Raw genomic sequence first — 225655 nt, forward strand, 5'->3', positions numbered from 1 at the left:
TGATAGCCCTGTATCTGAAAGGGCCATTCCAGTGAAGACGAGTAGGGCGGGGCACGTGAAACCCTGTCTGAACATGGGGGGACCATCCTCCAAGGCTAAATACTACTGACCGACCGATAGTGAACCAGTACCGTGAGGGAAAGGCGAAAAGAACCCCGGAGAGGGGAGTGAAATAGAACCTGAAACCGTGTGCGTACAAGCAGTAGGAGCTCCGCAAGGAGTGACTGCGTACCTTTTGTATAATGGGTCAGCGACTTACTGTTCGTGGCAAGCTTAACCGTATAGGGGAGGCGAAGGGAAACCGAGTCTGATAAGGGCGCATAGTCGCGGGCAGTAGACCCGAAACCGGGTGATCTAGTCATGCCCAGGGTGAAGGTGCGGTAACACGCACTGGAGGCCCGAACCCACTCCCGTTGCAAAGGTAGGGGATGAGGTGTGATTAGGAGTGAAAAGCTAATCGAACCCGGAGATAGCTGGTTCTCCTCGAAAGCTATTTAGGTAGCGCCTCATATGTATCCTCTCGGGGGTAGAGCACTGTTATGGCTAGGGGGTCATCGCGACTTACCAAACCATTGCAAACTCCGAATACCGAGACGGACTGTATGGGAGACACACGGCGGGTGCTAACGTCCGTCGTGAAAAGGGAAACAACCCAGACCCACAGCTAAGGTCCCAAATTTTGTGCTAAGTGGAAAACCATGTGGAAAGGCACAGACAGCCAGGAGGTTGGCTTAGAAGCAGCCACCCTTTAAAGAAAGCGTAATAGCTCACTGGTCGAGTCGGTCTGCGGGGAAGATTTAACGGGGCTAAGCACAGAACCGAAGCTTGGGGTGCATAACTTTGTTATGCGCGGTAGAGGAGCGTTCCGTAAGCCGTTGAAGGTGGATTGAGAAGTCTGCTGGAGGTATCGGAAGTGCGAATGCTGACATGAGTAACGATAATGCGGGTGAAAAACCCGCACGCCGAAAGCCCAAGGTTTCCTTGCGCAACGTTAATCGGCGCAGGGTGAGTCGGCCCCTAAGGCGAGGACGAAAGTCGTAGTCGATGGGAAGCAGGTTAATATTCCTGCACCTCGCGTAAGTGCGATGGAGGGACGGAGAAGGTTAGGTGTACCAGGCGTTGGTTGTCCTGGGGAAAGGCGGTAGGTTTGGATCTTTGGCAAATCCGGGATCCTTTAAGACCGAGCACCGAGACGAGCCTTTATGGCGAAGTCACTGATACCACGCTTCCAGGAAAAGCTCCTAAGCTTCAGCTTACGCAGACCGTACCGTAAACCGACACAGGTGGGTAGGATGAGAATTCTCAGGCGCTTGAGAGAACTCGGGTGAAGGAACTAGGCAACATGGCACCGTAACTTCGGGAGAAGGTGCACCCTTTTTGGTGGCTCGTGCGAGCTATAGCTGAAGAGGGTCGCAGTAACCAGGCCGCTGCGACTGTTTATCAAAAACACAGCACTCTGCAAACACGAAAGTGGACGTATAGGGTGTGACGCCTGCCCGGTGCTGGAAGGTTAATTGATGGGGTCAGCCGCAAGGCGAAGCTCTTGATCGAAGCCCCAGTAAACGGCGGCCGTAACTATAACGGTCCTAAGGTAGCGAAATTCCTTGTCGGGTAAGTTCCGACCTGCACGAATGGCGTAACGACAGCGGCGCTGTCTCCACCCGAGACTCAGTGAAATTGAAATCGCTGTGAAGATGCAGCGTTCCCGTGGCAAGACGGAAAGACCCCGTGAACCTTTACTATAGCTTTACACTGAACGTTGAGTTCGTCTGTGTAGGATAGGTGGGAGGCTATGAAACTGTGGCGCTAGCTGCAGCGGAGCCATCCTTGAAATACCACCCTGTCGTGCTTGACGTTCTAACCTGGGCCCATTATCTGGGTCGGGGACCGTGTATGGTGGGTAGTTTGACTGGGGCGGTCTCCTCCTAAAGAGTAACGGAGGAGCTCGAAGGTACGCTCAGCGCGGTCGGACATCGCGCACTGTGTGCAAAGGCATAAGCGTGCTTGACTGCAAGATCGACGGATCAAGCAGGTAGGAAACTAGGACTTAGTGATCCGGTGGTTCTGTATGGAAGGGCCATCGCTCAACGGATAAAAGGTACTCCGGGGATAACAGGCTGATACCGCCCAAGAGTTCATATCGACGGCGGTGTTTGGCACCTCGATGTCGGCTCATCACATCCTGGGGCTGTAGTCGGTCCCAAGGGTATGGCTGTTCGCCATTTAAAGTGGTACGCGAGCTGGGTTCAGAACGTCGTGAGACAGTTCGGTCCCTATCTGCCATGGGCGTTGGAGATTTGAGAGGGGCTGCTCCTAGTACGAGAGGACCGGAGTGGACGAACCTCTGGTGTTCCGGTTGTCACGCCAGTGGCATTGCCGGGTAGCTATGTTCGGAAGCGATAACCGCTGAAAGCATCTAAGCGGGAAGCGCGCCTCAAGATGAGATCTCCCGGGGCACAAGCCCCCTGAAGGAACCATGTAGACTACGTGGTTGATAGGTCAGGTGTGTAAGTACAGCAATGTATTGAGCTAACTGATACTAATGATCCGTGCGGCTTGACCATATAACCTCAAGTTGCCTTGGCTTTACGACAACGTCGTAAGAGCATCCAAGTGCACGCTACGTCACAAGAACTATGCGAGGCTGGCGCCTTGTCCCCTAGGGACGAGTGCGACTCTCCAAAAGCCTCCCTGGTGAAATTAGCGCTGTGGAACCACCCGATCCCATCCCGAACTCGGAAGTGAAACGCAGCTGCGCCGATGGTAGTGTGGCTCAAGCCATGCGAGAGTAGGTCATCGCCAGGGTTTACACCCAAAACCCCGCTGCTCACGCAGCGGGGTTTTTCTTATTAAGTGAAGGCACTGCATTTTCCGGGTGGCTTCCGCCCCAAGGGCAAGATCGCGAAGCTGGCGCTGCAAGCGCTGCTGCAACCGTCTCCCTGGTGAAATTAGCGCTGTGGAACCACCCGATCCCATCCCGAACTCGGAAGTGAAACGCAGCTGCGCCGATGGTAGTGTGGCTCAAGCCATGCGAGAGTAGGTCATCGCCAGGGTTTACACCCAAAACCCCGCTGCTCACGCAGCGGGGTTTTTCTTATTAAGTGAAGGCACTGCATTTTCCGGGTGGCTTCCGCCCCAAGGGCAAGATCGCGAAGCTGGCGCTGCAAGCGCTGCTGCAACCGTCTCCCTGGTGAAATTAGCGCTGTGGAACCACCCGATCCCATCCCGAACTCGGAAGTGAAACGCAGCTGCGCCGATGGTAGTGTGGCTCAAGCCATGCGAGAGTAGGTCATCGCCAGGGTTTACACCCAAAACCCCGCTGCCGCCGCAGCGGGGTTTTTCTTTGTGCGCGGGAAACGCCGGTAGTGCCGGCCGCTGGCCGGCAAGCCGATGGCGGCACATCGCCCGGTAGATCCACGCCATGCGTGGATACCCTGCGCGAGGAAGCATGGCGCCAACCAAGGTTGGCCGCTACCAATCGATGCCGGCCAGCGGCCGGCACTACCGGTAGATCCACACCCGCCGTGGATGAGCCGCCGACAGCACGCAAAAAAAAGCGGCGCCCCGTGGGGCGCCGCTTGAACCTCAACGATGTTCAGTCGAGCAGGGCTCGCCCTTACTTGGCCGAAGCCTTGTCCTTCATCATCGCGTCGCGGGCCGCCTTGAACGGGTTGCCTGCATACCAGTTCGGCCAACGATCACCACCGGCCAGCTCCTTGCCGACGCCGTACATCAACTGCAGGTCTTCGACCGTACCGTCCAGCTTCCAGGTGGACGCATCGAACTCGTCCTTCGGGCCGTGGTAACGGTTGGCACCATAGTCGGCCGCGGCCTTGCGGCCGGCGTCCACGCCGCCCTCGCGCAGGTCCTCGCCACCATCGGCGTACAGTGCCGGCACGCCGGCCTTGGCGAAGTTGAAATGGTCCGAACGGAAGTAGAAGCCGCTCTGCACCGAAGTCTCACCGTGCAGGGTACGGCCCTGGGCCGCAGCCAGCGGCTTGAGGATGTCTTCCAGTTCCGAGCTGCCGAAGCCGGTGACGGTCACGTCCTTGGCACGGCCGGCCACCGACATCGCATCAATGTTGATCACACCGGCGATCTTGTCCAGCGGGAAGGTCGGGTGGGAGACGTAGTACTTCGAACCCAGCAGGCCGGACTCTTCCAGGGTCACTGCCAGGAACACCACCGAACGTTCCGGCTTCGGATCCTGGTGGGCCATTGCTTCGGCCACCTCAAGGATGCCCGCCACGCCGGTCGCGTTGTCGACCGCACCGTTGTAGATGTTGTCGCCGGTTTCACCCTCGTGCTTGCCCAGGTGGTCCCAGTGCGCCATGTACAGCACGGCCTCGTCGGCACGCTTGCTGCCCGGCAGCACGCCCACCACGTTGCGCGACTGCTTCTGCGCGATCTGGCTCTTCAGGTCGACCGCGGCGGTGGCCTTCAGCGGCACCGGCTTGAAGCCGCGCTTGCTCGCATCCTTGTAAGCCTGCGCCAGGTCCAGGCCGGCACCGGCAAACAGCGCCTTGGCGGCGTCGGCACTCAGCCAGCCCTGTACCGGAATACGGGCTTCCGGGTCATCCTTGGCCGGCAGGTCGTACTGCGGTCCGGCCCAGGAGTTCTTCACCACATCCCAGCCGTAGGACGCGCCGGCGGTGTCGTGCACGATCAGCGCGGCAGCGGCGCCCTTGCGGGCGGCTTCCTCGAACTTGTACGTCCAGCGGCCGTAGTAGGTCATGCGCTTGCCGTCGAACAGCTTCGCGTCGTTGACGTGGAAGCCCGGATCGTTGACGAACATCACGACCGTCTTGCCCTTCCAGTCCTGGCCGGCATAGTCGTTCCACTTCTGTTCCGGCGCATCGACGCCGTAGCCGACGAACACCAGATCGCTGGCATCAACCTTCACCTCGGCCTGGCCGGTACGGGTGCCGACCACCATGTCGGTGCCGAACTTCAGCTCGGTGGTCTTGCCACCCTGGGTGATCTTCAGCACAGTCGATGCGTCGGCCGTGGTTTCGGTCATCGGCACGTCCTGGAACCAGCTGTCGCCGTTGCCCGGCTGCAGACCGATGCGCTGCATCTGGTCGCGGATGTAGTTGACCGTCAGTTCCTCGCCCTTGCTGCCCGGGGCGCGGCCTTCGAATTCATCCGACGCCAGCGTCTTGACCATCTCGGCGAAGTCGCCGGCGTTGATCTCCGGGGAGAACTGATGAGCGGCCGGCTTCGGGGCAGCGGCAGCGGTATCGGCGGCCGGCGCGGTGGCCGGCGTGGTTTCGCCTTTGCAGGCACTGAGCGCGGCCGCGGCGGCCAGGCACAGGAGGAGTTTGCGGGGCATCGTCTATTCCTGGAGAACAAAGGGCGGCCGCACGTCGCGCACGGCCGGTGTCAGCGAGTATCACCGAACCGGGCGGTCCGGTGCGCTCAGTCCGCCGGAGCGGTTTCGGTGTCGAACGGGATCGGCTCGGCGCCGGTAACCGGCCCGATACGGGCAGTGCGATGCACGTACAGCACCACCTCGCGTTCGAACTGGAGGGGGCCGCTGACAACGGCATTCGGGCCGACGATCACACGCGGCTTGCGGCTGGCGGTGAGCGAGACGCTGAAGTTCGGCTTGCGCACGTGCACACCGCCGTTGACCTGGGAACCGATGCCGACGGTGATGTCACCGTTGACGGTCTCCACATCCTTGCCGACGCGGCTTTCGACCAGGCCGATGCCACCGTTCACGGTCTCGACACCGCCTTCGATCTGGCTGCCGCGATCGGTGAAGATGCTGCCGTTGACGGTGCTGACGCTGCCGTGTGCGATCACCTCGCGGCCCAGGCGTACGCCGCCGTTGACCGTTTCAATCTTGCCGGTACGTGCACGGTCGGCAACCTTGACCCCGCCGTTGACGGTGTCGATGCTGCCGGTCTCGACGCCTTCGCCGACGCGGATGCCGCCGTTGACGGTATCCAGCTTGCCGTAGCGTTGGCCGGCGTCGGCGCTGATGCTGCCGTTGACCTTGCTGATGTTCTCCTGCGCACAGACCGGCCCGGTGGCCAGTAGTACGCCCAACAGCAGCGGAATGGAAAGAGTTTTCATGGCGACCTCGATGGATGTGCGGCTGGCAGGCCGCGTGCGGAGATGTCACCATTCCCCGGTACCCCCTGCAACTGCCTGAAGTCACTGGAAAGCCCTTGCGCGACAACGTCTTCCCATCACGCCGACATCACATCGCCGCTGCCCGCGGCGGGCGCTGGCTGCTGCTGGGGCTGGCGTTGGCGCTGGCCCTGCCGCTGCCCAGCGGTGCGCAGACCACCCGCGAGACCGAGCGCAAGCTGCAGAAACTGCGTACCGAACTGAAGGGCGTGGCGCAGGAGCGACGGCAGATCGAGGGCCAGCGCGGCCAGGCCTCGCAACAACTGCGCGAGGCCGACGAGAAGGTAGCCCGCACCGGCCGTGCCCTTGCGCAGACGGAAGCCGCGCTGCGCGAGCAGGGCCGCGCCCTGGCCGAAGCCGAACAGCGCCGCAACACCCTGCAGACCAACCTGGCCCAGCAGCACCGCGAACTGGCCGGGCTGTTGCGCGCGGCGTATCAGCTGGGCAACCACGCACCGCTGAAGCTGCTGCTGTCGCAGGACACGGTGGCCGATGCCAACCGTGCCCTGGCCTACCACCGCTACCTGCAGCGCGAGCGCGCACAGCGCATCACCACGCTGACCGCCGACCTGAAGGAACTGGAAGCGGTGCAGGCGCAGATCGCCGAGCGCAAGCAGAAGCTGCAGGGGGCGCAGCAGGACCAGAAGCAGCAGGCAGCCGCCCTGGAAGCCGATCGCCGCGATCGCGCAAAGACGGTGGCCTCGCTGGACGAACGCTTCAAGGACCAGCGCGAGAAGGAACAGGCGCTGGGCCAGGATGCCAAGGCACTGGAAACGCTGCTGGCGAACCTGCGTGCCGCCGCGGCCCGGGCCGAAGCCGAGCGCCGCGCCGCCGCGCGTCGAGCAGCCGCTGAAAAGGCTGCTGCCGAGCGTGCCGCACGCCAGGCCGCCGCGCAGGGCCGTCCGCCACCGCCGCCCACCAAGGTCCCGCCTGCCGTGGCCTCTGCGCCGGCGCCGAAGGTCGGTGGCCTGGGCTGGCCGTTGTCGGGCAACCTGCTGGCCCGCTACGGCGGAAAGCTGCCCGACGGCCGCACCAGCAGCGGTGTGCTGATCGGCGCGCCCGCCGGCAGCACCGTCACTGCCGTGGCCGACGGCACCGTGGTGTTTTCCGACTGGATGACCGGCTACGGCATGATCCTGATTGTCGATCACGGCAACGGCTACATGAGCCTGTACGCACACAACGACACCCTGCTGAAGGATGCCGGCGCGCGGGTCAGCCGTGGCGATGCGGTGGCCAAGGTCGGCAATTCCGGCGGCCAGGGCGTCACCGCGCTGTACTTCGAGCTGCGCCGTGGCGGGCAGCCGGTGAACCCCGACAGCTGGCTGCAGCGGCGCTGAATCCAGCGCCTCCGCGTGCAGGGCGGATTCAACGGGAATTTAGCTGTGCTTCGCGCATAATCGACGCATGTGCCTTGGGCACGATGCCAACGTCGACAGGAGTGATCCATGCGCGCAGCCCGTACCGCCACCCTCTTGCTGGCCCTGTTGCCGGCGCTGTCCTGGGCGCAGCAGACCGCGCCCGCCCCCAGCCAGGAAACCAGCGGGCAGGCAGCGAACAGCGAGGAGGCGGTGACCTCGAAGGTGCCGCTGGAGGACATCCGCCGCTTCGTGGCCGTGTACAACGCGGTGCGTGCCGCCTATGTCGACCCGGTCGATGACAAGAAGCTGATGCAGTCGGCCGTGCGTGGCCTGCTGCTCGACCTTGATCCGCACAGCACCTACTTCAACAAGGAAGACGCGCAGGCCTTCGACGAACAGGCCAACGGCGCCTACGAGGGCATCGGCGTGGAGCTGCAGCAGCAGCCGGACAACGCCAGCATGAAGGTGATTTCGCCGATCGACGACACGCCGGCGGCCAAGGCCGGCATCCTCGCCGGCGACCTGATCATTGCCATCGACGGCAAGCCGATCAGCGCGATCGATGCCAGCGAACCGCTGCGTGGCCCGGCCGGCAGCAAGGTGGTGCTGACCATCGTGCGCGACGGCAAGCCGAAGCCGTTCGATGTCAGCCTCACCCGCCAGACCATCCGCGTGACCAGCGTGCGCAGCCGTCTGCTGGAGCCGGGCTATGGCTACATCCGCCTCAGCACCTTCCAGGCCGATACCGGTTCGGACTTCCAGAAGCACGTGCAGCAGCTGCAGAAGCAGTCCGGTGGCCAGCTCAAGGGCCTGGTGCTGGACCTGCGCAGCAACCCGGGTGGCCTGCTGACGGCCGCCGTGCAGGTGGCCGACGATCTGCTCGACAAGGGCAACATCGTCAGTACCCGTGGCCGCATCAGCATCAGCGATGCCCGATTCGACGCGACCCCGGGCGACCTGCTGAAGGGCGCACCGGTGGTGGTACTGGCCGATGCCGGCTCGGCCAGTGCCTCGGAAGTGCTGGCCGGCGCGCTGCGCGACAACAAGCGCGCACGCGTGGTCGGCAGCCGCACCTTCGGCAAGGGCTCGGTGCAGACCGTGCTGCCGCTGGACAACGGGGATTCGGTGAAGCTGACCACGGCGCGCTATTACACGCCCAGCGGCAAGTCGATCCAGGCCACCGGCATCGTGCCGGACGTTGAGTTGAAACCCGCCCCGACGCCGGCCGACGATGCGCTGCCGGCCAGCCTGAGCGATTACAGCGAAGCGACCCTCCCGGGCCACCTGCGCGGCGACGACGAAGGCACCGAGGGCTACCACGCCGGCGCGGTGCTGCCGGGCGACGGCCCGATCAACGATGCGCTGGCCGAACTGAAGAATCCCGGTTCGGTAGCTGCACGGTTGAAGGCCGAAGCGGCCAAGGCAGATGCGGCCAAGGCCGCGAAGGCCGCTGCGGCGAAGCCGGAAACGAAGGCCGAGCCAAAGCCGGAAGCAAAGCCCGCACCGGCCCCGGCGCCGGCCAAGCCCTGACGGTAGCGCCGGGCCATGCCCGGCGCCGGCCCAAGGGCGGAAGAAGAAAACAAATGCCGGGCAGCGGCCGGCACTACCGGGCGGTCAGAACCCGTGCCGCTTGCGCAGCCGGCGCGCGATCGCAGCGCGCACGTACACGCCATACACCAGGCCAAACACGAAGCCGCCGATGTGGGCCCACCAGGCCACCATGCCGAAGCTCGGGCCGATATGGGCGAACACCACCTGCAGCGCGGCCCACACGCCGATCAGCAGGTAGGCCGGGGCACGCACGAACTCCAGGAACAGGCCAAGCGGGATCACCACGCCCAGCCGCGCACCCGGGAACAGGGCCAGGTAGGCGCCGATCAGCGCCGACACCGCGCCGCTGGCGCCGATGATGATCTGGTCCGGGCTGCCCATGGTGTAGATCGCCACCAGATTGGATACCGCGCCGCCGACCAGGAACAGCAGCAGCAGCCGCCACGGGCCCAGCACCCGCTCGGCCGGCAGGCCGAAGATCAGCAGGAACACCAGATTGCCCAGCAGGTGCGACCAGTCCGCGTGCAGGAACAGGGCGGTGAACAGGCGAAGCACGCTGCCGTCCTGCAGCGTCGCCCACCAGTCGAGCGGGTGGGTCAGGCCGGTGGACAGGGCGCCCCAGTCCAGCCAGAGGCTGCCGCGGGCATCGTCCGGGCGCGAGATCGACCACAGGAACGCCAGCCACAGTGCCGCAAACAGCACGGGTGTGGCCCAGCGCAGGGCCGCCTTCTTGCGCGACGGGAGGGAGACGAACATGGCACTAGCCTAGCGTGCGGGCGCTTGCGACGGGGATTGTCCTGTTCAGCTTTTGAGACGAAAAAACCGCCTGCGCCGTTATTGTTTCATTAACGGCTCTGGGTAATACTCGCATACGGCGTCGTATGTCGGGAGGGGAATCCGGCGCGCTTCGACGGGCCTCCGGGCCTGCCGGGCGCAGGCGCACTCAGAGCACCATCACCGCTTACCGGAGAGAGAGAACTACGATGCAAACCGCTTCCACCATTGCCCGACTGACCCTGCTGGCCGTCGGCGTTGCCGGTGCGCTGGCCGCCGCCGATGCCAATGCTGCCGCCTTCCAGCTGAAGGAAAACAGCGCCAAGGGCCTGGGCCGCGCGTTCGCCGGCTCCACCTCGACCGAAGGTGACGCCTCGGTCATCGCCACCAACCCGGCCTCCATGCGCCTGCTCGACGGCACCCTGGTCCAGGGCGACGTCAGCGCCATCAGCTTCGGCGCCAAGTTCCGCGGCCAGGGCCAGTACGGCAACGGCGCGCCGATTTCCGGTGGCAACGGCGGCGACGCCGGCATGATCGCCCCGGTTCCGGCCGCCTACTTCCACCTGCCGTTCGGCGAGAAGGAGAACATGCACTTCGGCGCCTCGCTGACCGTGCCGTTCGGCTTCAAGACCGAATACGACCGTGACTGGGTCGGCCGCTACAACGGCGTCAAGACCGAGCTGCAGGCGATCGACCTGGGCGTGGCGTTCTCCTACGACGTCAACCCGTACCTGTCGTTCGGTGCGTCGGTGTTCGCCGAGCGCCTGAACGTCGACCTGACCAGCGCCGTCGATACCGGCACCGCGATCAACGCCAGCGCCCAGCAGAAGGCAGCCGCTGCCGTGCTGGCCGCCGGTGGTACCCCGGCTCAGGCCCTGGCCGCCTCGAGGCAGGCCGCTGCGGCCTTGGCCCAGCAGGGCTTCGCCCCGGGCACCGCCGATGGCTTCCTGCGCATCAAGGGCGATGAAGTGTCGGTCGGCTACACCTTGGGCATGACGGTCACCCCGGTGGAAGGCACCAACATCGCCTTCAGCTACCGCTCGAAGGTCGAGCACAAGATCACCGACGGCAAGGCCGACTTCACCATCCCGCAGAACGCTGCCGCCTTCCTGGCCGCGGCCGCCCCGGGTACCTTCATCGACAGCAACGGCCGCGCCACCATCACCCTGCCGGCCAGCGCCACCGTGGGCTTCACCCACCGCGTGAACGACCAGTGGCAGATCATGGCCGAAGTCACGCGCACGGCGTGGAGCAAGTTCGACCAGGTCACCGTCGACTATGATTCCAACCAGCCGGACAGCGTGCTGCCGTTCCACTACCGCGACACCACCTTCGCGTCGATCGGTACTGATTTCCGCGTGAACGACAAGCTGACCCTGCGTGGCGGCCTGGCCTATGACCAGACCCCGACCACCGACGCCCACCGCGACGTGCGCGTGCCGGACACCACCCGTAAGTGGCTGTCGCTGGGCCTGACCTACGCCGCTTCGGACAAGATGGAATACAGCGTGGGCTACACCCACCTGTTCACCAAGGATCCGAACATCACCTCGACCTCGGTCACCGGCAACACCGTGACCGGCAAGTACAAGGTCAGTGGCGACGTGCTGGCAGCTTCGATGCAGTACAAGTTCTGATGCAGGCCCTGGCCTGAAGCAGCACACGGAAGGCCCCGCGTAAGCGGGGCTTTCTTTTGGGTGGGTTTCGGGCCATCCACGCATGGCGAGGATCTTCTGGGCAGAGCAGCCATCCACGTCGTGGATCCACGACAATGGCGCCATGAACCTGTCCGACCCGAACTTCCAGTTGGAGCTGGCTGCCAACATCGCCGTCGCCGGCTCGATCCTGCTGGCGGGCCGCAACAACGTGCACACCTGGTGGCTGGGCATCGTAGGCTGCGCACTGTTCGCCGCGGTGTTCGAGCGTTCGCACCTGTATGCGGACATGGTGCTGCAGTTCTTCTTCATCGCCATCAGCGTGCTGGGCTGGTGGCAGTGGCTGCGTGGTGACCATGGTGCACCTCTGCCGATTACTTCATTGCGGCCGCGCGCCTGGGCCTGGCTGGCGCCGCTGGCGGTAGTGGCCACCTTCGGCTACGGCTGGATGCTGACCCGCCTGACCAGCGCCTACGCGCCGTACATCGATTCGGCGGTGCTGGTACTGAGCGTGATCGCGCAGATCCTGATGATGCGCCGCAAGCTGGAATCGTGGTGGGTGTGGCTGCTGGTGAACACCGTGGCGGTGCCGCTGTACTACAGCCGAGGCCTGCACCTGACCTCTATCCTTTACATCGGTTTCTGGATAAACGCGCTGGTCGCCCTGCGCCACTGGCGCAAGCTGATGCGGGTGTAGAGCCGAGCCCATGCTCGGCTACGCCAGGAAAGCCGAGCATGGGTTCGGCTCTACAGGAAGAAAAACCACAAAAAACCCCGCTTTCGCGGGGTTTTTCGTTTACCGCATCAACCGGGCGATCAGTCGCCCAGGGTCAGCAGCGAGGCGTTGCCGCCGGCGGCAGTGGTGTTCACCGTCACCGTCTTTTCGGTGGCGAAGCGCAGCAGGTAGTGCGGGCCACCGGCCTTCGGACCGGTGCCGGACAGGCCCTGGCCGCCGAACGGCTGCACGCCGACCACCGCACCGATCTGGTTGCGGTTGACGTAGACGTTGCCGACGTGGACGCCGTTGCTGATGCGGTCGACGGTCTCGTCGATGCGCGAATGCACGCCCAGGGTCAGGCCGTAGCCGGTGGCGTTGATCTGGTCGATCACTGCATCGAGCTGGTCACCCTTCCAGCGGATCACGTGCAGGACCGGCCCGAAGATTTCCTTGTGCAGCTGGCCCAGGTCCTTCAGTTCATACGCACGCGGTGCGAAGAAGGTGCCATTGGCGGCTTCGGCGGACAGCTCGGCGGCAGCGATCAGGCGCGCTTCGCGGTCCATGCGTTCGGCGTGGTCCTGCAGGATCTTCAGTGCATCGGCGTCGATCACCGGGCCGACGTCGGTGGACAGCAGGCCGGGGTTGCCGACCTTCAGCTCCTTCATCGCACCGGCCAGCATGGTCATCACCTTGTCGGCGATGTCGTCCTGCACGAACAGCACGCGCGCGGCCGAGCAGCGCTGGCCGGCCGAGGTGAAGGCCGAACCGATGGCGTCCTTGACCAGCTGCTCCGGCAGCGCCGAGGAGTCGGCGATGAAGGCATTCTGGCCGCCGGTCTCGGCAATCAGCACACCGATGGCGGCATCGCGTGCGGCCATCGCGCGGTTGATCGCACGGGCGGTGTCGGTGGAGCCGGTGAAGGCGACGCCGGCCACGCGCGGATCGGCGGTGAGCGCGGCACCGACGGTGGCGCCGTCGCCGGGCAGGAACTGCACCACCTCGGCCGGCACGCCGGCGTCGTGCAGCAGCTTCACCGCGTAGTAGCCGATCAGGTTGGTCTGCTCGGCGGGCTTGGCGATGACGCTGTTGCCGGCGGCGAGTGCAGCGGCCACCTGGCCCAGGAAGATCGCCAGCGGGAAGTTCCACGGGCTGATGCAGACGAACACGCCGCGGCCGTGCAGCTGCAGCTCGTTGGATTCACCGGTCGGGCTCGGCAGCTTTTCGGCGTGGCTGAACTGCTCGCGCGCCTGCTTGGCGTAGTAGCGCAGGAAGTCCACCGCTTCGCGCACTTCGGCGATGCTGTCGGGCAGGCTCTTGCCGGCTTCCTTCACGCACAGCGCCATGAACTCCGGCATGCGCGCTTCCAGCTGGTCGGCGGCGTGCTCGAGGATGGCGGCGCGGCTGGCGGCCGGGGTGCGGTTCCAGGCCGGCTGCGCGGCCACGGCATTGGCCAGGGCCTTCTGCACGGTGGCGGCGTCGGCGGCCAGCCACTGGCCGACCACTTCGCGGGTGTCGGCCGGGTTGGTCACCGGCAGCGCAGCGCCGGCCGGGTTGGCACCGGGCACCAGCGGGGCGGCCTGCCAAGGCTTCACAGCCGCGTTGATCTGCTCGGCCAGGGCGCGCAGTTCGTTGTCGTTGGCGAGGTTGGCGCCCATGGAGTTCTTCCTGTCGTGGTTCTGGCTGCGCAGCAGGTCAACCGGCAGCGGGACCTTGGGATGCGGAATCGAAGCGAACGAGGACACCATCTCGACCGGATCGCGGATCAGGTCGGCGATCGGCACGCGCTCGTCGGTGATGCGGTTGACGAAGCTGGAGTTGGCGCCGTTTTCCAGCAGGCGACGCACCAGGTACGGCAGCAGGTCTTCATGCGAACCGACCGGCGCATACACGCGGCAGGGCAGGCCCAGGCGGTCGGCCGGCACCACTTCGGCGTACAGGTCGTCACCCATGCCGTGCAGCTTCTGGTGCTCGTACACGCCGCCGTTTGCGATGCTGCGCACCGCGGCAATGGTGTGCGCGTTGTGCGTGGCGAACATCGGGTAGATCGCATCGGCATGCGTGAACAGGCGCTTGGCGCAGGCCAGGTAGGAGACGTCGGTGTTCTGCTTGCGGGTGAACACCGGGTAGCCCGGATAGCCTTCGATCTGCGCGCGCTTGATCTCGGCATCCCAGTAGGCGCCCTTGACCAGGCGCACCTGCAGGCGGCGACCGGCGCGGCGCGCCATGTCGGCCAGGTGGTCGATCGTGTACGGGGTGCGCTTCTGGTAGGCCTGCACGACCACGCCGAAGCCATCCCAGCCGGCCAGCGAGGCGTCGGAGAACACCTGCTCGATGATGTCCAGCGACAGTTCCAGGCGGTCGGATTCTTCGGCGTCGACGGTGCAGCCGATGCCGTAGCTCTTGGCCAGCTGTGCCAGTTCCAGCACGCCCGGCACCAGGTCCTTCAGCACGCGCTCGCGCTTGGCGTGCTCGTAGCGCGGGTACAGCGCCGACAGCTTGATCGAGATGCCCGGGGCATTGTTGACGTCGCCGTCCGGACGGCCGCCGCGTGCCTTGTGATCGCCGCCGATCGCGTGGATCGCACGACGGTAGTCTTCCAGGTAGCGCAGCGCGTCCTTCATGGTCAGCGCGCCTTCGCCGAGCATGTCGAACGAGTAGCGGTAGCTGGCGTTGTCGCCCTTGTGCGAGCGCGCCAGCGCTTCGCTGATGGTGCGGCCCATGACGAACTGGTGGCCCATGATCTTCATCGCCTGGCGCACGGCCAGGCGCACCACCGGCTCACCGACGCGGCCGACCAGGCGCTTGAACGCGCTGGGCGCATCGGCGCGGGTGGCGTCGTTCATCTGCACCAGCTTGCCGGTCAGCATCAGGCCCCAGGTGGAGGCGTTGACCAGCACCGAATCGCTGCCGCCCAGGTGCTTTTCCCAGTCGGCATCGGCCAGCTTGTCGCGGATCAGCTTGTCGGCGGTATCCTGGTCCGGAATGCGCAGCAGCGCCTCGGCCACGCACATCAGCAGCACGCCTTCCTCGCTGCCCAGGTCGTACTGGCGCATGAAGGCTTCGATGGCGCCCTGGTCCTTGGCACGCACGCGCACGCGGCCGACCAGGTCGGCGGCCAGCGCCTGTACCCGGGACTGTTCCTCGGCGGGCAGGCGGGCCTGCGCCAGCAGTTCGCGCACGTGGCTGGCCTCGTCCTTCAACCAGGCATCGGTGATGGCCTGGCGGAACGGGTTGGGGGGCGCCGGCAGTTCCGGCGACAGCAGCGCGCCGGGACGCGGGGCGTCGCTGGCGGCAGGGGAGGAGGAAGGTGCGTTCATGCCGGTCCGGCCAATGGAAAACTTGGCGATTTTAAACATTTTTGCGGCCTTCGGAAGTGCCGCGCAGACACCTTCATGAAGGGCTGATAGCCCCTAACGGTGGTGGATTCGGCGTGTTCATAAATCCTGCCAATATTTGTGCCGAATTCGTCATTCGCGCCGCCGACCTCATGCTGTGTTGCAGCATCTGAAAAAGTGTGAATGCACCCTTGCTACCGGCGAGAGGGCGGGGCTACCATCGAGACGTTTCCCGCGGCAGGAACGCGGTTGCGACATGATCGAGGTGCTTCCAGCTCCGGATGGGTCAGGTACGCAGCTGCGGCTGCGTCCCCCACGGGCGCTCGATGCCCGGCAGTTCGTCCTGTTGTTCACCGTGTTGTCGGGTGCGATGTGGCTGGTGTCCGCCTTCGGGTGGTTGGCCGGCAATGCGTTCGCCCCCCTGTTCGCGCTGCTGTACAGCCTGGTGCTGGCGGCGGCGCTGCGTGCCTTGTGGCGCAGTGGTGAACGGCAGGAGGAGATCCGGGTAGTACCGGCGTACGTGGAGGTCATCCCCGTACCCGGTGGATCGCCGGTGTTCCGGGCCCACCCCCACTGGGTGCGCCTGCTCACCGACGATGAGAGGGTCCGGCTGGCATCCAGCGGCCGGCAGGTGGAGGTGGGGAGTTTCCTCGCGCCGGCCGAACGTCAGACGCTCGCAGAGACACTTGAAAGCTTGCTCGCCGCCAGCGATGGCGGCAACCGACGACGCTAAGGGTCTAGGCAATGAAGCAAAGCAGCAGGTGGGGCACGAAGTGCGTGAACGCGGTTGCCGCAGTGCTGGCGACCGGGGGACTGATGCCGGCGTTGGCCTGGGCCCAGGCGGCCGATCCCAAGCCGTGGCAGCTGAACATGGGCAAGGGGGTGACCCAGACCTCGCGCCTGGCCTGGGAATCGAACAACCTGTCGTTGATCATCTGCACGGTGATCGGCGTCATCGTGTTCGGGGCGATGGCCTACGCCATCTTCAAGTTCCGCAAATCCAAGGGCGCGGTCGCGGCCACCTTCAGCCACAACACCAAGGCCGAGATCATCTGGACGGTGATCCCGGTGATCATCCTGATCGTGATGGCATGGCCGGCCACGGCCAACCTGATCAAGATGTACGACACCCGCGATGCCGAGATGACGGTGAAGGTCACCGGCTACCAGTGGATGTGGAAGTACGAATACCTCGGCGAGAACGTCACCTTCACCAGCCGCCTGGACCGCGAGTCCGACCGGGTGCGGCAGAGCGGCGTCGTGCCGACCCGCGAGAGCCATCCGCACTACCTGCTGGATGTCGACAACCGTCTGGTGCTGCCGGTCGATACCAAGGTGCGCTTCGTCATCACCTCCGACGACGTGATCCACGCCTGGTGGGTGCCGGCGCTGGGCTGGAAGCAGGACGCCATCCCCGGTTTCATCAACGAGGCCTGGACCAGCATCGAGCAGCCCGGCGTGTACCGCGGGCAGTGCGCCGAGCTGTGCGGCAAGGACCACGGCTTCATGCCGATCGTGGTCGAGGCGGTGTCCAAGGAAGACTTCAAGCAGTGGCTGGCGCAGCGCAAGCCTGCACCGCCGGCCGAGCCCGCTTCCCCTGCGGCACCTGCAGAACCGGCTGCACCTGCGAGCGAAGCACCGGCAGCACCTGCCGCTGCCGAAGCCGGCAGCGCACCTGCCACCGCAGCCAGCGGCGCGTGATGTAAAGCCCGCGGCCGCCTGCTGCGGCCGTGGTGACAACCGATTCTGAGAGGTGTTTTGCAATGGCGCACTCGGCAGTTGGGCACGACGATCACCATCACCACCAGAGCTTCTTCGAGCGTTGGTTCTTCTCGACCAACCACAAGGACATCGGCACGCTGTACCTGGGTTTCAGCTTCATCATGTTCATCATCGGTGCGGCGATGAGCGTGGTGATCCGCGCCGAGCTGGCGCAGCCGGGCCTGCAGTTCGTCAAGCCCGAGTTCTTCAACCAGATGACCACCGTGCATGCGCTGGTGATGATCTTCGGCGGTGTGATGCCGGCCTTCGTCGGCCTGGCCAACTGGATGATCCCGCTGCAGATCGGCGCGCCGGACATGGCGCTGCCGCGCATGAACAACTGGTCGTTCTGGCTGCTGCCGGTGGCCTTCAGCCTGCTGCTGCTGACCCTGTTCCTGCCCGGTGGTGCACCGGCCGGTGGCTGGACCCTGTACCCGCCGCTGTCGCTGCAGGGTGGCTACAACGTCGCCTTCAGCGTGTTCGCCATCCATGTGGCCGGCATCAGTTCGATCATGGGCGCGATCAACATCATCGCCACCGTGCTCAACATGCGCGCGCCGGGCATCGACCTGCTGAAGATGCCGATCTTCTGCTGGGCCTGGCTGATCACCGCGTTCCTGCTGATCGCGGTGATGCCGGTGCTGGCCGGCGCGGTGACCATGCTGCTGACCGACAAGTTCTTCGGCACCAGCTTCTTCAACGCCGCCGGTGGCGGTGACCCGGTGATGTACCAGCACATCTTCTGGTTCTTCGGGCATCCCGAGGTCTACATCATGATCCTGCCCGCGTTCGGCGTGGTCAGCGAGATCATCCCGACCTTCAGCCGCAAGCCGCTGTTCGGCTACCAGGCGATGGTGTATGCCACCGCCGCGATCGCGTTCCTGTCGTTCATCGTCTGGGCCCACCACATGTTCACCGTGGGCATGCCGCTGGGTGGTGAGATCTACTTCATGTTCGCCACCATGCTGATCTCGATCCCCACCGGCGTGAAGGTGTTCAACTGGGTCAGCACGATGTGGCGCGGTTCGCTCACGTTCGAAGCGCCGATGCTGTGGTCGGTGGCCTTCGTCATCCTGTTCACCATCGGTGGCTTCTCCGGCCTGATGCTGGCCATCGTCGCCGCCGACTTCCAGTACCACGACACCTACTTCGTGGTGGCCCACTTCCACTACGTGCTGGTGACCGGCGCAGTGTTCGCGCTGATCGCGGCGGTGTACTACTGGTGGCCGAAGTGGACCGGGCGCATGTACAGCGAGAAGTGGGCCAAGGTGCACTTCTGGTGGTCGATCGTGTTCGTCAACCTGCTGTTCTTCCCGCAGCACTTCCTCGGCCTGGCCGGCATGCCGCGCCGCATTCCCGATTACAGCGTGGCGTTTGCCGACTGGAACCTGATCAGCTCGATCGGTGCGTTCGGCATGTTCGTCACGCCGTTCATGATGGCCGCGATCCTGCTGTCGTCGCTGCGCAACGGCGAGAAGGCCGAAGCGCGGAGCTGGGAAGGCGCGCGTGGCCTGGAGTGGACGTTGCCGTCGCCGGCACCGGCACACACCTTCACCACGCCGCCGACCATCCGCCCAGGGGACCTGGCGCATGACGACATCACGCATTGAGGTGGGGCATGCATAACGAGAGCCCGCTGCAGACCTGTAGAGCCGAGCCATGCTCGGCTGACGTGGAGCAGCCGAGCATGGCCCGGCTCCACAACAGCCCGGGCGACGCCCCGGAAAACGACATCGAACTGCAACGCCAGCGCGCCAGGCGCACCGCCCTGTGGGTGGGCGCCATCGCGGTGCTGGTCTACGTCGGCTTCATCCTCAGTGGGGTGATCGGCCGATGAGCGACGCACCGGCCACCGCGACCTCACGCAGTGCCGGGCTGCCGCGCCTGATCGGCGTGGCGGTGGCGGTGTTCCTGCTGACGTTCTCGCTGGTGCCGCTGTATCGCATCGCCTGCGAGAAGGTGTTCGGCGTGCGCCTGGAGCGCGGCCCCGGCAGCGAAGCCAGTGCGGGTGCGGCGTCCGGCAAGCGCACCGTACGGGTGGAATTCGATGGCGGCGTCAACTCGCGCCTGCCGTGGTCGTTCCATCCCGAACAGCTGACCATGGACGTGGTGCCCGGTGAACTCAACGAGGCCCTGTACTTCGCCCGCAACGACAGCCAGCAGGCCGTGGTCGGCAGTGCGGTGCCTTCGGTGGCACCGGCGCGCGCGTCGGGTTTCTTCAGCAAGACCGAATGTTTCTGTTTCACCGCGCAGACGCTGCAGGCCGGCGAGAAGCGCGACATGCCGGTGCGCTTCATCGTCGATCCGGACCTGCCGCCGGAGATCAGGACGATCACCTTGTCCTACACCTTCTACCGCAACGACGCGTTGTCCGATCGGCTGGCTCCGGCCGCCACCTCGGAAGGCGCGCACGCCGCACCCTGACCCGGATACCGACATGGCCCAGACACCGACCGACGCCAACGTGTACTTCGTCCCGGCCCAGAGCAAATGGCCGTTCGTGGGTTCCATCGCGATGATGGTGACCATGGTGGGCGTGGCCAGCTGGCTCAACGATGCCAGCTGGGGACGCTGGACGTTCTACCTCGGCATCGCGATGCTGGTGCTGACCCTGTTCTGGTGGTTCAGTGACGTGGTGCGCGAATCGCAGGCCGGCAACTACAACCATCAGGTCGATGGCTCGTTCCGGATGGGGATGATCTGGTTCATCTTCTCCGAGGTGATGTTCTTCGGCGCCTTCTTCGGCGCGCTGTTCTACACCCGCAACCTGGGCCTGTCGTGGCTCAGCGGCGAAGGCCGCGGGGTGATGACCAACGAACTGCTCTGGCAGGGCTATTCCGCCGGTTGGCCGACCAACGGCCCGGCGGCGATCGGTGGCGCCTTCCAGACCATCCCGGCCTGGGGCCTGCCGCTGATCAACACGCTGATCCTGCTCACCTCCGGCGTGACCCTGACCATCGCCCATCACGCGCTGAAGGCGGGCAACCGCCGCCAGCTGCTGATCTGGCTGGGCCTGACCGTGGTGCTCGGCCTCGGCTTCCTCACCCTGCAGGCGGAGGAGTACATCCATGCCTACAAGGAACTGAACCTGACGCTCGGCTCGGGCATCTACGGTTCGACGTTCTTCATGCTGACCGGCTTCCACGGCGCGCATGTGCTGCTGGGCACGATCATGCTGATCGTGATGTGGCTGCGTTCGGCCAAGGGACACTTCACCCGCGACAACCATTTCGGCTTCGAAGCCGCCGCGTGGTACTGGCACTTCGTCGACGTGGTGTGGCTGATGCTGTTCCTGTTCGTCTACGTGCTTTGACCGCGCACGCATCGGTGGCCTCAGCCGCCGATGTCGTGCGGTTTGATCCAGCCCATGTAGATGCTCACGATCACCAGCAGGATCAACGCCACCGACACCGCGATGCGACGTGTCAGTGCGTTGACCGTGCGCTTGGTCTGGCCGCGGTCGACCAGCAGGTAATACAGGCCGGCGCCCAGATTCCAGACGATGACGATCAGAAACGCGATTACCAGCAGGGTCTTCAGCGAATCACTCATGCGCGGCTCGAGGGCAGGGTGGATGTGCCTATCTGACCGCGTTTGCGCGGACTTGTCATGATGCGCCAGCACACGCGCGTGCTCGGATGGCTGCTGGCGGTGCTGGCAATGGCCGGTTTCACCGCATTGGGGTTGTGGCAGCTGCAGCGCATGCATGCCAAACAGGCAATGTTGGATGCACAAGGTCCAGCCACAGCGCAGGTACTGTCGCTGGCACAGGCGCTCGCCGCACCCGGCGCGTTGCATGGCGTGGCCGATCACGGTCGCTTCCTTCCCGGCGTGGTGCTGCTGGACAACCAGACCCGGCACGGCCGCGCGGGGGTAAAGATCTACCGCCCGTTCCGCAGTGACGAAGGCAGCGTGCTGCTGGTCGATCTGGGATGGCGCGCGCTGCCGCCGGATCGCGCCCTGCCGGAGCTGCCCGCACCGCCTTCGCCGGTGGCCGTGCGTGGCCTGCTGGCACCGCCGCCGTCGGCCGGATTGGCACTCGGTCCCGCATTCTCCGCTACGGGGGAAGCGGGCCGCTGGCTGGCCAGCCGGTTGCCGGCCGAAGGCCTGGCCCGCGCGCTGGGGGTGCAGTCACTTCCCGATCGTGTACTGCGCCTGGACCCTTCACTGCCCTTCGGTGACGAGCGCGACCTGGACCTGCTGCCGAACACGCTGCCACCGCAGCGCCACCTGGGCTACGCCGTGCAGTGGTTCGGGCTGGCCCTGACCGTGCTGGTGGTGGCGCTGGTGCTGGAATGGCGCAGGAGGCGCGCCGTGGCCCGACCGGCATCCCGTACCCAACCATGAGAAAATGCCCCGCATGAACACTGCTACGTCCCCGCAGGTGCGCGGCTCAGGCCGCCGGACCCTGGTGCTGCTGTTTGCCGTGTTCTTCGGCGCGATGGCGCTGGCTGCCGTGCTGCGCTTCTCTGGCTGGCAGCCCACCGGGCACCGTAATGCCGGCCAGTTGCTGAAGCCGCCGATGGATCTACGCCAGCAGGCTCCGACGCTGGCCAACGGCCAGCCCTATCCGTGGAACCCCGAGGCCCGGACCTGGCGCCTGCTGGTGGCGCCGGCCGGTGCCTGCGACGCACAGTGCGTCACTTTGTCGCAGGGACTGGGCAAGGTGTGGCAGCTGTTCGGCCATAACGCCGATAATGTCGAGATCCTGTGGCTGGGTACGCCACCGGCGTCGATCGCCTCGCTGCCCGCGCTGCGGCCGCTGGCTCCGTCGCCAGCCCTGCGCGCGGCATTGCCGGGCGTTGATGATCCGGCGGGACTGCCGGTCTACGTGATCGATCCGAACGGCTTCGTGATCATGCGCCATGCCCCCGGCAGTGACCTGGGGGGCCTGCGCAAGGACATGGCCACGTTGCTGAAACTGAAGTGAGTCCCGTTTGATGAGCCTTTCCGCGCGTCCGGCGCTGCACCGCAATTTCCACCGCCTGGCGTGGTTCGCCATGATCATGACCGCGAGCACGATCATGTTCGGCGCCTTCGTGCGCCTGTCCGATGCCGGCCTGAGCTGCCCGGACTGGCCCACCTGCTATGGGCAGGCCACCTGGCCGCAGCACGTGGAAGAAACCATCGGCCACCCGGCGGCGGAAATCCGCCCGCTGGAAACGCACAAGGCCTGGCGTGAGCAGGTGCACCGCTTCCTGGCCGGCGCGCTGGGCATCGAGATCCTGACCCTGGCGCTGCTGGCCACGCGCAAGCGGCGATTCGGAAGCACGGCGGTGGTGACCGCCTGCGTGCTGGTGGCCGCCGGCATACCGCTGTACATGATGGGCTGGCATGGCACCGCCAGTGCATTGGCCCTGATCGGCGAGGCGATCCTGCTGATCGCCGCGCTGCGCTGGAGCAACATCGACCTGGCGCGTGCTGCCCTGCTGACCCTGGCGGTGGTGATCTTCCAGGCCCTGCTGGGCATGTGGACGGTGACCCTGCTACTCAAGCCCATCGTGGTGATGGGCCACCTGCTGGGCGGCATGCTGATGTTCGCGCTGCTGGTGTGGATGGCCTGGCGCGCCACGCATATGCCGATCACCCTGGCCGAAGCACCGAAGCTGAAGTGGCTGCTGCGCATCGGCGTTGCGGTGCTGGTCACCCAGATCGCACTGGGCGGCTGGGTCAGCGCCAACTACGCTGCGCTGGCCTGCGGCGGTGGCAGCGCCTCGCTGGACAATTTCCCGCGCTGCGCCAACCAATGGTGGCCGCAGCACAACTTCGTCGAAGGCTTCACCCTGTGGCGCGGCATCGGCGTGGACTACGAAGGGGGCGTGCTGGATGGTGCCTCGCGTATCGCCATCCAGATGGCGCATCGCCTGTTCGCGGTGGTGGTGGCCGTCTACCTGCTGTGGCTGGGCGTGCGCCTGTTCCGCCTGCCGAGCATGCGTGGCTGGGCCAGTGCGCTGATCGTACTGCTGGTGCTGCAGGTCACCCTCGGCATCCTCAATGTGAAGCTGGCGCTGCCGCTGGAAGTGGCGGTGGCCCACAACGGCGTGGCCGTTGCCCTGTTGTTCGTGCTGGTCAGCCTGCTGGCCCGCCTGCGTGCCCCGGACTGATTCCATGTTTTCCAATTACCGCCAGTACTGGGACCTGACCAAGCCCAAGGTCGTCGCCCTGATCGTCTTCACTGCCCTGGTCGGCATGGTCCTGGCCATTCCGGGCGTGCCCAGCTGGGAGCAGGTGCGCGCCGGCGTGCTCGGTTTCCTCGGCATCTGGCTGGCGGCCTCGGCCGCCGCCGCCATCAACCAATTGCTGGATGCGCACATCGATGCACAGATGGCGCGCACCTCGTGGCGTCCGCTGGTGGTGGGCAAGGTCAAGCCGTGGCAGGTGCTGGTGTTCGCCGGCGTGCTGATCGTGTTGTCGATGACCATCCTGGTGCTGTGGGTGAACCTGATCACCGCGGTGCTGACCTTCGCCTCGCTGATCGGCTATGCGGTGATCTACACCGTGTACCTGAAGCGCGCGACCTCGCAGAACATCGTCATCGGCGGCCTGGCCGGCGCGATGCCGCCGATGCTGGGCTGGGCCGCAGTGACCGGCATGCAGGGCTCGTCGGACTGGGCGTACTCGTCGCTGCTGGTGCTGATCATCTTCATCTGGACCCCGCCGCACTTCTGGGCGCTGGCGATCTTCCGCCGCGAGGACTACGCCAAGGCGGAAATTCCGATGCTGCCGGTGACCCACGGCGTGGTGCACACCCGCAAGCAGATCATGGTGTATTCGGTGGTGCTCGCACTGGTCTGCCTGCTGCCGTACCTGGTGGGCATGAGCGGCGCGTTCTACCTGGGCGGCGCGATCGTGCTCAACGCCGTGTTCCTCTGGTACGCCTGGCGCATGCTGAACCCGCCGGACGAACTGTTCTCGATGAAGATGTTCTACTACTCCATCGTGTACCTGATGGCGCTGTTCGCCTTCCTGCTGGTGGACCACTGGATCCTGCCCTGGTTGTAAAGCGCCACCTGTAGAGCCGAGCCCATGCTCGGCTGAGGGCTGGTTGGAAGAGCAGCCGAGCGTGGGCTCGGCTCTACACTTGATCTCTTCCAGCGGCGTCGCCATTGCTGTTCCTGACCCCAAGGAAAGGAGCGAGCAGGGATGCATTCGATTTTCCGCTGGACCAGCGCGCTGCTGCTGGCGCTCGGCATGGCCCTCAATGTGCATGCCGACGACACCGCCGCGCAGATCCGCCAACACGCCGGTGAGCACCGCCTGTTGATACTGGGCGAATTCCACGGTACCCGCGAGACACCGCTGCTGGTTCGGGAACTGATGGAGGCCTACGCAGCCGATGGCACTCCGGTGCGGTTGGCATTGGAGCTGCCGACTGACGAGAACGCCGCGCTGGCGACGTATCTGGTGTCTTCCGGCACGGCCAAGGCGCGCGCTGCATTGCGTGGCACGCCGTACTGGAGCGTCCGCAGCCGCATGCATGACGGCCGTCGCAGCAAGGACATGCTCGACCTGATCGAAGCGGCGCGCGCGCTGCGTACCCGGGGGCGCGACGTGCAGGTATTCGGTTTTGATCGCGTGCTACCCGCCGAAACGGCGGGTAGTGGGGCACGCGACCGGGCGATGGCCCAAGAGGTCCGCGTGCGCGCACAGGCATTGCCGAACAACGCACGGCTGCTGGTGCTGACCGGCAACGTACATGGCATGCGTACGCAGCCGAAGATGATTGCGTACCCCCCGATGACGGCATTGCTGAACGATCTGGAGCTCTACAACGTGCGTATCGAGGCGCGTGGCGGGGAGGGTTGGGGCTGTGCCGCCCCTGGACGTTGCGAAGCGCGCCAGCTGCCGGGTCATGCCGGGACATCGCCCAGGGTGGATACCGGTGCTGACCGCAGCTACGACCTGAGGGTATGGCTGCCGCGATTCAGCGTGGCGCGGCTGCTGGACAGCGATTCGGTCTGGTGATCATCCACGCGTGGCGTGGATCCAACTGCGCCGTTCAACCGCCAGCCGAGCGTGGGCTCGGCTCTACAGTAGATCCACACCGTGCGTGGATGTTCTCCACGTCGTGTCAGGACTTGCGTTTGGCGTAGCGCTGCGCGATCACACCGCAGACAATCAGCTGGATCTGGTGATAGATCATCACCGGCAGCACGATGGCACCGAGGCTGCCACCAGCAAACAGCACCTTGGCGATCGGTACGCCCGTGGCCAGGCTCTTCTTCGAGCCGCAGAACACGATGGCGATCTCATCCTCGCTGTTGAAGCGCAGGCGGCGGGCGATGAAGGTGATCAGCGGCATGGCGATACCCAGCAGCACCGCGGCCACCACTGCCACGGCCAGCAACGAGAGCAGCGGCGTCTTGCTCCACAGGCCTTCGGTCACTGCCTCGCCGAACGCCGAATACACCACCAGCAGGATGGTGGCCTGGTCGGTGTAGCGCAGCAGTGCGCGCTGCCGCTCCACCCAGCCGGCAATCCATGGCCGCAGCAGGTGGCCGGCCACGAACGGCACCAGCAGCTGCAGCATGATGCCGCCGATCGCATGCAGCGGGTCGTGCACGCCGCCGGAGGTACCCGCCAGTGCGGTCAGCAGCAGCGGGGTCAGGAACACACCGAGGATGCTCGACAACGAAGCACTGCACACCGCTGCCGGTACGTTGCCGCGCGCCATCGAGGTGAACGCGATGGACGACTGCACGGTGGACGGCAGGGTGCACAGGAACAGCACGCCCAGGTACAGCTCCGGGGTCAGCAGCCAACCCGACAGTGGCTTGAACATCAGCCCCAGCAGCGGGAACAGGATGAAGGTGCAGGCGAGGATGGTCAGGTGCAGCCGCCAGTGCAGCATGCCGCCGATGATCGACTCGCGCGGCAGGCGTGCGCCATGCAGGAAGAACAACGCCGCGATGGCGACCGTGGTGACATCGTCGAGGACGATGGCGGCGGCGCCCTTCATCGGCAGCAGGGAAGCCAGGCCGACGGTGCACAGCAGGGCGAGGGTGAAGTTGTCCGGTCGCAGGCGCGACCACCAGCGGGTCATGGTGGGCAGAGTCCTTTGTGCGGAGGGTTCAGGGCGAGGTGACCGGTGTGGCCAGGCGCTGGCGGGTGGCGGCTTCCAGCGACTTCAGCCCAGCGCGCTGGCCCAGCTGAAGGGCCTGTTCCGGGCTGGCATGTTCGTAGCGTGCACTGACCAGGCCGAGCACGGCACCGGCGCGGTTGCCGGAGGCGCAGTGCAGCAGCACCGGCCCCTGGCTCTGCTGCAGGGCCTGGTGCACGGCGCGCACATTGGGCGCATCCAGCCCCTCGGCACCGGCCACCGGAATGCGCACATAGCGCAGGCCCAGCGATTCGGCCACGTGCGCTTCATCGAAACCGCGGTCCTCGTCGGGCTGGCGCAGGTCGATCACGGTGCGTACGCCTTGTGCGGCCAGTTCGCGCAGTTGTGCGGCACTGGGCTGGCCGCCGGCATACAGGCCGGGCCGGACTTCATTGAGCGGGGTATCCGCAGCCAAGGCCGCCAGCGGCAGGCAGAGCGACAACAACAGCAGGCAGGTCAGGCGCAGCAGCATGGTCCTCTCCGTGAAAGCGTTCTGCCCCTCTACAGGCGCAGCCCGGCGCGGGCCTTCAACAGCTCGCGCAGTTCGTATTTGTCAGTATCGTCCAGACCCTGCTGGCGCTGCTTTGCCAACAACTCCTCCAGACGTTGCACCAGCAGCTGTTTCTCCAGCTGGGCCACGGCGTCGTGCAGTTCCTGGGTCCAGCTGGCCTCGGTGCCGGGCAGCGTCTGTGCGGCCAGTGTATGCAGCGAGGCCTGTTCCTCGCGGCCGTCGAAGTGTTCCAGCAGGGCGCCGGTGCTGATGTCCGGGCGCTGTTCGACCAGCCCCAGCAGCTCCAGCAGCAGCTCCACGCCGGGCAGGCGCAGGCCCTGGAAGTGATGCTTGCCGCCCAGGGTCAGGGCCAGTGACGGTTGTTGCAGCAGCACGGCGATCGCGCCGCGCACCAGGCTGCGCTTGGCCACTGGCTGGATCGTGCGCGAGGGCTGGCGCTGTGGCTGTGGTGCGCGCGTGGCGGCAGTGTTGCCCCCCCCCAGACCGGTCAGCTGCCCCAGCTGCTGCTTCATCAGATCGCCGAAGGCGCCGTCGGGAATCTGCGCCAGCATCGGCTTTGCCCGTTCGGCCAGGCGGGCCTTGCCGTCCAGCGTACCCAGGTTGATCTCGCGGGTCAGTTCGTCGAAGAAGAACTGCGACAGCGGCGTGGCCTGCTTCAGGCGTTCGTTGAAGGCCTCGGCGCCTTCCTTGCGCACGATGGTGTCCGGGTCCTCGCCATCGGGCAGGAACAGGAAGAAGGCCTGGCGGCCATCCTTCATGCGCGGCAGCACCGACTCCAGCGCCTTCCAGCCGGCACGGCGGCCGGCGGCGTCGCCGTCGAAGCAGAAGAACACGTCCGGCGCGTTGCGGAACAACAGCTCGGCATGGTCCGGCGTGGTCGCCGTGCCCAGCGTCGCCACCGCCTGGGTGACGCCGAACTGGAACAGCGAGACCACGTCCATGTAGCCCTCGACCACGATCAGCCGCTCGATCTTCTGGTTGGCCTGGCGCACCTGCCACAGGCCGTACAGTTCGCGGCCCTTGTGGAACAGCGCGGTCTCGGGCGAGTTGAGGTACTTGGGGCCGTCGTCCTTCTCGAACACGCGGCCGCCGAAGGCGATCACGCGGCCACGGCGGTCGAAGATCGGGAACATCACCCGGTCGCGGAACTTGTCGTAGACGTGGCCGCGATCGTTCTTGGAGAACAGGCCGGCGCGGTCGAGCAGCTTCATGCGCCGCTCGTCCTTGCCCAGCGCATCGCGCAGCCCGCTGTAGCCATCGGGCGCATAGCCGATCTGGAAGCGTGCGCGGTTCTCTTCGTCCACGCCGCGGCCGTCGAGGTAGCTGCGTGCCTTCTCGCTGCCTTCCAGGTTCTTCTGGAAGAACTTGGCAGCGGCGTCCAGAGCGGAGTAGAGCTCGCGGCTGTCGTCCTGCTGCTGCGGGCTGCGCGGGTTCTCGCTGCGCGGCACTTCCATGCCGGCGCGCTTGGCCAGTTCATCCACCGCGTCGAGGAACTCGAGGCGGTCGTAGTTCATCAGGAAGCTGATCGCGGTGCCGTGCGCGCCACAACCGAAGCAGTGATAGAACTGCTTGGTGGGCGAGACCGTGAACGAGGCCGAGCGTTCGTCATGGAACGGGCAGCGCGCTGCGTACTCCTTGCCCTGGCGCTTCAACGGCACGCGGCTGCCCACCACCTCGACAATGTCGGTGCGGGCGAGCAGGTCGTCGATGAAAGCGTCGGGGATACGGGCCATGGGCAACAGGGCAGGGCGCGGCCGCCAGGGCGCGCAGCAGGGGGCGGCGGATTCCCCCTAGTTTACTCGCTGGTGACCTGCGGGCCTGCCTGTTCCGCATCGACCCCGGCCTTGGCCAGCTGCGCCCGCGCATGCAGGCGTTCGTCGATCACCGCGGTCATCAACGCACCGACGAAGAACACGGCGGTGGCGTAGTAGATCCACACCAGCGCGATCACCAGCGCGCCCATCGAGCCGTAGGCGCTGCCCGGGGCCACGGTGGCGATGTAGACGCCGATGCCGTAGCGGCCCAGGGTGAACAGCACCGAGGTGATGGCACCGCCGATGAAGGCCTGGCGCCAGGCCACGCGGCGGTCCGGCAGGTAGTGGTAGAGGAAGGCGAAGGCCAGCGTGTACAGCAGCAGCGAGGTCAGGTAGCCGATCGCCGGTAGCACCGAGGGCAGCTGTGCGAACACCACTTGCAGCGCAGTGGTGGCAGTCATCGACAGGATCAGCAGGAAGCCCAGTGCCAGCACCACGCCGAAGGAGAACACGCGTTTGCGCAGCCAGGCCTTGATGCCTTCCAGACGCTGGCCGCTGGTGTGGAAGATCCGGTTCAGCGCGTTCTGCAGCTGGGCGAACACGGCGGTGGCACCCACGAACAGCAGCAGCGTGCTCCACAGCCCGGCCAGCGAACCCACGCTGGGCTGGCTGTTGGCGTTGTGCAGCACGGTGTCGGCGACGCTGGCCACGCTGCTGCCGGCCACTGAACCGATCTGGCTGATCAACGTCTGTTGTGCTGGCGGGTACAGCGAGGCAGTCAGCCACAGCAGCAGCACCAGCAGCGGTGCCATCGACAGCAGGGCGTAGAAGGAGACCGAGGCGGCCTGGGTCAGCACGTCGATTTCGACGAAGCGCTTGGCGACCGCCATCGGGAAGCTGTCCTGCAGGCGGTCAGCATAGTGGCGAAGCCGTGCGGGGATGCCGTGGGGACGCGTGTCGGTGGGGGCGTTGGATTGCTCGACCATGGGGGTGTTGTAACAGCCGGCGGTCGAAAGAGCGGTGAAGCGGGTGCATCAATGGGGTCAGAGCCCTTCCGCGATGCGAAAGGGATCCGACCCCGGCAATGGCTTACGCCAGCAGCTGCTTGACCAGCTTGGACACCAGGCCCATGTCCGCCTGGCCGGCGAGCTTGGGCTTCAGCGCACCCATCAGCTTGCCCATGTCAGCCGGGCCGGAAGCACCGGTCTCGGCGATGGCGGCCTGGATGGCGGCCACGATCTCGGCTTCGCCCATCTTGGCCGGCAGGTAGGCTTCGATGACCACGATCTCGGCGCGCTCGATCTCGGCCAGGTCTTCACGGTTGGCGGCTTCGAACTGGCTGACCGAGTCCTTGCGCTGCTTGACCATCTTGTCGAGCACGGCGATCACGGCGGTATCGTCCAGCTCGATGCGCTCGTCCACTTCGCGCTGCTTGATGGCGGCGTTGATCAGGCGGATCACGCCCAGCTTGTGCTTCTCGCCCGCCTTCATGGCGGCCTTCATGTCGTCGGTGAGCTGCTGCTTCATGCTCATGAGGAACCTCGTGGTGGTAGGTGGGGCGGGGCGGATGCCCGAACCCGGAAACGCAAAAAGCCGGCGACGCTCGCGCGTGCCGGCTTCGGCTCCATCGCGACAGGCAAGCCCGCCGCAATGAAGATGCGTCCGATCAGTACAGGCGCTGACGCTTGGTGACGTCGCGCGACGAGCGGCGCAGCTGACGCTTCACAGCAGCGGCGGCCTTGCGCTTGCGCTCCTGGGTCGGCTTTTCGTAGAACTCGCGCTTGCGGGTTTCGGCCAGCACACCGGCCTTTTCGCAAGTGCGCTTGAAGCGGCGAAGAGCAAACTCGAAGGGCTCGTTCTCGCGGACTTTGACGCTGGGCATGGAATCTCCGGGACACAGTAGAACCGGGTCACGCCCGGCGAGCCGCACATTATAGCGGCGAATAGACAAACTGCAAGCGGGCAACCCTGAATACGGGCCGGAAGTTCGAAAGCAGTGAGATCTGCACATCCCCCGAGGGGGCGGCAGGGGCGTCATAATAGCAGGCATGCGAGTCCTTGGCATCGAATCTTCCTGTGATGAGACCGGCGTGGCGGTGTATGACACCGACCTGGCCGGCAGCGCGGCCCTGCGCGCCCATGCGGTCTACAGCCAGATCGCCCTGCACGCCGAGTACGGCGGTGTGGTGCCCGAGCTGGCCAGCCGCGACCATGTCCGCAAGCTGCTGCCGCTGGTGCGGCAGACCCTGGCCGAGGCCGGGCTGGGCGTGGGCGACATCGACGGCGTGGCCTATACCGCGGGCCCCGGCCTGGTCGGCGCCCTGCTGGTGGGCGCCGGCGTGGCGCGCTCGCTGGCCTGGGCGCTGGAGGTGCCGGCGGTGGGCGTCCACCATATGGAAGGCCATCTGCTGGCCCCGCTGATGGAAGACGATCCGCCGGAAGCGCCGTTCGTGGCGCTGCTGGTGTCCGGCGGCCATACCCAGCTGGTGGCCGTGGATGCCATCGGCCAGTACCGCCTGCTGGGCGAGACCCTGGACGATGCGGCCGGCGAGGCCTTCGACAAGACCGCCAAGCTGATGGGCCTGCCGTACCCGGGCGGCCCCCAGCTGGCCAGGCTGGCCGAGCAGGGGACGCCGGGCGCGTACCGCTTCGCGCGGCCGATGACCGACCGCCCTGGGCTGGATTTCAGCTTCTCCGGCCTGAAGACCCAGGTCCTGATGGCCTGGCGCGACAGCGACCAGAGCGAGCAGACCCGCGCCGACATCGCCCGTGGCTTTGAAGATGCCGTGGTCGAGACCCTGTCGATCAAGTGTGAGCGCGCGCTGGAAGCGGCCGGCACCAACGTGATCGTGGTGGCCGGCGGCGTGGGCGCGAACAAGCGCCTGCGCGCCCGTCTGCAGCAGATGGCCGAGCGCCTGGGTGGCCGCGCCTGCTTCCCGCGGCCGGCACTGTGCACCGACAACGGCGCGATGATCGCCTTCGCCGGCGCCCTGCGCCTGCAGGCCGGCCAGCACAGCCCGCCGAAGGTGGACGTGACCCCGCGCTGGGACATGGCGACCCTGCCAGCGGTGTGAACCAGCGGCGCCGGGCCACGCCCGGCGGACGTATTACCGACGCCCTGCCAACGGCGACGCCGCCAGCACGGTCGTCGCCCGCTCATGGCGCTGCAGCCAGCCCAGGGTGTGCGGGCAGCGGGCGTGGATCAGCCGCCCGATCGCGGCCAGATCGGCGCCGATGTCGCGCTCGAGGATGGGCTCGTGATGGGCGATGCGGTTGCGCAGGTGGCGGATGCGGCCAATATCCGCGTGGATGGCTTTCCGGATGACACTGGGGTGGGCGCAAGGCGCATGGCGCAGGACTCCGCTGAGTGCCGGTATCCACAGCGTGGAATCGAAGCGACATGTGAACAGCTGCTGCCAGAACACCATGGGCAGGTTGGCGACGATTTCTGGTGTATCGCTTACGCGACTGGCAAGTTGTTCCAGTGCCGTGCGTGGAGAAGTACTGGACGAAGTTGGCAGCCTGCGTCTAAAGGCATCATTCCAGGGCCAACGTGGACCGTGCTGCCGAACAAGAACCATTGCCGCGGCGTTGCGGGTGACCACCTCGCATAGATGGACCGGCATCATCAGTGCACCGCACAGCCGCATGTTCCAGAGGTAGAGGGATTCGGCTGTGACGTCGGGGCCGCAGGTCGATGCGATTCTCTCGTAAGTGGACAGACGCTCCGCTGACAACGCGCGCCGCAGTGCATCGTATGAAGCCATCGTGATGTGCGGTGGTGAAGAATGTGTCGATGTTGGCCAGTCAGGCGGGCAACAACCATAAGGGAACGTCGTTGTCCGTGCGGCCGATTCTCTGTGTTTCGCCTCGGACGAATACCTGAGCTTGCCTGTCGGAATTGGCCTTGACCGACGATCTGGTCCTTACCTACTCTGCGTGCCTGCGCCACCGGGACTCGCGGCTGTTCAACAGCTCCCCCCGGGGACAAACGGTAGTACCAAAGGGCCCTGCTAGCGGGGCCCTTTGTTTTTTTCCGGGCCCGCCCCGTGCCGGCCACCCGTCGCCCGTTCCGGGCAGGGTCACTGCCGTGCCGTTACCATGGTCGCCTGTATTGGCGCTGGTAACCGCAATGGACAAGGTTTTCATCGAGGGGCTGACGATCGATGCCCTGATCGGCATCTACGATTGGGAGCGACGGATCCGCCAGGACCTGGTGTTTGACCTGGAAATGGGCTTCGACAACCGTCGCCCTGCGGCTACCGATGACATCGCCCACACCCTGAACTACAAGGCGGTGAGCAAGCGCCTGGAGCAGTTCGTGCGCGAGTCGGAGTTCGGCCTGGTCGAGACACTGGCCGAGCGCTGCGCGCAGATCGTGCTGACCGAATTCGACGTGAAGTGGCTGCGCCTGAAGCTGAGCAAGCCCGGTGCGGTGCGCGGCGCGCGCGCGGTGGGCGTGATCATCGAGCGTACGCGGGAATGACCCGGTAACCCCGGTAGTGCCGGCCGCTGGCTGGCAACCTTGGCAACAACGGAACAGACAGGAGACAACTGATGGTGGATGCGGTGGTGGCGGTACAGTGGCTGGAAAAGCTGCAGAACACACTGGAACCCTATCCCGGCGCCTACCTGGCGTTGATGATCTCGGCGCTGCTGATCGCCGCCGGCCTGGCCAACTGGGTGACCAAGCGCATCCTGCTGCGCGGGCTGCGACGCCTGCTCAGCCGCCTGCCGGGCGCTGACACCGGCCGTGGCAGCCACCTGATGCGGGTGATCTCGCGTCTGTCCAATGTGGTGCCCAGCCAGGTGATCGCCTCGGGCATCCGCATCGTGCCGGACCTGCCGCCAGGGCTGGTGGGCTTCATCATCGGCGCCTGCCAGGCGTGGGCGATCCTGACCGTGGTGCTGGCCATCTCGCATGCGCTGGATGCGGCCAACGACCTGTACGAACGTCGCCCCGAGGCACGCAACAAGCCGATCAAGGGCTATCTGCAGGTCGCCAAGATCGTCATCTTCGTGATCGCCGGCCTGTCGATCGTTGCCACCCTGGCCGGCGTCGACCTGCGCTATCTTGTCACCGGCCTTGGCGCGGCCACCGCAGTGCTGATGCTGATCTTCCAGGACACCATCCTGTCGCTGGTGGCCAGCGTGCAGATCAGCGGCGATGGCCGCGTGCGCATCGGCGACTGGATCGAGATGCCCAGCCAGAACGCCGATGGCGATGTCATCGACATCGCGCTGCACACCGTCACCGTGCAGAACTTCGACAAGACCATCACCACCATCCCGACCAAGAAGCTTGTGACCGAGTCGTTCAAGAACTGGCGCGGCATGCAGGAAGCCGGTGGCCGCCGCATCAAGCGCGCGCTGTACCTGGACCAGCACAGCGTCGGCTTCCTGGATGAGGGCGACCTGGCCTTCCTCGGCCAGTTCGCGCTGCTGCGCGACTACCTGCGCGAGAAGGAACAGGAGCTGGGGCAGTGGAACGGGCGCCTGCGCGAGCAGGGCGTGGCCGAGGTCAACAGCCGCCGGGTGACCAACCTGGGCACCTTCCGTGCCTACGTCGAGCGCTACCTGCGCAGCCACCCGGGCATCCATACCGACATGACCCTGCTGGTGCGGCAGCTGCAGCCGACCACCGAGGGCCTGCCGCTGGAGCTGTACTGCTTCACCCGCAGCACCGCCTGGGGCGAGTACGAGGCGGTGCAGTCGGACATCTTCGACCACCTGCTGGCGATCCTGCCGGCCTTCGGCCTGCGCGTGTTCCAGGCCTCCAGCGACGCCATGTTGATGGCCGGGCAGCGCCAGCTGGCCGGCTCGGAGTAAGCTGCGATGCCTCCAGCCGGACCGTACGGATCCGGCTGGAGCCTGAAACTGAATGACGAAACCTCTCGCCAAATGGCTCGGGATCGCTAGAATGCCGGGCTTGTAAACGTTTTCATCAAGGACTGCTGGTGGCCTCCGATCGCATCGAATCCCTCATTGCCCAGATGACCGTCGAGGAAAAGGTCGGCCAGCTGGGTGTCTTCGCGGACATGGTCCGCCCGTTCGCCCCGGACGTGAACCCGGAAGCCAACGTGCGCAATGCCGACCAGGTGCTGCAGCAGGTGCGCGAGGGCAAGGTCGGCTCGCTGTTCAATGGTGTCGGCGCCGAGCTGGGCCGCCGCATCCAGCAGGTCGCCACCGAGGAAAGCCGCCTGGGCATCCCGGTGATCCTGGCCGCCGACGTCATCCACGGCATGCGCACCGTGTTCCCGATTCCGCTGGGCGAGGCCGCCAGCTTCGAGCCGGACCTGGCCGAGCGCACTGCGCGTGCCACTGCCATCGAGGCCACCGCCGCCGGCCTGCACTGGACCTACGCACCGGCCGTGGATATCGCCCGCGACCAGCGCTGGGGCCGTGGCGCCGAAGGTGCCGGTGAGGACGTGGTGCTGGGCTGTGCGTTCGCCGCCGCCCGCGTGCGCGGCTTCCAGGGCAGCGACCTGCGCGCGGCCGATTCGCTGCTGGCCACGCCCAAGCATTTCGCCGCCTATGGCGCGGTGATGGCCGGCATGGAATACAACATGGTGGACATCTCGCCGCAGACCCTGCGCGACGTGCACCTGCCGCCGTTCAAGGCCGCCTTCGACGCCGGCGCGATCACCGTGATGTCTTCGTTCAACGACATCAACGGCGTGCCGGCCAGCGCCAATGCCGAACTGCTGACCGACATCCTGCGCGGTGAGTGGAAGTTCCCGGGCGTGGTGATCTCCGACTACACCGCCGACATGGAACTGGTCGCCCACGGCTATGCCGCCGACGACCGCGATGCCACCGCCAAGGCGTTCACCGCCGGCCTCGACCTGAGCATGCAGAGCGGCTTCTACGCCGAGCACCTGCCGGGCCTGGTCGAGAGCGGCGAGGTGCCGATGGCGGTGCTGGATGAAGGCGTCCGCCGCATCCTGTGGCTGAAGGAAACCATCGGCCTGTTCGACGACCCGTACCGTTCGCTGGACCCGGCGCGCGAAGCCGATACCTCGCACATCGCCGCGCATGACGACCTGTCGCGTGATGCCGCGCGCCGCTCGATCGTGCTGCTGAACAACCGCGACAACGTGCTCCCGCTGCAGAAGACCGGGCAGAAGATCGCACTGATCGGCCCGTTCGTGCAGGACCGCGAGAACATCGAAGGCTGCTGGACGCTGTTCGGTGACAAGCAGCGCTATGTGGACCTGGAAACCGGCGTGCGCGCCGCCATCGGCGATGCCTCGCTGCTGGAGATCGTGCCCGGCTGTGATCTGGAAACCGCGATTCCGGGCGGCACCGAAGCGGCCGTTGCCGCCGCGCTGCGTGCCGACGTGGTGGTGCTGGCACTGGGCGAACCGCAGCGTTACAGCGGCGAAGCGCAGTCGCGCGTGGAGATCACTCTGCCGCCGGCACAGCAGGCGCTGGCCGAAGCGGTGGCGATGACCGGCAAACCGCTGGTGGTGCTGCTGCGCAATGGCCGCGCGCTGGCGCTGCAGGGCGCGGTGCGCAACGCGCATGCCGTGGCGGTCACCTGGTACCTGGGCACGCAGACCGGCCATGCCGTGGCCGATGTGCTGTTCGGTGATTACAGCCCGTCCGCGCGCCTGCCGGTCAGCTTCCCGCAGGTGTCCGGCCAGCAGCCGTATTTCTACAACCATCCGCGTACCGGCCGCCCGGAACTGCCGACCATGTCGGAGTTCAAGGCGCGCTGGCGCGAGATCCCGAACGAACCGCTGTACCCGTTCGGCCATGGCATCGGCTACACCACCTTCGCTTACGGCGTGCCGCAGCTGAGCACGGCACAGCTCGGCTGGGACGACACCCTGACCATCACCACCGTGCTGACCAATACCGGCCGCGTGGCCGGCGAGGAAGTGGTGCAGTTGTACATCCACGACCGCGTGGCCAGCCGCGTGCGCCCGGTGCGCGAACTGAAGGACTTCCGCAAGGTGGCACTGCAGCCGGGCGAGTCGGCCGAAGTGGTGTTCACCCTGACCCGTGAACAGCTGGCGTTCACCGGCCGCGACGGTGTGCTGCGCGCGGAACCGGGTCAGTTTGACCTGTGGGTCTGCGCCTCGTCGGCGGCCGGCGAAGCCGTGCAGTTCGAGCTGCTGAAGGGTTGATCGCGGAATGGCAGCGCCGGGCCATGCCCGGCGTTGCTGCGCTCACATTGCACGAACACGCCGGGCGTGCCCCGGCGCTACCATCGGGCTCCCTGTTTCGATGGAGTGCGCGCATGCGCTGGATGGCTTATCTGATTCCCGCCCTGTTGCTGGCGGCCTGTTCGCAGCCGGCGGCACCACCGGCCGAGCCCGCCGCGGATGCACCGCCGCCGATGGAGGCCAGCGCCCCGGCAACGCCTGCGGCATCCACCGCTGAGCCCGCCGCCGCTGCACCGGCCGCACCCGAAGCGGATGCGCCCGCGGAAGACGCACGCGCACGCATCGAAACGCTGCTTGGTGATGCGGCGCAGTACGAAAAGGTGTTCAACGCGTTCAGGACCGCCGTGGTCGGTGGTGATCGTGCTGCCGTGGTGGAGGAAGTGCGCTTCCCGCTGAACATCGCGGATGGAAAGAAGATCACCGGCCCGGGCGAGTTCCAGCGCAACTACGAGAAGATCATCACACCGGCGGTGGTCAAGGCGGTGTCCGAACAGGACTTCGGCAAGGTCTTCGTCAACCAGCAGGGCGTGATGATCGGCGATGGACAGGTGTGGTTGAACGGGCAGTGCCTGGACCAGGCCTGCAAGAAGACCGAGGTGAAGGTCATCACCATCCAGTAAACGGAAGCGGCCCCGCATGCGGGGCCGTCCCGGGAAAATGTGCCGATCAGGCCTTCGGCGTCAGCTTCAGCAGGCGCGCCTTGCTGCCGTCTTCCAGCAGCCACAGGGCGCCATCCGGGCCCTGTTCCACTTCGCGGATGCGCTCGCCCATGTTGAAGCGTTCGGCTTCGCGCGCGCTGTCGCCATCAAAGGCCACGCGCACCAGCGAGGTCGACGACAGCCCACCGATGAAGCCGCTGCCCTTCCACTGTGGGAACAGGCTGCCGCTGTAGATCACGAAGCCGGCCGGCGAGATCACCGGCGTCCAGGTCACCTTGGGTGCAGCGAATTCCGGGCGGGTGTCGTGGTCGGGAATCGGGCGCCCGTCGTAGTGGTCGCCGTTGGAGACGATCGGGTAGCCATAGTTGGCGCCGCGCACGATCAGGTTCAGTTCGTCGCCGCCAGCCGGGCCCATTTCATGCGCCCACAGCTTGCCGTTGGCGTCGAAGGCCATGCCGAGGATGTTGCGGTGGCCCAGCGACCAGATCTGCGCGGCCACGCCGCCCTGGGAGGCGAACGGGTTGTCGGCGGGCAGGCTGCCATCGTCGTTGAGGCGGACGATCTTGCCGAGGTTGCTGCCCATGTCCTGCGCCGGGTCGAACTTCTGCCGCTCGCTGGAGCTGATCCACAGCTTGCCGTCCGGGCCGAAGGCAAGGCGATGGCCGTAGTGGCCTTCACCGCTGACCTTGGGGCTTTGCCGCCAGATCACCTTCAGGTCCTTCAGTTGACCGGCACCGTCGTCATCCAGCGCCAGCGTGGCACGGGCCACGGCCGCACCGCGGGTGTCCAGCGTGCCTTCCTCGGCGTAACTGACGTAAACGACATGATTCCGGGCGAAATCGGGGTGCAGGATGATGTCGCCAAAGCCACCTTGGCCACCGTAGGCGACCTTCGGAACGCCGCTGATCTCATGCTTCTGGCCGCTGGCCAGGTCCAGATGCTGCAGCTTGCCACGCTTTTCGGTGACCAGCAGGCCGCCGTCAGGCAGGAAGGTCATCGCCCACGGCTGGTCGAAGCGGCTGACTTCGGTGGCGTCGAACGGGCGCTGGTCGGCGGCGGTAGAGGCCACGGGCGCGGTGGCTTGGGCGCCGTTGGCGGCCGGGTCGGCGGCATTGCAGGCAGAGGTGGCGAGGATCGGCACCAGGCCGAGGGCGAGCAGCAGGGGTGTGCGGGTCATGGGTATCTCCAGGGCGGGGATGCGGATGGCCGGGCTGTCCCTTGTATACCACTGGAGGCGTGACCGTCGTGGCCCGAAGGTCCTGCGCCCCCCTGTGCGACGGCGGCGGGATCGTCTAGGGTGGGCACGCCCGGGCAAAGCAAGCCCGCCTGACTGCAAGGATCTGCAATGAACACTGCCATGCCCCACAAGCCGTCCACCGCCTTCATCGCCGCCTCGTGGGTGGCCCTGCTGCTGGGCGCGGCGGCCTACCTGATCGGCCTGTTCAACGCCGCCACGATGGCGCTCAACGAAAAGGGCTACTACCTGACCCTGCTGCTGTTCGGCCTGTTCGCGGCGGTGTCGCTGCAGAAGAGTGTGCGTGACCGCGTCGAGGGTATTCCGGTGAGCGCGCTGTACTACGCGCTGTGCTGGTTTGCGCTGCTGTCGGCGCTGATGCTGCTGCTTGTTGGGCTGTGGAATGCCACCCTGGCATCAAGCGAGAAGGGCTTCTACGGCATGGCGTATGCGCTGTCGCTGTTCGGCGCTGTGGCGGTGCAGAAGAACACCCGCGACCTCATCGCTGCAGGTGGTGGTGAGAGCAAGCGCAGCGCGGTCGTGCCACCGCTGCCGGAACAGGAGTGATCGACCCGGTGTAGAGCCGAGCCATGCTCGGCTCAGTCGAGCATGGCTCGACTCTACAGACGTGGTGCGAGAGCCGAGCACGGGCTCGGCTCTACAGAAGCCTGGCGTTATCGCTTCAACCGCGGGTCCGCCAGCTGTGCATCTTCCCAGCCACGGCGCACAGCGCCGCGCACCTGGGCCCATTCCAGCCGGCTGCGGCCACGTTCATTGGCCCAGCGTGATTCCAGCTCGGCTTCGACCTGTTCGTAGGCGCGGATCATGTCCTGTGCGCGGGCCGCATGGCCGATGCGGTAGGCCGGTTCGTAGTCCTCGAAGAACAGCTGGTCGTCGTAGTACGGCTCGGACGTATAGCGTTCGCGCCAGTAGTTGCTGACCGCGTCGCGCGGCGTGCTGTCGTCCGGTACGCGGCCGGGGATCTGGTACTCGGTCATGGAAGGCTCCGTTGTGGACGAAGCCTGATCGTGCCTGCGTGGCGGTTAACGGCCCGGTCCGGCAGCGTGATCGCCAGATCAATCCGCCGGGCATGGCCCGACGCTACCGGTCACGCGGCGTCGGCATCCTTGCGCGGCAGCTTGTAGATCACCGCGCCGATGGCAAACGCCACTAGTGCGGCGGCGATGTTCTGCCAGCTGGCACTGGCGAACAGTGCAAGGCACAGCAGCAGCGCCAGCACCGGAATCAGTGGGCCGCCGGGTAGTTTCAGTGCACCTGGCCGGTCCGCGAAGCGTTTGGCCAGCACCAGCACCGCAGCCGCCGTACCGATGTAGGCGAACAGGCGCGTGGTCATCGACAGCAGCGCCAGCTGCACGAACGAACCCGACAGGGCCAGGCCGAGCGCGATCAGGCCCTGGCACAGGATCGACGCGGCCGGGGTGTGGAAGCGTGGGTGCACCTGCGCCAGGATCTTCGGCCCGTAGCCATCGCGGGCCAGCGCAAACAGGAAGCGCGGGCCCATCATCATCGTGTTGCTGTTGGTGCCGAGGATGGAGATGGTGGCACCGACAGTCAGGATCAGCGCCAGTGCTTCGCCACCGAAGCCGGCGGCGGCATCGGCCAGCGGCGTGGCCGAGCTGGACAGGCCGGCCAGCGTGCCTTGTGCCACCACCTGCACCGCGCCGTAGATGACGGTGACGGTGATGATCATGGTGATCAGCGCGAACGGAATGTCACGGCGCGGATTGCGGTATTCGCCGGCGGCGGCCGGAATGTTCTCGAAACCAGCGTAGGCGTACAGCAGCAGGAGCGCGGCTTCGCCCATGCGCTGCAGGTCATGCGGGTCCGGGCGCTGGCCGGAGAACGCCAGCTGCGGGTCGATGTAGAACGCGCCGATGGCCACGAACAACAGCAACGGCAGCATCTTGCCGATCACCAGCACCACGCCGGTGCGCGCGGCCGAGCGCACGCCGATGATGTTGACCCCGGTGAGGAAGCCCAGCGATACCACGATCACCGCGATGCGACCCATGCCGGCGCCAGCCCACGGCCAGAAGCGTGCGACCGCATCGGCCAGCGCATTGCTCAATGCGGCCGCCGAGCTGATGCGGGTCAGCCAGATCATCCAGCCGATCTCGAACCCGGCGAAGCGCCCGAACGCCTCGCGGGCATACAGGTAGCTGCCGCCGGGCTCGTCGAAGTAGCTGGCGGCCTGTGCGTAGCACAGCACCAGCAGCGCGACGACGACGCCGGCGGCGACCACGCCCCACAGGCTGAACGGGCCGAGCAGGGCGACGGTGGCGGCCGGCAGCAGGTAGATGCCGCTGCCGATCACATCGTTGATCGACAGGCCGACGATCTGCCAGCGGCTGACCGCGCGCTGCAGCTGCGGTTCGTCCTGCGCGCTCAATGGGCGTCTCCGCGCAGTGCGGGCAGCTGCCACTGAGCCTGCAGGCGCGTGTACTCGGCGCGCGGCAGCAGCACGAAGCGCGGCGCATCCTGCGGCCGCAGCCAGTCCAGCAGCGCCTGCATGCGCGCCTGCGGCATCGCGGTGCAGCCGGCGGTGGCCTCGCCGGGCTGCCGCCACAGGTGGGCGAAGATGCAGCTGCCCTTGCCGGGCTGGTTGTCCGGGTTGTGGGCGATGACGAAGCCTTCCTGGTAACGGACGTCGCCCTTGTTGTGCAGATCCAGCCGCATCGGCTCGGTGGAAACTGCCACGGCTGCCTTGCCGACCTTCTTCGCGTCGACGATGCGGTTGTAGAACGGCGAGGCAGGCACATCCATGCAGTAGCTGCTGTCGAGCATCGGCTGGTAGGCCATCGCGGTGCCGGGGCGGGTGACCGCATAGCCGAACGCGCTGCCGAGCGCGAACACGCCCGCCGGGCTGCGGCCATCGCCTTCCTGCTTCTGCGGGCCGTCGGCCTGCGCCGGGTGCAGGCCCAGGCCCCAGGCACTGCCGGTGCGGCCAAGCGCCACCGGGAACGCCCGTCCATGCGCATGCCAGCCCTTGCCATCGCGCACATAGGCCTGCAGCTGGCCCTGGGTGCTGTCCCAGCCATCGCTGGTGACCACGATCAGCTGGCGCGCACCCTCCAGCGGCGCGGCGTGGACGGACACCGTTGCGGCAAGCAGCAGCGCAGCGGTAGCGAGACGGACCAGCGATTTCATCAACAGGTGCTCCGGTCAGGAATCCAGCAGGTGGTCGATCCGCTCCAGATTCACCGCCAGCTGCTGCTGGCGGTCCGGATTGGCGTGGCAGAGCAGCACGAACAGGAAATCGAGCAGGGCATGCATGGCGCTACGGTACAGCAGCTGCGCGACCTGCGGCGTGCGATCATGCGCACACACCGCCAGTGCTGCGTCAGCATGCGCGCGCAGCGGGTTGGCGGTGTGGCGGGTAATGGAAATCACCTTGCCACCCATGTCCTGGAACTGGCGCGACAGCTGCGAAAGCTGCGGCAGGTTGCCGAATTCGGAGAACACCAGCAGCGCATCGCCGGGGCGCGCGGCCGACAGGTTGGCCAGCATCAGGATCGGGTCGGTGTGCGGCACCACCAGCAGGCCGAGCAGCGACAGCCGCATGGCGAACTCGCGGGCGAACAGGCCATCGTCACCCAGGCCATGGACGAACAGTTTGGGCGCGCCGTCGAGGAGCTGCACGATGCGCTCGATCTCTTCGCGCGGGTTCGCCTGGCGGGTTTCCTCTTCGGCCTGCGCCTTGCTGCGACGCAGGGCGTCGCCCAGGCGCAGGTAGTCATCGCTGCTGTCGGGTTCGGTGGGTGCCTGCTGCGGATCGGCGCCAGCACGGGCGACATCCTGGCCGATCGAGTACTTCAGGTCCGGGTAGCCCTTGAAGCCGAGCTTCTGGCTGAACTTCACCACGCTGGACTGGCTGATGCCGAGCGCACTGGCCAGCTGCTGGGACGAGTAGTCGCGCAGCAGGTGGGCGTTGTCGAGGATGAAGTCGGCAATGCGGCGTTCGATGGCCGACATCTGCCCGCGCTCGGAACGGATCTTCAGCAGGGGCGGCATGCGGGGTGTCCGGGCATGTGTAGGCGCGTTGCGGTTGGCAGCGTAGAGCGTGTCATGGAGTGGGTCGGGCGGGTGGGGTTTGCAGGGGACGCCGTGAATCCGTCCATGGAGGCTTGGCCGCGCTTGCGCGTTTGCGCTGTCCTGCGCAAACGGCAAGACCGGGGTTGGGCGTCCTGCCCAACCCGCCCGAGGCATGCCTCGGGCCCATGGCGCGGACACCCCTGCAAACCCCACCCGCCCGACCCCGGACAGATCGCGCGCGTGCCAGCCGCGAAGGGGATACGGGGTAGAGCAGAAGCAAGCGCAAAAGCATCCACGCATGTAGTGGATCCACGGGATGCAGTTGTTGCCTTTGACGTTGAGTCCGCCTTCAAGCGAGCCGAGCACCGCAGGTCCGGCGAGGGCGAAGAGGGGCGGGTGTCTGAGCGCAGCGAGTTCCCGCGCCGTCCCTCGACGGGCCGAGGAGCGCAGGGAACCGGTGCGTAGCACCGGCTCGCGGCCGGCGGAGCGTTTCTTTTGGTTACTTTTCTTTCCGCGGAAAGAAAAGTAACGCCCGACCAAGAGTCAGTTGTACGCCAGGCCAGCCGCAAGGCAGAGATCAACCCAGCATCTCCAGCCCACGCACTTCGGTGATGCCCAACCCCGGCACGTCGCTGATGCTGATCTCCGATTCGTTGAAATGCACGCCCCCGCTGACCGGGTCGAACTGGCCCAGCGACGGGCCGTCCAGGTCGACCTTGGTGATCACATCGCTCTTGGCCACCGCCAGGTGCACGGCGGCGGCAACGCTGATGCTGGATTCGATCATGCAGCCGATCATGCACGGCACACCGTAGATGCCGGCGATGTCGGCGATGCGGATCGCGTTGGACAAGCCGCCGGTCTTCATCAGCTTGATGTTGATGATGTCGGCCGCGCGCTGCTGGATCAGGTCCATCACCTGGCTCGGGCTGAACACGCTCTCGTCGGCCATCACCGGCGTGTTGACGCGGTCGGTGACGTACTTCAGACCGCTGATGTCGGCCGCCTTTACCGGTTGCTCCAGCAGCTCCAGCACCACGCCGGCCTCTTCCAGCGTGCGCATCGCATGCACCGCCTGCTTGGCGGTCCAGCCCTGGTTGGCGTCCAGGCGCAGCAGGGCGCGGCCTTCCACCGCCGCATGGATCGCCTTGACCCGCTCGATGTCCAGGCCGATGTCCTTGCCGACCTTGATCTTCAGCGACTCGAAGCCGCGGTCGATCGCCGACAGTGAATCGGCCACCATCTTGTCGATGTAGTCCACGCTGATGGTGATGTCGGTGGTGATCACCGGGTCGCCGCCACCGAGCATCTGGTACAGCGGCGCACCGTGCAGCTGCGCCCACAGGTCGTACAGCGCGATCTCCACCGCGGCCTTGGCACTGGTGTTGCGCTCCATCGCGGTCTGCACCAGCCCGCACAGACGATTGAGGTTGACCACGTCCTGGCCGATCAGGCGCGGCGCGATGAAGTGGCGGATCGCTTCGATGATCGAGCCGTGCGTATCACCGGTGATCACTGCGGTGGCGGGGGCTTCGCCGTAGCCGGTGTGGCCGGTGTCGGTGCGGATCAGTACGACCACGTCTTCCACGGTCTCCACCGTGCGCAGGGCGGTCTTGAACGGCGTCTTCAGCGGCACGCGCAGCATGCCCAGTTCGATGGCAGTGATCTTCATTCAGGAGTCTTGGCGCGCAGGCGCTGGATGTTGGTGATGCGGTCGATGTAGCGGACGGTATCGCTGGCCATCATCGGCTCCAGCGGCGTGACCGAAACACCATTGAGGTGGGCCTGTACGCGCTTGCCGTCAGCACCGAACCAACTGCCGCCCGCGGTATCGTGGATGACCCAGGTGCGGCCGTCGACGTGGCCGATAGCCATCATCACGTGCCCAGGGATATAGACCAGGTCGCCCACCTGCAGATCGGTGACCGCACGTTCGCGCGCGGCCTTGCCGACCCTGTCGGTGAAGGGCAGGCGGTCCAGCGCAGGGCTGATCGCCTGTGCGCTGGTATTGCGCGGCAGCAGCACGCCGAAGCTGCGGTAGATCTCGGAAACGAAGCCGCTGCAGTCGCGCGTGTCGTAGTCGTGGCCCCAACCGTAGCGCTCGCCCAGGAACTTGAAGGCCTGCTGCAGCAGCAGGCGCGGAGTCAGTGGCAGGTAGTCGGCGGCGGTGTCCTGCGAGCGCGGCAGCAGCGCCGGCACCAGCTTCAGGCGGCCATCGGTTTCGCGCACCGGCAGCTGCACAACCCACGAGGCATGCGCCTGCTGGCCGTTCACCGGTTCGGCGGCGGGCCAGTCGGCCAGCACCGGCAGGCGCACGCCCATGTCCAGCTGCAGGCGCGAGACGCGCGGTTCCTCCGGGGTGTAGGCGGTCTGTGCGGTGGCGCCGGTGACGATGCGATACGGGCCCTTCGTGCCGTAGCCGAGCACCGTGCCCTTGTCGCCGCTGGCGATGGCGTCGGCTTCGATCCACGCGCTGTAGCGCTCGCTGTGCACGAACAGCCAGCGGCCATCGGCGCTGCGATGGACCACGGCAACCTTGTCACCGGGGAACAGTGCCGATTCCTGGAAGCGGTCGATGTCGGTGTCACCGGCAGTGCTGAAGACGCGCTCGCGGGTGGGGAAGGTGCGCAGCGCGGCACGCTTCACCACCAGCCCGTAGGCCGGTGTCACCTGCGCGGGAATCGCATCGAGGCCGAGGTTGGCCTGGATGCCGCTGCGTAGCGCCGGGGCGATGGCCTTGCCCTTCTCGTTGAACAGTGCACGCTCGGGCCAGCGTGACAATGCGCTGATGCTGGCGCGTACCTGCGCGGCATCGAGCTGTGCGGGCAGCGAAGCGATGTCCTGGATGTGGCTGTCCTGCGCCCGCATCCGCGCGTTCTGCGCGTCGATCTGCGCGCGGTCCAGGATCGGCGCATCGGCATTGTCCAGGCGTGCGGCCCAGTACTGCGGTGTCAGGTAGGCCTCGTGCAGGCCAACCACATAGGGCAGCGGCGCGCCGGGGTCAGGTGGCGGTGCAGCCTGTGCGAAGGCCGGTGCGGCCAGCAGGCACAGGGCCAGGGTCAACCGGCGCGACCACTGCCGGTCCGGTGCGCGGGAAGCCAGGATCATGCGCTGCATACCCTCCTCGAATGCCAGTTGGAATATTTATTCCTTTCTCTGGCGAAAGCAAGAATAAATTATTGACCGGTGTTCCGGCCCGTGTTACACAGCCATTACCACCCGCGCTGGGGAAGTGTCGCTGTGGATCCTGCCGTTCGCAAACCGCGTCTGCCTGCTGCTGCCGGCCTGTGTGCCGCGCTGCTGCTGTGGGCGTCGGCCGCGCAGGCGGCGGATGCGCGCAGCAGCCAGCAGCGGGCGCGCCAGACGCAGGTGATCGACCTGATCGACAGCGGTCGTTTCAGCGATGCCGAAGCGCTGCTGGCAACGGCAGGCAATACTGCCGAAGGCGCCTTCCAGCGCGAGCGCATGCGCCGTATCCGCCTGGATTTCAGCCTTGACCAGCAGGCCGCGAAGGCCGCCGTGCGCCGCTGGATCCCCGACCTGAGCGACGAGGAATTCGCGCGCTGGGACCAGCTCGGCCTGATCGAACACCTCGATATCGATGGCACGCGCCGGTACTTCAAGCGTGCACCGTCGAACCTGTTCCTGCTCAGCGACGAAGCGCGTGCACGTCGCCGCGCAGATGCGCCTATGCCGGCGCCAGGCCCGAACGAAGTGCTCAACGCACACCACGCGCGCGTGGTTGCCGCCGCCGAACAGAGCGGCCAGGCCTGGGTGCTGCCACAGCGCATCGAATTCACCCAGACGCTGACGGTGAAGGCCGATGCCGTGCCGGCCGGCGAAACCGTGCGCGCATGGATTCCCTATCCGCGCGAGATCCCGGGGCAGCAGGAGCAGGTGCAGTGGCTGGGCAGCGCCCCGGGCAAGGCGCGGGTGGCACCGGCCAGTACCCTGCAGCGCACCGCCTACCTGGAAGCCAAAGCCGTAGCCGGCAAGCCGACCCGGTTCGAGATCCGCTACGCGGCGACGATCTTCGCGCGGCACACCGCGATCGATCCGGCGAAGGTGCAGGCCACGCCGAATGATCCTGCGTTGAAGCCCTACCTGGCCCAACAGCTGCCGCATGTGCGCTTCACCCCGGCGCTGAAGCTGTTCTCCGACCAGGTGCTGCAGGGCGAAACACGCCCCCATGAAGTGGTGCGCAGGCTGTTCGCTGCTGTCGACCGTATTCCGTGGGCCGGTGCACGCGAATACTCCACGCTCAGCAACATCAGCGATTACGCCTTGCGCACTGGCCATGCCGACTGCGGGCAGCAGACCCTGCTGCTGATCGCGCTGATGCGCATGAACGGCATTCCCGCGCGCTGGCAGTCGGGCATGGTGTTCTCCGGCGATGGCAGTGGTTACAACAATCTGCACGACTGGGGGCAGGTCTACCTGGCGCCGTACGGCTGGCTGCCAATGGACGTGACCACCGGCGCGCTGGCCAGCGATGTAACGGCATTGCGCGACTTCTACCTGGGTGGCCTCGATGGTTACCGCATCGCCTTCAACGACGATTTCGGCCAGCCCTTGGTGCCGGCCAAGCAGCACTTCCGCTCGGAAACGGTCGACTCGCAGCGCGGCGAGGCCGAGTGGGCAGGCGGCAACCTGTACTTCGACCAATGGAGCTACGACTTCCAGTGGCGGGTACTGCCAGCCGGGCAACGCTAGCGCGACACATCGCATTCCACACCATTCAATTCTTGCAGGAGAGAGCAGGGGATGAAGGCTTACAGCATCAAGCGGGCGGCATTGTGCGTCGCCCTCGGGGCGTGTCTGGGCGTAGTGCTGCCCGGCATCGCGATGGCACAGAACGTAAGCGGCGCGGTCGCCGGCCGTGCAACCGCCGGTGACCAGGTCACCGTGGTCAGCAGCAGCACTGGCCTGACCCGTACCGTCACCGTTGGCGCCGATGGCAGCTACCGCCTCGGCCAGCTGCCGGTGGGTGACTACCAGCTGCAGCTCAGCCGCGATGGCCAGAAGCTGGGCGATCAGGTATCGGTAAGCGTTGCCGTCGGCGGTACAACCACGGTCAACCTGGCCAGCGGCGGCGGTGTCACCAACCTGGATGCACTGCAGGTGGTTGGCACGCGCGTGATCAACCGCGTGGATGTCTACTCCACCGAAACCTCGTTCAACATCAACCGCCAGGAGATCTCGCGGCTGCCGGTGGCGCAGGACCTGTCTGCGGTCGCGCTGATGGCGCCGGGCGTGGTCGGCGGCAACTCCTCATTCGGTGGCCTGTCGTTCGCCGGTTCATCGGTGGCCGAGAATGCGGTCTTCATCAACGGCCTTAATGTCACCGACATGTATACCCGTCGTGGCTTCAGCACCGCGCCGTTCGCGTTCTTCAATGAATTCCAGGTCAAGACCGGCGGTTACTCGGTGGAGTTCGGCCGCTCCACCGGTGGCGTGATCAACGCCGTGACCCGCTCGGGCAGCAATGAATTCGAGGGCGGTGTTGAAGTCACCGCCGAGCCGAGTGCGTGGCGCGCCAGTGGCGGCGATCATTTCCACCGCGACGGCACTCCGCATTCCTACGGCAGCCGCGACAACAATTCCTTCCTGAAGACCAACGTCTGGGGCTCGGGACCCATCATCAAGGACAAGCTGTTCCTGTTCGCGATGTACGAGGACCGCAGCGACAAGGGCCACAACACCTCGTCCGATGGCAGTACCTGGTTCAAGAACGATTCCGGCAACGGCTTCTGGGGCACCAAGCTGGACTGGAACATCAACGACAACCACAGCCTGGCGCTGCTGGCGTTCTCCGACGAGGGCGATGTCACCAATGCGTCGTACGGCTACAACTGGAAGGCCGACCAGCTCGGTGCGTGGGGTGGCGACTCGGTCACCGAGACCGGCGGCCGCAACTGGTCGGCCACCTACACCGGCCACTTCGGCCAGAACTTCACCGCGCGTGCCATGGTCGGCCAGAACAAGCAGCGCGCCTTCACCAACTCGTCGCTGGACCAGGCCTGCAGCCCCGTGTTCACCGACAGCACCTACGGCCCGCGGCTGGGCAAGCTGCAGGGGCTGCGCGCCGGTTGCCACCCGACCGGCGCGGCCGTGGCCGAGCGCGATGACACCCGCGATGTCGCGCGCCTGGACTTCGAATGGCAGCTCGGCGACCACCTGCTGCGCTTCGGTGTCGACCGCGAACTGATGACCACCAAGCAGTCCACCCGTTATCCAGGGCCGACCGAGCTGAGCTACACCGCCTACGTGGCGCGGCCCGGCGATGAAGTGTGGGATGGCGCCAACGCCTACGTACCGGCCGGCGTCACCGAGATGCTGCGTGCTCGCAACCGCCGCTCGGGCGGCACCTTCGAGACCGAGGCCAATGCCTTCTATCTGGAAGACATCTGGAACATCACCCCGAACCTGATGCTGAACCTTGGCGTGCGCTGGGACCGCTTCGAGAACCGCACCGCTGCAGGCAAGGCGTTCATCAAGATGGACGACCTGATCGCGCCACGCGTCGGCTTCTCCTGGGACATGCGCGGCGATGGCAGCACCAAGCTGTTCGGCAACGCCGGCCGCTACTACCTGCCGGTCACCAACAACATCAACGTGAACTTCGCCGGTGGCCTGACCGACGAATACAGCTATTACGTGCTGAACGGCTGGGAACGGAAAACCTCGCCGACCGGTTCGCCGTACATGGCACCCATCGTCGGCCAGCAGATCGGGCCGACCGACACCCGCATGAACACCGGCGGCGCCGACCTGCGCCAGAGCGTGGACCGTGACCTGAAGGCGGTTTACCAGGACGAGTACATCCTGGGCTTCCAGAACATGATCAACCAGGCCTGGTCGTGGGGCGTCAATGCCACCTACCGGCGCATGACCCGCGCGCTGGATGACATCCGCATCAACTACACCCCATGCGGCCCGACCCCCAGCACGCTGTGGCCGATCGCCAACCCGGGCGAGAGCCTGACGATCTGGGGCGACAAGAGCATCGGTTGCGCCAACGAAGGCTGGATCACCATCGATACCGCCAACAGCGGCTACCGCAAGGGCGGCAGCGGCGAGGTGATCGGCTACTCCAAGCCCAAGCGCACCTACAAGGCGCTGGAGTTCCAGATCGACCGTGCCTGGGACGAGAAGTGGATGTTCAACGCGTCCTACCTGTGGTCGAAGAGCGAAGGCAACTTCGAAGGCCCGGTGAACTCCGATACCAATTACGGTGATACCGGCATGGTGCAGTTCTGGGACCACCCGGCCACCAATGAACGTTATGGCGTGCTGTTCAACGACTTCCGTCATCAGTTCAAGCTGCGTGCCGCGTATGCGCTGAACAAGCAGTGGTCGTTCGGCACCACGCTGCAGGTGCAGTCCGGTGGCCCGATCACCGCCTACGGCGTGATGTGGCCGAACGACTCCATCGCCGGTGGCAGCACCTCCAGCGAGGGCAGTGGCGGTGGCACCGGCTGGCTGTGCGTGGCCAACTGTGCGGGTCCCTACAACCAACGGCAGTTCGAATACAGCCCACGCGGTGCGTTTGGCCGCCTGCCGTGGACCTGGACCATGGGGGCCAATGTGACCTGGCGGTTGCCGGTGGAGGGCATCGACCTCAGCGCCCGCTTGTCGGTGTACAACCTCACCAACAACCAGAAGACCATCAACGTGCACCAGCGCTATGAAGCACAACCCGGCCAGTACCGTGAGGCGACATTTGCGACCGGCACGCGCTGGCAGGCCCCGCGTTATACCCAGCTGGTGGTGACCTGGAACTTCTGAGGCCACGATCCGCGCCGTCCACCGTGACGGCGCAGGCAATGGAGGGACTGCCCGCATGCACCACCTGCTGATCCTCGCGGCGGCACTGGCTGCACCGTCCGCGTCGTCGGCCGACAGCGCCGCAATCGAGGCCGACATCGCGGCCGTGGTCCAGGCCGAGCATCTGCCCGGGCTGGCGCTGGCGGTGGTCGAGGAGGGGCGGGTGGTCCATCGCCATGCAGGGGGCGCGCGCGGCGATGGCGGCCGCATCGACGAGGACACGCTGTTCAAGATCGCGTCCAACAGCAAGGCGATGACCGCTGCGCTGCTGGCGCGGTTGGTGCAGCAGGGCAGGCTGCACTGGGATGATCCGGTGCAGCGGCATCTGCCGGGCTTCCGCATGCACGATGCGTGGGTGGGCCAGCAGATGCAGGTGCGCGACCTGTTGATCCACAACAGCGGCCTCGGCCTGGGCGCCGGTGATCTGATGCTGTGGCCGGAGCCGAACGCCTTCACCCGTGCCGACATCATCGCCGGGCTGGCGCACCTGAAGCCGGTCAGCAGCTTCCGCAGCCGCTATGCGTACGACAACCTGATGTACGTGGTGGCCGGCGAAGTGGCGGCGGCGGCGGGTGGCAAGCCGTACGACCAGTTGATGCGCGAGCAGGTGTTCGAACCACTGGGCATGACGCGCTGCCAGGTGGGGGCGTGGTCGGTGAAGCGCGTGGGCAACGTGGCACAGCCGCATGCCTGGCGTGGTGAACGCAACGAGGTGGTGAACGCCGATGCTGCGATCAGCCCGGACCTGCCCTCGATGGCGGCGGGTGGCATCCGTTGTTCGCTGCGCGACATGACACGCTGGATGCAGGTGCTGCTCGATCCCGCCCTGGTACCTGACTGGCTGGACAGCACGCAACGCCGCACGCTGTGGACCCTGCACATGCCGATGCCACTGGGCGAGCGCCAGCGGCGCTGGGACAACGCGCATTTCTACGGTTATGGGTATGGCTGGCGGGTGTCGGACATGGACGGGCAGTGGAAGGTGGCGCATACCGGCACGCTGTCAGGCATGTATTCATCGCTGGCGCTGCTGCCCGACCGCAGGGTGGGCGTGGTGATGCTGATCAACGGCGAAGGCGAGGACGCACGCACGGCGCTGATGCAGGCGATGCTGAAGCGCTTCACCGCACCAGACGATACGCGCCCGGCGATGGAGTACCTGGCCGAACTGAAGGCTGACCGAGCGGCGCAGGCAGCGTCTGGCCACCAACGGCCGGCGACCGCAGCCGCGCAGCCGGCACGCGGCGATGACCTGCCGCGTTGGCAGGGTCGCTACAGCGATCCCTGGCTGGGGCCCGCATCGTTGTGCCCGGACAGGGACGGCCTGCGCTTCAGCGTGGACAGATCGCCACGGCTGCAGGGTGCCGTGCTGCAACTACAGGAGCGTTGGCTGCTGCGCTGGGATACGCTGGGCGAAGACGCGCAGGCGTGGCTGCAGCCAGGCGAAGGCCCGGCACCGACACTGGACCTGCGTGCCATCGATCCGGACATCGACTTCAGCTATGACTTCCAGGACCTGCATTTCACTCGTACTGGCGACTGCCCTGGCAGCGACCGCCAACGCCGCTGAACCACCGCGTGTTTCACCCGCCACCGGCGCGGCCGACGCCGGGCTGGTGGAGATCCGGTCGGTGGCGCCACGTATCGACATGGATATCCGCTACGCCGGTGCCAACAACTTCACCGGCGCGCGTGTTCCGGGCTACGAGGCTCCTTCCTGTTACCTGCTGGCCCCGGTGGCGAAAGCGCTGGCGCGGGTGGAACAGGATCTGCGTGCGCAGGGTTTTGGCCTGCGCCTCTACGACTGCTACCGGCCAGTACGCTCGGTGCAGGCCTTCATGGCCTGGGTGAACGACCCGGGCGAACTCTCGCGCAAGGCGTTGCAGTACCCGGACCTGGACAAGCCGCGCCTGCTGGCCGATGGCTACATCGCAGAGCGTTCTGGCCACAGCCGTGGCGCCACGGTGGATCTTGGGTTGCTGGATTGCAGCAGCGGCAGCTGCACGCCGTTGGACATGGGTACCGACTTCGACTTCTTCGGGCCACGTGCGCACACGCAGGCGAGCGGACTGAGCGAGGTGCAGCAGGCAAACCGCCAGCAGTTGGTACGGGCAATGGCGCGCCGCGGCTTCGTGAATTACCCCCAGGAGTGGTGGCACTACACCCTGCAACCCGAACCGGATCCGGGCACCGCGTACGACGTCCCGGTACGGTAGGGGTATCGGCAGGGCTGCGCCCTGCACCCGCTACAAGCCAGAGCAACAGCAACAGCACGCATTCCGTGGGATGGCGGGGTGGGTCGCTGCTGTTGGTAGGTGTCGACCTTGGTCGACACGGTAGATCCACGCCATGCGTGGATGCTCTTCGTTCAATTCTCGAAATATTCGATTTCGATTGAGATTCATCCACGCATGGCGTGGATCTACCACCAACCGTCATCAGGAATCTGTCGGAGGTGGGGCGGTGTGGGTGGGCAGGACCGTTGGCGCCATGGATGGCGCCATCGAGCCCCCAGGGATGGGTTTACGGCGTGTCCTGCCCACCCACATCGTCCCGCCAAACCATCAACAGTCCAGAGCCGCTTTGGCTTTGGCCGTTGCCTGAAGCCTCTGCGGGTGCAGGGTGCAACCCTGCCGATACCCTTACACTGACCGCCTTCCCACCGTTGCCCACCCGATGAACCTTCCCCTGCACTTCGGCCTGCTCGGCACCCTGGAAGCCGGCGCCATCGCCCTGCTGGTCGGCCTGCTGGTGTACTTCCTGTGGTCGCGGTTGTGCCGGCTGCTGCACTGGTCGATGGGTCATGCCATCGGCTGGGCCTGTGTCATCTCGGTGGTGGCCTCCGCCGGCATCGATGCGTGGAAGCTGTTCTACATGGGCATCGTGCGGCTGGAGTCACCGCTGTACGCGCGCATCTTCCTGTCCACCATCCATGATCCGAACGAACTTGGCAGCCGCGTGGTGCTGGAAATCGCCGGCGCGCTCGCCGGTGTTGCGCTGGGATGGGTGATGTTCAGTTCGCGGTCATCGGCCCAGACCGCGAATTGACGCAGGTTTTTCGTTCGCTGCCGGTTAAATCCTGGCGCGCTGAATGCGCAGCTTATGAGCCACTCACTTCGCGCTAACCACCGTACTAAAGCATGTGCGGTGGCGAGTGGTTAATCGCGTGTGTTGATGCCGGTCGCAGCGCAAAATCGATTCAGAAAGGCGGTGGCAGGGTAGGTGCCGTGCGGAGACAAGACGCCGCGCAACACCACCCAATCGGTAGGAGACACCCCTGATGACTATTCGCAACCGCAAGCCCCTGATCGCCCTGATCGTCGCCGCCGGCAGCGTGCTGGCCATTCCGGCGATGGCGCAGTCGGCCAAGCAGCAGGCGGCGCATGCGCAGAACGAGGCCGCGCAGGCCCAGCAGGCGGCTGCACAGGCCGGCCAGGCCGCTGACCAGGCGACCAATGCGGCCGCAGCGGCATCGGCACAGGCCAATGGCGGTGGCCAGACCTGGGCCAGCATCGATACCGATGGCAACGGCACCATCAGCAAATCCGAGGCGCAGGTGAACGCGGGCCTGGCCCAGGTGTTCGACCAGGCCGATACCAACAAGGACGGCGAGCTGAGCGCCGATGAGTACAAGGCCTACGTGGCCGCCCAGCAGGCCGGTGCCGGTGGCGCAGCGCAGGGTGCACAGGGCAAGTAAGACCTGCATCGGGGCGTATGGGAACCCGGGCGGCTTCGGCCGCCCGGGTTTTTTCGTCACCATGGCCCCTGTATCCTTGCGCGATGAACACCCCCACGCCTGCGCCGTCGCGCGCCATCGGCCTGGTCGGTTTTGACGGTGACGATACGCTGTGGAAGAGCGAGGACTACTACCGCAAGGCCGAGCAGGATTACCTTGACCTGCTGTCGCGCTACGTCGACGTGCATGACACCCATACCGCGCGCCACCTGCTGGAAGTGCAGCAGCGCCACCTGGGCACCTTCGGCTACGGCGTGAAGAGCATGACGCTGTCGATGATCGAAGCGGCCATCGACATCACCGGCCAGCGCATTGACGCGAAGGACATCCAGCGCATCCTGGACATCGGCCACGACACCCTGCGCCACCCGGTCGAACTGATCGACGGTGTGCGCGAAGCGGTGGCGGCCATCGCCGAGCACTACCCGGTGGTGCTGATCACCAAGGGCGACCTGTTCCACCAGGAAGCGAAGATCAAGGTCGCCAACCTGGCCGAGCTGTTCCCGCGCATCGAGATCGTCTCGGAGAAAGATCCGGAAACCTATGCCCGCGTGCTGGCCGAATTCGATCTGCCGATGCAGCGCTTCGTGATGGTCGGCAACTCGCTGCGTTCGGACATCGAGCCGGTGGTCACCCTCGGTGGCTGGGGCGTGCATACCCCGTATGCAGTGACCTGGGCACACGAGACCCAGCACGGTGTGGCCGACGACGAACCGCGCATGGTGACCGCCGACACCGCCCACGATTGGCCGGCTGCACTGGCGGCGATCGAGGCCAAGGCCGCCGCGGCGGCCTGACAGGGCCCGGCGGCTGCGGCAGAATCGGGCCATGAACCTCCGACTGCGCGTGTTGCTGTTGTCCCTGCTGCTGGCGCCGGCCACCGTGCTGGCCCAGCAGACCGCCGAGCGTTCGGCAGCCTACGAGGTGGAGACCGGTGACAGCTGGGTCGATGCCCAGCTGCAGGACATCAACCACTACGCCGAGCGCTACCCCGACGCCTTCCTCGACGAAGTGTCGCGCTATGCCGACGTGCCGCGCGGCTACATCAGCGCGCTGTTCACCACCCATGGATGGCAGGCCGGGGACATCTATTTCGCCTGCTTCTGGGCCAAGGCCAGCGGCCAGACCTGCCGCGACAGCGTGCGCGCCTTCAGCCAGGACCCGGAGGGCGGCTGGGAAGCCGTGGTGAAGCGGATGCCCGCCAAGCCCGACAACCTGCATTACCGCGCCGTGCGCCATGCCATCGTGGCCAGCTACCAGCACTGGGACCGGCCGATCACCCTGGATGCCACCCTCAAGCGCCAGTTGAAGCGGTAGCGCCGGCCGCTGGCTGATTCTGGTGGGTGCGAACCTTGGTTCGCACGCCTTTTGCTCCTTCCCCCGCCAGATCAGTGCGAACCAAGGTTCGCACCCACCAGACCTGCCCGGGTCAGGCGCCATGTTGCTCTGCATATCGCCGCCGCCACGCACTCCGGCGACAATACGGGTCCGAGCTGTTCCCCGTTCCCGTAATCGAGTGACTGATGAGCGCCTCTTTCGTTTCGCCTGATGTGATCCGCCGCCTGTTCGCGCAGGCCATGTCCCGCATGTACCGCACCGAAGTGCCGCTGTACGGCACGCTGGTGGAACTGGTGGAGCGGATCAACGCGCAGGTGCTTGCCCAGGATCCGGCGCTGGCCGCGCAGCTGCAGCGCAACGACGAGCGTGCACGCCTGGATGAAGAGCGCCATGGCGCGATCCGCGTCGGCACCGTGCAGGAGCTGGCCACGCTGCGCCGCCTGTTCGCGGTGATGGGCATGTACCCGGTGGGCTACTACGACCTGTCGGTGGCTGGCGTGCCGGTGCACTCCACCGCGTTCCGCCCGCTCACTGGCACCGCGCTGGCGCAGAACCCGTTCCGCGTGTTCACCTCGCTGCTGCGCCTGGAGCTGATCGAAGACGAAGCGCTGCGTGCCGAATCGGCGAAGATCCTTGCGCGACGCCGTATCTTCACCGACGGCGCGCTGGCGCTGATCGACCAGGCCGAGCGTGACGGCGGCCTGTCGCAGGCTGATGCCGAACGCTTCGTCGATGAAGCGCTGGAAACCTTCCGCTGGCACGGCGATGCCACCGTTGACCTGCCGACCTACCACGCGCTGCACAACGCGCATCGCCTGGTGGCCGACGTGGTCAGCTTCCGTGGCCCGCACATCAACCACCTGACCCCGCGCACGCTGGACATCGACGCCGCGCAGGCCGCGATGATCGAACACGGCATGGCGGCCAAGGCGGTGATCGAAGGCCCACCGCGCCGCGCCTGCCCGATCCTGCTTCGCCAGACCAGCTTCAAGGCACTGGAAGAGGCCGTGCATTTCCCGGGCGGCGAAGGCGGCGATGCCGGCACCCATACCGCGCGCTTCGGCGAGATCGAACAGCGCGGCCTTGCGCTCACCCCGAAGGGCCGCGCGCTGTACGACCAGCTGCTGTCGCAGGCACGCGATGCCGGTGGCGAAGGCAGCACTGGCGGCGACTACGGCCAGCGCCTGCAGGCGGTGTTCGCCAGCTTCCCGGATGACCATGACACGCTGCGCCAGGAAGGCCTGGGCTATTACCGCTACCAGCTGACCGACGCCGGCCGCGCCGCGCCCGAGCGCGTGGCCGATCTGCCGGCTGAAGTGCTGGTGGCCGCCGGACTGGCCACGGCCGATCCGATCGTCTACGAGGATTTCCTGCCGGTCAGTGCCGCAGGCATCTTCCAGTCGAACCTGGGCGGTGAAGAACAGCGCGCCTATGCCGCACACGCCAACCGCGAGGCCTTCGAGCAGGCGCTGGGCGTGGCTGTGAATGACGAGTTCGAGATCTACGAGCGGCTGCAGGCCGAATCGTTGGCGGCGCTGCGCGGGTAAACGACTTGCCGTGGAGCCGAGCGTGGGCTCGGCTCTACAGGGATTCTGTGGAGCGGGCCCTTGTAGAGCCGAGCCATGCTCGGCTGCACAGGGAAGGAGAGTCGAGCATGGCTCGACTCTACAGCCGCGGGCGTCAGCCCTTCATCGTGCCGGTATCCAGCCAGCGCTGGTGCCACGACAGCGCTTCCGGCAGCAGGTGCGGGGTGTGCTTGCCGTAGCTTTCGCGGCTGGCACGGTCGAAGTAATCCTGCAGCTGCGGGCGGAAATCCGGGTGCGCGCAGTTGTCGATCAGCACCTGCGCGCGCTTGCGCGGGGTCAGGCCACGCAGATCGGCCAGGCCCTGTTCGGTCACGATCACCGACACGTCGTGCTCGGTGTGGTCCACATGGCTGGCCATCGGCACGATCGCCGAGATGGTGCCGTTCTTGGCGGTGGACGGGCTCAGGAACGCCGACAGGAAACCGTTGCGGGCAAAGTCACCCGAACCGCCGATGCCGTTCATGATCCGCGTGCCCATCACGTGCGTCGAATTGACGTTGCCGTAGATGTCCACCTCGATCATGCCGTTCATGCCGATGCAGCCCAGGCGGCGCACCAGTTCCGGGTGGTTGGAGATTTCCTGCGTGCGCATGATGATGCGCTCGCGGTAGAAATCGATGTTCTCCTTGAACGTCTCGTTGGCCTGCGGGCTCAGTGCAAAGCCCGTGCACGAGGCATAGCTCAGCACGCCGTCGCGCAGCAGGTCGAGCATGCCGTCCTGGATCACCTCGGTGAACGCGGCCAGATCGCGGAAACCGCTCTTGGCCAGGCCGGCCAGCACGGCGTTCGGAATGTTGCCCACGCCCGACTGCAGCGGCAGCAGGTTCGGCGGCAGGCGGCCCTTCTTCACTTCGTGCTGCAGAAACTCGATCAGGTGCGAAGCGATCTGCTCGCTGGTCGCATCGATCGGGCTGAACGGGCTGTTGCGGTCCGGGCCGTTGGTGCGCACCACCGCCACGATCTTGTCCGGGTCGCAGCGCAGCGCGGTGTCGCCAATGCGGTCGTTGGCGTTCACCAGCGGAATCGGCTTGCGGTGCGGCGGCAGCGCGGTGCCGTAGTAGATGTCGTGCATGCCGTCGACGCCGGCCGGCTGCCATTCGTTGACCTCGACGATCACCTTCTTCGCCAGGTCCAGCCAGGTCTTGTTGTTGCCGACCGAGGTGGACGGCACCAGCGAACCGTCCTCGCGGATGGCCGAGACTTCGATCACGGCGGTATCGATCTCGCCGTAGAAACCGAACCACACGTGCTGGGCCACGTGGCTGAGGTGGATGTCGATGTAATCCAGTTTGCCCTCGTTGATGCGGTTGCGCGCATCCGGGTCGCTCTGGAACGGCATGCGCATGGCGATGCCATCGGCCTTGGCCAGCGCGCCATCAAGCTCCGGAGCGGTGGAGGCGCCGGTCATCAGCTTGATCTGGAAGGGGTTGCCCTGGGCATGCACCGCTTCGATGCGGCGGGCCAGTTCGACGGGAACGGCCTTGGGATACCCGGAGCCGGTAAAGCCGCTCATGGCCACGGTTTCACCGGGCTGGATCAGCGCGGCTGCGGCCTCGGCGGAGACCACGCGGTCACGGAGACGCGCGTTGGCGATGCGATCAACAGACATGACGACACGTGTTGCTGGGGGAATCCCGATTATCGGCCATCCTCATCCGTACGGGGGGTTCTACCTTCGTGGAATGGCTTTTCCCCGGAGGGCTCACCCATACCCACCGGTTTTGTTTTGCAGTGCAGCGTGCAAAGTGCTTTCGCAGCCCGCACGATGGCCCTGCATCCCGACGTGGGGGAGGGAGCAGAGCCCGCTGGCAGTTCGCTGCAAGCGGGCTTTTTTATTGCCTGCCGTCCAGTATGAATACGCGGCACCCCATCGGGGTCGGATTCCTTTGCCAAGGGCAAAAGGCTCTGACCCCACCCGCGGCATCAAGCGGCGGCATCTCGGGGTCAGGGCCCTTCGCCGTTGGCAAAGGGATCCGACCCCGCGAGAATCGGGGCATGACCCTCGCCCCCGCTGAACTGTCCGCCGCCCTCCAGCCCGTTGTCGACCGCGCCTTGTCGCGATTGGCCCAGGCGCTGCCCGAGCCCTCCCCGGCCGACCTGCTGCCGCTGCTGACCCGGCTGGCGGTGGCCAGCGACTTCGCCCTGGATACCCTGGTGCGGCAACCGGCGCTGCTGGCGCAGCTGGCCGCCCCGGGTTGCCCGCCGATCCCGGCGCCGGTGCTTGACCCGCTGCAGCCCAGTGATTGGCCGGCACAGCTGCGGCGCTGGCGTGCGGCGATGTCCACGCGGCTGATCTGGCGCGACCTGGCTGGGCTGGACGACGTGGCGCAGACCCTGGCCGGCGCCACCACCCTGGCCGAGGACTGCCTGCGGCTGGCGCTGGACGCGCTGCAGCAGGAGTTCGCCCAGCGCCACGGTGTGGTTCGCGATGGCGAAGGCGCCCCGCAGCAGCTGGTGGTGTTCGGCCTCGGCAAGCTCGGTGGCGGCGAGCTCAACTTCAGTTCCGATATCGACCTGGTCTACGCCTACCCGCACGGCGGCGAATCCGATGGCCCGCGCGCGCTGGCCGCCGAAGAGTATTTCGCCCGCCTCGGCCAGCGCCTGGCCAAGCTGCTGGACGAAACCACGGTCGATGGCTTCAGCCACCGGGTGGACCTGCGGTTGCGCCCGTTCGGCAGCGCCGGCCGCGTCGCGCTGTCGTTCGCGGCAATGGACCAGTACTTCCAGCGTGAGGGCCGCGACTGGGAGCGCTACGCATGGCTGAAGGCGCGCGCGGTAGCCGGCGACATCGCCGCCGGTGAGGCGTGGCTGCAGACGCTGCGCCCGTTCGTCTACCGCCGCTACCTCGATTTCACCGCACTTGATGGCCTGCGCGAGATGAAGGCGGCGATCACCGCCGAAGTCGCGCGCCGCGAGCTGCACGAAGACATCAAGCGCGGCGCCGGTGGCATCCGCGAGATCGAGTTCCTGTGCCAGGCGCTGCAGCTGATCCGCGGTGGTCGCGAACCGGCCCTGCGCGAACGCCGACTGCTGGTGGCACTGGATGCGCTGGTCGCCGCCGGTCAGATCGCGCCGGAGGATGGCGCGGCGCTGCGCGAGGCCTACCTGTTCCTGCGCCGGCTGGAAAACCGCCTGCAGATGCTGCGCGACGCACAGACCCACGTGCTGCCCAGCGATGCATTGGACCGTGAGCGCATCGCCGTCGGCCTCGGCTATCCGGACTGGGACGTACTGCGCGCGGCACTGGCCGTGCAGCAGGCGCGGGTCAGTACCGAATTCGCCGCGCTGCTGGCGCCGCGCAAAGGCCAGGCCGCACCCGACGCACTGGCCAACTACTGGCGCAGCCTGCCCGACGGCAGCAACGCACCGCTGCTGGCCGAAGCCGGTTTCCTCGATGCCAACGGCGCCGACCAGTCGCTGCGTGATTTCGCCCAAAGCACCGGTGTGAAGTCGTTGTCCGACGCCGCGCGTGCCCGCCTCGATCGCGTGCTGCCGGCGCTGCTGCATGCCGCCACGCGTTCGCCGCAGCCCGATGCCGCGCTGAAGCGCGTGCTTGGCCTGTTGCAGGCGGTGCTGCGCCGGACCAGCTATCTCGCACTGCTGGATGAGCAACCGAGTGCGTTGACGCGGCTGGTGGATGTGCTGGCGCGCAGTGCGCTGCTGGCCGAGCGTCTGGCTGCGTATCCATTGCTGTTGGACGAACTGCTGGACGTGCGCGTGTCCGGGCCGATGCCGGATGCTGCCGGCATGCTGGCCGAGTGCCAGCAGGTGCTGGCGGTGGAGGATCCCGAATCCGCGCTGCGCTGGCTCAACGAGACGCGGCTGGCGCTGAGCTTCCGCATGGCGATGGCCACGCTGGACGGGCGCCAGGGCGCGGTGGACAGCACCCGGCAACTGGCCGAGCTGGCGCAGGCGGTGGTGATCACTGTGCTGGCGATGGCCGAAGCGGACATGCGCGCCGCACACGGCGAGATTCCCGGTGGGCGCTTCGCGATCATCGGCTACGGCAGCCTGGGTGGGCTGGAGCTGGGTTTCGGTTCCGACCTGGACCTGGTGTTCCTGCACGACAACCCGGCCGGCGTGGATGCCAGCGATGGTGCGCGGCCGCTGGAGCCGGGCCGCTGGTATGCGCGCCTGGCACAGAAGGTGATGGCACTGCTTGGCGCGGTCACCGCCGCCGGCCGCTTGTACGACATCGACGTGCGCCTGCGCCCGGATGGCGGCAAGGGTTCGCTGGTGTCTTCGTTGGCCAGTTACACCGAATACCAGCGCGAACGCGCATGGACCTGGGAACACCAGGCGTTGGTGCGCGCACGCGGCGTGGCCGGTGATGCCAGCCTGCTGGCCGACTTCGAACAGGTGCGTGCGCAGACGCTGGGTCGTGAGCGCGATCCGGCGACGCTGTATGCCGATGTGCTGAAGATGCGCGGCCGCATGCGCACCGAACTGGACCGCAGCGATGCCGCGCGGCTGGACCTGAAGCAGGGTGCCGGCGGCGTAGTGGACCTCGAGTTCCTGCTGCAGACCGGCGTGCTGGCGCGCAGCGCGCAGCATGCGGCGCTGTTGGAACCGCGCGATACACCGTCGTTGATCGATGCGCTGGCGGTTGCCGGCTTCCTGCCCGATGCCACCGCGCAGGGGCTGCATGGCGCGCATGCCACGCTGCTGGACGTAGGCCTGGCCTGCACGCTGGATCGGCGCCCGCGATTGGCACCGACCACGCCTGCGATTGAAGACGCGTGCGCAGTGATTACGGCAGCGTGCAGAGCCGCGGCGTTGCCGTTCGGGTGATGCACGGTCGTGCGGGAATGCGCTCTTGGTAGGTGCCAACCTTGGTTGGCACAACCCATCAGCGTTCATGACCCCGGCAACAGCGTGCCAACCAAGGTTGGCACCTACCAAGGCATGTGGGGGTCAGCTGGTGGCGCGCAGCGGTGCCATCTTCCACAGCAGCGCGCGGAACGGCGCCAGCAGGCACACGCCGATGGCCAGCTTCACGGCCAGGTCACCCGCCGCCCAGCTCACCCACGGCAACGCCGAACCGGCAAACGCGATCGACCAGAAAATGGTGGTGTCCACCGCCGCACTGCAGGTGGTGGCCACCATCGGTGCGCGCCACCAGCTGCCACGGCGCAGGCGGTCGAACACGGTGATATCCAGCAGCTGCGCCACGATGAAGGCCGAGCACGAGGCTATGGCGATACGCGGCGTGGCCACCCAGATCGACAGCAGCACCGCCACCAGGAAGCCGATCCACGCCACGCGGCGCGCCGGGCCCGGGCCGAAGCGGCGGTTGATCAGGTTGCTGACCAGGAACGCCACCGGATAGCTGAAGGCACCCCAGGTCAGCCAATCGTTGATCGGGTACTGCACCAGTACGTTGGACAGCAGCACCACCGCGCCCATCGCCAGTACCGCCAGCACGAGGGCGCGCGGGGTCAGCGGGGCAAACAGAGGGGCAGGACGCACGGACATGGCGAGCCAGGGGGACAAAGGGAATCACCCATTATCCGCCCGGCCCGCGCCAAATCCAAAAACGCTCGTTCAGCTTTACAGCGCTTCGCTCATCACATCGCCCGCCGCGTAGGCGGTGGGCACGTAGGCCAGTGCCTGGCCCTGCGCGCTCTTCACGGTCCAGCCGGCACCGGCCTCGGTGGGGTCGAAATGCACCTGCTGGCCGACCACGAACGCTGCGGTCTGGTCTTCATGCATGCGCGCCGGCCAGCGCAGGGTCGCGGTCTGGTCCGCCTTGTCCGGCACCTGCAGCTGCACCTGGCGCTCGCCCTCCGGTGTGGTCTCCACCTTCTTCACCTCCATCGGCGGCAGCGGCACCGCCTTGGTGCGCTGGGCTTTCTCACGGCGTTCGCTGGCCTTGAACGGCGCCTTGGACAGTTCGGACAGGCCCGCCGATGCGGCAAGGGGCACCGAGACCACGATCACCGAAGTGATCAGCACGCTGGCCTCGCTGCTGTTCAACTGCGGTGCGGCGCCGGCATGGACGGTGGGCACCAGCAGTGCGGAGAGCAGCAGGACGGAAGCAGGAACGCGCAGGCAACGGAACATGGAGACCTCCTGGTCAGAGTGGAGACGGCGGCTCAGCGCCGGGTATCGAAAATGTCGCGCGGGCCGGTGGCCTCGGGCAGGTATTCCAGCGGGCGGCCCTGGTTGTCCTTCACCTGCCAGCCCTGGTCGGTCCCGGTCGGCTCGAAGTTCACGGTCTGGCCTACGGTGAACTGCACGGCGGGATCGCCGGGGCGCTTCGGCCACTGCATCGACGCGGTGTTCTGCGGGTTGTTGGCATCACGCAGCAGCACCTCGCGGCGGCCGTCGACGGTGGTGGCGATGGCGCTCACCTGCATCTGCGGCAGCTTCACCGATGCGCCATGGCCGGGCGGCAGCCCGGCATCCTGGGCTTCCCTGGCAGCGGCGGCGCGCGCTGAAGCAACCAGGGGGGCGGACATTTCCAGGCTCGGCCCCTGCGGACCCGGGTCCTGCAGGATGATGATGCGGCGTTCGGCATGGGCAGTGTTCGCGCCGAGCAGGCCGGCAACCATCACCATCGACATCAGGGAAACAAGCAGCGGACGCATGTCGTTCTCCTCGCGGGATTCAGGGCGTGGCGGCAGCAGCACCGGCCACCGGCACATGGGGGATCACCAGTTCCTGCTGCAGCTGGCTGCGCTGGTGCAGGAAGTCGAACACCGATTCCACCGTCACCACCGAATAGTTGCCGGAGATGCGTTCGCCGGCCGGATGGTCGGTGGTGGTGGCGTTGGCCACGAACAGGCGCGCACCCACGCGCTTGCCCAGGCCGATATGCAGCACGCTGGGCTGGTACTTCTGCTGGCGCAGCCACTGCTGTGCCTGCTCGCGCTTGACGATGGCCGGCGCGCCATCGGCCTGCGCCATCGCTGCAGCCAGCACTTCCAGCACCCACTGGTTGGAGTTCTGGTAGTCGGTGGCGAACGGGTAGGCGACCACGTTGTACCTGGTCTCGTGCAGCGCCTTGGGCTGGATCGACGGCGACACCAGCATCGCCTTCAATGCAGCACGCAACGGCGCCGAAGGCACACCAATGCGCAGGTCGGTATGCCCGCCGCTCTCGCCGACGAAGTTGCCGAGGCCTTCGTGGTACAGCTGCGAGCTGTCGGTCTTGCAGCGGTTGAGCAGGTGCATCGCACGCCAGCGGCCATCGTCTTCGCGCAGCAGGAAGGCCAGGTGGCTGTGGCGCAGGCCGTAGCGGCTCAGGTCCTGGCCACCGCGTGCGGCGACCACCACATCCACATCGGGCAGGGCGTCCAGGCGTTCGGCGGTGGTCCAGGCCACGTCCAGCATCGCCGCCTGCGAGGCGACGCTGGGGTAGCGTTCGCGGCATTCGGTGCTGTTGGCCCATGCGGGCGCGGTCGCCAGCAGGCTGGCGATCAGCAGGGCGGCGCGGGGCAGGCGGGAGAAACGATCCATGTTGGTACCTTCAACGGCGGGCAGGCCCGCGCGCCGATCATACGCCGCTCAGCGCAGCGGGCGGTCCACGCCCTTGCGCTTGAGTTCCCTGTCGCAGGCGTCGCTGATCGGGGCGATCGGCAGCGGCGGGCGCTCGCCATTCTTCGGATCGCGCAGCGCCGGCTGTTCGCGGTACGCGTCCAGCTGCTGCTGGCACTGATAGGAAATCGGGTCCAGCTCGGTGGGCGTGGTGGAGCAGGCAGCGAGCAGGGCCAGCGGCAGCAGGAGCAGGAGCAGGGTACGCATGAAGGCATTCGGTCCGATGGGGGACACCGGACTCTAACGGTATGGGCAGATTGAAATGTTCAGAAACCGCTGTGCATCCGGGTTACGGAGGGCTGGACCATGTCGGGGGGCTTGGGCCACGACGGGCGTTGGGCCACGGGGGTGGGCCTGGGCTGCGGCGGGGTAGAGTCGACTGTTAGTCGACTACCGCGCGCAGCGCGGGGTTTCCAGCGGTATCGCAAACAGCAGTCGACTAACAGTCGACTCTACCCAGTCGACTTCCTGCCCGGGTCATCGCGCAAGCCCCAGCCGCGCTTTCACTTCCGCCGCCACGCGCGCGGTTTCGCGCAATGGCTCGATGCGGTCGTACTGCCAGTCCAGCCAGTGCGCCTGCAGCCGCCCGCGTTCGCGCAGCTGCTGCTGGAAGCGCGCCAGGCGGCCCTGCGCGGTATCGGCCAGCGCCACCATCACCGGCATGCGCGTGGCACAGGCTTCAGAGAGCAGGTTCACCGAATCGGGCGACACCACCACGCGGTTGGCCCAGCCGAGCAGGCCGCCATAAGGGTTCACCCCGTCGCCGCCGTCGCCCCAGATCACATGCGGCAGGTCTGCGAACGTCGCGCGCAGGATCTCGGCCAAGGCCGGCGGCGTGCGGCGCGAGGTGGTAGCCAGCAGGCTGCCACCCTCGCTGCGGATCTGGTCGGCCAGCGCACGGAAGACAGCGACCATCGCCGCCTCGTCCCACGGCGCCAGCGGGGTTGGCCCGCCCACCAGCAGCGCGGTGCGCGGGCCGGGCAGAGTACTGAAGCCGGCGAACGCGGCGCGGCCCCACGCAAGCCAGTCATCGTCCACCGGGTTTAGGCTGCCGAGCAGCGTCAACACATTGCTGCCGCGCAGGGCGTCGTGTTCGGGCACCACCACCATATTCCAGTGGCGTGCGCCGATGCGCGGGTCGAGGATCTGCACCACCTGGCTGCCACGGGCGCGCAGCACGCGCAGGGCGCCGGCGGCCTGGCGACCACAGCCGATCGCCAGCGCCGGGGCCTCGGCGGCCAGTGTCGCGAAGGCCTCGCCGTAGCCGTTCACATCGCCCGGCAGGCGCCGTGGTGAGACCCAGCGCCAGGGAGCGCGCGGCTGCAGCACCAGCGGCCGATGGGTGCCCTGGCGCAGCGCCGAGGCCAGCGCGACCGCCTGGCGGACATTGCCCGCGCGGCCGTCGGTGACCGTCCAGGGCGCGCTCGATCGTTTCACCATTGGCATTAATTCGTTTCAGCCCTGCTGGGTGTTGCAACAGTCGCGACACTCTACACTGCGGCTCGTCGTTTCGCCCCGCGCCGCCCGCGGGCACTGACTTCCCTTCGCCGCCCTGGAGATCCACCGATGTCCCACGCGCTCGACGCTGCTGCCCTCGACCAGCTGTTCCGTACTGCCCGCACCCAGAACGCCTTCCTCGACAAGCCGGTTCCTGAGAGCCTGTTGAAGGAACTGTACGACCTGGTGAAGTGGGGCCCGACCGCCGCCAACACCACGCCGGCCCGCTTCGTCTTCGTCACCTCGAAGGAAGCCAAGGAAAAGCTGGCCCCGGCCCTGTCCGAAGGCAACCTGGCCAAGACCATGGCCGCCCCGGTCACCGCCATCATCGGCTTCGACCTGGACTTCCACGAGAAGCTGCCCTACCTGTTCCCGCACACCGATGCCAAGGCCTGGTTCGACGGCCCGCAGGAAGGCCGCCACGAAGCCGCCATCCGCAACGGCAGCCTGCAGGGCGCCTACCTGATCCTGGCCGCACGCGCGCTGGGCCTGGATGCCGGCCCGATGTCGGGCTTCGATCCGGCCAAGGTGGACGAAGCGTTCTTCGCCGGTACCTCCATCAAGTCGAATTTCCTGGTCAACCTGGGTTACGGTGACCCGGCGGGCCTGTTCCCGCGTCTGCCGCGCCTGTCGTTCGACGAAGCGGCGCGCATCGCGTAAGTCGTTGTATCGGTTTCGGGCCCGCCGTCCCGCGGCGGGCTCTTGCTGCACCGTGTACCCACCCTACGATCCGGAGAGTTCCTGAGATGAGCGCCACCCGTAAACTGCTGCTGCCGCTGGCCCTGACCCTGGCCATCGCCGCCTGCTCCAAGCCGGCCGACACCGCTGCCCCGGCCGCCGATGCCGCCGCCCCGGCCACCACCGAGCAGGCCGCCACCCCGGCTGCCGATGCCGCTGCTGCCGCCCCGGCGGCCGAAGCGATCAAGATCGCCTCGGGCACCTACAAGCTGGACCCGACCCACACCGACGTGCTGGCCCAGTGGAGCCACTTCGGCTTCTCCAACCCCAGCGCGCACTTCGGCAATGTTGAAGGCACCCTGGTGTACAACGCCGAAGACGTGACCAAGTCCACTGTGGAAGTGAAGCTGCCGCTGAGCGGCTTGAACAGCTTCACCGCCAAGTTCGACGAGCACCTGAAGAGCGCCGACTTCTTCGACGCCGCCAAGTTCGCCGATGCCACCTTCAAGAGCACCAAGGTGGAAGCGGCCGGCACCAACAAGCTGACCGTCACCGGCGACCTGACCATCAAGGGCATCACCAAGCCGGTCACCCTGGACGTCACCGTCAACGGCGGCGGCGAGCACCCGATGGCCAAGGTTCCGGCCGCCGGCTTCGATGCCACCACCACCCTGAAGCGCAGCGATTTCGGCGTCGGCGCGTATGCCCCGAACGTCAGCGATGAAGTGAAGATCCGCATCACCACCGAAGCCACCGGCGAAAAGCCGGCTGCTTGATGCATCCAACTCACTCGTCGTGAGAAGGCAGAAGGCCCGCTGAAAAGCGGGCCTTCTTTTTGGGGGATGCGATCCGCGTCGATGACGCGTGGAAACTCCGCACTGCGTGGGAAACCTGCACTGCGCGGAAAACCTGCTTTGGTAGAGTCGACTGTTAGTCGACTGCTCTTCGCGGGATGCCAAAACCCCGCGCTGCGCGCGCGAGTCGACTAACAGTCGACTCTACCGCGGGTCGGTTGCATCACACGCTGGCCGGTTCCATCACATCGTGGGCGGCGCTGTCAGCGCAGCGCGCCCAACCATGCCACGCACGCTTCGCTCGGGCTCTGCTTGGCCTTCACCGCCAGCCCGCTCACGCGCACGAAGGTCTGCGCCGCCTGCGCCACCACCTGGCGGGCGATCAACGCGGCCTGCTTGGTCGCGGCCTGCTGCTTGCGCAGCTGCACGATGTGCACCGACGGGCGGCCCACCGGCGCGTACTTCTGGTCGCGACGTAGTACATCGGCCACCTGCGCCACTTCGAACTCGGCCTGCAGGTAGCGGTGCTGCGCTTCCACCAGCTCGCGCAGCGGCGTACGCAGTGCGGCGGTGTCGGCGAAGGCGGCCAGTGCCGCATCGCAGGCGGCGTCATCGGCGAAGCGGGTACGCAGCGCGTCCACGCTGGCCAGGGTCAGTTTGGCCATGTGGGCCTCGTTGCTGCAGGAAAGGAGCGCGATTGTCGCATTGGTTGGCGTGCTCCGGGCCGTGAGGCTTCCGCTTTGGTAGAGTCGACTGTTAGTCGACTGCTCTTGGCGCGATGCCGGAAACCCCCGCGCTGCGCGCGTTAGTCGACTAACAGTCGACTCTACCTGGCTGGCATTTCAGGCGCAGCCGCACCCACGGAAGGAAGACCCATGCAGGACGCGCAGTACTGGTTGAACGAATTCTGGTCGGGCCTGAGCGTGCTCGATCTGCTGGGCGGCAGCCTGCTCGGCACGCTGCTCGGCCTGGTGCTGGGCATCCTCGGCTGGCGCTGGCTGCATCGTCGTGGTTGGTTGCAGCGGCGCAAGCGCTGGCATCACTGGCTGCTGGCCAGCTACGTGGTGCTGCTGCCGCTGGCCACCGCCTTCTTCGGCCTGCAGCTGGGGTTCACTGCCGGTGCGCACCGCGCGCTGTTCAAGCAGCTGGATCACTTCCAGCCGCACCTGCAGACCCTGGTGGAAGATTGGAGCGAAGGCTTTACCGATTCGCTGGACGATCCGCGCATGCGCGAGGCACTGCACAGCCAGGGCACGGTGGGCGATGTGGCCGACTCGATCGCCTCGGCCTATCTGAGCGAACACCCGCTGCCTGGCCTCGACCGTCTTGGCGATGGCCCCTTGGCACGCGGTGCGGACTGGGTGATCGGCAAGGTACGCGAGGGCCTGTTACGCGGCATGGTGGAAGACACGCTGGTGGAACGGGCCGGTACCCTCGGCCTGGAACCCAAAGTGGTGCGCGAGGCGCTGACCATGCACGTGGATGAGCTGCTGCACACCCGTGGCGTGCTGCGGCTGGTGAAGGCGCAGATCAACGGCATGATGCCCGGCGTGTACTTCGGGCTGCTGCTGCCGTTGTTGATCATCGCGCTGCTGGTGGCGCTGGAGATCTGGGCCGCGCAGCGGTTCGGGTGGACGCGGCAGGGGGCGCCCAGTGCTCCTGTAGAGCCGAGCCCATGCTCGGCTCATCGCGCGTAGCGCGAGGGCGGATCGAAAAGCAGCCGAGCGTGGGCTCGGCTCTACATGGTCAAAGGCGTGCGGACCAACGGTCCGCACCCACCAGGGAAGATGCATGGCCGCCGATGACCCCTGTAGAGTCGAGCCATGCTCGACTCATCGCGCGTAGCGCGAGGGCGGATCGAAAAGCAGCCGAGCGTGGGCTCGGCTCTACATAGTCAAAGGCGTGCGGACCAACGGTCCGCACCCACCAGGGAAGATGCATGGCCGCCGATGACCCCTGTAGAGCCGAGCCCATGCTCGGCTCATCGCGCGTAGCGCGAGGGTGGATCGAAAAGCAGCCGAGCGTGGGCTCGGCTCTACAAGGTCAAAGGCGTGCGGACCAACGGTCCGCACCCACCGGTTGCACGGTCAATCGCCGTCGGTTTCGTCGGGGTGGGCCTTCCAGTAGCCGGTCGAGCGGATCCAGTCGCGCGGCACGCCCAGGTGGCCTTCGATGAACTTGCGCATCATCCGCGCACGGCGTGATTCGGTGGCGATCCAGTAGAAGACATCACCTTCCGGGGCCTCGAAGTCGGTCAGCATGTCTTCCAGCAGCGTACTGCTGGCCGCAGGGAAGCCGTTGCGCTCCAGCCAGTGGATGCGCACGTTCTCGTACTGCGGCAGGTCCTGGCGCTCGGCCTCGTCGCGCACTTCGATGAAGGCCTGCACCTCGGCACCGTCCGGCAGCACGTCCAGCCAGCGGGCGATCGCTGGCAACGCAGTCTCATCGCCGATCAGCACATAGGCGTCGTAGCTGTCGGCTACGACGAACGAACCGCGCGGGCCGCCGATCACCAGCGTGTCGCCCGGCTGGGCGCGTTCGGCCCACGGCCCGGCAATACCCTGGTCGTGCAGCACGAAGTCGATGGCCAGCTCGCCGGTTTCGTGGTCCCACCAGCGCGGGGTGTAGTCGCGGGCCGGCGAATGCTCCTTGCCTTCCGGGTAGCGCGGGCCCTCGGCGGTCATGGTCGGCAGCACCATCTCGCCCGCAGCGTTGGGGAAGAACAGCTTGATGTGGTCGTCGGCGCCGGGCGAATCGAAGCCGGCCAGTTCGTCGCCGCCCAGCACGATGCGGCGCATGTGCGGGGTGACTTCTTCGGTGCGCAGCACGGTCAGTTCACGGAAGCGCACATCCAGGCGCAGGCGCGTGTTGTTGTGTTCGGTCATGGGGATACCTGTAAAGGTGTCGCGCGGGAGCGCGCGGCGTAGGGGAGGACCTGGCGGGCGTCAGTCTGGCTGGGTCGTTGAAATCGGTGGTTGCTCGCTACCGGCCGTACCGTTGAGCAGGGCCGAGGCCCGCGTCAGCAGTGCCGCCACTTCGTCCGCCTCACCCTCGGCCCAGCGGCCGTGGTGATGCACCAGCGCCCGCTTGAACTCGTGCAGGGCGCCGGCCAGCGGCGCCGGCAGCGAGGCCTTGGTGATCTCGCGGGCACGGTCGAAGGCGCGTCGCTGCGCCAGCCGCACCTGGGTGCGCTGCACCTTCAGCTCGAACTCGCCGGCGGCGGTGATGCGGAAGATCCGCTTGCCGTCCACTTCCTCGGCCTCGATCCAGCCGGCCTGCTCGAAGCTGGCCAGCAGCGGGTACATGGTGCCGGCGCTGGGCGTGTAGGCCTGCATGAACTGGTTGCTGATCAGCTGCATCAGCTCGTAGCCATGGCGCGGCTGCTCGCCGATCAGGGCCAGCACCAGCAGGCGCAGGTCGCCGCGGCTGAGCACGCGCGGCTGGCCGTTGCGACGGGGTACCGCCGAATCGGTGGAACGGGCTCTGGGAGAGGGGCTTCGGCTCATTTCGATATATCGGTAAACGAGTGTTAAAACGATATATCGATACGTCGAAAGCGACAACACCCGATCCGGCCACAAGCAGGTGCAATTTGGGCCACGGCCAGCCCCACTCACAGCAAAAGGGGCGCCCCTTGCGAGGCGCCCCGGCGATGCTGTGGAAGGGAGCAGGGCCATCGGGCCCATCACTCGCGACCCACCCTGGGCCCGCGGCCGGCATCGATCCAGAGGCAGATGCGACACGTTGTCGCCGGTTCAGAACCGCCGCCCGGCGCCCACCTACGGCGGTGCCGGAGTTGCCCTACAACCGTCATCGGCAGCGGTAACACTGCGTCCTGCACATGGGCGCAGCAGCCCGCAAGCGACAGCCCGCGCAGCTGCCAAGGCCCGCCGCAGGGCCATCAGTGGGCCCGGCAAGCCCCTTGCGGACACTGGCCGGTTGCATCCATACGCCTGCGTAGCCAAGTGACGAAAGCCCTTGGTGCGCTACACTTTGCGGTCTAGAAATCTATACAACAGTCGCGCGCGTGCGTGCGGTTATGGGAGCGCTAATGAACTGGTTGAACGAGGTGCTGAACAACGACCCGAATCCTGTGGAAACCCAGGAGTGGATCGAGTCGTTGAAGGCCGTTATTGATGTCGAGGGCTCCGAGCGCGCGCATCAGCTGCTGGAAGGCATGGTGGAACTGACCCGTCGTTCGGGCGCCTACCTGCCGTTCTCTCCCACCACCGAGTACGTCAACACCATCGAGCCGCAGCTCGAGGCCAAGAGCCCGGGCAATGCCGAGCTGGAATGGCGCATCCGTTCGATCATCCGCTGGAACGCGATGGCCACCGTGGTGCGCGCCAACCGCAAGCCGGGTGACCTGGGCGGCCACATCGCCTCGTTCGCCTCCGGCGCCACACTGTACGACGTGGGCTTCAACCACTTCTGGCGCGCCCCGAGCGAAAACCACCCGGGCGACCTGCTGTTCATCCAGGGCCACAGCGCCCCGGGCATCTACGCGCGTTCCTTCCTGGAAGGCCGCATCAGCGAAGAGCAGCTGGACAAGTTCCGCATGGAAGTGGACGGCGGTGGCCTGTCCTCGTACCCGCACCCGTGGCTGATGCCGGAATACTGGCAGACCCCGACCGTGTCGATGGGCCTGGGCCCGCTGGCCGCCATCTACCAGGCGCAGTTCATGCGCTACCTGGAAAACCGTGGCCTGATCGAGAAGTCCGACCGCAAGGTGTGGTGCTTCATCGGCGACGGCGAGAGCGACGAGCCGGAAACCCTGGGTGCCATCGCCCTGGCCGGCCGTGAAGGCCTGGACAACCTGATCTTCGTGGTGAACTGCAACCTGCAGCGCCTGGACGGCCCGGTGCGCGGCAATGGCAAGATCATCCAGGAACTGGAGGGCGTGTTCCGTGGCGGCGGCTGGAACGTGATCAAGCTGCTGTGGGGCGGTTACTGGGATGCCCTGCTGGCCAAGGACACCAATGGCGTCCTGAAGAAGCTGATGATGGAAACCGTCGACGGCGAATACCAGAACTGCAAGGCCTTCGGCGGCGCGTATACCCGCGAGCATTTCTTCGGCAAGTACCCGGAAACCGCCGCGATGGTCGCCGGCCTGAGCGACGACGACATCTGGCGCCTGAACCGTGGTGGCCACGACCCGCACAAGGTGTACGCCGCCTACCATCAGGCCGTGAACACCAAGGGCATGCCGACCGTCATCCTGGCCAAGACCGTGAAGGGTTACGGCATGGGCAGCGCCGGTGAAGCGCTGAACCCGACCCACCAGACCAAGAAGCTGGACGACGAAGCGGTGCGCCACTTCCGCGACCGCTTCAACATTCCGGTGACCGACGCGCAGCTGGCCGACGGCCAGGTGCCGTTCTACCACCCGGGCCCGGATTCGCCGGAAGTGCAGTACCTGCAGGAACGCCGTGCTGCCCTGGGCGGTTACCTGCCGCAGCGCCGCCGCAAGGCCGACAAGACCTTCGTGGCGCCGAAGCTGGAAGCCTACGAGCGCCTGCTGAAGAGCAGCGGCGAGCGCAGCTACTCCACCACCATGGCCTTCGTGCAGAGCCTGAACATCACCCTGCGTGACAAGGAACTGGGCCCGCACATCGTGCCGATCGTGGCCGACGAAGCCCGTACCTTTGGTATGGAAGGCCTGTTCCGCCAGATCGGCATCTACGCGCCGTTTGGCCAGAAGTACAAGCCGGTCGACGCCGACCAGCTGATGTTCTACCGCGAAGACCAGAGCGGCCAGGTGCTGCAGCAGGGCATCAGCGAGCCGGGTGCGATCAGCTCGTGGATGGCCGCCGGTACCAGCTACTCGGTCAGCAACGTGCCGATGCTGCCGTTCTACATCTACTACTCGATGTTCGGCTTCCAGCGCGTGGGCGACATCGCCTGGCAGGCCGCCGACATGCGTACCCGCGGCTTCCTGCTGGGGGGCACCGCCGGCCGCACCACGCTGAACGGTGAAGGCCTGCAGCACGAAGATGGCTTCAGCCATCTGGTGGCCGGTGGCATCCCCAACGTGCGCAGCTACGACCCGACCTTCGGCTTCGAAGTGACGGTGATCCTGCAGCACGGCACCAAGGCGATGATGGAAGATCAGATTGACGAGTACTACTACGTCACTCTGATGAACGAGAACTACACCCACCCGGAAATGCCGGAAGGTGCGGCCGAAGGCATCGTCAAGGGCATGTACCTGCTGACCGATGCCGGCAAGCCGAAGAAGGGCGAGCTGCGCGTGCAGCTGCTGGGCTCGGGCACCATCCTGCGCGAAGCCATTGCCGCGGCCGAGCTGCTGGACAAGGACTTCGGCGTGACCGCCGATATCTGGAGCTGCCCGAGCTTCAACGAACTGCGTCGCGATGGTTTCGACGTGGAACGTGCCAACCGCCTGCATCCGGAAGGTGAGCAGCGCAAGGCCTACGTGACCGAGCTGCTGGAAGGCCGTCAGGGCCCGGCAATTGCCGCCACCGACTACGTGCGTGCGTATGCGGACCAGATCCGCGCGTTCGTGCCGATGTCTTATACGGTGCTGGGTACGGATGGGTTTGGCCGTTCGGATACGCGTGCGAACCTGCGCCGGTTCTTCGAGGTTGACCGGTACTACATCGCGCATGCCGCGATTGCAGCGCTGGCGAAGGAAGGGAAGATGACCGCGAAGGATGTGGCCCGGGCGATCAAGCAGTACAAGATTGATCCGGAGAAGGCTAACCCTGTTGGGGTTTGATTTCGTCAATTATTTGACGTGAGAAGGGGCGGCCATTGGCCGCCCTTTTCTCTATAAATGACCCGCCCTGAATTAGCTTGACACCTTTTCCCTCTGGAAAAGGAATGCTCAATGAAATCAACAATCAGGCGCAGCCAGCGGGATTACTCGCTGGCCTTCAAGTTGTCGGTGGTAGATCAGGTCGAACGCGGGGAGCTGACCTACAAAAAGGCCCAGGAGCGCTATGGGATTCAAGGCCGTAGCACCGTGCTTACCTGGCTTCGCCGACATGGTCGGCAAGACTGGGCGGCTGGGGCATCATTTCCTCCCATAAGCACTATCCCCAAAGCCGGAGCGGCCCAAGGGGAGTGTGACCACACGTGCGACGGATGGATCGTCCAAGCTGGTGAATTGCGCTTGCACTTTGTGTCCATGATATGGATACCGAATGCTCGGTCTGATCTCACCATGCCACTGGAGCCGGTAGTCTCCTTTCCCCAACAGGGCAAGCTCCTTCAGCTTAGGGAGAGACGCAGCAGATCTTGCTTTGAGATGACCCGAGCCTTGAGACGAACTTTATTCCCGTGCCTAGCGATGTCTCCAAGCTGGAGGCTGTGCTCAAAGTGCTCAATGAGCTTCATGACCCAGGTCTCGTGGCTTAAGGTCCTGCTTTGGATCAGGCGCACGAGTAAGCACTTGGCCCGCGGAGATTTGAGCGTGTTGAGCCCATCTGGAGGGCTGCTGGGTGGCCACCATTTGTATCGCTATTAGCTGGGGAGTCGGGCTTGCGACGGATTCAACCCGCGCGAGCGGGCGGATACCGTGAAACATGGGAGGGCATCAGCCATGCGGGTGATCGCCTGCAGGAGCGGAAAGCAATTCTTGAACCTCTTTGACAGGATGGTACGGGCAGCTTTGGTCTTTGGGCTGGCCCACAAGCGAGGTTAGCCTCTGGTGATTCCTCAAAATCTGGTTCAAGCCATTGATCAGTCGCTCAAAGATCAAAGGTCAACGATTGCCAGCTCAACGAGCCTTCGTGCAATTCGCTCGGAGTCGACTGCAAATCTTGCTACGAAGGTTCGGTGCTCTTGACTGGTCCGGTCAAAGCGCACCGCCCGATGACTGCTTCGCTGCACCTCCGCGCTAGGTAGGTTGATGATGATGAAGCCTAGTACTGGCTCGCGAGTGCAATCGTAATGGGAGACAAAGTTTCGAACGCATCGGATCTCTTTGCACTTCGCCTGGTCGGCATTGTCGAATCGTGATGCATAAGTTTCCCAAAGCTCCTCGATGATCAGGAAGTGCCGCCGCAGCTGCTCCTCTACGTAGCCTCCGAAATCACCAGCCTCCGCGAGCGTGCGCACCCAGCGCTCTGCGGCGAGGGGAATCTGCGGCATTTGCACAGGCGCCGCCGCGTGAATGATCGTGGCCTCACAGCGATCCGAGAACGAGACCCCATCTTGGGATGTGGCGCCCCCCTTCATCACAGGCAACCTTGGTAGGGAAACATGGAGCCGCCGAAGCTGCAGCCGTTGCCCCAAACTCAGCTCCCACGCCAACACAAGCTGCTGCATGCGAGCATCAATGAGTGCGATGAGGGTGTCTAAATCCGTACCGGGCGCCACTTCGGTCTGGGCAATACGCAGGGTGACGTCGAGATTCTCGCCCTGCTCGAAGTGACATCCCGGCCACTGGGGTGGAGGCACGTAGAGCAACCGGTGAAATCCTCGGACGATGTAAACGATCTGAAGGGCATCATCAGGCACAACTGCGGCGCTGGGCGCAGACTGTGCATCATGGCCAATCACTAGCCCGGGCCTCCGAGTCATTTGTAGATCAACCCTTCTTAGGTCTTCTATCGGCGAGCCACTTCAATGAGCGCTCATAGACAGGCTGCGCGTTATTGTAGATGTCGTTGTAATGAACCTGGACGACCAGATCAGCTAGGGTTCTTCGGACCTGAGCCCGAAATTCATCGGAGGGGTGGTCATAGACGAGCAGCTTGATACTCTTTCCGACTCCGATAGATCTTCCATCGATGTTCCCGACGTACCATCGGAATGTCATCCAATCAGGGAGCTCAAGATACAGGGCGTCGCCCAAGATCTCTCGATCCCTAACGATGCGCAATTTTTCGACAACTAGAGGGCCAGTGCCGTTGTTGACTAGGGTCACGATGATCCTGTCTTCAAGATCGCTGCAGGTAACCGCCGCCAGCGGGCGAACGGAAAGCCTATTGTGCTTTCGCTGCGCCCACAACGCGAATACTGCAACGATGAAGGCGAGGATTGCACCTACGCCCGATAATCTATCGGCGTTATCCCATAACCAGCACATAAGTCCCCTGAGCTTAGCGGCGCTGCCGCCGCGCAGCCAGTCTAGGATAGTTCAGAATCCTCGGCGACCGGAGGCAAATGGTCATGTGCTCATCGCAATTTGCGACCCCCCTGTTTAGCTAAGTGAATTAGCGTGGTTCCTAAATGAGACCTGTGACTGACTGTGCTGTCCTAGTTGTTTGCCAGGCCCGGAGCACCGCAGCACAACTGATTCCTGCGCGGAGGTTCGGCCTTGACGCTAGAGGGCAACCTGTGGGAGCTGTGCATGAGCCTGCCCATGATGGCATCGGTCAGCGAGGGATCAGGCATGAGGGCATCTGGCTGGTATTTTCCGCCTACGATGGTTGCGCTCGGCCCATCTAGTCATCGAGCAGTTACAGCAGATCGGATCGCCCGCGGTTGCGGGGCGGGGCCACGAATGTCCGGCGAGCGCCTGCTGCCACTGATGGCAAATAGTCGCAAGCTTGAGCGACTACAGTCTCCTGCTGAGCCTCAAGTAAGGAGCAAATCTCTGTTGAACCATTGAGCGCGCCCTATCAACTCCTTCTTCGCTGTCCTTGAGGCGTTCGAAATCCGCCCTATGAGTTTCATGGGCCTCCGGGTCGATCTTTGAGCAGTGGTTTGCGTACATATGGATCATGGTTCGGTGGCGGTCGATGTAGTGCAAGAAGATGGCCACATCCTTATCGAAGAGGAAGGGAGCCTCCAATAAGCCGCTCTCGAAGTTGCTAACGACTTCTCTGGGTAATAGCAGATACGCCTTGGACGGCTGGCCGTTCTTGAGGCGCGCGTATGGGCCGCGTCGGGTCGAGATTTCCTCCTGCATAGCGTTGAGTAACGCCACGGTCGCTTTGTAAACCACCAGCCTGCGATCGTAAGAGTCTAAGCGTAGCTTAACTCTGTTTGTGTGCCACTGTGCTGCTGCCACGGCAACACCGAGCGCAGCAACGCCGGGGCCGAGACTGGCCTTCATTAGGTCCAATATAGAGTCCATGCAGATGCGTAGATCCAGAGGTGAGGAGAACGTTGCCGAGCTTGAGCGCAGGTGCCCCGTGAGGGATGGCTACAGCTATGCCCAGTCGTGGAGTCATGGCCGTGAAAAGTCCTAGGGAAGATGCTGGCGGAGGAGCATACAATTTCTGGCTCATACAATGCGGCCGTACAGATGTGGGTCCTCGCTGTGCCCAGCCACTCAGAGTTCCACCTTCAAGCAGTAGAGGCGCTCCGTACCCATTGAGTTGGTGTCTGCTTCAATGGATGGAGCTTCAACCTCGTGTCATTCCCGCAGATACCTTTACCCCAGGTGCGGTTGTCGGTTCGATCAGCGCCGACAGTGTTGCAGCAATTCGGAAATGAAATCCCTTCTCGTCGATCGCAAGAGCCAGCCACGTAGCCTTCCCACCGCCCTTCGAACTGTCCCGAATGTGAGCCAAACTTCTGAGGTAACGCTCCAGCTGCCTTGGTGGAAGGCCCATCGTCGAATTCTTCAGCAATTCGCCATTGACCGCCTTGCCCAAGATGCAGGCAATTATCTCGTCCCCGGACATCTCAACGACTTCTTCGGATGCACCGATCGCTGTGGCGTATAACATCGAAGAGAAGCTCATAGTCTGCCCATCTGCGTTGCCATAACAGAGCAAATGGCATTTCAGTGACTGGCTCACGAGATTGGTTTCATTGATTAGGCTTGCAAGCGCCTCAGAGGTCCACTTCTCCGCCTCTGTCTGAATCGACTTGGCTTCTCTTTTGAACTCAATGGCTAAGCAGCGTGCATTTCCTGCTACCAAGTCACCGAAGCAACCATCGTTGGGCGTCTGCTGGAACATGTTGACAGGGACTGGAGTGCCGGCTGCGCCCGATGCGTACCCAAGTTGAAAGATGAACCCACCCAGCATCTGGTTTTCGTAGGCCAGCTCTGCTTCGATTGAAGCTTCATCGGCCTCTATCGCGTCGGACTTTCTGTGCAGCTGACGCATAAGGTCCAGACAGGCATTCAATCGGGCTCTGAGGTCGGCAGTTGATGGAGAAGATGACTTGCGCGAGCACCTTGACTCCATGCAGATCAGAAAATGGGCGTAGCAGAGCAGTAGGAGGTGCCACGAGCCGAAGGACTCATTCTTAGAGATATCGCTAGCGGCGCTCTTTGCCCACTTGGCCATAAGTCGTGCAGTGTGACCAGCGCCAGTCTGTTCACTGGCGAGCGTCACCTTATTGGTTTCCTCTGCAATTTTATCCCTGAGGTCCTCGCCAGGCTGCCTCTTGGTGATCGGTGCCTGGCACGCACGAGCTAGTGTAGTTCCTCCTATGACGTCGGTCATTCGCGCTACCTCGTTTGAGTCATAGTCTTTCGCGCCCAGATCCAACATCGCCTTCACTTCATCAGCGAGGACATGGACAAAACCAACCAGAAGGCGGCGCCTGGGTAGCTCGAGCTTTTCTAGATCGATTGCCTCAATCTTGGCTGTCAGTTCAACTGCGAGTGGGCAGGAATCCTGCTTCTTGAGCCAATTGAGGTCCATTTCGATTTCATCTTCGTGCGTGTTGAACATTGAGCTACTCTGCTATGACTCATCGAACTCGAAGTGTAGAGGCGTCTAGGGCCGCCCGGCATCGTATGGGGCTCATGGAGTGCTGTACTGACCCCACAGGCTCGTTATCTGTAAGATCGGCCATACACGTATTGCCTTGAGAGACCAATGGTTTCAGTCCTAGCAATACCAAGGTCTCGTGTATTCAGATACCGGCTAGTGCAGGAACGCACTCAAACTCACCTGCGTTTGGGGCTGGCCTTGAAGCGCTAGGATCGCGTCTCAATCCAAGGCGGCAGTCGCTACCGCTAGCCGAAGTGCGCCAGTTCTGAGTGGCGCGGCGAATTGGAGTTCATGCTCAACTTCTGGGCAAGTCTGCATTGCGTCTACGGGGACAGGAATGTGTCAACGACCATCATGGGTTCGGGTACAACCCATATTTCCCAGCACCGGGGCATCTCGCCGTACGAACTGTTGAAGATTATGTTGTGGACCTGTCGGGTAGGCGAGACCCCTGTGGCGCGACCAGTCATACTCTCCCTCATCGTGGTGCGTGATCTGATAAATTGGACCAGATTTTCCGAGATTGAGGCTGCCACCCACGGGTTGTAGAGTGTAGTAGTGGCTGCTTTGACGGCCTTCGCCTGTGGGGACATCAGTTTCGTAACTGACAGCAGTTGGTAGTTGACTCAAGCATTGCATGGACCGTTATGCGGTAACTCTTCCGAGGCGCTCTCAAGCCTCGTTCACTAGGGATAGGAGACGGAAATGTCTGGATCTGGTGGTGGTAGTTTTGGTGGCGGTGGGGTTCAGGAGATTGCCTGTGACCGTCTCTCTTTTGAGACGCAGTTGAGTTCCCCCAAGCCTTCAGTCGTGGCTGGAATCAACGTCGGCGATGTCTTGTTCGTGGCCATCGAGCAGCAATTGGCTGCGCAGGTAGTGGTGATCAAGCACGGCAATCAGGTGGCCGGAGGAATTACCTCACCCAAGATGTCCCGCTTGCTCGAGTGTATGCGGCAGGGAACCCAGTACCAGGCCACGGTACTGAGCAAGGCCGGCGGTCAGGTAACCATACGTATCTCGCCTTGAGACGCTAGGCAACGACAGGGGATAAATGGATGTTGACTATCGTCGGTGGTATCTACCGCGAGGTGTGTTTGCGCCCGCAGTGGGACGAAGTGTATGGATCGGCCGGACGTGCGGCGTCAGCGGTGTCGCGTCTGGGTGGACAGGTGACATTGCACGGCTATCTTGATGCTGGCCTCCAGCCGATCCTGGAGTGTCGTGCAGCAGATGAGGGCTTTGGCCTATCGATTGCGCCGTTGCCACGGTCTGCCTCTTTTCACTACAGCCACGGATTGTCGGTACCGTGGATCCAGCAGCCAGAGCGGCAATCGCCGCTCAGCGTGAAGGCCGATCACGTGCTTCGCTTTGGCATGCTGGAGAGCACGGCCATAGTCGACGCCGAGTACGCCGTATTCGATCCACAGAACGTTACGGGGACTGAAGCTTTTGGCGCTAACGGCTCAAAGGCCCAGCACCTGGCGCTTGTGCTGAATCTGACTGAGGCAAGGAGCTTGCTCCAGCGATTCGATTTGACGTCCGAGCAGATGGCTGCCGAGCTGGCTTCGCAGCACGGCGCAGAAGTGGTGGTGTTGAAGATGGGGCCGAAGGGGGCCTTGGTGCACCACGAGGGCGGCACTGAATGTGTTCCGGCCTATGCCACCTCTCGGGTATGGAAGATCGGTAGCGGGGATCAGTTTGCGGCCAACTTTGCATACGCTTGGATGGAAGAGCGCCGCTCGCCCTTTGAGGCTGCAGACCGAGCATCGCGCTCGGCTGCCTTCTATGCTCAGCATCGCAGGTATCCTGATGTTGGAGAGCTAGATGCCTTCGCTCCGGCGCCGCTGAGGCTCTCGGACACCTACCTGCAGGGGCGGGCGCCTACCGTCTACTTGGCCGGGCCCTTCTTCACCCTTGGGCAGCTTTGGGTTGTCGAGCAGGCTCGCAACTGCCTCCTCGACATGGGCCTGGACGTGTTTTCCCCCTACCACGACGTGGGCCCTGGCCCAGCAGAGATGGTGGTGGGGAAGGACATTGAGGGCATCCACCGGAGCCAGGTCATGCTCGCCATCGCTGATGGGCTGGACTCAGGCACGGTCTTCGAGGTGGGCTACGCGCGATCTCGGGGGATCCCGGTGGTGATGTATGCCGAGAACGTGTCGCCTGAGGACTTGAAGATGATGGAGGGTACCGACTGCTTCCTGCGCGACGACTTCGTCAGTGCCATCTATCAGACCGCTTGGAATGGTGTTTGCGTATGAAGAGTGCCCTCCTACTGTCTGGCGGGATGGACTCGATCGCTCTGGCCTGGTGGAAGCGTCCGGATATGGCGTTCACCGTGGACTATGGGCAACTCGCCGCGGCTGCGGAAGTGGTGGCGGCCAGAGCCGTGAGCGAGCGACTGCAGGTCCCGCATTACATCATTCGGTTTGACGGTCGTGAGCTTGGTTCTGGGGACATGGCAGGGTCCACCCCGGACGTCCACGCGCCTGCCAGTGACTGGTGGCCCTACCGAAACCAGCTGCTGCTCACTCTGGCTGGTATGAAGGCGATCTCCCTGGGCGCGCAGAGACTTTGGGTCGGTACCGTTGCTTCAGATGGTAGCCATCAGGATGGCACGCCGCGTTTCGTCGACCTGATCAGCAAGCTGATGCAAAGTCAGGAGGGCGGCATGGTGGTTGAGGCCCCGGCGATCCAACTGCAAACCAGCGATCTGGTGCGCACCTCGGGGATACCTCGTGATTTGCTGTCTTGGGCTCACAGCTGCCACAAAGCGTCTGTCGCCTGCGGTAACTGCCGCGGCTGCAACAAGTACTTCCAGGTATGGCACGAGCTCGAAGGATATGTGGGCGACGCTGGGTAATCCGGTCCCTCGTCAGGGCCCTGAGGCCTATGCGCCTTGGCAGTGGCCGGTAGTGCGCTCGATTGCGCTGCCGGCCGCCTCGAACGTAGTGAGTCAATGGCCAGAGGCACTCCTGCAGCGCCGAAGTCGTAGAGACTTTGCGCCCATTGATATGCACGCGCTGAGCACGCTGCTATGGCACACCGTGTGTTGCCAGCGCACTGCCGAGTCGCCAATGGGGTTCTCCCTGCAGCAGCGGCCAGTCCCTTCTGCAGGCGCTATCCATCCGGTGCACCTGCTGGTGCAGCTTCCGCTTGAGGGTGGCCAATGGGCACGCTACAACTCCATGACCCATGCCCTGGATGTCTTGGGCCATGCGTCCACCGTCCTGCACGGGCTGTGCGAAGAGGCAGGTCAGGTGATTCGGACCGAGCCAGGCTCGCTGCTCTTGTTCGTGGCGGAGCCGGCAATGACCGCCGCCAAGTATGAGAATCCCTGCAGTCTGGTATGGCGCGATGCGGGTGTCATGCAAGGGGCTCTGGCCATTGCCGCGGAGGCCTTGGAGTTGAACTACTGCCTTCTTGGGATCACTGGTGACCCGTGGGTGGGGCGGCTATCCGAGCAGTGCCATCTGGTTGGAGTGGGGCTGGCGGCGCTGGGAGCGCGGCCGTGAGGGCGCGTGCTTGGCCTTGAACTTGCTTTCCGGCAGCGCGCTGAGTGTGGCGCCGACGGTCAGGGGGGAGGCCATCATGTCCCGCCAAATGACGGCATCGAGTTCGGACGCCCTCACGCCCAAGCCAACGCTGAACTTCAGGAACTGGTCCTCGAGCTGGAGGTAGTTCCGCTCCACTGACAGCTCTGGATCCAGGAACCCGGCAAGAACGCCGGCGCGCAGGATATGGATATCGAGGATCGCGACATCGTCTGCATCCAGCCAGTTGCGCGCAATCCAGGAGGCGGTCTTGTATCCGATCCCTGGAACAGAGGTCAGCCAGTCGCGTAGCGCGCGACCTGACTGATCCGGAGAGGGCTCTTGGGAGAGCTTGCGCATTGCTGCTGCCAGATAGCGTGCTTTCTGGCCGGCAAAGCGATACCGCACCAAGCGGCCTTCGTGCTCCATCGGCTCGGAGAGCCACTGAAGCAGATCCTGCTCGTCCGGCGCAACAGCCTCAAAGGCGCCCTTCGACTTGAGGTGGTTGTAAGCCAGCAATCCAATGCTCGCAGGGATCCCGTGACCGCCCAGAAGGCATGCGCCCACTTCCTCGCGAAGCGTCTTACCCAGCTTGTACTTGATCGAGCGCGCCTCGATGCGCCTGGCCATGACCTGGTATGCCCAGTACGCCGGAGTGGGGAACGCTTCGACGGCGCCCCACGGCACCCCGGCAACTACTTCCGACTCTGCGGAGGGCAGTTCAACGTTCACCGTCATGGATTCGAGCATTACGCAGGCGCGCTGCATGAGGAGCCTCTTTGGTCGCCGAGCGTTGCATCTGCAACTCCGGACAAGCTGGGTTTACACCTGATCGGACTGGCGGGGCGTGTAGGGCGCGTTCCCGTTTCGTGGGAGTTAGCGTTCCTTTTATGCATCTTATACCATAAAGTATGCGTATATGCCTAAAAAACCACAGGGCTTTCATCCCTTAATGCGCTCTCTTCCAGCGGCCCTGGGGGCTCGCATGATTGCGCTTGGACACAGTCAAGTGGAGGTTTCAGCGTTCACCGGTGTCCCGCAGCCGCAGATCAGTCGCGCACTGCAGGGCGCACGAAAGCGCCTTACGCCGGACATGGAAAAACTATGCCGTTATGCGCTTTTGAGTGCGGAAGAACCGGAGGTTGTTGGTGATCCGGCTCTAGAGGTCACCTTGCTAATGCGTCAGCTGATTGGGGACAGCACGCTGGCAGCAGCGCACATGAAGGCCGTGCTTCGCAGTTTGGCTCCATTGATGGCCGACTATCGGCAGCGGACCTCGCCGTAGTACGGGTGCTGGTCTCAGCCGTCTACGCCACCAGGCAAGCGGCGAGGGGTGCAGTCGGCAGGCTCGGTACCAGGCATGTCGGAATGGCACAAGCGATCAAGGTGGCCCCAGCGCCCAACACCTTGTGGGGCATGGACCTTGTCAGTGACGCGCTGTTCGATGGACGTCGCTTCCGGTTGCTACCGGTGCTGGATCACTTCACGCACGAGTTCCTGAAGATCGTTGTGGATCATTCGTTGCGTGCAGACGATGTGGCCGAAGCGGTGGCGCGGCTGGTCGCTGGACGGGGCAGGCCGGACGCGATCAAGGTGGACAACGGCAGTGAATTTGCCGGCAAGGTGATGGACCGCTGGACTTATGAGAACGGCTTGGAGCTGGATTTCTCCCGGCGTCGTACGCCGACGGACAATGCGATGATGGGGACCTCCAACGGCAAACTGCGGCAGGAGTGCCTGAACGGCCATTGGTTCTTGTCGCTGGCCGATGCAAGGAAGAAAATCGAAGCGTGGGGGCGCTTCTATATCGAGGAGCGCCTCCACAGTGCATTGGCAAGGAAAGCCCCTGCGGAATTCGCCCGAGAACACAGGCCTCAAGCAAATTCTCTGGCGCCAAAAGTGGGTGAAATCTCTACCGGCTGATAGCCCTGCTATTGGGGGTGGCCCTATCAAAAACAACATCTCGGTGGAATTCCAAGAAGCCGAGTTGCTTCGGCGAGAAAACTCCGTGTCGAAGCGATGCATCCAACTTGAGACCGAGCCGATCTTGGACGTCAAACGGTAGGCTGTTCGAAACTAGCAAGCGACCACTCGACGAGAAGCTAATCCATCCCCGATCAAAGAGCAGGTCCGCATGCGGAGCGAGGAGAAGACCGTTCTCGCCGTCAACGCGCTCGGCGTGACTGCTGTCCGCCCACGGCTTGATATGGCTCGCGCGAAGGAATCTCAGGTCCTCAATGCCGGTTAGTCGACAGCCCTTCTCTACGCCGATAAGGCGCTCGCGGAACAGGCGTTGCTTCGTCCGCACTTCGATTTCGCGTCTTGCGCTGGTCGCGTCGACGTCATCGACAGCTGCATCGATCTCAGCCTGGTCCTTCTCACTTGCCGCAAGGCCCAGCGAGGCTTCCAGTGATTTCAAGCGGAACACGATCGCAGATCTAGGCTGCCCTTCTCGATCTGGCGTGCCAGGCCGAACGTAGGAGGATTGGCACAGGAACCTACCAAGGTACCGGTAGGGCCGCCCCTTGCCCATCATCTGAAACACTACGAGCGTCTTGCCATCCTTGACGTGCTCGCCAATCGCTCGGTTGCCCGCCACGTATTTCATGTCTCCGACTTGACCCTCGCCGAAGTAATGAAAGACTTCCTCGTCGTCCCAAAAGTCGTGGTAGCCGTGAGACACGCCGGCCTCGCCAGTGAACGCGATGACTAGCGGATGCTCCTTGGGCGTCGAAATGCCGCCTTGCTGTTGGCCGCCAAATACACCGTGGATCTGCTTTTGACGGTTGTAGAGCGCGCCCACCTCGAATGGGAGTTCCATCCTAGATCCCTGTCCCGAAAGCTAACTGCCCAGGATTCTAGCCAGAACCAGGTTCCTTGTGTCATTGGTTGACGCGTTTGGCTGCCTCGACAGGGTGCAGATGGGGGCTACTGGGACGCAGATCTAGGGCAGCTGTTCTCAGGTGCGCTCAAGTCCCTCCTGCGTCTATCTGGTGAGCCCCATCCATCTTTCCAGCGCTGTAGCTCCATTGCATCGCTTGCGATCGTAGACATGGTGACTATCAGAAGACTTGGCCCAGAGTTGTCCACGAACAGAATGGCATCGTCATGTACGCTCATATCGAAGAAGCGTCTACTGGAATCATGCTTTCCGATGGTGACGCCTTGGCAAGCCAACGCTTCGGCGTAGTTCTCGGCATCGGCCCGAAACAGGGCAAACTCCGAGTCGGTGAGTCTTGGGTAGTTCTCAAGACTCATTGTGGTGGCTGGCGCGTACGTCCCTCCAATGATCAATCCCAATAGCGCTGCCGTTGTCAGGGCAAGCAAAGTCCGGCTCGGCATAGTGAGGCCAGTGTTGGGGGCTAAAGGGCTCAGGCAGCGGCGAATGCTTGGGACCATGCGTACGATCCGCGCATTGCACTCGATGTACGTAGCGAAGCGCGCTCTACTCCCGCACCTGCAACCGCTCAGCAACCTGCGCAGTCAACGCCACACACGCCATCTTCAGCCCCTCCATCACCCGATCCCCCAGGTACTCCTCGGGCGCGCCGTTCTGCCGCGTGCGCTCCGCAGCCAGCATCAGCTCCGCCACGACGCGCAACCCGGCCAACGCGCAATCCGCATCCGCCAGCTGAAGACACCGCCCAGGCAGTTGATGCCGCTCCGGCCAAGGCTGGCCATCCGCAGCCGCACCGGTGCCGATGCGGTGCAGCGTGGCTACGAAGGCGTTGGGATCGACGGACGGTTCGCGCTCGGCTTCGGCGTTGTCCGGATCGTACTGCGCGTGCAGGGAACGGAAGTCCGATGTGTTCATGGCAATGCTCCGTACAGGACAGATAGCAGCGCCACCAATGAAGGTGGCGGACGGTGCGTGGTTCGAAAGCCGGACAGTAACCAAGCCGGTGGGTCCGAAGACCCCCACGCACCGCCCGCCATGGAACGCGAACGGATTGCCAGCCGGCGCCACGTAAGGTGACGCCGGCTGGCAAGCGCAAAGCACAAGGCTACTGAACGGGCTTTCGAACCCCGCGCCACCCTTTTCCGGTGGCACGCCAAGAGATACCCGTGCAGCAACCAAATGCCAAGAAATCACAGGACTGATGATTGCCAGTCCTGACGCTTTCGGCATTGTCGCACACGGTGTTAAGCCAGCAAGCGATTGCGCTGCAACGCTCTTGAAGAGCTTGGCGCTATTGGCCCCAAGCGCAGGAATGCCCCCAGTCAGGGCCATGGCGCAGGGCCAATCGCGACAGATTGAACCAGCGGTTCAGCCGGGCGGCGCCTCGGCCGGAGGCACGAAGCTCAAACGCACCCGAACCCGCGCTTGCCGCGCGACGCCCTCAACCACGACCGGATCAAAGCGCCACTGGTCCACTGCGGTAAAGGCCGCACGATCAAGCTCCCGCAGTCCGCTGGACCGCACCACCATCACGTTGGAAACGTGACCCAGCTCATCCAGCTGAGCAACCAACAACACCGCCATGGGAACCTGCAGCAAGGTATCGGGCGGCGTGGCAGGGTCCGTTGAATACACAACGGCAGGCGCCTGCCGCAGCTCGAAGGTGGGGTTGTCGCCGCGCTCCACGAACACTTCAGTGGAAACCTGCGGGTCTACCGCCATGGCCATGGCAGGTGTAGCGCCCAGCAGCATCAGAACGAGGTTCAGTGCCAGGGCGGTGTTCAAACGGGGCATACGTGGCTTCCATTCCGGTGCGCTGCCAGCATAGCGGTCATCCCCTGGCATCGCTTGCCTTGAATGCCGGCGTGCCGGACTGCTGCACCGCTCACACAGGTACGCCCGGCCGTGGCCACAGTGCATCGTCGCGCTCCAGGTCGTAGTCGCTGCCGAACGCCAGGGCAGCCTCGCGCGGTGGGAGGTCTGCGTAGCAGCCCAGCAGGTACTCGTCCATACCGGCGTCGCGGTGGTCGATGGCGAACAGGTGGAGGAGCTCGTTGTCGAAGGCTTCCAGCCATGTGGGGTCGATCTTGGTCACAGTCGTCCTCCAGAGGGGGAGCTGAGTTTGGCCGCGGTAGATCTCACACAATGAGATAGAAGCTCGACAATCATTTGATTTCATTCTGGTCCGATTGCCGGCCCACGCAAGTCAGGGTAGAAAAGGGCTGCGGCTTGTCCGAGTGAACATTCACCGATCGCCTTCACATGATCGGGAATAGGTGGAGAACTTCGCTCCGGCGTCGGGGCGACAATAAGATGGAGGCAGCGCATGGATTCGGTTTCAACCCGCCATCCTCGAAAAGGGGAGTTCTTTCTCCTTGAGCCAGGGGCGATAAGCGGCCCTGCCTGCGGGGTCGTCTTCGAGAATCTGGATCGCCTGCTGTCTCCTCCTCGCATGATCTTGCTGCCGGAGGATGGCGGCGTCGCCTCGCTTCGCGAGCCGCCGCGCCTGGTACTTAGATTGAGCGAAGGACCGCCGCCTCGGGATCTGGAGTCGGGGTTCAGCGGCTACTGGCTGGTCTCTGAGCGGCTGCATGACGTGATGGTCTCTGTCGATCCCCACGCCTTCGCCTTTGCGGAAGCCGACTATCGCCTGGAAGACGGCAGCCCAGGCGATCGCCACTTCCTGTGCACCGTGGTCCAGGTCATTGACGCGTTGGACGAAGGTGCGTCCAAGCTCTTCATCGACACCACCGAGGAATTCATAAACGGGAAGTTCTACGACTTGGGCGGCGGCGCGAGTGTGACGTTCGACCGGGAGAGGCTGGGGCAGGTCCACGTCTTCAGGACTCCATTCTCCGGCTCCGTGTTCTGTGACCGCGTGTTTAGGGATGCAATGGCTGCAGCCGGTATAGACACTGACAGCGATGCGGACGGCGTGTGGTTGACGGATGCCGCGGACATTTAGGGTGTGGCCCAAGCCGGCAGAGAATTCATGAGTGGCTGGTCTTCACATAACTGACAGCCGATGCCTTCCCGAAGCCCGGCTATGTCTCTACGTTGGAGTGCAAACATCTGGAAGATAGGAAAAAGCATGGAACCGTCAAAGCCGCCCCATGCTGTGCCTGGCGAATTCTTCCTCCTGATGCCTGATACCACGCGCGGGGGAAAGGGGCACGGCGTTGTGTTCGAGAACGCGAAGCGGCTGCGCATCCCGCCTCGCCTGATCCTGCGGCCAGAAGAAGGGGGATTTCCGCCCATGGCGGAGAAGCCGCTGCTGGTCTACTCAGCAAAGAATGGGAGCCTCCCAGAGGATCTGGAGGGGGGGCTGAGCGGCTACTGGATGGTCACCGAGAGATTACGCGACGCTCTAGTCTCTGTGGACCCGGCTGGCTTTGAGTTTGTAGAGTGTGACTACCGCCTTGCCGATGGATCCAAGGGGCCGCGGTACTTCCTGTGCGATGTAACCCGTGAGCTCGATGCGGTGGACGAAGAAGCCTCGAAACTTCGGATCATCACTGACGCAGGCTATCGAGGTGGAAAGTTCTACGACCTAAGGGGCGGAGCCAGTCTGGCGTTCCGCAAGCAGGTCATCGGTCAAGCCAGAATATTCCGGACGCCTTTCTCGGGAAACCTCGTCTTCTGCGACAGAGAGCTCCGCGACGCTGTGTGGAACGCTGGAATCGGTGGGCCGCGTGCATCGCGAGGCCTCTGGTTCACTGACGCGGCCAGCATCTAAGTCAGAGTTCTGAAGGCCGGACTTTTGGGCGCCTTTCAGATTCGCTTCAAGTGCTTATGAGCGCCTTCTATTCACATCAACAACGTGGGATGAAAAGCATGCGATCGGACTCCACCCATCAGCCGCGCAAGGGCGAGTTCTTCAAACTGCGACCGGATGCTACCCGTAGAGGGAAGGGTCACGGGGTGGTCTTTGATAACGAGGACGCGTTGCTTGTGACTCCCCGGCTGATCCTTTTGCCCGAAGCCCGTGGCTTCCCTCTACTGCGTGAAACCCCGCGCCTGGTCTATCGGGAGCGGCAGGGTGTCCCTCCACAGGACCTGGAAGGCGGGTTGAGCGGCTATTGGCTGATCTCCGAGCGATTGCGCCAGGTCATGGAAGAGATAGACCCTGACGCGTTCGTTTTCGCTGATACCGACTATCGCTTGGAAGACGGTTCAAAGGGACCAGCCTACTTCCTTTGCGACGTGGTCCGCACGCTGGACGCCTTGGATGAAGAAGCCTCCCAGCTCAACATCGTGATCAGCGATGAGTACGAGGCAGGGAAATACTACCGCCTAACTGGTGATGTCCGGTTGGCGTTCAAACGCGAAGTGCTGGGTTCGGCTCACGTGTTCAGATTGCCGTTCCATGGCGGGGTGTTCTGCGACCGAACGTTCAAGGATGCGGTGGAAGCTGCCGGCATCTTCACAGCCAAGAGATCCAATGGGCTCTGGTTTGAAGATGTGGTCAATTGCTGAGTCTGTCCCATCGGCACCAAGTTCGTGACCGATACTGCAAGTATGCGGAGTGCGGTACATGCCTTAAATTCGGAAGGGAACAAGCACATGCCCACGTTGGAACGTAATCAGCCTGCTCCTGGCGAGTTCTATCTGCTGATGCCTGACACGACCCGAAGGGGAAGAGGGCATGGTGTTGAGATCGAGAATGAGGACGCACTGCTGATGCCTCCCAGGCTGATCATTCGCCCCGAAGAAGGCGGTTTTCCTCATCTGGCGCAGAGACCGCGTCTGGTGCTCGATCCAAGGCTGGGGGATCCACCGCAGGACCTCGAAGGAGGAATGAGTGGCTACTGGTTGGTATCAGAGCGCCTCAAGATGGCCTTCACCGAAATAGATCCCGTTGCCTTTGAGTTCGTGGAGTGTGATTACGTGCTTCCGGACGGCACAGAGGGCCCAACGTACTACCTGTGCGAGGTTGCTCGCGAACTGGATGCCGTCGATGAGGAAGCATCGAAGTTCCGGGTCATCGTCGATGAGGGCTATCCGGGCGGGAAGTTCTACGACCTTCGTGGCGGAGCAAGCTTGGCATTCAAGAGGGACGTAATTGGGGACAGTCATGTCTTCAGGAGCCCGTACTCCGGCGATCTTGTCTACTGCGATCGCATGTTCCGGGATGCCATACGCGCTGCGGGAATTGGAAGCGAGTGTGAAATGCGTGGCCTGAGGTTCAAGGACGCAGCCAATGTCTGATATGGCGCGCGTCATTCTAAGCATAATCCGCATGTAAAAATTGAAGACGGCTGCGGCGCGTCTCATGGAACGGGATCGGTAGTCGAACTTAAGATCGATTTCATTTTTGTCCGATTGCTTGCCGGTGCAGAACGGTTTAAAAAGCAGTCATGCCTATTCAGTGCTTGAGTTGAAGGCAGAGCGGTAAGAGGCAGGTCGCATCGGTACTTCAGAGCGGCCAGAGGAATTGGAGAGAAGCAGTAGTGCGCTATGTCGGTGGAGGGGGCTTCAGGCTGTGAGCGCGCGGGCATGACTCGAGGAGGGCATGGAAGGTTGGCACCCTCTGATAAGCTCTTGGCACGCTTATTTAGATCGATTCTGAGGTGAGGCAAACAATGACTTCGAATCTGCCAAAGAAGGGCGAGTTCTTCGAGTTGCGCCCAGATGCCCGACGGCGCGGCAAAGGGCATGGCGTCGTTTTTGAGAACGAGTCTTCTCTGAAGACCCCTCCAAATTTCCTCTTGCGTCCCGATCAGGGGGGCTTCCCGCCTCTGCGCGAGACCCCGCGCTTAGTGTATTACCCAAGCGAAGGGTGGCCACCGGAGGATCTTGAAGCTGGGATGAGCGGCTATTGGCTCGTTTCCGGGCGTCTCCGCGAGGTGATGGCGGCCGTGGACCCAGGAGCTTTTGCGTTCAGGGAGACTGACTATCGACTCGCTGATGGAGCAATGGGTGGCCCTTATTTCCTTTGCGATGTCATCAGAACCATTGATGCCTTGGATGAGGCAGCATCCCAGCTGAAGATCATCGTGAGTGACGACTATGAAGAGGGGAAATACTACGATCTGACTGGCGACGTCCGCTTGGCGTTCAAGCGGGAGGTCATCGGCGGTGCTCACGTATTCCGGCTCCCTTACTACGAAGGTGTCTTCTGCGACCGCACTTTCAAGGAGGCGGTCGAAGCCGCGGGACTGATCGCCAGCGGTACGTCCAACGGTCTGTGGTTCTATGACGCGGTGAACTGCTGAGACCAGGCGATGCTGGAGTCAAGGAGGATTTGTGGCTGGACATTCCACTCATTTGCAGGACCATCACGCGATTGAGCAGCAGACGCTGAGGCACAGCCCGTTGCTCGCAAAGCTGCAGGAGGCCGGGCGATTCAACATTCACGCCCAAGAGAACCGGCTGTTCCTCCCCGCAAACCCTGCCTATGCAGATGCGATGGGCATTACGCCGCACAGTGGCGGACCGTTGGGTGAATACCAGAACGGAATGATTCGGCGATTGAACGAGATTCAGAGAACGCGAGACGGTAAGGCCGCGCTGCTGAATGACTCTGACGCCCTCGATAGAGTGATGGCACGTGTAGAAGCATTGCGAGACACCGTCAAGGTCGGGTTGATCAACGGCGATCTCAACACGAATACTCCGCTGGGAAGCACGCCTGCGATCACGAACAAACGAATCCGGGATTTTTTTGACGGAGTTCCTGAGTACCACCAAACGCATATCGCTCAGATCCAAGCCTTGAAAGGTTTCACCGGGGTCGACCTTGGCTGGGTGGCTGTCACTCATTCCGAAAGTGGTATCGTGACTACGCTCAATAGAATCGAGTATGACGCCAAGCCACTGACTCGCGGTGGAAACATTGAGTTGCAGCGAAGCGGCCTGTCGCTTGCCATTTCCAATGCCCACCACGGTGGCCGAGTTGTTCTGACAGAGCCGGGTATCCAGACGGTCGAGCGCGTGCTCGGCGAGGAAGCCGGGCATCGTATTCGCAGCCCGCGATCGCAGCAAGGCGGTGCGACATTGGATCTCCTCCTCGGCGAAGCCTCCACCAGCCAACTGATCCGCTCCGGTGGCCTGCTAGCCTCCGGCGCCGATGCCGTCATCACCGCCCGCCGCACCTCACAGCTGCTGGAAGAAGGCAACGGCACCGCCGCCCAGTCCGAGCTCACCCACGCTCTGGCGCGCAACGGCGGTGGCTGGGTCGGTGGCATGGCTACCGCGTCGGTGATCGGCACGTCCAGCTTCGTCCCTGCGGCCATCGTCGCGGGCGATGCGCTGCTGATGAGCAAGGCGTTCGACAAGGGCGCCGATCTGCTCGACAACCGCGCCGTCTACCGGCAGACCGACAAGGCCGATGTCACATGGCAGTTCGATGGCCGCAACTGGCAGCGCCAGGCGGTTATGGACAGCACAGGCGACGGCCTGGGCAATCCGGCTGAGCGCAGTGTGGGTGCCAGTTACGAGAAGGCCCGCGAGCTGGGCGCATACGCCCACGTAAAAGCGGTAGAGCTGGCGCTGGGCAAGGCGCCGCCGCCGCAGGATCCTTTCAGCATCCCGGCGCGGGACGGCGAGGGGCGTCTCGACAATCCCAACTGGCACCGCGATGCGCAGACCGAGCAGTGGACGCGGCAGGTCAAGATTGGCGTGTCCGGTGCCAACGACCGGGGTGTGTATGAGACGCAGACCGCCAGCCCCGAACGCGCCAACGAGTTGAATCGTGAGGCGGTGCAGCGCATCGAGAACAACATCGCCAACGGCAAGGCCGCGATTGCCGCCAGCTACCTGGAGACCCGTGCTGCTACCCGCGCCAGCGACTTCGTGCCGCTGGTACCGGAAGCGGTGGAGCAGGCCCGTACCAAGCCGGACGCCATCCGGGGCTCGGACAACCAGCTTTACCAGCGCGATGAAGCAGGACAATGGCACCACGCTGGCCAAATCGCGCAGGGCAACATGGCGCTGGAGTTGGAGCTGACCCGCACCATCCAGCAGCCATCGCTCGATCAGTTCAACCAGACCATTGCCGCATTGGACGCGCGACCGTTGCCGTCTGCGGCGGAAGTGAACCAGAACGAGCTTCGCCACAGCTACTACGCTGCGGGCGTTGCGCTGACCCCGGCATGGGAGCAGGCCATTGCCCTGGCCACGGCGCGCACGCGCGAGCAGCACGGCATTACGGGTCCCACGCTGCAGGAACTGGGGCCTGTCGCCGAGGGCAACGCGGGCGCGTCCCGGCCCATCACCCATTACCAGGTGGGTCAGGATGGCGTGGCGCGCGCCGTCGCGACCACCAGCACGCAGGAGCTGCAGGCCGCATGGAATGAGGTGCGCGCGCGTGCCAATGAGCAGGCGCCGTTGCCCGACTCGCCCGAGCTGCGCATTGCTGCGCTGTCGGCGGGTGAGCAGGAGGCGTACCGGCAGGCACTGCAGGAAGCCAATCGGCTGGGTGCTGCGCAGGTAGATGCAGGACAGGCTGCACGAGCAGCCGCGCAGGTGGCACATGGCGACAAGCCATCCGAGCAGGATGGAAACGTGGAAGCGCGGCCTGAAGAGCCGGCGACTGCGCAGCCCGTCGCGCCTGTAGCGGTTGCGGCAGCGCCGCCCGCGATAGGGGTCACGCCACCGCCTACGCCCGCCCCCCAGGACAAGCCCGCGCCTCAGCGACACGCCGAGCAGCGCGATCCGCCCCAGCGTGAGGCGGAGCCCGAACCTCAGCCCCATCCAAACAACGAGGCGCCTACCGAAAACCGTACCGCCTCACAGACGCCGGAGCCCGCTGGGCCGATGCAGGCGCACCCGGCCGCACCTGAGCGCGCGACGCCACATGTCGCCGCGCCCTTGGATGCGGCAACGCAGATGATGCCCACGCAGCGCACAGAGCAGGCATCGGAGCCGGAGCAGATGGTCGCACCTGCGGTTGCTCCCACTCCAAAGCAGGACATGGTAGTGCAGGAGAGTGAACCGTTGCCCTTCAAGGAGCCGCTGCCTGCTGAGCCTTCGCGCGATCCATGGCCTTTGGAGCAGGAAGCGGCACAACACGTGCCAGAGCCCGAACCGGCTCTATCGGATGACCTCCAGCCTGTCACTGCGGCTGTCACCGTTCCTGCCGAGCCCACGATAGCGCCGAGCCCTGAGCCAGCCGCGCCCGCACCGGATGAGGCATCGGCCCCGAACTTGGCGCTGCAGAACCCTTCGCAGCCCGGCCACCCCGATCACGCGCTGTATCAGCAGATCCGCGAGGGCGTGGAAGCGCTGGATGCCAAGCACGGTCGCAGCTTCGATGAAGTCAGCGAACGCATGACGGCCAGCCTTCTGGTACTGGCCAAGGACAACGACCTGGAACGGGTGGACCATGTACTGCTGAGCAACGCCACGCGCGAACACCAGGCCGGGCACACGCTGTTCGTGGTGCAGGGCGAGCCCAGCAATCCGGCGCATCAGCGTGCTGCGATGCCGACCGAGCTGGCGGCGCAGACAGCAGTTGAAGAGTCACTGCAACAGTTCGATGCGGTCAGCCGTGAAGCGAATCAGCGTGCGCTTGCGAATCAAATGGATCAGCAGCTGGAAGATCAGCGGGTGCAGCACGACATCCAGATTCGTGCGGCCAGCGGGGGATGATCAACGTGTGAGCTGCACTGGGCGACCTGCGAAAAGGACCGAAGATGAAGCCACAAGGAAAGCGCCGAATATGCATGCTCGCGGGACTGCTCGTTCTTCTGGCTACCGCGTGCCGGCCCGATGCGGCTCGCGACGCAGGCTCGATAGCAGAGGCCCATCGTCCGGATCTGGTGCCGCTTGTGCGCGCCATGCCCACCTCGTCAATGGATGAACCATTGGCAGTGGAATTCGATGTGGATGTTCCCAGCAGGAATTCCTCTCCAACGCTCATGATCGGCATTCGGGTCAATCGTACGGACGACGTCCCGGCACTGGAGGCACTGGTCGATGTTCAGGCATCCGGGCTCCAGGCCAACGTCTCCATGGCGCGCCTGGAATCGGGTGGATGGAAGGACGTGCCGTTGCTCCGGCTGGAGTCGATCATCGGGGAACCTGCCCGGACGATCCCCATCCCCGCCGATGGTCGAATAACCAGCGCGTGGCTGGACGATGCTGACGTACTGGCGCTGCAGAATGCTGGGCTGGAACGACCCGGTGATACCTACGCACAGCTGGCCTTCGCATGGGCACGCAATCCCTCGCCGGGCCGATACCGGGTTGAAGTGCAACTGCATTCGCCTCTGACGCAGCTTGATCCGTATCACCCCGAACTGCTGATTGCCTACCTGCGCAGGCCCAAGTAGCGAAGCAGTCAGCTTCTTGGATTGCTGGCTGGTTCACACATTCAGCATGCCAGTCGTGGCCCCAACTTTGTCCTCCACCTGCCCCCCATCCCACCTATGCCATCATCCGGCCAGGACCGCAGCACCCATCAAGGCTGAACAGGCATGGAGCAGGCAACACGCTACACCGCAACGCTGTACCTGGCCGCGCCCGGCACCCCGCTGAAAAGTGGTGGCATCTCGCCGCGCGGCCATATGTACCTTCAGGTGGCCGCGGGCGACGAGGCCCACAGCTACGGCTTCGCCCCGCCGCGCCACGTGCCGGGCGAAACCCGCTCCGGCGTGCAGTACGCGCAGATGCGCCACGACGATGCCGACGAGCATCTGGACCCGTACTACAGCCGCACCCTGGAAATCACCGAGGAGCATTATGGCTGCCTGCGTGATTTCGCCGAGGAACCGGCCGAGTTCGAATTCGACGTGGATCGCCCGGCCACCATCAACCGCTGCAGCGATTTCGTCTGGGCGGCGCTGCACTACGCCGGCCTGCATCCGCTGCCGGCGCCGCTGGATGGCGGCAGCAACCTGGGCGAGTTCGCGGTGCTGTTCAACCTGCCGGAAATCCAGTGCATTGCCGCGCCGTTCCCGGGCAGCGATCTGAATGCCGAAACCCACCACGCGATGCCCGAGCGCGAGGCCGAACATCATCGCCAGGGCGACCGCGCGATCGATGAACCGCCACCGACGCCGATTGAAGTGGCCGGCACGCTGCTGGACCCCTCACATCCGGACCATCGCCTGTTCTCGCAGCTGATCCAGAAAGTGGCCGAACTGGATGCCGCGCACGGCCGCCCGTTCGATGCGGCCAGCCAGCGCATCAGCGCCAGCCTGCTGGTGCTGGCCAAGCAGAACAATCTCTCGCGCGTGGACCACGTGCTGCTCAGCAGGCCGACCCAAAGCAGCCATGCGGCGGAGAGCATCTTCATCGTGCAGGGGGACCGCAACGACCCGGGGCACCGCCGCGCCAGCATCGCCACCGAGGTGGCGGCCAAGACCGATGTGGCCGATTCGCTGCGGTTGAAGGAGCAGTAACCCGCGCGCCTGCCATACGCGCGCCGGCGCACGCCACGCTTCCCACCTGCTACCATTCCCCCGCAACCCCAGCCAGCCCACCCCGCGCAGACAGATGCGGGGCGGGCCGTCGCAGTACGGCCCAGCGAGCCAGGACACCTTCCCGTGCCCATTCAAGGACGCTCGCATGTTCCGTAATCCTCTATTCCGCTCGGCCGCGCTGGCCGTTGCCGTTTCGCTCAGCCTCGGCGTGCCGTCGGCCTTCGCCGACAACGCTCCCGCTGCCAGTGCCACCGCCGCCGTACAGCGCCAGGCCGTGGCCAAGGGCCTGTACGAGCTGGCCTACAGCCCGAAGCAGAACGCCGTGTTCGTGGCCTCATCCGGTGGCTTCGGTGATGACGCCGGCCCGGCCCAGGTGCTGCGCCTGAATCCGACTACGCTGGCCGTGGAAACCCGTATCCCGCTGGAGCGCAAGGCGTTCGGCGTGGTGCTGGATGACGCCCACAACCGCCTGTACGTGGGCAACACCGTGGACCTGTCGGTGACCGTGGTCGACACCGCGCAGAACAAGGCCGTCGGCACCATCCAGTTGATGGAGAAGAAGACCGGCAAGGACGGCAAGGCCGCCTACACCCACGACCTGCGCGAGCTGGTGGTCGACAGCGCGGCCAACCGCCTGTACGTGACCGGCCACAGCAGCCAGCCGGACGTGAGCAGCGTGCTGTTCGTGATCGATACGAACACGCTGAAGGTGATCGACACCATCGACGGTCTGGGCAATGCCAAGGCGCCGGGTCTGGCGCTGGATGCGGCCAACAAGCGCGTCTACACCAGCAACCTGCTGGCCGATCTGGTGGTGGTGGGTACCGATTCGAACAAGGTGGTGGCGCAGCACAGGATCGCCGCCGAGCAGCCGATGAACATCGCGCTGGACCCGGCCGGCAAGCGCCTGTTTGTGACCGACCAGGGCTCGGAATTCCTGCGTGGCTACCAGGCCAAGAGCAGCGGCCTGGTCAGCAAGCATCCGGGCCAGCGCGTGCTGGTGCTCGATCGCAGCACCGGCAAGGAACTGGCCAGCATCCCGACCGATGCCGGCCCGCTGGGCATCCTGCTGGATGCACCGCGCAAGCGCCTGTACGTGACCAACCGCGAAGCCGGTACGGTGACCGCGTACAACAGTGACAGCTACCAGAAGGTGGCGACCTACAAGGTGCCGACCCACCCGAACAGCTTGGCGCTGGATGCGAAGAACAACGTGTTGTTCGTGAGCATCAAGAACGGCGAGAAGGATGACAAGGGCGCTGACGAGAGCGTGGCGCGGATTCAGCTGTAATGGGGTGACGCCGGGGCACGCCCGGCGGCGAGCCGCGTGAAGAAGGCAGGGTGAAGACCCTGCCTTCTTCATTGGCCGGTTGCGGCGCCAGCAGCCGGAGGCTAGGGTTGAACCTCATGGCAGGGAGCCAAAGGATCTGAATCATGCTGGGTATCCACCGTTGGCTGCGCGCCGGCCTGGTCTTCACGCTGGCGGGCGCACTCGGCGCCTGCAGCAGCCGCGTACCGGATGCGCCGGAGCCACTGGATCTGGTCAAGCCAATCATCGTTGCCGAGCCTGGCCAGGCGGTGCGGTTCGAGTTCGAGACGAATGCCCGCAACTTCAAGCCGGGTCGCACGTATGCGCTGGAGCTGGAGTTGCAGCGCCAAGGGACACGAAGGCCGGACGAGCCTGACGTGGGCACATCAAGGGTCCCGTTCGAGGTGACCCTGCAGCAATGGGGCACTGATGCCTGGAAGGATGTTCCCACCTACGACAGCTATCAGGCCGGGGTGCTCAATGCAGGTGAACAGCTTCCGGAATGGCATGCATCCAGCGAATGGCGGTATACGTCGCCGCACATGGGCAGTGACGGCCAATACACGCTGAGCCTGGTTGCTCTGCCACTGGAGCTTGATACCCGCTATCGCGTACAGGTTCGCACTGCGCAGGCCTCGCCGGAACTGCAGCATTACTCGGCTCAGTTGCGGGTACACGCAGCCCGGCCGCCAGGCAAGTAATCAATTACCACTGGAAGGAACGAAAGAATCACCTTATGGACAAGCCGCGCTATACCGTAGAGATCGTTATTGCTGCACCTGGCACACCGCTGATCGACCCCAGGACGCACAAGCCGGCCGTCGACGCTGAGGGTGTTCCGCAGACGTCTGCCCCAGGACATATGTTCTACGTCCTGCATGCACCCGGCGTGCCTGCGAAGAGCTATGGATTTGCTCCCAAGGAGCACGGAAGCATGAATGGTCCTGGCGCCATCATGGAGGATGACGCAACGGTCTATAGAGACCCGCGCTACACCCGTACCCTCGAGATCAGCGAAGAGCAGTACAGGAAGCTCCAGCAGTTCGGCTCGGACCCGGAGAAATTCGGTTTCAGCAAGCACTATCAGGATGTTCGCCACAACTGCGTGGACTTCACCTGGGAAGCGCTGAATCACGCGGGCATCCAGCGGAAAGGCAGCATCGACGTGAACGCGTTGGGTGGTCCCGCCGGCCAGCTTCTTCCGGATGTTCGCATTCCTCTTGACATCAAGGGGGCAGGCAAGGATGCATTCCGACCGCTGCGCAACATCCACGGTGTGGACAGCATTGACCCGCCGTTTCCGGACAGCGAGCTCAACCAGAGGAAAACCAATCCCCTGCCGGAGCGCAGTCTCAAGCAACACATGCTGAGTGATGCCGAGGGCATGGGCGAACGAAGCGGTGATCTTCTGGCCCGGCACAGCAACGACCCGCTGCTCTCGCAGATCCACCAGGGCGTGGCCCGGCTCGATGCCGAGCGGGGCCGTGCCTTCGATGCCACCAGCGAGAACATCAGTGCCAGCCTGTACGCGCTGGCCAAGGCCAATGGCCTGACCCAGGTCGACCATGTGCTGTTGAGCGATCGCACCGCGCAGGCCGATGTGGCGCAGAGCATCTTCATCGTCCAGGGGGAGCGCAACGACCCGGCACAGTTGCGGGCCAGCATGCCAACGGCGGTGGCCGCGCAGACACCGGCAGAAATCTCCTTCGAGCGCGCTGAGCAGCTGTCGCAGTCTGGGCAGGCGCGTACGCAGGATGAGCTGCAGCAGCGCCAGGTGCAGGAGCAGTCCGGGCCGCGCATGGCCTAGGGCGGCAAGCGTACGGCGAGCCGACGTTCTCGCGGTGGGCCGCTGGTAACGCTGGAGGCGGCTCAGCCCAGGCGGTGTGCCGGGTTCTGCTGTTGTTCCTGCTCACGGGCCTGCTGTTCGGGCAGCTGCCCCATGGCGGGCTGCTGCGGGGCAATGCCCAGCGTCTGCATCGATTGCTCGACCGGCGTCTGTGCGGCCACTGCGGTCGGCATCATCGCCCGCAGGTGCGCCGGATTGGCCGGGTCGCCCTGTACCACGAAGATGTTGTGTCCCGCCGGCTGGTTGGCCGTGGCATGGCTGACCAGCACGTGGTCGACCTGCTGCAGGCCCTGCTCGCGGGCCAGCACGGTCAGGCTGGCAGTCAGGCGTTCGCTGGTCTGGTCGAACGGACGGCCATGCTGGGCGTCCAGTGCGGCCACGCCCTGGCGGATCTGCTGGTTGAGGCCGTACTCGGGGTGGTTGGGGGTGATCTCTGCCATGGGGCGATCTGCAGCGGTAGGTCGTGATGGACCCGGGCAGTATAGAACCGGCCCGTGAACCACCGCTTCGCGGCGGTCAGTCCGCCGGCCGATGGTCGTAGCTGATCACCCGCTCGGCCAGCCAGCGCCCGTCCACGCGGCGCCAGACCTGGATGAAGCGCGCCTGGCCGGTCCAGTGCTCGACACCCTTTGCATCGCGCTCGTGGAAGCGGTGGTCGCCGATTTCCAGGGCGCGATCGTCGTGCAGCGGAAACACCTGCAGCGAGGTCTCCATCAGTTCGCGGCGCAGGTGGGTGTGGTTGGCGCGCGTGCTCTCGCACAGGGCGGCCACGCTGCGGCGGAAGTCGTCGCGCTTGCTGGCGGACTTGCCCGCCTTGTCATGGAAGAACTCCATGTCTTCAGTGGTCATGGCCGCCGCCTTGTCGGCGTCGCAGTCGTCGAACGCGGCGGCGAACAGCTGCGTGTCGGCCTGGCGGATCTGCTCGCGCAGCGTTTCGTTGGCGTTCGGCGTGGCGGCCAGGCCGGCGGCAAGCAGGGGCAGGGTGAGCAGCAGCATGGCGAAGCTCCAGGGCGGGATTCGCGCAGGCTCGCACGCCGCTCTGGGGGCCGCAGCCGCCCTGCGACGAAACGGGATTTCCAGGGAGTGAATGCCCGCATCGGTGGATCGGCCGGGTGGCGTGGGCTGTGCAGAGGGTGTCATGGCCGCCGGCGATTCCATCACGACCGCGATAGGGCCCGGTCTCTAGCCTGAGATCCTCCCCTTCCACAGGAGCTCCCATGCCTGCCTCCCGCATCCGCCTGCACGTTGAAGACACGGGTGGCGACGGCCGCCCGGTCATTCTGATTCACGGTTGGCCGCTGTCCGCCGATGCCTGGAAGACGCAGGTGTCGATCCTGCGCGACGCGCAGCACCGGGTGATCAGCTACGACCGGCGTGGCTTCGGCCGTTCCGACAAGCCGGCCGAGGGCTATGACTACGACACGCTGGCGGCGGATCTGGCCGGGGTGATCGAGGAACGTGATCTGCGCGATGTCACTCTGGTCGGCTTCTCGATGGGCGGCGGCGAAGTGGCCCGCTACGTGGCCAACCATGGGCAGGAGCGCCTGCACAGCGTGGTGTTCGCTGCGGCGGTGCCGCCGTTCCTGCTACGCAGCGACGACAACCCGGACGGCCCGCTGACCCAGGACAAGGCTGACGAAATGCGCAGTGGATTGGAGAAGGATCGCGAGGCGTTCTTCGATGGCTTCACCCGCGATTTCTTCAGCGCCAATGGCCAGCTGATGGTGACCGAAGAGACGCGTCAGGCAGCCATCGCGCTGTGCCATCAATCCGACCAGACGGCGGCGCTCGGCTGCATGAAGGCGTTTGCCACCACGGACTTCCGCGATGACCTGAAGAAGATCACGGTGCCCACCTTGATTCTGCACGGCGACAGCGACGCCATCGTGCCGTTCGAAGGTTCCGGGCAGCGAACGCACCGGGCGATTGCGCGCAGCGAGGTGGTGATCCTTGAAGGCGCGCCTCATGGCTGCAACACCAGCCATGCCGACCACTTCAATCTGGCGCTGCTGAACTTCCTGAAGCGGTAAGCTGCGGCCATGCGCCAGACCAAGACACCCCCGTGGAAGAAGCCCAACCCGAAGGGCCAGACGTCGCAGCCGCTGTCAGCTGCGCAGAAAGAGGCGGCGCGGCAGCGTGCGGAAGAGAATGGGCGACGTTATCCGAATCTGGTGGACAACATGTGGGCCGCGAAGCTGCCGCGCGGGTCCTGATCTGTAGAGCCGAGCCATGCTCGGCTAGCGCGCGTAGCGCGTGCTTTTTCACGGGACAGCAGCCGAGCGTGGGCTCGGCTCTACAGGTTGGCCAGCGGCGTCCAGCCGGGTTCCAGCAAGGGCGCGATCTTTTTCTGGCGGACGGTGATGGCCTCAACCGGCAGCCCCGCCAGGCGCGCAAGCTCTGCATGCAGCACATCGGCATCCACCGGCACGGCCGTAGCTACCTGCAGCCGATCCCCCTGATGCCTGACCTGTACCGGTAGCGTGGCGTGCGCTTCATGCTCGCCGCCGGTGCGACCGATCGGGTAGCGCATCCTTACCGGCCGCGACAGTTGCGCCAGTGCTGGCTGCCACGCCTGCAGCACGAGAGGCTGCCCGGCAGCGGGAACATGTACTTCTGCAATCGTGGCCGGGTAGCCCGTGAGGCTCTCGACCATCACCTGGAAGCGCGCGCCATCCGGCATGACCAGCACGGTGGCGATCAATGCGGAGAACGAGACGAACACCGCCGCGAGGCTCCAGCTGCGCGGCGCGGTGGCCGGGCGCGTTGCGGTGCGCAGGCCCGGTCTGCGCCGCAGCTTGCGCGCATGGATGCGCCGGTCCTTCCTGCGCGGGCTGCTGCTGTGCTCGGGCAGGTTCAAGGGAACGCGTGGAAGGCGCGCCACGCGGGTCTTGATCAGACGCGACAGCAGCATCCACGCGATCACGAACGCCAGCAGCGGGAGCAGCGTCCGCACCCATAGATACAGCGTGACCATCCACAACACCTCTACATACGGCCATCCATGCTCATCCACATCCTACCGGGACCACGCGACGGTTGTCGTATCCGCCAGCCGACAAGCACAGGGCGCTTGGTTAGGATGGTCCTTTGTTGTCATGGATGAACCGATGGCCTCTGCTGCAACCCGCTTCTGCCGTATCTGCGGCCCGGGCCCGATCCTGCTGGTACTGCAGGTGGTGGCATTGCTGGCGGTGGCGCTTGCCGCCGGCTTCTTCCACACCCGCGTGGGGTTGCTGCTGGAGCCGGTGGATGAAGCCTGTGGTGGCCCGGACGCTGCCGCACGCATGCAGGTGGCCGAGCAGCTGATGGCACGTTCCACCGCGTTGGCGCCGTGGCAACCGTTGCAGTGGGTTCCGATGGCCGGTGTGGTGCTGGCGCTGCTGGGTGCGATGTCGATCAGCATCTATCGGCTGGGTCGCTTGTCGGAACGGTTGCGATGGGCCAACTGGGGGTTGATGGCACTGCATGCCGTGATCCTGGCGCTGGCCACTCGCGTCCTGCATCTGTATGACATGGCGTGGACCAGCGTAGCCACGCTTTCGCCGGCAGCGTGCCTGGTGGAGCTGGGTGAGCAGGGGCGGTTGCCGCTGGCCCAGGCGCAGCAGGTGGTGTTCGAGATTCTTACCCGCGCGCATGCACCGTTGCTGCGCAATCCTGATGATCTGGCCCTGGTACTGGCCGCACTGCTGTTGATGGCGATGGCGGCGGGATTCACGCTGTGGCGGGCGATCGTGCGCGAGCGGAAAGCGGAACCCTCCATTCCGTAGTACGCGCGTGGCTGACGGTGCGCTGGGCTGTGCTCCGCCAATCGCGCTACAGTCTGCGCTCCGCTCCTGCAAGGATGTGCTGATGCGTTGGTTGCTGCGTGCTGTGCCGTTGCTGCTGTGTTCGTTGGCGGTACACGCCGCTGAAGTGGATCGCCGGATCGCGGTGACCATCGACGACCTGCCTTGGGCGCGGGTGGACCAGATCGTTCCGCCGGATCTTCAGGCGCGGCACGAAGCGCTGATGGCGCAGCTTCACCAGGCGGACGTGCCGGTGGTCGGCTTCGTCAACGAGAACAAGCTTGAGATCGACGGCCAGGTGCACCCGGCGCGGGTGCAGATGCTGCGCGACTGGCTGGACGCCGGTTATGCGCTGGGCAACCACACCTACTCGCACATGGACCTGAATGCCAAGGGCGTGCCTGCGTTCCAGCAGGACTTCCTGCGTGGCGAGACGGTGCTGCGGCCGTTGCTGGCCGAGCGCGGACAGGCACCGCAGTGGATGCGCCATCCTTATCTTCGGGCTGGCCGCACACCGGAAGAGCGTGCGGAGATGGACGTGTTCTTCAAGAACCACGGCTATCGCGTAGCACCGGTCACCGTCGACAACGGCGAGTGGGTGTGGGCGTTCGCCTATGCCAACGTGATGAACGAGCAGCCCGATTCCCCGGCACGCGAGGCGACGTTGGCGCAGCTGCGCAAAGGCTATGTGCCCTACATGCTGAACAAGCTGGACTACTACGAGAAGCAGTCGCAGGCGCTGCTGGGCTATGCGCTGCCGCAGGTGTGGCTGATGCATGCCAACGAACTCAACGCGGCCACCTTCGCCGAACTGGTGGCGGCAACCAAGCGCCGCGGCTATCGCTTCATCTCACTGGATGAGGCGATGCGTGATCCGGCCTATGCACGCGGTGCCGAAGGCTACAGTGGCCGTTACGGCCCGAGCTGGCTGCACCGCTGGGCGATGGCGGAGAAGAAACCGAAGGAGTTCTACGCCGGAGAACCGGAAGTGCCGACGTGGGTGATGAAGCTGGCCAAGGTGGATTCGGAGTGAGGCTCAGCGCTTGACGGCCAGCACGCCGTCAAGCGCCAGCTCGGCCTTGAAGCCAGCCTTTTCCAGGCGTTTGGCCACTTCGCGCGGCACGTCGCGACCGCTGGTCAGCTTGTTCGGCGCGCCGGTGTAATGGAACAGCCGGCCGCCCTTGCGGATGACGCGGGCGAGGTGGTCGTAGAACACCTGCGAGTACAACTCGCCGGCAATGCCGAAGCGCGGCGGGTCGTGCAGGATCGCGTCGACACTGTTGCTGGCCACTTGTTCGATCTGCTGCGAGACATCGCCGTGGCTGAACTGCAGGCGGCCCCCTGCGGCCGCCGAGTCCGGATCAGGTGACCACGGATTGAGCGTGCGCAGCCACATCACGTCGGCGTTCTTCTCGAACGAGCGGATCTGGCCGACACCGGCCTCCAGCGCGCAGGCGGCGAAGTAGCCCAGGCCGCCGCAGGTATCGAGGATGACCTTGCCGGCCGGGGCGACCAGCTCGACCTTGCGGCGTGCATCCTCGAACGGTGACAGCTTGGAGGTCGGCAGCATCTTGATGCCGTCGATCTCGAAGGTCGGTGCGCCCCATTCGGTGGGCACCAGCTTGATCAGCGAACCGCTGTAGCGCGAGATCGGCGCGAACTCCTCGCCGTCCCAGTAGTACAGCGTGCGGTCCTTCAGCTTGCCCGGCCACGGGTAGGCCTGGCCACGGAAGTGGAAGCCGTCGCCATCCAGCGCCACGCTGTCCTCGCTGCGGCCGAGGTCGAGCGAGCCCTGCCAGTCGGCAGCGCCCTTGTCATGGGCACGGCGCAGGGTGTCGGCGCTGTCGCGGGTCAGCAGGGGGCCGGTGTAGTGGGGCACGGCAGGTACCGGGACGGTTCGGGGGAGGGCATGGTACCGCAGCTGCTGCCGGGGCCCGGGGTGGCTGCGGCTCTAGATCCACGCCATGCGTGGATGAAGACGGCAGGAGCCGAGCGTGGGCTCGGCTCTACAGCTGGCTCGTGCAGCTGAAGCCGTGCGTGGCTCCTTGTCCTGAGATCATGCCGACGCCACGTGATGGCTGCATGCCCTGCAGCGCGCACGACCGACGATGGACGTCCTGGGTTTCCGGTGGCTGCCGATCAAAGTCGTAGCGCAGGCTGCCGTCTTCCTGCAGCAGCCAATGCACGGTAACGCGCTCATGGCGACCATCACCGAGATCCCAGTCCAGGGTGCGCATGATCAGGGTCTGCCCATCGGGCAGCTGCCGGACTTCGTCATAGGCCCCTTGGGTCTTTGGCGCGCTTACCGCAAGCAGCAGAAACAGCAGCATTGGCATCGCTCCTCAATGGAGACAGGATGTACCTATAGTGCCCTGCGCCGCCATTAGAATCATTGCGTCTTACGGGCACTTCACTGCATACACCGGCCCAGCACCGATCAGCATCAGCGCCATGTAGTCACTATCACTGGCCTTGCCCTTCAACGTCGCGCCCTTGTTGAAGTGGAAGATGCCGAAGCCGCCGGCCATGCGGATCAGCGCCTCGTCGATCTGTTCGGCGTCATCGCGGAAATAGCGGCTGATCTCGCTGCGGGAGGCCTTGTGCAGGGCATTGGGTTCGCGCTGCCACTGGTCGCCGCGGCTGAAGGAGACGAAGTACTGGCCACCTTCCCGCTCGATGCGGAAATCGGCCGGCTTGCGCGCGCTGGTGGCGAAGCAGCCCTGCAGGGGATCGGCGGAGAACGGGAGCCCGGCGTCACCCCCACAGGCGGTGAGCAGGAGGAGGGCACCGGGCAGCAGCAGGCGGAGCGTGCGCATGGGATGTCCCTACAGGGCAGGTGCGGCTAGTGTAGGCAGCAGGCGGGCACGGCCCGTACAGAAATTCGGCAAGAACACAGGGGTTTTCGGATGGCGCAGGGCAAGGCACCGTGGTGCGGCGTGGCCAGTTGGCTGGGCATTGCAGTGGGCTGGGGCGCGGGCACGTTGGCTGCGCAGGCGGCGGCGGCCGCAGGCGGCAGTGGCATGGCTGCGGGATTGGGCGTGGGTGTGCTGGGCGCGGCGCTGGTCGGCGGCGGCCTGGCAGTGGCTTCGCGCGTGCGCGGCGAGCGCTGGCCGTGGATCGGCATCGGTGGTGCGGTGCTGAGTGCGCTGCCGCTGCTGATGTACCTGCTGCGGATGATGTTGAAGCTCTGACTGTAGAGCCGAGCCCGTGCTCGGCTGATGGCCTGCGACAGCCGAGCATGGCTCGGCGCTACAAAGGCAACGGCAAGCCGAGCATGGCTCGGCGCTACAAAGGCAACGGCAAGCCGAGCATGGGCTCGGCGCTACAAAGGCAACGGCAAGCCGAGCATGGGCTCGGCTCTACAGATTCGACCGCGGTCGCGCAGGATCAGCTGCGGTGGATCTCCACTGTCACGTGCACCAGCTCTTCGTGGATCGCCAGCGCGTTGCGCACGGTATCGGCATCCAGGTTGGCATCGCTGGTGACCACGCTGGCGCTGACCGCGTACTTGCCGCGGCCCACCTGCCAGACGTGCAGGTCGGCCAGGCGTGCCGGCCAGGGGCCCTGTTCGATCACTTCGCGCACTTCGGCCACCACCGGTGCGTCCATCTGCGCGTCCAGCAGGATGCGGCCGCTGTCGCGCAGCAGGCCCACTGCCCACACCGTGACCAGTACCGCGCCGACCAGGCCCATCACCGGGTCCAGCCAGGTCAGGCCCAGCAGCTTGCCGCCGAGCAGGGCAACGATGGCCAGCACCGACGTGGCGGCGTCGGCCAGAACGTGCACGTAGGCCGAGCGCAGATTCAGGTCGTGACCATGCGCGTGATCGTGGTGCGCGTGGTCATGCCCGTGGTGATCGCCATGGGCGTGCCCATGGTGGTGATGCGCATGCCCCGGGCTGTCGTGCAGCCACCAGGCGCACAGCAGGTTCACCGCCAGGCCGACGACCGCAATGGCAATGGCTTCGTCGTAATGGATCGGTGCCGGCACCCACAGCCGCTCCAGTGACTGCACGGCCATCAGTGCGGCGACGCCGAGCAGGGCGATGGCGCTCGTGTAGCCGGCCAGGATCTCGATCTTCCAAGTGCCGAAGGCGAAGCGCGGATCGTGCGCATAGCGGCGTGCGCAGCGGTATGCGAACACCGACAGGCCCAGTGCCAGCGCGTGCGAGCTCATGTGCCAGCCGTCGGCGAGCACGGCCATGGAGTTGAACCACCAGCCACCAACGATCTCCACCAGCATCATGCTGACGGTGAGCCACATGGCGCGGCGGGTATTGCGTTCGGCCAGCGGGTTGCCGTCGTCGAAGCGGTGTTCGTGGCGGCGGGCGGCGGCGAGGGCGTCCAGATGCATGGGCAGACCAGGGGTGGAAGGATACCCCCATAGGGTATACGATATCGCCATGGCCCATGTACACAAGCATCGAAAGCAGCTGCTGACCCGCGTTCGCCGTATCGGCGGCCAGGTGGCGGCGTTGGAACAGGCGCTGGATAGGCCCGAGGGCGAGGCGGGTGACTGCGCGGATGTGCTGGTGCAGGTCGCCGCGGTGCGCGGTGCCGCACACAGCCTGCTGATGGAGCTGCTGCACGAGCACCTTCAGGAGCATGTGGTGGGCGCGGAAGACCCGCAACAGCGGGCCGCCGAAGCCGAAGTGCTGGTGGAGCTGCTGCGCCGCTACGGCAAATAGGCCGTGGGGGGTAGAGTCGACTGTTAGTCGACTGCTCTTTGCCCAGGCGGCATGAGATCCCGCGCTTCGCGCGATAGTCGACTAACAGTCGACTCTACCCTGCGTGCCGGTGCCGCGCGTTCCAGATATGCGTTGCGGCCAGCAGCAGGCTGCCGGTAACGGTCATCGGCGTTTCCCAGTCATGCGAGGGAAGGGCCAGCGCGCCGGCCAGCAACAGCCCCAGACCGGCACCGGCGGTGGCCCAGGCCAGCACGGGCAGCGGATGACGGCGCTCGGCCCGCCATAGCGCGTAGCCGGTCAGCGGCAGGGCGATGGCCACGAACAGCAGGTGCACCCACTCCGCTTCGGCCCACGCGCCGAACAGCGGCAACACGGCGGCGAGCAGGGGCAGCGCCAGGCAGTGCAGCAGGCACAGGCTGGACAGGGCGACCGCGCCGGCATCGAGCAGGGCGGCAGAAGGTGACTTCATCGGGGGAGGTTCCTTGCGCAAGAATTGTTATACAGTAACATTTTCGTTCCGCAGCCAACCCGCTCCGACATGAACACTGTTTCCCGCGCCGACCGCCGCCTTCCGGTCACCGTGCTGTCCGGCTTCCTCGGGGCCGGCAAGACCACCCTGCTCAACCAGATCCTGCGCAACCGTGAGGGCCTGCGCGTGGCGGTCATCGTCAACGACATGAGCGAAGTCAACATCGATGCACAACTGGTGCGCGAAGGTGGCGCCGAGCTGCGCCGCACCGAAGAGACGCTGGTGGAATTCAGCAACGGCTGCATCTGCTGCACGCTGCGCGATGACCTGCTGCAGGAAGTGCGGCGCCTGGCCGATGCAGGTCGGTATGACTACCTGCTGATCGAATCGACCGGGATCGGAGAGCCGATGCCGGTGGCCGCGACGTTCGCGGTGCGCGACGAGCACGGCTTCAGCCTGAGTGACATTGCGCGCCTGGACACGATGGTGACGGTGGTGGATGGCAGCGCCTTCCTTGCCGACTTCGGTTCCTCACAACGCCTGGCCGAGCGTGGCCAGCAGGCCGGCCCGGAGGATGACCGCGGGGTGGTTGACCTGCTGTGCGAGCAGGTCGAGTTCGCCGACGTGATCGTGGTCAGCAAGGTGGACCAGGTGGACGACGAGGTACTGCAGGACACGCTGGCGGTACTGCGTGGGCTGAACCGGGACGCGAAGCTGCTGCTGTCCAGCTTCGGCGATGTGCCACTGGCCGAACTGCTGGATACCGGTCGCTTCGACATGGAGCGTGCACAACGTGCGCCGGGCTGGGTGAAGGAACTGCGTGGCGAGCACACGCCGGAAACCGAGGAGTACGGGATCGGCAGCTTTGTCTACCGCTCGCGACGTCCGTTCCACCCCGCGCGATTCGCCCGCGCGCTGCAGTCGGGGATGCCCGGCGTGATCCGCAGCAAGGGCTGGTTCTGGTTGGCCAACCGCATGGACTGGGTGGGCGAACTGAATACCGTGGGCGCAGCGACGCGCACGCAGGCGGCGGGATTCTGGTACGCCGCGCGCGATCGCGTGCGTGCGGGCATGGAGGACACCACACCGCTGTTGCCGCCGACACCGCTGCCTTACAGCGATCTTGGCTGGGCACGCCAGCAGGCCGACTGCTGGAGCGCACCGTTGCCGGGCCTGGAGGAATTCCCGGATTCGGCCGCGCACGCGGCGATGCAGCGGCTGTGGCATCCCTTGTGGGGCGATCGTCGCCAGGAACTGGTGGTGATTGGCGTGCACATGGATGAGCGCGCGGTGCGTGCGGAGCTGGATGCCTGCCTGCTCAATGACCAGGAACTGCGTGCGGGCCCGCTGCTGTGGCAGCAGTTGCCACAGGCGTTCCCGGTGTGGAAGCGTTGAGCTAACGGTTCCTGTAGAGCCGAGCCGACGCTCGGCTGGAGGACCATTCCATCCACGCATGGCGTGGATCTACTGCAGCCGAGCGTGGGCTCGGCTCTACAGAATCGAATCCACGCATGGCGTGGTGGATCTACAGCGCGTCGCGCCACTGCCAGGCGTCGGCGGTGACCTGCAGCACGTGCGTCGGTCGCAATGCTTGCAGCAGATGCCGGTCATGGCTGACCATCATCAGTGCCCCCGGCCACGCAGCAAGCAGCTCTTCCAATGCCTGCAACGCGCTCAGATCCAGCGCATTACCGGGTTCGTCCAGCAGCAACAGCTGGGGTGCGGGATCGGCATACAGCACGCTGGCCAGCGCCCCCTTCACCCGCTCGCCATCACTGAGGCTGCTGGCTGCCCGCTGGATGCGCTGTGCGTCCAGCCCGAGCAGGGCCAGCCGCGTGCGCAGTTCTCCCACATCGGTACCTGGGTTCGCCGCCTGCACCGTCTCCAGGATGCTGTGCCCGCCGGACAATCCCAACAGCTGCTGGTCCAGCAGTGCCAATGGCGCATGCCGTTGCACGGTGCCACTGCGTGCAGGCAGCTGCCCTGCCAGCACACGCAGCAGGGTGGATTTTCCAGCACCGTTGTCACCGATCACAGCGATGCGCTGCCCGCGGCGGATCTCCAGCTGCAAGGGTGCGACGCAGCCGTACGGCAGCACCAGCGACTCTGCCTGCAGCAGGCGTGAACTGCCGCGTTCGCCTTCACCGGCAAACAGTGCCAGTTCCGGCGCCGCGTGAACCGCTGATGCCGCTGCGCGCAGCTGGTCGGCGCTGGCCTGCAGGCGCTCGGCCTGGACCTGCTGAGCACGGCCATGGCTGGCCTCGGCGCGCTGCTTCTGCCGGCCCAGCAGGATCGGCGCCTGGTTGGCCTGCTTCGCATCGCGGTTGCCGCGTGCCTGGCGTTGCTGCTGCCGTTCGTGCTGTTCACGCGCGCTGCGCTGCTGCTGGCGGTGCTGGGCGCGCGCGTGGTCGAGCTGGGCGGCGGCAGCTTCGCGTTCGGCGGCACGCGCGTCGGCGTAGTGCTGCCACGGCCCGCCATAGCGGTGCAGTCCGCGCGCGTCCAGTTCGACGATCTGCTGCATGTGCCCAAGCAGCTCGCGATCGTGGCTGATCGCCAGCAGGCCGCCACGCCATTGCTGCAGCTGTTCGTACAGCTGCTGTCGATGCCGAACGTCGAGATGGTTGCTGGGTTCGTCCAGGATGAGCCAGTCGGCGTCGCTGGCCCAGGCACCGGACAGCGCCACCTGCATCGCCTGGCCACCGCTGAGGCGTGCGGCGGGCTGGGCGGGATCGAGATCGTCCGGCAGCCGCAATGCCTGCCATTGCTGCTGCAGGCGTTCGCGCAGATCCCAGCGGTCGCCGACGCGGGCGAAGTCGGCTTCGTCCATGCTGCCCGCTTCGATGCGCGCCAGTGCAGCCAGTTCCTCGCCGACGCCGGCGAGCTCCCCCACGGTGCCGGACGGTGGATAGCCGGGCGTGGGCAACAGGAATACGCGGCCGCTGCCGCGTACCTGGCCGCTGTCGGGCAACAGCCGGCCCGCCAGCAGGCGTGCCAGCACGCTCTTGCCGGCACCATTGGCACCGACCAGGCCGGTGGCAACCGGATCGAAGGAAAACGACAGATCGGAAAACAGCGGGCGGCCGTCGGCCAGTCGATACGACACGCGATCGAGCGTGAGGGAATGCGGGGTCATGCGACCTCCATGGATGCCGGGTTCTCCCCTGCGCGCAGGGGCGGGAAGAGTCAGGCCGTCTGTTGGGAAGACGGCGGCATCAATGGCGCATTGGTCGCGAGCCTCTGGGAGGAATGAGCGTCCAGTATAGCGGCAGTGGCTGAATGGTCAGGCGTGCGGCCGCCGGGCATGGCCCGGCGCTACCGATGGTCGGGCGGTTCTGTAGAGCCGAGCCGATGCTCGGCTTCCTTTCGCCGCGAGACGCATCCACGCATGGCGTGGATCTACGGCACGGTACCCAGGCGGGCGCCGACGAAGTCGATGAACACCCGCAGCTTCGGCAGTACGTGTCGGCCCGACGGCCACAGCAGATGGAAGGTGCCGCAGGAATGCACATGCTCGTCCAGCACCGTGACCAGGCGGCCGTCGGCCAGCGCATCGCGCACCGAGTGCACCGGCACGAAGGCCAGGCCGATATCGCGCAGTGTGAGCGCTACCCGCGCCTCGATGGTGTTGGCCACCATGTGCACCGGAAGCTCCTGCGGCATTTCATCGTCGGGCCAGTGGATCGGCCACGGTTCCAGCTTGCCGGTGGTGGGGAAGCGATAGTGCAGCAGCGTGTGCTGCATCAAGCCTGCCGGCGTGCGCGGAACGCCGCAGCGCTGCAGGTAGCCCGGCGAGGCAACGACACGCCGCGGGAATACCCCCAGCCGGCGTGCGTTCATCCGCGAGTCGCTGGGTTCGCCAACGCGCAGCACCGCATCGAAACCTTCCTCGATGACATCGACCAGGCGGTCGCTGAAGTCCAGGTCCAGGCGGATATCCGGATACGCCGCCATGAATTCGGCCATCAACGGCAGGGTGAGGTCGCCCACCAGCGGCAGGCTGATGCGCAGCGTGCCGCGGGGCGTGGCGTGTGGCTGCGCCAGTTCGGTGCGGGCAGCGTCGCGCTCGTCGAGGATGCGCCGGCAGCGAGCCAGGAACAGCTGGCCCTCGGCTGTGAGGGTGATGCTGCGCGTGCTGCGATGGAACAGGCGCACGCCCAGGGCGTGCTCCAGCCGCGCCACGCACTTGCCCGCTGCCGAGGCGGAAATGCCCTGCAGGCGCCCGGTCTCGACGAAGCTGCGGGTGTCGGCGGCATGCACGAAGGTCTGCAGGTTGGCGAGGTTGTCCAGGACTGACATGGGCGTGCGGGCGGTGAAAACAGCAGGGTAGGTGGGCAGGAGCGCAGCGGGCGGTCCCGGCTTTGCAACACTGTGATGCGGGCGGGCGCGCGAACCGTTGCGGCCCCGCGGTTCCGGCCATCATGCCGATTGCGGACTGCGCGGTCCATGATGCCCGGAGCGGCAACCGGCTTTTTGCGCGGACGCACGCTGCCTAACGTGGCGGCCTCTCCCCCACGGATCACCGCGATGAATGCCGCTCCTTCCTTCGAACCTGTGCCGACACTGCCTTCGGTGCAGCGGCTGCTGCAGCAGGTCCACCCGCAGCGCCTGGTCGGTGCGGTGGTGCTGGTGCGCGAGCACGGCGTGCTGCGCCATGCCAGCGCCACGGGCCTGGCGGATCGCGAGTCGGCTATACCGATGCAGCGCTACCAGCTGTTCCGGCTGGCCTCGGTGAGCAAGCCGCTGTTGACCACGGTGATCCTGCGCCTGGTGGCCGAGGGCGTGCTCGACCTGGATGCACCGGTGCAGCGCTGGCTGCCGGACTTCCGCCCGGCGCTGGCCGATGGCAGCACGCCGCCCATCAGCCTGCGCCAGCTGCTCAGCCACAGCAGTGGGCTGGGCTACCGCTTCCTCGAAGCCGATGCGGATGGCCCCTATGCGCGCGCGGGTGTCAGCGACGGCATGGATGCCAACCCGTTGACCCTGGCCGAGAACGTGCGCTGCATCGGGCAGGCGCCACTGCTGTTCTCACCGGGCAGCCAGTGGATGTATTCGCTGGGCGTGGACGTGGCCGGCGCAGTGGCCGAAGCGGCAACCGGGGAAACGCTGCAGGCCTTGTTCGCCCGCTTGCTGGCTGCGCCCTTGGGCCTGCGTGACACCGCCTTCGCCACCCAGGATGCGGCGCGGCTGGCCACGCCGTATGTCACCGACACACCGCAGCCGCACCGCCTGCGCGAAGGCGAGGTGGTCGCTCCGTTCGAGGGCACGGTGGGCATCGAGTACAGCCTTGCCCGCGCGACCGATGCCAGCCGGTTCCCTTCGGCCGGCGCGGGCCTGGTGGGTACCGCCGATGAGGTGATGCGGGTACTGGAGGCATTGCGCGACGGGCAGCGTTCCGGCCTGCTGCCGCCCCGGCTGGTGGCGGAGATGGCGGCCCCGCAGGTGGGCGAGCAGGGGCCGCCGGAACCGCACGGCTGGGGCTTTGGTCTTGGCTTTGCGGTGCTGCGCGATGCGGCCGCCAGCGGTACGCCGCAGAACGCAGGTACATGGCGGTGGGGCGGTGCCTACGGCCACAGCTGGTTCGTCGATCCTGCGCGCGGCCTGAGCGTGGTAGCGCTGACCAACACGCTGTACGAAGGCATGGACGGCGCCTTTGTCGATGAACTGCGTGATGCGGTGTATGCCGACCTGGGGACTGCACGATGAGCGGCCATGCCATCGATGCGGCCAGCCCGGCCGGTGAAGCCACGCGTCTGCCATGGGCCGGCCTGCTGGCACTGGCCGGCGGCGGCTTCATCACCCTGCTGACCGAGACGTTGCCGGCCGGTGTATTGCGGCCGATGGGCGACAGCCTGGGCGTGAGTGATGCGGCGGTGGGGCAGCTGGTGAGCGTGTATGCGCTGGGCTCGGTGATGGCCGCATTGCCGATGACCGCGCTGACCCAGCGCCTGCCACGACGCCCGCTGTTGCTGGCGGCGATTGCCGGCTTCGTGGTGGTCAATACGCTGACCGCGTTGAGCAGCAGCTATGCGCTGATCCTCGCCGCACGTTTCCTGGCGGGCGTGAGCGGCGGGCTGCTGTGGTCGCTGGTGGCCGGCTATGCCGCACGCATGGTGGTGCCCTCGCTGCAGGGCCGGGCGATTGCGGTGGCAATGGTCGGATCGCCGTTGGCGCTGTCGCTGGGCGTACCGGCGGGCACGCTGCTGGGCCAGCAGATTGGCTGGCGCTGGGCGTTCGCATTGATGAGCGTGCTGGGCGTGGGGCTGCTGGCGTATGCGCGTTGGGCGCTGCCAGCCTTGCCTGCTGCGGGTTCCGGCAAGCGCACATCGCTGGGCGCGGTCTGGCGCATGCCCGGCGTGCGCAGTGCACTGTTGGTGATGGTGCTGTACGTGCTCGCACACAACGTGCTCTACACCTACATCGAACCGCTGGCAGTGGAGGCGGGGGCGGGCCCGTGGCTGGACCGCCTGCTGCTGGCCTTCGGCCTGGCGGCGATTGCCGGCATCGGTATTGCCGGCTGGGGCGTGGACCGCCACCTGCGCATGCTGGTGTGGGCGGCGGTGATCGGTTTCATCCTGCCGGTGCTGGCGCTGCTGCTGTGGCCGGGCAACGCGACCGCACTGCTGCTGGCAACGATCCTGTGGGGCGTGGCCTTCGGCGCGGTGCCAACCCTGTTCCAGACCGCACTCGCCCGCCGTGCCGGTGCCGCCGCGGATCTGGCGCAGTCGATGCTGGTGACCGGCTGGAACCTGGCCATTGCTGCGGGAGGTGTGGCGGGTGGTGTGCTGCTGCAGGCCGGTGGGCCCACCCGGTTGGGATGGTTGCCGTTGCTGCTGCTGGCGGTGACCGCTGCATGGTTGCTGGCGCGACCGAAGGCCTGGGCGTAGGCGGCGATCATCGATGATGTGGTGCCGGCCAGCGGCCGGCACTACCGTGGTCCACGCCATCCACGCATGGCGTGGATCCACCGAGCGTAGCGACCCGCGTTTGCCTTTGCTTTTGCTTTTGCTTTTGCTTTTGCCTTCTTCCGTTGATTCCGGGGTGGGACGCTGCAGGAACCTGTCAGAGGCCGGGGCGGTCGGGTTCGCGGGGGTGTCCGCGGCATGGATGCCGCGGCCAAGCCCCCATGGACGGGTTTACGGCGTCCCCCGCGAACCCGACCGTCCCGGCCAACCCTGGGATAGCAGTACGCGACCCCCCACGAGGGGCTCCGCCGTTCGCCGTCCTACTCCACTCCCTCACGCTCGATCGGCACGCTGCGCGGATTCTGCATGTCCTCCCGCGCCGCGCCGTAGCGCTGCTGCCGCTTGTGGTGGAACGCCACGAACTCATCCCGGGGCAGCGGTCGCGAGAACAGCCAGCCCTGTCCGAATTCCACCTTGCGGCTGTGCAGGTAGGCCAGCTGTGCTTCGGTCTCCACGCCCTCGGCCACCACCCACAGCCCCAGTTCCTTGGCCATGTCGATGATGTGCGGGGTCACCGGGCTGGTCGCGCTCTCGGTGCCGATCGCATCGATGAACGACTTGTCGATCTTCAGCGCATCCAGCGGCAGCTGCTCCAGGTACTGCAGGCTGGAGAAGCCCACGCCGAAATCATCGATGGCCACGCTGTGGCCAGCGCGCCGCGCCTGCGCCAGCATCGTGCGGGCGCGGTCCAGGTCGAGGAAGCCGCGCTCGGTGGCCTCCATCCAGATCTGTTGCGGCAGGATGCCGCTGCCGGCCATGTGCTTGGAGATCATCTTCAACGCACGACCGCTGCTGATGTCCTCGGCGGCGAGATTGATCGCGATGTGCGCGCTGCGATCGGCAACCAGCAACTCGCGCATGTCGCGCACCACGTTCTCGATTACCAGGTCGGTGACGTCGGCGATCATGCCGGCCTCTTCGGCCAGCGGAATGAACAGATCCGGACGCACCTGGGTGCCATCCGGGCGCTGCCAGCGGATCAATGCCTCAGCGCCGACGCAGATGCCGGTATCCAGCTCGATGATCGGCTGGTAGTGCAGGTACAGTTCGCGGCGGCGGATGGCGGTGGCCAGTTCACCGCGCAGCGACAGGCGGCGCCGCGACAGCCAGATCACCAGGCCGGCACCGGCGGCAGCCAGCAGGACGCCCAGCGGCACGAACAACCACGCCTGCTGCCGGAACGTGGCAGCCAGCGCGGTACGTGGCGTGGTTGCGATCGCCAGCCATTCCTCGTTGCGTGCGGTCGCGTACAGCGTGTTCTGGTCCAGGCCCTCGCCAGGATTGCGCAGCATGGCTTCCAGCAACGCCGTGTCCATGCCTTTCTGCTTGGCCAACAGGCGCCCATCCGGGCTGGCCAGGGCCAGGCGCACGTGCGGATCGACGATGACGTCGACGAAGCGGCGCGGATCCATCAGCACGTCGTAGCTGCCATACAGGATCGCCAGCATCTGCCGCCGGCCGCTGGCCTCCGGGCGCACGTCCACCGCGATTCCCGCGCCATCACTGGTGACGTGGTCGGGTTTGGGCTGGTTCACGTCCGAATGGAAAGTCCCCCACGAGGTGCAGCGCAGCTTGCCGTCTTCGAAATAGCCCATCTGGTCGGCCGCCGGCGTGGTCATTACCAGCGTCTGCATGCGCCGGATATGCTCGGGCGTGCACGGTTGTGCCACGCTGGCCTGCGCCGACTGCAGGGCGTGCAGTGCCTCGTGGTAGGACAGGTCCGATCGCCGAAGGGTGCGCACGGCGATGTCGCGCAGGCGTTCCTGTTCCACGCTGACGGCACGGTCCCAGGTGGCGTAGGCCATGACGGCGATCGGTACCGCGGCGGCCAGCAGGGCCAGCGCGGTACCGCCGATGATGACGCGCAGGCGGCTCATGGCCGGGGCTCCAGCAGTGCAGGCAGGGCAGGGCGCATGGTCGGGCCGGTCCGTGGGCAGGTGCGGCTATCTGAGCATGGCGCCGGGCCGGGCGGAATGGGCATGACCCGGCAATTCGTCACATTGTGATGAAAGCGGCCAGGTTTGACGGAATCAGCCCATCCGGCGCTGGCGCTTCGGCGCACGGAGGACTACCGTCGAACGCTTCACCCGCCCCTTCCCGCGCCCATGACCGAGCCCGCCACGCCCCCCGAGCACCTGCGCCGCAGCCTGTCCAACCGCCACCTGCAACTGATCGCCATCGGCGGTGCCATCGGCACCGGGCTGTTCATGGGCTCGGGCAAGACCATCAGCCTGGCGGGCCCGTCCATCGTCTTCGTCTACCTGATCATCGGCGCGATGCTGTTCTTCGTGATGCGCGCGATGGGCGAGCTGCTGCTGTCCAACCTGAACTACAAGTCCTTCATCGATTTCTCCACCGATCTGCTCGGCCCATGGGCCGGATTCTTCTGTGGATGGACGTACTGGTTCTGCTGGATCGTCACCGCCATCGCCGACGTGATCGCGATTGCCGCCTACGCGCAGTTCTGGTTCCCCGGGCTTGAAGCCTGGAAGCCGGCGCTGGCGTGCGTGATGCTGCTGCTGTCGTTGAACCTGGTGACGGTGAAGCTGTTCGGTGAAATGGAATTCTGGTTTGCGCTGATCAAGATCGTGGCGATCTGCGCGCTGATCATCACCGGTGCCGGATTGGTGGCGTGGGGCTTCACCTCGCCCAGCGGTCACACCGCGGCGCTGTCCAACCTGTGGAATGACGGCGGCATGTTCCCGATGGGGCTGGTTGGCTTCTTCGCCGGCTTCCAGATTGCGGTGTTCGCCTTCGTCGGCATCGAGCTGGTCGGCACCACCGCCGCCGAAACCGCCGACCCCGAGCGCAACCTGCCCAAGGCGATCAATTCGATTCCGGTGCGCATCATCATCTTCTACGTACTGGCGCTGATCGCGATCATGGCCGTCACCCCGTGGCGCCAGGTGGTGCCGGACAAAAGCCCGTTCGTGCAGCTGTTCGTGCTGGCCGGTATTCCGGCCGCGGCCAGCCTGATCAACTTCGTGGTACTGACCTCGGCCACGTCGTCGGCCAACAGCGGCATCTTCTCCACCAGCCGCATGCTGTACGGCCTGGCCGAGGAAGGCCACGCCCCGCGCGGGTTGTCGAAGTTGTCACGCGCCGCCGTGCCGGCCCGTGGCCTGCTGTTCTCCTGCCTGTGCCTGCTGGGTGGCACGCTGCTGATCTACCTGATCCCGAACCTGGTGACGGCGTTCACCCTGGTGACCACGCTGGCCACCGTGCTCTTCATCTTCGTCTGGTCGCTGATCCTGGTGGCCTACATGGCTTATCGCCGTCGCTACCCGGAGCGCCACGCTGCTTCGATCTTCAAGATGCCCGGCGGCGTCGCCATGTGCTGGGCCTGCCTGGTGTTCTTCGCCGGCGTACTGGTGCTGCTGAGCCTGCAGGGTGACACCCGCCAGGCGTTGATGGCCAGCCCGGTGTGGTTCGTGCTGCTGGGCGTGGGGTACTGGGTGCGATGCAGAACGGCGAAATGACCGGGGATGCGGAGGGGGCGGCAATGCCGGAAATCGCGAACGTTGGAGATCGGAACGTCGGAAACCGGAACGTCGGAACGTCGGAAATCGGTAGAGTCGACTGTTAGTCGACTGCTCTCCCATGGGCCACCGCAAATCCCCGCGCTGCGCGCGATAGTCGACTAACAGTCGACTCTACCGGTGCAGCTACCGGTGCCGGTTCCAGTTCCAGTTCCGTTGCGGGTCCCGGTACCCGCCCCATCCCCATTCACCCAACATTAGCGGGCGTGGCCGGATCATCCGGCCGCCATGTCCCGTCGCCCCTTCCTGCTCGCGCTGTTGTTGCTGCCCAGCCTGTGGCCCGGGCTGGCCGCCGCACGCACCGTCTACCGCTGCGTGCAGGGCAACACCGTGAGCCTGGCCACTGCCCCGGAACCCGGCTCACGTTGCACCCCGAAGGAAATCGACGACAACGCCATCCAGGCCCCGAACCTGTGGGGCAACATGGGTGTGTTCAGTGGTGTGCTGTACGAGCGCGAGCAGGATGGCGTGCTGGTCTATTCCACCCGCAACCTGCCTGGTTCGCGGGTGTTCCTGAAGTTCACCGTGGCCACGCCGCCGGGAGAGCCTGCCCACGAGGGCCTTGGCAAGGTCGGCAAACCGCAGCTGGCCCAGCATGCCAAGCAGTTCAAGGCCGCCGCCAAGGCTACCGGCGTGGATGACGCCTGGTTGCGCGCGATTGCCCATGCCGAAAGCAACTTCGATGCGCTGGCGGTCTCGAGCAAAGGTGCGCAGGGCGTGATGCAGCTGATGCCCGAGACCGCGCAGGAATTCGGTGTGCGCGATCCGTTCTCGCCGCAGCAGTCGATCGAGGGGGGCGCGCGCTACATGCGCGCGCTGCTGCGCCGCTACAACGGTGACAGGCCGCTGGCGGCAGCGGCCTACAACGCGGGCATCGGTGCGGTCACCCGCTACAAGGGCGTGCCGCCGTATGCCGAAACCCTGGCCTATGTGGACAAGGTGATGGCGCTGTACGCACGCTACCGCGAAGCGATGGGCATCCGCACCGAGGTGCCCGCGCGCTAGGCCAGTGGCGCTGTACGCGTGGTGTAGAGCCGAGCCCATGCTCGGCTGCAATTGGCGCAGCCGAGCATGGGCTCGGCTCTACACAAAAGCCGCTCAGCGCGAGGTCGAGGTACTGACCAGTTCGTAGCGCTCGATCCGGCCGACGCGTGCAACTTCGGCCTGCACGTCGGCGCGTTGCTTGAGCGCACGCCAGGCCGCATCGATCTTCACGTCGCCCGGCAATGACGGATAGGTGCGCATGTCCTGCAGGCTGGCCAGCGTCTCGCCACGGTCGGTGGGGGAGCGCAGCTGTTCGATCAGCACCGCTGCTGCGCCGTCCAGGTTGTCTTCGTCCAGCAGCATCTCGCGATGGAACAGGCGCGCGTCGTCGCGCTGGGCGAGGATCACCGAGCGTGCGGCTTCCATTGCCTGGGCATCGCCGCGTTCGCGGGCGGCAGCGAACTGCACCAGGGCTTGTGCGGCTTTGCCGTAGGCGCCGAGACCGGGGAGGTCCTTCACGGCCTGCGCTGCATCCTGCATACGTCCCAGCGAAGTGAACACGAAGCCGACATTCAGCCGGTGCTCGATGTCGTCCGGGCCGAGTGCGCCGATGCGGGCCGCCTGTTGCGCCGCCGCCAGGGCATCGTCGGTGCGGCCCAACCGGCGCAACGCGGTGAACCGGCTGTTGAGCAGCCACGCCACCCACTCGGCTTCCTCCGCCGACGGCGATTCACCTTCGGCGGCCGCACGGGCCATGCCGTCGGTCAGTGCCAGCACTTCTTCATTGCGGTCCAGCATCAGCAGCGTGACGCTGAACTGGGCCATGCGCGCGTCCAGCTTGCGATCAAGCAGGCCGGACACCCGCAGGTCGTCCAGGTGCTTCTGCGCGACCTGTACCGGGTCGAAGCGCGGATCGGCACGGTCGACATAGCGGTCGAAGCGCTTGTCGCTGCGCAGCTGGATGATCTCGGCCGGGCTGTCGATGCGGGCCAGCGTGGCCGGGATCGCATCGCCGCGGCCGTTCTCGGCCTGCAGCGTGGCCAGCGCCAGCCACAGTCCGGCCGGCTCCAAGCCACCGCTCTTCCAGCCGTTGTCGAACAGCGCCTGCAGCAGGTCCATGCGCTGTCGTGGCTGATCGTGCAGGCGATACTGCAGGTAGCCGATCGTCTGGTGATCGAGTGGCACGGGCCCGTCGGCATGTTTCAGCGCCTGCACCAGATAGCGGGTGGCCGCCGCAGGCTGGTTCTCGGACAGCTCCACCGACATCACGGTGAGCAGGATCTGCGTATCGTCGGGCAACGCTTCCATCGCCCGCTGCAGATAACGGCGGGCCTGGGCCGGCTTCTTCTGCACCAGTGCGGTCCAGCCGGCCACCTGCGAGGCGCGGCCCCGTCGCTCGGCGTCGAAGTCGTCCAGCAGCGGATCCTCCATCAGCTGTTCCATGGCAATCAGCGCGCCCAGCGTGTTGCCGCTGCGCGACTGCTGGATCGCCTCATCCCAGCGCGTGGCGTAGGCCATGTGTACCGCGTCGCTGGTAACCGACGGCTTCTGGGGTGCCACCGTGATCGAGGCGGACACGGGCGTGCTGGCCAGCGTGGCGATCAGCAGGGCGGCGAGGGGGAGCGTGCGGGGCATGGAGGATCTCCATCCGTGGGAACCGCATTGAACCTGCTGTGGCCGGCGAGAACAAGCGCGATGGATGGAACTCTGGCGTTTGACCGCACGATTGGCCATGGCGATTCGTGCGTTCAGCGTCTATTGTCGGTGCCTCTTCAGACAGCAGCAGGCAGCGCAGCACGATGGCACGGTGGCAATGGATGGCGGCAGGCGTAGCGTTGGCGACGGTAGTGGCATTGGCCGCAACCTGGTGGGAGACACCGCTGCATACGCTGGCTGAACCGGCGAGTCCGGTTCCAACGCCGTTGGCGTGGACCGCGCAGATCGAACCGCTGGCCGGCGATGGCCACCCGGGCGACCGCGATGGCGCGTCCGCGCAGGCACGCTTTGCCGATCCGTACGCGTTGCTGCGCAGTGCCGATGGCAGCATCTACTTCACCGATGCCGGTGACAACAACCGGATCCGCCGCCGCCTGCCCGATGGCCGCGTCGAAACCGTAGCGGGGCAGGGCGAGGGACGCGTTGATGGCCCGGCGTTGCAGGCCAGCTTCAATACACCTTCGGGCATCGCGGCCGATGCGCAGGGCAACCTGTACGTGGCCGACACCGGCAACCATGCGATCCGCCGCATCGGCACCGATGGCCAGGTCAGCACGCTGGCCGGTGGTGAACAGGGCTATGCCGATGGAGTGGCCGCGCAGGCACGCTTCGATGCACCGATGGGCATCGCGGTGGACGCGCAGGGCCAGGTCTACGTGGCCGATACCTACAACGACCGTATCCGGGTGATCGGTACCGACGGCACGGTGCGCACCCTGGCCGGTGGCGAGCGCCCGGGAATGGCCGATGGCACCGGCGCCGCTGCGCGCTTCGATACGCCGGTGGCGTTGGCCTTCGATGCGCAGGGCGCGCTGCTGGTGGCCGACCTGTTCAACAATGCGGTGCGCCGCGTCGGTGCCGATGGCACGGTCAGCACCGTGGTGGGTGGTGGTGGCGTGATCAACGGGCCGCTGTCGTTGGCCACCACCCACGATGGCGTGCTGTACGTGGGCGACATGGATGGCCGCATCGTGCAGGTGACGCCGCAGGGCCATCAGATCGCGCTGGTCGGCAACGGTCGACTGCCACGCCTGGCCCGCCCCAGTGGGCTGGCGATGGACGCCGACGGCAGCGTGCTGGTGGCCGACGCGACGGCCTATCGCCTGCACCGCCTGCGCCCGCTACCGGTGGGGGAACTGCCGGCGCCGGCGCCGGCGCTGGTCGGCCCGGCCGCCGATGCCGCGCTGCCCGATACCGGCGGACGCTGGCCGCTGGCGCCGCAGCAGGGCTGGCACGAAGTGGTCGGCACGCTCGGCGAAGTGCGCGGAAACTTCAAGGGCGAGAGTCGCCATCACCTGCACGGGGGCTTCGACGTGCGCGGTGATGTGGGCCAGACCGTGCTGGCGATCGCCGATGGCAAGATCAGCAGCCCGATGGCGGCCTGGAGTCTGGGTGAACAGGCCGAGGGCCTGGCGGTGGACCGCCTCAAGTACATCCACATGCGGGTGGGCCGCACCCCACGCAATGAACCGTTCGATGCGCGCTGGCAGGCGCTGTACGACGAACAGGGCAGGCTGGAGCGGATGCGCGTGCGGCGTGGTATGCGCATCCACGTCGGTGACCGCCTGGGCAGCATCAACAACCAGGCGCACGTGCACCTGGCCGTCGGCACCGGAGGTTTCGAGACCAATGCCGTGGCACTGGGCTTCCACAACTACGCCGACCACTTCGCACCGCGCATCACCGATGTGGCGCTGCTGGACGACAACGACCAGCCAATGGCCGCAGGCAGCGAAGGCGTGGTGATGGTGGCGCGCCAGGGACGCGGTGTGCAGATCGTGGTGGAGGCCTGGGACCAGGTCGACAACAACCTGTCGCGCCGCCGCCTGGGCATGTACCAGGTGGGCTACCAGATCCTGGATGCCAGTGGCCGGGCGCTGCAGGGCTACGAACAGCCACGCTGGAACATCGTGTTCAACCGCATGCCGCCGCAGAAGGAAGCGGTGCGGGTGGCCTATGCCCCCGACAGCGGCATCACCGTGCACGGCAGTGCGGTGACCCGTTTCCGTTACCTGGCCACCAACACCGTGCGTGACGGCCTGATGGAAACCGGGCGCTGGCAGCCGGCGGCGCTGCCGCCGGGCGAGTACATCGTGCGCGCCAGCGTGCGCGACTACAGCGGCAACGAAGGCGTAGGCCCGCGCGAGATCAGGGTACGGCTGCTGCCATAGCGGCAGCCGGGGCGCCGCAGCGTTCGCGCTCGGCGTCCATGTCTTCCAGCGGCCGCACTTCGATGCTGCCGAAGCGTGCCCATGGGAAGTCGCGGGCGATGCGCATGGCTTCGTCGCGGTCGCGGGCGACGATCAGGTTGAAGCCTGCCAGCAGTTCGCGGGTTTCGGCGAACGGGCCATCCAGTACACGGCTGTGGCCATCGCGCACGCGCAGGGTCTGTGCGGTATCGACCGGCTGCAGTTTCTGCGCTACCAGCAGCGTGCCCTCGGCCTGCAGCTTGTCGGCGTGCGCCAGGCAGTCGCGCATCAGCGCGTTGAATTCTTCGGTGGGCAGGGCCTGCAGCAGGGCAGGCTCGATATAGATCAGAAGCAGGTACTGCTGCATGGCACGGTCCTGGCGGGGGCGGGGTGCCCATGATGGCGCAGGTCTGCGCGTGGGCATGTTGCAGCGCGGGAGGCGCGCCTTCGGCGGGGATCGGCGAACGGCGGAGCCCCTCCGTGGTGGGGTTGGGTTGGTCGCTGAAAGCTGGGTTTCTGGTGATTGGCCGGGTGGGTAGGCGGGTCGGGGGACGCCGTAAACCCGTCCTTGGGGGCTTGGCCGCGGCTTGCTCGTGTGCGCTGTCCTGCGCACACGGCAAGACCGGGGTTGGGCATCGTGCCCAACCCGCCCGAGGCATGCCTCGGGCCCATGCCGGGGACACCCCCGCCCCGCCTACCCACCCGGCCTTGGACAGATCTCTGCGGCTGACCCACCACGGGAAATCACAAGCAAGAGCAAAAGCGGGTCGCTTCGCTCACAAAGCCGAGGCCGCCAGCCATCCGCCGTTGCTGTTGCTTTTGCCTCTGCCTTTTTTCTTGATCTTCCCGTGGTGCGTGCCGGAGGCAGGAAACTGTCCAAGGTCGGGTGGGGAGGCAGGGCAGGGGCGTGAGCCGCATGGATGCGGCGACCGAGCTTACATGGACGTACTTGCAGCGTCCCCTGCCCTGCCTCCCCACCCGGCCAAACCCATGAACCCGGGCTTTCAGCGACCAACCCACCCCACCACGGAGGGGCTCCGCCGTTCGCCGACCTCCGCCGAAGGCGCGCTTTCCACGGAAGAAATAATTTTTAGAGGACGTGTCGATTTCCAGCCCCCTGGTTCGTTGTACCCAGTGAAGGGCACGCACCACGCGTCCCCACGGGAGACTGCAATGAAAGTAATGGTGATCGTGAAGGCCAACGCCGACTCCGAAGCCGGCCGCATGCCCAGCGAACAGGAACTGTCCGAAATGGGCGCCTTCAACGAACAACTCGTGGCCGCCGGCATCATGCTGGCCGGGGAAGGCCTGCACGCCACCCAGCGCGGTCGCCGCATTCATTTCGGCAACGGCGCACCCAGGGTCGAGGCTGGCCCGTTCGGCCCCGCCAGCGAGCAGATCGCCGGATTCTGGCTGTGGGACGTGCGCTCGCTGGAGGAGGCCGTCGAGTGGGCCAGCCGCGCGCCGTTCGGTAGCGGGGGCACGCTGGAACTGCGCCCCCTGATCACCGCCGAAGACTTCGGTGAAGCCTTCACCCCCGGCTTACAGCAGCAGGAACAGCGTCTGCGTGCACAGCTGGAAGGTTGATCCGATCCATTTCCCCGCCGGGCATGGCCCGGCGCTGCCACCCTGAAACCCTCAACGGAGTAGTGCCATGAAACTGATTCCCTTCCTCGGCTTCAGCGGCCAGGCCCACGATGCGATGGCGTTCTACGCCAAGGCACTCGGCGGCCAGGTCACGTCGGAAATGAAGTACCGCGACATGCCGCCCTCCGATGGTTCGCCGGGCTGCAACGAGATGCCGTCGGAAACCCTCGACCACGTCGCGCACAGCCAGCTGGAGATCGGCAACGCCATCCTGATGGCCGCCGATGGCCCCGGCGGTGGCGAGGGGAGCTCGACCACCATCAATGTCGATGTCGACAGCATCGAGGAAGCCGAGCGCGTGTTCGCCGCGCTGGCCGAAGGCGGCCAGGTGCAGATGCCGATCGCCGAAACGTTCTGGGCGCACCGCTGGGGCATGTTGATCGATCGCTACGGCAAGCCGTGGATGGTCAACTGCATGAAACAGCCCTGATCCCTCTTTTCTTCATCCACAAGGAGCTTCACCGATGAGTACACCGCAACCGCAGATGATCTTCGTCAACCTGCCAGTGCAGGACTTGGAGAAGTCGAAGGCGTTCTTCACCGCGTTGGGATACAGCTTCAATCCAACCTACACCAATGACGATGCGGCCGGCATGGTCATCAGCGAGAGCATCTACGTGATGCTGCTGACCCAACCTTTTTTCCAGCAGTTCACCAACAAGCCGATTGCCGATGCGCACACCCACACGGAAGTGATCAATGCGCTCTCGGCACCCAGTCGCAAGGCCGTTGACGAGTTGGTGGACAATGCACTGGCCGCCGGCGCCAGCGAGCCGCAGCCGGCGCGCGACCTGGGCTTCATGTACCAGCGCGGCTTCCAGGATCTGGACGGCCATCTCTGGGAAATCGCACACATGGAAGGCGAGCCGGGCTGACGGTCGCTGCAGGGAGAACCCTCATGGCTTACGTGGATGCTTACGTGCTGCCGTGCCCGCAGGACAAGGTGGCGGCTTACCGCCGCCTTGCCCGCAAGGCCGGCGCGGTGTGGAAGGACCATGGCGCGCTGCAGTACATGGAGTGCGTGGCTGACGACGTGGAACCGGGCAAGAGCACCTCGTTCCCGCGCGCGGTGAAGGCCAGGCCCGGTGAAACAGTGATCGTCGCCTTCGTGGTGTTCCGCTCGCGTGCGGCACGCGACCGCATCAATGCCAGGGTGATGGCCGACCCACGGTTGGCGTCGCTGGGCCCGAAGGACATGCCGTTCGATACCAGGCGCATGTTCTGGGGCGGCTTCAAGCCGATTGTGGAAGCGTGAGTTGCGGCGCTTGTGCGGGCCGGGCGTGCGTGCTGTGATCGGCGCATGCTCGATCCCGCACTGACGCAGCGTCTGGAGACCCTCTGGCGGATGGAGTCGCCGGTGTTGATCGCGCGCCTGGCGCGGCTGCTCGGGGGCGATGTCGGCCGTGCCGAGGAGCTTGCCCAGGACACCTGGCTGGCCGCGCTGGAGCGCTGGCCGGAGCAGGGCATCCCGGACAATCCCGGAGCCTGGCTGATGACCACTGCGCGCAACCGTGCCATCGATGTGCTGCGCCAGCACCAGCGCGTGGCGCAGCAGCATGCGCAATGGGGCGAGGAACTGCATCCGGCACCCCTGCCAGCGCCGGATGACAGCCAGGCGCTGGAAGATGACCTGGGTGACGACCTGCTGCGCCTGATGTTCGTGGCCTGCCACCCGGTGCTGCCGGCCGATGCGCGCGTGGCACTGACCCTGCGCCTGCTCGGTGGCCTGACCACCACCGAGATCGCGCGCGGCTTCCTGCAGCCCGAGCCGACCATCGCCCAGCGCATCGTGCGTGCCAAGCGCACCCTGGCGCAGAAGCAGGTGCCCTATGAAGTGCCGCGCGCGGAAGCGATGCCCGAGCGGCTGGCTTCAGTGCTGGAGGCGATCTACCTGGTCTTCAATGAAGGCTATGCGGCCAGCGCCGGCGATGACTGGATGCGACCGGCGTTGTGCGAGGAAGCGCTGCGGCTGGCGCGCATCCTGGCACATCGGCTGCCGGTGCCGCCGGTTCTGGGCCTGCTGGCGCTGATGGAACTGCAGGCATCGCGCGCTGCGGCACGGACCGACGCGCAGGGCGCGCCGGTGCTGCTGGACCAGCAGAACCGAGCCCGTTGGGACTGGTTGCAGATCGAGCGCGGGCAGCAGGTGCTGGCGCGCGCGCTGGCGGCCGGTGGCGACGACGATCCCTACGTGCTGCAAGCGCGCATTGCCGCCTGCCATGCGGCTGCGCGTCGGGCTGAAGCCACCGACTGGCCGCGTATCGCTTCGCTCTATACCCAGTTGCTGCAGGTGATGCCTTCGCCGGTTGTCGCATTGAACCGGGTCGTGGCGGTGCTGCGCAGCGAGGGCGCGTTCGCTGCATGGGTACAACTGCAGCCGCTGCTGGTTGATGCACGCCTGGGCGACTATGCCCCTTTGCAGGTAGTGCGCGGGGAGGTACTACAGGCGCTGGGGCGTGACCTCGATGCACGTCACGCTTTTGCCGAAGCCGCCAGACTCAGCCAGAACCAGGCGGAGCGGGGCCTGCTGCGGCAACGGGCCGGGCTGCCAGCCCAGGAGTGACTGCGACGAACGCAGCACTTGTCGGCAGGCGCGTGAGCGGCTATGTTTCGCGCCCAGTGGACGCATGAGCGTCCACCTTCCGTGCGTATTGACCGAGGAGCGGTTGGATGTATTCAAGGACGAAGAGCGCATCGCGCGCTTTTGCGCGCCTGCTTGCCTGTGTCCTGTGCCTGGCCGTATGGCCGATCGCCACCCAGGCGGCAGACAGATCGCAGCAGGCCTACTGGGCCGGTTTTGCCTATACCGCTGATGCCGCTGCCGTGCAGGCGACCACACCGCATGCGCATGCCGTGCTGGAAAAGCGCGGCCTGATCCCGCTGAACCAGACCTTGGCGCAGGCGCTCAAGCGCCGGCCGCCGGCGAACCTGGAACTGATCGACCAGCCGGTGGCGATGCTCGACGGCACCACCAGCGCGACTGTGCTGGCCGCCGCGCTGGACCGCGAGCTGGTTTCGGTCGAGCCGATCGGCAACCAGTACAAGGTGCTGGTGGAAGTGGCCCTGCAGGCGCTGTTCTTCGATTTCCGCGAGCGCCAGGTGATTGCGTCCTATCCGCTGACCCTGCAGCGCATCGACGTGCAGGATTACCGTCCTGACAACGACGATATCGACACGATCGTCGCCGATCTGCTGTACGGCAGCGCCGATACCAGCCTGTCGCAGGTTCTGGCCGCCAGTCTCGCCCAGGCCAAGCTGCCCGATGCCGCCGTGCGTCGCCTGCAGGTCGGTGGCGTAACCCTGTCCGACGCGGTCCGCGCCAAGCTGCCTGACCCGAAGTGGGAAACGCCGCTGCGCGCCACGCTGGCCCATGAACTGTCCAAGACGCTGTCGTCCAATACCGGCGTCGGCCTGCTGCCGCCGGCCTCGGGCCAGGCGATCGGTGGTGCGATGGCCGCGCGCTTTGCCGACGGCAAGGTCTACCAGCTGAAGATTCCCGAGCCGGACTACGTCATCAGCGTGCAGGTCGATGCGCTGAAGAACGGCGTGATTGAAGAAACCCCGGCGATGAAGACGATGCTGTTCGGCGCCTTCTTCACCGCGAAGGTGACCGAGCCGTTCTCCGGCAAGGTCTATTTCGAACAGCCGCTGCGCAAGGGGGCCACCAAGGTGGTACCGGTCACGCAGTGGCAGGTCGACCAGTGGTCGGCCAGCTACGAAACCCTGCTGGCCGGCTTCGACGCCTTCGCCGGCGCCGCCGCCAAGCGCGCCGATTCGCGTGCTTGGCTGGACGAACAGAAGCCGGGCGGCCGCCCGTTGCAGCAGCAGACCCAAGCCCTCCAGGAGTTGATCAAGTCATGTCGTTGATGCGTACCATCCTGCTCATCCTCATCGCCCTGGTGGTGGCCTCGCCGGTCGCCGCGCAGACCGCCAGCTCGCGTGGTACCGGTTCGGCCAGCTATGGCCTGCGCCTGAGCGCCGATACCCGCGCCCAGGCCCTGAACAAGGCCAAGGTCAATGCATTGGAGGCGTACATCGCTGAAACCGGTGCGGCCAAGCTGCGCCTGTTCGAAGACCGCCGCGCCGAGTTCATCGGCGAGATCGACCGCTATGTGCTCAGCGCCGTGCCGCTGTCGGACACCGAAGACAAGAAGGCCAAGACCTACACCGTCACCGTCCGCGCCGAGATCAACACCACGTTGCTGCAGACCAAGCTGGACGCGGGTTCGGCCGTGGCCGGTGCCACCGCCGCGCAGCGCTCGCTGCTGACCTTCCTGTTCATGGCACGCTCGCAGGACACCGTGCAGTCGTTCCAGGACAAGGAATACCGCCGCGTCGACGCCAGCAGCAGCTACAGCGAGAACACCCGTGAAGGCGACAGCTTCCGCGGCAACTCGGTCAGCACCAACGGCAGCATCAACCAGAACGGTTCGGTGTCGGTCACCAGCGGCGGCAGCACCACCCAGCGCAGCGACAACATCAGCTGGAAGGTGGCCAACGCGGCCGAGGTCAACACTGCGATGACCGGTGCCTTCAGCGCTGCCGGCTACGAAGTGGTTGAAGCCGAGTACGTGGAAGGCGAATCGCGCGGCCTGCTGAGCATCGAGCGCATCCGCAAGGATTTCAGCACCGGCAACGACCTGTCTGCCGCGACCCTGCGTGATACCGCCAACGGCATCCGCGCCGCCAACATCCCGTACATCGCCGTCGGTACCCTCGACGTCGGCATGCGCGACCGCGATCCGGCCAGCGGCAATACCCGCGTGTTCGTCACCGTCACCGGCAAGGTGCTGGACGTGACCGGTCGCTTCCCGCGCACCGTCTCGTCGGTGGGCCCGGTGCAGTTCTCCGGCACCGGCCCGAATGAAACCGTCGCCCGCACCAACGCCCTGCAGCTGGCCGCCGAGAAGGCCGCCCAGCAGATGATCAACGAACTGAACGTCAAGGCAGTCCGCTGACGTTACCGCTGCGCTCGCCGGGCATGGCCCGGCGCTACCGGCTCTGGTGGGTGCCGAGCTTGCTCGGCACTGACTCGCTGCCATCCCCGATCTCGCGTGCCGCGCTGCGGCCGTCTTTCTCATAAAGGAAATCCCATGATCCGCAATACCGCTCTTGTCGTGGCCATCGCTGCCGCCACTCTGTCGATGCCGGCCCACGCTGGCCTGGGCAAGCTGAAGGACCTGGCCGGTGCCGCCACCGGTACCTCCAGCAGCAACGCCTCCAGCGCCGCCGCTCCGGACGAAGCCGCGCAGGAAGCGCTGGTGCGCCGTTTCGTCAGCTCGCAGTCGCACTCGCTGCAGGCCCAGACCTCGTTCGCCCGCGCCTTCGGCCTGGCCGAGCAGGTGCAGCTGCTGGAAGCCGAGCGCCAGGCGCTGTCGTCGGGTTCGGTCAGCGTCGATGCGATGAAGAAGTCGGTGTCGGTCAGCGAAGCTGCGCAGGCCGCGATCAACGAGCGCCAGGCCGCACAGCCGGAACTGAATGCTGAATCCAAGCAGCACTACGCCGAAGGCCTGGTCTCGCTGTTGTCTTCGGCTGCCGAAGCGCAGAAGCTGGGTGGCGAAGCCAGCAACTTCACCGCCGGCATGAAGAACCTGGGCGCGACCCAGATGGCCACCGTCGGCCGCAAGCTGGCCGCCGGTGCATGGGTGGCCAAGGAATCGCCGGGCTTCATCCAGGGCCTGTACGGTTCGACCAAGTCGGCCGTGACCTTTGCAAAGAAGAGCAAGGTGAAGGTGCCGTCCAACGCCGATTCGATGCTCGACTCGATCTGATCCGAGGCGAATCTCCATGCGTACGACAACCCGTTTGATCGGCCTGGGCCTGGCCGCCGCGCTGCTTGCAGCCTGCGGCAAGCAGGACACTCCGGCCGCCGCGCCTGCACCCGCCAAGGACAAGGCAACCAGTGCGCTGGCCAGCAATGCGCCAGTGGAAGCAGCGCCCCTGCGTGGCACGCCGGATTTCGGCGGCACCACCCAGGTTGCGCGTGAAGCCGACGGCATCGGCAGCACCCCGGAACTGGCGGTGCTGGCAGCGCTGCAGTCGGCCGTGGCGCAGGTCAACGGCGTACGCGTGGCCAGCCAGATGCAGAGCCTGCGTGCAGGCCTGCATGTGGATGTGGATGGCGAACACGTCGGCGATATCCGCGCCGACGCGTTCACCCAGCAGATGATCGCCGGCTCGCAGGGCGCGGTGCTGGGCTATGAAATCCTGTCGCAGGATGAAGTGCGGCAGCTGGACGAGGAAACCATCGCCCGCGTGCGCGCCAGCGATGAAGGCTGGAGCTTCAAGGGCTCGGCGTCGGCCAATGCGTCCGGCGAAGCCTCGGCCAAGAGCGGTTCGGCCTCGGCCAGCGTCAGGGAAAGCTACGACGAGAAGGTGAGTGTTGACGCCAAGCGTGGCGCCAGTTCGTTCGATTCCGACGTGACCCATCGCAGCATGCGCAGCTACTGGAAGGTGCGCGTGCGCGCGCAGATCGCCCAGTACCGCGCACCGGACGAGCAGGGCAAGCCCAAGATCGTGGTCGCCCTGCCGCGTACCAAGGCCGGCAGCTACGCCGTGGGCGATGGCCGCGTGGATGTCGATGAAGTGGCCGACGCGATCCGTGCGCGCCTGTCCGACACGCTGACCCAGACCCAGCGCTTCATCGTGCTGGACCGCGAGTTCGGCGACGAACTGCAGGCCGAGATCGACCACATCAACAGCGGCAACGTGCGCCTGCAGGACACCGCACGCGTGGGCCAGCAGCTGGCGACCGACCTGATCCTGATCCCGACCATCGAACGCTTCGAGTACCCGCGCAGCGTGCGCAACCTGCGCATGTCCGACCGCCAGGTGACCTCGTATTCCGGTGGCGGCCGCATCACCCTGCGCCTGATCAACGCCACCACCGGCCAGGTGGTGATGTCCGACAGCTTCGACCACCAGCTGGCCTCGACCGGTCCGAGCACCCTGCCGCGCGTGGTCAACGGTCGCAACATGGCGGCGGCGATGATGGAGTCGCTGTCCGGCCAGATCGGCACCACCATCGTCACCACGCTGTTCCCGGTGTCGGTGGTCTCGGTGGACGGCGACCAGGTGGTACTGAGCCAGGGCGGCGAAACGCTGCAGGCGGGCCAGCGCTGGCAGGCCGTGCGCCTGGGCGAAGAACTGAAGGACCCGCAGACCGGCCGCTCGCTGGGCCGCAGCGAACACCCGTGCTGCACCATCCGCATCGACCGCGTGGCCGCACAGACCTCCTACGGCACCATCGAAGACGGCGTCGACGCGATGCGCGGCGGTTTCCGCCCGGGCCAGATCGAACTGCGCCAGAAGCTGGGCAGCAAGCCGGCTGCAGCCGCCGCAGGCGCGACTGCCTCGGCCGCTCCCGCCGCCGCACGCCCGGCCGCCAAGCCGAAGCCCAAGGCGGCCGCCGCCCCGGCCGAAGACCCGAACTGGTAACAGACTCAAGCAACATACAGATGGGGTCAGAGCCCTTTCCCGCCGGGAAAAGGATCTGACCCCTTCGTGTTTCCGTCCGTGTCGACCAAGGTCGACACCCACCAACAGCAGCAGAAATCTGTCGAAGGCGGGGTGGGTCCGGTTGCGGGGGTGTCTGCGGCATGGATGCCGCGGCCAAGCCCCCATGGATGGGTTTACGGCGTCCCCCGCAATCGGACCCACCCCGCCATCCCACGGGATGCCGCTGTTGCTTTGGCTTTGGCTGCTGCCCTGGCATCGGCGGGTGCAGGGCGCAGCCCTGCCGAATCCCATTACACTCCAGAGGGATTTCCCTGCTGGAGAGAGCAATGAAACGAGTAGCACTGGGCCTGCTGGCCCTGTCAGTGTCGAGCGCACTGATGGCGGCCACCCCGAAATTCGACGGCGCGCGAATCTCCGCCGACGTCAAGGAACTGGCCTCCGACGCCTACGAAGGCCGCTCCCCGGCCACCGCCGGCGAAGAAAAGACCATCGCCTTCCTCAGCAAGCAGTTCGCCGATGCCGGCCTGCAGCCGGGCGGTGACCTCAAGGACGGCAAGCGCCTGTGGACCCAGGCCGTGCCGCTGCGCAAGGGCGACATCGTCGGCGCACCGCAGCTGGCGCTGCACCAGGGCGGCAAGACCGTCCCGCTGGAGCAGGGCAAGCAGATCGCCGTGCGCGCCGCCATGAACGGCGCCAGCAACGTCGACATCAGCAAGGCGCCACTGGTGTTCCTCGGCTACGGCGTGAAGGCGCCGGAGCGCAACTGGGACGACTTCAAGGGCGTGGACCTGAAGGGCAAGATCGCCGTGGTGCTGATCAACGACCCGGACTTCGAGACCGGCCAGGGTGATTTCGACGGCAAGGGCATGACCTATTACGGCCGCTGGACCTACAAGTACGAGGAAGGCGCCCGCCAGGGGGCGCTGGGCGTGCTGATCGTGCACGAGACCGCACCTGCGTCGTATGGCTGGGCCACCGTGGCCGGCTCCAACACCAACACCATGTTCGATGTGGTGCGCGACAACCCGGCGGAAAGCCACCCGCTGCTGGAAGGCTGGATCCAGCGCGACCTGGCGGTGGAGCTGTTCCGCTCGGCCGGGCAGGATTTCGAGGCGCTGAAGAAGAAGGCGCAGCAGCGCGACTTCACCCCGGTGCCGCTGACCGGCGCCAGCCTGGACGCGAAGTATGCGGTGAAGACCGAAGTGATCACCTCGCACAACGTGGCCGCGCGCCTGGAAGGCACCCGCCATCCGGACGAGACCATCATCTACAGCGCGCACTGGGACCACATCGGCGTGGGTGAGCCGGATGCGCGTGGCGACCGCATCTTCAACGGCGCACTGGACAATGCCAGCGGTACCGCTTCGCTGATCGAGCTTGCCCGTGGTTTCGCCAAGGCCAAGCGCCCCGAGCGCTCGGTCCTGTTCCTCGCGGTCACCGCCGAGGAGAAGGGCCTGCTCGGTTCGGAGTATTACGCCACGCACCCGCTGTATCCGCTGGAAAAGACCGTGGCGGTGATCAACATGGACGGCATGGCGCCGTTCGGCCCGTCGCGTGACTTCGGCATCTACGGTGCGGCGCGCTTCGAGCTGCTGGACCAGCTGAAGGACGTGGCCAAGGGCTGGGACATCCGCTACACCCCGGACCCGAAGCCGGAAGCGGGCCTGTTCTTCCGCTCCGATCACTTCCCGTTCGCCAAGCGTGGCGTGCCGGCACTGTCGTGGTCGGCCGGCCAGGACTGGGTGGACGGTGGCGTGGCCGCAGGCAAGAAGGCCTCCGAGGACTACACCGCCAAGCGTTACCACCAGCAGGGCGACGAATGGCAGCCGGACTGGGTGTTCGCCGGTGCCGCCCGCGACCTGGAAGTGCTGTACACGCTGGGCAACCAGCTGGCCAACTCGCGCAGCTGGCCGAACTGGAGCAAGGACGAATCGTTCCGCGCCGTGCGTGACGCCAGCGCCGACCAGCGCAGATAAGGGAAAGCGGGGCGCGCTGCCCCGCCATCCCCGGTAGCGCCGGGCCATGCCCGGCGTTGCACGGAAGGCTTCCATCCCCGCTTTCCGGCCCTTCGTCGCAGCCCGCTTGTTTGCCCGGCGGGCCGCCCTATGCTCGGCTCACCCCCCTTCCTCCAAGGCGCCGCCGTGTTCGCCAGCCTCTCTCTCCTGATCCGCCACCTGCTGGCCTGGGCCGCCGCGCTGGTTGTCGCCGGCATGGTCTGGAGCGGCATCTTCAGTGGCATGAACGATGGCCCGGGCTGGGTGTTCGGCCTGCTGGCGATGTTCCTGATGATTTCTGCGCTGGGCAGCGCGATCACCCATGTGCGGCGTGTCTGGCTGGTGGCCGGCCGGCTGGATTCGACCACGCTCTCGGGCCGCCAGCGCCGCCAGGTGGAACTGCCGATGGATGCCGGCCAGGCCTACGCCGTGGTGGAAGCGGCGATTGCCGAACTTCCGCGCGTGGAGGATGTGGAAAGCTCGGCCGGCAGCCTGCAGGTACGCGCCTACGTGCGCCGGGTCGATCTCTGGAATGGCCGCCAGCCCTCGCGCTGGAACCTGCCGGCGCGGCTGGCGATCAAGCGCAACAGCGTGCTGGCCACGGTCACGCCGGGGCAGGGCACCAGCACTGTCACGCTGTTGTTCGAACCGGACGCTGGCTGGTGGGCCGATCTGCTCGCGCTGGACGAGGGCAGCAACTTCGAGAACGCCGAAGCGGTCACCCGCGCGATCAGCCGCCGCGTGGCCGACCAGCGCCGCGATGAGCAGGCCGCTGCCGAACAGACCCAGGTGGAAAAGGAACTGTCGGTCGCGCGCTTGAACCTGCTGCATGCGCAGGTGGAACCGCATTTCCTCTACAACACGCTGGCCAACGCGCAGGTGCTGACCCGCACCGATCCGGCGCGCGCCGAACAGATGCTTGGCCACCTGATCCAGTACCTGCGCAGCTCGCTGCCGCAGGTGGATGAGTCGGTGTCGACGCTGGGCGTGGAGCTGGAGCGTACGCGCGCCTACCTGGAGATCCTGCGCATCCGCATGGGCGCGCGGCTGGCGGTGGAAGTGCAGGTGCCGAATGAGCTGCATGGCGTGCACCTGCCGGCGATGGCGCTGCAGACGCTGGTGGAGAACGCGATCAAGCACGGCCTGGAACCCAAGCCCGGCGGCGGCACGATCTGGATACTGGCGCGTGGCTTCGATGACCACGTAACGGTGACCGTGGCCGACGATGGCCTCGGCTTCGGCCAGGGCACCAGTGGCACCGGCATCGGCCTGAAGAACCTGCGCGAGCGCCTGCGACTGACCTGCGGCGAGCAGGCCGGCGTGGCGATCGTTGCCAACTTCCCCAGCGGCGTGGCCGCAACCATGACCCTGCCGCAGACACACAAGGAGCGCAGCCATGCCGCTTGAAGCCCTCATTGCCGAAGACGAGGAACTGCTGCGGCAGTCACTGGTGGAACAGCTGCGCCGGTTGTGGCCGGAGCTGAAGCTGGTGGCCGAGTGCGAGGACGGTGCCAGTGCGCTGGAGCAGCTGGCCGAGAAGCAGCCGGATATTGCCTTCCTCGATATCCGCATGCCCGGCATCAGTGGCATCGAAGTTGCGCGTTCGCTGTTCGAGCTGAGCCCGCGCACCCAGGTGGTGTTTGTCACCGCCTACGACCAGTACGCCATCGACGCGTTCGAGCAGGGCGCGATGGATTACCTGCTGAAGCCGGTCAGTGACGAACGCCTGCTGGCCACGCGTGAGCGCATCCTGTCGCGGCTGCCATCGACGCGCCAGGATGACGCCGTGCTTGAACGCCTGCTGCAGCGGCTGGGTCCATCCCAGGGTGCTGCCGAACGCCCGCCGCTGGCCTGGATCACCGCCAGCAACGGCCGCGAGACGCAGTTGATCATGCTGGAGGACGTGGCCTACTTCCGCGCCGACAACAAGTACACCACCGTGGTGACGGCCGCAGGTGAGAGCCTGTTGCGCACACCGTTGCGCGAGCTGCTGGAAGTGCTCGACCCGCAGCACTTCCGCCAGATCCATCGTTCGACCATCGTCAACATGAAGGCGGTGGCGGCGGTCAGCCGCGACGATACCGGGCGTGGCGTGCTGCGGCTGCGAGGCCGCACGGAAACACTGGTGGTCAGCCAACCGTTCATGAGCCTGTTCCGCGGGATGTGATCCACGCAGGCTGCTGAAAGAACAATGCCACCGTGATCGCGCACGGTGGCATTGTGGGTCCCCCCGCTTTCCCCAAGGGTCAGTAGGCAGGCTGCAGTGTCAGGTCGTGGTGGTGCTCGTTCTCGCCCACGTGGTTGAGGCGGCCGACCAGCTCGGAGTGCTGCTTCATGCGCCCGATCTCGGTCATGATGCGGATGTCCTCGTGGCGCAGTTCGCGCTTGGCGGTGACCGCCTGCTTGTAGTCGAGCACTTCCGGGTAATGCTCGGCCAGGTCCAGTGCCTCGGCCACGTGCTCGACACTGTCGGCCTTGGAGCTGATGCGGGCGCGGCTGTTGAACGCCTTCATCCAGCGTTCGAAACCGGCAGTGCGGTCGAACATGTTGGCCATGAACCAGATCACGAACAGGATCGAGATCCATGAACCGAATACCACGACCACCCGGGTGAAGGTGATGTGGTAGTCATCGCGCCACAGGTAGTTGGTGATCAGGCCGAGGATCAGCAGCGAGGCCGCCTGCCAGCCGACGATCGAGGCGATCAGCCACTGGCACTTGGCCTGGGCCAGCACAGCCACTTCATCGCGGATCTGCTGCTCGCTGAGGCTGCGCCAGTGCGCGACCTGTTTTTCGAACGGGCTGCTGTAGAGCTCGTTGTCGCGAAGCAGTAGTCCCAAACCCTTGAACAAAGCAATCATGGCTGGCTCCTTGTGGAACGTGCGTCGATCAGCATTGGACGGTGTGGCGGGTTCAGTTCTAGCACTTCCAGCGAGCCGTGCAATGGGCGCAATGCCTAGCGGCGTAAGGGTTCTGTCTGAATGGGTGAATGTTGCTGCGCTGCAGCATCGCGGCCGCAGCCTGCGACAGGATGTCGCAGGGTGAAATGTGCTGCGGCCGCACATGAAACCGTGGCTGAGCGCGGAGACTCGCCGCCGGCGTCGTGATCGCCCAGAATCGGGGCCGACCGCGCAACGCGCGGCCCTACTCCCGCCTTTCCTGGACCTGTGATGCCGGCTCTGCTGCAGCGACTTTCCCGCCCCGTCACCGCGCCGATCCGGCGCTGGGTGCTGGAGGCTTTCCCGCGCGGCCAGAGCGGCATCGATTACGACCATCCGCTGGGCGACCCGGGCTGGTTCGGCCCGGACAGCGTTACCTGGCGGTTGCATGCCGAATTCCCCTCGATGCTGGCCGGCGGCTTGTGTGCGCTGATGTTGCAGACCTTGCACCCGCGCGCGCTGGCCGGGGTCTACGACTACTCCAATTTCCGCCAGGACCTGGTGGGTCGCCTGCGGCGCACCACAGCGTTCGTTGCAGGCACCAGCTACGCGCCCAGCGGTGAGGTGGAAGCGCTGGTGGCCAAGGTGCGTCGCATCCATGCGCAGATCCGCGGCCAGACCGCGCAGGGCGAGCCCTATGCCGCCGATGATCCGCAGCTGCTGACCTGGGTGCATGTGACCGAGGCGTTTGGTTTCCTGCAGGGCTTCCGCCGCTACGGGCGCGAGGTGCCGGCGCACATCGCCGATCGCTACTACGACGAGTACCGCCGGGTGGCCGAGGCGCTGGGCGCGGTGGATGTGCCGCGCAGTGAAGCCGAGGTGGCGGCGTACTTCTGTGCACGGCAACCGGAGTTGCGTGTGGACGAGCGCTCGCGCGAAGTGCTGGGGGTGTTGTCCGGCGTGCGCCTGCCGGTTCCGGTGCCAGGGTTGTCGCGCGAAGTGTTCCTGGGTGCAGGTGCGGCGCTGCTGCCGGACTGGGCCGAGGGCATGCTGAAACGCAATGGTCGCCAGCGTGCTCAGGCGGCAGCTTCAGCGAAGTTGATGCAGGGCATGGCGCCACTGTTCCGCCGCGCGCTGCCCGATGGCCTCGCCAGCCGTGCCTGCACGCGCATGGGCGTGCCGGTGGACGTCCTGCGCGAGTGGCCCACCGTTGCCTGGTAAATGCCAACCTTGGTTGACACGCTCGCACCATGGTTCTGGTAGGTGCCAACCTTGGTTGGCACGCATTTCGCGCGGTGCCGCAGAAGCGCCAACCAAGGTTGGCATCTACCAGAGCGGATTCCGCGGTAGATCCACGCCATGCGTGGATGAAGCCTTACCCGTCCACCTTCAACCCACGCAACAACACGTCCAGCGCCGCCGTCGCCTGCCGCAGGCGCGCATCACCCTCCTCTCCTTCGGCGATCCAGAACGCAGCCTCGGCCAGGCCGCCGTAGATCAACGACGCCAGTACCTGTGCATCCACCGGCGCCACCACGCCCTGCGCGATCAACTGTTCGATCAACCGCTGCATCGAGTGCACGCAGTGGCGCTGCGATTCCGGTGAGGCGCCACCGAGCACCGCGCGTGCATCGCGCAGCACGATGCGCTGGATCTCCGGTTCCAGTGCCATCTCGAGATAGGCGCGGCAACGCTGCACGAAGCCCTCCCAGGCATCGTCGGCGCCGTCGCTGATCGCCTGCAGGCGCTGGTCGGTCTCGGCATCCAGCTGGGCGACCACAGCCGCCAGCAGGCCCTTCTTGTCGCCGAAGTGGTGGTACAGCGCGCCACGGGTCAGCCCGGCCTGGGCGGTCAGGTCGTCCATCGAGGTGGCGGCATAGCCATGCTCGCTGAACACCCGGCGGGCGGTGGCCAGCAGGCTGGCGCGGGTTTCTTCCATCTCGGCGCGGGTGCGGCGGACCATCCGGAGCTCCTTACATACGAAGTGCATGATTATTTACATACGGCGCGTATGAATGTAACCTCTTATTCATACGCTCTGTATGTATTGTCGTGGCGCCGGGTGCGCCAGGCAAGCCGCTGCCCTGGAGATCCTGATGGCCACCCCCTATCGCGACCTGTTCGCGGCCCCCGGCACCGCCGGCCTCGCCCTGGCCGGGCTGCTGGCACGCCTGCCGCTGCCGATGACCGGCATCGGCATCATCACCCTGCTGTCGCAGCTGCGCGGCAGCTACGCATTGGCTGGTGCGGTGTCGGCCACCTTCGTGCTGACCTACGCGCTGCTGTCACCGCAGGTGTCGCGCTGGGTCGACCGCCACGGCCAGGGCAGGGTGCTGCCGTGGGCGGCCGCAGCCAGCGCGGCCGGTCTGCTGCTGCTGCTCGCGTGCACGCTGCTGGCCGCGCCCGACTGGACGCTGTTCATTGCGGCGATGCTGGCCGGCTGCATGCCCAGCGTGTCGGCGATGGTGCGCGCGCGCTGGACCGCGATCCATCGCGGCCGCGCGCAGCTACAGACCGCGTATTCGCTGGAGACCGTGTTCGACGAGGTGACCTTCATCGCCGGGCCACCGCTGTCGGTGGGATTGTCGGTTGCGGTGTGGCCGCAGGCGGGCGTGCTGGCGGCAGCGTTGCTGCTGGTGATTGGAGTGGCCGCACTGGTAATGCAGCGTGGCACCGAGCCGCCGCTGCAGCACCGCGAAGGTGCCGCACCCTCGCGTTCGTTGCTACGGCAGCCGGAGATCCGCCTGCTGGCGTTGCTGATGCTGGCGATGGGCTTGATTGTCGGCACCGTCGACATCACCAGCGTGGCGTTCGCCGAAGAGCGGGGCCAGCCGCTTGCCGCCAGCGCGGTGCTGTCGGCCTATGCGCTGGGCAGCTGCACAGCGGGCCTGCTGTTCGGTGCACTGAAGCTGCAGGCACCGTTGCCGCGCCTGTTGCTGGCCGGCGCAGCGGCCACCGCACTGACCACGTTGCCGTTGCTGTGGGCGGGCAACCTGCCTGCACTGGCCGTGGCCGTGCTGCTGGCCGGCGCGTTCTTCGCGCCGACGATGATCGTGGCGATGTCTCTGGTCGAGCAATGCGTGCCGGCAGCACGCCTCACTGAGGGCATGACCTGGCTGTTGGCCGGCCTGAACATCGGTGTCGCGCTGGGTGCGGCGGTGTCGGGCCAGGTGGTCGATGCCGCGGGCGTGCGCCCGGGCTTTCTCGTTGCGTTGATCGCCGGCGCCTGCGTGCTGTTGATCGCGATACTCGCGCAGCGCGCAATGCATCGCGCGCGCGTACCTGGCTGTGCTGCGGAGGCCACCGCAAGGACGTAGATCCACCCCATGGGTGGATGGCGTGGATAGATGCCAACCAAGGTCGGCACCCACCAGAAAATGAAACGGGCGCCTTGCGGCGCCCGTTCCCGTTACATCACCACACCTTGACCCGCTTGTTCGGGGCCAGGTACAGCTTCTGGCCTTCCTTCACTTCGAACGCCGGGTACCAGGCGTCGATATTGCGCACGGTCAGTGCGCGGAACTGGCCTGGTGCATGCACATCGGTCAGCAGCGAATTGCGCAGCGCCTGCTCGCGGCTCTTGCTGCGCCAGGCCTGGGCGAAGCCGAGGAAGAAGCGCTGGTCCGGGGTGAAGCCTTCCAGGGTCTGCCCCGGCTTGCCCTGCAGCGACAGCTGGTAGGCGTCGTAGGCGGTGCCCAGGCCGGCCACGTCGGCGATGTTCTCGCCCAAGGTCAGCTTGCCGTTCACATGCACGCCCGGGAACGGCGCGTAGCTGCTGAACTGCGCGGCCAGCGCATCGCCAGCAGCGTTGAACTGCTTCAGGTCCTCGGCGGTCCACCAGTTGTGCAGCTTGCCGGTTTCATCGAACAGCGCACCGGCGTTGTCGAAGCCGTGGCTGATCTCATGGCCGATCACCGCGCCGATCGCACCGTAATTCACCGCGTCGTCGGCGGCACCGTCGAAGAACGGCGGCTGCAGGATCGCCGCCGGGAACACCAGGCGGTTTTCCAGCGGCACGTTCATCGCATTGATGGTCTGCGGCAGCATCGCCCACTCGCTGTGGTCGACCGGCTTGCCCAGCTTGGCGATGTTGCGCTGGTACTCGAACAGCTCGGCGCGCTGCGCATTGCCCAGTGCGTCATCGCGGCGGATCTCCAGGCCGGTGTAATCGCGCCACTTCTCCGGGTAGCCCATGCCCACGGTCAGGCCGGCCACCTTGGCCTTGGCATGCGCCTTGGTCTGCGGCGACATCCACGACAGTGCATCGATGCGCTTGGCGAAGGCGGCGATGATGTTCTTCGCCATCTCGTCCGCGCGCTCCTTGGTCTTCGCGTCGAAGTGCTTCTCGACGTAGCGCTTGCCGATGGCTTCGCCGACGGCATGGTTGGCATCGTCCACCGCGCGCTTCCAGCGGTCGCTCTGCTGCGGCGTGCCGCTCAGCGCGGTGCCGTGGAAGGCGAAGCGGGCATCGGCGAACTTCTTCGGCAGGTAGGCGGCGGCACGGTCCAGTGCGTGGAAGGCCAGGTAGTCCTTCCAGACGTCCAGCGGCTCTGTGGCGACCAGCTTGGACAGGCCGGCCACGGCCTTGGGCTGCCACACGATGAAGTCCTGCTGGTCGCCCAGCGCGGCCGCATCAAGGAAGGCGTTCCAGTCCATGCCCGGTGCCTTGGCGTTGAAATCGGCCTGGGTCCACGGGTTGGCACCCTTGGTCACGTCGTTGGTTTCTTCCTGGGTGACGTGCGCCTGCGCGATCTTCGTTTCCAGCGCGAGGATGCGCTGCGCCTTGCCGGCCGGGTCGGCCACGCCGGCCAGCTGCAGCATCTGCGCGATGTAGGCCTGGTACTGCTTGCGCAGCTCGGCCATGCGGCCGTCACCGAGGTAGAAGTCGCGGTCGGGCATGCCAAGGCCACCCTGCACCACGTAGGGCGCGTTGCGGTCCGGCTGCAGCATGTCCACCGACACCCACAGGCCGAACAGGCGGTCGGTGTAGAAGTTGGTGGCGTTGAGCAGGTCGACGTCGGCGCGCATGTCGCCGCCGAGGGTGCGGGCCAGGCCGGCCTTGTCGGCGATCGCATCGATGGCCTTCAGCTGCGGCTGCACCGGGGCGATGCCATGTTGCTCGATGCCGGCTTCATCCATGTAGGCGGCGTAGTAGTCGCCGATCAGCTTGTCGTCACCGCTGGCCTGTGCATTGCCGGCGGCGCCTTCGAGGATGGCGCGGGTGTCGGCAAGGGTCTTCTCGGCAATGACGTTGAAGCTGCCGAAGCGCGAACGGTCGGCCGGAATCTCGGTGTTCTTCACCCAGGTGCCGTTGGCGAAGCCGAAGAAGTCATCGCCGGCCGCGATGCTGCGGTCCATGCCGCTGGCATCGAAGCCGAAGCTGCCCAGCATCGGCTTGGCCGCAGCGGGGGCAGCCTCGGCGGGCTTGGCGGTGCCACCGGCCGGATCGGCCGGACGGTCGCAGGCAGCCAGGGACAGGCTGGCAACGATGGCCAGTGCCAGGGTGGGACGGCGCAGCTTGGACATGGACTTCTCTTGCAGCGGAAAACCCCAAGTCTAATCCGCTGCGGCCCGGCTGGCCCTCCCTGTGGCTGGCCGGTCCTGTGCAGGATCTGGCTGAACGCGCCGAAGCGATCTTCACGCCGTCACCGGGGTGGTGCATGCTGGGCCCTGGAGCCCTGCGCGGACACGGGGAGGTGGCCATGCAGGACGGGGTCAGGCGTCAAGAATGGCGTTCGCCGGCCGTTGAGGTCGGGGATGTGGAGGATTCGTTCGCGCATGAAGCCAGCCGACTGCACAAGGAAGCTCGACCGATGCCCGCGCTGAAGCGGGCGTTGGCCCGTCCGTTGCGTGCCATCACCTGGGGCGGCGTGCTGCTGGGCCTGTTGCTGGTGGCCGGATTGGCCACCATGCTGGCCAACGACCATCACCGTCGCCTGGAGGCCGCGCAGCGGCAGAGCCGGGCGCTGGCGGTGGGCAGCGAGCGCCTGCTGGCGCTGGAGCTGCGCAACCTGGAGCGGGCGATGTCCGGCATCGCCGCCGATGCCGCTGAACTGTTCCGCACCGTGCCGTCACAGGCGCCGGCACTGCTGGATGCTGCCATCGGTGGCGTGCTGCGCCGCCACGCTGAACTGCAAAGCATCGTGGTGCTGGACAGCCACGGGCGCGCGCTGACCGCCGGCCGCGGCGACCTGCAGCTGCCGCTGTGGACTGACCCGCTGCGCCGCGGGCAGGGCAGCGCGATGTACATCGGGCCGCCGCAGCGGGCCAGCGATGGCGGCTGGGTGGTGCCGCTGGCACTGCCGATGGCCGGTGAACGCTGGCTGTTGGCGCGGCTGCGCTGTGGTGAACTGCAGCGCATCGCCGGCGGCCTGGATGTGGGGCCCAACGGGCTGGTCTCGATCAGCGATGCCGAGGGTTACATGCTGGCGCGCGTGCCCGATCCGCATGGCACCGTCGGTCGCCGCTACGACCTGCCGCGGCGTGACCTGCTCGGCAAGCAGGCGGTGGTCGAGCTCGGCAGCCTGCCCGGCGTGGTCGACGGTGTGCCGCGCATCACCACCATCAGCACGCTCGACCGCAGTCCGCTGGCGGTGCAGATCGGCTTGGCCGATGAAGACGTGCTGGCGCCATGGTGGCCCTACCTGCAGGCGTCGGTGGTGATTGTGCTGGCCTACATCGCGGTGCTGCTGGTGCTGCTGTATGCGGTGCGCCGTACGACCCGCCGCCAGCAATCGATGGCCGAGGAACTGAAGGCGGGCCATGCCGAGCTGCGCCTGGCCCATCAGGTCGGCCGTGTCTGTACCTGGTACGTGGACGAGGATGCCGCGCTGCTGCGCTGGTCACCGCTGGCGCGCGAGATCTTCGGCGTGCAGACCGATGCGCTGCCGGTAGCCGACTTCTTCGCCCGCGTGCATCGTGATGATGCCGCGCGCCTGCAGCAGGCCTTTGACCAGGCCTTCGCCGGTGGTGCAGTGCTCGACCAGGTGTTTCGCCTGGTGCTGCCCGGTGGTGAAGTGCGCTGGGTGGGTGCGCGCGGGCAACGGGTGGAGGTGGCCGACAGCGAGCGCCGCATGATCGGCGCGCTGACCGACCTGAGCGAGCGCTACCAGGCGCGCGAGCAGATGAGCGAAGTGGAACGCCGTTTCCGCCTGCTGTTCGATCGCAACCCGGCGCCATTCTGGGTGTTCGACCCGGACACGCTGCGCTTCATCGAGGTCAACGATGCCGCGGTGCGCCAGTACGGCTACAGCCGCGAGGAATTCCTGGCGATGAGCATCCTCGACATCCGCCCGCGCGAGGGCTGGGACGAGGTGAAAGGAGCGATCGCCAAGGCCCGCGTTGGTGAACTGCAGGATGCGGCGGTGCGCCTGCACCGGCGCAAGGACGGCAGCGTGTTCGAAGTGCGCGCACACTTGTCCAAACTCGATTTCGACGGACAGCCCGCGTGCCTGGTGCTGGCCGAGGATGTCAGCGAACGGTTGGCCTACGAACGCGACCTGGCCTACCAGGCACGGCACAACCCGGCCACCGGCCTGCTCAACGTACGTGCATTGACCGACCAGCTGGATGAGCAGGACGAGGGCTACACCATCGCCTTCGTGCAGCTGCGCGGCCTGCAGCTGGTGGCCGATACGCTGGGCCGCGAGATCGGCGATGCCGTGCTGCAATCGATGGCGACCCGGCTCGGTGGGTTGGGCGCGCGCTGCGGCACGCTGGCGTTCCAGCCGGCCGAGGACTTCGTGTTCGCTATCGGTGCCGAACACGATACCCAGCGCGTGCTGGACGACCTGCTGCAGATCGTGTCAGCGCCGATGCGCGGCAAGGATTCACTGCACCAGTTCGAGCCGCGCATTGGCGTGGCAGTGCACGTCGCCGGTGACGGCCACAGCGCCGAGCAGGTGATCGGCATGGCGGCGCAGGCCGCGCATGCAGCGCGTGCCGAGGGCAACGTCGTGGTCTGGTTCGACGCAGCGGTGACAACGCGGCTGGCCGACCGGCTGCGCCTGGCCGGGCGCATCCATGCGGCCATCGACAACGAGTTCCAGCTGTATTTCCAGCCGATCCGGCATGCCAGCGATGGCAGCCCTGCGGCGTTGGAGGCGCTGCTGCGCTGGCCGCAGGCTGATGGCAGCTTCATCCCGCCCAATGAGTTCATCCAGCTGTGCGAGGAGACCGGGTTGATCCTGGCACTGGGGCGCTGGGTGATCCGCGCGGCAGCGAAGGCACAGCGGCGGTTGGTCGAGGCCGGTTGGGGCGAGCTGCCGATTGCGGTCAACGTCTCGGCCGTGCAGTTCTTCAACAGCGACCTGGTGGCCGAGTTCACCCGCGCCCAGCAGGAGTTCGGGTTGGCGCGGGGTGCGCTGCATGTGGAGCTGACCGAGAGCAGCCTGATGCGCAAGCCGGCGCAGGCGATGCAGACCATGCAGCGCCTGCACGAGCAGGGCATCAGCGTGTCGCTGGATGACTTCGGCACCGGCTACTCCAGCATGTCCTACCTGCAGCACCTGCCGCTGGACATCCTGAAGATTGATCGGAGCTTCGTGGCGGACGTGGAAACCAATCCGCGCAATGCCTCGATCTGCCGCGCGCTGCTGTCGCTGGGCCACAGCATGGGCCTGACCATCATCGCCGAGGGCGTGGAGACACCGGGGCAACTGGACTGGCTGGCCGCGCATGGCTGCGACCAGGTGCAGGGCTACCTGCTGGGGCGACCGGCGCCGCTGGAACAGATCATCGATGCGCTGGACGAGGTGGCGGCCTAGGTCGCGCGCCGGACAAGGAGCCGGCGACGTGTAGTGTAGAGTCGACTGTTAGTCGACTGCTCTTGTTAGTCGACTGCTCTTGTTAGTCGACTGCTCTTGTTAGTCGACTGCTCTTGGCGTTTGGCAGAAAGACGCGCGCTACGCGCGGGAGTCGACTGACAGTCGACTCTACCGGGCCATATCCGCCGGAAACATCGGCGGATCCATGCGCCGGTAGCGCCGGGCCATACCTGGCGGACGCCCCCTTACACCCCGGCTTCCACCAGGTGATCGATGAAACTGCGCACCTTCGGTGCCAGGTGGCTGCGGCTGGTGTAGACGGCGAAGATGCCGATCGGCGCCGCCTCCCAGTCCGGCAGGATGCGCACCAGGCGGCCCTCGGCCAGTGCATCCTGCAGCAGGAAGTCCGGCTGCAGGATCACCCCCATGCCGGCGATCGCCGCTTCGCGCAGCACATCACCGTTGTTGGCGTGCAGCAGGCTGCTCACCGCCACCTTCACTTCGCCACCAGGCCCCTGCAGCGGCCAGTGGTCACCGGCGGCCCAGTAGCTGTAGCTCAGGCAGGCGTGCGCCTGCAGCTCCTGCGGTGTCTGTGGCGTGCCATGCGCGGCCAGGTACGACGGTGCGGCGCACAGGCTCACCCGCGATTCGCCCAGGCGGCGCGCGATCAGCGCCGGGCTCGGTTCGCGGGTGATGCGGATGGCGACGTCGTAGCCTTCCTCCACCATGTCCACCAGCCGATCAGACAGCGCCAGATCCAGTTCCACCTGCGGAAAGCGCTGGCGGTAGCTGGCCAGCAGTGGCCCCATCCGGGCGATGCCCCAGCTGACCGGTGCGTTGATGCGCAGGGTGCCGGAGGGCTCAAGCGCCTGCGCGCCGATGCTGGCCTCCAGCGCGTCGAACTCGGCCAGCAGGCGCACGCACTGGGCGTAGTAGGCGGCGCCGGCACTGGTTGGGCTGACCCGGCGCGTGGTGCGGTGGAGCAGGCGGGTGGACAGGCGTTTTTCCAGCGCGGCGACCTGGCGGGTGACCCCGGCGGTGGACATGTCCAGGGCCTGGGCGGCGGCGCTGAAGCCGTTGCGCTCGACCACCGCCACGAATACGCGCATCGCCTCAAGGGTGTCCATTGTTGCGCCTTTTGAAATAAATACGGTCAAACGATCGTATTTATCGGTCTGTGAAGGCGCAATAACCTGTGTCCATTCCTTCCGAGGTGCCTCCCCATGCACACCACGATCGCTCCTGTTTCTTCGCTGGCCCCGTATGGCGCCACCCTGCTGCGCCTGGCCCTGGGCGTGCTGTTCCTGGTCCACGCGCTGACCAAGCTGCTGGTGTTCACCCCGGCCGGAACCGCCGCGTTCTTCGAGTCGATCGGCCTGCCCGGCGTGTTCGGCTACGTAACCATTGCGGTCGAGCTGGCGATCACCGCCGCGCTGCTGCTGGGCATCTACGCGCGCTGGGTCGGCCTGGTCGGCGTGCCCCTGTTGCTGGGCACCATCGTCACCGTGCACGGCGCCAATGGCTTCAGCTTCGCCAACGTCGGCGGTGGCTGGGAATACCCGGCCTTCTGGGCGCTGGCGCTGGTGGTGCTGTTCCTGATCGGCGATGGCAAGTGGACCCTGCGTTCGCGCTGATCGCCGCCTGATCCTGCAACTGGAGAATTCCATGTCCCGCCTGCCTTCGTTGTACATCTCGCATGGTTCGCCGATGACCGCCCTGCATCCGGGCCAGGTCGGTGTGCGCCTTGCCGAGCTGGCGCAGGATCTGCCAACCCCGCGCGCCATCGTGATGGCCTCGGCGCACTGGCTGGGCCGGCAGCCGCTGGTCGGCGCGCATCCGCAGCCGCCGACCATCCACGACTTCGGTGGCTTCCCGCGCGCGCTGTTCGAACTGCAGTACCCGGCGCCGGGTGATCCGGCACTGGCCGAAGAAGTGGCCGGCCGCATCGCCGCCGCCGGCCTGCCGGTGGCCATCGACCCGCAGCGTGGCCTCGACCACGGCGCGTGGGTGCCGCTGCGCTTGCTGCGCCCGCAGGCCGATGTCCCGGTGGTGCCGCTGTCGATCCAGCCGCTGCTTGGCCCCGAGCATCAGTTCGCGCTGGGCCGTGCATTGGCGCCGCTGCGCGAGCAGGGCGTGCTGTTGGTCGGCTCGGGCAGCATCACCCACAACCTGCACGACTGGGGCGACTACCAGGACGGCAAGGAAGCGCCTTACGTGCGCCCCTTCATCGAGTGGGTGGAGCAGCGGCTGGCCGCCGACGACCGCCAGGCGCTGCTCGACTATCGCCGCCAGGCGCCGTTTGCCGAGCGTGCGCACCCGACCGACGAGCACCTGCTGCCGCTGTTCTTCGCGATGGGCGCGGCGGGCGAGGGCGGCTTCGGTGCACGTCGCATCGATGCCGGAATCGACGCCGGTTTCCTGGCCATGGACCTGTACCGCTTCGATGGAGCGGCATGAGCCGGGGCTGACGCCGGGCCATCCCCGTCGTCGCGCCTGCAGCCGCATGTGGTAGTTTTTTCCGGGTTTCCGGCGCTGGCTCCCGAGCCGCCCCCCGCGCCGCTTCCTGGAAGAAGCATGCATACCATTGAAGTCGTCCTGGCGATGCTGGTAGCCGTTGTCGCCAGCGGCTACCTGGTTCGCGTCCTGCCGTTCTCGTTGCCGCTGCCGCTGGTGCAGATCGGCCTGGGCGCGGTCATCGCCGGGGTGTTCAACCGCGGCCACGCGCTGGAGCCGGAAGTGTTCTTCCTGCTGTTCCTGCCGCCGCTGCTGTTCCTGGATGGCTGGCGCATTCCCAAGCAGGGCCTGTTCCGCGACAAGGGCGCGATCCTCGAGCTGGCCTTCGGCCTGGTGGTATTCACCGTGATCGGCGCCGGCTTCCTGATCCACTGGCTGATTCCGGTGATGCCGCTGGCGGTGTGCTTCGCACTGGCGGCGATCGTGTCGCCCACCGATCCGGTGGCAGTCGGTGCGATCGCCTCCAAGGCACCGATTCCGAAGCGGCTGATGCACATCCTGGAAGGCGAGTCGCTGCTCAACGATGCGTCCGGCCTGGTCTGCTTCCGCTTCGCAGTGGCGGCGGTGATGACCGGCACCTTCTCGCTGGCCACGGCGTCGCTGACCTTCGTGTGGGTGGCGGTGGCCGGCCTGGCGGTGGGCGTGGCGGTCACTTTGGGTGTGTCCACGTTCCAGCGCTGGCTGTGGCGCCGTTTCGGTGAAGAGCCCGGCGCGGCGATGCTGGTCAACCTGCTCATCCCGTTCGCGGCCTACCTGTTGGCCGAAGAAATCCATGCCTCGGGCATTCTCGCCGCGGTCGCCGCCGGCATCGCGATGAGCTACGTGGAGCTGACCGGCCGCGTCTCCGGCAGCATGCGCGTGCAGCGCGCCGGGGTCTGGAACATGCTGCAGTTCAGCTTCAACGGCATCATGTTCGTGCTGCTGGGCGAGCAGCTGCCGGGCATCGTCGAACGTGCCACCACCACCATGAACGAAAGCGGCCACCAGAGCGCGTGGTGGCTGCTGGTGTACGTGGTGGTGATCAACCTGGCACTGATCACGCTGCGCCTGCTGTGGGTGTGGCTGTCGCTGCGCTGGAACCTGCTGCGTGCGCGGCGCCGCGGCCTGGAGCGCGGCGAGGCGCCGAACTGGCGCATCGTGGTGGCGACCTCGGTGGCCGGCGTGCGCGGTGCGATCACCCTGGCCGGTGTGTTGACCCTGCCGCTGTTCCTGCCCGATGGCAGCGCGTTCCCGGCGCGTGACCTGGTGATCTTCCTGGCCGCGTCGGTGATCCTGTTCTCGCTGCTGGGCGCCAGCATCGCGCTGCCGCAGCTGCTGAAGGGCCTGCAGCTGCCGGCCGATTCGGGCGAGCGCAAGGAAGAGGACCTGGCGCGCCGGCTGTCGTCGAAGGCCGCGCTGGCCGGGGTCGAGCGCATGCGCCAGCAGCTGGTGATGAACCAGAATACCGAGAACGTGCAGCTGTACAACGACGCTGCGTCGCGGGTGAGCCTGCTGTACCAGCGCCACCTGGAGCGCGACAGTGATGGGCCCGACGTGGACCCGGAGAAGGTGCGGCGCATGGAGATGGGCTACCGCCAGCTGCGCAGCGCCGGCCTCAATGCCGAGCGCGAGGAACTGTTCCGGCTGACCCGGCGCGGGGTGATCTCCGATGAGATCTCGCGGCGCCTGATCCGCAACCTGGACCTGCTGGAATCGCGCAAGCGCGAGTGATGCCCGGGCCGGGCCGTGCTGGCGCCGATGCGGATCCGGCCTTGGAATGTAGAGCCGAGCCTATGCTCGGCTGCTGTTGCTTCAGGCGTCATGAACCCGGAACGAAAAGCAGCCGAGCATGGGCTCGGCTCTACATGCCGGTGCTGCTTACTCCGGCTTCTGGTCCAGGAAATACGCCTCGACCTTGCCCTTGACCTTGATGGTCATCGGGTTGCCGCGGCGGTCGCGGGCCTTGCCGGCCTGCACGCGGATCCAGCCTTCGCTGATCGAGTATTCCTCGACGTTGTCGCGCTCGACGTCGTTGAAACGCACGCCGACGCCACGCTCCAGCGCCTGCGCATCATGGAAGGGGCTGGCCGGGTTGATCGCCAGGTGGTCGGGAGGGGTATCGCTCATCGCTTCATTCACAGTGACGGCCACCAAGGCCGGCTTCAGCGGCACAGGATAAACCGTAGAATGCCGGCCTGCCCCAGAGGAAGTTCCGCCATGCCTGACAACAGCGACTATTTCGACTTCGAGGAAGACATCCACGACTTCGACGAAGATGGCTTCGAGGCGCGGGTCTGGAACCTGCTGGTACTGATCAACCCGGGCGACGAGGAACTGGCCCTGCAGCAGTTCAACCGCTGGCGCGAGCATCTGGCCGAGGACGGGCAGCCGCTGGAAGCGGACAGCGACTGGCTGCCGGCCCTGTTCACGGCCATTGCCTGGCAGTCCGGTTTCGAGGTGGAACGTGATGACCTGGAATCGCTGCAGTCGGCGGTGAACGAGCTGTCGGCGCGCTTCAACCTGCAGCTGGACTGGGGCGGCGACCTGGACGACGAGGACTTCGCCGAAGGCCTGGACGGCGTGCAGCTGATGTCCACCGCCTTCGACCGCCTGCGCGAGCACAACTACACGCTGTGGAGCGTGGATGCCGGCAGCGACGGCTTCACCGGGGTGATGGCATTGACCCGCGACGACGACGCGATGCTGGCGCTGTGCTCGCTGCTGAACGTGGAAATCCGGCTGGGCAGCGACCCGTTCTGAGCAGGACGGCAGCGCTGCGCATGTAGAGCCGAGCCCGCGCCCGGCTGCAGTCCGTTCTCTTGTAGAGCCGAGCCCATGCTCGGCTGCAGTCCGCGTAGAGCAGCCGAGCGTGGGCTCGGCTCTACAGGAGGCAAACGGCAGCCTGCCTACGGCCGGTACTGCGCCCTGGCGTTTGCAATCACGGCTTTGACAAGGTCACGGTCGGCGTGCCGGGAAATGGCCCGCGCACCGAGCGCGATTGCCTGCGCGCGCAGCTCGGCGGTGACATCGTAGTGGGCACCGCTGGCCTTGTTCTGGAAGGCCCGCAGGGGAATGCCGAGCTGCGCCGCCATGGCGTGCAGCTCGGGCAGGGTGTCGGCCATCAGGTGCGCCCAGCGCTGTCCGCGCCAGGGATGCACCGCGTCATCGACGTAGACCGTCACGGCCGCGGCCGGTTCAGGCCTGCGGCTTGCTGTCGCTGTCAGCGGCCGGGGTGGCCTTGGCATCGGCAGCAGCTTCAACCACGTCACCTTCGGCGGCCTCGGCGGCTTCGCCTTCCTCGCCTTCAGCAGCGTCGACGCCTTCGAACTCGGCAACCAGCTTGTCCAGGTACTCGTCAGCGGTCTGGCCGGACTCTTCGGCCAGGGTGTCCAGCAGCTTCTGCAGCAGTTCGGAATATTCCAGGTTGACCTTGCGGCCTTCCTTCTCCTGCACGTTGGACAGGTGCTTGAGCATGGCCAGCATCGGCACCGGGTTCTCGGCGTTGCCCATGGTCTGGCCGCCGATGGCCAGCAGCCACTCACGGCCCTGCAGGCCGATGGCGGCGACCACCTGGCCGTCTTCGTTGGTCAGCACGGCATGGTTCTGCACCTGCTGCTGGGCGTTCAGGCGCAGGAACGGGCGCTTGGCCTGCTGCTTCTTGCGCTTGTCGCGCTTGGCCTTGGAGTTCTGGGACATGGGGTGGAATCACCTGGAAACGGAAAGACCGCCATTGTAGCGGCCGCGCGCAGGTGGGGTCAGATCCCTTTCCACTGGAAAGGGATCTGACCCCGGTTCAGTGCGCCTCACCCTGCGCGGCCTGCACATCCGGGTCGACGGTCGGCGCCGACAGCCCCACCTGCGGGCCGGCACCGGCCAGGGCGGCCTCCTCGGCGGCCTTGGTCATCACTACGATGCTGATGCGGCGGTTGATCGGGTTCTGCGGGTCGGCCTTGTCGAACAGTACGGACGAGGACAGGCCGACCACGCGGGTGATCTTGCTGTCATCCAGGCCGCCGTCCACCAGTGCGCGCCGTGCGGCGTTGGCACGATCGGCGCTCAGTTCCCAGTTGCCATAGCCGCGTGTGGCCGAATAGGCGGTGATGTCGGTGTGGCCGGTCAGGCTGATCCGGTTCGGCACATGGTTCAGGTACTCGGCCAGCTCGTGCAGGATCTGCTGCGTGTACGGCTTCAGCGTGGCACTGCCAAGGTCGAACATGGGCCGGTTCTGCTTGTCCACGATCTGGATGCGCAGGCCCTCCGGGGTCAGGTCCAGCAGCAGCTGGTCCTTGAACGGTTCCAGCGCCTGGCTCTTGCTGATCGCTTCCTGCAGCTCCTTCATCAGCTGTTCCAGCTGCTGCTTGTCGCGCTGCTGCTGGTCCACCGGCTGCGGCACGGCCTCCTTCTGGTTCTGGAAGGGATCGTTGCTGCTGCCGCGCGAGATGTCGGTGGCACCGCCCAGCTTGATCATCGAAGTACTGGCGCCGCCCGGTCCGGCCATGCCGGGTGCAGGCGTGGCGTTCTGGCCACTCAGCGGGCTGGGGTTGCGGAAGTACTCGGAAATGGCCGCACGGTCGTTCTTGTTGGTGGTGGCCATCAGCCACAGCACCAGGAAGAACGCCATCATCGCGGTCACGAAGTCAGCGTAGGCCACCTTCCACGAGCCGCCGTGATGGGCGGCGTGGCCGGCCTTCTTGACCCGGCGGACGATGACAGTGGGCTTGGTCTCGGCCATGGCTTACTTGACCGTCTTCAGGTGCTGCTCGAAATCGGAGAAGGCCGGGCGCACGTTCGACGGCAGCGTCTTGCGGGCAAACTCCAGCGCGATCTTCGGGTTGTAGCCGCGCAGGCAGGCCAGCAGGGCGGTCTTCACCGATTCGTAGATGCGGCTGTCCTGTTCGGCGCGGGCTTCCATGGCCGCCGCCATCGGGCCGACGAAGCCATAGCCCAGCAGGATGCCGAGGAAGGTGCCGACCAGCGCACCGGCGACGTGGCCGCCCACTTCGACGATGTCGCCGCCGATCGAGCCCATGGTGATGACGATGCCCAGCACCGCCGCCACGATGCCGAAACCGGGCAATCCGTCGGCGACCTTGGTCAGCACCTGCGACGGCGCCATGGCTTCTGCATGGTGCTTTTCCAGCTCCAGTTCCAGCAGCGGTTCCAGCTCGTGCGGCTCGATGTTGCTGCCGATCATCAGGCGCAGGCAGTCGGTGATGAAGTCGATCAGGTGATGGTCGGCCTGCACCTTGGGATAGTTCCCGAACAGCGCGCTCTCGGCTGGACGCTCGACATGGTCTTCCAGTGCCATGAAGCCTTCGCGGCGCGCCTTGTTCAGCAGCTCATAGAGCAGGCTGAGGACGTCGATGTAGTCCTGCTGCTTGTAGCGGGGGCCCTTGAACACGCCCACCATGGCCTGCAGGGTCTGCTTGACCGTCTTGGCGGGGGTGCCGACCAGGAAGGCGCCGAGTGCGGCGCCGCCGATGATGACCAGTTCGTAGGGTTGCCAGAGGGCACCCAGGCGGCCGTGGGCACCGAGGTAGCCCCCGATCACGCTGATGATGACGACCAGGAATCCAACGATGATGAGCATGGGGCGACGCAAGGAGAGGGGATATCTCCTTGTCGGCCCGTCGCCTGGTTTTCTGAAGAGGGAATTCTGTGAAATCGGTCAGCGGGATGTTTCAGCCCGCCACGCCGGCTTCAGCGCCGCCGCGCTGCAGCGGATCGGGCCAGGGCTCGCCATTGCCGGTGAACGAAAGTGAGACGGAGTTCAGGCAGTGGCGCTCGTAGGTCGGCGGCGGGCCGTCCGGGAACACGTGGCCCAGGTGGCTGCCGCAGCGCGCGCAGGTGATCTCGGTGCGGACCATGCCGTGGCTGGTATCGCGGATCTCGCGCACATGCGCCGGGTCGAACGGCGCGAAGAAGCTGGGCCAGCCAGTGCCGGAATCGAACTTGGTACTGGAGCGGAACAGCGGCAGCGCGCACAGCCGGCAGCAGTAGACGCCCTCACGCTTGTTGTCGAGGAACACGCCACAGAACGGTGCCTCGGTGCCGTGCTGCAGCAGCACGCGGCGCTCTTCGCTGCTGAGGCCGGCGACCAGCGCCTCGGTCTGGGTGGCAGTGGGGGGCGTCAGGTCGAAGGCGGTCATGGGGGCGCTCCGTGGGGGGTGATGGCCTGGGGATGCGGGAAAACGTGGGGGTGATGGCGCGACCTTGCAAGTGTGATGGCCGTTCATGGCGGGCACACGGGGGCAGGCGCATGGTGAAGACGATCCACGCCGGAGCGTGCCATGAAATCGCCCCTTCCCTTGTTGTTGCTGGCCCTGCTGCCTGCGTTGGCGCTGGCCCAGGTGCCGACCGCCGATCCCACCGCCACCCGCAGCACCACCACCGTGGCGCCCGCCCCGGTGCCACCGCCGCCACAGGCTGCGCGCCCGCAGCCGCAGGTATTGCCCTCGCCGCAGCCGGCGCAGCCGATCAAGTCCACCGGGCCGGCCCAGGTCGCGCCGACGCCGGTACCGAAGCCGGCCGACAAGGTCTACGACCGCAACGGTCGCATCATTCCCGGCGTGCGCCCGGCCGGTCCCAACCGCGTGTTCGATTCGCGCACCGGGCGTTATCTCGACAGCGTGCCGCAGGGCGACGGCCAGCAGATCCGGTAAGGCCGCGCTACGCCCGGCGGCGCAGCTGAACCCCCGAAAACAACATCCTGCCGATCACTGCTTTTTCGCCTGCGATTAACCGATCCGGGACCACCGTGGCCCTGCGTCGGCATTCCGCCGCCGCATGTCCTTCGTCCACTGGATCGCGATCATGAAAAACCAGCAGAACCGTCATCCCGGCAAGGAACCGCAGGGCCGCAACCCGCAACAGCAGCAACAGCAGCAACAGATGGAGCCGCAGCAGCCGCACAAGGGCGGCAAGCAGCAGGAACAGCGCTCGCAGAAACATCCGCAGCAGCGTTGACTGTTGCCATGACCGGGGTCAGAGCCCGCTGCGCGGGATCCGACCCCTCGCATCCCCCGGCCGGGGTCGGATCCCGCGCAGCGGGCTCTGACCCCACCCCGGCCGGCTCAATCGGGAATCGGCAGGCTCAGCGTCTCCTTCACCTCTTCCATCACGATGTAGCTCTTCGACTCACGTACATGCGGCAGCGTCAGCAGCGTGCTGCCCAGCAGCTTGCGGTAGGAGGCCATTTCGCTGATCCGCGCTTTCAGCAGGTAATCGAAGTCGCCCGACACCAGATGGCACTCCAGCACGTTGGGCAGCTTCAGGGCCGCGCGCCGGAATTCCTCGAAGATGTCGCCGGACTTGTACGCCAGGCTGATCTCCACGAACACCAGCAGGCTGGCCTTCACCGCCGCAGGGTCCAGGTGGGCGTGGTAACCGGTGATCACCCCCTCGCGCTCCAGCCGGCGTACGCGCTCGGTGCATGGGGTGGTGGACAGGCCGACCCGCTCACCCAGTTCGGTGAAGGAGATGCGGCCTTCGGCCTGCAGGATGCGCAGGATCTTGCGGTCGATCTTGTCCAGTTCGCGGGTACGGGTGGCCATGGCCGTCAACCTTGCGGAATGAATTGCAGGAGAACATCCTGCCGGTCTATTGCAAATCAGGCAAATCTACTGGTATCGGCTGTCTATACTTCCCCAATTATGGTCCCGGCACGCTCCAGTGCAGGGAATGATCGGGTTGGAGAAGTCCCATGCGAGTCCTAGTTCTCGGCAGCGGCGTGATCGGCACCACCAGTGCCTGGTACCTGCGACAGGCCGGGTTTGAAGTCACGGTCATCGACCGTCAGCCCGGCCCGGCGCTGGAAACCAGCTTCGCCAATGCCGGCCAGCTGTCGTTCGGGTACACCTCGCCGTGGGCGGCGCCGGGCGTGCCGAAGAAGGCGATCGGCTGGCTGTTCGAAAAGCACGCGCCGCTGGCGATCAAGCCGGGCATGGACCTGGCCCAGTACCGCTGGCTGTGGCAGATGCTGCGCAACTGCACCCACGAGCGCTACGCGATCAACAAGGCGCGCATGGTGCGCATGTCCGAGTACAGTCGCGACTGCCTGAACGAGCTGCGCGCGCAGATCGGCATCGAATTCGAAGGCCGCGACCTGGGCACCACCCAGTTGTTCCGCACCCAGCAGCAGCTGGATGCCTCGGCGCAGGACATCGAGATCCTGGCCCAGTACGGCGTGCCGTACGAGGTGCTGGACCGCGCCGGCATCATCCAGGCCGAGCCTGCGCTGGCCCACGTCGATGGCCTGGTCGGCGCGCTGCGCCTGCCGCGCGACCAGACCGGCGACTGCCAGCTGTTCACCCGCCGCCTGGCGCAGATGTGCGTGGACGCCGGCGTCGAGTTCCGTTTCGACCAGGACATCACCGGCCTGGAGTTCGACGGCGACCGCATCACCGGCGTGCGCATCGACGGCAAGCTGGAAACCGCCGACCGCTTCGTGGTTGCACTGGGCAGCTACTCGCCGGCGCTGGTCGCGCCGCTGGGCATGCGCCTGCCGGTGTACCCGCTGAAGGGCTACTCGCTGACCCTGCCGATCACCGACCCGGCGATGGCGCCCACGTCGACCATCCTCGACGAGAGCTACAAGGTGGCGGTGACCCGCTTCGACGACCGCATCCGCGTCGGTGGCATGGCCGAAGTGGCCGGCTTCGACCTGTCGTTGTCGCAGCGCCGCCGCGAGACCCTGGAACTGGTGGTCAGCGACCTGTACCCGAAGGGCGGCGACCTGTCGCGCGCGCAGTTCTGGACCGGCCTGCGCCCGGCCACGCCGGATGGCACGCCGGTAATCGGCGCCACGCCGTTCCGCAACCTGTACCTCAACACCGGCCACGGCACGCTGGGCTGGACCATGGCCTGCGGTTCGGGTCGCTACCTGGCCGACCTGATGAGCGCGCGCCAGCCGCAGATCAGCACCGAAGGCCTGGATATTTTCCGCTACGGCCAGTACGGTCACGCGCCGCAACACGAGAACCGCACATGCGTCCTGCCCGCGCGCTGATCGATCTGGGCGCTCTGCGCAGCAACTACCGGCTCGCCCGTGAACTGGGCGGTGGCAAGGCCCTGGCGATCATCAAGGCCGATGCCTATGGCCATGGCGCGGTGCGCTGTGCCCAGGCGCTGGAAGACGAGGCCGATGGTTTCGGCGTGGCCACCATTGAAGAAGCGCTGGAACTGCGCCAGGCCGGCATCCGTGCGCCGATCCTGCTGCTGGAGGGCATTTTCGAACCCAGCGACATGGCGTTGGTGGCCGAGCATGATTTCTGGTTCGCCGTCGGTTCGCCGTGGCAGCTGGAGGCCGTGGCCGCCTTCGACAGCCCCCGCCCGTTGACGGTGTGGCTGAAGCTGGACAGCGGCATGCATCGCCTAGGCCTGGACGTGGACAGCTTCCGCGCGGCGCACGCGCGCCTGTCGGCGCTGCCGCAGGTCGAGCGCATCGTGCTGATGACCCACCTGGCGCGCGCCGACGAGCTGGACAGCGAACGCACCCACGAACAGGCGGCGACGTTCGCGCGCGCCATCGACGGCCTGCACGGCGAGACCAGCGTCTGCAACTCGCCGGCGCTGCTGGGCTGGCCGGACGTGCGCAGTGACTGGGTGCGCCCGGGCCTGATGCTGTATGGCGCAAATCCGCTGCCGGACGACACCACGCTGACCGAGCGCCTGCGCCCGGTGATGACGATGCAGTCGAAGGTGATCGCCGAACGCTGGATCGAAGCGGGTGAGCCGGTGGGTTATGGCGCGCGCTTCGTGGCCAAGGCGCGCACCCGCGTGGGTGTGGTTGCACTCGGCTATGCCGACGGTTATCCGCAGTTTGCCCCGAACGGCACGCCGGTGCTGATCGACGGCCAGCCCGGCACGCTGATCGGCCGCGTGTCGATGGACATGCTGACGGTGGACCTGACCGCGCATCCGCAGGCCGCGGTGGGCAGCGTGGTGGAACTGTGGGGCAGTGCGCCGACGTTGGCGGAACTGGCGCCGCGATGCGGCGTGAGCGCGTACCAGCTGCCGTGCGCGGTCAAGCGCGTGGCGAAGGTGTACGTGTAGAGCCGAGCCTACGCTCGGCCCCGGGAACGTGTGTCGACCAAGGTCGACACCTACCGGTGGGTCGCGTTGCCGGGCATTGCTGCGCAGCCCGGTGGGGCGCGTCGCCCGGCATTACCGCGCAGCGGTGGCCTGGCTGGCCAGCTGGCGCTTCACCCAGTCATCAATCAGGCGCTTCTCGTAGCGCAGCGGATCGCTGTTGGTCAGCAACCCACTGCCCTGCAGGTAGCCGGAGTCGCTCAGGCGGGCGTCGCCTTCGCTCACAATACGGCCGTCAGCGTCCTTCAACGTGTACTGCAGGGTGATGCGGGGCGGGTAGATATCGCGCATCACGCGGATGTCGCGCGCACGCGGGCCGTGCCACGGCTCGTAGTCACCGGCACGCTTGATGTCGACCAGGGTCACATCGAGTGTCTGTCCGGGCTGCAGCGGTTTGGCGGCGGTGGTCTGCAGGTAGCGGGCCAGCTGCTGTACCCAGTCACCGCGTTCGGCCTCGAAGCGGTTGGTGCTCTGGCGGATCTCGGTGAACTTGGCCGGATCCTCCCATTTCACGCTGACCGGGCCATTGGCCTGCAACGCACGCGGGGCTTCCGGATCGGTCACCGCGCGTGGCGCAGCATGGGCGCCGCCTGCCACAAGGGCACTGGCCAGCAGAAGGGCGGCAGCAAGTGAGCGGTTCATGACGGTCTCCTGCATCCCCTGAGGGGGACGATATTGATTACGGATCGAGTGTGATCCCGCTCCCGGGCAACGGCAATGGCCGAATGCGTCATGCACAAGAGTGGTTGCCGCCAATTCATCGTCGTCAACCCTGACTGACGGCGCTTGACGCTGTGAATACGCTCTCTGGAACATGCTGTGTTTCCAATCCGGCCCGTCCAGACGCCCTTGTCCACACTGCCGCCCCTAGTGGAGCGCCCACCGATGATGGTGCCGGCGCCCGAACCCGACCTGCATCATGGCGTGCTTGAGCGCATCAACGCCGGTTTCTGCGTGATCCAGGTGCTGTTCGAAGGTGACCGCGCGGTGGACTACCGTTTCATCGAGGTCAACGACGCCTTCGAGCGCCATACCGGGTTGAAGGACGCACGCGGTCAGCGCATGACGGCGCTGGAGCCGCACCACGAGCAGGACTGGTTCCGCATCTACGGCGAGGTCGCACGCAGCGGCCGGCCGGCGCAGTTCGAGATGGAGGCACGAGCGCTGGGCCGCTCCTTCGCGGTCGACGCGGTGCGGGTGGGGCGACCGGGAGAAGACAAGGTCGGCATCCTGTTCTTCGACATCACCGCGCGCAAGCAGATGGAAGTGGAGCTGGGTGAAAGCGAAGCCCGCTTCAGCGCACTGGCCGATGGCCTGCCGATGCCGGTATGGGTACTCGACGAGCGCGGCCACGCCCGCTTCGTCAACAGCGCCTTCAGCGAATTCTTCGGTGGCGATGAAACGCGCGTTCCGGAAGATGTATGGCGCGGCCTGGTGCACCCGGATGATGCGTCCGTATTCGAGTACGAGCTGCAGGAAGCATTGAAGGCGCAGCGTTCGATGCATGCGCTGGTACGCGCGCGCCGCGCCGACGGCCAATGGCGCTGGCTGGAGATGAACGCGCGCCCGCGCTTCTCGCGCATGGGCCGCTTCATCGGCCTGGCCGGCAGCAGTCCGGACGTGACCGAACGCCGCGAGATCGAACTGGCACGCGAGGAGCTGCTGCAGTCCGAGCGCGCCGCGCGCAGTGCCGCCGAGAACATGGCGCGGTTGAAGGACGAATTCCTGGCCACGCTGTCGCACGAGCTGCGCACGCCGCTGACCACCATCCTCGGTTGGAGCGAACTGCTGCTGCAGCGGGTGGACAACACCAGCCCGCTGTACAAGGGCTTGAACGTGATCGCCAACAGCGCCGGCGCGCAGAAGCGGCTGATCTCGGACATGCTCGACCTCAGCAGCATGCTGCTGGGCAAGGTACAGCTGGAAGTGGAAATGCTGGATCTGCGCACGCTGCTGGGCGAGGCCATCGGCGCGCAGGAACTGGTGGCCGAGGGCAAGGCGCTGGACGTGCACCTGCAGCTGCCCGAGCAGCCAAGCCCCGTGCTCGGCGATGCCACTCGCCTGCAGCAGGTGTTCTGGAACCTGCTGTCGAACGCGATCAAGTTCACCCCGGCCGAAGGCCGCATCGACGTGCAGTTGCAGGCCGACGGCAACCACTGGGTGATTACGGTGAGCGATACCGGTGATGGCATCGCACCGGAGTTCCTCAACCACCTGTTCAGCCGCTTCCGCCAGGCCGATGGCACCACCACGCGCCGCCATGGCGGCCTCGGCCTGGGCCTGGCTATCGTGCAGCAGCTGGTTGAACTGCACGGCGGCACCGTTGCCGCCGCCAGCGAGGGCCATGGCCACGGCGCCACGTTCACCGTGCGCCTGCCGCAGCACCTGCCGGATGCCGAGCGCCGGCCGCTGCGCGAAGTCATCAGCGGGCCGATCCTGGAGCCGGTGATCGTCGAGCCGTATCCGCTGCGGGGCATGCACGTGTTGGCGGTGGAAGACCAGCCGGAGGTGCTGGAGTACCTGCGGCGCATGCTGGAAGAGCAGGGCGCCAGCGTGTCGGCGGCCAGTTCGGCCGGCGAGGCACTGGCACTGCTGGCCGACACCGGCCATCTGCAGTACCACGTGATGCTGACCGACATCGGCATGCCGGGCATGGATGGCTACGGGCTGGTACGCACGCTGCGCGAGGACATGGGCGTGGATGCCGCAACACTGCCCGCGGTGGCGGTGACCGCACTGGCGCGTGCCGATGATCGGCGCCGCGCGCTGGCCTCGGGCTTCCAGGAGCACGTCGCCAAGCCGTACTCGGTGGCGCAGCTGGTGGCTGCCGTACGCAAGGTGCAGGTGCCGCGCGCGGACAGCGCGCTGCACTGAACATTCACGGCCGATTGGCGAACCTGCAATCAGGAGGTCGCCGATGTCCCGTATTGCTCCCCGCATCCATACCGATCCGGCGCAGATCGCGCGCCTCGAAGCCCTGCTGCCGCAGCTGGAGGGCGAAACGCAGGTGGAACTGACCCTGCACGACGGCCGGCGCCTGCTCGGCACGGTGGCGGTGAAGCCGACCGTGCAGCAGTACCGCAATGACGCCGGCGATGAAGGCAGCAACGGCCAGTTGCGCCTGGATGACTACGACACGCCGGTGCAGCAGCACCATGTGTGGCTGGACGAGATCGCCAGCGTCAACCGTCTGCCACCCAGGGCGCCTTGATCGGATGTAGAGCCGAGCCCACGCTCGGCTGCGCCGTCACCCGAGCGTGGGCTCGGGCGCTACACCGGTGCATCAATGCTCGAACAACGTCGGCGTCGCCTCGAACCGCCGCGCATAGGCGCGTTCCTCCGCGACCCGGGCCACCTCGTCGTCGGCCAGGTCCGGCGCACCATACACTGCATAGGCCACGCTGCCATCGGCGCCATGGCCGACCTGGTGCAGCCGGTAGCGTGAGTGGCCGCCGCCGGTGTCCTCGGGGTAGTGCACGGGCGGATGGCTGCCTTCCAGGTCCATTTCACTGTTGTCGACCACGCCACCGACGAACAAGGCTCGCATGCAGGTTCTCCTGGGTTTCCGGGGGAGCCTCTACCCTGAACGTTCCAATGTTGCTGGCGGATCAAGGCCCCGTTCGGGTTTCGCAAAGCGGCCTGGCGGGGCCGGCCCGGCCAAGCCGGTACAATGGACGGCCCTCACGCTTGAAGTACCCGCGCCGATGGCCTCCAGCGACGACGCCCCCCTGCAGACCCTGTTCCTGCCGTTCTCCCAAGGTGCCCTGCGCTGGCCGGAGGGCCCGGTGGCCTTCCTGCGTGCCCGCGATGGCTGGCCGCTGCGAGAAGTGGCCGGCAACCGCGAGCTGCACTGCGAGCAGAGTTTTGCCCCGTTCGCGCAGCCGCTGCAGCAGGCCGCCGGCTGGACCGTCAGCGGCCAGCTGGACGATGCCGCAGGCAAGGGCCGCTACCCGCTGGTGCTGGTGCTGCCGCCGCGCCAGCGCGAAGAAGCCCGCGCGCTGTTCGCCCGCGCGCTGGCGCTGGTCGCCGACGGCGGCCGCATCGTCGCCTGCCAATCCAACAACGAAGGCGCGCGCTCGGGCGAGGGCGACCTCAAGCAGCTGGCCGGCCTCGGCGGCAGCCTGACCAAGAACCATTGCCGCGTGTACTGGACCGCCCCGCTGCAGGTCCAGCACGACGCCGACCTGGCCAAGCGCTGGTCGGCGCTGGACGCGGTGCGCCCGATCGTGGGTGGCCGCTTCCTCAGCCGCCCGGGCGTGTTCGCCTGGGACCGCATCGATCCCGCGTCGGCGCTGCTGGCCGAGCACCTGCCGGCCGACCTGGCCGGGCGTGCCGCCGACCTCGGCGCGGGCTACGGCTACCTGTCACGCGAACTGCTGGAGCGTTGCCCGAAGATCACCGCGCTGGACCTGTACGAGGCCGAGCAACGTGCGTTGGCGCTGGCCGAGCTGAACCTGGCGCCGCCGCCGCGCCCGCTGCCGCTGCGCTTCCTGTGGCAGGACGTCACCGCCGGCATCGAGCCGGGCTACGACGTCATCATCAGCAATCCGCCGTTCCACACGCCGTCGCGCGCCGACCGCCCGGACATCGGCCAGCGCTTCATCGCCGTGGCCGCGCAGGCGTTGCGCCCGGGCGGGCGCCTGTACGTGGTGGCAAATCGCCACCTGCCGTACGAGCACACCCTCAACGACAGCTTCGGTGCCGTGCGCGTGATTGCCGAGCGCGATGGCTTCAAGCTGGTCGAAGCGGTGAAGGGGAAGGGCCGGTGAAGCTGGTCAAGCACATCGCCAACCTGGGCTACGGCAGCCGCAAGCAGGTGCAGTGGATGTTCCGCGAGGGACGCGTCACCGACGCCGACGGCGAGGTGCTGTACGCCGACGACCAGGTGCCACACGAGGCCATCCGTGTCGATGGCGAGCCGCTGGACCCGCCGGCCGGCTTGTCGATCGCGCTGCACAAGCCGGCCGGCTATACCTGCTCGACCAAGGACACCGGCCGCCTGATCTACGACCTGCTGCCACCGCGCTTCCGCGACCGCGATCCGGTGCTGTCCACGGTCGGCCGCCTCGACCGCGAGACCAGTGGCCTGCTGCTGCTGACCGACGACGGTGGCCTGCTGCATCGGATCATCTCGCCGAAGTCGAAGCTGCCCAAGGTCTACGAAGTGGAGCTGAGCGACGACCTGCGCGGCGACGAAGCGGCGCTGTTCGCCAGCGGCACGCTGATGCTGGAGTCCGAGAAGACGCCCCTGCTGCCGGCTGAACTGGAAGTGCTGGATGTGCGCCGCGCGCGCCTTGTGCTGCACGAAGGCCGCTACCATCAGGTACGCCGCATGTTCGCCGCCACCGGCAACCACGTGCAGGCCCTGCATCGCAGCCGCGTCGGCGGGCTGGACCTGCAGGGGCTGGACGAGGGGCAATGGCGGCAGCTCACTTCCACCGACCTGGATACGCTGTTCGCTCCATGACCAACATTGCTGCGCTGCCGTTCCTCCCCGACGCCGTCATCTTCGACATGGACGGCTTGATGATCGACAGCGAGCGGGTCTCGCTGGCCTGCTGGAGCCAGGCCGCCGACGAGTTCGGACTGGGCCTGGATGAAACGGTGTTCCTGCGCATGGTCGGCCTCGGTGATCGCGACACGCACGCGCTGCTACGTGCGCAGGGCATCGAGGACAGCGTGATCGAGGCGGTGGCCGCGCGCTGCCACGAGCTGTATGAAGCACGCACGCAGACCGGCCTGCCGTTGCGGCCGGGCATCCTGGAGCTGCTGGAATTGCTGAAGGCGCATGCGGTTCCGCGCGCGGTGGCGACCACTACGCGGCAGCCACGGGCCAACCGCAAGCTGGCGGCGGCCGGACTGCTGCCGTACTTCGATGCGGTGATCACCAGTGGCGACGTGGCGCGGCCGAAGCCGGCGCCGGACATCTATCTGCTGGCCGCGCAGCGGCTGGGGCAGGCGCCGGAGCGGTGCCTGGCGCTGGAGGATTCGCCGGCGGGTACGCGTGCGGCACTGGCGGCCGGCATGACGGTGATCCAGGTGCCGGACCTGGTGCATCCGGATGAAGAGTTGCGTGCCCTGGGCCACCGCATCGTTGGATCGCTGGTGGACGCGCACGCATTGCTGGTGCCGTTGTTGCCGAAGTAACGGTGGGTGCCAACCGCCTCTGAGGGTGGGTGCCGACCGTTGGTCGGCACACCTGTTCCCATCACACCCGCCCGAACACCAGCGCGGCGTTGGTGCCACCGAAGCCGAAGCTGTTGGACATCACCGTATCCAGCTTCTGCTCGCGGCTTTCGCGCAGGATCGGGAAGCTCTCCACCTTCGGGTCCAGCTCGCCGATGTTGGCCGAACCGGCGACGAAGCCGTCGCGCATCATCAGCAGGCAGTAGATCGCCTCATGCACGCTCGCTGCACCCAGCGAGTGGCCGGACAACGCCTTGGTCGACGACAGCGGCGGTACCGCGTCGCCGAACACTTCGCGGATGGCGTTGAGCTCGGTGACATCCCCCAGCGGCGTCGAGGTGCCGTGGGTGTTGAGGTAGTCCAGCGGACGATCGACGCCCTGCAGCGCCATCTTCATGCAGCGCACCGCGCCTTCACCGGACGGAGCCACCATGTCGGCACCATCGGAGGTGACGCCATAGCCGATCAGCTCGGCATGGATGTGCGCGCCGCGGGCTACGGCGTGGTCGTAGTCTTCCAGCACCAGCATGCCGCCACCACCGGCGATGACGAAGCCGTCGCGGTCCTTGTCGTACGGACGCGAAGCGCTGGCCGGGGTCTCGTTGAAGCTGGTCGACAGTGCGCCCATCGCGTCGAACATCACGCTCATCGACCAGTGCAGGTCTTCACCGCCACCGGCGAACATGATGTCCTGCGCGCCATGGCGGATCATGTCCGCGGCGGCGCCGATGCAGTGTGCCGACGTCGCGCAGGCGGCCGACAGCGAGTAGCTGACGCCCTTGATCTGGTAGGCCGTGGCCAGGCAGGCCGAGACGGTCGAGCACATCGTGCGCGGCACCATGTACGGGCCGACCTTGCGCACGCCACGCTCGCGCAGCAGATCGACCGCGCCGATCTGCCATTCGCTGGAGCCGCCACCGGAACCGGCGATCAGGCCGGTGCGCAGGCTGCTGACCTGCTCGGCGCTGAGCCCGGCATCGGCGATGGCGTCGCGCATGGCCAGATAGGCGAAGGCCGCCGCATCGCTCATGAAGCGCTTCTGCTTGCGGTCGATCAGCGCGTCCAGATCGAGATCGACGCGGCCGCCGATCTGGCTGCGCAGGCCGGCCTCGGCATGGTCGGCCAGTGCAGTGATGCCGGAGCGCCCTTCGCGCAGCGCGGCCGAAACAGTATCCAGATCATTGCCGAGGCAGGACGTGATGCCCATGCCGGTGATGACGACGCGACGCATCAGAAGCTCCCGGTTTCAGTGAACAGGCCGACGCGCAGGTCGCGCGCGCTGTAGATTTCGCGGTCATCCACGTACATGCGGGCATCGGACTGGGCCATCACCAGCTTGCGGTTGATGACGCGGCTGATGTCGATCTCGTAGCGCACCAGCTTGGCGTCCGGCAGCACCTGGCCGGTGAACTTCACCTCCCCACAGCCCAGCGCGCGGCCCTTGCCGGGGGCGCCCAGCCAGGTCAGGAAGAAGCCGGTCAGCTGCCACATGGCATCCAGGCCCAGGCAGCCGGGCATCACCGGGTCGCCGATGAAATGGCAGCCGAAGAACCACAGGTCCGGGCGGATATCCAGTTCGGCGCGTACCATGCCTTTGCCATGCGGTCCGCCGTCCTCGCGGATTTCGGTGATGCGGTCGAACATCAGCATCGGGTCGTTGGGCAGACGGCCGGCAGCGGTGCCGAACAGTTCACCGCGTGCGCTGGCCAGCAGCTGTTCGCGGTTGAACGCGTGGAGACGGGTCATGAAGCACAATCCTGGAAGCGAAGAACAGGGAAACAAGCGCCCGAGAATGCCCGTGGAAACTGCGCCGATCAAACATTTCAACCGTACGCAACCGTAGTGTTTTCAAGGGAATACGCGCATCCTGTTGATGTGCAACGACCATACTTCGGCGTGTGGCCCGCCCGGCCCGCCCCCGCCCTTTCCACCTGACATGACCCGACTGCGCAAGATCATCCACGTTGACATGGACGCGTTCTACGCGTCGGTGGAGCAGCGCGACGATCCGTCACTGCGCGGCAAGCCGGTGGTTGTGGCATGGCGCGGCGCACGTTCGGTGGTGTGCGCGGCCTCGTATGAGGCGCGCGTGTTCGGTGTGCGTTCGGCGATGCCCGCCGTGCGTGCCGAGCGCCTGTGCCCGGATGCGATCTTCGTGCCGCCGGACTTCACGCGTTACAAGGCGGTGTCACAGCAGGTACGCGCGATCTTCCTTCGCCATACCGACCTGGTCGAGCCGTTGTCGCTGGACGAGGCCTATCTGGACGTGACCGAGCCGAAGAGTGGCATCGAACTGGCCACCGACATCGCCCGCACCATCCGCGCGCAGATCCGCGAGGAAACGAACCTGACTGCTTCAGCCGGGATCGCGCCGAACAAGTTCCTGGCGAAGATCGCCTCGGACTGGCGCAAGCCTGATGGCCAGTTCGTGATTCCGCCGCAGCGCGTGGATGCGTTCCTGGCACCGCTGCCGGTGAACCGGGTGCCCGGCGTCGGCAAGGTCATGGAAGGCAAGCTGGCCGCGCGCGGCATCGTCACCTGCGGTGACCTGCGGCAGTGGGCGCTGATCGACCTGGAAGAGGCATTCGGCAGCTTCGGGCGCAGCCTGTACAACCGCGCACGCGGCATCGACGAGCGGCCGGTGGAGCCGGACCAGCAGGTGCAGTCGATTTCCTCGGAGGACACCTTCGCCGAAGACCTGCTGCTGGAAGACCTGACCGAGGCGATCGTGCAGCTGGCCGGGAAGACCTGGAACGCCACGCGCAAGACCGAGCGCATCGGCCACACCGTGGTACTGAAACTGAAGACCGCGCAGTTCCGCATCCTCACCCGCAGCTTCACCCCGGAGCGCCCGCCGGAATCGATGGAAGAGCTGCGTGACATCGCCCTGTCGCTGCGCGCGAGGGTGGATCTGCCGGCCGAGACGCGTTACCGCCTGGTCGGCGTCGGCCTGGGTGGTTTCCGCGAAAAGGAGCCGGTGGTGCAGGGGGAACTGTTCGAGCACACCCAGACCGATCCCCCCTGATCGTTAATCCACGCATGGCGTGGATCTACGTGTCGACCAGGGTCGACACCCACCAGGAGCAGGTCATTCCATCCAGACAGGTTGCGGAGACATGCCATCCAGACAGATCGCAGAGAACCGTCGAAGGCGGGGTGGGTCCGGTTGCGGGGGTGTCCGCGGCATGGATGCCGCGGCCAAGCCCCCAGGGATGGGTTTACGGCGTCCCCCGCAACCGGACCCACCTCGCCATCCCACGGATAGCCAACTGTTGCTGTTGCTTCGGCTGTTGCCGTTGCATTGAGCAGGTGCAGGGCGCAGCCCTGCAAAAGACCCCCTACCTCATGGCCACTGCATCTCGCCCTTGGCCACCTTCGCACTCAACTCCAGCGACTCCACGCCCGCCAGCTTCGGGTAGCGCGCCTGCATCGCCTTCACCAGCGCAGCACTGTCCTTGGTCTTGGCCGCCTCGGCATCGAACGCGCGGATGTAGTCCGCCGTGAACGCCAGCGCACTCGCATCCAGCGCGGCACCCGGCGCGTAATGCCCCGGCACCACCACCTTCGGCTTCAGCGCCTGCAGCCGCTGCAGGGTCTGCAGCCAGTCGGCGTGCGATTTCGGCGTCTGCGTGTCGGCCATCCACACGTGTTCACCGGCCACCACCGGAATGCCGCCGACGATCGCGCGCAGCGACGGCACCGACAGCACCGTGCGGTCCGGGGTCGGGCCATCCAGGCCGATCAGCGGCAGGCGCTGGCCTTCCAGCTGCAGGGCATCGCCATCCAGCACCTGCGGCACCACGATGCGTGCCGGCACGTCGGCACCCATTTTGGGCCCCCAGTAAGCCAGCTTGCCGGCCTGGGTCTGCTGGATGTGGGCAACGGTCTGCGCGGTGGCGATGATGCGCGCTTGCGGGAAGGCGTCCTGCAGCGTGGCCAGGCCGAAGTAGTAGTCCGGATCGCCGTGGCTGATATAGATCGTCGTCAGCTGCTTGCCGCTGGCGCGGATCAGCTCGACCAGCTTGCGCGCGTCGCTGGCGCCGAACTGCGCATCGACCAGGATCGCGTCGTGGCGGCCTTCGATCAGTACTGAAGACACCGAGAACAGCGCCTGCGGGCCGGGATGGAAGGTCTGCAGGTACAGCTGGGATTTCGTTGCCGTGGCCGGTGCCGGGGTGGCCGGTGCGGCCATCAGCGGAGTACTGGTGAAACTTGCGGCCAAGGCGAGGGGAAGCAGCAGGGCAGCGGTGCGCATGGGCAATTCCTTGTGTCGGATGCGGAGTCGAGCGTGGGCTATGCCGAGCGTCCTTGCGCGGCCCCCTACGGGCCGTCGCAAGCGACGTTGGCAACGGCTCCTGCCGTTGCCTTCGGCTCTACAGGTAGGTAGCGCCGGGTCATGCCCGGCGGGCGCCGTGATCAGTACGCCGCGGTGATGATCTGTTTCGGGTACTGGTGCGCTTCCAGCTCGGCGACGAACGCAGCGCCGTAGTCGGCGTAGCTGATGCGGCTGTGGCCGCTGGCGTCGGCAAGGAAGCTCTTGGGCTGCACGCGGTACTGGCCGCGCTCTTCGCCCGGGCCGATTTCGGCGGCCGGCGAGAAGAAGGTCCAGTCCAGGTCGTCCACCGCCTGCAGGCGATTGAAGGCTTCACGATGGGCCAGCGCGTACGGCTTGTAGGCCTCCGGGAAGTTGGGGGTATCGACCAATTGCACGCCCGGCGCGACTTCCAGGCTGCCGGCGCCACCCACCACCACCAGGCGCGGTACACCGGCCTTGCGGGCGGCGGCGGCCAGCTGCGCGGCCACTTCGCCGACGCGGCCGATGTCATCGCCCGGACGCGGGCCATAGGCACTGGCCAGCACGTCGTGGCCGGCGATGGCGGCGACCAGCGCGTCCTGGTCATCCAGCGAGGCGATCACCGGATGGGCACCGGCCAGTTCGACCGGAAGGTCCTGCGCGCTGCGCACGATGACGGTGAGTTCGTGGCCGTTGGCCAGCGCGTGGCGGGCGATCTGGCGGCCGATGTTGCCGGTGGAACCAACGAGGGCGATCTTCATGGCAGGACTCCGTGGGGCGGTGTGGGGGGGAATGGGGCCACTCTAGGCCGCTGCAGTCGCTCGAAAAACAGCGTATAACGCGCTTGTTTGTTGCATGGATCGAGCATATGGACCGATTGACCGCCATGACCGTGTTCGTCGAGGTGGCCGAGCGCGGCAGCCTCACCGCCGCCGCCGAGGTGCTGGACATGTCGCGGGCGATGGTCACCCGCTACCTGGCCGAGGTCGAGGGCTGGCTGGGCGCGCGCCTGCTGCACCGGACCACGCGTCGGGTCAGCCTGACCGGCCCCGGCGAGGCGGCGCTGGCGCGCTTCCGGCAGATGCTGGCCATCGGCGAGGCGCTGCAGGGCGAACTGGCCAGCGACGATCCCGAGCCGCACGGCACGCTGCGGGTGACCGCCAGCGTGTCGTTCGGGCAGGCCCACCTGGCGCGGGCGGTGGCAGGTTTCGTCGCACGCCACCCGGCGGCGCGCATCGAACTGCTGCTGGTCGACCGCATGGTGAACCTGGTGGAAGAGCGCGTGGACCTGGCCGTGCGCATCGCCCGCCAGATTGACCCCAGCCTGATTGCGCGACGAATGGCCACCTGTCGCTCGGTGCTGTGCGCGACGCCGTCCTACCTGCAGGCACGCGGTACGCCCACCGCACCGGAACACCTGGCCGCGCACAACTGCCTCACCCATCACTACGTGGGCAAGAGCCTGTGGCAGCTGCACCGCGATGGCCGTTCACTGTCGGTGGCGGTGGGCGGCAACATCAGCGCCAACGAGGCCTCGCTGTTGCTGGAAGCAGTGCGTGCCGGTGCCGGCATCGCCATGCTGCCGACCTACCAGGTGGCGCCGCTGCTGCGCAGTGGCGAGCTGATCGAGTTGTTGCCCGAGTTCAGTCTGGACGAACTCGGCATTCATGCCGTGTACGCGTCGCGGCGCCAGCAGCCCGCTATCATGCGGCGATTCCTGGACTACCTGGCCGAGTGTTTCGCCAGCCCGGCCTTCCAGGATCTGGATTGGCGCCCACCGGGCAAGGAGAACACATGAACCATGGACAGGCCTTGATCGACCACAACCGTGCTGCCTGGGACCGCCAGGCCAGCGAAGTGCGCGAATGGTCGCGCCCGGTGGAGAGTTCCATCGTCGCCGCCGCGCGCGAAGGGCGCTGGCAGGTGCACCTGACCCCACGCGCGCTGCCGCTGGACTGGCTGGGCGATGTGCGCGGCCGCCGCATCCTGTGCCTGGCCTCGGGCGGTGGCCAGCAGGCACCGGTGCTGGCGGCGGCCGGTGCGGAGGTGACCGTGTTCGACCTGTCCGATGGCCAGCTCGAGCAGGACCGTAGGGTCGCGGCGCGTGATGGGCTGCAGCTGCGCACGGTGCAGGGCGACATGCGCGATCTGCACGCCTTCGCCAACGACAGCTTCGACGTGGTGTTCCACCCGATCTCCAACCTGTACGTACCCGACGTGCGCCCGGTGTGGACCGAATGCCGCCGCGTGCTGGCGCGCGATGGCATGTTGATGGCCAGCTTCTACAACCCGGTGCTGTTCGTCGGTGCACGCGATCCGCAGCTGGATACACAGGGTTTGATCCGGCCGCAGTACGCCATTCCCTATTCGGACCTGGAAGACCTGCCCGCCGCAGAGCGTGAGGCGAAACTCGCCCGCGGCGATGCCCTGACCTTTGGCCACAGCCTGACCGAACTGATCGGCGGGCAGCTGGATGCAGGCTTCGTGATTGATCGGTTCATGGAAGACTGGCAGCCGACGCCGCGCTTCCTGATCGACCGTTACCTGCCCACCTTTCTGGCCACCCGCGCACGCAGGATCGGCTGAGGCGGATCCCGGGGAAAAAGCACGGCGTACAATGGACGGCCCCACGTTGTACAGGCGTCGTCCCTTGTCGTATCCCTATCCGCTGGTCGTATTCGATCTCGATGGCACGCTGGTCGACAGCGCAGCTGACATCGCCGAAGCGCTGAACCGCACGCTGGAAGCCATCGGCATGGCACGCGTGCCGGAAGCCACCGTGCTCGGCTGGATCGGCGACGGTGTGCGCCGCCTGGTCGAACAGGCCGTGCACGCCGCCGGTCGTGAGGTGGACCTGGCTGAGGTGATGCCGGTGTTCATGGTGCACTACCGTGAGTGCCTGCTGCGCAGCCCGCGCCTGTTCGATGGTGTGGGCGAAGCGCTGGCGCAACTGCGTGCACACAACGTGCCGCTGGCGATCTGCACCAACAAGCCCGAAGCACTGGTGCCGCCGCTGCTGCAGCACCTGGGCATCGGTGATGCGTTCGCGCTGATACTGGGTGGCGATTCGCTGCCAGAGCGCAAGCCCAGCGGCGAACCGCTGCGGCACATCGCCGCGCACTTCGGGCTGCCGGTGGAGTCCTGCCTGATGGTGGGCGATTCGTTGACCGATTACCGCGCCGCCGAAGACGCCGGCATGCCGATCGCACTGGTGCGCTACGGCTATCCGCGCGGCCTGGACCTGGCCACCGCGCATGCGGTGGCGGTGATCGATGACCTGCGTGAACTGCCGGGATTGGCCGCCGGCGTCCCGGTGTAGAGCCGAGCCCATGCTCGGCTGCTTTGCTGCCTGAGCCGAGCATGGGCTCGGCTCTACAGAGAAGCGCAGGGCAATGCCCGGCGCCTTCTTTCACTTCGGCTGGTAACGCACGCTCAACTGGTACTCACGGCCCGGCTGGTTGAACCACGCCACCGTCTCATACCTGCGGTCGAACACGTTGGCGGCACGCGCCAGCAGCGACCACGACGGCGTCAGCGCGTACTCGGCACGCAGATCCAGGGTGCCGTAGCCGCCGACCTTCACCGAGTTGCTGGCGTTGTCATAGCGCTTGCCGGCACCTTGCACGGTCAGGCCGGCGCGGAGGTTGCCGAAGCGGCGGTCGATGTCCAGGCGCGCGGTCTGCTGCGCGCGGCGCGGCAGCCAGTTGTCGAACTGGGTGCTGCCGCCGGTGCGGTTGCGCGGGTCGGTGTAGCTCAGCTGGGCGTTGATGTCGAAGCCGGCCAACAGCAGGCCACCAGTCAGCTCGGCACCGCGAATGCGCGCCTTCTCCACCTGCTGCATCTTCATCGTGAGCGCATCGTAGGTGATCAGATCATCGATGCGGGTTTCATACACGTCCAGGCCCCAATGCCAGCCCTGGCCCTGCTGCGAAACACCCAGGTTGGCACTCTTGGACTTCTCCGGTTTCAACGTCGACACGCCGCTCCACGGGTCGTACAGATCGCTGAAGGTCGGTGCCTTGAACGCGGTGCCGTAGCTGGCATTGACGCGCAGGCCATGGCCCAGTCCCATCGCCCAGCCAACGCTGCCGGTGGCGTGGTTGCCGAACTGCTGGTTGTCGTCGTTGCGCGCGCTGGCCTGCAGCTGGTGGCGGCCGAAGCGGCCCTGGTACTGCACGAATACGCCGGTGTTGCGGCGGCTGTCGACGAGGTAACCCGCGCTGCTGCCATCCAGGTTGTCTTCGCTCCAGTCCACGCCTGCGCTCAGCAGCTGGCCCTCGGCCACGCCGAAGTCGCCCTGCAGCGAGGCGCTGTCGCGGTGGGTCTGCGCGTTGCCACGCGCGCCGGAATCACCGAGGTTGTCCGACTCGTTGTCGCTGCGGCCGACGTTGGCGGTGAATGCCAGGCGCTCGGACGGGGTGTAGCGCACCTTGCCGGCCAGCACCTGCTGGCGGGTTTCCGAATAGTTGTAGTAACCGTCGTAATGGTTCTTGCCGTCGGCGCGCAGTGCGCTGCCTTCCACGTTCCACTGGTCGTTGAAGCTGTAGCCGCCGCGCAGGCTCTTGGACAGGTTGCGGTAGCCGTCGCGGTCGTGTTCGTCGGCAAAGCAGCCGGCAGTGAACACCGAGGAAGAACCGCGGCAGGCATCGATGCCATCGGAGTGCTGGTAGGCGATATCGGCGCCGAACCAGCCGCGTTCGGTGCCGCCACCGATGCCACCGCTGGCTTCACGCAGGCCGTTGCTGCCGCCGCCAAGCTGGAAATGCGGGGCGAAGTCGCCCTGGTTGCGGCGGGTGAAGATCTGGATCACGCCACCAATGGCGTCAGCGCCGTACAGGCTCGACTGCGGGCCACGCACGATTTCCACGCGCTCGATCTGCGCCAGCGGCAGGTCCTGGTACATGGCCAGGCCGAGGTCGGCGCTGTTGATGCGCACGCCATCGACCAGCACCACGGTGTGGCCCGAGTTGGTGCCGCGCAGGAACAGAGAGCTCTGCTTGCCGAGCCCGCCGGCATTGGTGAGGTTGATGCCGGCGCGGCCGCGCAGCAGTTCCTGCAGCGAGGTGGCCTGGCTGGATTCGATCTGCGCGCGATCGATCACCTGTGCCGGCGCGATGCTGTCCTGCAGGGCAATCGGGGTACGGGTGGCGGTGACCAGGATCTGGTCGAGCGCAGTGGTGTCATCGGCGGCCTGGGCCAGCGCGGGCAGGGCGGCCAGCACGGCCAGGGACAGCATTCGGGACTGCAGCTTCATGGGGGACTCCAGGTGCCACGCACGCCCGCGTGGCGAAGGGGAGGAGCCGCGAAGGCAGGCATGCGCCGACGCCGCAGCGCACGCTGCGGTCATCCAGCGCCATGCCCACCGCATCGCGACCTGAGGCTTCCGGGCCGGTCTCCGGGCTTGCCGCCGGGTGGCGCGAGGCCACCGTCCAGGCGCCTTCCCATGCCCGTGGCACAGTGGCGTTGTTGCCTGGGACTGACGTGCTTACCGTTGCGGGGGCAGCGCCGGCCTGGCGTGGAATCACGCGTCACCGGCTTCCCGTTTCAACCTGCCGGCCATGGCCGCAGGTCACCTGGAAGTGGGCGCAGTCTACGGCATCGCAGGCACTCCCGTTGCGTTACGCCTGCTCGACTGCCTCGGCCGTGCCTTTAGAATGGTTGCTCGATCCCGTGGTGCCGTTGCCGATGTCCGCCCGTTTTCCGCTGTACCTGTGTCGCCCGTCCGGGACGCACGCATGATCCTCGACCTGGTCCGCCATGCCGGCAATGGCCGTGATGAATACCTTGATGGCCGCAGCGACCCACCGCAGCTGGCCGGCCTGCCGCAGGAACTGATCGAGGCATATGCCGCGCAGCCCTGGGAGCGGGTGATCAGCTCGCCGCGGTTGCGCGCGCTGCACACCGCCATGGCGCTGGCCACGCCGCGCGGGCTGGATGTGGAAGCGGATGAGGAATGGGAAGAGCTGGATTTCGGCGATTGGGACGGGCAGTCGCTGTTCGATCTGCCGGAGGACGCACTGGCGGCCTTCCACGCCGATCCGCATGCGTTCCCGCCGCCGAACGGCGAGAGCTGGGGACATTTCGAGCGGCGCATCGCGCGCGCGCTGGATCGCCTGCTTGATGACGATGACCCGGTGCCGACGCTGGTGGTCAGCCATGGTGGCCCGTTGCGCATGGTGCTGTCGCAGGTCTGCGGCCTGCCGATGTCGCTGTGCTGGGCCTTGCGAATCGACCACGGCACCCGCCTGCGGGTGTGGCTGGAGCGTGGCGAGGTCGGACTGGTGGGCGAGCTGCTGGAGCTGCAGCAGCCCTGATCTGCTCTTGTAGAGCCGAGCCATGCTCGGCTGCACTTCGATCAGAAAGGCCAGCCGAGCGGGGGCCCGGCTCTACAGAAGGGCGCGGCTCAATCCTCGTCCGCGCCTTGGGTCAGGCTGTCCTCAGCGTCATCATCGGCATCGAAGCGCTGCTCATGCACCGGGCCCGAGGCCGGGCCGGCTGCCTTCAGCGGATGCGCAGCGATGCGCGCTTCGTAATCCTGCACCAGTGCCTCGCGCTGTGGCTCGCTCAGCTCCTGCCAATGGCAGTCCAGCAACGCGCCTTCCAGCGAGTAAAGCAGGTTCAGGCTGGGCTTGAAGCCAGCGCGCTTGACCTTGACGAAGGCGCCGACGGCTCCGATCGCGACCAGGTCGTCGCGGCTGCGCAGGCCGACCTGGCGCAGCCACGCCGCACTTTTCGGGCCGATGTTGCGCAGCTTCGGTGCGCTCATCCCAACGCCTCGACGAACACGCGGGCGATGGCTTCCAGCCCGGCCTGATCCTCGGCGTCGAAGCGGCCGACCTTCGGGCTGTCGATATCGAACACGCCGATCAGTTCATCACCGCGCAGCAGCGGCACCACCAGTTCCGAGCGCGAGGCCGAATCGCAGGCGATGTGGCCGGGGAAGGCATCGACGTCCTCCACGCGCTGGGTCACGCGCTGGCTGGCGGCGGCGCCGCACACGCCCTTGTCCAGCGGGATGCGCACGCAGGCCGGCAGGCCCTGGAACGGGCCGACCACCAGCTCCTTGCCGTCGTACAGGTAGAAGCCCACCCAGTTCAGGTCGGGCAGGGCGTGGTAGACCAGCGCAGAGAGGTTGGCCGCGTTGGCGACGCGGTCGGACTCGCCGTAGACCAGGCCACGGGCCTGTTCCAGCAGCTGGGCGTATTGTTCCGGCTTGCTGCCGGTGAGCGAGGCATTGGCGAACATGGTTGCAGTCTAGCAAGCGCGCCGGGCCGGCGATAATGCACACACTGTTGCCCTGTTGGAGCCCTTCGATGCCGTTGCCCGCCACGCTGCCGCCCGCCCTGTTCGTCACCGGCACCGATACCGGGATCGGCAAGACCGCCACCAGTACCGCCCTGCTGCATGCGTTGCGCCGGCGCGGCCTGCGCGCGGTCGGGATGAAGCCGGTGGCCAGCGGCAGTGAGGACTTGGGGCAGGGCCTGCGCAACGAGGACGCGCTGGCGCTGCAGGCGGCCAGCTGGCCGGTGCCGGACTACGCGGACCTGAACCCCTATGCGCTGCGGCAGCCGTTGGCACCGGAGCTGGCCGCTGCCGAGGATGGCGTGCAGGTGGAGTTGGCGCCGATCGTGGCTGCGTTCGAACGACTGCGTGCGCAGGCCGATGTCGTGGTGGTGGAGGGTGTTGGTGGTTGGCTGGCGCCGGTATCGGCCACGCTGGATCAGCTCGATCTGGTGCGCGCGCTGAAGTTGCCGGTGCTGCTGGTGGTGGGCATGCGGCTGGGCTGCGTGAACCATGCGCGGCTGACCGCGCAATCACTGCAGGCCAGCGGCGTGGACTGCCTGGGCTGGATCGGCAACCACATCGACCCGGCCATGCAGCGCCAGGACGAGAACATCGCCACGCTGCGGCAGCGCCTGCCGATGCCGTCCTGGGCGCGCTTGCCGTACCTGCCGGGGGCGGATGGTCAGATCCTGAGTACGCACCTGCTCGAATGAGCTGCTTACTGTAGAGCCGAGCCCATGCTCGGCTCAGCGGGGACCGTCAGCGCAGGGCAGCCGAGCGTAGGCTCGGCTCTACAGGAGCTGGCGCACTGCCAGGTCCCCCGCGATCGCACCCAGCCGCTCCACTGCGCCAATGAAGCGCGCATCCAGCGTCTGGCAACACGACAGCCGCAGGCAATGGCGATACCGCGCGCCACGTGAATACACCTGGCCAGGCATGAACACGATGTCCTCGTTCAATGCACGCTCGAACAGCTCGCGCGTATCCACGCCCGGCAGTTCCAGCCACAGCAGGAAACCGCCCTGCGGTTCAGTGGCGCGGGTGCCGGCCGGGAAGTGCTCGGCCACCAGTTGGCGTAGTCGTCCAACCTGTTCACGGTACAGGCGACGCATGCGATGCAGGTGGTGTTCGTAGCTGCCCGCTTCCAGATAGGCCGCCACCGCATCACCCAGCAGCTGTGGCTCGCCACCGGTGGACTGGAACTTCAGCAGCGCGATGCGTTCGGCGAAGCGACCGCCATCCAGCCAGCCGATGCGGTAATCCGGCGCCAGCGTCTTGGAGAAGCCGCCGACGACCATCACCCAGCCGTCGCGATCAAACGCCTTCAGCAGTGGCGCCGGCGGCTCGCAGAACTGCAGCTCGGCGTACACCGCATCTTCGATCAACGGCAGCTGCCGCGCGTTGACCAGCTCGGCCAGGCGCTGTTTGTCTGCGGTCTGCATGGTGCAGCCCAGCGGGTTGTGCACCGTGGGCATCACCACCAGCGCGGCCAGCGGCGTGTGCTCCAGCATCGCATCCAGCGCGTCGACGTCCAGGCCGTGCTGCGGGTGGGTGGGTAGTTCGATGGCCTGCAGGCCGAGGTTGGCCAGCAACGGGTACAGATTGAAGTAGGACGGTGCTTCGATGCCGACCGCGTCGCCGGGCTGGGTCACTGCACGCAACGCCAGCTGCAGCGCTTCCATTGCACCGTGGGTCAGCAGCAGGCGCTCGGCGTGGGTGTGCAGGCCCATGCGCGGACCACGGCGCACGATCTGCGCCAGCAGCCGCGGTGAACCATTCGGGCGCGCGTAGGTCTCCACCGTCTGTTGGCCATGGCGCAGTACCTGCGCGGTGTGCTTGGCCAGCTGCGCGCCGGGGTAGAACTGGCGACCGCGCGGGCCGGCGAAGGCCAGATCGATCACGCCCGGGCGGCGCTGCGCCTCAAGCACGCGCGCCATCAGCACCTGCTGCAGCGGTGCGGTGGGCGCCGAGGGCACATCGCGCAACGACCGTTCCGGCACCGACAGCCGTGGCGCGACCTCGAAGCCAGCCTTGGGCCGGGGAATCACCAGGCCGGCGTCTTCCAGCTGGCGGTAGGCGGCGATCACCGTGTTCAGGCTGAGCCGGCGCTGCAACGCCATCTGCCGCAGCGAGGGCAGGCGGCTGCCTACTGGAAGCCGGCCGCCGTGGATGGCCTCGGCCAGTTCATCGGACAGCCGCTGGTAGCGGGGGGGAATCATCGAGGCCTGGTCATCTGTATCCATCGAATATCCCGTCATCTGGTGCTGTACCCATGAAGATGACGAGCCTAGCATGTCGTTGTCGGCCGGGCCTGATCGGGGCACGGCCGGTACTTTCCAAGCGCACGGCTGGATGGCCGTGCGCCTTTTTTTGTGTAGAGCCGAGCCCATGCTCGGCTGCTTTTCCGCCAACAGCAGCCGAGCGTGGGCTCGGCTCTACAGAAGAGCAGCGCCAAGCACCGATCAGCCCCAGGGGAAATGCCGTCAGCGCATCGGCACCAGCACCGCATCGCGCCGGTACAGCGCCGGAAACTGCTTGCCCAGGGCGGCCAGCTTCGGCGCGTCGTAGTAGCGGATGTAGGCCGCCTGCGGGTAGTTGGTCATGTAGTTCTGGTGGTAGCTCTCGGCCGGATAGAAACGCTGGCCGCTGACCAGCTGGGTGACGATCGGTGCGCGGTAGCTGCCGGCCTGGCCGAGCTGGGCGATGTAGGCGCGGCTGGCGGCCTGCTGGCGGGCATCGTCAGTGAAGATCGCCGAACGGTACTGGCTGCCGTGGTCGGGCCCCTGGCGGTTGAGCTGGGTCGGGTCGTGCGCCACCGAGAAGAACACCTGCATCAGCTGCCCGTAGCTGACCTGGCGCGGGTCGTAGTCGATCTTCACCGCCTCGGCGTGGCCGGTCTGGCCGCTGCTGACCCGTTCGTAACGCGCGTTGGCAGCGCTGCCACCGATGTAGCCGGAGACCGCATTGCTCACACCCTTGACGTGCTGGAACACACCCTGCACACCCCAGAAGCAGCCACCGGCAAACACCACGCTGGCGTGGGTGGCGTCATCGCGGAAGGCGGCATCGCCGCTGGGGGCAGGCAGCGCCTTGGCCTGCGCGCTGGCGTCGACCGGTGCCGCGATGGCGCCGTGGTCAACCAGCAACACACCGGCGATGAGTGCCGCGGCCACTAATCCGGCAACGCCAGCAGCAACGCCCTGTTCAAAGGAGAGTTTCATCGTGTGCTCCCGGTTCAACCGAAGGTGAAGGCATAGGCCTGCACGCCCGCATCGAGGAATTCGATCTCGAAGCGGTGCGGGCCGACCGTGCCGCGTTGGCGCACCAGCTGGTACAAACGGTGCTCGTTGACCACGCCGCTGCCATCGGCGCCGACATCACTGCCGGCATCGGCAGCGGGCAGCGGCTTGCCATCCAGCAGGACGCGGAAGCGCACTGGCTTTCCTTCCTGGCCCGGCGCCAGCACCAGGTGCAGGTCGCGCGCATGGAACTGGAAGGCGATGCGGCCACCGGCCTGCTGTAGTTGCGCAGCCTCGTCGGTAACGGTCCAGCGTCCGGACAGGCCCCACTGGTTCAACGCCAGGGTGGCCGGCAATGTGTAGTCGAACGCGGTGTCGCCGCGTTGCCCACCGGGTGAGGCGAACTGCTCGGCACGGGCGTGGCCGAGGTAGGTTTCCGGCGAGCGCAGATTGCCCATGTCGGCCTGCACGGCCACGCCCTGCAGGTCCGCGGCGGCGGGATCGGCTGGCGGCGGCAGATTCGTCTGGCCGGCCTCTGTCAGCAGGCGGCGGATCACCTGTTCCGAGCGTGCGTAGTTGCCTTCGCCGAACTGGTGGCCGCGGATGTTGCCCTGCGCATCAACGAAGTACTGCGCCGGCCAGTAGCGGTTGTTGAACGCGCGCCAGATCGTGTACTGGTTGTCGAGCGCCACCGGGTACTCGACCTTCAGCTGCTGCACCGCCTTCATGACGTTGCGCGGGTCACGCTCGAAGGCGAACTCGGGCGTATGCACGCCGATCACCACCAGCCCGTGTTCGCGGTAGCGGCGTTCCCATTCGTGCACGAACGGCATCGCGCGCAGGCAGTTGATGCAGGAGTACGTCCAGAAATCGACCAGCACCACCTTGCCGCGCAGTTGCTGGGCCGTCAGCGGCGGACTGTTGAGCCAGCCTGTGGCACCGTCCAGCGCGGGCAGGGCGCCTTCGACCGGTAGCGGTGCATCGGCACCCGCATCGGGACCCGCCATCATCATCATCGGCGATGCTGCCGGCTGCGCACCAGGAACGGCATCCAGCAGGCCCTGTTCGATGCGCGCGGTGCTGACCGTGGACAGGCGGGTCAGCAGGCCGGTATCCCAGCCAAGCCCGATCGCCACCACCGCCAGCAGCGCGGCCACGCCCAGCACCTTGCGCAGTACGTCGCCGAGGCCAAGCCGCGCCTGCAGCGCGCGGAACACGCGGCCACCCACCCATACCGCCAGCGCCAGCGCGGTGATGGCGCCCAGCGCGTAGGCCAGCAGCAGCGTGCTGGTGCCGACGCTGGCGCCGTGCAGCGCGGCACCGGTCAGCACCAGGCCGAGGATGGGCCCGGCGCAGGGTGCCCACAGCAGGCCAGTGGCGATGCCGATCAGCAGCGAGGTCCATGCGCCGCCATGACCTGCGGCATCGGCGGCATCTGCACGCGCGCTCAGCCGCGCACCCACGCGCTGGAACGGCGCCAGCAGATGGTCGGCCAGCCGCGGCCACAGCAATGCCAGCGCGAACAGCGCCATCAGCAGCAAGGCGATCCAGCGTCCGATCTGGTTGGCCTGTGCCACCCATTGGCTGCCCACCGCGGCCAGGCTGGCGACCACGGTGAAGGTGATTGCCATGCCCAGCAGCAGCGGCAGCGTGCTACGCAGGAAGGGGCGGTCGGCACGTGCGAACACGAACGGTAGTACCGGCAGGATGCACGGGCTGAGCAGGGTCAGCGCGCCCCCCAGATAGGCAAGCAGCAACAGCAGCATGGTCAGGCTCCGGAAGTGGTGGAAGAACCGACCGGCACGCGCCAGCCGTCAGCGGTGCCCTCTCCGGCACCGGGAACGAACACCATGGCCGCACCGTTCATGCAGTAGCGCAGCCCGGTCGGGCGCGGGCCGTCGTTGAACACGTGGCCGAGATGGCCGCCGCAGCGGCGGCAGTGCACTTCCACCCGCAGCATGCCGAAGGTGACGTCGCGGTCTTCGCCGATGGCGTTGTGCAGCGGCGCCCAGAAGCTGGGCCAGCCGGTGCCGCTCTCGAACTTGGTGGAGGAGGAGAACAGGGGCAGCGCACAGCCGGCGCAGGCAAACGTGCCCTGCCGGTGCTCCTTGTTGAGCGGGCTGCTGTACGGGCGCTCGGTGGCCTGCTGGCGCAGCACCGCGTACTGCGCCGGGGTCAGGCGCTGGCGCCAGTCGGCATCGCTGTGCATGACCTCGAACTGTCGTGCCGGACGTGCTTCAGCGGCGGCTGGGGCGGCACGGCTGCAGGCCCCCAGGCCGAGCAGGCCGGCGGCGGTGGCAACACCGCCCAAGCCCAGCAGGTGGCGGCGGGTGAGGGACATGGCGGACTCCGGGATGGGGCGACGGGGCCATGCTGCGCCCGCCCGGGTCAACGAATCCTCACGCAGGATTCAATTTTTCGTGAGGTATCGACGGCCGTCCCGCGCCACAATGCGGGCAGCCTCCCCACTGGCCCCGAGCTGCCGATGTCCACCAAACGCGTGCTGATCGTTGAAGACGACGCCCACATCGCCGACCTGCTGCGCATGCACCTGGGCGATGAGGGCTACGACGTCGCCCATGCCGCCAGCGGCGACGCCGGCCTGCGCCTGCTTGAGCAGGAAGGGCCATGGGATGCGCTGGTGCTGGACGTGATGCTGCCCGGCGTGGACGGCCTGCAGGTCTGTCAGCGTGCACGCGCGATGGCGCGCTATGTGCCGATCATCATCATCAGCGCGCGTGGCAGCGAAACGCAGCGCATCGTTGGCCTGGAACTGGGTGCGGATGACTACCTGGCAAAGCCCTTCTCGATGCCGGAACTGGTGGCCCGCGTACGTGCGCTGCTGCGCCGGGCCGAGGCGATGGCGCAGAGCGCGCGCATCGATGCCGGTGCGATCGAGCTGGGCGGGCTGCAGCTGGACCCGGTCGCGCGCACCGCTTCGGTGGATGGCAACGCGCTGGAGCTGACCCCGCGTGAGTTCGACCTGCTGTTGTTCTTTGCCCGTCATCCGGACCAGGTGTTCGCGCGCATGGAGCTGCTCAACCAGGTATGGGGCTACCAGCACGACGGTTACGAGCACACGGTCAACACCCACATCAATCGGCTGCGCAGCAAGATCGAGCCGGACCCGGCCAACCCGCGGCGGCTGCTGACGGTGTGGGGGCGCGGCTACAAGCTGGTCGATCCGGCCGGGGCGGCGGCATGATCAAGCCGAACCTGTGGCAGAAGCTGGCAGCAGTGATCGCCGCGCTGATGCTGATGTGCTGCATGGCGCTGCTTGCGCTGCAGATGCGTGCCAACACCCGCCACGAGCAGGAGGTGGTGCAGCGGCTGTCGCTGGGCCTTGCCGAGCACATCGCCCAGCGCAGCGAGCTGATGGATACCAGCGGCATGCGCGATGCCGCGGTGCGCGCGCTGTTCGGCCAGCTGATGGCGGTCAATCCCAGCGTCGAGGTCTACCTGCTGGACGACCAGGGGCGCATCCTCGGCCACGATGCGCCCACAGGCCATCTGGTGCGCAACCGGGTGGACGTGGCACCGCTGCGCCGGCTGCTGGCCGGTGCACCGTTGCCGATCCTCGGCGATGACCCGCGCAGCGCGGATGGCCGCAAGGTGTTCAGTGCCGCGCCGCTGATCGTGCAGGGTCGCCAGGCCGGTTATGTGTACGTGGTGCTGGTCGGCGAACACCGTCAGATGTTGTCCGACGACCTTGCCGCCGGCAGCCAGTGGAACACCACGCTGTGGTCGGTGATGCTGGTCGGCAGCCTGGGCCTGCTGGCCGGGCTGGTAGCGTTCTATTGGGTGACCCGCCCGTTGCGGCGGCTGACCCGGCGCATCCAGGCCTTCGATATCGATGCGCCGACGCCGCTGCCGCCGCCCGAGCCGCTGCGCCCCGGTGAGCGCGACGAACTGGTGATCCTGGAACACGCGCACGCGCAGATGGCGCAGCGGCTGGGTGAGCAATGGCAGCAGCTGCGCCAGCAGGACCTGCAGCGGCGCGAGCTGGTCGCCAACATCTCGCACGACCTGCGCACGCCGCTGTCGTCGCTGCACGGCTACCTGGAAACGCTGGCATTGAAGGATGCCACGCTGTCACCGGACGAGCGCCGCCGCTATCTCGGTATCGCTCTGGCCCAGAGTGCCAAGGTCGGTCGGCTGGCACGCGCGCTGTTCGAGCTGGCACGGCTGGAGCACGGCGAAGTGCGGCTGGAGTGGGAGGTGTTCGCGCTGCCGGAACTGCTGCAGGACGTGCTGCAGAAATTCGAACTGGCTGCGCAGGCGCGCAACCAGCGCCTGCACGCGGATTTCCCGCCAGGCCTGCCGCCGGTGCGCGCCGATCTGGGCCTGGTCGAGCGGGTGCTGACCAACCTGCTCGACAACGCGCTGCGGCATGCGCCCGAGGGGGGCCGGATCGAGGTGCGCCTGTGCGCGACGCCTGACAGCGTGGAGGTGAGCGTGGCCGATGATGGTCCAGGTGTTGCCCCTGCACTGCGCACGCAGCTGTTCCAGGCACCGGCCGCGCTCGGCGCGCGACGTGGCGAGAACGGCGGGTTGGGCCTGCTGATCGTGCAGCGCATCGTGCAGCTGCACGGCCGTCGCATCGAACTGCATGACAGCGAGCGCGGCGCGCTGTTCGTGTTTGCGTTGCCGCGCGCGGAACCGGCGGCCTAGCAGGTCGCCTCGCACTCCACCACGCCGCCGCTTTCCAGCGGCAGGTGCAGGCGGATGCAGGCACCGCCCAGCTCCGAATCGGTCACCTCCACGTGGCCGCCGTGCTTGTCGGCCACCACCTGCACCAGGGCCAGGCCGAGGCCGAAACCGGGGCTGCCGGGGTCCAGCCGCACGTAGGGCTGCAGTACCTGGCCGCGCAGTTCGGGTGCGATGCCGGGGCCGTCGTCCTCCACCTGCAGGCACAGCCAGCCGTCGTTGACGGTGCTGGCGATGCGGATCTGGCGTCGTGCGTAGCGCAGGGCATTGCCGAGCAGGTTGCGCAATGCCAGTTCCAGCATGTGCCGATTGACGTTGACCAGTCCGACCGGCGACAGCGCCTGCTGCACGGGCATCGGCAACGGCGCGAACTGGGCGACCACGCCGCGTACCAGTGCCGCCAGCTGCAGGCGCTGCCGGGTCAGCTGATGGCAGCGGCCGAGTGCGGCGTACTCGACGCCGGCATCGGTGAGGTGCTGCAGCCGATCGACATCGGTGCGCAGGCCGCCCAGGGCATCACGCTGGATCTCGTCCAGCGCGGTGTCCTCCAGGTCGGCCAGGCCGAAGCGCATCCGTGCCAGTGGGGTGCGCACTTCATGCGCCACCGCCTGCGCCAGTACGCGCTGGCTCTCCAGCAGCTGCTGCAGCTGCTCGGCCATATGGTTGAAGGCATTGGCCAGCGGCCGCACCAGCGCGGTGCCGGCGCGTGGCGCACGCGTGTCCAGCTGTCCGTCGCGCATCTGCCGTGCCGCCTGCGCCAACTGCGAGACGTCGCGCCACAGGCGGTAGACCATCACGTACATCGGCAGTGCCACGGCCACCATCAGGATCAGCAGCAGGATGGCCACGCCGGACACTTCGCTGTCCTGCCAGCCCTCGTCGGGCAGCGCTTCGTCCAACGGCCCCAGCATCACTGCATAGTAGCTGTCGCCGATCCGCTGAAGGCTGCGCATGTGCTCCAGGTCGATCTGCACGCGGCCGTTGTTGAAGGGGGGGCGCTGGCTGGCCGGCAGCTCCTTCATCGCCTCGGCCAACGGCACCATGCGCAGGGCATAGGCGAAGTCGGCGTCCAGTTCGCGCGCCAGCGTCGGCCACTGCTCGCGCGGGGTTTCGGCGAAGCGGTGCTGCAGCAGGGCATGGGTGCCACGCATTTCGGCCTGGAGCCCGGCTTCGGTGCGGTCTTCCAGCAGCGCGTCCCAGGCCCACAGGCCGAGCACGATCAGCAGCAGATGGGCGACCAGGAAGCCGATGCCGTAGCGCAGGAAGTGGAAGGCGTGGCCGCGCATCGCCGAGGGCGTACGCTTCATCCCCATGCCGATCGGCTGAACAGGTAGCCGCGGCCCCGCACGGTCTTGATCCGTTCCGGCTGCTCCGGGTTGTCGCCCAGCTTGCGGCGCAGGCGCGAGATGCGGGCATCGATCGAGCGGTCCAGGCCGTCGAAAGCGATCCCGCGCAGGCCGCGCAGCAGCGCGTCGCGGTCGAGGATCTGCCCCGCGTTGCTGGCCAGCAGGAACAGCAGGTCGAACTCGGCGGTGGTCAGTTCCAGCAGGGCGCCCTGCAGGTGCACGTTGCGGGTGGACGGGTCGATGTTCAGCTCGCCGAAGCGCAGGCTGCCGTCGCGCGGCTCGACCCGGCGGTGGCGGCGCAGGTGGGCGCGCAGGCGGGCCAGCAGCACCCGTGGTTCGATCGGCTTGCCGATGTAATCGTCGGCGCCCAGTTCCAGTCCCAGCACCTGGTCGATGTTGTCGGTGCGGGCGGTCAGCACGCAGATGATGCCGTCATAGTGGGGCCGGATCTGCCGACACACTTCGAAACCATCCTGGTCGGGCAGGCCGACATCGAGCAGGACCAGAGCCGGCTTCTCGGCCAGGATCCGGGTCACCGCACGCTCACCGCTGCGCTCGTGAGCCACCTGGTAGCCATGCCGCTGCAGATAGTCGCTGACCATCGTACCCAGGCGGGCATCGTCTTCGACCAGTACGATATCCAGCATTTTCAAGGCCTCCGTGGACGCAAACGTACCGCCACGGCACGAGCGCGGCGATGCTATCCCAGCCTGTGGGCCGCCCGGGTCCCGGGGGCGGGCGCCATTCAGCCGGGGTTGCTGGCGCACGGGCCGGGCCTCAGGCCCGGCAACAACTTGGCGTCCAGCATAGCCTGTTGCTGTTACAAAACGTTACCTTCGTGATACATGCGGTGACCATCGCTGACAGCAAAGCGACTGACGCGGGGCCTGGGGCGGGCCGAGCATGGAGTCTCCTCCGCTCCGCGTGCCGTTCCCATGTCGCCCGCCGCCGCCTGCCTGCTGAACCCTTCCCGCCGCTGCCGCTGCGGAGGTGCCCGATGAGCGGCGTGGTCGGGGCCTGGCTGCCGCCCGCCGAGGACGAACACCTGCTGCAGCAGCTGGCGCCGATGCTGCGCGCCCTGCAGCAGCGCGGCCGTGGCCGCATCGGCTACTGGACCGACGCCGAGGCCGGCCTGGCGCTGGGCCATTGCCGGGCGCCCACCGATACGCCGTTGCAGCCCCTGAGTTCGGACTGTGGTCGTTACGTGCTGTGCCTGGATGGCCGGTTGTACAACCGGGCCGACCTGCAGTCGCAGCTGCGCGATCTGCCGCGCAGCTGCAGCGATGCCCGGCTGCTGCTGCAGGCGATCGTCGAATGGGGCGTGGAGCGGGCGCTCTCCCGCATCGAGGGCGCATTCGGTTTCAGCGTATGGGACCGCGAGTCGCGCAAGCTGTGGCTGGCCCGCGACCCGGTCGGCGAGCGACCGCTGTATTACGGCTGGTACCAGGGCCAGTTCCTGTTCGCCTCCGAGCTGAAGGCGCTGCAGGCCTTCGCCGGTTTCGCGCCGAGCATCGACCAGGATGCGCTGAGCCTGCTGCTGCGCCATGACTATGTGCCGGCACCACACACCATCTACCGCGGCATCCACAAGCTGGTGGCAGGCGCGATGCTGCGCATCGATCTGAATGACCATGCGGCTGGCGGTTCCAGCCAGGCCGCACAGGGCGGCTCACGCTACTGGTGCGCACGCGAAGCGATGCAGAGCGCACTGCAGGAACCACTGCAGCCGGAACCCAGCCTGGAGCAGGCCACCGACCAGCTGGAAGCGGTACTGCAGAAGGCCATTGCCGCACGCATGCACTCGCCGCTGGCCTGCGGCGCGTTCCTGTCCGGTGGCACCGATTCTTCATTGGTAACCGCAATGATGCAGGCGCAGTCGACCCTGCCGATCGAAGCCTGGACGGTCGGTTTCGACGATCCCGGCCATGATGAGAGCGACTGGGCCTCGCAGGTCGCGCGCCACCTGGGCGTGCAGCATCACCTGCACCGCATGGACGCGCGCCAGGGCCTGGACCTGCTGCAGCGCCTGCCGCAGGTCTGGTGCGAGCCGTTCGCCGATGCCTCGCAGCTGCCGACCCTGCTCGCCAGCGAACTGCTGGGCGCTCGCAAGCCGGTTGCACTGACCGGTGATGGTGGCGATGAACTGTTCTTCGGTCACCCCAGCTACGGCCGCGCGCTGCGCAATGCACGCCTGTGCGGTGGCCTGCCGGACTGGGTGCGTGACCTGGCACGGCGCAGCGGCAACCGCATGAACGTGGAGCGTGGCCGCCTCGGCGGCTGGCGTGCGCTGGTGGCCGAGGTCGCTGCCAACGACGTGGAAGGCCACTACCTGCAGCGCGTGACGCGCTGGCGGCAGCCGGCGCAGGTGGTGCTGGGCGCACGCGAGCCGATGACGATCTTCCAGCAGCAGGACACCGCGCTGCCGGCCGAGGCGCGCATCCAGCTGCTGGATTTCCGCATGGACCTGGCCGAAGGCATTCTCGCCAAGGTCGATCGTGCCGGCATGGCGGCGGGTGTGGAAACGCGTGCACCGCTGCTGGACATGGAGGTGGTGCGGTTGGCCTGGCGCCTGCCGCAGCACCTGAAGTACCACGATGGCGAGCACAAGCTGATCCTCAAGCACCTGCTGGCGCGCTACCTGCCCGAACCGCTGGTGTATCGCCCCAAGCGCGGCTTCGGGCCGCCGATGGCGCGCTGGTTGGCCGGCCCGCTGCGCGATTGGGCGGAGGCGCTGCTGGACCCGCAGCTGCTGCGCAACCAGGGCTGCTTCGATGCGGCGCGGGTGCGCGGTATCTGGGAGGCGTTCCTGCGCGGTGAGCGCAAGTGGCACACGCACCTGTGGAACGTGCTGATGTTCCAGGCGTGGCACCAGCATTGGCACGGTAATCGCGGGCGCTGAGGTTCCCTCGCGGTGTGTTGTGCGTAGCGCAGGGCGGAGGCCCTTGCGTACGAATGTCCTCCGGCGCCTCCTTGAAAGGCTGCCGCGAGCACTGCGCTCTACCTACCGCACGCCGAGCCTCGTCGGGGCGGGCAGGGGTTTGGGCAAAGTAAAGGAGGAGGTGACGGCCAACGGCCGGCGCCGGGGGACATTTGCCCAGGCCCCTGCCCGCCCCGGCGGGGCCAATCAGTTCGCAGAGAAGTGAGACGAAGAAGTGCTCTGCAATCCGGACGCCAGGCAAAAAAAGACCCGGCAGAGGGAGGGATCTGCCGGGTCCGGATTGCATGGGGGGAGGGACCCATGCAATGAGCGTTGCGTCGCGTCAGTGACTGTTCGCGTCCGCGGTTGATGCGTTGTAACCCTGCGCCAGTTCGGACCAGGCCTTGCTGGCCTGCAGGCCGAGACCGACCATGTCCTGCTGGGCCTGGCCCAGTCGTTGCAGGTTGTCCTGCCACAGTTGCGCGCCCTTGGAGAGCGTCCCGGCCGCATCTTCGCCGCGGGCCAGTTCACCCAGCCAGCCGCCGGTCGCGGTCAGGTTGCGCTCCATCACCTTCAGCTGCACGCCGAACATGCTTTCCGCGTTCTCCAACGCCAACCGGTTCGCGCGCGTTGCCGCGGCTGCGAGCTGGCGGGTGGCATCACTGAAGCGATCGCTGAAGGCGGCGGCCATGGGGCATCAGGAAGTGGCTTGATGCATTGCAGCATACGCCCTTGATGCCGCATTGCAACAAAAATAACAAAGGCGCCCAGGGCGCCTTTGAAAAACCTTTCAGATCAATGGCTTGATCAGACGGTAGGGCCGCGGTAGCGGCAGCCCGAGGTGCAGGTTTCGTGCACGGTGATCTCGCTCAGCGCCGGCAGGCTGGGCTTGAGTTCATTCCAGATCCACACTGCCAGGTTCTCGCTGGTGGGGTTCTCCAGGCCGGGAATGTCATTGAGGTAGTGGTGGTCCAGGCGGTCGTAGATCGGCTGGAAGGCCGCCTTCACGTCGCCGAAGTCCATGATCCAGCCGGTCTGCGCACCGGGCTTGCCCTCGACCTTCAGTTCCACCCGGAACGAGTGGCCGTGCAGGCGCGCGCACTTGTGCCCCGGCGGCACGTTGGGGAGGCGGTGCGCCGCCTCGAGCATGAAGACTTTGAAGATTTCCATGGCGCGATTGTACGCCGCGGGCAGCCGCGCAGCCTGAGTGGATGTTGGTCTTTCGTGAAGAAAGTCTTTTCATCCGGATGAAGAGATGATAGTTTCTCTTATATCCGTATGAAGAGATGTTATTGGCCGGACCCCGGCCAGGCATGGACTACTGCGGAACTTCATCGCCCTTACCACCTCCCCCACATCGTCATGCCCAAGCACACCCTGCTCGTGGCGGCCCTGGCCGTCGCTATGGCCGCGCCTTTGTCCGCCGCCGCCGAAAACTCCGCCGATGCCAGTGGCGAAGCCAGCACCCTGGCCGCTGTGCGCGTCACCGGTTCCAACATCAAGCGCACCGATACCGAGGCCTCCAACCCGGTACAGGTGATCGGCCGCCAGCAGCTGGAACAGACCGGCAAGGCCACCGTGGCTGACGTGCTGCGTTCGATCTCGGCCAACACCGGCAACGCCAGCAACGAAACCACCAACAATGGTTGGGCGTCCGGCTCGGCCGGCATCGGCCTGCGCGGCCTGTCGCAGAAGAACACGCTGGTGCTGCTCAACGGCCGCCGCCTGGCCAACTATGGTTTCCCGGCCGGAGGCCTGTCCGACACCTTCGTCGATCTCAACGCGCTGCCGCTGGTCGCGGTCGAGCGCATCGAAGTGCTCAAGGACGGCGCCTCGGCGGTGTACGGCTCCGACGCCGTGGCCGGCGTGGTCAACATCATCACCCGGCAGAACTTCGAAGGCGCCGAGATCGGCGGCAGCTTCGGCGGCGCCGACCAGGGCGGCCTGCACGAGCAGAACCTGAAGTTCGTCGGTGGCCTCGGCGACCTCGACACCGATGGCTACAACATCCTCTTCAGTTTGCAGGGCTACAACCGCGAGCGCCTCGATCAGGACGAGCGCAACCTGACCAGTAGCGGCATCTACACCGACAAGCCCGGTGGCCGCTGGAACGGCTGGTCGGCCAAGGGCGCGCGCTACCTGGTCAACGGTGTGTCGGTACCGATGCTCGATGCCAGCGGCAACTGCCCGGTCGGTACCACACGCGTCGCCAGCGCGCCGATCGACGGCCTGGCTGGTGATACCTGCGGCTTCAACCAGGCACCGTTCACCACGCTGATCCCCTCGACCAAGCGCTACCAGGCCTATGCCAACGGCACCTTCCGCCTGAGCGACAGCGTCGAAGCCTTCGGCGAAGTGCTGTACAGCCAGATCAAGAGTGCCGCGTGGTTCGGCAGCAGCCCGTTCTTCACCCTGGAGAGTGGCCGCTTCGCACTGAACGCGAACACCGGCCTGGCGGAGCCGGTGTCGTCGCTGCTGCCGGCCAACAATCCTTACAACCTGTACGGCCGTGCGATCCCGATCGAGTACACCTTCTTCGACCTCGGCGGCACGATCAAGACCAACCGCTCCACCGCCTACCGCGGCGTGTTCGGCCTGCGTGGCACCACCGCGTCGTGGGACTGGGAAGTGGCTGCGTTCGGTGCACGCAGCAGCGAGCGCGAGAGCGTCTCTGGTGGCTTCGCCAACCGCTGGGCGCTGGCCGATGCACTGGCCTCGGGCAGCTACAATCTGCTCAACCCGGCGGCGACGCCGCAGTCGGTGCGCGACTCGATCAACATCGCCACGCTGCGTCCGGCCGAATCCAAGCTGCAGGGCATCGATGCGAAGATTTCCGGCAGCCTGGGCCACACCTGGGCCGGCGAGATCGGCTTCGCCGCCGGTGCCGAGTGGCGCCGCGAGAAGCTCGATTCCAACAACCCGTGGCAGATCGACGCCGGCCTGCAGGTGCGCCCGGCCATCGCCGAAGTGCACGGCAAGCGCCAGGTCAGTGCGGCCTATGCCGAAGTGAACGTGCCACTGGCTTCGACGCTGGAGCTGTCCGCCGCCGCGCGTGCCGACCATTACGATGATTTCGGCGATGCCTTCTCGCCGAAGATCGGCCTGCGCTGGCAGCCGCTGGACTTCCTGCTGGTGCGTGCGTCGGCCTCGAAGGGCTTCCGTGCACCGTCGCTGTCGGAGAACTCCAACAGCACCAGCATCGCCTACGGCAGCGTGGTCGATCCGCGTGATCCGGACGTGCCGGGCTCGCGCCAGAACCCGACCTTCTTCACCGTCGGCAACAACGAACTGAAGCCCGAACGCACCAAAAGCGTGAACTTCGGCGTGGTGCTGTCGCCGTGGGCCAACACCAACCTGAGCGTGGACTACTACCGTATCCAGCTGGACAACCTGGTCGGCACCAACAACACCCAGACTCTGGTCAACGACAACGTGGCCGGTGCCGTGCAGCGCGATGAGCGCGGCAAGCTGCAGGCGGTCTACAACCGCTACCAGAACCTGAGCGAGCTGAAGACCTCGGGCATCGACGTTGAACTGCGCCAGCGCATTCCGACCGCTGCGCTCGGCGACTTCACCGTATCCTCGGCCTACACCCACGTGCGCGACTACCGTCGCCCGACCGTGGTCGGTGGGCCGCTGGTGGACTACGCCGGCAGCAACCTGGGCGCGACCCTGCCCAAGGACAAGGCCACCACCACGCTGGACTGGAAGCATGGCGATTTCAACGCAGCCGTGACCTGGTACTACACCAGCAGCTACCGCCAGGAAGCGAGCACCGCGGCCAAGGCCGTGCAGACGCGCGTCGGCAGCTACAGCCAGTACGACCTCTACCTGGCCTACACCGGTGTGGACAAGCTGACCGTGTACGCAAAAGTGCAGAACCTGGCCGACAGGACGCCGCCATACGACGCCTCGTTCCCGGGCATCCGCGCGCCGTACGACTTCAGCCAGTACGACCTGCGTGGCCGCTACTTCACGTTGGGCTTCGATTACCGCTTCTGATCCATCCGCCGCGGCCGGTCACCTGAAGGGACCGGCCGCGTGACTGTCTGCCGTTGTGTTCCAGGGGAGTCACCGTGTCCTTGCATCGCCGTGCCGTTCTTCCGTTGCTGCTTGCCGCCGCCACCGCACTGTCCTCGCCGCTGCCGGTGCAGGCACAGAGCGCGTACTTCTTCCCGCAGGCCACCGACGCGGCCGCGTTCGATACGTCCATTCCCACGCCGGAACAGTTCCTTGGCTATCCGATCGGCAGTCGTTACACCCGGCACGACCAGTTGGTGGCGTACTTCCAGGAACTCGCGAAGCGTTCCGATAAAGTCAGCGTGCGCGAGATCGGTCGCAGTTATGAGGGCCGCCCGCTGCTGATCGCCACCGTCACCACGGCGGGCAACCACGCGCGGCTGGAACAGCTCCGCCAGCAGCACGCGACCCTGGTCGATCCGGCTCAGCCGCGCAGCGCAGCCGGCGACAGCCCGGTGGTGGTGTGGCTGGGCTACAGCGTGCACGGCAACGAAACCTCCAGCGCCGAAGCGGCGATGCTGACCGCTTACTACCTGGTGGCCAACCGCAGCGCGGAAACCCAGCAATGGCTGCAGCAGGCGGTGGTGCTGTTCGATCCGGCGCAGAATCCTGACGGCCGCGACCGCGCCGCCAACTGGCACAACGCCTGGGCGTCCGATCCAGCCTCGGCCGACCCCGCCGACAAGGAACACGTCGAGCCATTCCCGCAGGGCCGCACCAACCACTACTTCTCCGATCTCAACCGCGACTGGCTTGCGCTGACCCAGCAGGACTCGCGGCCGAAGGTGGAGGTGTTCCATCAGTGGCATCCAAACGTGCAGATCGACTTCCACGAAATGGGCAAGGACAGCACGTACTACTTCGAGCCTTCGCCGAAGAGCATGCACAGCCCGTTGATTCCGGCGGCATCGTATGAATTCAACAAGACCCTGGCCAAGTACCACGCACAGGCGCTGGATGCGCTGGGTTCGCTGTACTACACGGGCGAGAACTTCGACAACTTCTCGCCGGTGTACGGCTCCACCTATCCGGACTTCCACGGCGCGGTCGGTGTGACCGTCGAGCAGGCCAGTTCGCGTGGCCGCGTGCAGGAATCGGTGAATGGCCTGCTGACCTTCCCGTTCACCATCCGCAACCAGGTCGCCACCGGGCTGGGCACCGTGCGTGGCGCGGTGGCCGAGCGCACTGGGCTGTTCGACCTGCAGAAGCAGTTCTTCCAGAGCGCGCTGAAGCAGGCCGCGCAGCAGCCGGTGAAAAGCTTCGTGTTTGGAGATGCGCATGATCCGGCGTTGACCCGCCGCCTGCTGGAACTGTTGCTGCTGCATCGCATTGAGGTGCGCGCGCTGGATCGTGCGGTGACCATCGATGGGCGACGCTTCGAGGTGGGCAGTGCCTATGTGGTGCCAGTGCAGCAGGCGCAGTTCCGCCTGGTGCATTCGATCTTCGCAGAGACACCGCCGATCAAGGGGGATGTGTTCTACGGCAGCACCAGTTACGCGATCGCGCCGGCGTATGGTGTGGCCTTCGCGGGCAGCCGCAGCCGCATCAATGGTGGCGCCCGCGTGGCCGCGCTGCCAGCGGAGCAGGGCGCAGTGCTGGGTGACCAGGCCGGCTTCGCCTATGTCATCGACTGGCGCGACTACAACGCCGGGCGTGCACTGGCCGTGCTGCAGGCCAAGGGCCTGAGCACACGCGCAACGTTCCAGCCGTTCACCGCTTCCACCGCACAGGGCGAGGCCGGCTTCGCCGCCGGCAGCATCGTCATTCCGGTGGCTGGACAACCACTGCAGGGCACGGCGTTGCTGGATGCAGTGAGTGCTGCCGCACGCGATGCCGGCGTGCAGGTGCATGCGTTGTCCAGCGGCCGCAGCCGCGAGGGCATCGACCTCGGCAGCGATGGCGTCAAGGCGCTGCGCAAGCCTGCGGTGGCACTGGTGATGGGCGAGGGCGTGGCGGCCACCGAGATCGGCTCGGCCTGGTTCCTGCTTGACCAGCAGTTGCGCCTGCCGGCCAGCAAGCTGGATCCGCAGCAGTTGGGCAAGGTGTCGCTGGACCGTTACACCACGATCGTGCTGTCTGGCGGCAGCTATGCCGCCGTTGACGCATCGGCGGTGACTGCCTTGAAGCGCTGGGTACAGGCCGGTGGCTCGCTGGTGACCTACGGCAGTGCATCGAAGTGGGCGATCGAACAGAAGCTTGCCGACGGCGAAAAGCTTGGCAAGGAAGAAGAGGCTGCTGATGAGAGCCGCCGTGCGTTCGGCGACCAGCGCGACATCGCTGCGATCGAGCGGGTCAGTGGCAACATCCTCAGTGCCGATGTCGATACCAGCCATCCGTTGGCGTTCGGCGTGCCGCGCCGGCAGCTGGCGATCAACAAGGAGAACACGGTGACGCTGCAGCCGAGCGCGAATCCGTTCTCGACGGTGGTGCGCATCGACACGCCGCCGCGGGTGAACGGCTACCTGTCCGAGCGTAACCGCACGCGGGTGGCGGGTAGTGCGTGGCTGCTGGTGTCGGCGCAGGGGCAAGGCAACGTGGTGCTGTTTGCCGATGATCCGGCGCACCGCAAGTACTGGCACGGGACGGATCGGCTGCTGATCAACGCGATCTTCTTCGGGAATCTGGTGAATCCGAGTAAAGCGCGGGGTTGAGGCGTTTGGCGCCGAGTTGTTGTTGTGCTTGGGAGGCAGGGGGCCTCAGCCAGGACACGCCGTGAACCCATCCATGGGGGCTCGATGGCGCCATCCTTGGCGCCAACGGTCCTGGCTGAGGCCCCCTGCCTCCCATGACAGTTTCCTGCGGGCGCGGACGCATCAGACCCCAAGGCGGGAGCAAGGGCAAAAGCAAAAGCAAAGGCAAAGCCAGGAATTGCGGCTTCGGCTTCTGACTTTGAATTTGAATTTGATCTTTCTTCTCCCGGCTACCCGGCGGGAGAAGAAGGCGCAGGCAATGCTTGAAGCGGATGGGCATGGGGGCAGCGCAGAACCGTTGGCGCCATGGATGGCGCCATCGAGCTTACATGGACGTATTTACAGCGTGTTCTGCGCTGCCCCCATGCCCATTCGCCCTCGGTACTGCCACCGCGTGCTTTATCACCCGGTAGCCCGCAACAAAAAAAAGGACGGCGCGTCAGCGCCGTCCCTCGATAAGCCCCCCGCGCAGCGGGAAGCACCAACCATGTCAGCTGGGATCAGCCGGCGCGACCGCCGCCGTTGCCACCCTGGCCGCGGCCACGGCCGCCACCATTGCCGCCGCCACCACGACGCTGGCCCTGGCCGGCACCGGCGCCTGCACGCTGCTGGCCGTTGCCACCGCCCTCGCGACGGCCGCCACCGGCCTTTTTCGGGCCCGCATGCGCATGGCGCGGTGCATCACCGTGCGGACGGCGTGCATGGCTCTTGCGCGGTGCGCGCTCGCCGGTATCGTGCTCGGCCTTGCCCGGTGCACTGTTGCCCCAGCGGATCGGCACCTGCAACTCGAAGCCCGGCACATCACGGATGTCCATGTCGCGGCCCAGCAGGCGCACGATCGCGCGCAGCAGCTTCACTTCATCCTGCGCCACCAGCGAAATCGCCTGGCCTGTCGCGCCATTGCGGCCGGTACGACCGATGCGGTGCACGTAGTCCTCGGCCACCATCGGCAGGTCGAAGTTGATCACCTTCGGCAGCTCGTTGATGTCGATGCCACGCGCGGCGATATCGGTGGCCACCAGCACGGTCACGCGGCCGGCCTTGAAGTCGCCCAGCGCACGCAGGCGCTGGCCCTGGCTCTTGTTGCCATGGATCGCCGCGGTCTTGATGCCCGACTTTTCCAGGAACGTCGCCAGCTTGTCGCTGCCGTGCTTGGTGCGGGCGAATACCAGCGTCTGCTCGCGGCTGTCCTGCGCCAGCAGGTGCAGCAGCAGGTCACGCTTGCGGCCGGCATCGACCGGGTGCACGCGATGGGTGATGGTTTCGGCCACGGTGTTCTTCGGCGTCACCTGGATCTGTTCCGGGTTGCGCATGAACTCCAGCGCCAGCTGGCGGATGTTGTCCTCGAAGGTGGCCGAGAACAGCAGGGTCTGGCGGTTCTGCTTCGGCAGCTTGGCCAGGATGCGCTTGATCGACGGCAGGAAGCCCATGTCGAGCATGCGGTCGGCTTCGTCCAGCACCAGCAGTTCAATGCCGGACAGGTCGATGCTGCGACGCTCCAGGTGGTCGATCAGGCGGCCCGGGCAGGCCACCAGCAGGTCCACGCCACGGCGCAGGATGTCCAGCTGGTTGCCCATGCCGACGCCGCCGTAGATGCAGGCGCTGGGGATGCGCAGGTACTTGCTGTAGCCACGCAGGCTGTCGTGCACCTGGGTGGCCAGTTCGCGGGTCGGGGCCAGGATCAGCGCACGCGGCTTGCGCGGGCCGCTGCGCACTTCCTGCGAGGCGGTGCCCAGGTGCTGCAGCAATGGCAGGCCGAAGGCGGCGGTCTTGCCGGTACCGGTCTGTGCACCGGCCAGCAGGTCGCGACCGGCCAGCGCCAGCGGGATCGCCTGCTGCTGGATCGGGGTCGGGTTTTCGTAGCCCTGCTCGGCAAGCGCACGCAGCAGGAAGGGCGCCAGGCCCAGCGATTCAAAAGACATTGAGGTTGCTCCAAGTACAAGAAACGCCTGTCCGAACGGACAGACGGGGGCAGATCAAACTGATCGGCTGACTCGGAGCGTTCCCGTGAACCGCGCTGCGAGAAGTTGGGTGCAGCCGGCGCGGAGCGCAGGCTGGAATGCGTGACGAACGGTGTCGGAGTGGGGGCGGGCGACGGGGCGGACCCCGGACGCCGGCGATCCCGAAGGGAAACGGACGGCCGCTGCAGACCCGCCTAGTCTAACCGATGGCTGAGACCTTACGCAAAAATCCCCGTTCAGGTAGGGGGCTCTCTGCAGGGCTGCGCCCTGCACCCGCAGAGGCCGAAGCAACGTCAACGTCAACGTCAAAAGCGGGTTTTCTGAGGGATGGCGGGGTGGGTCCGGTGGCGGGAGACGCCGTAAACCCGTCCATGGGGGCTTGGCCGCGGCATCCATGCCGCGGACACTCCCGCCACCGGACCCATCCCGCCTTCGACAGTTTCCCGCGATCTGCGGTAGATCCACGCCGTGCGTGGATGCTCTTCGTTCAATTGTCGAAATATTCGATTTCAATGGAGATTCATCCACGCATGGCGTGGATCTACTGGCCACCGGCCTACTGTCGAAGGCGGGGCACTGTGGGTTTGCGGGGTGTGAGCGGCATGGATGCCGCGACCAAGCCCCCAGGGACGGGTTTACGGCGTCCCCGCAAACCCACAGTGTCCCGCCATCCCACGGAATGCCCGTTGTTGCTGTTGCTTCGGCCGTTGCCTTGGCTTGAAGCAGGTGCAGGGTGCAACCCTGCCGAACCCCCCATTACGGTAGGGTGGGCCGATGCCGCGCTGCAGCTTGGCGTCGCCGCAGATTTGATTACACTTGAAACTTGTTTGCCCACGACTCCGGACACCCACCCATGAAGCTTGGTTCTTTGAAGGAAGGCGGCCGCGACGGCACCCTGATCGTCGTCTCGCGTGACCTGCGCCACGGCGTGCGCGCCACCGGCATTGCCGCCACCCTGCAGCAGGCCCTGGAGGACTGGAGCCACATCGCGCCGCGCCTGAACGCGCTGTCCGAATCGCTCAATGCCGGCGACGCCGACGGCGTGTTCGATCTGGATGTGCAGGCACTTGCCGCGCCGATGCCGCGCGCCTATGAATTCGTCGACGGCAGCGCCTACCTGCCGCACGTCGAGCGCGTGCGCCGTGCGCGTGGTGCCGAGGTGCCGGAGAGCTTCTACACCGACCCGCTGATGTACCAGGCCACCAGCGCAGGTTTCTACGGCCCGCGTGATGCGGTCAAGGTGGTCAGCGAGGACTATGGCATCGACCTGGAAGCGGAGATCGTGGTGATCACCGACGACGTGCCGATGGCCGCCACCCCGGAGCAGGCCGCAGGCCACATCCAGCTGGTCGGCCTGGTCAATGATGTTTCGCTCCGCAACCTGATCCCGGGTGAGCTGGCCAAGGGTTTCGGTTTCCTGCAGTCCAAGCCGCGCTCGGCGTTGTCACCGGTGTTCGTCACCCCCGACGAGCTGGGTGATGCCTGGCAGGACAGCAAGGTGCACCTGCCGCTGCTGACCCACATCAACGGCCAGTGGTTCGGTGCGCCGGAAGCGGGCGTGGACATGCAGTTCAACTTCGCCCAGCTGGTCGCGCATGCGGCCAAGACCCGCCCGCTGGGTGCTGGCACCATCGTCGGCTCCGGCACCATCGCCAACGAAGACACCAGCAAGGGTGCGTCGTGCTTCGCCGAGCAGCGCGTGGTGGAAACCCTGCGCGATGGCAAGCCGAGCACGCCGTTCATGTCGTTCGGCGATGTGGTCCGCATCGAGATGCTCGACGCCGCCGGCAACAGCATCTTCGGTGCGATCGAACAGCGCATCGAACAGGCGGCCAAGCCCTGAGCATGGAGGCGGCGATGGACATCCTGGTTGACGACGGCCCGGTCGACGACGGCATCGTGCTGTACACGTACTGGCGATCCAGCGCCGCCTACCGCGTGCGCATCGGCCTGGAGCTGAAGGGCCTGGCCTGGGAGGCCCGGCCGGTGCACCTGGTCCGCGACGGTGGCGAGCAGCACCTTGACGCCTATCGCGCGCTCAATCCGCAGCAGCTGGTGCCGACCCTGCTGCACGATGGGCACACGCTGACCCAGTCACTGGCGATCGTCGAGTACCTGGAAGAGCGCTTCCCGCAGGTGCCGCTGCTGCCGGCCGACGCCGCCGGCCGCGCGCGGGTGCGGGCGCTGGCCCAGCTGGTGGCCTGCGATATCCATCCGATCAACAACCTGCGGGTGATGCAGTACCTGGAACGCGACCTGCAACTGCCGGCCGACGCCCGCACGCAATGGACCCTGCACTGGATCGCCGAAGGCTTTGCCGCGATGGAAGCGATGCTGGCCAACAGCCGCGACACCGGCACCTTCTGCCACGGCGACCGCCCCGGCCTGGCCGATCTTTGCCTGCTGCCGCAGCTCTACAACGCCCACCGCTTCGGCCTCGACCTGGCGCCGTACCCGACCCTGCGCCGCATCGAGGCCGCCTGCCAGGCACTGGAGGCCTTCGAGCGCGTGCGCCCGGAGAACCAGCTCGACGCCGCCTGACGGGCCGCTTCGCTCGCCGGGCGCGGCCAGGCGCTACCGGTCCCCGGCCCGTGGAAGCGCCGGGCCATGCCCGGCGGATTCCCCATCCCCTCGCAGCATCTGCCGAAGGTCCTCCCGGAACAGCCGATAGCCGGCCTCGCGGCGGGCATCATCGCCCTGCCGGAGCACCCACGCCGGATGAACGGTGGCATAGCCGCGGGTGCCGTCCTGCAGCGTATGCCAGCGTCCACGGTCGTGCGACAGATTGAAATCCCGGCCAAAGACCGAGGCTGCCGCGGTTGCGCCCAGGCAGACGATGATCTGCGGCCGCACCCGCGCGATCTCGCCCATCAGCCACGGCCGGCAGGCCTGGATGTGGCGGCTTTCCGGACGCTTGTGCAGCCGGATCCTGCCGCGGCGCTCATGGTGGAAGTGCTTTACCGCATTGGTCAGGTACAGCGCGGCGCGATCGATTCCCAGCTCAGCCAGGGCACGGTCCAGCAGCTGGCCAGCCGGGCCGGCGAACGGCTGGCCGCGCAGATCCTCGGTATCACCCGGCTGCTCGCCGATCACCATCACCCGCGCATTGGCCGGCCCTTGGCCGAACACCGCCTGCGTGGCGGTCTCCCACAGCGGGCACTGGCGGCAGGCGCTGGCCTGCTGTCGCAGCGTCTGAAGGCTGCCGGTATCGGGGGGCGCCGACGCAGCATCCCCACGCATGGGAATCCTGCGCTGCGGTGCCTGCGCTGGCCGGTCATGCATTTCCTGCACGCGATCGCCCGCATCGCGCACCAGGCGCGGCAGCAGCTGCGCCTCGGGCAGGTGGCGCCAGTACTTGACCGGCATCTCCTGCATCATCATCCGGGTGTTGAGCCGCGCGGGATTGAAGATGCTGGCGTAATAGGTCTGCCACAGGGCCTCGCGCGCATCCTCGGCCGGGGCGTCCTCGCGTCGTGCGCCGGGGCCGAACGCCAGTGCCTGCCCATCCCATGCCACGCTGCGTGACGGTGTCAGGATAGCCCAGCGCATGCCGGTGAAGCGGCGCGCGAAGAACGGCGCCACCCGATCGACGATGTGATGCTGTGGTTCGAACCACGCGATGAACGCCTCGGGCTGGCCGGGGACTTCGCGGAAGCGCACGAACGCCTTCATCTTGTGGGTATCGCGGCGAACGGCCTGGGCGAGCGCGGTTGCGCGCAGCACGTCGGCATCGGCGGGATTGGACAGCACCGAGCGCTCGCCATGGGTGATGCGCCACAGCAGCCGGTACAACAGGGCCATGCGCTGCATATCGCGGTGGCACAGGCAGGTGGCCGCCAGTTCAAGGAAGTCGCGCGGTACGTTCGGCACGCCGGCATCGGCCAGCACGGGCGCGGAGCTGACCGCCGGCGCATCCAGCAGTGATGCGTCGCTGCCCTCCAGCCAGTCCAGCTGTTCCGGTGCGATGCCGCGCAACAGGGCATCGCGCGCGCCGTTGCGCCAGGCCTCCAGCGACCACGGCGGGTCCACCCGCAGCGACCAGCGCTGCGTGTCAGGCTGACGGTAGGGCATCGAACAGCGATCCCTGACGGGGCGGTGGGGCCAATTGGGCGCGCAGCGCAGCCGGATCGTCCAGCGCCCTGCGCGGGTGGTGGTCGGCCAGCAGCACGAACGGTAGCAGTTTGCTCATCGGCGCCTTCAGGCGGGCGATGTCCGCCACGCGCAGGCGCCCGTGCCGGCGCGCCATCAGCACGCGCTCTGCATTGCGCACGCCCAGCCCGGGTACGCGCAGCAGCATTTCCTTCGGCGCGCGGTTGAGATCCACGGGGAAGCGTTCTGGGTGGCGGATCGCCCAGGCCATCTTGGGGTCGATATCCAGGTCGAGCATGCCGTCCTGGGTGGTGTCGGTAATCTCATCCACGCCGTAGCCGTAGAAGCGCAGCAGCCAGTCAGCCTGGTAAAGGCGATGTTCGCGCTGCAGCGGTGGCGGCTGCAGTGGCAGCTGCCGGCTGGCGTCCGGAATCGGGCTGAACGCGGAGTAGTAGACCCGGCGCATGCGGTAGTTGCCGTACAGACTCTCGGCGCTTGCCAGGATCTGCTGGTCGTTCGCCCCGTCCGCGCCGACGATCATCTGCGTGCTCTGCCCGGCCGGGGCGAAACGGGGAGGGCGCGGGCGTGCGACGCGGCTTGCAGTCGGCGCCACCGCGGCGGGGGCCTTGCGTGCCTCCTTGGCTTCCTCGATGCGCCAGCGCAGCTCGCCCATCGCACCGCGGATCGACTGTACGGTTTTCTCCGGTGCCAGCGCGCTCAGCCCGGCTTCGGTGGGCAGCTCCACGTTGATCGACAGCCGGTCGGCGTAGCGCCCGGCGCTGGCCAGCAGTTCCGGCGACGCTTCGGGAATGGTCTTGAGGTGGATGTAGCCGGCAAAGCGGTGTTCCTCGCGCAGGCGCCGGGCGACCTCCACCATCTGCTCCATCGTGTAGTCCGCATTGCGGATGATGCCGCTGGAGAGGAACAGGCCTTCGATGTAGTTGCGTTTGTAGAAATCCAGGGTCAGCGCGACCACCTCGTCCACGCTGAAACGCGCGCGGGCCACATTGCTGGACACGCGATTGACGCAATAGGCGCAGTCGTAGACGCAGAAGTTGGTCAGCAGGATCTTCAGCAGCGATACGCAGCGGCCATCCGGCGTGTAGCTGTGGCAGATGCCCATGCCTTCGGTGCTGCCGATGCCGCCGCTGGCGCGTGAGTCGCGCTTGCCCGAGCCGCTGGAGGCGCAGGAGGCATCGTACTTGGCGGCGTCAGCCAGGATGGCAAGCTTGCGGATGGTTTCCATTGCGGAAACCTACGGATGAGCGGTCTCAATGGATGAGATCGGCCCTGAATCCTTCAGGCTTGCGCCGGGCATGGCCCGGCGCTACCGGTGTCGAAAGAGCTGCGCGGATCAGAACCCGTGGGTGATGCTTGGCGCGCCCGCAGAGAAATCCGCGTAGGGATCGTGCTCGCCGCTGCTGCCTTCGGACAGGCGGAACTTCAGCGCCAGGCCGTCGCGCGAGTCGGCGGCGCGCAGCGCTTCCTCCTGCTCGATGGTGCCGGCCTTGGCCAGCCGGAACAGGCACTGGTCGAAACTCTCCATGCCCTCTTCCAGGGATGCTTCCATCGCCGCCTTGATCTCGTGCACCTGGCCGCGACGCAGCAGGTCGCGGATCATCGGCGTGTTGAGCAGCACTTCGGTGGCCGGCAGGCGACGGCCTTCCTTGTTCTTCACCAGGCGCTGGCTGATCACCGCGCGCAGGTTCAGCGCCAGGTTCATCAGCACGTTCTTGTGCGCGCTTTCCGGGAAGAAGTTGAGGATGCGCTCGATGGTCTGGTCGGCGTTGTTGGAGTGCAGGGTGGCCAGGCACAGGTGGCCGGTCTCGGCGAAGGCGATCGCCGCCTCCATTGTTTCCGCGTCCAGGATCTCGCCGATCAGGATCACGTCCGGCGCTTCACGCATCGCGTTCTTCAGCGCGTTGTGGAAGGCATGGGTGTCCAGCCCGACCTCGCGCTGGTTGACGATCGACATCTTGTGCTTGTGCAGGTACTCGATCGGGTCCTCGATGGTGAGGATGTGACCGGTGGTGGTGCTGTTGCGGTGGTCGATCATCGATGCCAGCGAGGTGGACTTGCCCGAGCCGGTGGACCCCACCACCAGCACCAGCCCACGCGGGGTCATGATGACGTCCTTCAGCACCTGCGGCAGGTTCAGCTCTTCGATGCTCGGAATCCGGCTGCGGATGGCGCGGATGACCATGCCGACTTCACCGCGCTGCTTGAACACATTGACGCGGAAACGACCGGCATCGGGCAGGGCGATGGCCATGTTGAGTTCCAGCTCGCGCTCGAACTGCGGTACCTGGCCTTCGTCCATCAGCGAGTAGGCGATCTTCTTGACCATGCCCGGCGGCAGGCCGGTGTTGCCCAGCGGATAGAGCTTCCCCTCGATCTTGATGTAGACCGGTGCCCCGGTGGTCAGAAACATGTCCGAAGCGTTCTTTTCGGTCATCAGCTTCAGGAAGTAGCCGATATCCATTGCGAATTTTCCCCAACGAAACGGCCGACGCCCGTTGCCAGCACGGTGTCGGCTTGACGACAATGGCCGTGAACCGACAACCGGTACGGCCTCCCCAATGAAACGACTTAGCTTCGCACGAATGCGCCACAGCCTGTATGTGATGGCGTTTGCATTCGCACTGTCTGCCCCCGCCTGGGCGCAGGATGGCGCGATGGAACTGGCCCAGGCCCGGCAGGCGGTCGACAAGGCCACCCAGGCCGATGCCGACCAGTACGCCCCGGACCTGATCGGGCTGGCCCGGCAGGGGCTGGAGCAGGCCCAGCGCGCCGCCGGCGACCGCCGCGAGCGCAAGAACGCCCCGGCAATGGCCCTGCGTGCCGCCGCCGATGCCGACCTGGCCCGCGTGCGCAGCGAGGAAGCCACCGTGACCGCCCAGCTGCAGCTGCGCCGCAACGAGGTCAACCAGCTGCAACGCCAGCTGTCGACCGGGGAGGATCGCCGGTGAAGCCGATGACTGCCGCAACCCTGGCCGCGCTGCTGGCGCTGCCTACGCTGGCCGTGGCCGCTGACAACCCGATGGTGGCGCAGCTGAGCCAGCGCCTGATGGCCATCCAGGCCAACCCGGATACCGCTGAGCTGGGCGCCTTCGAGCGCATGCAGGCCCAGCAGGCCATCGCCACCCTGGACAAGGCCAAGCGCCGCGACCAGGAACTGGCCACCTACCTGGCCGAGCGCCGGGTGGAGATCGCCGAGACGGCCGTGCGTACCGCGCTGGCCGCCCGCGAGGTCGACCGCCTGGAGCGGACCCGCAGCGACCTGCTGATCGAGGCCAGCCGCCGCGACGCCGCGCGCGCCCGCCAGGAGGCCGAACAGCTGCGCATGCAGGCACAGATGCAGGCCGAGGAGGCTGAACGCCTGCGCCAGGCCGCCGAGGCCGAAACCCTGGCCCGCCAGGACGCCGAGAACGCCCTGACCAGCGTGGCTGGCAAGCAGCAGCAGCGCCTCAGCGCTGCCCAGCAGAACGCCGCCAAGCTGGCCCGCGAGGAAGCCGAGCTGGTGTCCGGTCAGAAGCTGCCGGGCTCGAAGTTCGATGGCCGCGGCGAGGTCTTCACCTTCCGTGGCGATGCGTTTGCCGCCGGCGCCTCCAGCCTGTCCGGCGGCGCCCGCAACCAGGCCAAGGCGTTGGCCGAATACCTGAACATCGGCAAGAAGGGCCGCCTGCGCATCGAGGCGTACGACAGTGCCAATGGCGTGGGCCAGAAGCGTGCCGAGGCCCTGCGTGACGCGCTGGTTGCTGCGGGGGTCGCGAGCAACCGGATCCAGCTCGCCGGAAAGAAGGCGGCCTCCACCCAGGCACGTTCGGCCGAGGTCATCATCGCCCCGTAATTGCTTGATATCGTTTGTTTTTCGTTGTGATGAGCATTCAGCCTGAACCCCGCCCCGGCGGGGTTCGGTCTTTTTGACGCAGGGGTCTTGTACCCCGCCTTGAGCAGGCGTAGGGTCAATCGTCCGGGACGCAATGCCGCGGACCGGACGATGGGAGGGCCGGGCCGATGCAAGCAGGGCGCGAACCGCAGCAGATCGACGTGCGCAGGCCAGTGCCGCAGGTCGTTGCAGGCGTCCAGGTGGCCATCGACCGGCGCTCCTCCATGAACAACGCCCCGTGCCTTGTGGCCGGGGCGTTCGTGTATCTGTCGAAGGAGGTCCATCATGTTTGAAGATCAGCCCCAGAGCGAGATCGACGCACGTCGCGCGCGTGATCCGGAGTTCAGGGCACTCCATGACCAGCACCGCAAGTTGAACAAGAAGTGCATGGACGCGGAGTTGGGCGTACTCCCGATCGATGATGTCACCCTGGGTCGCATGAAGCGCGAGAAGCTGCTGGCCAAGCAACGACTTCTGCGAATGTACGAAACACCGCTCCCAACGACGTCCCCCACGCTTTGACGCACCCCGTCACGCCCGGAACGGCGTGACCCGGCCATCGATGGCCCCCGCCGGGCGCTCCTGCCCCGGCATCGCGGTACCGCCGATGAGGCGGCCGCGCCAAGGCACCACAGGCAGTGGTGCCTTGGCCTGCAGGCACCACTCACCGATGCGGGCGGTACCGGTCTCCTCGTCGATCCGGGGCCGTCCGCATCTCTTTTTGCGGGCTTGTGGCCCGTCTCCGCGCCGACCTGACATTCATCGCCATCCGACGGATAATCACCGGTCCGGCCCTCCGCGGCGCGAACCGAAAGTCCTCCGAATGCCCATTCATTCTTCCGTCCTCGAACTCATCGGCCAGACCCCGATCGTCAAGGCCCAGCGCCTGGACAGCGGCGTCTGCGAGCTCTACCTGAAGCTCGAAAGCGCCAACCCGGGCGGATCGATCAAGGATCGCATCGGCCTTTCAATGATCGAGGCGGCGGAGCAGCGTGGCGACCTGAAGCCGGGTGCGACCCTGGTGGAAGGTACCGCCGGCAACACCGGCCTGGGTCTGGCTCTGGTCGCGCAGCAGAAGGGCTACAAGCTGATCCTGGTCGTTCCCGACAAGATGAGCCGCGAGAAGATCTTCAACCTGAAGGCGATGGGCGCCGAAGTCCGCCTGACCCGCTCGGACGTGGCCAAGGGCCATCCGGAGTACTACCAGGATCTGGCCAAGACCATCGCCGAGCAGACCCCGGGTGCCTACTTCATCAACCAGTTCGGCAACCCGGACAACCCGGCCGCGCATGAATTCGGTACCGGCCCGGAGATCCTGGAGCAGATGGGCGGCGATCTCGACGCCATCGTGTTCGGCTGCGGCAGCTCCGGCACCATGACCGGCCTGTCGCGCGCGTTCGCCAAGCTGTCGCCGAAGACCGAGCTGGTGCTGGCCGATCCGGTCGGTTCGATCCTGGCCGAGTACATCAACGACGGCAATCTGAACGACAAGTCGGGCAGCTGGCTGGTGGAAGGCATCGGCGAGGACTTCCTGCCGTCGATCTCCGACTTCAGCCGCGTCAAGAAGGCCTATGCCATCAGCGACGCCGAGAGCTTCCACACCGCGCGCGAACTGCTGGGCAAGGAAGGTATCCTCGGTGGCTCGTCCACTGGCACCCTGCTGGCCGCTGCGCTGAAGTACTGCAAGGAGCAGACCGCGCCGAAGAAGGTGCTGGTGCTGGTGTGCGATACCGGCAACAAGTACCTGTCGAAGATGTACAACGACTACTGGATGCTGGACAACGGCTTCCTGGAGCGCCCGCAGCACGGCGACCTGCGCGACCTGATCCTGCGCCCGTATGGCCAGCGCGACACTGTCGTGATCGGACCGAACGACCTGCTGACCACCGCTTACCAGCGCATGAAGCTGTACGACGTGTCGCAGCTGCCGGTGATGGACGGTGACCAGCTGGTCGGCATCGTCGACGAAAGCGACGTGCTGCTGCATGTCTATGGTGACGAAGCACGCTTCCGCGACACCGTCGCCACGGCGATGGTCAGCAAGCTGGACCGGCTGGACGTGAAGTCGCCGATCGAGGCGCTGCTGCCGGTGTTCGACCGCGGCCAGGTGGCGATCGTGATGGACGGCAATGCCTTCCTGGGCCTGATCACCCGTATCGACCTGCTGAACTATCTGCGCCGTCGCGTGCAGTAAGCCGTTGATCGCAGACGTTCGCTGCTGAATCCCGGTTTATCCGCGTCAAAGGTCGTTAAGGCCGCGCTGATAGACTTCCGCACCTTCGACGGCGCCGAGCTTCGGCGCCCCTCAGGAAAGAACATGTCCAACGCTACTTCCCAGGATCGCGCCCTGGCCCTGGCCACGCTGGCCATCCACGGCGGCCAGTCGCCCGACCCCAGCACCGGCGCGGTGATGCCGCCGATCTACGCCACCTCGACCTATGCGCAGTCCAGCCCGGGCGCGCACCAGGGCTTCGAGTACTCGCGTACCCACAACCCGACCCGCTTCGCCTACGAGCGCTGCGTGGCGTCGCTGGAAGGCGGCACCCGCGGTTTTGCCTTCGCTTCGGGCATGGCGGCCAGCTCGACCGTGATCGAGCTGCTGGACGCCGGCAGCCACGTGGTGGCGATGGATGACATCTACGGCGGCAGCTTCCGCCTGTTCGAGCGCGTGCGCCGCCGCACCGCCGGGCTGGATTTCAGCTTCGTCGACCTGACCGACCTGGCTGCGTTTGAAGCGTCCATCACGCCGAAGACGAAGATGGTGTGGATCGAGACCCCGACCAACCCGATGCTGAAGATCGTGGACATCGCCGCTGTGGCCGCCATTGCCAAGCGCCATGGCCTGATCGTGGTGGTCGACAACACCTTCGCCTCGCCGATGCTGCAGCGCCCGCTGGAGCTGGGCGCGGACCTGGTCCTGCATTCGGCCACCAAGTACCTCAACGGCCACTCGGACATGGTCGGTGGCATGGTGGTGGTTGGCGACAACGCCGAACTGGCCGAGCAGATGGCCTTCCTGCAGAACTCGGTGGGTGGCGTGCAGGGCCCGTTCGACAGCTTCCTGGCCCTGCGCGGCCTGAAGACCCTGCCGCTGCGCATGAAGGCCCACTGCGCCAACGCGCTGGCCCTGGCCCAGTGGCTGGAAAAGCACCCGGCGGTGGAGAAGGTGATCTACCCGGGCCTGCCGTCGCACCCGCAGCATGAACTGGCCGGCAAGCAGATGGCTGGGTACGGCGGCATCGTCTCGATCGTGCTCAAGGGCGGTTTCGAGGCGGCCAAGCGTTTCTGCGAGAAGACCGAGCTGTTCACCCTGGCCGAATCGCTGGGCGGCGTTGAAAGCCTGGTCAACCACCCGGCGGTGATGACGCATGCGTCGATCCCGGTCGCGCGCCGCGAGCAGCTGGGCATCAGCGATGCACTGGTGCGGCTGAGCGTGGGTGTTGAGGATCTGGGGGATCTGCAGGTGGATCTGGAGCGGGCGCTGAGGGTTGCCTCTGTATGATGGGACGCCGCATCGAACTGATGTTGAGCCTGGCCGGCCGCGACATCAAGACGAAGTACAAGCATTCGCTGCTGGGCGCGCTATGGGGCGTGCTTGTGCCGTTGATCATGCTTGGCATCTATACAGTGATCTTCGCCACCATCTTCAGTGCCAAGTGGAAAGGCATTGAAGTGCACAGCAAGGTCGACTACGCCGTGTTGCTGTTCATTGGCTTGATCGTCTACAACTTCTTTGCAGAATCATTGACGCGAGCACCTACGGCGGTTCTCAGCAATCCCAACCTGGTCAAGAAGGTAGTCTTCCCGTTGGAGGTACTGCCGCCCGTGGTGGTGTTGTCATCGCTGTACAACGCTGGTGTGGCCACGGTCGCGCTCGCGGTGTTCCTGGCCTTCAGCAGCTTTGGCCTCCATTGGCAGATGATCCTCCTGCCGGTCCTGATTCTGCCGTTGCTCATGCTTACGATGGGCGTGGCCTATCTGTTCGCGTCTCTCGGGGTGTTCTTCCGCGATGTTGATCAGATTGCCGGATTGCTGGCGCGGGTGCTCCAGTACCTGACACCTGTGCTTTATCCATCGATCATTTTTCCCGATGTGATCGGCAAGTGGATGCGGCTGAGTCCGCTGGCTGTCTATGTCGAGCAGACCCGCGCGCTGATCGTGAGTGGCACATTGCCGGATTGGCCTTCCTATGGCTGGGCCGTCGCTTGGTCATTGGCCATTTTCTTCATTGGTTTCTGGTGGTTCCAGCGGACCCGGAGGGCGTTTGCCGATGTCGTCTGAAGATCTCGTGATCGATATCGAGAACGTCAGCAAGGTGTTCAACATTTTTGAGAAGCCTTCTGATCGACTGCTGCAGATGCTGTTGCCACGGCTGGGGCGTGTTCTGCCTGTTGGTAGCTCGTGGACTTCGCGTCAACGTGGGCGTGAGTTCTGGGCGCTGCGTGATGTCAGTTTGAAAGTGAAACGGGGCGACGCGGTCGGCATCATCGGTCGCAACGGTTCAGGAAAATCGACGCTGCTGCAGATCATCGCCGGCACACTTGCACCGACAAGGGGCAAGGCCAAGGTCAATGGACGGATCGCTGCGCTGCTTGAGCTGGGAAGCGGGTTCAATCCGGATTTCACCGGGCGCGAGAATGTCGTGCTCAATGGCATGATTCTTGGCCTGACGGAGCGTGAGGTGATGCAACGCTTCGATGCTATTGCCGCCTTCGCCGACATAGGCAGTTTCATCGATCAGCCCGTGCGCACTTACTCCAGCGGCATGATGCTGCGGCTGGCATTTGCAGTGCAGACCCAGGTCGAGCCGGACATCCTCATCGTGGATGAGGCCCTGGCTGTGGGCGACGCGCTCTTCCAGAAGCGCTGTTTCCAGCAGATGGAGGCGCTGCGAGCCAACGGTTGCACCCTGCTCCTCGTCTCCCATGACCAGGAGTCGATCAGGACGTTGACCGATCATTCGATCCTCCTGAGGGACGGCACCGTGCGGGTTGCGGGGCCGTCATCGGACGTGGTCCTCGAATACAGGAAGCAGCTGCATGAGGATGAGCGCGACTATTACGCGTCGGTCAGTGCGCAGCACCTGCAGTTTGCCCAGAAAATTGTTGACGCGCAGGTGGCTGGCGAAGGGGCCGCGGACGTAGAGGGCCATGAAGGTTCTGCGATCTTGGGTGCCCGCAGCGACAAGTTGTCCTTCGGCGACTATGACTGCGTGATCGAGCGGGTGCGCGTGCTCGACCAGCGCGACGAGGAGTGCGCCTACTTCCTGCCGCAGGACAAGGTGGTCATTGAAGTGACCGGGCGCCCGAAGCGTGACATGGACCGACTCAACATCAATGTCCGGCTTCGCAACAAGGAAGGGGTGAAGCTCTACTCGTGGGGTACTTTGAACCAGGATGTTAATGCGTGGGCCGAGCGCGGACGGGATGATTCAGGGGTGTGGAACATGATGTTCCCGGCGGACGTTCCTTTCGTGGTGCGGTTTACCTTCGATTGCGCCCTTGGCATGAACTTCTATGAAGTCCAGGTTTCTGTTTCAGAAGAAATCGAGCAATTTGGCGGAGCACAGCGCATGCTGCATTGGCGTGACGAGGCGGCCTTCTTCCAAGTGGGCATGAGGCAGAAGGAATACACATTCGGTGGTGTCTGCGATCTCCGCATGCACGCGGAAGTGGCCGGAATTCAGCGAAATACGGAGAAACTGTGATGCAAACAAGCACGAATGTTCCCCGTTCCGCGTTGTCCCCCGCGGCGTTGCGCGTCGGAGTTCGAAGACTGTATGACTGGTTGGCTGCGGGTCCGGTTGCGCTGCTCGGAAATTCCGAGCCGGCATTGGCGCGCGGCCTGCGGCAGTGCGGATATGAGGTGCTTGATGGAGTGGAAGGCGCAGCGTCTGCGGTCCTCGTTGTTGATCATGCAGATGTTGGCTCCGCCGATGAGTGCCTGCAGTCATTGCTGGCGGATATCCGTATACCCGTATGCCTTCTGGTCGGGGGGGGGGCGGCAACCAACGTAGCGCGTGCCCAGTGGGAGGCAGCGGCCATCCGCCAAGAGTGGCGCAAACATCCGCAGAACGAGCGCGTAGCGCCATACGGTGAGTTGGATCGTGTCAATGGGTTGCTGTTGATGGCGTTCGAACGCGTGCCCGACGCAGCCATTGCTGCCTATCCTCTGAGCGCGCTTGTGGAAGAGCGCGATCTGCATACGGACATGACTCGCGAGGCTGGGCGACGATCCGATGCGCACATGGCCCGCTATGCACAGGCTGCGCAGTTCATTCGACCTGGGGATCGCGTCATCGACGTCGCATGCGGCTTGGGGTACGGCTCCTACCAGCTTGCCCACAATAGCCAGGCGGCCTCGTTCATTGGACTTGATGCCAGTGACTATGCGGTGGACTACGCCAGTACCTGTTTTGCCCCTGATGCCCCGGTAGAGATGAGCTTCGTTGTCGGCGATGCGCAGGATCTGTCGGGAATGGCTGATGGTTCCGCGGACTTCGCGGTATCTGTGGAGACGCTGGAACATCTTCCTGAGCCTGATCGACTGCTGGCGGAGCTGCATCGGGTGCTCTCGCCGGAAGGGCGCTTGTATGCAAGCGTGCCTAATGACTGGTCGGACGAAACTGGCGAGGACCCGAATCCATTTCATTTCCATGTATACGACTGGCCGCGACTCATCAACCAGTTCCATCGGAATGGTTTCGTTATCGAGAGGGCGTGGTTGCAGGATGCCGGAGGTGGCCAGAAGCGGCATCTGTCGGTGCGCTCCATGCTTGAGATCGATCCGCACGCAGGTCCAAGCTGCGATGGTGAATGGCTGCTGGTGCTCGCCCGCAAGACCGATGCGGCAATGGAAACGGGGGACGATCCGCTGCGTCCGTTCCGCGAAATGCTCGCCAACGGACAAACTGACGCCGCATTGCATGAACTTGAGGCCCATTTCGAAACGGGAGAACCGCTGCTCCAGGCCCGCTCGCGTGCGGCGGCGGCTGTGCTTGCGACAACCACTGGGACGCTGGAGTCCGCTGCTGCGCATTGGGAGCATTGCCGGACAGCGGCCCGTGAAGCATTGGTCGAGCCATCCATCGAGGCCGAGGCGGCCGCGCTTCTGCATCTTGCCGCGGCCCAGCTGGCATTGCCAACGCATCTACGCTTTGCTCGATTGAAACTTCTGATTCGGATCCGAGCCCCGATCATCTGCGATCTGCTCGGCCCGGAGCCCGCATTGCTGGGCGACAACGATGATCGCGCCGTGTCCGCGGGCATCGGGGATGGCAATGGGCAGTCGAGCCTGAGTGCTGGCGATGTACAGCAGCTTGTGGATGCCAAGCGATGGCTTGATGGCAAGTACCACGAGCAGCAGAAGCATATTGCCGAACTGGAGCAGTACAACGTCGAACTCGAGGCTGCTCGCAGATGGCTGGACGCGCAGTACCACTCACTGACGGCAGAGGTACAGCGCCTCGGACAAGCGTCTGCTGCTGCGTCCGGCGATAGCAGGTAGCAATCGCCATGAGCGCGCCAGATTCATCAATGTCCTCCGCGCAGCCGGCGACTACTCTGTTACCCGACGGATTGGCGGAATTCTGTCTGCGGATCTGCGGGCCGGGCCGGGTAGTCCTGTTCGGCGCCGAGATGACGATGCTGACCGCGCCGTTGCGCAGGGCAGGCTGCGAAGTTTCCACGACTCAGATTGAGGCGGATGGCGAGCGCCCGGAATGGATGGTCGCTTGGGCGCAGACCGATGCATTGCGGTCCGAGGCGCTCGGATCTGACGTTTCCACGTTGGTGCTGGTGGGCGGTGCAGGCGCAGACGTGCCCGCCTGGCGGGAGCAAGCCTGTGAGCGTGGATGGGATCTTCACCCCGCGATCTTCACCATGCCTGGCGTTCTTGGCAGCGCTGCCTTGTTGGTGCTTGCTCGGAGCGGGGTCAGATCGACCTCCGCCGATACGATTCCGCATGCCAGCTTTCACGGTTTAGCGGCCGCCCTCGTACGTCCTGGTGATGCAGTCATGGCGACCGAAGCCGCTGGGGACGGCGTATGGCGGATCGTGCAGCAGCAATCACGCTGCCGCTGGTTGGGCGTGCTGGCATCGCGACCACCCGCCCCGTCGCAGCCCGGCCTCGAATGGATCAACCCTGCGCGCTGGCCGGAGTTCTCCGATTTGCTGGATGTGGTGATCACGCAGATGGCCGTCGATGCCGCGGACTGGCACGGGCTGCTGCGGAATGCACATGCTCCACTGCGGCGAAGCGGGCGGCTTGTCCTGCGCGTGCCGTTGGCGCATGGACTCGATCCGCTGTCACATTTGGTGACTTGCTTGGAAGAGTTGGAGCTGGTGGTGGATCGCGCGTGGTATCAGCGTACTGCCGGCCGGACTGGTCTTGAGCAGTTCCACGAAATTGACCGCGAGACTCCGCTCGCCACTGCGCGCGGGGAGAGCGCCGACGCAATTGTGCTGCTCGCGGTGAAAACTGGCGGGCGAGGGGTCACGCAGGACCCTTCCGCGCAGGTTCCCAACATCATCGCATTCCATCGCGACTATCAGGACGCAAGCGTTGTCCGCTTGATCGTTTCCATGGGGGAGCGGATCGAATCACCGGTGCTACGCCGGCAGCTTGCCCGCAGCGTACTCGACTCGTCGTCACCGACTTCCGCCGATCACGGTGCTGCCCTGTGCGTACTGCTCTATGACGCGGAAGCAGCCGCCGGAGACAAGCGTGAGGTGTTGCTCGCTGCCGTCTGGCACTACATCACCGAGCCGGCTGCCAATCCTACGGTGCTGCGCTGGCAGGTTTCCCTCGCCTTTGCCGCCGCTCAGCTCTACCAGGCCGATGGCAGGCTGGAAGAGGCGGCTGAGCTCTATCAGCGTGTCCTGGCATTCGATGTGCTGGCCTTCAGCCCGCTGCTGGGTACCAAGACCACCGCCGCCGCCGCAAGGTTGGGCTGGATCAGGTTCGGCCAAGGCAACGTCGATGCTGCGCGCATGGCATGGTCCCGCGGTCTGGACGAGGCGCGGCGGCTGTCCGCTCAGGCGGACTGGTCCGAAGTCGTGGCTGATCCTGCGGCGCCGGAGACATTCTCGATGCCGGAATTGGCCGTGGTCATGGATGAAGCCGGTGGCCTGGCGACTGCGTTGCGGGTAACTGCTGAGTCTCCACTGCGGCCGGGGATTGCTTGGCAAGGGGGAAACCATACCTGGAAAGCACAATTGCAGGAGGCGCGCACGGAACTGCGGCTTCAACAGGAGTGGATTGGCAAATTGCAGGTTGCCAAGGACTGGCTCGACGGTCAGTACCGCCACCTCAACGCCGAGTTGGAGCGGCGGGAGGGGGGGGAGCGCGTACTCGAGTCACAGTTGCTTGTGCTCGCTCAAGATATGGACGAACTGCGTTCGGATCTTCAGAGGCATCGAATCGAAAGTGAAACGCTGCAGGAAGGAAAGGCATGGCTGGACGGGCACACTGCACGTCTCGCCACCGAGCTAAGGCGACTGATGGCGCAGCACGAAGAGCTCTCGTCTGCGAAAAACTGGCTGGATGCCCAGTACCAGAGTCTGAGTCTTGAGCTCGACCAGCGCCTGACGTGGCAGCGCCAGCTGCAAGAAGGCAAAGACTGGTTGGAGCAGCAGTACTACCGGCTGCATGAGGAGTTGGCACTGCGTACCGAAGAGCTTCAGGCATCGCAGTCCGAGAATGAAGCCAGGGCGGCAGAGATCGTGGGCCTCCGGGCCGCATTCCGCTTTGCGCATCTGCATGCGGAAGCTGAATGGGCGGGGCTGCAGGATGAGCTCCAGCGGAGGCGGGAGGAGCTGGCGCAGGTGCACAACGCGTATCAGCGCCAATCAGCTGCACTGGACGACAAGATCGCAGCACACCGGAAGCTGGAGGAGGCAGCGCGTGATCTCGCCGCAGCAACCGGGCTGATTATCGGCAACTCACCTCAGCTGCGGTTCCCGGCCGAGGCCATCGCAGAAGAGATGACCTCGCTCGCGTCAGCACTTCAACGCATGCCGCTGAAGTCCGTGGTACGCACGGCATTGCGTTTGCTTACCAAGCTGCTCGATTGGAGACATCCGCGATGATGGCTGAACTTACCGTCGTAGTGACTTTCCATCGCGAGGGATTGTTTGCATATGCTGCGCTGCGAAGCTACATGCGGTCGCGCCAGCATGCGTCTGCCGCCGGATCGCAGGTGAAGTTCGTGCTGGTATTGGACAATGCAGATGAGAAAACCAGCGCAATTGTGCGCGGGCATCCTGACCTGGAGGGAGATGAGCTGATCCTCGTCACTTCAGCAGGAGATCCGGCGCTGGCGCGCAACCTGGGTATCGAGCAGGCCAGAAGCACCTTTGTCTGCATCCTCGATGGCGATGACCTGATCAGCCGGGATTACTTTCAGCGACACTTGGCCTTTGCTGCGGCAGCTCCAGTTCGGTCCGTTCTTCACGCCGAGGTGGTTGCCAGCTTCGGCAGGGAAAATGGAATCAGTCTGCAGCTTGATCAGCGCAGCATGCCATTTTCGCCGGACGTGCTGCTCCACGCGAATCCTTGGATAAGTGCCGTGTTCGCGCGCCGTGAAGTCTTCAGTCAGATCCCCTACGTCGCCTGCCGGCCAGAAAAGACCGGATATGGCTATGAAGATTGGCATTGGAGTTGCCAGACCGTGGCGGCGGGCTACGAGCATCTGATCGTGCCACGCACGGCCTATTTCTACAGGCTCAAGCACACAGGCTCGGTCAATGCGAGCAGCGCCGCCATGCGCGCCGTCTTGCCACCGAGTGATCTGTTCGGTCGATGGGAGCATTGTTGATGCGGCGTCTGTTCGCTTTGGCGCGTCGTGTCGATGTTCGCCAGCTGCTGCGTAATCCACGAATGGAACTGGGCCGCATCATGGTCTGGCTGGGTCGACGCATTGAACGCGTGGGTCGGAATACCGGCAGCGGGCACAGACCAATGCCGGACTGGCTGCATGAGGAAATGGTGGCGCTGGCGGCGATCGAGCCGGAGCTGTTGAGGGAGGGTGACGAGCCCAGGCGCTTTGGCCACGCTTCGATCCCGCTCACCAACCGCCCGGGCGAGATCTATCGGGAACTGGTGGAGTCTGTCGGCACTCAGTCAGCCAGCCACGTTCTCATCTTGCCATGGTTGGTGCGGGGAGGGGCTGATCGGGGGGCGCTGCATCACCTTCGGGTCTGGGCAGAGGCGCTGCCCGCAGGCAAAGCATTGCTTGTTCTTACCGAGGACGTTGCCTCTCCTTGGCTTGAGCGAGTCCCAGCGGCGGTCAGGGTGCTCCCATTTGGCCGGATTGTGGGCGGCATGGCATTGCCCGGTCGCGTGCAACTTCTGACCCGGCTGTTGCTGCAGATGCAACCGGCGGTGATTCACAACATCAATTCAAGGGTTGCCTGGCAGGCGTTCGCGCAGCACGGGCTGGCGCTGCGCCAGAAGTCAGGGCTGTTTGCTTCCCTGTTCTGCGATGACCGCGATGAGGAGGGGGTTCCAACCGGATTTGCCCGAAGTCACCTGCGCGACAGCTATGCAAACCTGGTGACGGTTTTTTGCGACAATAGTGTCTATCCGAACATCTGGTCCAGGGAGCTTGGTGTTCCTCGACAGCTGTTCAGCGTGCTGCGCTTCCCTTATGACCAGAAGGTTGTCCGGAAGGAGGGGCCGTATCTGATCGAAGGTCCTGCTCGAGTACTCTGGGCAGGGCGTTTTGATCGCCAGAAGCGGCTTGACATTCTCCTCCAGGTCGCAAAGTCAATGCCATCAGTAGGATTCGACGTGCATGGGGTATCCGAACTGGGCCGTCCGGATCCTGCAGTCAAGGAGATCAGAGGATTGCCCAACGTAGTCCTGAACGGTTCATTCGAACGGTTCGACGACATCGTGCGTCCCACGCATGCGGCGCTGCTTTTCACCACATCATGGGAAGGATTGCCGACACTGCTGCTTGATGCTGCGGCCGCGGGTCTGCCGATCGTGGCGCCAGCAGTCGGGGGGATCGGCGATCTCCTCGATGCTGCTTGGTTGGTTGATGATCCCGATGACGTTGCTGGATTCGTGGCGAGGTTGAAGGACCTGGGACATGATCAGGCGCTGCGTGAACAGCGTCGGATCGAGCAGTACGCCTCGCTATCAGATGGTCGGGACTGGAGCACCTTCGTCAAGACACTGCAAGACATACCGTTCTACCTGCCGGAACTGCCGGCAGCGCCTGACATATCTATCGAGCAAGGAAGAATTCAGTGATTATTGGACGAGGCCTGGTTGCCAAGGCCTTCGCCGGCAAGTGGCCGCAGGACGGGGCGACTGTGATCGTTGCTGCAGGGGTGTCCAACTCCGACGAGCGGGAGCAGGCTGCATTTGATCGTGAGAAGCGTCTGCTGGATGAGGTGTTCACTTATCCGCAAGCGCGCCGGGTTGTCTATTTCGGAAGCTGCGCAGTTGGCAATCCGGACGAGCCGAGGACTCCCTACCTGCGGCACAAGACTTGGATGGAGTCTCGGGTGCTGGCCGATGAGCGTGGCAGGGTGTTCCGGCTTCCACAGGTGGTTGGCGAAGGAGGCAATCCACATACGCTCACCAATTTTCTCAGCCAACGCATTCAGTCTGGTGAGCACTTCGAGGTGTGGGTACGCTCTGAGCGCAATCTGATCGATGTCGAAGATGTGGTGACCCTGGTGACCCATGTGCTCTGTCACCCCGAGCAGTTCCCGCGGATGATGCCGCTCGCAGATGCCCAGTCGACCCGTATGCCTGACATTGTTCATTGCATGGAACGTGCGCTCGCGAAGCGCGGGAACTACAGCATTCTTGAGCGCGGTGCCGCGTTTCCGATTGATACCACGGACTGCCTTAGGGCCGCCAGGGCTTGCGGTATTCACTTTGGCCCAGGATACCTGGAGCAGCTCGTGGAGAAGTACTATGGCGTCGCCAAGAGGGTTCGAATCTAGGAGGAATGGCCATTCGCGTCAGGACAGGTCCCCTAGTATCATGAAGATCGTTAAGTACGCTTAGAATTCAGTAGATTGGGGCGCAAATGAATGCGAAGAGGACGCGGCGAGCTGTAGTGCCGTCGAGCCGCAGGAGCGGCAAATGACCAGGCCAGCGCTGAGCGCCATCGTCACTTTCCATGGAGAAGGAATCCTTGCGCACACCTCGCTGCGCTCGTACGCGCTGTCCCGCAAAGTGGCGCGGGAGCATGGGGTCGAGGTTGAACTGGTCCTGGTGCTGGACAACGCGGACCACCAGACCCGCATGTTCGTGACCGAGCACCCCGATCTGGATGGGACTGAAATTCTTGTCGAGACCCGGCTCGGGGATGCGGCACTTGCACGCAATGCGGGTGTGGCAGCGTGCCGGGCAGACTATGTGTGCACTCTGGACGGTGATGATCTTGTCTCCACCGGCTACTTCCTGGTGCACATGAAGGAGGCCGCTCGCCAGCAAGGGTGCTTCGTTCTGCATCCTGAGATGGTCCTGAGCTTCGGCATGTACAGTGCGTTCAACTGGCAGGTGGATCAGGAGGGAGGTTACTACGATGAGAACGCATTGCTCACTGTGAACCCCTGGATCAGTGCAGCGTTCTCCACCCGCGAGCTGTTCGAGAGCATTCCCTACGTGGCCTGCTACCCGAAGCGAACTGGCTTCGGGTACGAAGACTGGTACTGGAATGCGGAGACGATTGCCCGCGGAGTGGTCCACCGGCTCGCCTGGGGATCGGCTTACTTCTACCGGCGCAAATGGCATGGTTCTCTCAACGAAGCCAGCCACGCATTGAAAACCGTCATTCCCTGCACCTCGCTGTTTGCCCTTGGGCGCAAGCGCGGCAAAGGACAAGGCCATGTTTGATCAACTCACTCATAATCGCTGGGTCCGCAATCGGTACACGCGCCGGGTGGCACACTGGGTCCGCCGTGTGCTTGCCATGCTGTCCGCAAAGTCGACAGATTCGAATGCGTCAACGTATGGCATCGCATCGGCACCTACGATGCCGGTCTGGCTGCAGGATGAGATGCGTGCACTTGCTTCGATAGAACCAGAGTTGCTGCCGCCAGGATCCGGCGTGGAGCGCTACGCCTTCTATTCGGTTCCGATGGATACCCGGCAGGGGGAGGTGTATGCCGCACTATCCGATGCCATTGGTGGAGAGCCGTATACGCATGCATTGCTTGTGCCATGGCTGAAGCCAGGTGGGGCGGATCGGGGAATCCTTTATCACGCAAGCGCCATCGCGCAGAGCGATCCGTTGGCACGGATTCTTGTTCTTACGACTGAGCCCGCTTCGTCGCCATGGGCCTCCAGGCTGCCGGCGCAGGCCCAATGCGTCGATTTCGGGAACATTGCGGCTTCCCTGGATTTCAACCAGCAAGTCAATGTAATGGTGCGTGTACTGCTGCAGTTGCGCGCGCCGACGGTTCATCTTGTGAACTCCCGTGTTGGTTGGGATGCAATCCTGCGCCACGGGCTGGCGCTGACCCAGCACTCGCGATTGTTTGCTTCGCTGTTCTGCGATGACTACGACCAGCGGATGAATCCGGTCGGTTACGCGCGTGACTATCTGCGCTACTGCTACCCGCACCTTTCCACGGTAATCTGCGACAACTCGCGTTATCCGCAGATATGGTCGCGTGAGCTGGGCATTCCTCGTGGTTCCTTCACCTTCATCCCGTTCCCATATGACGGTCGGGTGGCCGAATCGTGCGGACAGGCGATCTCTGCGGACGGTGCCAGGCGCGTGTTGTGGGCCGGCCGTCTCGACCGGCAGAAGCGCCCGGACATCCTGGCAGCGATCGCTACGCGGATGCCTGACGTGCACTTCGATGTGTACGGTGCACAAGTGATGTCTGGCGCAGCGGTGCAGGATCTCTCCCAGCTACGGTCTCTGCACAACGTTACTCTCCACGGCGAATTCCAGAGGCTTGAGGACGTGGCAACCCCTGATCACTTTGCCTATCTGCACACGACGGCGTGGGAAGGGACGCCGACCATCCTGTTCGATGTAGCCGCGGCGAGACTGCCGATCCTCGCACCGCAGGTGGGGGGGATCGTGGACTTCCTCGCAGAGGAGGATATGGTCGAGCGTTATGACGACGTGGATGCATTCGTTTCGCAGCTAAGACTACTGCAGTCCTCTGCTCAACTTCGCAGCGAGCGCGTCCAGCGACAGCTTGAATCGCTTCGCCGGAATCGCCGCTGGGAGGACTTCACCGCATCGCTCGAAGCCCTCGATGGTTACCTGACTGCCCGGAAGAGAAATGCGTCGGCAGGAACGGAAAGAGAGATCAACGCGGTGCACGTGGCGCGTGGTTGAGATCGTGACGTGAAGAGAGCGCTTGGCCGCGCTCTCGGCGCGATTTCACGGGTGTTTCCGCAATGCAGTTGGAGCCCCGCCCGGTCGCAGTCCGGACGCCGGGCTGGTTCGAGGCTGATCGCCACGTCCGCTAGATCTTTCAACAGAGTTTTCGTTGAGTCGGCCACGCAGTAGCCGCTGCTGATCCTTCAGATCGGGCCTCTTGCCCAAGAGTTCAAGCGCCAGGCGAAGAGGCTGTGCTCTGGCGAGACCGGCTTCGTCACCCTGGCCACAGCTACAAAAACCAATGGACTCTTGGCTGAAGCAGTTTCGGGATCGGCGCCAGCACCACGATAGGCAATGCCTGCAATGAACGTGGTGCTTCCGTAACAGGCTGCTTGACTGATCGCGTTCTGCGTCGTCTGTTGCGAGGGCGGGGCTGATTGCTCGAGGCCTCGCCCGCCGAAGAGCTGGAGAGCAGCTTTCAGAGCAGCCTCAGTTGCCTTCCCCAAGATTGAGATTGGTGAGAGTGCGTAGTCCGGTGCTGGAATATCCTGGCCCAGGGGCCGCGGCGATAGAGCTCCGTTGATTGACGACGGTGGTATCGGGTGCTCGTCATTCTCGCGTCGCATCGATACCCATACGGCGGGTTGCTCCCAACGCCGTCTCGGCGCAGATTCAAGGAGACGCCGAGTCCGCAGGAGCACGCTTCGTGCGCCTGTCACTAGGAGGGCGGACTTGGAGTATCAGTCCGCACGCAGAGTCCCGTAGCGCCGGACCGGCGCTGGCTTCCATCAATTCCCACAACCGGTATTTGGTCCTAGGCGAGTCCCACGAAATGATTCAAGTGTTTCGGGCCGTCCCGGCCGACCAGTTGCTGCGAACTCTCTGAGCTCCGGTTAGCAGTCGAGTTGACCAGCTGGTTCCCTGCAGATGCAGGCGAGCTTCCAGAAAAGCTGTAATCAGGAGTACTGAACCGGCTATTTCGACCGTGAAGTAGTACTTGAAATGCGATCCTGGAGCGAAAAGTACCATTGCTGGAATCCTGGAAAGAATCAGCACAGCCGCCAGGCTGCTTGCGGGTGCCCATCGGTAGGCCAGTACCACCAAAAGAAGCAGTACCAGTTCCGGAATGAAATTCCACCACAGGAACGACCCCTTAAGGTGCATACCCTGGTATTGCGTGGTCGAACTTAGGGCCGCCATAACAGATTCGCGGGAAGGCCCAAGAGTCCCGAACAGACTGCGCACATGCGACATCGGTCGGCCGTCGGAATAGTAGGGATTGGAGGCGTTCAAGGTTGACCAGTTCCCTGCGATGTCACCCTCGACAAATGTGAGCGTCCTTGGGCCGAGGCCAGAGGCATACCCTGCTGTCATCAGCTTTGCAGAGACGAACTTCGCCGGGTTTTCGACAATCAAAGTAGTCACCGCAGCCAGGAAGCCCTGCTTCTGTTCTTCTGTCGCATTGGGATTCATCGCCTGGTCCCAGTACAGCGGGATCTCCTGTGGAATTGATCGTTCGACGACACGGTCATATGGAATGATGGGGTCAACGGCAGTACGAGCGGCGCCAGGCGTGCTTTCGTAATAGGGGCCCTGTACTAGCTGGCCGAGCGGGTTAAGAGCCAATGTCAGTTGATATCCCCAGCGGTTCTGCCATTCACCCAGAACCGATGGCAGCAGAAGACTGCAGACCAGCAATGGAGCAGCGAATGCAGAAAACAGCAGCGCTGTGGAGCGCGGACTGTGGAGTACCTTGATCAGAACGATGGCCATGGCAATGAATGCCGGGAGCAATCCATCGGTCCGGACCACTAGGCCCAGGGCGGACAGCAGGCTCAGCGCGACTATGTAGCGCGTAGATGTCCAGTGCCGATCAAGCAGGTAGTTGAGCAGCACCAATGCCAGTGCGACCTGGATCATCGCGAAAGGCACGTCTCGACTCAGCAGCAGGCTCGTGGATACGAATGCAACCGATGCAGCCAATGGAAGATGCAGGACGATCCTGGCGATAAGTCCGCCACCCAAGCGCCGGACAGTCCAGTCGGCATAGGCTAGCAACATCGCGGCCATGAGAACTTGAACCAAGCTGATCGCCCAGTATTTCGGAATCACTTGCAGGACAAATTGATAGCCGACCGGGGTCATGAACCCAAGCCAGCTATCGATGGGGAAGTTGAGTCCATACAAGTAAGCCGAATAGGTATCCGACATCAAGATTCCTGGCCAGACCAGTGCCAGTGCGGCACCGAGCCACATGGCCCAGGCCAGGAAGACCAGTCGCGACGCGGTATCGGCGAGTAGGAAAAGTCGGAAAGACAGCAGCAGCGCAATGGACGCCGTTCCAGCGCCAGCTAGGCGAAGAAAAAGCACTTCCGTGCCGCGCCCATTCATTCCAAACCAGTCCGCTGACCACGCTACGGCCAGGTAGAGGGCGAAAGAAACTGCAGCTGCACCGAGCTGGCGTGCTGACGGCTGTGAGATCGACATGGCTCTTCTACTGCTGCAGGGAAAGGAATGCGTCCAGTTCGGCGGGAGTTCCGAGTGGGACGACATCGCAGAATTCCAGGACCGAAACGCTGACCCGAGCGTTCTGCTTGATCATCGTGTTGTACATGGGGGCGATGTAAGCTTCTCCGCGCTCAAGCCCCGAACCGCTTGCGCCGAAGTGTTGCTCGTAGGTGCGGCGATACAGTTCCGGAGAGCGGAACCAATAGAGTCCAACTGTCGCCAGCTCCGAAATGCGATGTTTCTCGCGAACCTCCAACGCGAGTCCGTCCTCGCCCAGGCGAACGAAGCTCCAGTGTGTGCCGGGAGCCAAGAAGCAGGGAATATGACCGTCGACATTCCCGCCTGGGGGCTGCATGCTGCCGGGCGAGATGTGTGTGTCTATATTGAAGATCGCAATCGGTGCATTAGCCTGGCAGTGATCAATGGCAAGCAGGGCCGTTGTTGCTTGTCCATTGGTCAAGCCGTCGATCTCGACGATCTCAACATCATCGATGCCCAATGCTTTGCATTGGTTGATGATGAAGTCGCGTGCATGGTCTTCCCGCCGAACGACGAAGACGCAACGAGCGGGCATGTAGCCTTTCAAGCTAATCATTGACCAAGCGAAAAGGGTGGAGCCTTTTGCTTCTATCATGTACTTCGGCACGGTGTATCCGGCCGCAGCGAAGCGCGAACCCAGCCCAGCCATGGTTATCAGCAGAGTCGTCATGGATTAATCCGTGTCCCTGTCGCCATTCAGCAAGTTCCGGATCTGATCAAAGGACAAGTCGCGGAACTCATCGGGCCTGACCGTGCGGTCGTCGACGTAGAACCCGTCCTTTCCTGGCCACGGTTTGGCAAAGTAGAGCTCGTCGTAAGGGATATCCCAGCGCTGCAACCACTCCACCATCTGTGGCGCAGTGACTGCATTGATGCGCCCGAGGTTGCCATCGAACGTCCGCATGTTGCGGGAAGTGCTGAGCGCGATCCGGAAGCCCAGCTCACGATATTCGCGCATTCGGGAAATTATCTCCGGATAAGGCACGAGATCCGAGTAGCTCTCGCCGTCCTTCTTGATCGGACAGAGCGTGCCATCGACATCAATGACCAGTGTTGAATCGTTGCTGATAGTTTTGCTCGATGTCATGAAGGATATCCGTTGCGTTGATCAGGAATGCGAGAACTTTGTGCTTTCTGTCAATGTGCAATGGCAGC

General features: G+C 65.8%; 207 protein-coding genes, 4 rRNA genes, 1 pseudogene and 1 riboswitch (2 of these 213 cut by a window edge). Of the genes and pseudogenes, 125 read left to right on the plus strand and 87 right to left on the minus strand.

Annotated elements, in window-relative coordinates; translation table 11 throughout:
- The 4 genes from AASM09_RS01685 to rrf (AASM09_RS01700) form a co-directional block, all read left to right on the plus strand.
- Positions 1–2564 (plus strand): 23S ribosomal RNA (locus AASM09_RS01685) (it extends 316 nt beyond the left edge of the window).
- Between the two features lie 126 nt (positions 2565–2690).
- Positions 2691–2805, plus strand: a 5S ribosomal RNA gene (rrf, locus tag AASM09_RS01690).
- Positions 2806–2938: 133 nt separating this feature from the next.
- Positions 2939–3053 (plus strand): 5S ribosomal RNA (gene rrf, locus AASM09_RS01695).
- Positions 3054–3186: 133 nt separating this feature from the next.
- A 5S ribosomal RNA gene (gene rrf, locus AASM09_RS01700) occupies positions 3187–3301 on the plus strand.
- 315 nt (positions 3302–3616) lie between these two features.
- On the opposite strand, the gene AASM09_RS01705 is transcribed toward rrf (AASM09_RS01700), so the two are convergent.
- Positions 3617–5332 (minus strand): M28 family metallopeptidase, encoded by a 1716-nt coding sequence (locus AASM09_RS01705; protein ID WP_049426975.1) that lies wholly within the window; start codon positions 5330–5332, stop codon positions 3617–3619.
- A gap of 86 nt (positions 5333–5418) precedes the next feature.
- Complete coding sequence (locus AASM09_RS01710) at positions 5419–6081, minus strand: hypothetical protein (protein WP_049426973.1); 663 nt, start codon at positions 6079–6081, stop codon at positions 5419–5421.
- A gap of 95 nt (positions 6082–6176) precedes the next feature.
- On the opposite strand from AASM09_RS01710, the gene AASM09_RS01715 reads away from it, so the two are divergent.
- Positions 6177–7478 carry a murein hydrolase activator EnvC family protein gene (locus AASM09_RS01715; RefSeq protein WP_049426970.1) on the plus strand — a complete coding sequence of 434 codons (1302 nt, stop codon included), beginning with the start codon at positions 6177–6179 and terminating at the stop codon, positions 7476–7478.
- A 108-nt stretch (positions 7479–7586) separates the two neighbouring features.
- Positions 7587–9029, plus strand: a complete 1443-nt coding sequence (locus AASM09_RS01720) for a S41 family peptidase (RefSeq protein ID WP_049426968.1) — start codon at positions 7587–7589, stop codon at positions 9027–9029.
- A gap of 84 nt (positions 9030–9113) precedes the next feature.
- Here AASM09_RS01720 and AASM09_RS01725 read toward each other — a convergent pair whose 3' ends face one another.
- Positions 9114–9806, minus strand: a complete 693-nt coding sequence (locus AASM09_RS01725) for a rhomboid family intramembrane serine protease (RefSeq protein ID WP_005407784.1) — start codon at positions 9804–9806, stop codon at positions 9114–9116.
- 227 nt (positions 9807–10033) lie between these two features.
- Here AASM09_RS01725 and AASM09_RS01730 point away from each other — a divergent pair, with 227 nt between their 5' ends.
- Together AASM09_RS01730 and pnuC are read left to right on the plus strand one after the other, a co-directional pair.
- Positions 10034–11461 (plus strand): outer membrane protein transport protein, encoded by a 1428-nt coding sequence (locus AASM09_RS01730; protein ID WP_100443750.1) that lies wholly within the window; start codon positions 10034–10036, stop codon positions 11459–11461.
- A 142-nt stretch (positions 11462–11603) separates the two neighbouring features.
- On the plus strand, positions 11604–12176 hold the full coding sequence (pnuC, locus tag AASM09_RS01735; RefSeq protein ID WP_049426965.1) for a nicotinamide riboside transporter PnuC: 573 nt from the start codon (positions 11604–11606) through the stop codon (positions 12174–12176).
- A gap of 119 nt (positions 12177–12295) precedes the next feature.
- Here pnuC and putA read toward each other — a convergent pair whose 3' ends face one another.
- On the minus strand, positions 12296–15514 hold the full coding sequence (gene putA / locus AASM09_RS01740) for a bifunctional proline dehydrogenase/L-glutamate gamma-semialdehyde dehydrogenase PutA (RefSeq protein WP_343368724.1): 3219 nt from the start codon (positions 15512–15514) through the stop codon (positions 12296–12298).
- A gap of 274 nt (positions 15515–15788) precedes the next feature.
- Between putA and AASM09_RS01745 the strand changes: the two genes are divergently transcribed.
- The 6 genes from AASM09_RS01745 to AASM09_RS01770 all read left to right on the plus strand — a co-directional run bounded on the left by AASM09_RS01745 (position 15789) and on the right by AASM09_RS01770 (position 20606).
- Positions 15789–16265, plus strand: coding sequence for a DUF2244 domain-containing protein (locus tag AASM09_RS01745; RefSeq protein ID WP_014035721.1), 477 nt, complete (start codon positions 15789–15791; stop codon positions 16263–16265).
- Positions 16266–16276: 11 nt separating this feature from the next.
- Complete coding sequence (gene coxB / locus AASM09_RS01750) at positions 16277–17233, plus strand: cytochrome c oxidase subunit II (protein WP_049426964.1); 957 nt, start codon at positions 16277–16279, stop codon at positions 17231–17233.
- 62 nt (positions 17234–17295) lie between these two features.
- Entirely contained in the window at positions 17296–18903 is a 1608-nt protein-coding gene (ctaD, locus tag AASM09_RS01755) for a cytochrome c oxidase subunit I (protein WP_005407790.1), read from the plus strand.
- 8 nt (positions 18904–18911) lie between these two features.
- On the plus strand, positions 18912–19130 hold the full coding sequence (locus AASM09_RS01760; RefSeq protein ID WP_049426963.1) for a hypothetical protein: 219 nt from the start codon (positions 18912–18914) through the stop codon (positions 19128–19130).
- Entirely contained in the window at positions 19127–19717 is a 591-nt protein-coding gene (locus AASM09_RS01765; RefSeq protein WP_019336368.1) for a cytochrome c oxidase assembly protein, read from the plus strand. Before AASM09_RS01760 ends, AASM09_RS01765 begins: the two co-directional genes overlap by 4 nt.
- A 13-nt stretch (positions 19718–19730) precedes the next feature.
- A complete protein-coding gene (locus AASM09_RS01770) occupies positions 19731–20606 on the plus strand; it encodes a cytochrome c oxidase subunit 3 (RefSeq protein ID WP_049426961.1) in 876 nt (291 codons plus the stop codon).
- 20 nt (positions 20607–20626) lie between these two features.
- On the opposite strand, the gene AASM09_RS01775 is transcribed toward AASM09_RS01770, so the two are convergent.
- Complete coding sequence (locus tag AASM09_RS01775; RefSeq protein ID WP_049426959.1) at positions 20627–20845, minus strand: twin transmembrane helix small protein; 219 nt, start codon at positions 20843–20845, stop codon at positions 20627–20629.
- A gap of 57 nt (positions 20846–20902) precedes the next feature.
- Between AASM09_RS01775 and AASM09_RS01780 the strand changes: the two genes are divergently transcribed.
- The 5 genes from AASM09_RS01780 to AASM09_RS01800 all read left to right on the plus strand — a co-directional run bounded on the left by AASM09_RS01780 (position 20903) and on the right by AASM09_RS01800 (position 25258).
- Complete coding sequence (locus tag AASM09_RS01780) at positions 20903–21640, plus strand: SURF1 family protein (protein ID WP_049426958.1); 738 nt, start codon at positions 20903–20905, stop codon at positions 21638–21640.
- Between the two features lie 13 nt (positions 21641–21653).
- Positions 21654–22223 (plus strand): hypothetical protein, encoded by a 570-nt coding sequence (locus AASM09_RS01785; RefSeq protein ID WP_049426957.1) that lies wholly within the window; start codon positions 21654–21656, stop codon positions 22221–22223.
- Positions 22224–22233: 10 nt separating this feature from the next.
- Positions 22234–23397, plus strand: a complete 1164-nt coding sequence (locus tag AASM09_RS01790; RefSeq protein WP_049426956.1) for a COX15/CtaA family protein — start codon at positions 22234–22236, stop codon at positions 23395–23397.
- 4 nt (positions 23398–23401) lie between these two features.
- Positions 23402–24295 (plus strand): heme o synthase, encoded by an 894-nt coding sequence (gene cyoE, locus AASM09_RS01795; RefSeq protein ID WP_005407798.1) that lies wholly within the window; start codon positions 23402–23404, stop codon positions 24293–24295.
- Between the two features lie 141 nt (positions 24296–24436).
- Positions 24437–25258, plus strand: a complete 822-nt coding sequence (locus AASM09_RS01800; RefSeq protein ID WP_049426953.1) for a hypothetical protein — start codon at positions 24437–24439, stop codon at positions 25256–25258.
- A gap of 106 nt (positions 25259–25364) precedes the next feature.
- Here AASM09_RS01800 and AASM09_RS01805 read toward each other — a convergent pair whose 3' ends face one another.
- From AASM09_RS01805 to rpsU, 6 genes are all read right to left on the minus strand, one after another.
- Complete coding sequence (locus tag AASM09_RS01805) at positions 25365–26336, minus strand: bile acid:sodium symporter family protein (protein WP_049426952.1); 972 nt, start codon at positions 26334–26336, stop codon at positions 25365–25367.
- Between the two features lie 28 nt (positions 26337–26364).
- Positions 26365–26865: a fused DSP-PTPase phosphatase/NAD kinase-like protein gene (locus tag AASM09_RS01810; RefSeq protein ID WP_049426951.1), complete on the minus strand. Its 501-nt coding sequence runs from the start codon at positions 26863–26865 to the stop codon at positions 26365–26367.
- 29 nt (positions 26866–26894) lie between these two features.
- A complete protein-coding gene (gene dnaG, locus AASM09_RS01815) occupies positions 26895–28637 on the minus strand; it encodes a DNA primase (RefSeq protein WP_049426950.1) in 1743 nt (580 codons plus the stop codon).
- 62 nt (positions 28638–28699) lie between these two features.
- On the minus strand, positions 28700–29644 hold the full coding sequence (locus AASM09_RS01820) for a YihY/virulence factor BrkB family protein (protein ID WP_049426949.1): 945 nt from the start codon (positions 29642–29644) through the stop codon (positions 28700–28702).
- Positions 29645–29747: 103 nt separating this feature from the next.
- On the minus strand, positions 29748–30191 hold the full coding sequence (locus AASM09_RS01825; protein WP_049426948.1) for a GatB/YqeY domain-containing protein: 444 nt from the start codon (positions 30189–30191) through the stop codon (positions 29748–29750).
- 133 nt (positions 30192–30324) lie between these two features.
- Positions 30325–30540, minus strand: coding sequence for a 30S ribosomal protein S21 (gene rpsU, locus AASM09_RS01830; RefSeq protein ID WP_002808376.1), 216 nt, complete (start codon positions 30538–30540; stop codon positions 30325–30327).
- 166 nt (positions 30541–30706) lie between these two features.
- Here rpsU and tsaD point away from each other — a divergent pair, with 166 nt between their 5' ends.
- Positions 30707–31732 carry a tRNA (adenosine(37)-N6)-threonylcarbamoyltransferase complex transferase subunit TsaD gene (gene tsaD / locus AASM09_RS01835; protein WP_049426946.1) on the plus strand — a complete coding sequence of 342 codons (1026 nt, stop codon included), beginning with the start codon at positions 30707–30709 and terminating at the stop codon, positions 31730–31732.
- Between the two features lie 33 nt (positions 31733–31765).
- On the opposite strand, the gene AASM09_RS01840 is transcribed toward tsaD, so the two are convergent.
- Positions 31766–32425 (minus strand): hypothetical protein, encoded by a 660-nt coding sequence (locus AASM09_RS01840; protein ID WP_049426944.1) that lies wholly within the window; start codon positions 32423–32425, stop codon positions 31766–31768.
- 365 nt (positions 32426–32790) lie between these two features.
- On the opposite strand from AASM09_RS01840, the gene folB reads away from it, so the two are divergent.
- The 4 genes from folB (at position 32791) to AASM09_RS01860 (ending at position 37449) form a co-directional block, all read left to right on the plus strand.
- On the plus strand, positions 32791–33144 hold the full coding sequence (gene folB / locus AASM09_RS01845; RefSeq protein WP_049426942.1) for a dihydroneopterin aldolase: 354 nt from the start codon (positions 32791–32793) through the stop codon (positions 33142–33144).
- A gap of 71 nt (positions 33145–33215) precedes the next feature.
- Positions 33216–34487 (plus strand): mechanosensitive ion channel family protein, encoded by a 1272-nt coding sequence (locus tag AASM09_RS01850; RefSeq protein ID WP_049426941.1) that lies wholly within the window; start codon positions 33216–33218, stop codon positions 34485–34487.
- Positions 34488–34615: 128 nt separating this feature from the next.
- Positions 34616–36790, plus strand: a complete 2175-nt coding sequence (locus AASM09_RS01855) for a glycoside hydrolase family 3 N-terminal domain-containing protein (protein ID WP_049426939.1) — start codon at positions 34616–34618, stop codon at positions 36788–36790.
- Between the two features lie 113 nt (positions 36791–36903).
- Positions 36904–37449, plus strand: a complete 546-nt coding sequence (locus tag AASM09_RS01860) for a hypothetical protein (protein ID WP_049426937.1) — start codon at positions 36904–36906, stop codon at positions 37447–37449.
- Between the two features lie 46 nt (positions 37450–37495).
- Here AASM09_RS01860 and AASM09_RS01865 read toward each other — a convergent pair whose 3' ends face one another.
- Positions 37496–38665, minus strand: a complete 1170-nt coding sequence (locus AASM09_RS01865; protein ID WP_049426934.1) for a PQQ-dependent sugar dehydrogenase — start codon at positions 38663–38665, stop codon at positions 37496–37498.
- Between the two features lie 168 nt (positions 38666–38833).
- On the opposite strand from AASM09_RS01865, the gene yiaA reads away from it, so the two are divergent.
- On the plus strand, positions 38834–39289 hold the full coding sequence (yiaA, locus tag AASM09_RS01870; RefSeq protein ID WP_049426932.1) for an inner membrane protein YiaA: 456 nt from the start codon (positions 38834–38836) through the stop codon (positions 39287–39289).
- Positions 39290–39396: 107 nt separating this feature from the next.
- On the opposite strand, the gene AASM09_RS01875 is transcribed toward yiaA, so the two are convergent.
- The 6 genes from AASM09_RS01875 to AASM09_RS01900 form a co-directional block, all read right to left on the minus strand.
- Positions 39397–39720: a hypothetical protein gene (locus tag AASM09_RS01875; protein WP_049426930.1), complete on the minus strand. Its 324-nt coding sequence runs from the start codon at positions 39718–39720 to the stop codon at positions 39397–39399.
- A 110-nt stretch (positions 39721–39830) separates the two neighbouring features.
- Positions 39831–41132, minus strand: a complete 1302-nt coding sequence (locus AASM09_RS01880) for an APC family permease (protein ID WP_049426928.1) — start codon at positions 41130–41132, stop codon at positions 39831–39833.
- Complete coding sequence (locus AASM09_RS01885; RefSeq protein WP_343368728.1) at positions 41129–41890, minus strand: L,D-transpeptidase family protein; 762 nt, start codon at positions 41888–41890, stop codon at positions 41129–41131. Before AASM09_RS01885 ends, AASM09_RS01880 begins: the two co-directional genes overlap by 4 nt.
- A 15-nt stretch (positions 41891–41905) precedes the next feature.
- Positions 41906–42754 (minus strand): MurR/RpiR family transcriptional regulator, encoded by an 849-nt coding sequence (locus AASM09_RS01890; RefSeq protein WP_049426924.1) that lies wholly within the window; start codon positions 42752–42754, stop codon positions 41906–41908.
- A 598-nt stretch (positions 42755–43352) separates the two neighbouring features.
- Positions 43353–44447, minus strand: a complete 1095-nt coding sequence (locus AASM09_RS01895) for a dipeptide epimerase (RefSeq protein WP_049432862.1) — start codon at positions 44445–44447, stop codon at positions 43353–43355.
- Entirely contained in the window at positions 44444–45883 is a 1440-nt protein-coding gene (locus tag AASM09_RS01900) for an SH3 domain-containing protein (RefSeq protein WP_049432911.1), read from the minus strand. Before AASM09_RS01900 ends, AASM09_RS01895 begins: the two co-directional genes overlap by 4 nt.
- A 132-nt stretch (positions 45884–46015) precedes the next feature.
- On the opposite strand from AASM09_RS01900, the gene AASM09_RS01905 reads away from it, so the two are divergent.
- The 9 genes from AASM09_RS01905 to hglS all read left to right on the plus strand — a co-directional run bounded on the left by AASM09_RS01905 (position 46016) and on the right by hglS (position 57223).
- Entirely contained in the window at positions 46016–47488 is a 1473-nt protein-coding gene (locus tag AASM09_RS01905) for a transglutaminase-like domain-containing protein (protein ID WP_049432865.1), read from the plus strand.
- Positions 47489–47539: 51 nt separating this feature from the next.
- Positions 47540–50563, plus strand: a complete 3024-nt coding sequence (locus tag AASM09_RS01910; RefSeq protein WP_049432869.1) for a TonB-dependent receptor — start codon at positions 47540–47542, stop codon at positions 50561–50563.
- A gap of 55 nt (positions 50564–50618) precedes the next feature.
- Positions 50619–52172: a serine hydrolase gene (locus AASM09_RS01915; RefSeq protein ID WP_100443751.1), complete on the plus strand. Its 1554-nt coding sequence runs from the start codon at positions 50619–50621 to the stop codon at positions 52170–52172.
- Positions 52105–52818 (plus strand): M15 family metallopeptidase, encoded by a 714-nt coding sequence (locus AASM09_RS01920; protein WP_049432877.1) that lies wholly within the window; start codon positions 52105–52107, stop codon positions 52816–52818. Before AASM09_RS01915 ends, AASM09_RS01920 begins: the two co-directional genes overlap by 68 nt.
- 460 nt (positions 52819–53278) lie before the next feature.
- The gene (locus AASM09_RS01925; protein ID WP_049432879.1) at positions 53279–53650 is read left to right on the plus strand and encodes a hypothetical protein; all 372 of its coding nucleotides are present in this window, start codon (positions 53279–53281) and stop codon (positions 53648–53650) included.
- A 232-nt stretch (positions 53651–53882) separates the two neighbouring features.
- Complete coding sequence (locus AASM09_RS01930; RefSeq protein WP_049432882.1) at positions 53883–54299, plus strand: EF-hand domain-containing protein; 417 nt, start codon at positions 53883–53885, stop codon at positions 54297–54299.
- Between the two features lie 83 nt (positions 54300–54382).
- A complete protein-coding gene (locus AASM09_RS01935) occupies positions 54383–55135 on the plus strand; it encodes an HAD family hydrolase (protein ID WP_049432885.1) in 753 nt (250 codons plus the stop codon).
- A gap of 31 nt (positions 55136–55166) precedes the next feature.
- The gene (locus AASM09_RS01940) at positions 55167–55655 is read left to right on the plus strand and encodes a hypothetical protein (RefSeq protein WP_049432888.1); all 489 of its coding nucleotides are present in this window, start codon (positions 55167–55169) and stop codon (positions 55653–55655) included.
- Between the two features lie 206 nt (positions 55656–55861).
- Positions 55862–57223 carry a 2-oxoadipate dioxygenase/decarboxylase HglS gene (gene hglS / locus AASM09_RS01945; protein ID WP_049432890.1) on the plus strand — a complete coding sequence of 454 codons (1362 nt, stop codon included), beginning with the start codon at positions 55862–55864 and terminating at the stop codon, positions 57221–57223.
- Between the two features lie 133 nt (positions 57224–57356).
- On the opposite strand, the gene AASM09_RS01950 is transcribed toward hglS, so the two are convergent.
- Positions 57357–58871 carry an acetyl-CoA hydrolase/transferase family protein gene (locus AASM09_RS01950; RefSeq protein ID WP_019662193.1) on the minus strand — a complete coding sequence of 505 codons (1515 nt, stop codon included), beginning with the start codon at positions 58869–58871 and terminating at the stop codon, positions 57357–57359.
- Positions 58872–59257: 386 nt separating this feature from the next.
- On the opposite strand from AASM09_RS01950, the gene glnE reads away from it, so the two are divergent.
- Complete coding sequence (gene glnE / locus AASM09_RS01955; RefSeq protein ID WP_049432892.1) at positions 59258–62053, plus strand: bifunctional [glutamate--ammonia ligase]-adenylyl-L-tyrosine phosphorylase/[glutamate--ammonia-ligase] adenylyltransferase; 2796 nt, start codon at positions 59258–59260, stop codon at positions 62051–62053.
- A 123-nt stretch (positions 62054–62176) separates the two neighbouring features.
- On the opposite strand, the gene AASM09_RS01960 is transcribed toward glnE, so the two are convergent.
- From AASM09_RS01960 to AASM09_RS01985, 6 genes are all read right to left on the minus strand, one after another.
- The gene (locus AASM09_RS01960) at positions 62177–62737 is read right to left on the minus strand and encodes a queuosine precursor transporter (RefSeq protein WP_049432895.1); all 561 of its coding nucleotides are present in this window, start codon (positions 62735–62737) and stop codon (positions 62177–62179) included.
- A 75-nt stretch (positions 62738–62812) separates the two neighbouring features.
- Positions 62813–63325, minus strand: coding sequence for a hypothetical protein (locus AASM09_RS01965; protein ID WP_049432897.1), 513 nt, complete (start codon positions 63323–63325; stop codon positions 62813–62815).
- A gap of 32 nt (positions 63326–63357) precedes the next feature.
- On the minus strand, positions 63358–63852 hold the full coding sequence (locus AASM09_RS01970; RefSeq protein ID WP_049432914.1) for a hypothetical protein: 495 nt from the start codon (positions 63850–63852) through the stop codon (positions 63358–63360).
- A gap of 19 nt (positions 63853–63871) precedes the next feature.
- The gene (locus AASM09_RS01975) at positions 63872–64723 is read right to left on the minus strand and encodes a DUF2145 domain-containing protein (RefSeq protein WP_100443752.1); all 852 of its coding nucleotides are present in this window, start codon (positions 64721–64723) and stop codon (positions 63872–63874) included.
- A 48-nt stretch (positions 64724–64771) separates the two neighbouring features.
- Positions 64772–65008, minus strand: coding sequence for a hypothetical protein (locus AASM09_RS01980; protein WP_343368732.1), 237 nt, complete (start codon positions 65006–65008; stop codon positions 64772–64774).
- A 270-nt stretch (positions 65009–65278) separates the two neighbouring features.
- Positions 65279–66241: a mitochondrial fission ELM1 family protein gene (locus AASM09_RS01985; RefSeq protein ID WP_049432901.1), complete on the minus strand. Its 963-nt coding sequence runs from the start codon at positions 66239–66241 to the stop codon at positions 65279–65281.
- 126 nt (positions 66242–66367) lie between these two features.
- Between AASM09_RS01985 and AASM09_RS01990 the strand changes: the two genes are divergently transcribed.
- Both AASM09_RS01990 and AASM09_RS01995 read left to right on the plus strand, forming a co-directional pair.
- Positions 66368–66958 (plus strand): malonic semialdehyde reductase, encoded by a 591-nt coding sequence (locus AASM09_RS01990; RefSeq protein ID WP_049432905.1) that lies wholly within the window; start codon positions 66368–66370, stop codon positions 66956–66958.
- Between the two features lie 86 nt (positions 66959–67044).
- Positions 67045–67752 (plus strand): YceI family protein, encoded by a 708-nt coding sequence (locus AASM09_RS01995; protein WP_005407837.1) that lies wholly within the window; start codon positions 67045–67047, stop codon positions 67750–67752.
- A 281-nt stretch (positions 67753–68033) separates the two neighbouring features.
- On the opposite strand, the gene AASM09_RS02000 is transcribed toward AASM09_RS01995, so the two are convergent.
- Complete coding sequence (locus AASM09_RS02000; RefSeq protein WP_049397243.1) at positions 68034–68435, minus strand: hypothetical protein; 402 nt, start codon at positions 68433–68435, stop codon at positions 68034–68036.
- A gap of 210 nt (positions 68436–68645) precedes the next feature.
- Here AASM09_RS02000 and AASM09_RS02005 point away from each other — a divergent pair, with 210 nt between their 5' ends.
- Positions 68646–69467, plus strand: a complete 822-nt coding sequence (locus AASM09_RS02005; RefSeq protein ID WP_049432907.1) for a hypothetical protein — start codon at positions 68646–68648, stop codon at positions 69465–69467.
- 390 nt (positions 69468–69857) lie between these two features.
- On the opposite strand, the gene AASM09_RS02010 is transcribed toward AASM09_RS02005, so the two are convergent.
- Together AASM09_RS02010 and AASM09_RS02015 are read right to left on the minus strand one after the other, a co-directional pair.
- Positions 69858–70655 carry a siderophore-interacting protein gene (locus AASM09_RS02010; RefSeq protein WP_049428600.1) on the minus strand — a complete coding sequence of 266 codons (798 nt, stop codon included), beginning with the start codon at positions 70653–70655 and terminating at the stop codon, positions 69858–69860.
- A gap of 60 nt (positions 70656–70715) precedes the next feature.
- Complete coding sequence (locus tag AASM09_RS02015) at positions 70716–71276, minus strand: PadR family transcriptional regulator (protein ID WP_049428602.1); 561 nt, start codon at positions 71274–71276, stop codon at positions 70716–70718.
- Positions 71277–71821: 545 nt separating this feature from the next.
- On the opposite strand from AASM09_RS02015, the gene aceE reads away from it, so the two are divergent.
- Complete coding sequence (aceE, locus tag AASM09_RS02020) at positions 71822–74509, plus strand: pyruvate dehydrogenase (acetyl-transferring), homodimeric type (protein WP_049428604.1); 2688 nt, start codon at positions 71822–71824, stop codon at positions 74507–74509.
- A gap of 111 nt (positions 74510–74620) precedes the next feature.
- Positions 74621–74809: pseudogene (locus AASM09_RS02025) on the plus strand (helix-turn-helix domain-containing protein); the annotation flags it as partial.
- A gap of 680 nt (positions 74810–75489) precedes the next feature.
- Here the strand turns inward: AASM09_RS02025 and AASM09_RS02030 are convergent.
- The 4 genes from AASM09_RS02030 to AASM09_RS02045 all read right to left on the minus strand — a co-directional run bounded on the left by AASM09_RS02030 (position 75490) and on the right by AASM09_RS02045 (position 79373).
- Entirely contained in the window at positions 75490–76296 is an 807-nt protein-coding gene (locus AASM09_RS02030; protein ID WP_152906561.1) for a hypothetical protein, read from the minus strand.
- A 28-nt stretch (positions 76297–76324) separates the two neighbouring features.
- Positions 76325–76663, minus strand: a complete 339-nt coding sequence (locus AASM09_RS02035; protein ID WP_152906562.1) for a hypothetical protein — start codon at positions 76661–76663, stop codon at positions 76325–76327.
- A 633-nt stretch (positions 76664–77296) separates the two neighbouring features.
- Entirely contained in the window at positions 77297–77797 is a 501-nt protein-coding gene (locus AASM09_RS02040) for a hypothetical protein (protein WP_157805962.1), read from the minus strand.
- 292 nt (positions 77798–78089) lie between these two features.
- The gene (locus AASM09_RS02045; RefSeq protein WP_049428611.1) at positions 78090–79373 is read right to left on the minus strand and encodes a hypothetical protein; all 1284 of its coding nucleotides are present in this window, start codon (positions 79371–79373) and stop codon (positions 78090–78092) included.
- A gap of 333 nt (positions 79374–79706) precedes the next feature.
- On the opposite strand from AASM09_RS02045, the gene AASM09_RS22180 reads away from it, so the two are divergent.
- From AASM09_RS22180 to AASM09_RS02065, 5 genes are all read left to right on the plus strand, one after another.
- The gene (locus tag AASM09_RS22180) at positions 79707–79964 is read left to right on the plus strand and encodes a macro domain-containing protein (RefSeq protein WP_100451145.1); all 258 of its coding nucleotides are present in this window, start codon (positions 79707–79709) and stop codon (positions 79962–79964) included.
- Positions 79965–80120: 156 nt separating this feature from the next.
- Positions 80121–80441, plus strand: coding sequence for a hypothetical protein (locus tag AASM09_RS02050; protein ID WP_065428068.1), 321 nt, complete (start codon positions 80121–80123; stop codon positions 80439–80441).
- 29 nt (positions 80442–80470) lie between these two features.
- The gene (locus tag AASM09_RS02055; RefSeq protein WP_049428616.1) at positions 80471–81676 is read left to right on the plus strand and encodes a PfkB family carbohydrate kinase; all 1206 of its coding nucleotides are present in this window, start codon (positions 80471–80473) and stop codon (positions 81674–81676) included.
- Positions 81673–82278 carry a 7-cyano-7-deazaguanine synthase gene (locus AASM09_RS02060; RefSeq protein ID WP_049428619.1) on the plus strand — a complete coding sequence of 202 codons (606 nt, stop codon included), beginning with the start codon at positions 81673–81675 and terminating at the stop codon, positions 82276–82278. The genes AASM09_RS02055 and AASM09_RS02060 overlap by 4 nt, the downstream gene beginning before the upstream one ends.
- Positions 82279–82492: 214 nt before the next feature.
- Positions 82493–82930 (plus strand): hypothetical protein, encoded by a 438-nt coding sequence (locus tag AASM09_RS02065; protein ID WP_148563070.1) that lies wholly within the window; start codon positions 82493–82495, stop codon positions 82928–82930.
- On the opposite strand, the gene AASM09_RS02070 is transcribed toward AASM09_RS02065, so the two are convergent.
- On the minus strand, positions 82871–83716 hold the full coding sequence (locus AASM09_RS02070) for an 8-oxoguanine DNA glycosylase (protein WP_049428623.1): 846 nt from the start codon (positions 83714–83716) through the stop codon (positions 82871–82873). The two genes, AASM09_RS02065 and AASM09_RS02070, sit on opposite strands and share 60 nt — an antisense overlap.
- A 217-nt stretch (positions 83717–83933) precedes the next feature.
- Here AASM09_RS02070 and AASM09_RS02075 point away from each other — a divergent pair, with 217 nt between their 5' ends.
- A complete protein-coding gene (locus AASM09_RS02075) occupies positions 83934–84233 on the plus strand; it encodes a helix-turn-helix domain-containing protein (RefSeq protein WP_049428626.1) in 300 nt (99 codons plus the stop codon).
- Positions 84234–84316: 83 nt separating this feature from the next.
- Complete coding sequence (locus AASM09_RS02080) at positions 84317–84871, plus strand: integrase core domain-containing protein (RefSeq protein ID WP_100443755.1); 555 nt, start codon at positions 84317–84319, stop codon at positions 84869–84871.
- Here the strand turns inward: AASM09_RS02080 and AASM09_RS02085 are convergent.
- The 4 genes from AASM09_RS02085 to AASM09_RS02100 all read right to left on the minus strand — a co-directional run bounded on the left by AASM09_RS02085 (position 84861) and on the right by AASM09_RS02100 (position 87942).
- Positions 84861–85769 carry an HNH endonuclease gene (locus tag AASM09_RS02085; RefSeq protein ID WP_053091930.1) on the minus strand — a complete coding sequence of 303 codons (909 nt, stop codon included), beginning with the start codon at positions 85767–85769 and terminating at the stop codon, positions 84861–84863. The two genes, AASM09_RS02080 and AASM09_RS02085, sit on opposite strands and share 11 nt — an antisense overlap.
- A gap of 624 nt (positions 85770–86393) precedes the next feature.
- Positions 86394–86762, minus strand: coding sequence for a hypothetical protein (locus tag AASM09_RS02090; protein WP_049428629.1), 369 nt, complete (start codon positions 86760–86762; stop codon positions 86394–86396).
- Between the two features lie 453 nt (positions 86763–87215).
- Positions 87216–87641 carry a TonB family protein gene (locus tag AASM09_RS02095; RefSeq protein WP_049428631.1) on the minus strand — a complete coding sequence of 142 codons (426 nt, stop codon included), beginning with the start codon at positions 87639–87641 and terminating at the stop codon, positions 87216–87218.
- Between the two features lie 91 nt (positions 87642–87732).
- Positions 87733–87942, minus strand: a complete 210-nt coding sequence (locus tag AASM09_RS02100) for a hypothetical protein (protein ID WP_049428634.1) — start codon at positions 87940–87942, stop codon at positions 87733–87735.
- 231 nt (positions 87943–88173) lie between these two features.
- Between AASM09_RS02100 and AASM09_RS02105 the strand changes: the two genes are divergently transcribed.
- From AASM09_RS02105 to AASM09_RS02155, 11 genes are all read left to right on the plus strand, one after another.
- Positions 88174–88812, plus strand: coding sequence for a DUF1629 domain-containing protein (locus tag AASM09_RS02105; RefSeq protein WP_049428636.1), 639 nt, complete (start codon positions 88174–88176; stop codon positions 88810–88812).
- A 126-nt stretch (positions 88813–88938) separates the two neighbouring features.
- Positions 88939–89583, plus strand: a complete 645-nt coding sequence (locus AASM09_RS02110; RefSeq protein ID WP_049428638.1) for a DUF1629 domain-containing protein — start codon at positions 88939–88941, stop codon at positions 89581–89583.
- Between the two features lie 98 nt (positions 89584–89681).
- Positions 89682–90323 carry a DUF1629 domain-containing protein gene (locus AASM09_RS02115; RefSeq protein WP_049428681.1) on the plus strand — a complete coding sequence of 214 codons (642 nt, stop codon included), beginning with the start codon at positions 89682–89684 and terminating at the stop codon, positions 90321–90323.
- Between the two features lie 87 nt (positions 90324–90410).
- Positions 90411–91055 carry an imm11 family protein gene (locus tag AASM09_RS02120; RefSeq protein WP_049428641.1) on the plus strand — a complete coding sequence of 215 codons (645 nt, stop codon included), beginning with the start codon at positions 90411–90413 and terminating at the stop codon, positions 91053–91055.
- A gap of 374 nt (positions 91056–91429) precedes the next feature.
- Positions 91430–92062: a DUF1629 domain-containing protein gene (locus tag AASM09_RS02125; RefSeq protein WP_100443756.1), complete on the plus strand. Its 633-nt coding sequence runs from the start codon at positions 91430–91432 to the stop codon at positions 92060–92062.
- A gap of 31 nt (positions 92063–92093) precedes the next feature.
- Positions 92094–95438, plus strand: coding sequence for an XVIPCD domain-containing protein (locus tag AASM09_RS02130; RefSeq protein WP_152906563.1), 3345 nt, complete (start codon positions 92094–92096; stop codon positions 95436–95438).
- Between the two features lie 44 nt (positions 95439–95482).
- Positions 95483–96121 (plus strand): hypothetical protein, encoded by a 639-nt coding sequence (locus AASM09_RS02135; protein ID WP_152906564.1) that lies wholly within the window; start codon positions 95483–95485, stop codon positions 96119–96121.
- Between the two features lie 144 nt (positions 96122–96265).
- On the plus strand, positions 96266–97192 hold the full coding sequence (locus AASM09_RS02140; RefSeq protein WP_049428648.1) for an XVIPCD domain-containing protein: 927 nt from the start codon (positions 96266–96268) through the stop codon (positions 97190–97192).
- A gap of 166 nt (positions 97193–97358) precedes the next feature.
- Positions 97359–98504: a YncE family protein gene (locus tag AASM09_RS02145; RefSeq protein ID WP_049428650.1), complete on the plus strand. Its 1146-nt coding sequence runs from the start codon at positions 97359–97361 to the stop codon at positions 98502–98504.
- A gap of 143 nt (positions 98505–98647) precedes the next feature.
- Positions 98648–99223 (plus strand): hypothetical protein, encoded by a 576-nt coding sequence (locus tag AASM09_RS02150; RefSeq protein WP_010484173.1) that lies wholly within the window; start codon positions 98648–98650, stop codon positions 99221–99223.
- Between the two features lie 35 nt (positions 99224–99258).
- Positions 99259–100329, plus strand: coding sequence for an XVIPCD domain-containing protein (locus AASM09_RS02155; protein ID WP_049428652.1), 1071 nt, complete (start codon positions 99259–99261; stop codon positions 100327–100329).
- Positions 100330–100391: 62 nt separating this feature from the next.
- Here the strand turns inward: AASM09_RS02155 and AASM09_RS02160 are convergent, their stop codons facing one another.
- Positions 100392–100808, minus strand: a complete 417-nt coding sequence (locus AASM09_RS02160; RefSeq protein WP_049428654.1) for an XVIPCD domain-containing protein — start codon at positions 100806–100808, stop codon at positions 100392–100394.
- Between the two features lie 76 nt (positions 100809–100884).
- Positions 100885–101364, minus strand: a complete 480-nt coding sequence (locus AASM09_RS02165; protein ID WP_049428656.1) for a DUF4440 domain-containing protein — start codon at positions 101362–101364, stop codon at positions 100885–100887.
- Positions 101365–101585: 221 nt separating this feature from the next.
- Between AASM09_RS02165 and AASM09_RS02170 the strand changes: the two genes are divergently transcribed.
- A complete protein-coding gene (locus AASM09_RS02170; protein WP_049428657.1) occupies positions 101586–102398 on the plus strand; it encodes an alpha/beta fold hydrolase in 813 nt (270 codons plus the stop codon).
- A 9-nt stretch (positions 102399–102407) separates the two neighbouring features.
- Entirely contained in the window at positions 102408–102581 is a 174-nt protein-coding gene (locus AASM09_RS02175; protein WP_180848820.1) for a hypothetical protein, read from the plus strand.
- 80 nt (positions 102582–102661) lie between these two features.
- On the opposite strand, the gene AASM09_RS02180 is transcribed toward AASM09_RS02175, so the two are convergent.
- Positions 102662–103342 carry a hypothetical protein gene (locus AASM09_RS02180; protein ID WP_049428659.1) on the minus strand — a complete coding sequence of 227 codons (681 nt, stop codon included), beginning with the start codon at positions 103340–103342 and terminating at the stop codon, positions 102662–102664.
- A 133-nt stretch (positions 103343–103475) separates the two neighbouring features.
- Here AASM09_RS02180 and AASM09_RS02185 point away from each other — a divergent pair, with 133 nt between their 5' ends.
- Entirely contained in the window at positions 103476–104135 is a 660-nt protein-coding gene (locus AASM09_RS02185; RefSeq protein WP_180848822.1) for a hypothetical protein, read from the plus strand.
- Between the two features lie 82 nt (positions 104136–104217).
- Positions 104218–105186 carry a polysaccharide deacetylase family protein gene (locus AASM09_RS02190; RefSeq protein WP_049428663.1) on the plus strand — a complete coding sequence of 323 codons (969 nt, stop codon included), beginning with the start codon at positions 104218–104220 and terminating at the stop codon, positions 105184–105186.
- Between the two features lie 3 nt (positions 105187–105189).
- Here AASM09_RS02190 and AASM09_RS02195 read toward each other — a convergent pair whose 3' ends face one another.
- The 3 genes from AASM09_RS02195 to AASM09_RS02205 all read right to left on the minus strand — a co-directional run bounded on the left by AASM09_RS02195 (position 105190) and on the right by AASM09_RS02205 (position 106969).
- On the minus strand, positions 105190–106032 hold the full coding sequence (locus AASM09_RS02195; RefSeq protein ID WP_049428664.1) for a class I SAM-dependent methyltransferase: 843 nt from the start codon (positions 106030–106032) through the stop codon (positions 105190–105192).
- A gap of 127 nt (positions 106033–106159) precedes the next feature.
- Positions 106160–106483: a hypothetical protein gene (locus tag AASM09_RS02200; RefSeq protein ID WP_049428666.1), complete on the minus strand. Its 324-nt coding sequence runs from the start codon at positions 106481–106483 to the stop codon at positions 106160–106162.
- 69 nt (positions 106484–106552) lie between these two features.
- Positions 106553–106969: a hypothetical protein gene (locus tag AASM09_RS02205; RefSeq protein WP_049428668.1), complete on the minus strand. Its 417-nt coding sequence runs from the start codon at positions 106967–106969 to the stop codon at positions 106553–106555.
- Positions 106970–107059: 90 nt separating this feature from the next.
- Between AASM09_RS02205 and AASM09_RS02210 the strand changes: the two genes are divergently transcribed.
- The gene (locus tag AASM09_RS02210; RefSeq protein ID WP_049428669.1) at positions 107060–107344 is read left to right on the plus strand and encodes a hypothetical protein; all 285 of its coding nucleotides are present in this window, start codon (positions 107060–107062) and stop codon (positions 107342–107344) included.
- A gap of 196 nt (positions 107345–107540) precedes the next feature.
- Here the strand turns inward: AASM09_RS02210 and dmeF are convergent, their stop codons facing one another.
- Entirely contained in the window at positions 107541–108506 is a 966-nt protein-coding gene (dmeF, locus tag AASM09_RS02215) for a CDF family Co(II)/Ni(II) efflux transporter DmeF (RefSeq protein ID WP_049428411.1), read from the minus strand.
- Between the two features lie 49 nt (positions 108507–108555).
- Between dmeF and AASM09_RS02220 the strand changes: the two genes are divergently transcribed.
- The gene (locus AASM09_RS02220; RefSeq protein ID WP_021204443.1) at positions 108556–108840 is read left to right on the plus strand and encodes a metal-sensing transcriptional repressor; all 285 of its coding nucleotides are present in this window, start codon (positions 108556–108558) and stop codon (positions 108838–108840) included.
- A 94-nt stretch (positions 108841–108934) separates the two neighbouring features.
- Here AASM09_RS02220 and AASM09_RS02225 read toward each other — a convergent pair whose 3' ends face one another.
- On the minus strand, positions 108935–109309 hold the full coding sequence (locus AASM09_RS02225) for a MerC domain-containing protein (protein ID WP_049428409.1): 375 nt from the start codon (positions 109307–109309) through the stop codon (positions 108935–108937).
- Between the two features lie 69 nt (positions 109310–109378).
- Between AASM09_RS02225 and AASM09_RS02230 the strand changes: the two genes are divergently transcribed.
- A complete protein-coding gene (locus AASM09_RS02230; RefSeq protein WP_049428408.1) occupies positions 109379–110704 on the plus strand; it encodes a GTP-binding protein in 1326 nt (441 codons plus the stop codon).
- A 130-nt stretch (positions 110705–110834) separates the two neighbouring features.
- Here AASM09_RS02230 and AASM09_RS02235 read toward each other — a convergent pair whose 3' ends face one another.
- Entirely contained in the window at positions 110835–112442 is a 1608-nt protein-coding gene (locus AASM09_RS02235) for an ATP-binding cassette domain-containing protein (RefSeq protein WP_049428406.1), read from the minus strand.
- A 263-nt stretch (positions 112443–112705) separates the two neighbouring features.
- The gene (locus AASM09_RS02240) at positions 112706–113605 is read right to left on the minus strand and encodes a LysR family transcriptional regulator (protein ID WP_049428404.1); all 900 of its coding nucleotides are present in this window, start codon (positions 113603–113605) and stop codon (positions 112706–112708) included.
- A gap of 228 nt (positions 113606–113833) precedes the next feature.
- Here AASM09_RS02240 and AASM09_RS02245 point away from each other — a divergent pair, with 228 nt between their 5' ends.
- Positions 113834–115012, plus strand: a complete 1179-nt coding sequence (locus AASM09_RS02245; protein WP_049428402.1) for a serine hydrolase domain-containing protein — start codon at positions 113834–113836, stop codon at positions 115010–115012.
- The gene (locus AASM09_RS02250; protein ID WP_049428400.1) at positions 115009–116193 is read left to right on the plus strand and encodes an MFS transporter; all 1185 of its coding nucleotides are present in this window, start codon (positions 115009–115011) and stop codon (positions 116191–116193) included. Before AASM09_RS02245 ends, AASM09_RS02250 begins: the two co-directional genes overlap by 4 nt.
- A 338-nt stretch (positions 116194–116531) precedes the next feature.
- Here AASM09_RS02250 and AASM09_RS02255 read toward each other — a convergent pair whose 3' ends face one another.
- A complete protein-coding gene (locus AASM09_RS02255; protein ID WP_049428397.1) occupies positions 116532–118148 on the minus strand; it encodes an EAL domain-containing protein in 1617 nt (538 codons plus the stop codon).
- A 228-nt stretch (positions 118149–118376) separates the two neighbouring features.
- Between AASM09_RS02255 and cycA the strand changes: the two genes are divergently transcribed.
- Positions 118377–119750, plus strand: coding sequence for a D-serine/D-alanine/glycine transporter (gene cycA / locus AASM09_RS02260; RefSeq protein WP_049428395.1), 1374 nt, complete (start codon positions 118377–118379; stop codon positions 119748–119750).
- 288 nt (positions 119751–120038) lie between these two features.
- Positions 120039–120815, plus strand: coding sequence for a lytic transglycosylase domain-containing protein (locus AASM09_RS02265; RefSeq protein ID WP_049428393.1), 777 nt, complete (start codon positions 120039–120041; stop codon positions 120813–120815).
- A 93-nt stretch (positions 120816–120908) separates the two neighbouring features.
- Here AASM09_RS02265 and AASM09_RS02270 read toward each other — a convergent pair whose 3' ends face one another.
- Positions 120909–122429 (minus strand): tetratricopeptide repeat protein, encoded by a 1521-nt coding sequence (locus AASM09_RS02270; RefSeq protein ID WP_049428391.1) that lies wholly within the window; start codon positions 122427–122429, stop codon positions 120909–120911.
- A 164-nt stretch (positions 122430–122593) separates the two neighbouring features.
- Here AASM09_RS02270 and AASM09_RS02275 point away from each other — a divergent pair, with 164 nt between their 5' ends.
- Positions 122594–124681 (plus strand): gluconolaconase, encoded by a 2088-nt coding sequence (locus AASM09_RS02275; protein WP_049428389.1) that lies wholly within the window; start codon positions 122594–122596, stop codon positions 124679–124681.
- Here the strand turns inward: AASM09_RS02275 and AASM09_RS02280 are convergent.
- A complete protein-coding gene (locus AASM09_RS02280) occupies positions 124659–125066 on the minus strand; it encodes a YciI family protein (protein ID WP_049428387.1) in 408 nt (135 codons plus the stop codon). The genes AASM09_RS02275 and AASM09_RS02280 overlap by 23 nt on opposite strands.
- A gap of 806 nt (positions 125067–125872) precedes the next feature.
- Here AASM09_RS02280 and AASM09_RS02285 point away from each other — a divergent pair.
- From AASM09_RS02285 to AASM09_RS02340, 12 genes are all read left to right on the plus strand, one after another.
- A complete protein-coding gene (locus tag AASM09_RS02285) occupies positions 125873–126286 on the plus strand; it encodes a YciI family protein (RefSeq protein WP_049426767.1) in 414 nt (137 codons plus the stop codon).
- A gap of 67 nt (positions 126287–126353) precedes the next feature.
- Positions 126354–126776 carry a VOC family protein gene (locus tag AASM09_RS02290; RefSeq protein ID WP_049426768.1) on the plus strand — a complete coding sequence of 141 codons (423 nt, stop codon included), beginning with the start codon at positions 126354–126356 and terminating at the stop codon, positions 126774–126776.
- A 34-nt stretch (positions 126777–126810) separates the two neighbouring features.
- Entirely contained in the window at positions 126811–127221 is a 411-nt protein-coding gene (locus tag AASM09_RS02295; protein WP_049426769.1) for a VOC family protein, read from the plus strand.
- 23 nt (positions 127222–127244) lie between these two features.
- A complete protein-coding gene (locus AASM09_RS02300; protein WP_049426770.1) occupies positions 127245–127601 on the plus strand; it encodes a DUF1428 domain-containing protein in 357 nt (118 codons plus the stop codon).
- Positions 127602–127646: 45 nt separating this feature from the next.
- On the plus strand, positions 127647–128909 hold the full coding sequence (locus AASM09_RS02305) for an RNA polymerase sigma factor (protein ID WP_049426771.1): 1263 nt from the start codon (positions 127647–127649) through the stop codon (positions 128907–128909).
- A gap of 107 nt (positions 128910–129016) precedes the next feature.
- Positions 129017–130213 (plus strand): hypothetical protein, encoded by a 1197-nt coding sequence (locus AASM09_RS02310; RefSeq protein ID WP_049426772.1) that lies wholly within the window; start codon positions 129017–129019, stop codon positions 130211–130213.
- Positions 130204–131304, plus strand: a complete 1101-nt coding sequence (locus tag AASM09_RS02315) for a hypothetical protein (RefSeq protein ID WP_049426773.1) — start codon at positions 130204–130206, stop codon at positions 131302–131304. The genes AASM09_RS02310 and AASM09_RS02315 overlap by 10 nt, the downstream gene beginning before the upstream one ends.
- A 135-nt stretch (positions 131305–131439) precedes the next feature.
- Positions 131440–132117 carry a hypothetical protein gene (locus tag AASM09_RS02320; protein ID WP_049426774.1) on the plus strand — a complete coding sequence of 226 codons (678 nt, stop codon included), beginning with the start codon at positions 131440–131442 and terminating at the stop codon, positions 132115–132117.
- A gap of 16 nt (positions 132118–132133) precedes the next feature.
- Positions 132134–133783 (plus strand): CsgG/HfaB family protein, encoded by a 1650-nt coding sequence (locus AASM09_RS02325; protein ID WP_049426775.1) that lies wholly within the window; start codon positions 132134–132136, stop codon positions 133781–133783.
- Between the two features lie 347 nt (positions 133784–134130).
- Entirely contained in the window at positions 134131–135780 is a 1650-nt protein-coding gene (locus AASM09_RS02330) for a M28 family metallopeptidase (protein ID WP_100443757.1), read from the plus strand.
- A gap of 165 nt (positions 135781–135945) precedes the next feature.
- Positions 135946–137205, plus strand: coding sequence for a sensor histidine kinase (locus tag AASM09_RS02335; protein ID WP_005407896.1), 1260 nt, complete (start codon positions 135946–135948; stop codon positions 137203–137205).
- Positions 137195–137965: a LytR/AlgR family response regulator transcription factor gene (locus AASM09_RS02340; RefSeq protein ID WP_049432371.1), complete on the plus strand. Its 771-nt coding sequence runs from the start codon at positions 137195–137197 to the stop codon at positions 137963–137965. Before AASM09_RS02335 ends, AASM09_RS02340 begins: the two co-directional genes overlap by 11 nt.
- 79 nt (positions 137966–138044) lie before the next feature.
- Here AASM09_RS02340 and AASM09_RS02345 read toward each other — a convergent pair whose 3' ends face one another.
- On the minus strand, positions 138045–138659 hold the full coding sequence (locus AASM09_RS02345) for a hypothetical protein (protein WP_049432369.1): 615 nt from the start codon (positions 138657–138659) through the stop codon (positions 138045–138047).
- Positions 138660–138968: 309 nt separating this feature from the next.
- Here AASM09_RS02345 and AASM09_RS02350 point away from each other — a divergent pair, with 309 nt between their 5' ends.
- Complete coding sequence (locus AASM09_RS02350) at positions 138969–139898, plus strand: oxygenase MpaB family protein (protein ID WP_049432366.1); 930 nt, start codon at positions 138969–138971, stop codon at positions 139896–139898.
- Between the two features lie 154 nt (positions 139899–140052).
- Here the strand turns inward: AASM09_RS02350 and AASM09_RS02355 are convergent, their stop codons facing one another.
- Positions 140053–140640 carry a TetR/AcrR family transcriptional regulator gene (locus AASM09_RS02355; protein WP_049432363.1) on the minus strand — a complete coding sequence of 196 codons (588 nt, stop codon included), beginning with the start codon at positions 140638–140640 and terminating at the stop codon, positions 140053–140055.
- Between the two features lie 133 nt (positions 140641–140773).
- On the opposite strand from AASM09_RS02355, the gene AASM09_RS02360 reads away from it, so the two are divergent.
- On the plus strand, positions 140774–141994 hold the full coding sequence (locus AASM09_RS02360; protein WP_049432360.1) for an MFS transporter: 1221 nt from the start codon (positions 140774–140776) through the stop codon (positions 141992–141994).
- Between the two features lie 97 nt (positions 141995–142091).
- Here the strand turns inward: AASM09_RS02360 and AASM09_RS02365 are convergent, their stop codons facing one another.
- A complete protein-coding gene (locus AASM09_RS02365) occupies positions 142092–144203 on the minus strand; it encodes a M13 family metallopeptidase (RefSeq protein WP_100443758.1) in 2112 nt (703 codons plus the stop codon).
- 176 nt (positions 144204–144379) lie between these two features.
- Here AASM09_RS02365 and AASM09_RS02370 point away from each other — a divergent pair, with 176 nt between their 5' ends.
- The gene (locus tag AASM09_RS02370) at positions 144380–147442 is read left to right on the plus strand and encodes a bifunctional diguanylate cyclase/phosphodiesterase (RefSeq protein WP_049432355.1); all 3063 of its coding nucleotides are present in this window, start codon (positions 144380–144382) and stop codon (positions 147440–147442) included.
- A gap of 245 nt (positions 147443–147687) precedes the next feature.
- On the opposite strand, the gene AASM09_RS02375 is transcribed toward AASM09_RS02370, so the two are convergent.
- The gene (locus AASM09_RS02375) at positions 147688–148569 is read right to left on the minus strand and encodes a LysR family transcriptional regulator (protein ID WP_049432352.1); all 882 of its coding nucleotides are present in this window, start codon (positions 148567–148569) and stop codon (positions 147688–147690) included.
- A gap of 96 nt (positions 148570–148665) precedes the next feature.
- Between AASM09_RS02375 and AASM09_RS02380 the strand changes: the two genes are divergently transcribed.
- The 3 genes from AASM09_RS02380 (at position 148666) to AASM09_RS02390 (ending at position 151666) form a co-directional block, all read left to right on the plus strand.
- A complete protein-coding gene (locus AASM09_RS02380; RefSeq protein ID WP_049432350.1) occupies positions 148666–149076 on the plus strand; it encodes a DoxX family protein in 411 nt (136 codons plus the stop codon).
- Positions 149077–149107: 31 nt separating this feature from the next.
- The gene (locus tag AASM09_RS02385; RefSeq protein WP_049432347.1) at positions 149108–149899 is read left to right on the plus strand and encodes a dioxygenase family protein; all 792 of its coding nucleotides are present in this window, start codon (positions 149108–149110) and stop codon (positions 149897–149899) included.
- Positions 149900–150016: 117 nt separating this feature from the next.
- On the plus strand, positions 150017–151666 hold the full coding sequence (locus tag AASM09_RS02390; RefSeq protein ID WP_049432345.1) for a Na+/H+ antiporter: 1650 nt from the start codon (positions 150017–150019) through the stop codon (positions 151664–151666).
- A 147-nt stretch (positions 151667–151813) separates the two neighbouring features.
- On the opposite strand, the gene AASM09_RS02395 is transcribed toward AASM09_RS02390, so the two are convergent.
- Positions 151814–152062: a DUF3297 family protein gene (locus AASM09_RS02395; protein WP_049432340.1), complete on the minus strand. Its 249-nt coding sequence runs from the start codon at positions 152060–152062 to the stop codon at positions 151814–151816.
- Positions 152063–152152: 90 nt separating this feature from the next.
- On the opposite strand from AASM09_RS02395, the gene AASM09_RS02400 reads away from it, so the two are divergent.
- The gene (locus tag AASM09_RS02400; RefSeq protein WP_012479021.1) at positions 152153–152695 is read left to right on the plus strand and encodes a DUF6630 family protein; all 543 of its coding nucleotides are present in this window, start codon (positions 152153–152155) and stop codon (positions 152693–152695) included.
- Between the two features lie 146 nt (positions 152696–152841).
- Here AASM09_RS02400 and AASM09_RS02405 read toward each other — a convergent pair whose 3' ends face one another.
- From AASM09_RS02405 to msrB (AASM09_RS02425), 5 genes are all read right to left on the minus strand, one after another.
- Entirely contained in the window at positions 152842–153117 is a 276-nt protein-coding gene (locus tag AASM09_RS02405) for a DUF4031 domain-containing protein (protein ID WP_049432338.1), read from the minus strand.
- Between the two features lie 13 nt (positions 153118–153130).
- Complete coding sequence (locus AASM09_RS02410; RefSeq protein WP_049432336.1) at positions 153131–153631, minus strand: hypothetical protein; 501 nt, start codon at positions 153629–153631, stop codon at positions 153131–153133.
- Positions 153632–153728: 97 nt separating this feature from the next.
- Positions 153729–154667, minus strand: coding sequence for a flagellar motor protein MotB (motB, locus tag AASM09_RS02415; protein WP_049432334.1), 939 nt, complete (start codon positions 154665–154667; stop codon positions 153729–153731).
- A 3-nt stretch (positions 154668–154670) separates the two neighbouring features.
- Positions 154671–155525, minus strand: a complete 855-nt coding sequence (gene motA, locus AASM09_RS02420) for a flagellar motor stator protein MotA (protein WP_005407915.1) — start codon at positions 155523–155525, stop codon at positions 154671–154673.
- Positions 155526–155616: 91 nt separating this feature from the next.
- Positions 155617–156084 (minus strand): peptide-methionine (R)-S-oxide reductase MsrB, encoded by a 468-nt coding sequence (msrB, locus tag AASM09_RS02425; RefSeq protein WP_049432331.1) that lies wholly within the window; start codon positions 156082–156084, stop codon positions 155617–155619.
- 141 nt (positions 156085–156225) lie between these two features.
- Here msrB (AASM09_RS02425) and AASM09_RS02430 point away from each other — a divergent pair, with 141 nt between their 5' ends.
- Together AASM09_RS02430 and AASM09_RS02435 are read left to right on the plus strand one after the other, a co-directional pair.
- Complete coding sequence (locus tag AASM09_RS02430) at positions 156226–156597, plus strand: hypothetical protein (RefSeq protein ID WP_049432324.1); 372 nt, start codon at positions 156226–156228, stop codon at positions 156595–156597.
- A 124-nt stretch (positions 156598–156721) separates the two neighbouring features.
- Positions 156722–156901 carry a hypothetical protein gene (locus AASM09_RS02435; RefSeq protein WP_049408287.1) on the plus strand — a complete coding sequence of 60 codons (180 nt, stop codon included), beginning with the start codon at positions 156722–156724 and terminating at the stop codon, positions 156899–156901.
- 107 nt (positions 156902–157008) lie between these two features.
- Here AASM09_RS02435 and AASM09_RS02440 read toward each other — a convergent pair whose 3' ends face one another.
- Entirely contained in the window at positions 157009–157488 is a 480-nt protein-coding gene (locus AASM09_RS02440; protein WP_005407919.1) for a winged helix-turn-helix transcriptional regulator, read from the minus strand.
- Between the two features lie 149 nt (positions 157489–157637).
- On the opposite strand from AASM09_RS02440, the gene AASM09_RS02445 reads away from it, so the two are divergent.
- Positions 157638–158942, plus strand: a complete 1305-nt coding sequence (locus tag AASM09_RS02445; protein WP_014035841.1) for a D-amino acid dehydrogenase — start codon at positions 157638–157640, stop codon at positions 158940–158942.
- Positions 158921–159988 (plus strand): alanine racemase, encoded by a 1068-nt coding sequence (gene alr / locus AASM09_RS02450; RefSeq protein ID WP_049432321.1) that lies wholly within the window; start codon positions 158921–158923, stop codon positions 159986–159988. Before AASM09_RS02445 ends, alr begins: the two co-directional genes overlap by 22 nt.
- A gap of 111 nt (positions 159989–160099) precedes the next feature.
- On the opposite strand, the gene AASM09_RS02455 is transcribed toward alr, so the two are convergent.
- Positions 160100–160666 carry a DUF3016 domain-containing protein gene (locus tag AASM09_RS02455; RefSeq protein WP_049432316.1) on the minus strand — a complete coding sequence of 189 codons (567 nt, stop codon included), beginning with the start codon at positions 160664–160666 and terminating at the stop codon, positions 160100–160102.
- 243 nt (positions 160667–160909) lie between these two features.
- Between AASM09_RS02455 and AASM09_RS02460 the strand changes: the two genes are divergently transcribed.
- Together AASM09_RS02460 and AASM09_RS02465 are read left to right on the plus strand one after the other, a co-directional pair.
- On the plus strand, positions 160910–162898 hold the full coding sequence (locus tag AASM09_RS02460) for a hybrid sensor histidine kinase/response regulator (protein WP_049432313.1): 1989 nt from the start codon (positions 160910–160912) through the stop codon (positions 162896–162898).
- Positions 162899–162941: 43 nt separating this feature from the next.
- Positions 162942–163235, plus strand: a complete 294-nt coding sequence (locus tag AASM09_RS02465; RefSeq protein ID WP_049432308.1) for a DUF3247 family protein — start codon at positions 162942–162944, stop codon at positions 163233–163235.
- 72 nt (positions 163236–163307) lie between these two features.
- On the opposite strand, the gene AASM09_RS02470 is transcribed toward AASM09_RS02465, so the two are convergent.
- On the minus strand, positions 163308–163571 hold the full coding sequence (locus tag AASM09_RS02470; protein ID WP_005407925.1) for a hypothetical protein: 264 nt from the start codon (positions 163569–163571) through the stop codon (positions 163308–163310).
- 157 nt (positions 163572–163728) lie between these two features.
- On the opposite strand from AASM09_RS02470, the gene AASM09_RS02475 reads away from it, so the two are divergent.
- The 3 genes from AASM09_RS02475 to AASM09_RS02485 are packed head-to-tail and all read left to right on the plus strand — an operon-like array spanning position 163729 to position 166171.
- Positions 163729–164793 (plus strand): class I SAM-dependent methyltransferase, encoded by a 1065-nt coding sequence (locus AASM09_RS02475; RefSeq protein WP_049432305.1) that lies wholly within the window; start codon positions 163729–163731, stop codon positions 164791–164793.
- Positions 164790–165491, plus strand: a complete 702-nt coding sequence (locus AASM09_RS02480) for a pseudouridine synthase (protein ID WP_049432302.1) — start codon at positions 164790–164792, stop codon at positions 165489–165491. The genes AASM09_RS02475 and AASM09_RS02480 overlap by 4 nt, the downstream gene beginning before the upstream one ends.
- Positions 165488–166171 carry an HAD family hydrolase gene (locus AASM09_RS02485; protein WP_049432300.1) on the plus strand — a complete coding sequence of 228 codons (684 nt, stop codon included), beginning with the start codon at positions 165488–165490 and terminating at the stop codon, positions 166169–166171. Before AASM09_RS02480 ends, AASM09_RS02485 begins: the two co-directional genes overlap by 4 nt.
- Before the next feature lie 61 nt (positions 166172–166232).
- On the opposite strand, the gene fabB is transcribed toward AASM09_RS02485, so the two are convergent.
- Together fabB and fabA are read right to left on the minus strand one after the other, a co-directional pair.
- The gene (fabB, locus tag AASM09_RS02490; protein WP_049432297.1) at positions 166233–167441 is read right to left on the minus strand and encodes a beta-ketoacyl-ACP synthase I; all 1209 of its coding nucleotides are present in this window, start codon (positions 167439–167441) and stop codon (positions 166233–166235) included.
- The gene (gene fabA / locus AASM09_RS02495) at positions 167441–167956 is read right to left on the minus strand and encodes a 3-hydroxyacyl-[acyl-carrier-protein] dehydratase FabA (RefSeq protein WP_049432293.1); all 516 of its coding nucleotides are present in this window, start codon (positions 167954–167956) and stop codon (positions 167441–167443) included. The genes fabB and fabA overlap by 1 nt, the downstream gene beginning before the upstream one ends.
- Positions 167957–168146: 190 nt before the next feature.
- Between fabA and dinB the strand changes: the two genes are divergently transcribed.
- Complete coding sequence (dinB, locus tag AASM09_RS02500) at positions 168147–169235, plus strand: DNA polymerase IV (protein WP_049432292.1); 1089 nt, start codon at positions 168147–168149, stop codon at positions 169233–169235.
- Between the two features lie 318 nt (positions 169236–169553).
- On the opposite strand, the gene AASM09_RS02505 is transcribed toward dinB, so the two are convergent.
- Together AASM09_RS02505 and AASM09_RS02510 are read right to left on the minus strand one after the other, a co-directional pair.
- Complete coding sequence (locus AASM09_RS02505) at positions 169554–170465, minus strand: MBL fold metallo-hydrolase (RefSeq protein ID WP_049432290.1); 912 nt, start codon at positions 170463–170465, stop codon at positions 169554–169556.
- A 161-nt stretch (positions 170466–170626) separates the two neighbouring features.
- On the minus strand, positions 170627–171265 hold the full coding sequence (locus tag AASM09_RS02510) for an NAD(P)-dependent oxidoreductase (RefSeq protein WP_049432288.1): 639 nt from the start codon (positions 171263–171265) through the stop codon (positions 170627–170629).
- A gap of 107 nt (positions 171266–171372) precedes the next feature.
- On the opposite strand from AASM09_RS02510, the gene AASM09_RS02515 reads away from it, so the two are divergent.
- The 3 genes from AASM09_RS02515 (at position 171373) to gph (ending at position 173823) form a co-directional block, all read left to right on the plus strand.
- Positions 171373–172302 (plus strand): LysR family transcriptional regulator, encoded by a 930-nt coding sequence (locus AASM09_RS02515; protein WP_049432285.1) that lies wholly within the window; start codon positions 171373–171375, stop codon positions 172300–172302.
- Positions 172299–173090: a class I SAM-dependent methyltransferase gene (locus tag AASM09_RS02520; RefSeq protein ID WP_049432283.1), complete on the plus strand. Its 792-nt coding sequence runs from the start codon at positions 172299–172301 to the stop codon at positions 173088–173090. Before AASM09_RS02515 ends, AASM09_RS02520 begins: the two co-directional genes overlap by 4 nt.
- Before the next feature lie 64 nt (positions 173091–173154).
- Positions 173155–173823 (plus strand): phosphoglycolate phosphatase, encoded by a 669-nt coding sequence (gene gph, locus AASM09_RS02525; RefSeq protein ID WP_049432282.1) that lies wholly within the window; start codon positions 173155–173157, stop codon positions 173821–173823.
- A 90-nt stretch (positions 173824–173913) separates the two neighbouring features.
- Here the strand turns inward: gph and btuB are convergent, their stop codons facing one another.
- On the minus strand, positions 173914–175758 hold the full coding sequence (gene btuB / locus AASM09_RS02530) for a TonB-dependent vitamin B12 receptor (protein WP_100443759.1): 1845 nt from the start codon (positions 175756–175758) through the stop codon (positions 173914–173916).
- A 115-nt stretch (positions 175759–175873) separates the two neighbouring features.
- A riboswitch (cobalamin riboswitch) is annotated at positions 175874–176096 on the minus strand.
- A 143-nt stretch (positions 176097–176239) separates the two neighbouring features.
- Between btuB and AASM09_RS02535 the strand changes: the two genes are divergently transcribed.
- Complete coding sequence (locus AASM09_RS02535) at positions 176240–176818, plus strand: histidine phosphatase family protein (RefSeq protein WP_049432279.1); 579 nt, start codon at positions 176240–176242, stop codon at positions 176816–176818.
- A gap of 89 nt (positions 176819–176907) precedes the next feature.
- Here the strand turns inward: AASM09_RS02535 and AASM09_RS02540 are convergent, their stop codons facing one another.
- Positions 176908–177270: a TfoX/Sxy family protein gene (locus tag AASM09_RS02540; protein ID WP_049432277.1), complete on the minus strand. Its 363-nt coding sequence runs from the start codon at positions 177268–177270 to the stop codon at positions 176908–176910.
- Positions 177267–177749: a GAF domain-containing protein gene (locus AASM09_RS02545; RefSeq protein WP_049432275.1), complete on the minus strand. Its 483-nt coding sequence runs from the start codon at positions 177747–177749 to the stop codon at positions 177267–177269. Before AASM09_RS02545 ends, AASM09_RS02540 begins: the two co-directional genes overlap by 4 nt.
- A 68-nt stretch (positions 177750–177817) precedes the next feature.
- Between AASM09_RS02545 and bioD the strand changes: the two genes are divergently transcribed.
- On the plus strand, positions 177818–178501 hold the full coding sequence (gene bioD / locus AASM09_RS02550) for a dethiobiotin synthase (protein ID WP_049432272.1): 684 nt from the start codon (positions 177818–177820) through the stop codon (positions 178499–178501).
- A gap of 78 nt (positions 178502–178579) precedes the next feature.
- Here bioD and AASM09_RS02555 read toward each other — a convergent pair whose 3' ends face one another.
- The 4 genes from AASM09_RS02555 to msrB (AASM09_RS02570) form a co-directional block, all read right to left on the minus strand.
- A complete protein-coding gene (locus AASM09_RS02555) occupies positions 178580–180031 on the minus strand; it encodes a PLP-dependent aminotransferase family protein (protein ID WP_049432268.1) in 1452 nt (483 codons plus the stop codon).
- Positions 180032–180271: 240 nt separating this feature from the next.
- A complete protein-coding gene (gene msrA / locus AASM09_RS02560; RefSeq protein WP_049432264.1) occupies positions 180272–181009 on the minus strand; it encodes a peptide-methionine (S)-S-oxide reductase MsrA in 738 nt (245 codons plus the stop codon).
- A 14-nt stretch (positions 181010–181023) separates the two neighbouring features.
- Positions 181024–182793, minus strand: a complete 1770-nt coding sequence (locus AASM09_RS02565; protein WP_049432261.1) for a cytochrome c biogenesis protein DipZ — start codon at positions 182791–182793, stop codon at positions 181024–181026.
- 2 nt (positions 182794–182795) lie between these two features.
- Entirely contained in the window at positions 182796–183368 is a 573-nt protein-coding gene (msrB, locus tag AASM09_RS02570) for a peptide-methionine (R)-S-oxide reductase MsrB (protein WP_049432259.1), read from the minus strand.
- A 144-nt stretch (positions 183369–183512) separates the two neighbouring features.
- Between msrB (AASM09_RS02570) and AASM09_RS02575 the strand changes: the two genes are divergently transcribed.
- A complete protein-coding gene (locus AASM09_RS02575) occupies positions 183513–184232 on the plus strand; it encodes a response regulator transcription factor (RefSeq protein WP_005407947.1) in 720 nt (239 codons plus the stop codon).
- Positions 184229–185698 carry a sensor histidine kinase gene (locus tag AASM09_RS02580; RefSeq protein WP_049432256.1) on the plus strand — a complete coding sequence of 490 codons (1470 nt, stop codon included), beginning with the start codon at positions 184229–184231 and terminating at the stop codon, positions 185696–185698. Before AASM09_RS02575 ends, AASM09_RS02580 begins: the two co-directional genes overlap by 4 nt.
- Here AASM09_RS02580 and AASM09_RS02585 read toward each other — a convergent pair.
- Positions 185695–187041, minus strand: a complete 1347-nt coding sequence (locus AASM09_RS02585; RefSeq protein ID WP_049432254.1) for an ATP-binding protein — start codon at positions 187039–187041, stop codon at positions 185695–185697. The genes AASM09_RS02580 and AASM09_RS02585 overlap by 4 nt on opposite strands.
- Positions 187038–187727, minus strand: coding sequence for a winged helix-turn-helix domain-containing protein (locus AASM09_RS02590; RefSeq protein WP_004154050.1), 690 nt, complete (start codon positions 187725–187727; stop codon positions 187038–187040). The genes AASM09_RS02585 and AASM09_RS02590 overlap by 4 nt, the downstream gene beginning before the upstream one ends.
- Positions 187728–188077: 350 nt before the next feature.
- Between AASM09_RS02590 and asnB the strand changes: the two genes are divergently transcribed.
- Positions 188078–189979, plus strand: a complete 1902-nt coding sequence (gene asnB / locus AASM09_RS02595; RefSeq protein WP_049432251.1) for an asparagine synthase (glutamine-hydrolyzing) — start codon at positions 188078–188080, stop codon at positions 189977–189979.
- A gap of 361 nt (positions 189980–190340) precedes the next feature.
- Here asnB and AASM09_RS02600 read toward each other — a convergent pair whose 3' ends face one another.
- Positions 190341–190688: a phasin family protein gene (locus AASM09_RS02600; RefSeq protein ID WP_049432249.1), complete on the minus strand. Its 348-nt coding sequence runs from the start codon at positions 190686–190688 to the stop codon at positions 190341–190343.
- A 116-nt stretch (positions 190689–190804) separates the two neighbouring features.
- Positions 190805–191167 (minus strand): 6-carboxytetrahydropterin synthase QueD, encoded by a 363-nt coding sequence (gene queD, locus AASM09_RS02605; RefSeq protein ID WP_049432246.1) that lies wholly within the window; start codon positions 191165–191167, stop codon positions 190805–190807.
- A 192-nt stretch (positions 191168–191359) separates the two neighbouring features.
- Between queD and AASM09_RS02610 the strand changes: the two genes are divergently transcribed.
- Positions 191360–193999, plus strand: coding sequence for a TonB-dependent receptor (locus AASM09_RS02610; protein WP_343368750.1), 2640 nt, complete (start codon positions 191360–191362; stop codon positions 193997–193999).
- A gap of 74 nt (positions 194000–194073) precedes the next feature.
- Positions 194074–196668: a M14 family metallopeptidase gene (locus tag AASM09_RS02615; RefSeq protein WP_100443760.1), complete on the plus strand. Its 2595-nt coding sequence runs from the start codon at positions 194074–194076 to the stop codon at positions 196666–196668.
- Positions 196669–197207: 539 nt separating this feature from the next.
- On the opposite strand, the gene AASM09_RS02620 is transcribed toward AASM09_RS02615, so the two are convergent.
- Positions 197208–198629 (minus strand): DEAD/DEAH box helicase, encoded by a 1422-nt coding sequence (locus tag AASM09_RS02620; RefSeq protein ID WP_049432238.1) that lies wholly within the window; start codon positions 198627–198629, stop codon positions 197208–197210.
- 892 nt (positions 198630–199521) lie between these two features.
- On the opposite strand from AASM09_RS02620, the gene AASM09_RS02625 reads away from it, so the two are divergent.
- A complete protein-coding gene (locus AASM09_RS02625) occupies positions 199522–200511 on the plus strand; it encodes a fumarylacetoacetate hydrolase family protein (RefSeq protein WP_049427974.1) in 990 nt (329 codons plus the stop codon).
- Between the two features lie 14 nt (positions 200512–200525).
- Positions 200526–201209 (plus strand): maleylacetoacetate isomerase, encoded by a 684-nt coding sequence (gene maiA, locus AASM09_RS02630; protein ID WP_049427981.1) that lies wholly within the window; start codon positions 200526–200528, stop codon positions 201207–201209.
- A gap of 33 nt (positions 201210–201242) precedes the next feature.
- Here the strand turns inward: maiA and AASM09_RS02635 are convergent, their stop codons facing one another.
- The 3 genes from AASM09_RS02635 to AASM09_RS02645 form a co-directional block, all read right to left on the minus strand.
- Positions 201243–202739, minus strand: coding sequence for a UdgX family uracil-DNA binding protein (locus AASM09_RS02635; RefSeq protein ID WP_049427971.1), 1497 nt, complete (start codon positions 202737–202739; stop codon positions 201243–201245).
- On the minus strand, positions 202720–204003 hold the full coding sequence (locus AASM09_RS02640) for a putative DNA modification/repair radical SAM protein (RefSeq protein ID WP_049427967.1): 1284 nt from the start codon (positions 204001–204003) through the stop codon (positions 202720–202722). The genes AASM09_RS02635 and AASM09_RS02640 overlap by 20 nt, the downstream gene beginning before the upstream one ends.
- A 108-nt stretch (positions 204004–204111) precedes the next feature.
- Complete coding sequence (locus tag AASM09_RS02645) at positions 204112–205239, minus strand: PilT/PilU family type 4a pilus ATPase (protein WP_004141526.1); 1128 nt, start codon at positions 205237–205239, stop codon at positions 204112–204114.
- Between the two features lie 121 nt (positions 205240–205360).
- Between AASM09_RS02645 and AASM09_RS02650 the strand changes: the two genes are divergently transcribed.
- The 14 genes from AASM09_RS02650 (at position 205361) to AASM09_RS02715 (ending at position 221968) form a co-directional block, all read left to right on the plus strand.
- Positions 205361–205726, plus strand: coding sequence for a DUF4398 domain-containing protein (locus tag AASM09_RS02650; protein WP_005407961.1), 366 nt, complete (start codon positions 205361–205363; stop codon positions 205724–205726).
- Positions 205723–206607 carry a hypothetical protein gene (locus AASM09_RS02655; RefSeq protein WP_005407962.1) on the plus strand — a complete coding sequence of 295 codons (885 nt, stop codon included), beginning with the start codon at positions 205723–205725 and terminating at the stop codon, positions 206605–206607. The genes AASM09_RS02650 and AASM09_RS02655 overlap by 4 nt, the downstream gene beginning before the upstream one ends.
- A gap of 324 nt (positions 206608–206931) precedes the next feature.
- Positions 206932–207168: a YdcH family protein gene (locus AASM09_RS02660; protein WP_005407964.1), complete on the plus strand. Its 237-nt coding sequence runs from the start codon at positions 206932–206934 to the stop codon at positions 207166–207168.
- A 301-nt stretch (positions 207169–207469) separates the two neighbouring features.
- Positions 207470–208840 (plus strand): pyridoxal-phosphate dependent enzyme, encoded by a 1371-nt coding sequence (locus AASM09_RS02665; protein WP_049427966.1) that lies wholly within the window; start codon positions 207470–207472, stop codon positions 208838–208840.
- 123 nt (positions 208841–208963) lie between these two features.
- A complete protein-coding gene (locus AASM09_RS02670) occupies positions 208964–210148 on the plus strand; it encodes a cystathionine gamma-synthase (protein ID WP_049427963.1) in 1185 nt (394 codons plus the stop codon).
- Entirely contained in the window at positions 210145–210927 is a 783-nt protein-coding gene (locus AASM09_RS02675; RefSeq protein ID WP_080354981.1) for an ABC transporter permease, read from the plus strand. Before AASM09_RS02670 ends, AASM09_RS02675 begins: the two co-directional genes overlap by 4 nt.
- Complete coding sequence (locus AASM09_RS02680) at positions 210917–212353, plus strand: ABC transporter ATP-binding protein (RefSeq protein ID WP_049427961.1); 1437 nt, start codon at positions 210917–210919, stop codon at positions 212351–212353. Before AASM09_RS02675 ends, AASM09_RS02680 begins: the two co-directional genes overlap by 11 nt.
- Positions 212354–212478: 125 nt before the next feature.
- Entirely contained in the window at positions 212479–214152 is a 1674-nt protein-coding gene (locus AASM09_RS02685; protein ID WP_157804766.1) for a class I SAM-dependent methyltransferase, read from the plus strand.
- 8 nt (positions 214153–214160) lie between these two features.
- Positions 214161–216734 (plus strand): hypothetical protein, encoded by a 2574-nt coding sequence (locus AASM09_RS02690; RefSeq protein WP_152906555.1) that lies wholly within the window; start codon positions 214161–214163, stop codon positions 216732–216734.
- Entirely contained in the window at positions 216731–217462 is a 732-nt protein-coding gene (locus AASM09_RS02695) for a glycosyltransferase family 2 protein (protein ID WP_049427958.1), read from the plus strand. Before AASM09_RS02690 ends, AASM09_RS02695 begins: the two co-directional genes overlap by 4 nt.
- Complete coding sequence (locus AASM09_RS02700; RefSeq protein ID WP_157804765.1) at positions 217462–218904, plus strand: glycosyltransferase; 1443 nt, start codon at positions 217462–217464, stop codon at positions 218902–218904. Before AASM09_RS02695 ends, AASM09_RS02700 begins: the two co-directional genes overlap by 1 nt.
- A complete protein-coding gene (locus AASM09_RS02705) occupies positions 218901–219608 on the plus strand; it encodes an NAD-dependent epimerase/dehydratase family protein (protein WP_049427955.1) in 708 nt (235 codons plus the stop codon). The genes AASM09_RS02700 and AASM09_RS02705 overlap by 4 nt, the downstream gene beginning before the upstream one ends.
- 142 nt (positions 219609–219750) lie before the next feature.
- Complete coding sequence (locus tag AASM09_RS02710; protein WP_049427953.1) at positions 219751–220506, plus strand: glycosyltransferase family A protein; 756 nt, start codon at positions 219751–219753, stop codon at positions 220504–220506.
- Positions 220499–221968 carry a glycosyltransferase gene (locus AASM09_RS02715; RefSeq protein ID WP_152906553.1) on the plus strand — a complete coding sequence of 490 codons (1470 nt, stop codon included), beginning with the start codon at positions 220499–220501 and terminating at the stop codon, positions 221966–221968. Before AASM09_RS02710 ends, AASM09_RS02715 begins: the two co-directional genes overlap by 8 nt.
- An 822-nt stretch (positions 221969–222790) precedes the next feature.
- On the opposite strand, the gene AASM09_RS02720 is transcribed toward AASM09_RS02715, so the two are convergent.
- The 4 genes in view from AASM09_RS02720 to AASM09_RS02735 are tightly spaced (at most 7 nt apart) and all read right to left on the minus strand, a layout consistent with a single transcriptional unit that may run on beyond the window.
- Positions 222791–224440 carry a hypothetical protein gene (locus AASM09_RS02720; protein WP_100451143.1) on the minus strand — a complete coding sequence of 550 codons (1650 nt, stop codon included), beginning with the start codon at positions 224438–224440 and terminating at the stop codon, positions 222791–222793.
- 7 nt (positions 224441–224447) lie between these two features.
- The gene (locus AASM09_RS02725) at positions 224448–225170 is read right to left on the minus strand and encodes a glycosyltransferase family 2 protein (protein ID WP_049427949.1); all 723 of its coding nucleotides are present in this window, start codon (positions 225168–225170) and stop codon (positions 224448–224450) included.
- Positions 225171–225173: 3 nt separating this feature from the next.
- Positions 225174–225587, minus strand: coding sequence for a capsular biosynthesis protein (locus tag AASM09_RS02730; RefSeq protein WP_049427947.1), 414 nt, complete (start codon positions 225585–225587; stop codon positions 225174–225176).
- A protein-coding gene (locus tag AASM09_RS02735; RefSeq protein ID WP_049427946.1) for a hypothetical protein crosses the window boundary here: on the minus strand, positions 225541–225655 show its 3' end. The gene runs 1346 nt beyond the window's last position; 115 of the gene's 1461 nt are visible here — the last part of the coding sequence; its start codon lies off the right edge, out of view — the gene reads right to left on this strand; it ends in the stop codon at positions 225541–225543. The genes AASM09_RS02730 and AASM09_RS02735 overlap by 47 nt, the downstream gene beginning before the upstream one ends.

The organism is Stenotrophomonas maltophilia (assembly GCF_039555535.1).
Lineage (GTDB): Bacteria > Pseudomonadota > Gammaproteobacteria > Xanthomonadales > Xanthomonadaceae > Stenotrophomonas > Stenotrophomonas maltophilia_Q.

Excerpts from the sequence above, each read along its gene's own strand:
- AASM09_RS02160 (WP_049428654.1), bottom strand. The coding sequence starts at position 100,808 with ATGGCAGAGATCACCCCCAACCACCCCGAGTACGGCCTCAACCAGCAG.
- AASM09_RS02295 (WP_049426769.1), top strand. The coding sequence starts at position 126,811 with ATGAGTACACCGCAACCGCAGATGATCTTCGTCAACCTGCCAGTGCAG.
- AASM09_RS02280 (WP_049428387.1), bottom strand. The coding sequence starts at position 125,066 with ATGCAGCAGTACCTGCTTCTGATCTATATCGAGCCTGCCCTGCTGCAG.
- queD (WP_049432246.1), bottom strand. The coding sequence starts at position 191,167 with ATGGAAATCTTCAAAGTCTTCATGCTCGAGGCGGCGCACCGCCTCCCC.
- AASM09_RS01985 (WP_049432901.1), bottom strand. The coding sequence starts at position 66,241 with ATGGTGAAACGATCGAGCGCGCCCTGGACGGTCACCGACGGCCGCGCG.
- AASM09_RS02090 (WP_049428629.1), bottom strand. The coding sequence starts at position 86,762 with ATGAACACATCGGACTTCCGTTCCCTGCACGCGCAGTACGATCCGGAC.
- AASM09_RS02665 (WP_049427966.1), top strand. The coding sequence starts at position 207,470 with ATGCCCATTCATTCTTCCGTCCTCGAACTCATCGGCCAGACCCCGATC.
- AASM09_RS02265 (WP_049428393.1), top strand. The coding sequence starts at position 120,039 with ATGTCCCGTCGCCCCTTCCTGCTCGCGCTGTTGTTGCTGCCCAGCCTG.
- AASM09_RS01785 (WP_049426957.1), top strand. The coding sequence starts at position 21,654 with ATGAACACTGCTACGTCCCCGCAGGTGCGCGGCTCAGGCCGCCGGACC.
- AASM09_RS02540 (WP_049432277.1), bottom strand. The coding sequence starts at position 177,270 with ATGAGCGCACCGAAGCTGCGCAACATCGGCCCGAAAAGTGCGGCGTGG.
- AASM09_RS02430 (WP_049432324.1), top strand. The coding sequence starts at position 156,226 with ATGAAATCGCCCCTTCCCTTGTTGTTGCTGGCCCTGCTGCCTGCGTTG.
- folB (WP_049426942.1), top strand. The coding sequence starts at position 32,791 with ATGGACAAGGTTTTCATCGAGGGGCTGACGATCGATGCCCTGATCGGC.
- AASM09_RS01885 (WP_343368728.1), bottom strand. The coding sequence starts at position 41,890 with ATGAAATCGCTGGTCCGTCTCGCTACCGCTGCGCTGCTGCTTGCCGCA.
- AASM09_RS02200 (WP_049428666.1), bottom strand. The coding sequence starts at position 106,483 with ATGCTGCTGTTTCTGCTGCTTGCGGTAAGCGCGCCAAAGACCCAAGGG.
- AASM09_RS02085 (WP_053091930.1), bottom strand. The coding sequence starts at position 85,769 with ATGGAACTCCCATTCGAGGTGGGCGCGCTCTACAACCGTCAAAAGCAG.
- AASM09_RS02360 (WP_049432360.1), top strand. The coding sequence starts at position 140,774 with ATGGCCACCCCCTATCGCGACCTGTTCGCGGCCCCCGGCACCGCCGGC.
- AASM09_RS02110 (WP_049428638.1), top strand. The coding sequence starts at position 88,939 with ATGGAACCGTCAAAGCCGCCCCATGCTGTGCCTGGCGAATTCTTCCTC.
- dnaG (WP_049426950.1), bottom strand. The coding sequence starts at position 28,637 with ATGGCCCGTATCCCCGACGCTTTCATCGACGACCTGCTCGCCCGCACC.
- AASM09_RS01970 (WP_049432914.1), bottom strand. The coding sequence starts at position 63,852 with ATGCGTCCGCTGCTTGTTTCCCTGATGTCGATGGTGATGGTTGCCGGC.
- AASM09_RS02680 (WP_049427961.1), top strand. The coding sequence starts at position 210,917 with ATGTCGTCTGAAGATCTCGTGATCGATATCGAGAACGTCAGCAAGGTG.
- AASM09_RS02505 (WP_049432290.1), bottom strand. The coding sequence starts at position 170,465 with ATGCGCACCGCTGCCCTGCTGCTTCCCCTCGCCTTGGCCGCAAGTTTC.
- AASM09_RS02330 (WP_100443757.1), top strand. The coding sequence starts at position 134,131 with ATGAAACGAGTAGCACTGGGCCTGCTGGCCCTGTCAGTGTCGAGCGCA.
- AASM09_RS22180 (WP_100451145.1), top strand. The coding sequence starts at position 79,707 with ATGCTCAACTTCTGGGCAAGTCTGCATTGCGTCTACGGGGACAGGAAT.
- AASM09_RS02720 (WP_100451143.1), bottom strand. The coding sequence starts at position 224,440 with ATGTCGATCTCACAGCCGTCAGCACGCCAGCTCGGTGCAGCTGCAGTT.
- AASM09_RS02475 (WP_049432305.1), top strand. The coding sequence starts at position 163,729 with ATGGCCTCCAGCGACGACGCCCCCCTGCAGACCCTGTTCCTGCCGTTC.
- AASM09_RS02660 (WP_005407964.1), top strand. The coding sequence starts at position 206,932 with ATGTTTGAAGATCAGCCCCAGAGCGAGATCGACGCACGTCGCGCGCGT.
- maiA (WP_049427981.1), top strand. The coding sequence starts at position 200,526 with ATGGACATCCTGGTTGACGACGGCCCGGTCGACGACGGCATCGTGCTG.
- AASM09_RS02310 (WP_049426772.1), top strand. The coding sequence starts at position 129,017 with ATGTATTCAAGGACGAAGAGCGCATCGCGCGCTTTTGCGCGCCTGCTT.
- AASM09_RS02700 (WP_157804765.1), top strand. The coding sequence starts at position 217,462 with ATGCGGCGTCTGTTCGCTTTGGCGCGTCGTGTCGATGTTCGCCAGCTG.
- AASM09_RS01940 (WP_049432888.1), top strand. The coding sequence starts at position 55,167 with ATGAACCTCCGACTGCGCGTGTTGCTGTTGTCCCTGCTGCTGGCGCCG.
- AASM09_RS02270 (WP_049428391.1), bottom strand. The coding sequence starts at position 122,429 with ATGCCCCGCACGCTCCCCCTCGCCGCCCTGCTGATCGCCACGCTGGCC.
- AASM09_RS02285 (WP_049426767.1), top strand. The coding sequence starts at position 125,873 with ATGAAAGTAATGGTGATCGTGAAGGCCAACGCCGACTCCGAAGCCGGC.
- AASM09_RS01875 (WP_049426930.1), bottom strand. The coding sequence starts at position 39,720 with ATGACCGAGTACCAGATCCCCGGCCGCGTACCGGACGACAGCACGCCG.
- AASM09_RS02485 (WP_049432300.1), top strand. The coding sequence starts at position 165,488 with ATGACCAACATTGCTGCGCTGCCGTTCCTCCCCGACGCCGTCATCTTC.
- AASM09_RS01760 (WP_049426963.1), top strand. The coding sequence starts at position 18,912 with ATGCATAACGAGAGCCCGCTGCAGACCTGTAGAGCCGAGCCATGCTCG.
- AASM09_RS02205 (WP_049428668.1), bottom strand. The coding sequence starts at position 106,969 with ATGCGCACGCTCCGCCTGCTGCTGCCCGGTGCCCTCCTCCTGCTCACC.
- fabB (WP_049432297.1), bottom strand. The coding sequence starts at position 167,441 with ATGCGTCGCGTCGTCATCACCGGCATGGGCATCACGTCCTGCCTCGGC.
- AASM09_RS02175 (WP_180848820.1), top strand. The coding sequence starts at position 102,408 with ATGCGCCAGACCAAGACACCCCCGTGGAAGAAGCCCAACCCGAAGGGC.
- AASM09_RS01730 (WP_100443750.1), top strand. The coding sequence starts at position 10,034 with ATGCAAACCGCTTCCACCATTGCCCGACTGACCCTGCTGGCCGTCGGC.
- AASM09_RS02230 (WP_049428408.1), top strand. The coding sequence starts at position 109,379 with ATGAACACTGTTTCCCGCGCCGACCGCCGCCTTCCGGTCACCGTGCTG.
- AASM09_RS02155 (WP_049428652.1), top strand. The coding sequence starts at position 99,259 with ATGGACAAGCCGCGCTATACCGTAGAGATCGTTATTGCTGCACCTGGC.
- AASM09_RS02350 (WP_049432366.1), top strand. The coding sequence starts at position 138,969 with ATGCCGGCTCTGCTGCAGCGACTTTCCCGCCCCGTCACCGCGCCGATC.
- AASM09_RS02240 (WP_049428404.1), bottom strand. The coding sequence starts at position 113,605 with ATGTCAGTCCTGGACAACCTCGCCAACCTGCAGACCTTCGTGCATGCC.
- AASM09_RS01780 (WP_049426958.1), top strand. The coding sequence starts at position 20,903 with ATGATGCGCCAGCACACGCGCGTGCTCGGATGGCTGCTGGCGGTGCTG.
- AASM09_RS02305 (WP_049426771.1), top strand. The coding sequence starts at position 127,647 with ATGCTCGATCCCGCACTGACGCAGCGTCTGGAGACCCTCTGGCGGATG.
- AASM09_RS02355 (WP_049432363.1), bottom strand. The coding sequence starts at position 140,640 with ATGGTCCGCCGCACCCGCGCCGAGATGGAAGAAACCCGCGCCAGCCTG.
- AASM09_RS02395 (WP_049432340.1), bottom strand. The coding sequence starts at position 152,062 with ATGAGCGATACCCCTCCCGACCACCTGGCGATCAACCCGGCCAGCCCC.
- AASM09_RS01895 (WP_049432862.1), bottom strand. The coding sequence starts at position 44,447 with ATGAAGATCACTGCCATCGAACTGGGCATGCTGCGCGTGCCGCTGAAG.
- AASM09_RS02245 (WP_049428402.1), top strand. The coding sequence starts at position 113,834 with ATGAATGCCGCTCCTTCCTTCGAACCTGTGCCGACACTGCCTTCGGTG.
- AASM09_RS02400 (WP_012479021.1), top strand. The coding sequence starts at position 152,153 with ATGCCTGACAACAGCGACTATTTCGACTTCGAGGAAGACATCCACGAC.
- AASM09_RS02325 (WP_049426775.1), top strand. The coding sequence starts at position 132,134 with ATGCGTACGACAACCCGTTTGATCGGCCTGGGCCTGGCCGCCGCGCTG.
- AASM09_RS02315 (WP_049426773.1), top strand. The coding sequence starts at position 130,204 with ATGTCGTTGATGCGTACCATCCTGCTCATCCTCATCGCCCTGGTGGTG.
- AASM09_RS01890 (WP_049426924.1), bottom strand. The coding sequence starts at position 42,754 with ATGCCGCCCCTGCTGAAGATCCGTTCCGAGCGCGGGCAGATGTCGGCC.
- AASM09_RS02150 (WP_010484173.1), top strand. The coding sequence starts at position 98,648 with ATGCTGGGTATCCACCGTTGGCTGCGCGCCGGCCTGGTCTTCACGCTG.
- AASM09_RS02460 (WP_049432313.1), top strand. The coding sequence starts at position 160,910 with ATGATGGTGCCGGCGCCCGAACCCGACCTGCATCATGGCGTGCTTGAG.
- AASM09_RS02410 (WP_049432336.1), bottom strand. The coding sequence starts at position 153,631 with ATGTCCCAGAACTCCAAGGCCAAGCGCGACAAGCGCAAGAAGCAGCAG.
- AASM09_RS02555 (WP_049432268.1), bottom strand. The coding sequence starts at position 180,031 with ATGGATACAGATGACCAGGCCTCGATGATTCCCCCCCGCTACCAGCGG.
- AASM09_RS01810 (WP_049426951.1), bottom strand. The coding sequence starts at position 26,865 with ATGCTGCTGCGCCTGACCTGCCTGCTGTTGTTGTCGCTCTGCCTGCCG.
- AASM09_RS02620 (WP_049432238.1), bottom strand. The coding sequence starts at position 198,629 with ATGTCTTTTGAATCGCTGGGCCTGGCGCCCTTCCTGCTGCGTGCGCTT.
- AASM09_RS02235 (WP_049428406.1), bottom strand. The coding sequence starts at position 112,442 with ATGACCCCGCATTCCCTCACGCTCGATCGCGTGTCGTATCGACTGGCC.
- AASM09_RS01860 (WP_049426937.1), top strand. The coding sequence starts at position 36,904 with ATGCGCTGGATGGCTTATCTGATTCCCGCCCTGTTGCTGGCGGCCTGT.
- AASM09_RS01705 (WP_049426975.1), bottom strand. The coding sequence starts at position 5,332 with ATGCCCCGCAAACTCCTCCTGTGCCTGGCCGCCGCGGCCGCGCTCAGT.
- AASM09_RS01965 (WP_049432897.1), bottom strand. The coding sequence starts at position 63,325 with ATGTTCCGTTGCCTGCGCGTTCCTGCTTCCGTCCTGCTGCTCTCCGCA.
- AASM09_RS02075 (WP_049428626.1), top strand. The coding sequence starts at position 83,934 with ATGATTGCGCTTGGACACAGTCAAGTGGAGGTTTCAGCGTTCACCGGT.
- AASM09_RS02120 (WP_049428641.1), top strand. The coding sequence starts at position 90,411 with ATGCCCACGTTGGAACGTAATCAGCCTGCTCCTGGCGAGTTCTATCTG.
- AASM09_RS02470 (WP_005407925.1), bottom strand. The coding sequence starts at position 163,571 with ATGCGAGCCTTGTTCGTCGGTGGCGTGGTCGACAACAGTGAAATGGAC.
- AASM09_RS01865 (WP_049426934.1), bottom strand. The coding sequence starts at position 38,665 with ATGACCCGCACACCCCTGCTGCTCGCCCTCGGCCTGGTGCCGATCCTC.
- AASM09_RS02185 (WP_180848822.1), top strand. The coding sequence starts at position 103,476 with ATGGCCTCTGCTGCAACCCGCTTCTGCCGTATCTGCGGCCCGGGCCCG.
- AASM09_RS02140 (WP_049428648.1), top strand. The coding sequence starts at position 96,266 with ATGGAGCAGGCAACACGCTACACCGCAACGCTGTACCTGGCCGCGCCC.
- AASM09_RS02220 (WP_021204443.1), top strand. The coding sequence starts at position 108,556 with ATGGCCCATGTACACAAGCATCGAAAGCAGCTGCTGACCCGCGTTCGC.
- coxB (WP_049426964.1), top strand. The coding sequence starts at position 16,277 with ATGAAGCAAAGCAGCAGGTGGGGCACGAAGTGCGTGAACGCGGTTGCC.
- putA (WP_343368724.1), bottom strand. The coding sequence starts at position 15,514 with ATGAACGCACCTTCCTCCTCCCCTGCCGCCAGCGACGCCCCGCGTCCC.
- AASM09_RS02365 (WP_100443758.1), bottom strand. The coding sequence starts at position 144,203 with ATGTCCAAGCTGCGCCGTCCCACCCTGGCACTGGCCATCGTTGCCAGC.
- btuB (WP_100443759.1), bottom strand. The coding sequence starts at position 175,758 with ATGAAGCTGCAGTCCCGAATGCTGTCCCTGGCCGTGCTGGCCGCCCTG.
- AASM09_RS01710 (WP_049426973.1), bottom strand. The coding sequence starts at position 6,081 with ATGAAAACTCTTTCCATTCCGCTGCTGTTGGGCGTACTACTGGCCACC.
- AASM09_RS02135 (WP_152906564.1), top strand. The coding sequence starts at position 95,483 with ATGAAGCCACAAGGAAAGCGCCGAATATGCATGCTCGCGGGACTGCTC.
- AASM09_RS02590 (WP_004154050.1), bottom strand. The coding sequence starts at position 187,727 with ATGCTGGATATCGTACTGGTCGAAGACGATGCCCGCCTGGGTACGATG.
- AASM09_RS02670 (WP_049427963.1), top strand. The coding sequence starts at position 208,964 with ATGTCCAACGCTACTTCCCAGGATCGCGCCCTGGCCCTGGCCACGCTG.
- AASM09_RS02380 (WP_049432350.1), top strand. The coding sequence starts at position 148,666 with ATGCACACCACGATCGCTCCTGTTTCTTCGCTGGCCCCGTATGGCGCC.
- AASM09_RS01950 (WP_019662193.1), bottom strand. The coding sequence starts at position 58,871 with ATGTCTGTTGATCGCATCGCCAACGCGCGTCTCCGTGACCGCGTGGTC.
- AASM09_RS01800 (WP_049426953.1), top strand. The coding sequence starts at position 24,437 with ATGCATTCGATTTTCCGCTGGACCAGCGCGCTGCTGCTGGCGCTCGGC.
- AASM09_RS02290 (WP_049426768.1), top strand. The coding sequence starts at position 126,354 with ATGAAACTGATTCCCTTCCTCGGCTTCAGCGGCCAGGCCCACGATGCG.
- AASM09_RS02010 (WP_049428600.1), bottom strand. The coding sequence starts at position 70,655 with ATGACCGAACACAACAACACGCGCCTGCGCCTGGATGTGCGCTTCCGT.
- AASM09_RS02065 (WP_148563070.1), top strand. The coding sequence starts at position 82,493 with ATGGGGTTCTCCCTGCAGCAGCGGCCAGTCCCTTCTGCAGGCGCTATC.
- AASM09_RS01935 (WP_049432885.1), top strand. The coding sequence starts at position 54,383 with ATGAACACCCCCACGCCTGCGCCGTCGCGCGCCATCGGCCTGGTCGGT.
- AASM09_RS02125 (WP_100443756.1), top strand. The coding sequence starts at position 91,430 with ATGACTTCGAATCTGCCAAAGAAGGGCGAGTTCTTCGAGTTGCGCCCA.
- msrB (WP_049432331.1), bottom strand. The coding sequence starts at position 156,084 with ATGACCGCCTTCGACCTGACGCCCCCCACTGCCACCCAGACCGAGGCG.
- AASM09_RS02600 (WP_049432249.1), bottom strand. The coding sequence starts at position 190,688 with ATGGCCGCCGCCTTCAGCGATCGCTTCAGTGATGCCACCCGCCAGCTC.
- AASM09_RS02040 (WP_157805962.1), bottom strand. The coding sequence starts at position 77,797 with ATGAAGGCCAGTCTCGGCCCCGGCGTTGCTGCGCTCGGTGTTGCCGTG.
- hglS (WP_049432890.1), top strand. The coding sequence starts at position 55,862 with ATGAGCGCCTCTTTCGTTTCGCCTGATGTGATCCGCCGCCTGTTCGCG.
- AASM09_RS01745 (WP_014035721.1), top strand. The coding sequence starts at position 15,789 with ATGATCGAGGTGCTTCCAGCTCCGGATGGGTCAGGTACGCAGCTGCGG.
- AASM09_RS02625 (WP_049427974.1), top strand. The coding sequence starts at position 199,522 with ATGAAGCTTGGTTCTTTGAAGGAAGGCGGCCGCGACGGCACCCTGATC.
- msrB (WP_049432259.1), bottom strand. The coding sequence starts at position 183,368 with ATGTCCCTCACCCGCCGCCACCTGCTGGGCTTGGGCGGTGTTGCCACC.
- AASM09_RS02730 (WP_049427947.1), bottom strand. The coding sequence starts at position 225,587 with ATGACATCGAGCAAAACTATCAGCAACGATTCAACACTGGTCATTGAT.
- AASM09_RS01820 (WP_049426949.1), bottom strand. The coding sequence starts at position 29,644 with ATGGTCGAGCAATCCAACGCCCCCACCGACACGCGTCCCCACGGCATC.
- AASM09_RS02080 (WP_100443755.1), top strand. The coding sequence starts at position 84,317 with ATGGCACAAGCGATCAAGGTGGCCCCAGCGCCCAACACCTTGTGGGGC.
- AASM09_RS02390 (WP_049432345.1), top strand. The coding sequence starts at position 150,017 with ATGCATACCATTGAAGTCGTCCTGGCGATGCTGGTAGCCGTTGTCGCC.
- AASM09_RS01995 (WP_005407837.1), top strand. The coding sequence starts at position 67,045 with ATGAGCGCCACCCGTAAACTGCTGCTGCCGCTGGCCCTGACCCTGGCC.
- AASM09_RS01975 (WP_100443752.1), bottom strand. The coding sequence starts at position 64,723 with ATGGATCGTTTCTCCCGCCTGCCCCGCGCCGCCCTGCTGATCGCCAGC.
- AASM09_RS01765 (WP_019336368.1), top strand. The coding sequence starts at position 19,127 with ATGAGCGACGCACCGGCCACCGCGACCTCACGCAGTGCCGGGCTGCCG.
- AASM09_RS01910 (WP_049432869.1), top strand. The coding sequence starts at position 47,540 with ATGAAGGCTTACAGCATCAAGCGGGCGGCATTGTGCGTCGCCCTCGGG.
- AASM09_RS01930 (WP_049432882.1), top strand. The coding sequence starts at position 53,883 with ATGACTATTCGCAACCGCAAGCCCCTGATCGCCCTGATCGTCGCCGCC.
- AASM09_RS01920 (WP_049432877.1), top strand. The coding sequence starts at position 52,105 with ATGACTTCCAGGACCTGCATTTCACTCGTACTGGCGACTGCCCTGGCA.
- AASM09_RS02575 (WP_005407947.1), top strand. The coding sequence starts at position 183,513 with ATGTCCACCAAACGCGTGCTGATCGTTGAAGACGACGCCCACATCGCC.
- AASM09_RS02455 (WP_049432316.1), bottom strand. The coding sequence starts at position 160,666 with ATGAACCGCTCACTTGCTGCCGCCCTTCTGCTGGCCAGTGCCCTTGTG.
- AASM09_RS02710 (WP_049427953.1), top strand. The coding sequence starts at position 219,751 with ATGACCAGGCCAGCGCTGAGCGCCATCGTCACTTTCCATGGAGAAGGA.
- cyoE (WP_005407798.1), top strand. The coding sequence starts at position 23,402 with ATGTTTTCCAATTACCGCCAGTACTGGGACCTGACCAAGCCCAAGGTC.
- AASM09_RS01840 (WP_049426944.1), bottom strand. The coding sequence starts at position 32,425 with ATGGCTTCATACGATGCACTGCGGCGCGCGTTGTCAGCGGAGCGTCTG.
- AASM09_RS02190 (WP_049428663.1), top strand. The coding sequence starts at position 104,218 with ATGCGTTGGTTGCTGCGTGCTGTGCCGTTGCTGCTGTGTTCGTTGGCG.
- ctaD (WP_005407790.1), top strand. The coding sequence starts at position 17,296 with ATGGCGCACTCGGCAGTTGGGCACGACGATCACCATCACCACCAGAGC.
- AASM09_RS02635 (WP_049427971.1), bottom strand. The coding sequence starts at position 202,739 with ATGCCCTACCGTCAGCCTGACACGCAGCGCTGGTCGCTGCGGGTGGAC.
- AASM09_RS02370 (WP_049432355.1), top strand. The coding sequence starts at position 144,380 with ATGCAGGACGGGGTCAGGCGTCAAGAATGGCGTTCGCCGGCCGTTGAG.
- AASM09_RS02165 (WP_049428656.1), bottom strand. The coding sequence starts at position 101,364 with ATGCTGCTGCTCACCCTGCCCCTGCTTGCCGCCGGCCTGGCCGCCACG.
- AASM09_RS02115 (WP_049428681.1), top strand. The coding sequence starts at position 89,682 with ATGCGATCGGACTCCACCCATCAGCCGCGCAAGGGCGAGTTCTTCAAA.
- AASM09_RS02520 (WP_049432283.1), top strand. The coding sequence starts at position 172,299 with ATGAACCATGGACAGGCCTTGATCGACCACAACCGTGCTGCCTGGGAC.
- AASM09_RS02715 (WP_152906553.1), top strand. The coding sequence starts at position 220,499 with ATGTTTGATCAACTCACTCATAATCGCTGGGTCCGCAATCGGTACACG.
- AASM09_RS01790 (WP_049426956.1), top strand. The coding sequence starts at position 22,234 with ATGAGCCTTTCCGCGCGTCCGGCGCTGCACCGCAATTTCCACCGCCTG.
- AASM09_RS02105 (WP_049428636.1), top strand. The coding sequence starts at position 88,174 with ATGGATTCGGTTTCAACCCGCCATCCTCGAAAAGGGGAGTTCTTTCTC.
- AASM09_RS02435 (WP_049408287.1), top strand. The coding sequence starts at position 156,722 with ATGTCCTTCGTCCACTGGATCGCGATCATGAAAAACCAGCAGAACCGT.
- tsaD (WP_049426946.1), top strand. The coding sequence starts at position 30,707 with ATGCGAGTCCTTGGCATCGAATCTTCCTGTGATGAGACCGGCGTGGCG.
- AASM09_RS02510 (WP_049432288.1), bottom strand. The coding sequence starts at position 171,265 with ATGAAGATCGCCCTCGTTGGTTCCACCGGCAACATCGGCCGCCAGATC.
- AASM09_RS01960 (WP_049432895.1), bottom strand. The coding sequence starts at position 62,737 with ATGTCCGTGCGTCCTGCCCCTCTGTTTGCCCCGCTGACCCCGCGCGCC.
- AASM09_RS02050 (WP_065428068.1), top strand. The coding sequence starts at position 80,121 with ATGTCTGGATCTGGTGGTGGTAGTTTTGGTGGCGGTGGGGTTCAGGAG.
- AASM09_RS02440 (WP_005407919.1), bottom strand. The coding sequence starts at position 157,488 with ATGGCCACCCGTACCCGCGAACTGGACAAGATCGACCGCAAGATCCTG.
- AASM09_RS02210 (WP_049428669.1), top strand. The coding sequence starts at position 107,060 with ATGGCGCAGGGCAAGGCACCGTGGTGCGGCGTGGCCAGTTGGCTGGGC.
- AASM09_RS02045 (WP_049428611.1), bottom strand. The coding sequence starts at position 79,373 with ATGTTCAACACGCACGAAGATGAAATCGAAATGGACCTCAATTGGCTC.
- AASM09_RS01925 (WP_049432879.1), top strand. The coding sequence starts at position 53,279 with ATGAACCTTCCCCTGCACTTCGGCCTGCTCGGCACCCTGGAAGCCGGC.
- AASM09_RS02585 (WP_049432254.1), bottom strand. The coding sequence starts at position 187,041 with ATGAAGCGTACGCCCTCGGCGATGCGCGGCCACGCCTTCCACTTCCTG.
- AASM09_RS02070 (WP_049428623.1), bottom strand. The coding sequence starts at position 83,716 with ATGCAGCGCGCCTGCGTAATGCTCGAATCCATGACGGTGAACGTTGAA.
- AASM09_RS02580 (WP_049432256.1), top strand. The coding sequence starts at position 184,229 with ATGATCAAGCCGAACCTGTGGCAGAAGCTGGCAGCAGTGATCGCCGCG.
- fabA (WP_049432293.1), bottom strand. The coding sequence starts at position 167,956 with ATGACCCGTCTCCACGCGTTCAACCGCGAACAGCTGCTGGCCAGCGCA.
- bioD (WP_049432272.1), top strand. The coding sequence starts at position 177,818 with ATGCCGTTGCCCGCCACGCTGCCGCCCGCCCTGTTCGTCACCGGCACC.
- AASM09_RS01980 (WP_343368732.1), bottom strand. The coding sequence starts at position 65,008 with ATGCGTACCCTGCTCCTGCTCCTGCTGCCGCTGGCCCTGCTCGCTGCC.
- AASM09_RS02005 (WP_049432907.1), top strand. The coding sequence starts at position 68,646 with ATGCAGGACGCGCAGTACTGGTTGAACGAATTCTGGTCGGGCCTGAGC.
- AASM09_RS02300 (WP_049426770.1), top strand. The coding sequence starts at position 127,245 with ATGGCTTACGTGGATGCTTACGTGCTGCCGTGCCCGCAGGACAAGGTG.
- AASM09_RS01915 (WP_100443751.1), top strand. The coding sequence starts at position 50,619 with ATGCACCACCTGCTGATCCTCGCGGCGGCACTGGCTGCACCGTCCGCG.
- AASM09_RS02565 (WP_049432261.1), bottom strand. The coding sequence starts at position 182,793 with ATGCTGCTGTTGCTGCTTGCCTATCTGGGGGGCGCGCTGACCCTGCTC.
- AASM09_RS02385 (WP_049432347.1), top strand. The coding sequence starts at position 149,108 with ATGTCCCGCCTGCCTTCGTTGTACATCTCGCATGGTTCGCCGATGACC.
- AASM09_RS01775 (WP_049426959.1), bottom strand. The coding sequence starts at position 20,845 with ATGAGTGATTCGCTGAAGACCCTGCTGGTAATCGCGTTTCTGATCGTC.
- AASM09_RS02095 (WP_049428631.1), bottom strand. The coding sequence starts at position 87,641 with ATGCCCCGTTTGAACACCGCCCTGGCACTGAACCTCGTTCTGATGCTG.
- AASM09_RS02515 (WP_049432285.1), top strand. The coding sequence starts at position 171,373 with ATGGACCGATTGACCGCCATGACCGTGTTCGTCGAGGTGGCCGAGCGC.
- AASM09_RS02055 (WP_049428616.1), top strand. The coding sequence starts at position 80,471 with ATGTTGACTATCGTCGGTGGTATCTACCGCGAGGTGTGTTTGCGCCCG.
- AASM09_RS02320 (WP_049426774.1), top strand. The coding sequence starts at position 131,440 with ATGATCCGCAATACCGCTCTTGTCGTGGCCATCGCTGCCGCCACTCTG.
- AASM09_RS01825 (WP_049426948.1), bottom strand. The coding sequence starts at position 30,191 with ATGAGCATGAAGCAGCAGCTCACCGACGACATGAAGGCCGCCATGAAG.
- AASM09_RS02060 (WP_049428619.1), top strand. The coding sequence starts at position 81,673 with ATGAAGAGTGCCCTCCTACTGTCTGGCGGGATGGACTCGATCGCTCTG.
- AASM09_RS02535 (WP_049432279.1), top strand. The coding sequence starts at position 176,240 with ATGATCCTCGACCTGGTCCGCCATGCCGGCAATGGCCGTGATGAATAC.
- AASM09_RS02275 (WP_049428389.1), top strand. The coding sequence starts at position 122,594 with ATGGCACGGTGGCAATGGATGGCGGCAGGCGTAGCGTTGGCGACGGTA.
- AASM09_RS01770 (WP_049426961.1), top strand. The coding sequence starts at position 19,731 with ATGGCCCAGACACCGACCGACGCCAACGTGTACTTCGTCCCGGCCCAG.
- yiaA (WP_049426932.1), top strand. The coding sequence starts at position 38,834 with ATGAACACTGCCATGCCCCACAAGCCGTCCACCGCCTTCATCGCCGCC.
- AASM09_RS02250 (WP_049428400.1), top strand. The coding sequence starts at position 115,009 with ATGAGCGGCCATGCCATCGATGCGGCCAGCCCGGCCGGTGAAGCCACG.
- AASM09_RS02545 (WP_049432275.1), bottom strand. The coding sequence starts at position 177,749 with ATGTTCGCCAATGCCTCGCTCACCGGCAGCAAGCCGGAACAATACGCC.
- AASM09_RS02690 (WP_152906555.1), top strand. The coding sequence starts at position 214,161 with ATGAGCGCGCCAGATTCATCAATGTCCTCCGCGCAGCCGGCGACTACT.
- AASM09_RS01725 (WP_005407784.1), bottom strand. The coding sequence starts at position 9,806 with ATGTTCGTCTCCCTCCCGTCGCGCAAGAAGGCGGCCCTGCGCTGGGCC.
- AASM09_RS02610 (WP_343368750.1), top strand. The coding sequence starts at position 191,360 with ATGCCCAAGCACACCCTGCTCGTGGCGGCCCTGGCCGTCGCTATGGCC.
- cycA (WP_049428395.1), top strand. The coding sequence starts at position 118,377 with ATGACCGAGCCCGCCACGCCCCCCGAGCACCTGCGCCGCAGCCTGTCC.
- AASM09_RS02015 (WP_049428602.1), bottom strand. The coding sequence starts at position 71,276 with ATGAGCCGAAGCCCCTCTCCCAGAGCCCGTTCCACCGATTCGGCGGTA.
- AASM09_RS02695 (WP_049427958.1), top strand. The coding sequence starts at position 216,731 with ATGATGGCTGAACTTACCGTCGTAGTGACTTTCCATCGCGAGGGATTG.
- AASM09_RS02340 (WP_049432371.1), top strand. The coding sequence starts at position 137,195 with ATGCCGCTTGAAGCCCTCATTGCCGAAGACGAGGAACTGCTGCGGCAG.
- AASM09_RS02725 (WP_049427949.1), bottom strand. The coding sequence starts at position 225,170 with ATGACGACTCTGCTGATAACCATGGCTGGGCTGGGTTCGCGCTTCGCT.
- AASM09_RS02145 (WP_049428650.1), top strand. The coding sequence starts at position 97,359 with ATGTTCCGTAATCCTCTATTCCGCTCGGCCGCGCTGGCCGTTGCCGTT.
- AASM09_RS01805 (WP_049426952.1), bottom strand. The coding sequence starts at position 26,336 with ATGACCCGCTGGTGGTCGCGCCTGCGACCGGACAACTTCACCCTCGCC.
- asnB (WP_049432251.1), top strand. The coding sequence starts at position 188,078 with ATGAGCGGCGTGGTCGGGGCCTGGCTGCCGCCCGCCGAGGACGAACAC.
- AASM09_RS02345 (WP_049432369.1), bottom strand. The coding sequence starts at position 138,659 with ATGATTGCTTTGTTCAAGGGTTTGGGACTACTGCTTCGCGACAACGAG.
- AASM09_RS02225 (WP_049428409.1), bottom strand. The coding sequence starts at position 109,309 with ATGAAGTCACCTTCTGCCGCCCTGCTCGATGCCGGCGCGGTCGCCCTG.
- AASM09_RS02640 (WP_049427967.1), bottom strand. The coding sequence starts at position 204,003 with ATGGAAACCATCCGCAAGCTTGCCATCCTGGCTGACGCCGCCAAGTAC.
- aceE (WP_049428604.1), top strand. The coding sequence starts at position 71,822 with ATGAACTGGTTGAACGAGGTGCTGAACAACGACCCGAATCCTGTGGAA.
- AASM09_RS02675 (WP_080354981.1), top strand. The coding sequence starts at position 210,145 with ATGATGGGACGCCGCATCGAACTGATGTTGAGCCTGGCCGGCCGCGAC.
- motA (WP_005407915.1), bottom strand. The coding sequence starts at position 155,525 with ATGCTCATCATCGTTGGATTCCTGGTCGTCATCATCAGCGTGATCGGG.
- dmeF (WP_049428411.1), bottom strand. The coding sequence starts at position 108,506 with ATGCATCTGGACGCCCTCGCCGCCGCCCGCCGCCACGAACACCGCTTC.
- AASM09_RS02650 (WP_005407961.1), top strand. The coding sequence starts at position 205,361 with ATGCGCCACAGCCTGTATGTGATGGCGTTTGCATTCGCACTGTCTGCC.
- msrA (WP_049432264.1), bottom strand. The coding sequence starts at position 181,009 with ATGAAACTCTCCTTTGAACAGGGCGTTGCTGCTGGCGTTGCCGGATTA.
- AASM09_RS02170 (WP_049428657.1), top strand. The coding sequence starts at position 101,586 with ATGCCTGCCTCCCGCATCCGCCTGCACGTTGAAGACACGGGTGGCGAC.
- AASM09_RS02375 (WP_049432352.1), bottom strand. The coding sequence starts at position 148,569 with ATGGACACCCTTGAGGCGATGCGCGTATTCGTGGCGGTGGTCGAGCGC.
- AASM09_RS02000 (WP_049397243.1), bottom strand. The coding sequence starts at position 68,435 with ATGGCCAAACTGACCCTGGCCAGCGTGGACGCGCTGCGTACCCGCTTC.
- AASM09_RS02645 (WP_004141526.1), bottom strand. The coding sequence starts at position 205,239 with ATGGATATCGGCTACTTCCTGAAGCTGATGACCGAAAAGAACGCTTCG.
- dinB (WP_049432292.1), top strand. The coding sequence starts at position 168,147 with ATGACCCGACTGCGCAAGATCATCCACGTTGACATGGACGCGTTCTAC.
- AASM09_RS02255 (WP_049428397.1), bottom strand. The coding sequence starts at position 118,148 with ATGAGCCGCCTGCGCGTCATCATCGGCGGTACCGCGCTGGCCCTGCTG.
- rpsU (WP_002808376.1), bottom strand. The coding sequence starts at position 30,540 with ATGCCCAGCGTCAAAGTCCGCGAGAACGAGCCCTTCGAGTTTGCTCTT.
- AASM09_RS02465 (WP_049432308.1), top strand. The coding sequence starts at position 162,942 with ATGTCCCGTATTGCTCCCCGCATCCATACCGATCCGGCGCAGATCGCG.
- glnE (WP_049432892.1), top strand. The coding sequence starts at position 59,258 with ATGACCCTCGCCCCCGCTGAACTGTCCGCCGCCCTCCAGCCCGTTGTC.
- AASM09_RS01850 (WP_049426941.1), top strand. The coding sequence starts at position 33,216 with ATGGTGGATGCGGTGGTGGCGGTACAGTGGCTGGAAAAGCTGCAGAAC.
- motB (WP_049432334.1), bottom strand. The coding sequence starts at position 154,667 with ATGGCCGAGACCAAGCCCACTGTCATCGTCCGCCGGGTCAAGAAGGCC.
- AASM09_RS01720 (WP_049426968.1), top strand. The coding sequence starts at position 7,587 with ATGCGCGCAGCCCGTACCGCCACCCTCTTGCTGGCCCTGTTGCCGGCG.
- alr (WP_049432321.1), top strand. The coding sequence starts at position 158,921 with ATGCGTCCTGCCCGCGCGCTGATCGATCTGGGCGCTCTGCGCAGCAAC.
- AASM09_RS01990 (WP_049432905.1), top strand. The coding sequence starts at position 66,368 with ATGTCCCACGCGCTCGACGCTGCTGCCCTCGACCAGCTGTTCCGTACT.
- AASM09_RS02445 (WP_014035841.1), top strand. The coding sequence starts at position 157,638 with ATGCGAGTCCTAGTTCTCGGCAGCGGCGTGATCGGCACCACCAGTGCC.
- pnuC (WP_049426965.1), top strand. The coding sequence starts at position 11,604 with ATGAACCTGTCCGACCCGAACTTCCAGTTGGAGCTGGCTGCCAACATC.
- AASM09_RS01900 (WP_049432911.1), bottom strand. The coding sequence starts at position 45,883 with ATGATCCTGGCTTCCCGCGCACCGGACCGGCAGTGGTCGCGCCGGTTG.
- AASM09_RS02180 (WP_049428659.1), bottom strand. The coding sequence starts at position 103,342 with ATGGTCACGCTGTATCTATGGGTGCGGACGCTGCTCCCGCTGCTGGCG.